Source organism: Hungatella sp. SL.1.14 (genome assembly GCF_024460495.1).
Taxonomy (GTDB): Bacteria; Bacillota; Clostridia; order Lachnospirales; family Lachnospiraceae; genus Hungatella; species Hungatella hathewayi.
The window spans coordinates 1-192,910 of record NZ_JANFYJ010000010.1 but is presented as its reverse complement, the minus strand read 5'-3'; the positions used below and the strand labels follow the sequence as shown (position 1 = coordinate 192,910).

General features: G+C 46.2%; 200 protein-coding genes, 1 tRNA gene and 1 pseudogene. 181 read left to right on the top strand and 21 right to left on the bottom strand.

Annotated elements, in window-relative coordinates:
• The first annotated feature begins 134 nt into the window (after positions 1–134).
• Positions 135–788: a hypothetical protein gene (locus NE473_RS13185; protein ID WP_055649028.1), complete on the top strand. Its 654-nt coding sequence runs from the start codon at positions 135–137 to the stop codon at positions 786–788.
• A 51-nt stretch (positions 789–839) separates the two neighbouring features.
• Here NE473_RS13185 and NE473_RS13180 read toward each other — a convergent pair whose 3' ends face one another.
• Positions 840–2,720, bottom strand: a complete 1,881-nt coding sequence (locus NE473_RS13180) for a bifunctional 3'-5' exonuclease/DNA polymerase (RefSeq protein ID WP_341465575.1) — start codon at positions 2,718–2,720, stop codon at positions 840–842.
• A gap of 336 nt (positions 2,721–3,056) precedes the next feature.
• Between NE473_RS13180 and NE473_RS13175 the strand changes: the two genes are divergently transcribed.
• The 21 genes from NE473_RS13175 to NE473_RS13075 all read left to right on the top strand — a co-directional run bounded on the left by NE473_RS13175 (position 3,057) and on the right by NE473_RS13075 (position 24,640).
• The gene (locus NE473_RS13175; RefSeq protein WP_006773269.1) at positions 3,057–3,350 is read left to right on the top strand and encodes an HPr family phosphocarrier protein; all 294 of its coding nucleotides are present in this window, start codon (positions 3,057–3,059) and stop codon (positions 3,348–3,350) included.
• 339 nt (positions 3,351–3,689) lie between these two features.
• Positions 3,690–4,955, top strand: coding sequence for an HlyC/CorC family transporter (locus NE473_RS13170; protein ID WP_055649219.1), 1,266 nt, complete (start codon positions 3,690–3,692; stop codon positions 4,953–4,955).
• 91 nt (positions 4,956–5,046) lie between these two features.
• Complete coding sequence (locus tag NE473_RS13165; protein ID WP_055649029.1) at positions 5,047–7,236, top strand: extracellular solute-binding protein; 2,190 nt, start codon at positions 5,047–5,049, stop codon at positions 7,234–7,236.
• A gap of 371 nt (positions 7,237–7,607) precedes the next feature.
• Positions 7,608–8,447, top strand: a complete 840-nt coding sequence (locus NE473_RS13160) for a glycerophosphodiester phosphodiesterase family protein (protein WP_055649030.1) — start codon at positions 7,608–7,610, stop codon at positions 8,445–8,447.
• A gap of 10 nt (positions 8,448–8,457) precedes the next feature.
• Complete coding sequence (locus NE473_RS13155) at positions 8,458–9,597, top strand: extracellular solute-binding protein (RefSeq protein ID WP_055649031.1); 1,140 nt, start codon at positions 8,458–8,460, stop codon at positions 9,595–9,597.
• A gap of 65 nt (positions 9,598–9,662) precedes the next feature.
• On the top strand, positions 9,663–10,667 hold the full coding sequence (locus tag NE473_RS13150; protein ID WP_022032228.1) for an ABC transporter ATP-binding protein: 1,005 nt from the start codon (positions 9,663–9,665) through the stop codon (positions 10,665–10,667).
• A gap of 15 nt (positions 10,668–10,682) precedes the next feature.
• Positions 10,683–12,431 (top strand): ABC transporter permease, encoded by a 1,749-nt coding sequence (locus NE473_RS13145; RefSeq protein ID WP_006773262.1) that lies wholly within the window; start codon positions 10,683–10,685, stop codon positions 12,429–12,431.
• 129 nt (positions 12,432–12,560) lie between these two features.
• Positions 12,561–13,238, top strand: coding sequence for an MgtC/SapB family protein (locus NE473_RS13140; protein WP_055649032.1), 678 nt, complete (start codon positions 12,561–12,563; stop codon positions 13,236–13,238).
• A 35-nt stretch (positions 13,239–13,273) separates the two neighbouring features.
• Positions 13,274–13,966: an MgtC/SapB family protein gene (locus tag NE473_RS13135; protein ID WP_022032231.1), complete on the top strand. Its 693-nt coding sequence runs from the start codon at positions 13,274–13,276 to the stop codon at positions 13,964–13,966.
• A gap of 237 nt (positions 13,967–14,203) precedes the next feature.
• Positions 14,204–14,992 carry a DeoR/GlpR family DNA-binding transcription regulator gene (locus NE473_RS13130; RefSeq protein WP_039891497.1) on the top strand — a complete coding sequence of 263 codons (789 nt, stop codon included), beginning with the start codon at positions 14,204–14,206 and terminating at the stop codon, positions 14,990–14,992.
• A gap of 28 nt (positions 14,993–15,020) precedes the next feature.
• A complete protein-coding gene (locus tag NE473_RS13125) occupies positions 15,021–15,827 on the top strand; it encodes a BtpA/SgcQ family protein (protein ID WP_278320633.1) in 807 nt (268 codons plus the stop codon).
• Positions 15,828–15,846: 19 nt separating this feature from the next.
• Positions 15,847–17,043 (top strand): ABC transporter substrate-binding protein, encoded by a 1,197-nt coding sequence (locus NE473_RS13120; protein WP_055649033.1) that lies wholly within the window; start codon positions 15,847–15,849, stop codon positions 17,041–17,043.
• Between the two features lie 12 nt (positions 17,044–17,055).
• Positions 17,056–17,832 carry an ABC transporter permease gene (locus tag NE473_RS13115; protein WP_006773256.1) on the top strand — a complete coding sequence of 259 codons (777 nt, stop codon included), beginning with the start codon at positions 17,056–17,058 and terminating at the stop codon, positions 17,830–17,832.
• Positions 17,832–18,632 (top strand): ABC transporter permease, encoded by an 801-nt coding sequence (locus NE473_RS13110; protein WP_006773255.1) that lies wholly within the window; start codon positions 17,832–17,834, stop codon positions 18,630–18,632. The genes NE473_RS13115 and NE473_RS13110 overlap by 1 nt, the downstream gene beginning before the upstream one ends.
• Positions 18,605–19,372, top strand: coding sequence for an ABC transporter ATP-binding protein (locus NE473_RS13105; RefSeq protein ID WP_055649034.1), 768 nt, complete (start codon positions 18,605–18,607; stop codon positions 19,370–19,372). Before NE473_RS13110 ends, NE473_RS13105 begins: the two co-directional genes overlap by 28 nt.
• Positions 19,373–19,387: 15 nt before the next feature.
• Positions 19,388–20,131 (top strand): ABC transporter ATP-binding protein, encoded by a 744-nt coding sequence (locus NE473_RS13100; RefSeq protein WP_006773253.1) that lies wholly within the window; start codon positions 19,388–19,390, stop codon positions 20,129–20,131.
• A gap of 31 nt (positions 20,132–20,162) precedes the next feature.
• Positions 20,163–20,795, top strand: a complete 633-nt coding sequence (locus NE473_RS13095; protein WP_006773252.1) for a ribulose-phosphate 3-epimerase — start codon at positions 20,163–20,165, stop codon at positions 20,793–20,795.
• A gap of 1 nt (position 20,796) precedes the next feature.
• A complete protein-coding gene (locus NE473_RS13090; protein WP_006773251.1) occupies positions 20,797–21,909 on the top strand; it encodes a M42 family metallopeptidase in 1,113 nt (370 codons plus the stop codon).
• Positions 21,910–21,942: 33 nt separating this feature from the next.
• Positions 21,943–22,848 carry a sugar phosphate isomerase/epimerase family protein gene (locus NE473_RS13085; protein WP_055649035.1) on the top strand — a complete coding sequence of 302 codons (906 nt, stop codon included), beginning with the start codon at positions 21,943–21,945 and terminating at the stop codon, positions 22,846–22,848.
• A complete protein-coding gene (locus tag NE473_RS13080) occupies positions 22,841–23,704 on the top strand; it encodes a transketolase (protein ID WP_081034792.1) in 864 nt (287 codons plus the stop codon). The genes NE473_RS13085 and NE473_RS13080 overlap by 8 nt, the downstream gene beginning before the upstream one ends.
• Before the next feature lie 12 nt (positions 23,705–23,716).
• Positions 23,717–24,640: a transketolase family protein gene (locus tag NE473_RS13075; protein WP_055649036.1), complete on the top strand. Its 924-nt coding sequence runs from the start codon at positions 23,717–23,719 to the stop codon at positions 24,638–24,640.
• Positions 24,641–25,316: 676 nt separating this feature from the next.
• On the opposite strand, the gene mgtA is transcribed toward NE473_RS13075, so the two are convergent.
• Positions 25,317–27,971 (bottom strand): magnesium-translocating P-type ATPase, encoded by a 2,655-nt coding sequence (mgtA, locus tag NE473_RS13070; protein ID WP_055649038.1) that lies wholly within the window; start codon positions 27,969–27,971, stop codon positions 25,317–25,319.
• 499 nt (positions 27,972–28,470) lie between these two features.
• Between mgtA and NE473_RS13065 the strand changes: the two genes are divergently transcribed.
• The 3 genes and pseudogenes from NE473_RS13065 to NE473_RS13055 all read left to right on the top strand — a co-directional run bounded on the left by NE473_RS13065 (position 28,471) and on the right by NE473_RS13055 (position 34,458).
• The gene (locus tag NE473_RS13065) at positions 28,471–31,251 is read left to right on the top strand and encodes a DEAD/DEAH box helicase (RefSeq protein ID WP_055649039.1); all 2,781 of its coding nucleotides are present in this window, start codon (positions 28,471–28,473) and stop codon (positions 31,249–31,251) included.
• Positions 31,252–33,051: pseudogene (locus tag NE473_RS13060) on the top strand (ATP-dependent helicase); the annotation flags it as partial.
• 462 nt (positions 33,052–33,513) lie between these two features.
• Positions 33,514–34,458, top strand: coding sequence for an N-acetylglucosamine kinase (locus NE473_RS13055; RefSeq protein WP_055649041.1), 945 nt, complete (start codon positions 33,514–33,516; stop codon positions 34,456–34,458).
• Positions 34,459–34,588: 130 nt separating this feature from the next.
• Here the strand turns inward: NE473_RS13055 and NE473_RS13050 are convergent, their stop codons facing one another.
• The 3 genes from NE473_RS13050 to NE473_RS13040 are packed head-to-tail and all read right to left on the bottom strand — an operon-like array spanning position 34,589 to position 37,668.
• On the bottom strand, positions 34,589–35,515 hold the full coding sequence (locus tag NE473_RS13050; protein WP_055649042.1) for a dihydrodipicolinate synthase family protein: 927 nt from the start codon (positions 35,513–35,515) through the stop codon (positions 34,589–34,591).
• Between the two features lie 25 nt (positions 35,516–35,540).
• Positions 35,541–36,455: a dihydrodipicolinate synthase family protein gene (locus NE473_RS13045; protein WP_055649043.1), complete on the bottom strand. Its 915-nt coding sequence runs from the start codon at positions 36,453–36,455 to the stop codon at positions 35,541–35,543.
• A gap of 43 nt (positions 36,456–36,498) precedes the next feature.
• On the bottom strand, positions 36,499–37,668 hold the full coding sequence (locus tag NE473_RS13040; RefSeq protein ID WP_055649044.1) for a MalY/PatB family protein: 1,170 nt from the start codon (positions 37,666–37,668) through the stop codon (positions 36,499–36,501).
• A 193-nt stretch (positions 37,669–37,861) separates the two neighbouring features.
• Between NE473_RS13040 and NE473_RS13035 the strand changes: the two genes are divergently transcribed.
• The 5 genes from NE473_RS13035 (at position 37,862) to NE473_RS13015 (ending at position 43,006) form a co-directional block, all read left to right on the top strand.
• Positions 37,862–38,749: a carbohydrate ABC transporter permease gene (locus tag NE473_RS13035; RefSeq protein WP_055649045.1), complete on the top strand. Its 888-nt coding sequence runs from the start codon at positions 37,862–37,864 to the stop codon at positions 38,747–38,749.
• A complete protein-coding gene (locus NE473_RS13030) occupies positions 38,746–39,582 on the top strand; it encodes a carbohydrate ABC transporter permease (protein WP_055649046.1) in 837 nt (278 codons plus the stop codon). The genes NE473_RS13035 and NE473_RS13030 overlap by 4 nt, the downstream gene beginning before the upstream one ends.
• A 64-nt stretch (positions 39,583–39,646) precedes the next feature.
• Positions 39,647–41,068, top strand: coding sequence for an ABC transporter substrate-binding protein (locus NE473_RS13025; RefSeq protein ID WP_055649047.1), 1,422 nt, complete (start codon positions 39,647–39,649; stop codon positions 41,066–41,068).
• 97 nt (positions 41,069–41,165) lie between these two features.
• Positions 41,166–42,041 (top strand): MurR/RpiR family transcriptional regulator, encoded by an 876-nt coding sequence (locus NE473_RS13020; RefSeq protein ID WP_055649048.1) that lies wholly within the window; start codon positions 41,166–41,168, stop codon positions 42,039–42,041.
• 110 nt (positions 42,042–42,151) lie between these two features.
• Positions 42,152–43,006, top strand: a complete 855-nt coding sequence (locus NE473_RS13015) for a MurR/RpiR family transcriptional regulator (protein WP_055649049.1) — start codon at positions 42,152–42,154, stop codon at positions 43,004–43,006.
• A gap of 218 nt (positions 43,007–43,224) precedes the next feature.
• Here the strand turns inward: NE473_RS13015 and NE473_RS13010 are convergent, their stop codons facing one another.
• Both NE473_RS13010 and NE473_RS13005 read right to left on the bottom strand, forming a co-directional pair.
• Positions 43,225–45,588, bottom strand: a complete 2,364-nt coding sequence (locus tag NE473_RS13010) for a glycoside hydrolase (protein WP_070102752.1) — start codon at positions 45,586–45,588, stop codon at positions 43,225–43,227.
• Between the two features lie 812 nt (positions 45,589–46,400).
• Positions 46,401–47,078 (bottom strand): aminoglycoside phosphotransferase family protein, encoded by a 678-nt coding sequence (locus NE473_RS13005; RefSeq protein WP_055649050.1) that lies wholly within the window; start codon positions 47,076–47,078, stop codon positions 46,401–46,403.
• A gap of 47 nt (positions 47,079–47,125) precedes the next feature.
• Here NE473_RS13005 and NE473_RS13000 point away from each other — a divergent pair, with 47 nt between their 5' ends.
• Both NE473_RS13000 and NE473_RS12995 read left to right on the top strand, forming a co-directional pair.
• Positions 47,126–47,434, top strand: coding sequence for a hypothetical protein (locus NE473_RS13000; protein WP_055649051.1), 309 nt, complete (start codon positions 47,126–47,128; stop codon positions 47,432–47,434).
• Between the two features lie 16 nt (positions 47,435–47,450).
• Positions 47,451–47,624, top strand: a complete 174-nt coding sequence (locus tag NE473_RS12995) for a phosphatase PAP2 family protein (RefSeq protein WP_341465576.1) — start codon at positions 47,451–47,453, stop codon at positions 47,622–47,624.
• A gap of 10 nt (positions 47,625–47,634) precedes the next feature.
• Here the strand turns inward: NE473_RS12995 and NE473_RS12990 are convergent, their stop codons facing one another.
• From NE473_RS12990 to NE473_RS12970, 5 genes are all read right to left on the bottom strand, one after another.
• Complete coding sequence (locus tag NE473_RS12990; RefSeq protein ID WP_055649052.1) at positions 47,635–49,023, bottom strand: HAMP domain-containing sensor histidine kinase; 1,389 nt, start codon at positions 49,021–49,023, stop codon at positions 47,635–47,637.
• Positions 49,016–49,666, bottom strand: coding sequence for a response regulator transcription factor (locus NE473_RS12985; protein WP_055649053.1), 651 nt, complete (start codon positions 49,664–49,666; stop codon positions 49,016–49,018). Before NE473_RS12985 ends, NE473_RS12990 begins: the two co-directional genes overlap by 8 nt.
• 39 nt (positions 49,667–49,705) lie before the next feature.
• A complete protein-coding gene (locus NE473_RS12980; protein WP_055649054.1) occupies positions 49,706–50,497 on the bottom strand; it encodes a class I SAM-dependent methyltransferase in 792 nt (263 codons plus the stop codon).
• Positions 50,494–51,093 carry a WHG domain-containing protein gene (locus NE473_RS12975; protein WP_055649055.1) on the bottom strand — a complete coding sequence of 200 codons (600 nt, stop codon included), beginning with the start codon at positions 51,091–51,093 and terminating at the stop codon, positions 50,494–50,496. The genes NE473_RS12980 and NE473_RS12975 overlap by 4 nt, the downstream gene beginning before the upstream one ends.
• Before the next feature lie 129 nt (positions 51,094–51,222).
• Positions 51,223–52,062 (bottom strand): AraC family transcriptional regulator, encoded by an 840-nt coding sequence (locus NE473_RS12970; RefSeq protein ID WP_022031529.1) that lies wholly within the window; start codon positions 52,060–52,062, stop codon positions 51,223–51,225.
• A gap of 218 nt (positions 52,063–52,280) precedes the next feature.
• On the opposite strand from NE473_RS12970, the gene NE473_RS12965 reads away from it, so the two are divergent.
• From NE473_RS12965 to hcp, 17 genes are all read left to right on the top strand, one after another.
• A complete protein-coding gene (locus NE473_RS12965) occupies positions 52,281–53,597 on the top strand; it encodes an ABC transporter substrate-binding protein (protein WP_055649056.1) in 1,317 nt (438 codons plus the stop codon).
• Positions 53,598–53,664: 67 nt separating this feature from the next.
• The gene (locus NE473_RS12960; protein ID WP_055649057.1) at positions 53,665–54,552 is read left to right on the top strand and encodes a carbohydrate ABC transporter permease; all 888 of its coding nucleotides are present in this window, start codon (positions 53,665–53,667) and stop codon (positions 54,550–54,552) included.
• 12 nt (positions 54,553–54,564) lie between these two features.
• On the top strand, positions 54,565–55,395 hold the full coding sequence (locus NE473_RS12955) for a carbohydrate ABC transporter permease (RefSeq protein WP_022031527.1): 831 nt from the start codon (positions 54,565–54,567) through the stop codon (positions 55,393–55,395).
• Between the two features lie 74 nt (positions 55,396–55,469).
• Positions 55,470–57,557: a glycoside hydrolase family 36 protein gene (locus NE473_RS12950; RefSeq protein WP_055649058.1), complete on the top strand. Its 2,088-nt coding sequence runs from the start codon at positions 55,470–55,472 to the stop codon at positions 57,555–57,557.
• Between the two features lie 37 nt (positions 57,558–57,594).
• Complete coding sequence (locus NE473_RS12945; protein ID WP_081034794.1) at positions 57,595–58,941, top strand: MFS transporter; 1,347 nt, start codon at positions 57,595–57,597, stop codon at positions 58,939–58,941.
• Between the two features lie 412 nt (positions 58,942–59,353).
• Positions 59,354–59,545, top strand: a complete 192-nt coding sequence (locus NE473_RS12940) for a hypothetical protein (protein ID WP_055649059.1) — start codon at positions 59,354–59,356, stop codon at positions 59,543–59,545.
• 265 nt (positions 59,546–59,810) lie between these two features.
• The gene (locus tag NE473_RS12935; RefSeq protein WP_242866053.1) at positions 59,811–60,509 is read left to right on the top strand and encodes a hypothetical protein; all 699 of its coding nucleotides are present in this window, start codon (positions 59,811–59,813) and stop codon (positions 60,507–60,509) included.
• A 524-nt stretch (positions 60,510–61,033) separates the two neighbouring features.
• On the top strand, positions 61,034–62,041 hold the full coding sequence (locus NE473_RS12930; protein ID WP_055649060.1) for a LacI family DNA-binding transcriptional regulator: 1,008 nt from the start codon (positions 61,034–61,036) through the stop codon (positions 62,039–62,041).
• 164 nt (positions 62,042–62,205) lie between these two features.
• Positions 62,206–63,375: an ABC transporter substrate-binding protein gene (locus NE473_RS12925; RefSeq protein WP_055649061.1), complete on the top strand. Its 1,170-nt coding sequence runs from the start codon at positions 62,206–62,208 to the stop codon at positions 63,373–63,375.
• Between the two features lie 239 nt (positions 63,376–63,614).
• Positions 63,615–64,403: an ABC transporter permease gene (locus NE473_RS12920; RefSeq protein ID WP_006774580.1), complete on the top strand. Its 789-nt coding sequence runs from the start codon at positions 63,615–63,617 to the stop codon at positions 64,401–64,403.
• Positions 64,400–65,185: an ABC transporter permease gene (locus NE473_RS12915; protein WP_006774579.1), complete on the top strand. Its 786-nt coding sequence runs from the start codon at positions 64,400–64,402 to the stop codon at positions 65,183–65,185. The genes NE473_RS12920 and NE473_RS12915 overlap by 4 nt, the downstream gene beginning before the upstream one ends.
• The gene (locus NE473_RS12910) at positions 65,164–65,940 is read left to right on the top strand and encodes an ABC transporter ATP-binding protein (protein WP_006774578.1); all 777 of its coding nucleotides are present in this window, start codon (positions 65,164–65,166) and stop codon (positions 65,938–65,940) included. Before NE473_RS12915 ends, NE473_RS12910 begins: the two co-directional genes overlap by 22 nt.
• Positions 65,941–65,957: 17 nt before the next feature.
• Positions 65,958–66,701, top strand: a complete 744-nt coding sequence (locus NE473_RS12905; protein ID WP_022032243.1) for an ABC transporter ATP-binding protein — start codon at positions 65,958–65,960, stop codon at positions 66,699–66,701.
• Between the two features lie 2 nt (positions 66,702–66,703).
• On the top strand, positions 66,704–68,185 hold the full coding sequence (locus NE473_RS12900) for a sulfatase family protein (RefSeq protein ID WP_055649062.1): 1,482 nt from the start codon (positions 66,704–66,706) through the stop codon (positions 68,183–68,185).
• A gap of 17 nt (positions 68,186–68,202) precedes the next feature.
• Positions 68,203–69,684, top strand: a complete 1,482-nt coding sequence (locus NE473_RS12895; protein ID WP_006774575.1) for a sulfatase family protein — start codon at positions 68,203–68,205, stop codon at positions 69,682–69,684.
• 28 nt (positions 69,685–69,712) lie between these two features.
• Positions 69,713–71,323 carry a mannitol dehydrogenase family protein gene (locus tag NE473_RS12890; protein WP_055649063.1) on the top strand — a complete coding sequence of 537 codons (1,611 nt, stop codon included), beginning with the start codon at positions 69,713–69,715 and terminating at the stop codon, positions 71,321–71,323.
• Positions 71,324–71,465: 142 nt separating this feature from the next.
• Positions 71,466–73,133 (top strand): hydroxylamine reductase, encoded by a 1,668-nt coding sequence (hcp, locus tag NE473_RS12885; RefSeq protein WP_055649064.1) that lies wholly within the window; start codon positions 71,466–71,468, stop codon positions 73,131–73,133.
• Between the two features lie 3 nt (positions 73,134–73,136).
• Here the strand turns inward: hcp and NE473_RS12880 are convergent, their stop codons facing one another.
• Positions 73,137–74,006 (bottom strand): AraC family transcriptional regulator, encoded by an 870-nt coding sequence (locus NE473_RS12880; protein ID WP_006774817.1) that lies wholly within the window; start codon positions 74,004–74,006, stop codon positions 73,137–73,139.
• A gap of 178 nt (positions 74,007–74,184) precedes the next feature.
• Between NE473_RS12880 and NE473_RS12875 the strand changes: the two genes are divergently transcribed.
• From NE473_RS12875 to NE473_RS12860, 4 genes are all read left to right on the top strand, one after another.
• Positions 74,185–76,767, top strand: coding sequence for a glycoside hydrolase family 3 protein (locus tag NE473_RS12875; protein WP_055649065.1), 2,583 nt, complete (start codon positions 74,185–74,187; stop codon positions 76,765–76,767).
• Positions 76,768–76,946: 179 nt separating this feature from the next.
• Positions 76,947–77,627 (top strand): response regulator transcription factor, encoded by a 681-nt coding sequence (locus tag NE473_RS12870; protein ID WP_055649066.1) that lies wholly within the window; start codon positions 76,947–76,949, stop codon positions 77,625–77,627.
• On the top strand, positions 77,624–79,594 hold the full coding sequence (locus NE473_RS12865; protein WP_256265273.1) for a sensor histidine kinase: 1,971 nt from the start codon (positions 77,624–77,626) through the stop codon (positions 79,592–79,594). Before NE473_RS12870 ends, NE473_RS12865 begins: the two co-directional genes overlap by 4 nt.
• 76 nt (positions 79,595–79,670) lie before the next feature.
• Positions 79,671–80,675 carry a GGDEF domain-containing protein gene (locus tag NE473_RS12860; protein WP_055649068.1) on the top strand — a complete coding sequence of 335 codons (1,005 nt, stop codon included), beginning with the start codon at positions 79,671–79,673 and terminating at the stop codon, positions 80,673–80,675.
• A gap of 38 nt (positions 80,676–80,713) precedes the next feature.
• Here NE473_RS12860 and NE473_RS12855 read toward each other — a convergent pair whose 3' ends face one another.
• The gene (locus NE473_RS12855) at positions 80,714–81,601 is read right to left on the bottom strand and encodes a LysR family transcriptional regulator (RefSeq protein ID WP_055649069.1); all 888 of its coding nucleotides are present in this window, start codon (positions 81,599–81,601) and stop codon (positions 80,714–80,716) included.
• A gap of 165 nt (positions 81,602–81,766) precedes the next feature.
• On the opposite strand from NE473_RS12855, the gene NE473_RS12850 reads away from it, so the two are divergent.
• The 7 genes from NE473_RS12850 (at position 81,767) to nhaC (ending at position 89,525) form a co-directional block, all read left to right on the top strand.
• Positions 81,767–82,270 (top strand): flavodoxin, encoded by a 504-nt coding sequence (locus tag NE473_RS12850; RefSeq protein WP_055649070.1) that lies wholly within the window; start codon positions 81,767–81,769, stop codon positions 82,268–82,270.
• A 13-nt stretch (positions 82,271–82,283) separates the two neighbouring features.
• Entirely contained in the window at positions 82,284–82,694 is a 411-nt protein-coding gene (locus NE473_RS12845; RefSeq protein WP_055649071.1) for a cupin domain-containing protein, read from the top strand.
• A gap of 91 nt (positions 82,695–82,785) precedes the next feature.
• Complete coding sequence (locus NE473_RS12840; RefSeq protein WP_055649224.1) at positions 82,786–83,103, top strand: carboxymuconolactone decarboxylase family protein; 318 nt, start codon at positions 82,786–82,788, stop codon at positions 83,101–83,103.
• Between the two features lie 34 nt (positions 83,104–83,137).
• A complete protein-coding gene (locus tag NE473_RS12835; protein ID WP_055649072.1) occupies positions 83,138–84,100 on the top strand; it encodes an aldo/keto reductase in 963 nt (320 codons plus the stop codon).
• A gap of 57 nt (positions 84,101–84,157) precedes the next feature.
• A complete protein-coding gene (locus tag NE473_RS12830) occupies positions 84,158–85,027 on the top strand; it encodes an aldo/keto reductase (protein ID WP_022032265.1) in 870 nt (289 codons plus the stop codon).
• A 445-nt stretch (positions 85,028–85,472) separates the two neighbouring features.
• Positions 85,473–87,932, top strand: a complete 2,460-nt coding sequence (gene recQ / locus NE473_RS12825; RefSeq protein ID WP_081034796.1) for a DNA helicase RecQ — start codon at positions 85,473–85,475, stop codon at positions 87,930–87,932.
• A gap of 177 nt (positions 87,933–88,109) precedes the next feature.
• Entirely contained in the window at positions 88,110–89,525 is a 1,416-nt protein-coding gene (gene nhaC, locus NE473_RS12820; RefSeq protein ID WP_039893085.1) for a Na+/H+ antiporter NhaC, read from the top strand.
• A 71-nt stretch (positions 89,526–89,596) separates the two neighbouring features.
• Here nhaC and NE473_RS12815 read toward each other — a convergent pair whose 3' ends face one another.
• Positions 89,597–90,262 carry a Crp/Fnr family transcriptional regulator gene (locus tag NE473_RS12815; protein WP_022032268.1) on the bottom strand — a complete coding sequence of 222 codons (666 nt, stop codon included), beginning with the start codon at positions 90,260–90,262 and terminating at the stop codon, positions 89,597–89,599.
• 184 nt (positions 90,263–90,446) lie between these two features.
• Here NE473_RS12815 and NE473_RS12810 point away from each other — a divergent pair, with 184 nt between their 5' ends.
• Complete coding sequence (locus NE473_RS12810; RefSeq protein ID WP_207747052.1) at positions 90,447–92,333, top strand: aryl-sulfate sulfotransferase; 1,887 nt, start codon at positions 90,447–90,449, stop codon at positions 92,331–92,333.
• Positions 92,334–92,418: 85 nt separating this feature from the next.
• Entirely contained in the window at positions 92,419–93,270 is an 852-nt protein-coding gene (locus NE473_RS12805) for a YitT family protein (RefSeq protein ID WP_055649074.1), read from the top strand.
• A 208-nt stretch (positions 93,271–93,478) separates the two neighbouring features.
• On the opposite strand, the gene NE473_RS12800 is transcribed toward NE473_RS12805, so the two are convergent.
• Positions 93,479–94,684 (bottom strand): ROK family transcriptional regulator, encoded by a 1,206-nt coding sequence (locus NE473_RS12800; protein ID WP_155560734.1) that lies wholly within the window; start codon positions 94,682–94,684, stop codon positions 93,479–93,481.
• A 68-nt stretch (positions 94,685–94,752) separates the two neighbouring features.
• Positions 94,753–96,669 (bottom strand): DUF4838 domain-containing protein, encoded by a 1,917-nt coding sequence (locus tag NE473_RS12795; protein WP_155560733.1) that lies wholly within the window; start codon positions 96,667–96,669, stop codon positions 94,753–94,755.
• Positions 96,670–96,916: 247 nt separating this feature from the next.
• Between NE473_RS12795 and NE473_RS12790 the strand changes: the two genes are divergently transcribed.
• From NE473_RS12790 to NE473_RS12735, 12 genes are all read left to right on the top strand, one after another.
• The gene (locus NE473_RS12790) at positions 96,917–97,864 is read left to right on the top strand and encodes a carbohydrate ABC transporter permease (protein WP_118077952.1); all 948 of its coding nucleotides are present in this window, start codon (positions 96,917–96,919) and stop codon (positions 97,862–97,864) included.
• 9 nt (positions 97,865–97,873) lie between these two features.
• Complete coding sequence (locus NE473_RS12785) at positions 97,874–98,716, top strand: carbohydrate ABC transporter permease (RefSeq protein ID WP_138314399.1); 843 nt, start codon at positions 97,874–97,876, stop codon at positions 98,714–98,716.
• 93 nt (positions 98,717–98,809) lie between these two features.
• Positions 98,810–100,324, top strand: a complete 1,515-nt coding sequence (locus NE473_RS12780) for an ABC transporter substrate-binding protein (protein ID WP_155560732.1) — start codon at positions 98,810–98,812, stop codon at positions 100,322–100,324.
• A gap of 98 nt (positions 100,325–100,422) precedes the next feature.
• On the top strand, positions 100,423–101,421 hold the full coding sequence (locus NE473_RS12775; RefSeq protein ID WP_118041057.1) for an SPL family radical SAM protein: 999 nt from the start codon (positions 100,423–100,425) through the stop codon (positions 101,419–101,421).
• Between the two features lie 185 nt (positions 101,422–101,606).
• Positions 101,607–102,719 carry a hypothetical protein gene (locus tag NE473_RS12770; RefSeq protein ID WP_155560731.1) on the top strand — a complete coding sequence of 371 codons (1,113 nt, stop codon included), beginning with the start codon at positions 101,607–101,609 and terminating at the stop codon, positions 102,717–102,719.
• Between the two features lie 49 nt (positions 102,720–102,768).
• The gene (gene rsmH, locus NE473_RS12765) at positions 102,769–103,818 is read left to right on the top strand and encodes a 16S rRNA (cytosine(1402)-N(4))-methyltransferase RsmH (protein ID WP_155560730.1); all 1,050 of its coding nucleotides are present in this window, start codon (positions 102,769–102,771) and stop codon (positions 103,816–103,818) included.
• Between the two features lie 95 nt (positions 103,819–103,913).
• Positions 103,914–104,498: a sce7726 family protein gene (locus NE473_RS12760; RefSeq protein WP_022030534.1), complete on the top strand. Its 585-nt coding sequence runs from the start codon at positions 103,914–103,916 to the stop codon at positions 104,496–104,498.
• Positions 104,499–104,529: 31 nt separating this feature from the next.
• Positions 104,530–104,793 (top strand): DUF3781 domain-containing protein, encoded by a 264-nt coding sequence (locus NE473_RS12755; RefSeq protein ID WP_155560729.1) that lies wholly within the window; start codon positions 104,530–104,532, stop codon positions 104,791–104,793.
• 273 nt (positions 104,794–105,066) lie between these two features.
• Complete coding sequence (locus NE473_RS12750; protein WP_055649075.1) at positions 105,067–105,873, top strand: MarR family winged helix-turn-helix transcriptional regulator; 807 nt, start codon at positions 105,067–105,069, stop codon at positions 105,871–105,873.
• Positions 105,874–106,010: 137 nt separating this feature from the next.
• On the top strand, positions 106,011–106,229 hold the full coding sequence (locus NE473_RS12745) for a hypothetical protein (RefSeq protein WP_039893637.1): 219 nt from the start codon (positions 106,011–106,013) through the stop codon (positions 106,227–106,229).
• A 97-nt stretch (positions 106,230–106,326) separates the two neighbouring features.
• On the top strand, positions 106,327–106,842 hold the full coding sequence (locus NE473_RS12740; RefSeq protein WP_055649076.1) for a CarD family transcriptional regulator: 516 nt from the start codon (positions 106,327–106,329) through the stop codon (positions 106,840–106,842).
• Entirely contained in the window at positions 106,839–107,042 is a 204-nt protein-coding gene (locus NE473_RS12735; RefSeq protein ID WP_006776452.1) for a hypothetical protein, read from the top strand. The genes NE473_RS12740 and NE473_RS12735 overlap by 4 nt, the downstream gene beginning before the upstream one ends.
• Before the next feature lie 117 nt (positions 107,043–107,159).
• Here NE473_RS12735 and NE473_RS12730 read toward each other — a convergent pair whose 3' ends face one another.
• Positions 107,160–107,780 (bottom strand): cytidylate kinase-like family protein, encoded by a 621-nt coding sequence (locus NE473_RS12730; protein WP_055649077.1) that lies wholly within the window; start codon positions 107,778–107,780, stop codon positions 107,160–107,162.
• Positions 107,773–109,161, bottom strand: a complete 1,389-nt coding sequence (locus tag NE473_RS12725) for an MATE family efflux transporter (RefSeq protein ID WP_055649078.1) — start codon at positions 109,159–109,161, stop codon at positions 107,773–107,775. The genes NE473_RS12730 and NE473_RS12725 overlap by 8 nt, the downstream gene beginning before the upstream one ends.
• Positions 109,162–109,528: 367 nt before the next feature.
• On the opposite strand from NE473_RS12725, the gene NE473_RS12720 reads away from it, so the two are divergent.
• The 4 genes from NE473_RS12720 (at position 109,529) to NE473_RS12705 (ending at position 113,580) form a co-directional block, all read left to right on the top strand.
• Positions 109,529–109,828: a hypothetical protein gene (locus NE473_RS12720; protein ID WP_022030527.1), complete on the top strand. Its 300-nt coding sequence runs from the start codon at positions 109,529–109,531 to the stop codon at positions 109,826–109,828.
• Positions 109,829–110,002: 174 nt separating this feature from the next.
• Entirely contained in the window at positions 110,003–111,067 is a 1,065-nt protein-coding gene (gene uxuA / locus NE473_RS12715) for a mannonate dehydratase (RefSeq protein ID WP_055649079.1), read from the top strand.
• On the top strand, positions 111,060–111,890 hold the full coding sequence (locus tag NE473_RS12710; RefSeq protein ID WP_155560728.1) for a GntR family transcriptional regulator: 831 nt from the start codon (positions 111,060–111,062) through the stop codon (positions 111,888–111,890). The genes uxuA and NE473_RS12710 overlap by 8 nt, the downstream gene beginning before the upstream one ends.
• Positions 111,891–111,969: 79 nt before the next feature.
• Positions 111,970–113,580, top strand: a complete 1,611-nt coding sequence (locus tag NE473_RS12705) for a mannitol dehydrogenase family protein (RefSeq protein ID WP_055649081.1) — start codon at positions 111,970–111,972, stop codon at positions 113,578–113,580.
• Positions 113,581–113,665: 85 nt separating this feature from the next.
• Here the strand turns inward: NE473_RS12705 and thyA are convergent, their stop codons facing one another.
• A complete protein-coding gene (gene thyA / locus NE473_RS12700; protein ID WP_055649082.1) occupies positions 113,666–114,496 on the bottom strand; it encodes a thymidylate synthase in 831 nt (276 codons plus the stop codon).
• Between the two features lie 135 nt (positions 114,497–114,631).
• On the opposite strand from thyA, the gene NE473_RS12695 reads away from it, so the two are divergent.
• The 14 genes from NE473_RS12695 to NE473_RS12630 all read left to right on the top strand — a co-directional run bounded on the left by NE473_RS12695 (position 114,632) and on the right by NE473_RS12630 (position 130,479).
• Complete coding sequence (locus NE473_RS12695; protein WP_055649083.1) at positions 114,632–115,120, top strand: dihydrofolate reductase; 489 nt, start codon at positions 114,632–114,634, stop codon at positions 115,118–115,120.
• Positions 115,121–115,150: 30 nt separating this feature from the next.
• Positions 115,151–115,639 (top strand): dihydrofolate reductase, encoded by a 489-nt coding sequence (locus NE473_RS12690; protein ID WP_055649084.1) that lies wholly within the window; start codon positions 115,151–115,153, stop codon positions 115,637–115,639.
• A gap of 151 nt (positions 115,640–115,790) precedes the next feature.
• Positions 115,791–116,681, top strand: coding sequence for a sulfide/dihydroorotate dehydrogenase-like FAD/NAD-binding protein (locus NE473_RS12685; RefSeq protein ID WP_055649085.1), 891 nt, complete (start codon positions 115,791–115,793; stop codon positions 116,679–116,681).
• Positions 116,681–118,078: an NADPH-dependent glutamate synthase gene (gltA, locus tag NE473_RS12680; RefSeq protein ID WP_006774570.1), complete on the top strand. Its 1,398-nt coding sequence runs from the start codon at positions 116,681–116,683 to the stop codon at positions 118,076–118,078. Before NE473_RS12685 ends, gltA begins: the two co-directional genes overlap by 1 nt.
• Positions 118,079–118,170: 92 nt before the next feature.
• Positions 118,171–119,535, top strand: a complete 1,365-nt coding sequence (locus tag NE473_RS12675; protein ID WP_055649086.1) for an MATE family efflux transporter — start codon at positions 118,171–118,173, stop codon at positions 119,533–119,535.
• Between the two features lie 22 nt (positions 119,536–119,557).
• Positions 119,558–120,952 (top strand): MATE family efflux transporter, encoded by a 1,395-nt coding sequence (locus NE473_RS12670; protein ID WP_055649087.1) that lies wholly within the window; start codon positions 119,558–119,560, stop codon positions 120,950–120,952.
• 105 nt (positions 120,953–121,057) lie between these two features.
• Entirely contained in the window at positions 121,058–122,308 is a 1,251-nt protein-coding gene (locus NE473_RS12665; protein WP_006774567.1) for a C40 family peptidase, read from the top strand.
• Between the two features lie 64 nt (positions 122,309–122,372).
• Positions 122,373–123,581, top strand: coding sequence for a helix-turn-helix transcriptional regulator (locus tag NE473_RS12660; RefSeq protein ID WP_055649088.1), 1,209 nt, complete (start codon positions 122,373–122,375; stop codon positions 123,579–123,581).
• Between the two features lie 115 nt (positions 123,582–123,696).
• Positions 123,697–125,628 (top strand): bile acid Fe-S flavoenzyme BaiCD, encoded by a 1,932-nt coding sequence (gene baiCD / locus NE473_RS12655; protein ID WP_055649089.1) that lies wholly within the window; start codon positions 123,697–123,699, stop codon positions 125,626–125,628.
• A 63-nt stretch (positions 125,629–125,691) separates the two neighbouring features.
• Positions 125,692–127,632, top strand: a complete 1,941-nt coding sequence (locus NE473_RS12650; protein ID WP_006774564.1) for an oxidoreductase — start codon at positions 125,692–125,694, stop codon at positions 127,630–127,632.
• A 69-nt stretch (positions 127,633–127,701) separates the two neighbouring features.
• Positions 127,702–127,938: a hypothetical protein gene (locus NE473_RS12645; RefSeq protein WP_006774563.1), complete on the top strand. Its 237-nt coding sequence runs from the start codon at positions 127,702–127,704 to the stop codon at positions 127,936–127,938.
• A 159-nt stretch (positions 127,939–128,097) separates the two neighbouring features.
• Positions 128,098–128,514, top strand: a complete 417-nt coding sequence (locus NE473_RS12640) for a DUF3592 domain-containing protein (protein ID WP_055649090.1) — start codon at positions 128,098–128,100, stop codon at positions 128,512–128,514.
• Positions 128,515–128,691: 177 nt separating this feature from the next.
• Positions 128,692–129,384, top strand: a complete 693-nt coding sequence (locus tag NE473_RS12635; protein WP_006774560.1) for an iron-sulfur cluster assembly scaffold protein — start codon at positions 128,692–128,694, stop codon at positions 129,382–129,384.
• An 84-nt stretch (positions 129,385–129,468) separates the two neighbouring features.
• The gene (locus tag NE473_RS12630; protein ID WP_006774559.1) at positions 129,469–130,479 is read left to right on the top strand and encodes a GGGtGRT protein; all 1,011 of its coding nucleotides are present in this window, start codon (positions 129,469–129,471) and stop codon (positions 130,477–130,479) included.
• Between the two features lie 122 nt (positions 130,480–130,601).
• On the opposite strand, the gene NE473_RS12625 is transcribed toward NE473_RS12630, so the two are convergent.
• Positions 130,602–131,852 (bottom strand): site-specific integrase, encoded by a 1,251-nt coding sequence (locus NE473_RS12625; RefSeq protein ID WP_006781060.1) that lies wholly within the window; start codon positions 131,850–131,852, stop codon positions 130,602–130,604.
• Positions 131,853–131,983: 131 nt separating this feature from the next.
• Between NE473_RS12625 and NE473_RS12620 the strand changes: the two genes are divergently transcribed.
• From NE473_RS12620 to NE473_RS12180, 89 genes are all read left to right on the top strand, one after another.
• Positions 131,984–132,301 carry a DUF6431 domain-containing protein gene (locus NE473_RS12620; protein ID WP_081034798.1) on the top strand — a complete coding sequence of 106 codons (318 nt, stop codon included), beginning with the start codon at positions 131,984–131,986 and terminating at the stop codon, positions 132,299–132,301.
• 588 nt (positions 132,302–132,889) lie between these two features.
• On the top strand, positions 132,890–133,141 hold the full coding sequence (locus NE473_RS12615) for a hypothetical protein (RefSeq protein WP_006781058.1): 252 nt from the start codon (positions 132,890–132,892) through the stop codon (positions 133,139–133,141).
• A 1-nt stretch (position 133,142) separates the two neighbouring features.
• Positions 133,143–133,562: a hypothetical protein gene (locus NE473_RS12610; RefSeq protein ID WP_007868904.1), complete on the top strand. Its 420-nt coding sequence runs from the start codon at positions 133,143–133,145 to the stop codon at positions 133,560–133,562.
• A gap of 1 nt (position 133,563) precedes the next feature.
• Positions 133,564–133,773, top strand: coding sequence for a hypothetical protein (locus NE473_RS12605; RefSeq protein WP_007868901.1), 210 nt, complete (start codon positions 133,564–133,566; stop codon positions 133,771–133,773).
• Between the two features lie 32 nt (positions 133,774–133,805).
• Positions 133,806–134,036 (top strand): hypothetical protein, encoded by a 231-nt coding sequence (locus NE473_RS12600; RefSeq protein ID WP_007868878.1) that lies wholly within the window; start codon positions 133,806–133,808, stop codon positions 134,034–134,036.
• A gap of 143 nt (positions 134,037–134,179) precedes the next feature.
• Entirely contained in the window at positions 134,180–134,404 is a 225-nt protein-coding gene (locus tag NE473_RS12595) for a hypothetical protein (RefSeq protein ID WP_007868875.1), read from the top strand.
• 48 nt (positions 134,405–134,452) lie between these two features.
• Entirely contained in the window at positions 134,453–134,920 is a 468-nt protein-coding gene (locus NE473_RS12590) for a hypothetical protein (RefSeq protein ID WP_007868874.1), read from the top strand.
• Between the two features lie 180 nt (positions 134,921–135,100).
• Positions 135,101–135,415 carry a hypothetical protein gene (locus NE473_RS12585; protein WP_007868872.1) on the top strand — a complete coding sequence of 105 codons (315 nt, stop codon included), beginning with the start codon at positions 135,101–135,103 and terminating at the stop codon, positions 135,413–135,415.
• Between the two features lie 58 nt (positions 135,416–135,473).
• Entirely contained in the window at positions 135,474–135,836 is a 363-nt protein-coding gene (locus tag NE473_RS12580) for a hypothetical protein (RefSeq protein WP_007868870.1), read from the top strand.
• Positions 135,837–135,880: 44 nt separating this feature from the next.
• Positions 135,881–136,015, top strand: a complete 135-nt coding sequence (locus NE473_RS12575; protein ID WP_007868868.1) for a hypothetical protein — start codon at positions 135,881–135,883, stop codon at positions 136,013–136,015.
• A gap of 78 nt (positions 136,016–136,093) precedes the next feature.
• Entirely contained in the window at positions 136,094–136,312 is a 219-nt protein-coding gene (locus tag NE473_RS12570) for a hypothetical protein (RefSeq protein WP_007868866.1), read from the top strand.
• Positions 136,313–136,375: 63 nt separating this feature from the next.
• A tRNA-OTHER gene (locus NE473_RS12565) sits at positions 136,376–136,446 on the top strand.
• 54 nt (positions 136,447–136,500) lie between these two features.
• Positions 136,501–136,818, top strand: coding sequence for a hypothetical protein (locus NE473_RS12560; protein ID WP_148508968.1), 318 nt, complete (start codon positions 136,501–136,503; stop codon positions 136,816–136,818).
• A 22-nt stretch (positions 136,819–136,840) separates the two neighbouring features.
• Positions 136,841–137,620 carry a DUF6353 family protein gene (locus NE473_RS12555; RefSeq protein ID WP_148508966.1) on the top strand — a complete coding sequence of 260 codons (780 nt, stop codon included), beginning with the start codon at positions 136,841–136,843 and terminating at the stop codon, positions 137,618–137,620.
• Positions 137,621–137,666: 46 nt separating this feature from the next.
• A complete protein-coding gene (locus NE473_RS12550) occupies positions 137,667–137,837 on the top strand; it encodes a hypothetical protein (protein ID WP_006781047.1) in 171 nt (56 codons plus the stop codon).
• 36 nt (positions 137,838–137,873) lie between these two features.
• Entirely contained in the window at positions 137,874–138,164 is a 291-nt protein-coding gene (locus tag NE473_RS12545) for a hypothetical protein (protein ID WP_007868850.1), read from the top strand.
• A 32-nt stretch (positions 138,165–138,196) separates the two neighbouring features.
• The gene (locus tag NE473_RS12540) at positions 138,197–139,075 is read left to right on the top strand and encodes a DUF6273 domain-containing protein (protein ID WP_256265272.1); all 879 of its coding nucleotides are present in this window, start codon (positions 138,197–138,199) and stop codon (positions 139,073–139,075) included.
• The gene (locus tag NE473_RS12535) at positions 139,075–139,848 is read left to right on the top strand and encodes a DUF6353 family protein (protein WP_054346224.1); all 774 of its coding nucleotides are present in this window, start codon (positions 139,075–139,077) and stop codon (positions 139,846–139,848) included. The genes NE473_RS12540 and NE473_RS12535 overlap by 1 nt, the downstream gene beginning before the upstream one ends.
• Positions 139,849–139,918: 70 nt before the next feature.
• A complete protein-coding gene (locus NE473_RS12530; protein ID WP_006781043.1) occupies positions 139,919–140,185 on the top strand; it encodes a hypothetical protein in 267 nt (88 codons plus the stop codon).
• Between the two features lie 288 nt (positions 140,186–140,473).
• Complete coding sequence (locus tag NE473_RS12525) at positions 140,474–141,076, top strand: hypothetical protein (protein ID WP_006781041.1); 603 nt, start codon at positions 140,474–140,476, stop codon at positions 141,074–141,076.
• 14 nt (positions 141,077–141,090) lie between these two features.
• The gene (locus NE473_RS12520) at positions 141,091–141,351 is read left to right on the top strand and encodes a DUF3310 domain-containing protein (protein WP_007868842.1); all 261 of its coding nucleotides are present in this window, start codon (positions 141,091–141,093) and stop codon (positions 141,349–141,351) included.
• A gap of 2 nt (positions 141,352–141,353) precedes the next feature.
• Positions 141,354–142,313 carry a DUF6353 family protein gene (locus tag NE473_RS12515; RefSeq protein WP_007868841.1) on the top strand — a complete coding sequence of 320 codons (960 nt, stop codon included), beginning with the start codon at positions 141,354–141,356 and terminating at the stop codon, positions 142,311–142,313.
• Between the two features lie 70 nt (positions 142,314–142,383).
• Positions 142,384–142,953 (top strand): cell wall hydrolase, encoded by a 570-nt coding sequence (locus tag NE473_RS12510; RefSeq protein ID WP_007868840.1) that lies wholly within the window; start codon positions 142,384–142,386, stop codon positions 142,951–142,953.
• 119 nt (positions 142,954–143,072) lie between these two features.
• Entirely contained in the window at positions 143,073–143,237 is a 165-nt protein-coding gene (locus NE473_RS12505; RefSeq protein WP_007868827.1) for a hypothetical protein, read from the top strand.
• Entirely contained in the window at positions 143,227–143,841 is a 615-nt protein-coding gene (locus tag NE473_RS12500) for a peptidase associated/transthyretin-like domain-containing protein (RefSeq protein ID WP_007868814.1), read from the top strand. The genes NE473_RS12505 and NE473_RS12500 overlap by 11 nt, the downstream gene beginning before the upstream one ends.
• Complete coding sequence (locus NE473_RS12495; RefSeq protein ID WP_007868810.1) at positions 143,841–144,389, top strand: hypothetical protein; 549 nt, start codon at positions 143,841–143,843, stop codon at positions 144,387–144,389. The genes NE473_RS12500 and NE473_RS12495 overlap by 1 nt, the downstream gene beginning before the upstream one ends.
• Positions 144,390–144,403: 14 nt before the next feature.
• Positions 144,404–144,616, top strand: a complete 213-nt coding sequence (locus tag NE473_RS12490) for a hypothetical protein (RefSeq protein ID WP_007868808.1) — start codon at positions 144,404–144,406, stop codon at positions 144,614–144,616.
• Between the two features lies 1 nt (position 144,617).
• Positions 144,618–144,851, top strand: coding sequence for a hypothetical protein (locus NE473_RS12485; RefSeq protein WP_007868805.1), 234 nt, complete (start codon positions 144,618–144,620; stop codon positions 144,849–144,851).
• An 8-nt stretch (positions 144,852–144,859) separates the two neighbouring features.
• On the top strand, positions 144,860–148,960 hold the full coding sequence (locus NE473_RS12480) for a DUF5906 domain-containing protein (RefSeq protein WP_119205463.1): 4,101 nt from the start codon (positions 144,860–144,862) through the stop codon (positions 148,958–148,960).
• Positions 148,961–148,979: 19 nt separating this feature from the next.
• The gene (locus NE473_RS12475; protein WP_007868801.1) at positions 148,980–149,465 is read left to right on the top strand and encodes a hypothetical protein; all 486 of its coding nucleotides are present in this window, start codon (positions 148,980–148,982) and stop codon (positions 149,463–149,465) included.
• Positions 149,466–149,557: 92 nt separating this feature from the next.
• Entirely contained in the window at positions 149,558–150,445 is an 888-nt protein-coding gene (locus NE473_RS12470) for an N-6 DNA methylase (protein ID WP_007868799.1), read from the top strand.
• A 22-nt stretch (positions 150,446–150,467) separates the two neighbouring features.
• On the top strand, positions 150,468–150,632 hold the full coding sequence (locus NE473_RS12465; protein WP_006781028.1) for a hypothetical protein: 165 nt from the start codon (positions 150,468–150,470) through the stop codon (positions 150,630–150,632).
• Positions 150,622–151,860, top strand: coding sequence for a DEAD/DEAH box helicase family protein (locus tag NE473_RS12460; RefSeq protein WP_007868797.1), 1,239 nt, complete (start codon positions 150,622–150,624; stop codon positions 151,858–151,860). The genes NE473_RS12465 and NE473_RS12460 overlap by 11 nt, the downstream gene beginning before the upstream one ends.
• 13 nt (positions 151,861–151,873) lie before the next feature.
• Positions 151,874–152,032, top strand: a complete 159-nt coding sequence (locus NE473_RS12455; protein WP_006781026.1) for a hypothetical protein — start codon at positions 151,874–151,876, stop codon at positions 152,030–152,032.
• Complete coding sequence (locus NE473_RS12450; RefSeq protein WP_007868794.1) at positions 152,029–152,556, top strand: DUF5662 family protein; 528 nt, start codon at positions 152,029–152,031, stop codon at positions 152,554–152,556. The genes NE473_RS12455 and NE473_RS12450 overlap by 4 nt, the downstream gene beginning before the upstream one ends.
• Positions 152,540–152,740 (top strand): hypothetical protein, encoded by a 201-nt coding sequence (locus tag NE473_RS12445; RefSeq protein ID WP_007868793.1) that lies wholly within the window; start codon positions 152,540–152,542, stop codon positions 152,738–152,740. The genes NE473_RS12450 and NE473_RS12445 overlap by 17 nt, the downstream gene beginning before the upstream one ends.
• Entirely contained in the window at positions 152,737–152,928 is a 192-nt protein-coding gene (locus tag NE473_RS12440) for a DUF6906 family protein (protein WP_007868788.1), read from the top strand. The genes NE473_RS12445 and NE473_RS12440 overlap by 4 nt, the downstream gene beginning before the upstream one ends.
• A complete protein-coding gene (locus NE473_RS12435) occupies positions 152,915–153,469 on the top strand; it encodes a LemA family protein (protein WP_007868786.1) in 555 nt (184 codons plus the stop codon). The genes NE473_RS12440 and NE473_RS12435 overlap by 14 nt, the downstream gene beginning before the upstream one ends.
• Positions 153,470–153,474: 5 nt before the next feature.
• Positions 153,475–154,239 (top strand): hypothetical protein, encoded by a 765-nt coding sequence (locus tag NE473_RS12430; protein ID WP_055649093.1) that lies wholly within the window; start codon positions 153,475–153,477, stop codon positions 154,237–154,239.
• Positions 154,240–154,342: 103 nt separating this feature from the next.
• Complete coding sequence (locus tag NE473_RS12425; protein ID WP_007868780.1) at positions 154,343–155,410, top strand: hypothetical protein; 1,068 nt, start codon at positions 154,343–154,345, stop codon at positions 155,408–155,410.
• Positions 155,411–155,519: 109 nt separating this feature from the next.
• Positions 155,520–155,717: a nucleoside triphosphate pyrophosphohydrolase family protein gene (locus NE473_RS12420; protein WP_242827942.1), complete on the top strand. Its 198-nt coding sequence runs from the start codon at positions 155,520–155,522 to the stop codon at positions 155,715–155,717.
• Positions 155,717–155,989 (top strand): hypothetical protein, encoded by a 273-nt coding sequence (locus NE473_RS12415; RefSeq protein ID WP_007868777.1) that lies wholly within the window; start codon positions 155,717–155,719, stop codon positions 155,987–155,989. The genes NE473_RS12420 and NE473_RS12415 overlap by 1 nt, the downstream gene beginning before the upstream one ends.
• A gap of 15 nt (positions 155,990–156,004) precedes the next feature.
• Positions 156,005–156,331 carry a hypothetical protein gene (locus tag NE473_RS12410; RefSeq protein ID WP_055649095.1) on the top strand — a complete coding sequence of 109 codons (327 nt, stop codon included), beginning with the start codon at positions 156,005–156,007 and terminating at the stop codon, positions 156,329–156,331.
• Positions 156,332–156,346: 15 nt separating this feature from the next.
• The gene (locus tag NE473_RS12405; protein WP_007868773.1) at positions 156,347–156,622 is read left to right on the top strand and encodes a hypothetical protein; all 276 of its coding nucleotides are present in this window, start codon (positions 156,347–156,349) and stop codon (positions 156,620–156,622) included.
• On the top strand, positions 156,615–157,301 hold the full coding sequence (locus NE473_RS12400; RefSeq protein ID WP_007868771.1) for a hypothetical protein: 687 nt from the start codon (positions 156,615–156,617) through the stop codon (positions 157,299–157,301). The genes NE473_RS12405 and NE473_RS12400 overlap by 8 nt, the downstream gene beginning before the upstream one ends.
• A 3-nt stretch (positions 157,302–157,304) precedes the next feature.
• The gene (locus NE473_RS12395; RefSeq protein ID WP_007868769.1) at positions 157,305–157,505 is read left to right on the top strand and encodes a hypothetical protein; all 201 of its coding nucleotides are present in this window, start codon (positions 157,305–157,307) and stop codon (positions 157,503–157,505) included.
• Between the two features lie 2 nt (positions 157,506–157,507).
• A complete protein-coding gene (locus NE473_RS12390; protein WP_007868766.1) occupies positions 157,508–157,726 on the top strand; it encodes a hypothetical protein in 219 nt (72 codons plus the stop codon).
• 158 nt (positions 157,727–157,884) lie between these two features.
• Positions 157,885–158,259 (top strand): hypothetical protein, encoded by a 375-nt coding sequence (locus NE473_RS12385; RefSeq protein WP_256265271.1) that lies wholly within the window; start codon positions 157,885–157,887, stop codon positions 158,257–158,259.
• Positions 158,256–158,393 (top strand): hypothetical protein, encoded by a 138-nt coding sequence (locus tag NE473_RS12380; RefSeq protein WP_006781014.1) that lies wholly within the window; start codon positions 158,256–158,258, stop codon positions 158,391–158,393. Before NE473_RS12385 ends, NE473_RS12380 begins: the two co-directional genes overlap by 4 nt.
• Positions 158,383–158,586: a hypothetical protein gene (locus NE473_RS12375; RefSeq protein ID WP_006781013.1), complete on the top strand. Its 204-nt coding sequence runs from the start codon at positions 158,383–158,385 to the stop codon at positions 158,584–158,586. The genes NE473_RS12380 and NE473_RS12375 overlap by 11 nt, the downstream gene beginning before the upstream one ends.
• 3 nt (positions 158,587–158,589) lie before the next feature.
• Positions 158,590–158,853: a hypothetical protein gene (locus NE473_RS12370; protein WP_006781012.1), complete on the top strand. Its 264-nt coding sequence runs from the start codon at positions 158,590–158,592 to the stop codon at positions 158,851–158,853.
• A 344-nt stretch (positions 158,854–159,197) separates the two neighbouring features.
• Positions 159,198–159,374, top strand: coding sequence for a hypothetical protein (locus NE473_RS12365; RefSeq protein ID WP_006781011.1), 177 nt, complete (start codon positions 159,198–159,200; stop codon positions 159,372–159,374).
• Between the two features lie 258 nt (positions 159,375–159,632).
• Positions 159,633–160,154: a hypothetical protein gene (locus tag NE473_RS12360; protein WP_007868760.1), complete on the top strand. Its 522-nt coding sequence runs from the start codon at positions 159,633–159,635 to the stop codon at positions 160,152–160,154.
• A 13-nt stretch (positions 160,155–160,167) separates the two neighbouring features.
• The gene (locus NE473_RS12355; protein ID WP_007868758.1) at positions 160,168–160,962 is read left to right on the top strand and encodes a DUF4839 domain-containing protein; all 795 of its coding nucleotides are present in this window, start codon (positions 160,168–160,170) and stop codon (positions 160,960–160,962) included.
• A gap of 162 nt (positions 160,963–161,124) precedes the next feature.
• Positions 161,125–161,415: a hypothetical protein gene (locus NE473_RS12350; protein WP_007868756.1), complete on the top strand. Its 291-nt coding sequence runs from the start codon at positions 161,125–161,127 to the stop codon at positions 161,413–161,415.
• Entirely contained in the window at positions 161,387–161,944 is a 558-nt protein-coding gene (locus NE473_RS12345) for a PD-(D/E)XK nuclease family protein (protein ID WP_007868754.1), read from the top strand. The genes NE473_RS12350 and NE473_RS12345 overlap by 29 nt, the downstream gene beginning before the upstream one ends.
• 3 nt (positions 161,945–161,947) lie before the next feature.
• The gene (locus NE473_RS12340; RefSeq protein WP_055649097.1) at positions 161,948–164,695 is read left to right on the top strand and encodes a helix-turn-helix transcriptional regulator; all 2,748 of its coding nucleotides are present in this window, start codon (positions 161,948–161,950) and stop codon (positions 164,693–164,695) included.
• A 9-nt stretch (positions 164,696–164,704) separates the two neighbouring features.
• Positions 164,705–164,956 (top strand): hypothetical protein, encoded by a 252-nt coding sequence (locus NE473_RS12335; protein ID WP_256265269.1) that lies wholly within the window; start codon positions 164,705–164,707, stop codon positions 164,954–164,956.
• A 277-nt stretch (positions 164,957–165,233) separates the two neighbouring features.
• The gene (locus NE473_RS12330) at positions 165,234–165,572 is read left to right on the top strand and encodes a hypothetical protein (RefSeq protein WP_006781004.1); all 339 of its coding nucleotides are present in this window, start codon (positions 165,234–165,236) and stop codon (positions 165,570–165,572) included.
• The gene (locus NE473_RS12325; RefSeq protein WP_330363694.1) at positions 165,562–165,978 is read left to right on the top strand and encodes a hypothetical protein; all 417 of its coding nucleotides are present in this window, start codon (positions 165,562–165,564) and stop codon (positions 165,976–165,978) included. Before NE473_RS12330 ends, NE473_RS12325 begins: the two co-directional genes overlap by 11 nt.
• Positions 165,979–166,000: 22 nt before the next feature.
• Complete coding sequence (locus NE473_RS12320; protein WP_007868742.1) at positions 166,001–166,540, top strand: phage head-tail connector protein; 540 nt, start codon at positions 166,001–166,003, stop codon at positions 166,538–166,540.
• Positions 166,537–166,869 carry a DUF7211 domain-containing protein gene (locus tag NE473_RS12315; protein WP_007868739.1) on the top strand — a complete coding sequence of 111 codons (333 nt, stop codon included), beginning with the start codon at positions 166,537–166,539 and terminating at the stop codon, positions 166,867–166,869. Before NE473_RS12320 ends, NE473_RS12315 begins: the two co-directional genes overlap by 4 nt.
• A gap of 11 nt (positions 166,870–166,880) precedes the next feature.
• Positions 166,881–168,626: a terminase TerL endonuclease subunit gene (locus tag NE473_RS12310; protein WP_007868738.1), complete on the top strand. Its 1,746-nt coding sequence runs from the start codon at positions 166,881–166,883 to the stop codon at positions 168,624–168,626.
• Between the two features lie 17 nt (positions 168,627–168,643).
• Positions 168,644–169,984: a phage portal protein gene (locus tag NE473_RS12305; RefSeq protein WP_007868735.1), complete on the top strand. Its 1,341-nt coding sequence runs from the start codon at positions 168,644–168,646 to the stop codon at positions 169,982–169,984.
• Positions 169,984–170,814, top strand: a complete 831-nt coding sequence (locus NE473_RS12300) for a hypothetical protein (protein ID WP_007868723.1) — start codon at positions 169,984–169,986, stop codon at positions 170,812–170,814. The genes NE473_RS12305 and NE473_RS12300 overlap by 1 nt, the downstream gene beginning before the upstream one ends.
• Positions 170,815–170,857: 43 nt before the next feature.
• Entirely contained in the window at positions 170,858–172,723 is a 1,866-nt protein-coding gene (locus NE473_RS12295; RefSeq protein ID WP_007868722.1) for an HK97 family phage prohead protease, read from the top strand.
• 176 nt (positions 172,724–172,899) lie between these two features.
• Complete coding sequence (locus NE473_RS12290; RefSeq protein ID WP_007868720.1) at positions 172,900–173,109, top strand: hypothetical protein; 210 nt, start codon at positions 172,900–172,902, stop codon at positions 173,107–173,109.
• Between the two features lie 15 nt (positions 173,110–173,124).
• Positions 173,125–173,439: a DUF7253 family protein gene (locus tag NE473_RS12285; protein WP_007868718.1), complete on the top strand. Its 315-nt coding sequence runs from the start codon at positions 173,125–173,127 to the stop codon at positions 173,437–173,439.
• Positions 173,432–173,758 carry a hypothetical protein gene (locus tag NE473_RS12280; RefSeq protein WP_006780994.1) on the top strand — a complete coding sequence of 109 codons (327 nt, stop codon included), beginning with the start codon at positions 173,432–173,434 and terminating at the stop codon, positions 173,756–173,758. The genes NE473_RS12285 and NE473_RS12280 overlap by 8 nt, the downstream gene beginning before the upstream one ends.
• 18 nt (positions 173,759–173,776) lie before the next feature.
• On the top strand, positions 173,777–174,484 hold the full coding sequence (locus NE473_RS12275; protein WP_007868716.1) for a hypothetical protein: 708 nt from the start codon (positions 173,777–173,779) through the stop codon (positions 174,482–174,484).
• Positions 174,484–174,624: a hypothetical protein gene (locus NE473_RS12270; RefSeq protein ID WP_007868714.1), complete on the top strand. Its 141-nt coding sequence runs from the start codon at positions 174,484–174,486 to the stop codon at positions 174,622–174,624. The genes NE473_RS12275 and NE473_RS12270 overlap by 1 nt, the downstream gene beginning before the upstream one ends.
• Before the next feature lie 61 nt (positions 174,625–174,685).
• Entirely contained in the window at positions 174,686–175,087 is a 402-nt protein-coding gene (locus NE473_RS12265) for a hypothetical protein (protein WP_007868712.1), read from the top strand.
• Between the two features lie 14 nt (positions 175,088–175,101).
• Entirely contained in the window at positions 175,102–175,644 is a 543-nt protein-coding gene (locus NE473_RS12260) for a hypothetical protein (protein ID WP_007868710.1), read from the top strand.
• Positions 175,645–175,649: 5 nt separating this feature from the next.
• Entirely contained in the window at positions 175,650–176,654 is a 1,005-nt protein-coding gene (locus NE473_RS12255) for an N-acetylmuramoyl-L-alanine amidase (RefSeq protein ID WP_256265268.1), read from the top strand.
• Positions 176,655–176,666: 12 nt separating this feature from the next.
• On the top strand, positions 176,667–177,044 hold the full coding sequence (locus NE473_RS12250; RefSeq protein ID WP_006780988.1) for an HK97 gp10 family phage protein: 378 nt from the start codon (positions 176,667–176,669) through the stop codon (positions 177,042–177,044).
• Positions 177,041–183,553: a tape measure protein gene (locus tag NE473_RS12245; protein ID WP_256265267.1), complete on the top strand. Its 6,513-nt coding sequence runs from the start codon at positions 177,041–177,043 to the stop codon at positions 183,551–183,553. Before NE473_RS12250 ends, NE473_RS12245 begins: the two co-directional genes overlap by 4 nt.
• Positions 183,550–184,464 carry a phage distal tail protein gene (locus NE473_RS12240; protein ID WP_007868698.1) on the top strand — a complete coding sequence of 305 codons (915 nt, stop codon included), beginning with the start codon at positions 183,550–183,552 and terminating at the stop codon, positions 184,462–184,464. The genes NE473_RS12245 and NE473_RS12240 overlap by 4 nt, the downstream gene beginning before the upstream one ends.
• Before the next feature lie 2 nt (positions 184,465–184,466).
• Positions 184,467–185,537 carry a siphovirus ReqiPepy6 Gp37-like family protein gene (locus tag NE473_RS12235; RefSeq protein WP_007868697.1) on the top strand — a complete coding sequence of 357 codons (1,071 nt, stop codon included), beginning with the start codon at positions 184,467–184,469 and terminating at the stop codon, positions 185,535–185,537.
• Positions 185,538–185,557: 20 nt separating this feature from the next.
• Entirely contained in the window at positions 185,558–186,688 is a 1,131-nt protein-coding gene (locus tag NE473_RS12230) for a hypothetical protein (RefSeq protein ID WP_055649099.1), read from the top strand.
• A 17-nt stretch (positions 186,689–186,705) separates the two neighbouring features.
• Positions 186,706–187,677 (top strand): hypothetical protein, encoded by a 972-nt coding sequence (locus tag NE473_RS12225; RefSeq protein ID WP_256265266.1) that lies wholly within the window; start codon positions 186,706–186,708, stop codon positions 187,675–187,677.
• A 100-nt stretch (positions 187,678–187,777) separates the two neighbouring features.
• Positions 187,778–188,086 (top strand): hypothetical protein, encoded by a 309-nt coding sequence (locus tag NE473_RS12220; RefSeq protein WP_007868694.1) that lies wholly within the window; start codon positions 187,778–187,780, stop codon positions 188,084–188,086.
• Between the two features lie 15 nt (positions 188,087–188,101).
• Positions 188,102–188,245 (top strand): XkdX family protein, encoded by a 144-nt coding sequence (locus tag NE473_RS12215; protein WP_007868693.1) that lies wholly within the window; start codon positions 188,102–188,104, stop codon positions 188,243–188,245.
• Between the two features lie 8 nt (positions 188,246–188,253).
• On the top strand, positions 188,254–188,727 hold the full coding sequence (locus NE473_RS12210; protein ID WP_242866055.1) for a hypothetical protein: 474 nt from the start codon (positions 188,254–188,256) through the stop codon (positions 188,725–188,727).
• A gap of 211 nt (positions 188,728–188,938) precedes the next feature.
• Entirely contained in the window at positions 188,939–190,135 is a 1,197-nt protein-coding gene (locus NE473_RS12205; protein WP_055649101.1) for a reverse transcriptase domain-containing protein, read from the top strand.
• Between the two features lie 17 nt (positions 190,136–190,152).
• A complete protein-coding gene (locus NE473_RS12200; protein ID WP_055649102.1) occupies positions 190,153–190,476 on the top strand; it encodes a hypothetical protein in 324 nt (107 codons plus the stop codon).
• An 11-nt stretch (positions 190,477–190,487) separates the two neighbouring features.
• Positions 190,488–190,784: a phage holin family protein gene (locus NE473_RS12195; protein WP_055649103.1), complete on the top strand. Its 297-nt coding sequence runs from the start codon at positions 190,488–190,490 to the stop codon at positions 190,782–190,784.
• Between the two features lie 60 nt (positions 190,785–190,844).
• On the top strand, positions 190,845–191,426 hold the full coding sequence (locus tag NE473_RS12190; RefSeq protein ID WP_055649104.1) for a hypothetical protein: 582 nt from the start codon (positions 190,845–190,847) through the stop codon (positions 191,424–191,426).
• A gap of 13 nt (positions 191,427–191,439) precedes the next feature.
• A complete protein-coding gene (locus NE473_RS12185) occupies positions 191,440–191,691 on the top strand; it encodes a hypothetical protein (protein WP_055649105.1) in 252 nt (83 codons plus the stop codon).
• A 311-nt stretch (positions 191,692–192,002) separates the two neighbouring features.
• Positions 192,003–192,509 carry a BglII/BstYI family type II restriction endonuclease gene (locus NE473_RS12180; protein WP_006774558.1) on the top strand — a complete coding sequence of 169 codons (507 nt, stop codon included), beginning with the start codon at positions 192,003–192,005 and terminating at the stop codon, positions 192,507–192,509.
• The last annotated feature ends 401 nt before the right edge of the window (positions 192,510–192,910 follow it).

The window sequence follows — 192,910 nt, the reverse complement described above, 5'->3', positions numbered from 1 at the left end:
ATGAACCAGCGCTCCTGGAGGAGACCCCTCCTGATATGACATCACAGAATATCCTTACATCTATACCACAAAAAGAATAAGTCTATAGCCTGTTTTGCTTGGCTATAAACTTATTATACGAGGAGGGACGGTTTATGGATTGGGAACAGCTTATGACGGAACTGAGAAAAAAAGAGGATCCGAAGGTGTATGCGGAACTGGGGTACAGAGATGCCTCTGTGATTCCGCTGTTTATCGAGGTGATGGAGAAGGAGAAAACGGCGGTTAAGTATCAGGCTGAGAAGGCGGTTCGGAAGATCAGTGAAGAGCGCCCCGCCATGCTTCTTCCATATGTGGATCGCCTGATCGGGCTTTTGGACAGCGATAATAATTTTATCAGGTGGGGGATGCTTCTTACGCTTCCGGGACTTTTAGAAGCAGGCGGGAAAGATATCTGGATGAAAATGAGAACCAGGTATCTTCTGTCGTTCCGATCCCGGCAGGTTGCGGAGTTTGGCAATGCGGTCTCAAGTACGGGGAAGATCCTGAGAGCCTGTCCGGAAGAGGAGGAGACGATCATCCCTTTACTCCTGAAGATAGACAGCCATACTTTTTTTCATCACGGAGTGCCTTCCCCGGAATGCTTAAATGTGGCGAAGGGGCATATACTGGAGTGCTTTCTGGAACAATTCCCGGATACCGCTTATCGAACAGAGATGGCCTCCTTTGCTAAACTGAACCTGGAAAACGACAGAAAACAGGTGTGTATCAGGGCACGGCGGCTTATGAAACTGGCAGGTGAAGTGTGATACGGTAACTGCTGACCGGTGAAACTGGGAAATGCCGGTCAGCAGTGCGGCCTATTTGCCTGCCCAGGAATCGGCTGCCTTTGCATCTGCTTCACAGGGGACATCGGGAAGAATCGCCTGTGCAGCTTCTTCCATCGCAGTCTTTAACAGAACGACCGTATCGTCTGCCTCTTCCACGGGGACTTCCATCAGGATCTCGTCGTGGACGATGGCGACGATTTTTTTGTCGCTCCCCCGGATTCTGGAGGCAAGGAGTCCAAGGGCGTGTTTCAGAATATCTGCGGCTGTACCCTGGACCGGGGTATTGGCTAAGTCAGCCAGCCCGGTGTTTGGGGGAAACAGAAATTTACGCCCGGTGAGCGTCCGGCCTTCCAGGGGATGGCTCTCCCTCAAGTCGTGGTGCCACCAGTTGATCCCGCGGTAACTCTGAAAGAAGGCGCTGCGAAACTGCTCCGCTTCCTCTAATGTCATCTCTACGCCGTACGACTGGCCTGCGTACTGCTTAAGACCCTCTGCCCCCATGCCGAATATCAAACCGAAATTCACGGCCTTGGCGGCCTGGCGCTGTGCTTTGGTCACCTGACTGACCGGTATGCTGGAAATCAGGGAGGCGGTGAGCGCATGGAGATCCTCCCCCTTCTGACAGGCACTCTTCATTCTGGAGTCGCCGGAGATCTGTGCCGCCACCCGCAGCTCGATCTGAGAGTAGTCAGCCAGAATCAGCTTTTTTCCGTCAGGGGCCGTAAAACAGCTGCGAAAATCAGCTTCCCGCGGAATCTGCTGGATATTGGGATTATAACAGCTCATTCTCCCGCTCCAGGCGCCGATCTGCATGTATTTTGGATGGAGCCGGTGAGTAACGGGATGAATCTGGGCCGGTATGGGGTGGAGGAAGGAGGAGAGGGATTTGGAATGTCTTCTGTATTCGGTAAGGGCCTGTACCAGAGGCTGGCTGTGGTAGGGGGTCAGGCTTCTCCGCGAGGTGGAGGTGACCGGAATTCCATACCGGTTCAGCAGTTTGAGCACATAGGGATTGCTCTCAAAGTTTACATCCAGGGCCTCTTCACCACCCCACAGGGTCAGCTGGCAGGAGGGGGTGCCGCTGTAGGTATAGAGAGTCTCCAGAGCGGCGTCGTACTGTTTCTCAGTCTTCCGGCGAAGCTCATCCCATTTTTCCAGATCGAGATTGATTCCATCGTATTCCGTACGGGCAATAGCGGAGACACAGGCAAATTCAATGGAAGCCGTCCGGCCGAGACCGTGACGGGCCAGAAGCGGATTCATTACATCATACAGCTTCAGAAGAATCCATGCATCCAGCGCGGCATAGGCCAGCTGCGATCCAGTCAGGGAGGCGCTGTCCCAGGAACCGGTCTGCTCTGTCTTATCCAGCTTAATGCCGAGATAGTGGTCTGCCACCACCGCCAGCCCGGCCTTTAAAGGGCCTCCGCACGGCCGGAGCAGCTGAGCGGCCAGCATCGTGTCGAAGACTGGAAAACAATCGATTCCAATCCCCATTAGAAACTGTAAGTCAAACCTGGCGTTGTGGAATATCTTTTCCGAGGGAGTGTTCAGAAGCTCTTTGAGGCAGGCAAATCCATCTGGAAGAAATGCAGCGCAGTCGATGACAAGCACCGGAATACCGGGAGCGCTGATCTGAATCAGACGGAGCCTGTCGCTGTGCGGGTCAAGCCCGGTGGTCTCCGTATCTATGGCAAGAAGCGGCGCTTCTTTTACTGTATGGAAGTAGGGGGTGAGATCGGAAGGCTGGGAAATAATCCGGAATTCAACGGATAAATCCGTAGAAAAAGATGTCTCCCTGCCGGATTCCAGGGGGAGGTCCGGCGTCCCGCTGTTGATTTCTGCCCCGAGAGAAGTCTGAAGATGTGGTGGTTCAATCCGGTCGTTTGACTGACTGATTACGTTTTCCAATGCGGCCTCCTTCCTGTCTGCACAAAACAGAACATACGTTCTTGATCTTTCCAGTATACTATATTGTGGGTAAAAAATCAATGAAAAATATAGAATTTCACGATCTTATGGCAGCGGTTCTGCTTTTGGAAAAAAATATAGATGGCAGAAAATCTGTATATAGGGTAAAATAGACAAAGTTTATAAAGGAAGATGGAATTTGCTTACAAAAATAAGTGTTTGAGAGTAAAATGGAAAAGGATAGACCGTATGAAACGATGCAGGTCTGGGGAAAATGATCTGACGTGAAAGCATATGAGAGAAAAGGGAATTTATCTATAGAAAGAGATCAGACAGATGGATGAGGAAGAAAGGACCGGGTACGGATATATGAAGAGCAGAGAGTACAATCTGGCGCCGGAAGAGGAAAAGGCCAGAAAACAGATGATGGAGCTGATTTTATTATCCAGCCGTTTTGCAAGCAGCATTACGGTGGAAAATGAAGAGAAGCATTTTAATGGAAAGAGTATTCTGAAGGCGGGAGAATTGAAAAAGGGAGAGCATTTTTATGTGGTGGCTGACGGCAGCGATGCTGAGGCGGCAATCGAGGCATTTGACCAGTTATTTCCGCAGGCAGCGGGAGGAATCTGACCGCAGGAAGCTGTGACCGGAGTACAATCGGTAAGAAAACGCGATAAGAAAGCGTTAAGAAATGCGGACGTTTCTTGACAATGAAGCGGGAGTTTTCTATAATTCACTCATAAATACCGCTTGATGCAGAAAGGAATTTACACATTTCATGGACGACGCCGACAGTGACGCGGAACCTGACACGCACAGGGCAAATTTTTATACGACGGTTACATACCGCTTAATAAAATCGAATAAGAGAATGAAATTATTGACATAGAAGCATAACCTGCGTTTCCTCCGGAAAGGCGGGCTATGCTTTTTGTGTGTGCAAAGAAAGAAGAGAGGAAAGAAAATTTTATGGAAGAACAGAGTATCTCACTGATGATTATTATTGGATGCATTATCATGTCCGCGTATTTCTCGGCGACGGAAACGGCGTTTTCCTCGCTGAACCGGATCCGGATTAAGAATATGGCGGAGAAGGGAAATAAGAGGGCGCAGCTGGTGTTAACGCTGTCTGAAAATTATGACGGGCTGCTGTCAACGATCCTGATCGGCAACAACATTGTCAACATTGCAAGCGCGTCGCTGGCGACGGTCATATTCGTAAAGCTGCTGGGCGATGAGGCGGGAGCGAGCATTTCAACCGTGGTGACGACAATCGTGGTTCTGATCTTCGGCGAGGTTTCTCCGAAGAGTATCGCCAAGGAGTCTCCGGAGCAGTTTGCCATGTTTTCTGCACCGTTTTTAAATGCGTTTATGGTGGTGCTGACGCCGGCCAACTACTTATTCAAGCAGTGGAAAAAGCTGCTGTCACTCCTGATCCGGACTTCGGGAGATCCCGGCATAACGGAGGAGGAACTGCTTGCCATCGTGGAGGAGGCAAAACAGGATGGCGGAATTGATGAACAGGAAGGACGCCTGATCAAAAGCGCCATCGAATTTACGGAGCTGGAAGCCATGGATATCGCAACCCCGCGCGTTGACGTGACGGGAATCTCCATTGATGCGGATAAGGAGGAAATTGCGGCGGTGTTTGATGAGACCGGGTACTCCCGTCTTCCTGTATATAAGGAAACGATCGACGATATTACCGGTATTATTTACCAGAAGGACTTTTATAACCGGATGTATCGCGGTACATGCGGTGTGGAAGCGATTGTACGGCCTGCGCTGTATGTGGCAAAAAGCAAGAAAATCAATGTCCTTTTGAAGGAACTTCAGAAGAATAAAATGCATATTGCGGTGGTGATCGATGAATTTGGAGGAACCATGGGAATTGTAACTCTGGAGGATATTCTGGAGGAACTGGTGGGAGAAATCTGGGATGAACACGATGTCGTGGTTCAGGAGATCGAGAAGATTTCTGATCAGGAATATCTTGTTTCAGGGAATGCCGGCGTGGAAAAGCTAATGGGTGAGCTGGGCTGTGAGGAAACGTTTGAATCGTTTACAGTCAGCGGCTGGGTGATGGAACTGGCGGAGCGGATACCGGAAGAAGGGGAGGTGTTCTATTATGATCACATGAGCATAACCGTCATAAAGATGAGAGACAGAAGGGTGGAGCAGGTAAGGCTCGTGCTGGAGGCAGAGCCCATGGAACCGTGTGCAGCTTCCTTCTAAAGTCACTGCAAAAAACAGATAGAAAACAGCCTGACCTCGTGCTATAATAAAAACAGTAGAATTTGAACGAACCAAAAGCGAGGTGCAGCCTATGCCAACAATCAAAGATATTGCCGCCAAAGCAGGGGTATCCCACGGTACGGTTTCCAATGTACTGAATAAAAGAGGGAACGTCAGCGCCGAAAAAATCCAGCTGGTGGAGCGAATTGCCAAAGAGATGGGATATAAAATGAATGTCCAGGCCCAGCAGTTGAGGGCCGGTACGGCGCGGAGAGTCTGTGTCATTGTGCCCAAGATCAGCTTAAAATGCTACAACGACTTATATACCGGGCTGGAACAGGTCCTGCGGGAGCACGATATCAGCATAGAGCTCATATCCACCAATAATCTGGAGCGTGATGAGGAAAAAGCGGTAAAGAAGGCGCTTTCCTTAAATCCCATGGCGGTGGTGGTGGTCAGTTCCCTTCTCAAGAACAGGGGGGTATTTACCCCGGATACCAGATTTTTCTTTGCTGAAAGAAAGGTGAAGGGGATGCCGGAGAACTCCGTCTATATATCCTTCGGGTTTGAACAGGCAGGACGGGATATCGCGCTAAAATGCATCGGGGACGGCCATCAGAATGTGGCTCTGCTCTGTGAGAACAGCATCTATTCCAACAACAAGAGCTTCATGAACGGTGTGGTGGATGTGCTGGAAGATGATAACTGCTCCTGCAAACTGTTTCCCGGTGATGACAGCATGTGGTTTAATAAGGCGTTCGATATTCTGGACTCCAAGGAGGAATTCGATGCAGTGATCGCCATGAGTCAGGAGGATGCCGACTATTTAAAGGCGGCCCACCAGTATAATCCGGATAAAAAGATGCCGGTAATCTATGCGCTGACCAGCAAGAGCATCGGCATCGATCCGGATGTGTGCAGATATGAGCTGAACTATAAGCTGATGGGCAGAAACATAGCGGGGCAGATTATTCATGCGGGCGGAGAAGATGCAGAGGCGGCCCCTGCTAAGAAGCAGCAGATCATCATGGAAAACGACGGATTTTATGAGAAATCACTTCCGTCTGCCGGTAAGAAAGAGAGCATCTGCTTTCTGACGATCCAGAATCTGACCAGCAAGGCGATTGGCATGCTTCTTCCTTCCTTCACCAGGGAGACCGGAATTGAAGTGAATATGATAGAGGTCTCCTACGATGAACACTATAAGATGGCTCAGACCTGCGTGCAGAACAGCCCCTATGACCTGGTCCGTATTGACATGGCGTGGATGACGGAGCTGGGCGATAAAATCTACAGACCCTTCGATGGCTCCAGCTCTTCGGTTCAATGGCTGCAGCAGCAGATTCTTCCCTCGCTCTCAGAAAATTACTCCATGGTTCATGGCATTCAGTATGCATTTCCGCTGGATGCCTGTGTGCAGATGCTGTTTTATCGGAAGGATTTGTTTGAGGATGAGCTGATCAAGAGGGAATTCTTCGAGAAATACAAACGGCGTCTGGAGATACCAAAGACGTTTGAAGAATACAATGAGGTGGCCAGATTTTTTACCAGAAAGGAAAACCCGGATTCCAGAACGAGATATGGAGCGGTTACTTCGTACGGAAGGACGTTTCTGGCGGCGTGCGATTTTCTGCCGCGGTTTCGGGAACTGAAGAAGGATATCTTCGATGCACGGGGAAATGTAAACATACTGATCCCCGAGATGAAACAGGCAGTCCGCAACTATCTGGACACGTGCCGGTACGCGGGCAGTGCTGTCTACCAGTGGTGGGGAGAGCCGACGCGCCAGTTTTCAGAAGGCAGTACGGCGATGCATATTGTGTTCTCCAACTATGCTTCTGAGATGATTCACAATCCGGAATCGAAGGTGGTGGGACGAATCGCCTACGACACGGTTCCCGGCGGACAGCCATTGTCAGGCGGGGGCTCTGTGGGAATCTCCAGATTCAGCAAAAAGTACGACGCGTGCATGAGCTTTTTGCAATGGCTGTACCGGAAAGATATAGCGGAAACCATTACCTATCTCGGGGGATACGTCTGCAACCGCCAGATCAGCAGAAATATGGATATCCTGGAGCGCTATCCGTGGCTGGAAAATATGGAAAAATCCTTTGAGCCCGGCTGGAGACTCTATAAGCATGACCGGAACCCGGATTTCAATGAATTCCTGTTTGAAGATATCCTGGGGAAGGCAATCCGGTCCATCGCCTCGGGAATTGAAGGGATGGATGATGCGCTGGAAAAGGCGCAGGCTGAATGTGAACAGGCATTTAACCGGTAACGGTTTGATAAAATAACGAATTTGACAAAATAAAAAAGATGCTGCGAAATAAATTTTAGACAGGTAGGCTGATATCTGAAATTTATTTCGCAGTCTTTTTTTGCCTTTTTAGATTTTTAGGAGTCTCTGTTTCAAAGGCAGTTTTGTATGGAATCTGGCGATAGAAGGAAAATAACGGAAAAATATTTGAACGTGCCAATGAATAAGAGCCTAAAAATATAGAAGTAAAGGAAATTAAATACTAAAATGCACAAAAAAATGTAAAATCAATGTGATATCTATGTAAAATCAACAAATAAATATGGAAAAACTATTGACACGTTCCAATAAATGGTGTATAAAATAGATATAGAGACAAGGAGGTACGGAACATGTACACAAAGAATCAGTCAATCAGAGAACTCATTGATAAGAACCGGATTTTGATTGCGGCTCATCGCGGTACCTGCGGTGGAAACGTGGTGCAGAATACCTGCCTGGCATATAAGAACGCACTGCTTCACGGAGCGGATATGATCGAGGTAGATGCGTCCATGACGACCGACGGAGTATTTTATGCATTCCATAATGGGGAAGAGCCTCTGGAACTGGGCATTGAGCGGGATATCAGAACGATGTCGTCGGAGGAAGTGGAGAAGCTTTTTACACTGAATTCCCTGCGCCAGGTATGCGGACAGAAGCTGGAGCGTTTGGAAGAGGTCCTGGAGAGCTTCCGCGGGAAGTGTCTGATTAACATCGACAGATCCTGGTTTTACTGGAAAGAGATCATTGCTCTTTTAGACCGCATGGACATGAAAGATCAGATTCTTTTGAAATCCGGTGTAGAAGAGGAGCTCTTAAAGGAACTGGAGGAGAGCGGTACCGGCATCATGTATATGCCGATCATGAAGAGCCCGGAAGAATGGGAGATTCTTGAGAAGTACGATATCAATGTGGCCGCGGCGGAACTCATTTTTACGGATACGGACAGTGAATTCTTAAGCCCGGAATTCATGGGGCGTTTGAAGCGTGCAGGCATCGCACCGTGGGTGAATGCGATTACTTTAAACGATGAGATCGTACTCTCAGGGCTGTTGGATGATAATAATGCCATTAAGATCGGTTTCGATGAGACATGGGGAAAATTGACAGACCTGGGATTCGAGATTATTCAGACTGATTGGCCGGCGTTGTTAAAGGGATACATAACAAACAAACCAAATAAAAAATAGGAGGAGCATTATGAAGAACTTAAAAAAATTTGCGGCACTGGGATTATCGGGAGTTATGGTACTGTCACTGGCGGCCTGCGGATCAGGGACAAAGAATACGACGACGGACACGACAGCCGCAGGGACGGAGGCAGCAGCGAAAACAGAAGCGGCAGGCGATACTGAGGCTGCGGCGGATACGGCAGCAGCTGGCGGAAACGTGGACAAGAGCCAGAAGCTGATCATTTACACCAACTCCGGTTCCAACGGCAGAGACGCATGGCTGAAGGAAAAGGCGGGAACAGAAGGATATAATGTCGAAGTAGTGCAGATTCAGGGCGGTGACCTGGCGAACAGAATTATTGCAGAGAAGAACAACCCGCAGGCAGACCTGGTGTTCGGACTGAATTCCATCGAATATGAGAAACTGAAAGCGGAGAATGTCCTGGATCAGTGGGAGCCTTCCTGGGCCGGAGATGTGGATATGACGCTGGGTGACAAGGACGGATACTATTATCCGATCGTGATTCAGCCGCTTGTCAATATGATGAATGCCGACCTCCAGAATCCTCCGAAGGACTATACCGATCTGGTAAATCCCGAGTGGAAGGACAAATATACCATCTTAAACTTCGGAGGCGGCACCGGTAAGACCATTCTTGCCAGCCTGCTTGTACGCTACAGAGATGACAGCGGAGAATATGGGATTTCCGATGAAGGATGGGATTTCGTAAAGAACTGGATTCAGAACGGCCACATGGAGGTACAGGGAGAGGACTACGTCGGAAATGCAATCTCCGGCACGGTTCCGATCACAGAGATGTGGGGAAGCGGCGTTCTTCAGAATCAGACAGAGAGAGATTATAAGTTCCAGATTATGGTTCCGGAGGTGGGCGTACCATACGTAACAGAGCAGGTAGCCATGATTACGGGGTCCAAGAAGCGCGATCTTGCAGTTGATTTCGCTAACTGGTTTGGTTCAGCGGAGGTTCAGGCTGAGTGGATGAATCAGTTCGGCACCATTCCGTGCCAGCCAAAGGCGGTAGAGGAAGCTCCAGCCGATATCAAGGAATTTATGGATCAGGTTCATCCGCAGGATATGGATTGGGGATTTGTTGCAGCAAATATTGATCAGTGGGTTGAAAAATGTGAGCTTGAGTTCTTACAGTAGATGACGGACGGCGGTATGGTTTATGAAGATAAATGATACCGCCTCTTTGTAAGGAGAGGAAAAGGATGATTGAGTTTAAACATATTGAGATTAAATACGGGGATTTTGTAGCCATCAGGGATTTGAATTTAACGATTGGCGACGGGGAGTTCTTTACTTTCCTGGGACCGTCAGGCTGCGGAAAGACAACGACGTTACGGGCTCTCGTTGGTTTTCTGGAGCCCAGCGCGGGACAGATCCTGATTGATGGAAAAGACGTTACCCACACTCCGGTAGAGAAAAGAAATATCGGTATGGTATTTCAGAGCTATGCCTTATTTCCGACCATGACCGTCTATGAGAACCTGGCGTTTGGCTTAAAGGTGAAAAAGCTTTCGGCGGCGGAGATTGATAAGAAGGTCAAGGATGTGGCAAAGGTGATTGAGATTAAGTCAGAGCAGCTGGTGAGAAACGTATCCGAATTATCCGGCGGCCAGCAGCAGCGTGTGGCATTAGCCAGAGCCATCGTTTTGGAACCGAAGATTCTGTGTCTCGATGAGCCGCTTTCCAATCTGGATGCCAAGCTGAGAGTGGGGCTTCGGGGAGAACTGAAAAAGCTGCAGAAGAATCTGGGAATCACGACCCTGTACGTTACCCACGATCAGGAGGAGGCCCTTACCTTATCCGACCGGATCGCTGTATTTAACAACGGATTCGTAGAGCAGGTGGATAAACCGTACAACATCTATAACCATTCCGGATCGGAGTTTGTCTGTGACTTTATCGGGGAGATCAACAGGCTGAATGCCTCTGTACTGAGTGAAATCACGACACAGACTGGCTACGCGCTGGATGGCAGCAAGGGCGGATATGTGCGTCTCGAACGAATCCGTTTAAATGAGATTCCGGGCTATGCGAAGCTGCACGGAGTGATCCGGGATTACGATTATAACGGAGTGATGACGAAGTATCGCGTGGAGGTCATGGGATGCGAGCTCCGTGTGATCCATGTGAACGATGGACAGCCATTTATGGAAATCGGCCAGGAACTGGACATCTATGTAAATCCCAGGGATATCATGCAATTTTAAAAGGAGGGAGTTTGTATGAAACAGAGAAGCAAAAGGAAGTCTTTCAGTATACAGACCCTGATTTTAAAAATTGTCATTGTATGGGCCATTGTCGCATTTGTCATCTATCCGAACTTAAACCTTCTGGTCAGCGTCTTCTATAAAAACGGCCAGTTTTCCACGGAAGTGTTCGGAAAGGTCTTCGGCTCAGCAAGGGCCATGAAGAGCCTGGTGAACAGCTTCATTCTGGCATTTACCCTGGTGGTTACGGTCAACATCGTGGGGACGTTAAGCGTTCTTCTGACGGAATACTGGGATATCAAAGGTGCAAAGATATTAAAACTTGCGTATATGAGTTCGCTGATCTACGGCGGTGTCGTTCTGGTATCCGGCTACAAATACGTCTACGGGGCCAACGGACTGCTGACAAAGCTTCTGGTATCCGTATTCCCGGGCATGAACCCCAACTGGTTTGTGGGATACGGCGCGGTCGTGTTTGTTATGACATTTTCCTGTACCCAGAATCATATGATGTTTCTAAAGAATGCGATTCATGGACTGGATTACCACACCATAGAGGCGGCGAAAAATATGGGGGCCTCCGGAAGCAGAATTTTCTTCCAGATCGTCATGCCGGTGTTAAAACCCACTTTTTTTGCCATCACCATCCTGACGTTCCTGACAGGCCTGGGCGCCATGTCGGCGCCGCTGATTGTCGGCGGGGAGAACTTCCAGACGATCAACCCCATGATCATTACATTTGCCAAATCCAGCTTCTCCAGAGAGGTTGCAGCATTTCTGGCGGTTCTTCTGGGCATTGCCACGATGATTCTGCTGGCGGTGTTCAGCAGGATTGAAAAGGGCGGAAACTACATATCTGTCTCAAAGACAAAGGCAAAGTTAAAGAAGCAGAAGATCACCAATCCGGTATTCAATGTGGCGGCCCATGTGGTTGCTTACGCCATGTTTGCCATCTATGTGATACCGATTATCCTGGTTATCGTTTACTCATTCTGTGATTCGCTGACCATAAAGACGGGTAATCTGACTTTGAATTCGTTTACTCTTGCGAATTACCAGAAACTGTTTACGAGCGCAGAAGCGATTAAGCCGTATCTTGTCAGCATTGTATACTCTCTGCTGGCGGCTGTTCTGGCTGTGCTGATGGCCGTGATCTGCGCCCGGTTTGTGCGCACGGCAAAACATAAATATGATGTATTTTTCGAGTGGGGCATGCTGATTCCGTGGCTGCTTCCGGCGACTCTGATTGCTCTCGGACTGACCACGACCTACGGGGAGCGCCAGCCGATTCTGTTTAACTATGTTATGGTGGGGACGCTGGTTCTGATGCTTGTGGGGTATACGGTCGTCAAGCTGCCGTTCTCGTACCGGATGGTGAAGGCGGCATTCTTCAGCATCGACAATGATCTGGAGGAAGCGGCAAAGTGTATGGGCGCAAGTACGCTCTATACGATGATAAAAGTAATTCTTCCGGTGATATTCCCTGCGATTATGTCCATCATTATCCTGAATTTCAACGGGATGCTGTCGGACTACGATTTATCAGTATTTCTGTATCATCCGCTGTTCCAGCCTCTCGGCATCGTCGTGAAGGCGGCTTCAGACGAGTCGGCCTCCATCGATGCCAGGGCCATGGGCTTTGTATATACGGTCGTACTGATGATTCTTTCTTCCATTGCACTGTATTTCGGACAGGGAGATGGGATGGAACGCATCAGAAGATGGAGACAGAGACGGTTTGAGAAAAAGGTGGCAAGGGGCTGAGAAGGAGATTGTAGAAGCAGGAAAGAAATTATAGGAGTAAGAAAGAGATTAAAAAGCAAAAGAAGATTATAACAGGGCGCCGCATGAAAGAAATCATGCGGTATTCCTGTTTTTCAGGAGGCAGAGCAGTTGAATGATTTTATGATGGAACAATGGATTTATGTAGCACGGCTTATCGGGGCGGCAGTATGCGGCGGGCTGATCGGTTACGAACGGCAGAGCAGGAAGAAGACGGCGGGAGTCAGGACACACGTCATCATCTCGGTGGCGGCTGCGACCATGATGATCATCTCCAAGTACGGCTTTAATGATGTTCTCGGCGAATACGTCCGCCTTGACCCGTCCCGGGTGGCGGCCGGCATCGTGACGGCGGTTGGATTTATCGGATCGGGAATCATCTTTTTCCGCAATAATAATGTGAGTGGAATCACCACCTCCGCAGGTATCTGGGCCACGGTGGGAGTGGGCATGGCCATGGGCTGCGGCATGTATGTGCTGGGCGTGGTATCTACAGTTATTGTAATGGTTTCTGAAGTGTTTCTGGGGCGGCGGGGGTATTTTTCCAGGAAGGCGGGAGAGGAGAGAGAACTGGAGATCGAGTACAAGGACAGCGACAAGGAAGATATCTTTTCCTATATCAATAAGACGATAGAGGATGCGGGCTGCAGGATGGAGAATATCAAGCTGACCGACGAGGATTCGCTGTGCGTACTGAACGCTGTTTTAAAAGCACCGGATGAGCTGGATGCGGCCCTGCTGGTGGGAGAACTCAAGAAGAAAAAATCAGTGAAACGGGTGTCTGTCTGAGCACGCTGTGACAGACAGGCATGAGAGGGGAATACATGGAGACAGTGACAACGGCATTGGAATATCTGGAAGGCATCAATCTGGCTTCCATCACCCTGCGGATTGTGATGTCCATGGTCTGCGGCGGTGTGATCGGGATAGAGCGGGGCAAAGCACATCAGCCGGCCGGAATGCGGACGTATATGCTGGTCTGCATGGGCGCGGCCATGGTCATGCTGACCGGACAGTATATGTACTACCATTTCCAGACCGGCGATCCGGCGAGACTGGGGGCGCAGGTGGTCAGCGGCATCGGTTTTCTGGGCGCAGGGAGCATCATTATCTCGGGCAAGACAAAGATAAAGGGGCTGACCACGGCAGCAGGACTGTGGACGGCTGCGTGTATCGGGCTGAGTATCGGGATTGGATTCTATGAGGCCGGGATCATTGCAACCCTGGCCGTGTCGCTTATCATGACGCATTTGAAGAAGCTGGAGTATCATCTGATTTTTGATGACGTCTGGCTCAGTGTCTATGTGGAACTGGACGACGCGGTCAAAATGACGGATCTGGTTCAGGAATTTTCCTCTGTGGGCCTGGTGATCGGCGAGGTCCGGATCGAGAAGAAGAGAAAAGGCTTTCAGAAGGCGGTGATCAGCCTGAAGAATACGGAGCACAAGAGCCGGGAGGCGGTGCTCCGGTTTCTGGAGAATGTGGAAGGGATTCAGTTTGTGAAGTATACGGCATAAAAGAATTGGCATGTAAATAGTAATGAGGTCTTGGGTGTAGACTATATTGTCTGTAACCAAGACCTTTTTTTGATAAAATTTGCAAACTAAAATGTTAAAATGTCAATTTTGTAAAAAATATTGACATTATTCGACACATATGTGATAATAAAAATGCGAAATATGTCAGAAAGTTACAAAATATTTCAAAAAAAATCAAAAATACAAAAGAGAAAAAGACCAGGAAAGGAAAGGAACATGGAACAAAAAACTTCTATTATTCCAGCCGGCCGGCTGCAAAAAATAATGGAATACATGAAGGAACATGGCAGCGTTCAAATTAAGGAACTGGCAGACTATCTCGACGTATCCGATGCGACGGTGCGCCGGGATCTGGATGACTTAGACACGCAGGGGCTTTTAGTCAGGACTCATGGGGGAGCAGTCAGAAAGAATGATAACACTTCTTCGTTTGAATGGCAGCATAATGAGAAGATGACGATTATGCTGCATGAAAAAAAGCAAATTGCTAAATTGGCGGCGTCCTTTGTGCACGAGGGCGATACAATTCTGTTGGATTCAGGAACGACAACCTATTACCTGGCAAGTGAATTATCCGATGTTCCCAATTTGACAGTCATTACTTATGACTTGTTTATTGGAGGAAATTTAACCCTCCATCCAACCTCAACTATGATTGTAACGGGAGGAATCCGTCGCCAGGGGTATAATAATGTGCTTTTGGGCAGCATGGTGGAAGATTACGTCCGTAATATTCGTGTAGACAAGGCTTTCCTGGGAGCAGATGCTATTGATGTAGATTTTGGGATTTCCAATACAAATGTGATGGAGGCCAGTATTAAGAGACTGCTGGTTCAGGCAGGAAAACAGGTGATATTGATTGGTGATCACAGTAAGATGGGAAGAGTGGCATTAATTAAAGTTTGTGATCTCACGGATCTTGATGGGGTGATTATTGATAAGGCTATCGATGAAAACAGCCTGCACAGAATGAAGGAAAAAGTAAAGAATGTATATTTGGCATAATGTGTATGCCTGAAAAAGAAAGGGGTTTATGATGAATTGGCTAAAAGAAGTATTCAAAACTGAAAAACCTATCATTGCAATGTGTCATCTTCAGGCGCTGCCGGGTGACAGTGGCTATGACCAGGAAAAGGGAATGGAGTGGGTGATAGAGAAGGCTCGTGAAGACCTTCATGCGCTTCAGGATGGAGGGGTGGATGCAGTCATGTTTTCTAACGAATTCAGCCTTCCTTACCTTACTGATGTAAAGAAAGAGACACTTGCTGCAATGGGACGCGTGATCGGGGAGATAAGATCAGAAATTACAGTTCCTTTTGGGGTAAATGTTTTATGGGATGCCAAGGCATCTCTGGATCTGGCAGTTGCTACCGGGGCTTGTTTTGTGAGAGAGATTTTTACAGGTGTCTATGCCAGTGATTTTGGATTATGGAATACGAACTGCGGTGAGACGGTGCGCCACCAGCATGCGGTTGGCGCACAGAATGTTAAATTACTGTTTAATATAGTTCCGGAAGCGGCTGTTTACGTAGAACAGCGCAATATCAGAGAGGTGGCAAAGACAACCGTATTTAACTGCAGACCGGATGCTTTATGTGTTTCCGGACTGACTGCAGGGGAAAGCACAGATACCCAGATTTTGAGTGAAGTGAAATCGGCTGTGCCGGATACTGTGGTGCTGGCCAATACGGGGTGCAGAATTGAGAATATTACAACTCAGTTATCTGTGGCAGATGGCGCCATTGTAGGAACAACATTTAAAAAAGAAGGAAAATTTGAAAATGGAGTTGATTATAACCGAGTGAAGGCATTTATGGATCTTGTGAAGGAATTTCGATAAGAAGGGAAAGGGGTATCTTATGAGGAGAAGGTTACAGAAATGGTTTTGTCTTTTATTAAGTCTGTTATTAGTGCTGGGAACTCTTGCTGCATGTAGTCAAAGTGCAGAAAAGACAGATAATAATGGTGTTGCGGGAAATAGCGGGAAAGAAGAAACGGGAAGAGAAGAGGCAGGAATTTATGATGGAATTGAGCCCTTAGAAACAGAGACTGAGCTGAATTTTGGATATTTGACTGGTTCCCATCATGGAATGATTATCTATTTGATTGATAAAATGGGCGGTTATGAAAAGACAGGAATAAAAGCCAATATAGAGACATTTGGAAATGGACCCGTCATGGTGGAGGCGATGGCTTCTGATTCCTGGGACTGCGGAACGATTGGGTTAGGAGGGGTTCTGACAGGCGTTATCAGCCAGGACATGGTTGTGATCGGAGCTGCGGCAAGAGATTACGATTCCCTGCGCATTTTTGCAAAAAATGATTCAGATGTTGTTTCAGCAGGTAATACATTAAAAGATTACCCGGCCATTTATGGTACGGCAGATACATGGAAAGGAAAAGAAATTTTGATTCCTACAGGGTCTACACTTCATTATGTTTTATCTACAGGTCTGAGTAAATTCGGCTTGTCTGATACTGACGTAGCAATGACTCATATGGATGTTCCTGGTATCAATACGGCGCTTCGGGCAAATAAGGGGGAGATTGGAGCGCTTTGGGGCAGTTTTACATATGCGGATGAAATGAAGAAAAACTACACTGTGGTTATGAGCGCAAATGATCTGGGAATTGAACTGCCTACGGTTATGTGTGCGAATCCCAGAAGTTATGAAGATCCGGCCAAATATAAAGCGATCAAAAAATGGATGGAACTTTATTTTGCCACTGTTAATTGGATTTACAGCAGTGAGGAACATTTTGACAAGGCGGTTGAAATGTTTACGGAAATTAATGAGGAAGCAGGAGCAACAGGTACATTGGAAGAGAACCGGACAGTTCTTGAAAACAATCGCCATTACAGCCTGTCAGATAACGTAAAACTTTTTAATGAAAAAACGGAAGATGGAGCGATGTTGTTAATAGAAGCGATGCATAACGACCCACTGTTATTCTATATCAGGAACGGAAGCTATCAGAAAGGTGATGATACCAAATTGTTGGGCGGCTATTTTAAAGCAGATATCATCAATGAAATTGCGGCAATGAAGGAGTAAAGGTGGCTGATTATGAAAAAAATCTTAGACCGGTATGCGGTAATTTCCGTACTCAGCGTTCTGACTTTTTTACTCATCTGGCAGGGCTGTGTTACTGCCGGGATACTATCAGATAAAATTTTGCCTGCGCCGACAAAGGTATTTGCGGCTTTGTTTGATAAGCTGAATAATAAAAGCCCGGATGGATCCCTGCTGCAGACGAATATACTGGTCAGCTTAAAGGTTGCATGCAGTGGTCTGCTTCTTGCAATTGTGATTGGGGTTCCCCTGGGCTGGCTTATGGGCTGGTATAAGACAGTCAGCCGTTTTGTTCGCCCTATATTTGAGATCATGCGCCCAATTCCTCCAATTGCGTGGATTCCCCTGACCATTCTGTGGGTTGGGATTGGCCTTGAGGCTAAAGCAATGATTATATTTTTTGCCTCCTTTGTCCCTTGTGTCATTAATGCCACAGCAGGAATCAAAAGTACGAATCAGACTTTGATTAATGTAGCGAAAACGTATGGGGCATCAGACTTTACGATATTTCTGAAAATAGGAATCCCCTCTTCTCTGCCCATGACTTTTGCAGGAATACGAATAGCACTTAACTCTGCATGGAGCACATTGGTAGCGGCAGAGCTGCTGGCTGCTAATGCCGGACTTGGTTATATGATTAATATGGGGCGGCAGTTTGGGCGAGTCGATATCATTGTATTAGGAATGGTTACAATTGGAATTCTGGGTTTTGCGTTCTCATGGATATTCACAAAGCTGGAGCATATTTTTGTGAAATGGAGGACTGTCTGATGAAAAAAGTTACAAACTGGAAAAAGGGGTTCGAACATATTTTATATACGATAGCGCCTGCATTGTCATTGGTATTGTTATTCCTCTTATGGGTTCAGATTTCCAGAGGTAATTCGGATCTTGTACCAGGGCCGGATCTGGTAATGAAACGATTTGTTAAAACGTTCGAAAAGCCAATTAATGGATATATGATCTTTGGGCATATTTTAGCGAGTTTAAAACGTATTTTTTTAGCATTATTATTTTCTCTGGGGATAGGGATTCCATTCGGTATATTAATCGGGTGGAATAAAACTTTTAACGCTATTTTCGGTACTCTGTTTGAATTTATTCGTCCTATTCCTCCGATCGCATGGCTTCCCCTGATTGTTATGTGGTTTGGTATTGGGGAGTTTCCCAAAGTTATCATTGTATTTATTGGGACCTTTACACCGGTGGTAGTCAATACCGCGACCGGGATTCGTTTAGTGGAGCCATTATACCTGGATGTAGGAAGAATGTTCCATGCCAATGATAGAAAACTGCTTACTGAAATTGCGTTGCCATCAGCTATGCAGTCGATATTTGCAGGCTTTAGAACTGCTACAAGTGGCGGACTAATGGTCGTTCTTGCGGCTGAGATGATAGGAGCTAAGGCAGGACTGGGATTTTTGATTACCAGAGGACAGGATGCCTTTGATGTTCCGCTTATTATGGTCGGCATGATTGTTATCGCCATTGTTGGAACTGTAATTTCTATTTTCACGGATCTTCTTGAAAGGCGGATATGTCCATGGAGCGAGAATATAAAATCAGATTAGATATACAGAATATAAGCAAATGTTTTTCCATGGAAAACGGAAAGAACCATGAGGTGGTGAGGGAACTGTCGCTTACGGTACAGGATAATGAGTTCCTGATCCTGCTGGGACCGGGCCACTGCGGGAAGACTGTCATTTTAAACATGATTGCCGGTCTGATGCAGCCCGATTACGGAAATATTTATTTAGACGGTAAGAAGGTGGTGGGACCAAATCCGGATATGGGAATGGTGTTTCAAAAGATTGGGACACTTCCGTGGAAAACCGTTATGGAAAATGTAGAACTGGGACCTAAAATGCGTGGAATACCGAAGCGTGAACGACGGGAAAAGGCTCAGCATTACATTGATCTGGTGGGCCTGCATGGCTTTGAAGAGCATCTGCCAAAGCAACTGTCCGGTGGTATGAAGCAGAGAGTCGGAATCGCGAGAGCTTATGCAAATGACCCGCAGATATTGCTTTTAGATGAACCATTTGGACAGTTGGATGCACAGACCCGATATAATATGGAAGAAGAAATTGCGCGAATCTGGGAGAAGGAGAAGAGAACTATTTTATTTGTCACAAATAATATTGAGGAGGCATTGATGCTGGGAGACCGTATTATCCTTCTTACGGAGTGTCCGGCAAGAGTGAAGCAGGTGTATCAAGTTGATTTGCCGCGCCCCAGAGACATGATGGACTGTAGGTTTTTGCAGATGCGCCGTGAGATTTCAGAAAACACGGATTTGTCGATATAGAAAAAGGTGCAGTATATGACGGAAAATTATAAAATTGAAGTGAAAGAGCTTACCAAAAACTTCGGAGATTTAAAGGTTTTGGATCATATTTCATTTAAAGTAAAGAAAGGAGAATTTATCTGCGTGGTTGGGCCTACAGGCTGCGGAAAGACAACATTTTTAAATTTACTTACGCAGCTTATCCAACCGACATCGGGAGAAATTTTAATTGACGGGAAAACGGCGGATCCAAAGATACATAATATTTCTTTTGCATTTCAGGAGCCTTCCGCCATTCCCTGGCTTACCGTGGAAGAGAACATCATGTTTGGAATGAAATTAAAAAAGCTCCCTAAAGAGGAAATCTATCGAAGAACAGAAGAAATTCTTTCATTGGTAGGGCTTACCAGGTTCCGGAAACAATATCCTCATCAATTATCTACCAGTAGTGAACAGCGAATCGTAATCGGGCGAAGTTTTGCCCTGTATCCGGATCTGCTCTTGATGGACGAGCCTTATGGACAGATGGATATTAAGATGCGCTATTACCTGGAAGATGAAGTGATAAGGCTGTGGAAAAAATTTGAAAGTACAGTTCTTTTTATCACTCATAATATTGAAGAAGCGGTCTATCTTGCAGACAGGATAATTATCCTGACCAATAAACCGGCTGCGATTAAAGAAGAACTGGTCGTTGACTTAGCGAGGCCGAGAGACTTTACTGATCCACAATTTGTTGAGTTAAGAAAATATGTGACTGAGCAGATCAGATGGTGGTAAGCGGGAAAGGCATATATGGGAGGATAAAGTAATGAAACTGATGCCATCGATTGCATCAGCCGATCCCTTGGCAGTGGGAGAGGTCTTAAAAAAACTGGAGGCATGGCCTTATCTGCATATAGATATCGAGGACGGAAACTTCGTTCCCAATATTACGTTTGGAATGAAGGCGGTCAGGGCGATATGTAAAAAAGCGGGGAAAAGGTATATTCAGGTACATTTAATGGTTACTCATCCAGAAACGTATTTAGACGGTCTCGCCGCCTGCGGAGTGGATTCTGTGATAGCCCATTTGGAAGCACTTGACTATCCACTTCATTTTCTCAATCACTGCCGGGCACTTGGATTGGAGCCGGGGCTGGCTGTCAATATAAAAACACCGGTAGAAGCAGTAAAGCCTTTTCTGGGTAATATGGATCAGCTGCTCCTCATGACATCGGAGCCTGATTATTTAGAAGAAAAAGTATATGGACCAGCAGTGGAACGCTTAATCCGCTTAGCAGGAAATATTCCGGCAGGAGTAGAATTGTATGCAGATGGAGGCGTGACCAGGGAAACGCTTCGGGAGCTTGAAGAAGCAGGGGTTCATGGAGCAGTCTTAGGCCGTCTGGTATTTCAGAGCCCTGATCCGTTAGAAATGTTAAAGGAACTGAAGGAGGAATAGAATGAATGCAGAAGAGGTATTAAAAGAACTTTGCCTGGCACCGGCTCCATCCGGTTACGAAAAACGAGCTGCAGAGGTATTTTCCAGTAAAATACGCCCGTTTGTTGACCGTATTATGTTAGACCGCATGGGCAATGTGATGGCAACGCTGGATGGAACAGATCCTGAATCACCTTCGGTGATGATGTACGCCCATTTAGATCAACTGGGATTTATTGTAAGAAGGATCGAACCGGATGGCTATATCCAGTTGGACAGATTAGGGGGGATACCGGAAAAGGTGCTGCCTGCACTGCGTTTATGGATACGCACGGTACGTGGTGATTTCATACCTGGTTTGATTGGAAACAAAGCACATCATGCGGCTTCGGCAGAAGAAAAATACAAGGTCGATATGGTGACGAATCTTTATGTAGATGTCGGAGCTGCAACAGAGCAGGAGGTAAGGGAGCTGGGCGTGGATGTTGGCTGTCCTGCTATTTATGAACCGTCTTTTCAACCTCTTGCAGGAGATAAAGTAAGTGGTACTGCTTTAGATGACCGGGGCGGGCTGACTGCATTGGTTCTTGCTGCCGAGAGGTTATGGGAAGACAGGCCAGCTTCAACTGTACATTTTGTTGGTACGGTTTGGGAGGAGTTTAATATTCGCGGCGCTGCATTTGCGGTCAGAAGGTTAAAACCGGATGTGGCATTGGGGCTGGATGTGGTACTTGCGGGAGATACTCCAGATTTGAAAACGAAATATCAGAATGCGCTTGACAAAGGGCCGACCATTAATTTTTATAATTTCCATGGGAGAGGGACTTTAAATGGGATGATCCCCCATGAAGGTCTGGCCAGACTTGCAGAGGAGTGCGCTTTGAGGGAAAAAATCCCTCATCAGCGGTTTGCATCTCTTGGAATTATAACGGAATCAGCCTACGTACAGATGGAAAATGAGGGAGTGGCGTGTCTGGATCTCGGTTATCCTGCCAGATATACTCACTCGCCTGTGGAGACGTGTTCCTTAAGCGATATTAAGAATCTTGGCTTGTTGGCAGCAGCCACCGCAAAGGCAATAACACCGGAGTTTTCAATAAATCGTTATTCTATTGATTGCTGCAGTGATTCGTGAGTAAGCGTATCAATGGCTGACAGGGAGGGGCATATGAAAAAAGGTATCCATTACTGGGGGCTCCCACATACGATGAATTTAAGGGAGAAGATGGAATTTGCTAAGAGATTGGGATTTGAGGGAATAGAACTTGTAATTGTTGAAAAAGGGGAACTGCAGCCGGACTGCAGGAAAGAAGAACTGATGACGATCCGGCGGACGGCGAAGGAGACCGGGATAGAAATTATTTCAGTAAGCAGCAGTTTAAACTGGAAATGTTCTTTTACCAGCAATGATGCTCAGATACGAAAAAAAGCCGGAGAGATGCTGCGAAAACAGCTTTATATAGCAGCTGAACTTCACTCGGAGGTGGCATTAGCTCTGCCGGGCTTCGTAACAGCAGACTTTATTTCTGACGAAATTCACCCCTCCTTCCGGATTCATGGAGAAGAGGACTATCATCCGGGACTGGAAATTATTGATTATAAAACAGCATATGAACGTTCACTTCAGGCATTTGAGGAGATTGCTCCCATCGCTGAAAGGGTGGGAGTGACGGTGGGAATTGAAAATATCTGGAACCATTTTTTAATGTCACCGTTAGAAATGCGGCAGTTTATTGATGAGATCGGTTCCAACTATGTACAGGCGTATTTTGATATTGGCAATGTACTGCCCTCCGGGTATCCGGAGCAATGGATCCGGATTCTGGGGTCCCGCATGAAACGGGTTCATGTAAAAGATTTTAGAAAAGGCTGTTCCTCGGTTCAGGGTTTTGTAAATTTGCTTAGTGGAGATATTGATTTTGTGAAAGTGATGCAGGCATTGCACGAGACTGGATATAATGGCTGGATTACCGCAGAGGTAAATGAAAAACGGGATTATCCGGAGTTTGCTGCAAAGGTAAGTGCACTGGCTTTAGAGCAATTGCTGATGGAAAGGAGTAACAGCGATGTATGATATGATGAAATTAAAAACAATTGCAAATCAGCTCAGAATAGAAACAATTGAATCCGTATACAGGGCGAAATCCGGTCATATTGGAGGCTGTCTGTCTGCTGCCGAAATAATAACAGTTCTCTATTTTTATAAAATGCGGTTAGATCCAGAACGGCCTGGGTGGGAGGATCGGGATCGTTTTGTACTGAGTAAGGGGCACTCGGCACCAATCTTGTACGCCGCATTGGCAAAAAGAGGATTTTTTCCCGTGGAAGATATGAGTCATCTGCGTCAGGCAGATAGCCATCTGCAGGGAGCACCCAATCCTAAGACGCCGGGAATTGATATGTCATCGGGGCCTTTGGGGCAGGGGCTGTCGGCTGCTGCAGGTATGGCTCTTGCAGCAAGGACGATGAAAAAGGATTTTTTTGTGTACTGTATGCTGGGAGATGGTGAAATTGAAGAAGGACAGATATGGGAAGCTGCTATGACTGCTTCCAAGTACCGATTAAATCGTTTGATTGCGATTCTGGACCATAATGAGGTGCAGATGAGCGGTACCAATGAAGAGATTATGCCCCTGGGGGATATAAAAGATAAGTTCGACTCGTTTGGATGGAAAACCTACAAGATAAACGGTCATTCGATTTCCGAAATTATTGAAATACTGGATCATGTTACACAAGAGAGCCATGAAGAGAAGAGCAAACAGGATAAACCAGTTATGATTATTGCCAATACGGTTAAGGGAAAAGGAGTTTCTTTTATGGAAGGAAAAGCGGAGTGGCACGGGGCTGTACCGACAGAAGAACAGTATGATGCTGCATTGACTGAACTGGGAAAGGGAGAAAGTAATTTCGATCACTTACGCACTTAAGGAGGTGAAGATATGATAGCTAACAGAGTTGCTTATGGGAATATGGTACACAAGCTGGCAATGGAGGATGAACGGATTACGGTTGTAGATTCTGACTGCATAAATGTACTAAATTATGGTGAGTTCATTAGGGATTTTCCGGATCGTTTTTTTGAATGTGGGATTGCAGAGCAAAATATGGTATCCATAGCTGCCGGATTAGCGAGCTGCGGTATGATTCCGTTTGTGGCTTCCTTTGCAGTATTTACAAGTATGAGGGCGCTTGATCAGGTGAGAAATATGATTTGTTATAATGGTTATAGCGTAAAAATAGTGGGAACTCATGCAGGGCTGGAAACTGGTTTTGACGGTGCGACACATCAGGCCATAGAAGATATGGCTATTATGCGCGCTATACCAGGGCTTAGAGTTCTGGCTCCGTCCACACCGAATATGACTGCAAAACTTACGCATTTGATGGCGGAGACAGACGGGCCATTTTATATGAGATTCGGACGGGAAGTCAATCAGGAATATTACCCGGAGGATATGGAATTTACACTGGGAGGAAGCAGAGTACTTCGGGATGGGGACCGTTTGACTGTTATGGCCTGTGGCCGCATGGTGGATTTTGCAGTTCGTGCAGCAGATCAGCTGATAAAAGAGGGGATCAGGGTAAGGGTTGTTGATATGTATTCCATCAAACCAATTGACGGGAAAGCGATAGAGGCTGCGGTGTCAGATACAGCATGCATTATTACTATAGAGGATCATAATACGATTGGCGGCCTTGGCGGAGCGGTCAGCGAATACGTCACAGAACACTGTCCATGTAAAGTTCTAAAGATGGGAATGAGAGACGAGTTTGGACGTTCAGGCTCCAGCGCTGATTTATTTGAGATGTATGGCTTGACAGCAGATCGTATTGCTGCCAGGATTCGTGAATTGCTGGAGTGAACAGAAGATTAATGGAATCTGAATGCAAATAGAGAAAAAGCTGTAATCCAGCCAAAATTCCTGGTTTAGGGAAATTGGCTGGATTACAGCTTTTTCATGATATCAGGATGATGCAGTATTGGTCTCTTTTTATAAATGAACGGTCTAAAATACGAATTCTTTATCAAATACCAGATTATCAATTCCTTCGCATTACCAATTTGTAATAGAGCCAAAACACTGTTCCGCATAGACCAAAGGCGCCTGTTTGTTAGGAGAGAGTTGATCAGGAAGTATTTCTCCTTAGTTTCTATCAGCAGTAAATACCCTGGCGCCAATTCTGCAAGATGGACTTTTACCGGATCGGGATATATGAACTCTTTTTAAAAAACGAATCCAGCCCCTGGCTCTTATCGAGGTTGGTATGGTCCAATATCTTATTTTTCCAGCTGAAGGTTGATTCATAATAGCCGCATTGGCGTGCAGCATACTCATGAAAAACCAAAACGGAAACAGCAAGGTGTCGGTATGATCCTCGATGGACAACCTCTTAAGAGCCATGGAATACCCATTTTGGAAGCTGTACAGGGAGGTAATGCAGTGATGCCTGATATACATTGCAGGCCTTATTTTGATTAGATCCAGAATTTCGTAAATTTGATTCATTTGGATATCCTTTCGTGGCGGGAGGGCCATCTCACAGCCATTCCCCAAACCTTCGAATATAAATCCCCTTAAAAAACTGCGTTGACAGGCAGTATCCCGCAAGAAGAAGTACCAGCCATGGCAGAAATCCAAGAGGCAGGGGAGCCATATCCAGGCCGGAGGCCATTGCGGAGAAACTCACCAGAATGGCTGACAGGGCAACGACCGCGGTTGATAAGAGCAGCGGCTTTGCGGCCAAGCTCTGTATAAATGGGATTTTCCCGCTGCGTATCATGTGAATGACCAGAACCTGGGATACGGTTCCGAATACGAACCAGCCGCATTGAAAAAGCGGAGCCAGTTCCGGCGTATTTGCCTTGATAATCCACCACATGACTGCAAAACAGAGGATGTCAAAGACGGAGCTCAGCGGCCCCATAAAGGCCATGAAGGATTTGATGGACCGGGTTTCCCACTTTCGCGGCTTTTGTAAGTATTCCGGATCTACATTGTCAAAGGGAATCCCCATCTGCGAAAAATCACAAAGCAGATTTTGGGTCAAAATCTGAACTGGCAGCATGGGAAGGAAGGGGAGGAATATGGAAGCGGCAATCACCGATATCATATTTCCAAAATTGCCGGAAGCCGCCATTTTAATATATTTGACGATATTCCCAAAGGTCCTGCGCCCGGCCACCACGCCTTTTTCCAATACCATCAGGTCTTTTTTCAACAAAATGATATCCGCGGTTTCCTTCGCTATATCTACAGCGGTGTCTACGGAAATGCCTACGTCCGCCTGGTGAAGCGGCGGCGCATCATTAATTCCGTCTCCCATATATCCAACTGTGTGCCCGTTGGCCTGAAGCGCTTTCACTACCCGCTCTTTTTGGGAAGGAGACAGCTTCGCAAAGATACTGCAGTGTTCCACAGATTCTGACAGTGCAGCGTCATCCATGGCCTCCACTTCTTTTCCCGTGAGATAGCGGGAAGTCTCCACACCCACCTTACTGCATACTTTGACAGCGACGCCTTCGCTGTCGCCTGTCAGAACAACCGTCCGTACGCCGTGGTTATCCAGGGCTGTGACTGCCGCCTTTGCACTTTCCTTGGGCGGGTCCAGAAACCCTACAAAACCGATCAGTACCAGGTCCCGCTCATCGTCTACGCTCAATTCCACACCGGCCACATCGTTTTTCTGTGCCACCGCAATCATCCGGAGACCGTCCCTGTTGTGCTGTTCGCAGACAGCCTGAACCTTCTGCAAAAGAGTTTCATCCAGCTCCAGGATCTGCCCGTTCCATTCGGTGTAGGAACAGATTGCCAGCATTTCCTCCACGGCTCCCTTGGTTACCAGCTGCTGTTTGCCGTTCTGGTCTTCCAGGAGCACACTCATTCTGCGGCGGGAGAAGTCAAAGGGGATCTCATCCAACCGGGTGTAGCTGTCCAGGACTGCCTCAATCCCGTTTTCATGAGCACGGTTTATGATGGCTAAGTCAAGCAGATTTTTAAGGCCCGTCTGGAAATAGCTGTTGAGAAATGCATGACGCAGTGTACGGTTATCGTCCTCACCTACTGCGTTCATATATTTTTCCAGAATAATTTTGTCTTCCGTTAAGGTGCCGGTTTTATCGGTGCAGAGTACATCCATCTCGCCAAAGGTCTGTATGGCTCCCAGGGTTTTGACGATAACCTGATGCTTTGACATGAGAACAGCCCCTTTCGCCAGTGTGGAAGTCATGATGACCGGCAGCATCTCCGGTGTCAGGCCCACGGCGATCGTGATGGAAAACAGAAGCGCATCGCCCCAATCCCCCTTTGTAAAGCCGTTAATCAGCAGTACGACGGGCACCATGACAAGCATGAGCCGGATCAAAAGGCTGCTGACGGAATCGACACCCCGTTCAAAACTGTTTTTTGCCCGGTCTCCGGAAAGGGACTTCGCCATGGAGCCAAAATACGTTTCATTGTTTGTGGCAAGGACGATGCCGACTGCACTGCCGCTTACCATGTTGGTGCCCATAAAGCCGATATTCTGAAGGTCGGTCAGCGCGTCTTCCCTGTCTGAGCGGATATCCGCATACTTTTCTACCGGATTCGATTCCCCGGTAAGGGAGCCCTGAGCGACAAAGGCGTCTTTCGTGAAAATAAAGCGGATATCGGCAGGAATCATATCGCCGGCGGAAAGCCGTACCATATCTCCGGGAACGACGTCCTCAATGGGAATTTCTGTCTGAACTCCATCGCGCAGAACGTCGGCCTTGTTGGAAATCATCTTCGAAAGCTTTTCTGCCGCCGAGTTGGAGCGTTCACCCTGGATAAATGCGACCAGGCTGGAGATGATTACCAAAAACAGGATGATGCACACGGTAACGTAATCCGGCTGCTGGGAATAAATGACATCTGTAAACAGCGTTATTACAGCGATGATAAGCAGCACAATATTGAAGGGATTGACAACCGCATTTACCAGACGGTGAAGTGTGGTATTACTCTGACCGGTCGTAATGATATTTTTTCCATATTCCTCCTGAAGCTGCTCCGCCTGCTTTGCGGTCAGCCCGGAGCCGGAGACGGAAAAATGGTCATATAAGTCATTTAAATCAAGAAATGCAAAGTTACGAAGAAGTTTTTCGCTTTCATTTTGTTTCTGCTGAATCTGAGAGTTTCTTTTTTGGATTCTGAAAATGTTCTGATTGAGTTTCATAGGGTATACTCCTTTCCATAATAGAGTTCCCATAAAACAACATAGAATCCGGCCGGATTTCCGCTCAGGAGCGCGGCAGCCAGAGCGGCCACATTTCCTTAACATGGAGTGCGTACCCTGCCTGGAAAGCTTTTTTATGAGCGGGAGCACCTTTCCTGTTACACAAAAAAACCACCCCGAAAGGCGGCACAAAAGAAACGACAGATCCATCCATTCTTATAAAAGCACAATAGACGGCCGGTCGCATCTCATGGTACCTGCGCGGTTTATGTTATAATATGAGATTTTGAAGACGTTTTTACGACTTCGAGGGTTGCCGTCCATTGTTTCACCTCCCTGTAACATAGACTGGACATATTGAAGTGGCTACGCCCATCATAGCATTCTGGGCGTGATGTGTCAACAGCGTGTTATAAAGAAGCATCCGATAAGAAAAAGGATGCCAAACATCCGTTCTTGCGTTATAATGGTTTCTAGGTAATGCAGGAGGAAGAGAATTATGGATATCAATGATCTGATTATTTACAGAAGAACCATGCCGGAGCGGAGTGCCCGTTATGCCGGCTTCCCGGCGGAGCTTCCGGAGGAACTGCGGGAATATCTGCAGAAAAACGGGGTGAGAGGGCTTTATATCCATCAGGCGGAGATGTTTTTAAGGTCGTTGAAAAGGGAGAACGTGGTGATTACCACATCTACGGCCAGCGGAAAGACGCTGGGCTTTCTGCTTCCTGTCATCGAGGAGATTTTAAGGAATCCGCTGGCGCGGGCGGTCTTCATCTATCCGACGAAGGCACTGGCAAGCGACCAGTACCGCGCGATCCTGCCATACATTGAATATTTCGGAAAAAACCGGATTTCTGCGGGAGTTTACGACGGCGATACGCCTGCGGGCGAGAGGAGCCGGATCCGGAAAGAAGCAAATATTATTCTGACCAACCCGGAGATGGTGAATGGGGCACTTTTGCCGAATCACAGTAAATTCGGATTCGATTTTATTTTTGCGAATCTGAAGTTTGTCGTCATCGATGAGCTTCACACCTATAGAGGCGTATTTGGATCCCATCTGGCCAATGTATTCCGCCGGCTTCACCGGGTGTGCCGCTATTACGGTTCATCACCGGTCTTTCTGTGCAGTTCGGCCACCATTGCCAATCCCGTCGAACTGGCGGAAGAGATCTGCGGAAAAAAATTCGTGCGGATCGAGCGGGATGGCTCTCCTGCGGCAGAGCGGACCTACCTTCTGATAAAGCCTCCGAAGATTCTGGGGCACGATAAAAAGTACTACGGACAGGTGCAGGCCACGGCGGTGGCGGCGGAGCTGATCCCGGAACTGGTGGAACAGAGAAAGAATTTTATTGCATTTGCCCGCTCCCGAAGAAATGTGGAGGTAATTCTAAAGGAGGCGAGGGACCGTCTCGAAGCGGAATGTCCGGCCAGTGCGTCCCAGGCAGATAAAATATCCGGTTACCGGGGCGGTTACACGCCTGCGGAGCGTAAGGAGATTGAGCACAAGATGGTGACGGGGGCGCTGTGCGGACTGGTGTCGACCAATGCGCTGGAGCTTGGAATCGATATCGGTAAGATTGATGCCACCGTGCTGGCCGGTTATCCGGGAACGAGGGCTTCCTTCTGGCAGCAGACAGGCCGGGCCGGAAGAAGCGGCCGGGCGTGCACCAATTATCTGATTCTTGACAGCCAGCCTTTCGATCAGTACATCGGAACGAACCCGGGATGGCTGTTCGAAAACAGCAGTGAGAGCGCCGTCGTAGACAAGAACAACCTTTTAATTGAACTTTCCCACATCAGGGCGGCTGCGGCAGAGATTCCCCTGACGCTTGATGACGCCTCTGTCTTTCCGGATCTGGGCGAGACGATTCCGGTCCTGATGCGGGCAAAGGAGCTGACCGGGCAGAACGGCAAATTCGTGTGGTCGGGCGGTTCCTTCCCGGCCGGAGATTACAGCCTGCGAGGTATTGACCCCAACCGGTACAAGCTGCTCTTAAAGGACAGCGGAAAAGAGATTACGGAGATGGACGAGATGCAGGCGTTCCGCGAGATTCATCCCGGAGCCGTCTATTTACACAGCGGCGTTCAGTACCAGGTGGTGACGCTGGATCTGGAGACAAGGACAGCCCGTGCCGTGCCGTTTAATGGAAATTACTATACGACGCCCATGGGGAATACGGATATCACGATCATTCACGGCAGGAAAGAGAAGCCGTGGAAACGAATAGATGCGGTGTTCGGTGATGTAAATGTCAACGCGCAGGTTTCCCTGTACCGCAAGCTGCAGTTTCATAATCATCAGAATCTGGGTTATGAACAGATTAACCCTTCGTTATCCAGAGAATTCGAAACGGAGAGCGTCTGGCTGAAACTCCCGGGTAATGTGGTAACAGCCTACCGCCGTCTGCTGCAGGAGAGCCCAAACGGGCAGATGATCCGAAACAATCATTTTGAGGGGCTGTGCTATGCCCTCCGAAGCGCGGCGCGCCTGGTAACGATGACGGAGCAGGAGGACATCGGTACGACTGTCAGCACTAACGCTGTGTATGCAGAAAAAAGCGTTGAGGAGTCCGTATTTCTCTTTCTCTATGATCAGTATACCGGCGGTCTTGGATATGCCGAGAAAGCGTACGAACTGATTCCGGAGATTATAGAAAATGGTATCGCCATGGTGCGCGGCTGTCCCTGCGAGGACGGCTGTGCCGCCTGTGTCGGTGACTACCATCTCGATAAAAGTATGGTTCTGTGGGGACTTAGGAATATGCTGGAGGAGTCTGAAGTGCCGAAACATGTGAAAATGGCGCCGTACGGCCCATCGACATTTATACAGAAGCCATTTCGGTTTGACGAACTGGAAGCGCAGTGGAAGGCATTTACCGCCATGCTGCTGAAAAACGGGGAACCGTTTGCGTCCTTCTTAAATACGGTGAATGCGGTCAGGACGGAGGGGAGGAGACTTGCACTGATTACGGATCAGCCATTTTACCGGGAGTGGATCATGGAGGAGACAAACCGAAAGGCCCTTAATAATCTGATTTCCTATTATACGGACGCACCGAAAGGATTTGAACTGGAGGTGGAGGTTCGGAAAAAAGAGGAAAACAGAAGGAACGGCTGTGATACGGGGGGTGGAACAGCCGGTAAAAAGGCCGGCAACAGCGGTGAGGGAAGCACTGGAATCGAAAGTGAAGGATTCGGCGACAGTGAAGATGACGGCGAGATGCAAAGAAAGCTCGAACAGAGACTTGATAAGCTTAAAAAGAAGGAGAATTAGGTGGACTGGGAAAGAGAATGGGAACGGCTGAACCCTTATCAGCGGGAAGCGGTCACCAATGAAAATACGGCCTGTCTTGTGAGTGCGAATGTGGGAAGCGGAAAAACGACGGTGCTGACCGCAAAAATTCTGTATTTCCATGAGGTGAAGCATGTGAGTTACCGGAATATAATGGTGCTTACATTTACAAACAGGGCGGCGGCTGAAATCCGGGAGCGGCTTGTGAGTGCGGACCCGGCAGTGACTCCGGAGGAGACGGAAAACTTCGGGACGTTTCACGGCGTGGCTCTGGGGCTTCTGAAAAAAAGGCTTCCAGTGGAGAACCTGGGATATACGAAGGACTTCATGGTGATGGAGCCGGATGAGGAACTGGAATTGGCCCATGCGCTGATTGCGGAGAAGAAACTGAAGATAAAGTACAAAAACCGGCTGAGAAAGAGGCTGTCGGAAGCGGAGCGTGTATCGGCGGCGGGAGCTGCCGGCGGCCAGGATGATCTGGAAATCCTGGCAGAACTTCTAACAGAGGAAAAAATCAGGCGAAATAAGATGACATTTTCGGATCTGATGAAAAATGCCTGCCTTTTGATGGCGGAAGTGAGGGGGGAGAATGGATTTAGCGAAGAGAATGAATGCAGCAGGAATATTCAATGGGTGATTGTTGATGAAGTGCAGGACTGTGATGGGAAACAGCTGGAGTTTATCGACTGTTTTATGACAGGGGGAGCGAAGTTGTTTGCGGTCGGGGATCCAAATCAGGTGATCTACAGCTGGCGAGGAAGCGCGTTTAATCTGTTTTATACGTTGAAGACGCGATATCAGGCGGCAGAACTTTCACTGCCGGTTAATTACCGGTCCAGCAATGAGATTTTGGAGGCGGCCCGGTGTTTTCAGCAGAACGGAGGGGCCCTGGAAGGTACGAGAGGCGGAGGAGAGAAGATTGTGGTGAAGAATCACTACAACTCCTTTCAGGAGGCGTGTTATCTGGCTGACCGGATCTGTGAACTGCAGAAACAGGGGATTCCTTTTGACGAAATTGCCATATTCTATCGCTTACAGAGTCAGTCTAAGGTGCTGGAGGACGTATTCTCAAAGAATGAAATTCCATATGAAGTGGCCGTTAAAACGGGGATCCATGAAATTCCTGTGCTGGAATGGCTCCTGCGGCTTCTGCGATTCCTGGCGGATCCGGCTGACCGTGCTGCTGCGGTTTTCGTTCTGAGCAGCCGGGAATACGGTGTGGGGATTTCTGCAAAGAAGGCGGAAAAACTGGTTGAGGAAAGTTGTGCATGGGTGTGTGGGCGGAAGGAAGCTCAAGAGAACGGATCAGAAAAAGCAGCGGCGCCCGGACTTTTCGAAAGAATGGTTTCGTTTGCCTGGAATGGCGCTGAGATAGAGGATACAAATGGGTTTTATGAATATTTTGACCTGGATTGTTCACTGAAACCCAATGCGTCGTCTTATGGAGAGGATAAGGCAAATGTCTGTCATTTCCTGGACCGTATGTTTACATTTATGAAGGTGAAAGGGTTCAGTCTTCCGGAAGGACTTCGGGAATTTTTAAATTCAGCGGCACTGTACGGGACCTCCCGGGAACTGCTTCCTGAGACAGACGGCGCCGGGGAGAACCGCGTGAAAATGATGACGCTCCATGCTTCAAAGGGGCTTGAGTTTTCCCATGTCTTTATCATTGGTGTGAATTATGGCCTGATTCCTTTGCGAACGAAAGGGCTGGACAGTGAGGACGAGGAAAGGAGGCTGTTTTTCGTCGGAATTACACGGGCAAGAAATTATCTGGAGCTTTCCTGGTATACCAATCCCGACATCTTCGGTGTGATGGCCGGGGAAAGCCGCTATATCCGGATGATCCCGTCAGAACTGATGAAGGGGCAGGAGTCGGAGATGAGGACGGGAACAGCCAATTTGCAGGAGCTGCGGAGACAGGTGCAGATGGCGAAGGAAAATGGCGAGAAGATGGCAGACAGGGAGGACGTGAAGAAAACAGATGAGATGGAGGAATGGGTGGAAGCAGGAGAATTGAAGGAAACGGAGGCGGAAACACCGTACATGAAATCTGTGTCTGTCTCTGAATCTGCTTCTACCTCTGCCGAAATACGGGTTCGCCATGAAACATACGGATACGGTAAAGTGGTTGAAGAAGATGACACAATGATTACCGTAGAATTTGATGGATACGGAAGAAAAGAATTTATCAAGGCATTCAGCTGTCTGGAAATGCTGAGTGAACAATAGGGAGGAATTTTGATGAACTATTACGCTGGAATGGACATAGGCGGGACAAACGGAAGATTAAAGCTGAAAGACGGGGGCGGAAATATTCTTGGGGAATTTACCGGGCCGGGCTGCAGCATGAATACGGATGGTTACGATAAGAGCCGGACCCGCTGCCGGGAACTGGTGCTTCCGGCACTGAAGGAGCTGGGACTGAATCCATCGGACTGTATGGGTATTTGCGTGGCGGCAAGCGGAATTGATTCACCGGGATATGAGAAGATGTGCCGGGATATTTTTGAAGAAATGGGATTTAAGTCCGACTGTATCCGGGCAGTCAATGACTGTGAGGTCTTCCTGTATCTGAAGGAGGGACCGTCGATGGTGGTGGTATCCGGTACCGGTTCTATCTGCTATGGAATCGATGCGAAGGGTATTATATCAAGAACTGGAGGCTGGAATCATATCTTAAGCGATGAGGGCAGCGCATTTTATCTGGGGCTGCAGACCATGAGACTTGCGGCAGAGGATCTGGATGAGAGGACGAAATGTCCGTATCTTACCCGGAGGTTTATGGAAACGAGCGGCCTGGATACGCTGGAAAAGATTGATTTGTTCGTGAATGAGCATTTGTTTGATAAGCCGGAAATCGCCCGATTTTCCATGATTGCCTATGAGGCCGCCAAACAGGGGGATTCACAGGCGGAAGGAATTCTTAAGGATTGTGCGGAGAAACTATGGAAACTGATTGAAGACACCGCCCGTAAGGCCGGCTGGACCAGGCAAAGCCAGGTGTCCACTGACAGTGGGAAGGAAACACGTCATCTGTGGCTGTGGGGCAGTGTTCTGGTTAAAAATGAGATAATCAGAGACGAAGTGGTAAAAAGGGTGAGACAGGCCATGCCGGATATCATTGTTGCTGTTCCAGAGACGAGTGCGTTAGATTTGGCTTTGATGCTTGCGGGAAAGGTTCTATAATAGCTCCATAGTGAGATACCAGGCAAGTAAATTGAAAAGAAAGAATAGAGGCAGAAGGACAACTTCGAGAGAAGTGGCCTTCTGCCTCTATATGTTGAAGTGTATATTAAAGAGGAAACAAGCGAGGTTTTCAAAGTGCTTGTTTAAACCATTGTGGTAGCCGAACCTTCATTTCATTCATATAATTTGTGACTTGCTCATCGGAAAATGTCTGGTACGGTGGATAGAGTCTCATTGGGAATTCTGGTATAAAGGATTTCACATAGAGTTTATCATAGGCAGCATTAATAACCGGGGTTCCACAAGTTTTAAATAGTATTTCCTGTGAGAGCGTTACTTCTTTTTCCAGTTCCGTGATTGTATTAATGTCTTTATTAATACCAGCCTCATACAGTTTCCAGGCGGTAGGAAGGTGGGTGGCAATGCTGGAAAAAAGCATGCTGCATTCTCCATAGAGGCACCCTAAACCGTATCCGTATTCACTTAATACAAACTGTATGGGAGTATCGGCGCGGACTACATTTATGATATCCTCCAGAGAATCATTCATAAATTTCACGGCTGCCAGATTCGGGATTTCATCAGCTAGTTTGATATAATCGTTTGCCTTAAGGAGTTTCTTGGAACGGCCTCCGTTATTGTAATGCATGAAGTGACAGTCAGGAAAACAGTCGCAGACATCGTGGAAGAAAACAAGCACTTCTTCGTCTGTCAGAGCACCCCATGAAGGAAACGAAATTTGAAAATCGCGGATGCCCAGTTCATAGGCAATATTTAAACGGTTGATCATTTCGGCCTGAGATAGACTGATCACACCGGTGATGGGCGTTACATCCGTGTTTTTTAATTCGTCTGCAAAAACAGTGGTGATTTCAGTAAACATTTCATCGTCAACACCATATCCTTCTCCTGCGGTACCAAATGTATATATGTATTTCAAACCGCCGTTAACGAGAGCTCTGACCCCTTTACGAAATAGTGGTTCGTCGAGCGTAAAATCTTCACGCCACGGAATGAGTGCGGCTCCTAATGCCATTCTGGGATAGCGCTTTTCCATGATTATAAACCTCCTTCAAATATAATTAACAGTATTTTGTGGTAGCGTCTTTAATTAAATGTTCGCATTCATCAACTTTGGGTATATCATCTGATGTGAGCGGCGTGAGCGGAAGGCGGACTGACCCTATATTTAGGCCATTTCGTTTCAAGATTTCTTTGATAACCGCATACATATTTCCTTTACATGCACACATGGTATAAATGATCTGATTAATATCATATTGAATCTCTCGTGCCATTACTAAATTGTTGTTTCTTAAATATTCGTCGGCCTTCAAAAAGAGCTGAGGCATGACTCCATATGTCCCGCCGATTGCGCCTTCTGCGCCTATAATGCGTCCACTGATGAACTGTTCATCAGGTCCATTAAAAACAATACAATTATTTCCACCTTCTGCCTTAAACATCTGAATATCCTGTACCGGCATAGAAGAATTTTTAACCCCTATGACGCGTGGATTTTTGCGCATCTCTCGGAATAAAGAAGGTGTAAGAGAAACCCCTGCAAGTTGGGGGATATTGTAAATAATAAAATCTGTGAGAGGAGCGGCACTTGAGATATCATTCCAGTATTGGGCAATTCCATATTCTGGAAGATGGAAATATATGGGTGGGATAGAGGCGATCGCATCGACCCCCAGACTTTCTGCATGTGCAGCAAGCTCCATACTATCAGCTGTATTGTTACAGGCGACATGCGCAATAATGGTCAAACGTCCGTTTGCTTCCGCTACAACATTTTCCAGCACTGTTTTTCGTTCTTCTTTGCTCTGATAAATGCATTCTCCAGATGAACCACATACGTAAGTACCTTTTACACCAGCATCGATGAGATAGCGGGTTAAAGCGCGAACTCGTTTTGGGCTTATATTCCCGTCATCATCATAGCAGGCATAAAAAGCAGGGATAACACCATGGTACTTTTCTAAATTATTCATTTTAAATCCTCCTATTTGTTTAAGCCTCTGATGAGGCGATTTTTCAGATAAATACTTTTTTCAGGCGATTAAGCGCTTCTATGAGCAGGCTTCGAGGGCATGCGTAATTTAAGCGGATGAAGGAGTCACCGCCATTGATAAAGTCGGTTCCTCTGGTTATGGCGACATGAGCTTCATACACACATTTTTCAATGATGGTGTCTGGTGACATCCCAGACATAGAAAAGTCAATCCATAAAAAGTATGTAGCCTCCGGAAGATATGCATGTGCCACAGGGATATGTTTATTAATGTAGGCGACCGCAAAACGTGCATTCTCCAGTAAATAGTTTTGCAGATTATTGACCCACAATTCACCATGTTCATAGGCACCGATCAGTGCCTCAATTCCCAGTGTGTTTTTTACTTTTAAACCGGAAGCCAGAATTGCCTGATTAAAACGATTGCGAAGAATATCGTTTTTGATGACAGCAAAAGCTGTGCATAAACCGGCAATATTAAAAGTTTTGGTGGGAGAATAAAGAGCAATTGCAATTTCTTTTGCGTAACTGTTGGCGGTAAAGATCGTAGTAAATGGGTTTGAAAGTGTCATATCAGCATGAATTTCATCTGAAATTAGAAAAACATGATGACGAAAACAGAGTTCAACTAGCCTGGAAAGCTCCCCGACTGTCCAGACGCGCCCGGTAGGATTATGAGGAGAGCAAAAAAGAATCATCTTTACTTGTTCAGCTAATATTTTTTCTTCAATAAGATCAAAATCCAATTCGTAATGATCTTCGGTCTTTTTCATAGGACAGATGATCAGTCTTCTTTCGTTAAAGGTTACTGCATTGTAAAAAGCATGATATCCAGGAGTAGGAACTAAGATGGAATCGCCCTTTTCCGTTAATCCCTGGACAGCCATTGCAACACCTCCAAGTACACTGGATACTGGAATTATCTCATTTTTCGAAATGTCTGCACCATACCGTTTTTTTTGCCAGTCGGTGATGCTGTTCCAATAAGCTTCTGGCAACTGCATATAACCAAATATGGGATGGTTTAACCGTTTTGTTAAGGCGTCTGTTACTGCCGGAGGGCAGGCGAAGTCCATGTCAGCTACCCACATTGGAATTACGTCATCCGTCTGTATATTGTAGGGGATGGCATCCCATTTACTGCAATCTGTACTGCGTCGGTTAATTACAACATCAAATGGAATATAGTTCATTTTATATCCTCCTTGTCTGATAGACCGTTTCCTGTTTTTAGAATAACATAAAAATAACAAATGTCAATAATTTTTTTTATTTTAAAATATAAATAAAATATTTTTTTATTTTGTTGACATATTGTTCTAAAAAGAATATAATACAATCAAAACAAATGTAAATAATACACAAAAAAGAGACGGAGGTTATTCAGTGAAAAAGAAAAAAACACATCTCAACAGTCCTTATACAGGATACCTTTTTATACTTCCACAATTTCTGTTTTTTGCAGTATTCACAATTTATCCGGTATTTGAAGGGGTACGGATCAGTCTTTATAAAACTACTGCAGTACAGAATACTTTTGTAGGGCTAAATAATTATATTACTTTATTTCAGGATTCGGTTTTTATAAGAAGTGTGTTTAATACGTTGTTTCTTGTTGTTGTTGTGACAGTGTGTATGCTGCTGTTTGGGATGCTGATATCTGTGGCTATTTTTGATAAAAATTCAAAATATATAGCTGTGGTCCGTAGTTGCTATTATCTACCTGTTATTGTTTCAACAGTTGTAATGAGTATGGTATGGAAATTTTTATTAAATCCAGCCAATGGCCTTATTAATTATCTGTTAAAAAAGGCGGGAGCTAATGTTACGAATCCACTCGGAAATCCTGGTACAGTACTGTGGGTGATTGCATTTGTGACGATTGTGGCCAGTGTCGGGCAGGCAATTATCATGTACGTGGCCAGTATGGGAGGTATCTCCGGTGATATTTTGGAGGCAGCAGAAGTGGATGGCGCAAGCAAGTTCCAGAGAACAATACATATAATACTTCCCCTTACAAAGCCAACGACGCTATATCTTTCTGTCACAAGTGTAATCTCCATGCTGAAACTGTTTGTTATTATTCAGTTGTTAACTGATGGTGGACCTAACAATTCATCTATGACAATGATGTATTATCTATACCGGAATGCTTTTTCTTATGATAAGAAGAATATTGCTGCGGCAGTCGGAGTATTGATGTTCATTCTTGCAGTTGTAATGGCAATTCCACAGTTTAGGTCTATGAGCGGAAACGGAGGAAAAAAGAGATGAACAAAAAAATAAAGCATATGGAGCCTTTTGATTTTGTATTAAATATTTTAGTTTGCTTTATGGGTATTTTAAATCTTTTTCCTTTTTATTGGCTGGTAACCAGTTCTTTTAAAACATCTGCCGGAATTTTTAAGATGCCGCCGGAATGGTTTCCTTCTACATTTCACTACAAAAATTATATTGATCTTTTTGTGGGGCAGCCAGCCTTTCGCTGGGCTTTTAATAGTATTTTGGTATCAGTGGTGACGACTGCTTTGGTAGTTGTCTGCTCCTCACTGGCGGCGTATGCTATATCAAAATTGGAATTTAGATGGAAGAATGTTATATTTGCCATATTCATTGGAGCGTTGATGATTCCCAAAGAAATTTTTATTGTTCCCCTTTTCCAGATCATCTTAAAGTTCCATTTGAGTGACAGCTATATGGGGATGATTCTTCCTAATGTTGCGACTACATTTGGAGTATTTTTATTAAAAGGCTTTTTTGATACAGTTCCGGATTCTATTCGGGAATCCGGGAGACTTGATGGGGCCAGAGAACTGACTATCTTTACCAGATTGGTTATACCGATTGTGAAGCCGGGAATAGGTGCTTTATTTATTTTGAATTTCGTAAATGTATGGAATGATTATCTTTGGCAGATGCTTATTGCACGTAGTAAGAATATGATGACCTTAATGGTTGGAACTGCGAGTATCATGCAGGAAATCAGTCCCAATTATGCGTATAAAATGGCGGGGGCCACTGTTGCAAGCCTGCCAATGCTGTTGATATTTATTTTTTTCCAGCGTTATTTTACGAAAGGAATTACCATGGGAGCTGTAAAGGAATGATTTACAAGTGATATTCAGGCCCAATTATGGGGCTGAGATATAAATAAAAGGAGGAAATATTTCTATGAAAAAGGCATTATCAATTATGATGGCATCATCAATGGTGTTGTCGCTGGCCGCATGCAGTGGATCAGCTACGTCCCCCACAACTGTGGCACCAGAGCCTTCAAAGTCAGCTGCAGAGGAATCTAAGGCGGAAGAAACGACTAAGGCTGCTGTTTCGGGGGAACGTATGGAACTTACAGTCTGGTTGACACCCAGCTGGAAAGGGGTTTTTAGTGGTGATGAACCGGGGGCAGACTATGACAGTTTCTTTGTGGAGGCTGGAAAGCGGTATACGGAAAACGTAAATCCTAATGTGACAGTTAAAGTGGAAGTGATTCCGGGAGACAGCCGTGATGAGAAGCTTAATGTTGCGGAGTCAACGAACACGCTTCCAGATATCGTATACGAAGGTGCATTTACCATGTCATCGTATTATCATAAAGGATCCATTGTTACGTTGGATGATATTGTTAATGAAGATGATAAAAAGGATATTGCAGAAGGAATTTGGGAGAACTGTATGGTAGAAGATAAAACGTTTATTTTCCCGTTTGCACATATGCCAGGCACTCTTGTGTATAATGCAGATATGTTTAGAGAGGCTGGATTAGAGGATAAAATTGCGGGAGAATATGAAATTGCCACATGGAGTCCGGATGAATTGAAAGAAATTCTGAAAAAGTTGAAAGAAGAAAAAAAGGATGTATATCCAATGTCCTTGTTTGCCATGAATAATCAAGGGGATACATGGAATCTCACATGGCTCCGAATGTTTGGAAATAAATTCTATGGTGATGATGGGCATCTTGTTGTTAATGAAGAATCGGGAGTGAGGGCTTTGCAATATCTTCTGGATCTTTACAATGAAGGACTGACTGTACCGGGAGCAGAGTCTCTTACGTCGAACGACTGTAATGCAATGTTTCAGAATAAGCAAATTGCTGTAAGCTTTACCAATAGTACATTATTTACGAATCTCCAGACTGATATGGCAAATGGCACAATAGAACCATTTGATGCACGGCTTGCAAACATACCTGGCGATCCAAATCCCAATTCCTTTACATATGTTTCTGGCTTTATGGCTATGAATACAGGAAATGAGAATAAGATAGCAGCAGCTAAGGATTTCATTAACTATGTCTGCCATGATCCGGAATTAGTACTGGCATCTAAAAATACACTTCCAGTACGTGAAACGGTAACGAAGCAGGTATCAGGAGAACTTCCATTTTTGCCTGCATATACAGAAAATGCAAAGTATATTTATAATTTTTCCAATAATATTCCTGGATATAATGAACTGCGTAATGTACTTTTCCCCGAACTTCAGGCTGCATTAACAGGTCAGAAGACGGCCCAGGAAGCTCTCAACAGCTATGTGGAAAAAGGAAATGTAATTATTGATGAGGGTCGTGCAAACTCGGTTATATACAATTAATAACTTTTGCCTGTTCTGCTTGCATGAACGACGGCCGCAGATTATACTAAATCTGTGGCCGTTTACAAAAATTTCCAAAAAGAAAGGAGATACCTTAATGAGTTATAATGAGGTTCCCAATCGCATAGCTGAAAAATACAGCAAAATGACAAAATCAGAAAAGAGGATCGCAGATTATTTTCTGGAACAAAAAAGGGATCTGCAGCTGACATCTATCACGGAACTGGCAGAGCAATGCAGTGTAGCTGACAGTACAATTTTTCGCTTTTGTAAAATGCTGGGATATAATGGCTATAATGATTTTAAGATTGCTATAGCTAAGGAGCAGGGACGGGTACAAGGAACAAGTGATGCGGAAGGTAAAGAATTTGATATATATAGTAGTATAACAACGGAGGATGATATACCGACGACCGGGCAGAAACTGGCTGCTATGTATTCTGCAGCACTTGAACAGACGCAGGAATTACTGAGGCCTACAAGTGTAGAAATGGCAGCCCATATTTTGCTGCAGTCGGAACGAGTGTATTGTTTTGGTCAGGGAGGAAGCTTAATTACGGCTATGGAAGCATGGGTACGTTTCAGTGCGGTAGCCAGACATTTTGAGACGATACAGGATACATATCTTCAGGTGATTTCAGCGACTTTATTGACTGAAAAAGATACTATATGGTTTTTTTCATACTCGGGATCAACTAAGGATATGGCTGATATACTTGGTCAGGCTCGTCAACGGGGGGCTAAGGTCATTGTGGTAACCCGATATGCAAAATCACCAGCAACAAAATATGCGGATGTGGTATTGATTTGCGGATCGAATGAAAGTCCTTTGCAGTCAGGATCAATTGTTGCGAAGGTTTCTCAATTATTTGTTATTGATATGGTGTATCAGGAATATATCAGAATGGCACCCGAAGAGTGTGAGAACAATCGAAATCTTACAAGTCAGGCGGTAGCAAATCGTCTATTATAGTCTAAGTTACATCTACATTACCAGAGACGATAAAGTTAATATTTAATAATAAATGTAAAAGTTTATTTGTAAAGTAGAGTCAGGCGTGTTATGCAGTAAGGAGGAGGAACGTGCAGGAAGATTTTTTGGCCATCATAAACGATAGATATGATCGATTGACAAAGACCGAAAAGAAAGTAGCTGATTTTGTTCTTAAATGTCCGCGAAAAGTTTTGTTTATGTCCATTATGGATTTGTCTGAATGTTGTGGTGTCAGTGATACAAGCGTATTCCGTTTCTGCCAAAAAATGAACCTGGAAGGGATTCGGGAGTTTAAAGTGAGACTATCGTTAAGCCTTCGGGATAAACAGTTGGAGAATGAAGCGTGGGAAAATAAGATTGATTTCAACGCTTCATTTATGTCATTGTCTCGTAATATTCTGAATATCAATTTAGGTATGCTGCGTCAAACTTCTGAACTGTTAAATAAAAGTTATATCAGCGCTGTCAGCCGAGCTTTCCATAAGGCAGGGAGAGTCTGTTTTTTTGGTGTAGGAGCTGATTTGATAACGGCCATAAGTGCCGCCGGTACCTTTCAAAGAATTGGTGTAAAAGCATACTATGTAGAGGCAACACATATGCAGATGATGGCAGCTTCTGCAATGAAAAAAGAGGAGGTGGCAGTGATATTTTCCAGTACAAGGGCGGAGCGGGATATTTTGCAAATTGCGGAACAGGCAAAGCTGAACGAAGCATTTTTGATTTGTATTACTTCATTTATAAAATCGTCACTGACCGCACTTGCAGATTTGGTACTGCCTGTTCATATGTATAAAGAGCAATTGTCCGATGGGGTCATATCTCCGGAAATCAATCAATATTTTTTGGTGAACCTAATTTACGCGGAGTATTATCGTACATACTTTGAGAGAGCCAGTAAGAAAGAGGATGAGATATGCGCCTCTGTATTGGAGAAAATATGCTGAATAGAGAAGTTTGAATCTATTCGGGAAAGATGTGGATCCCTGGTGTGGAAAATAAAAAATTGTATGTATGTTAAATGAAATTTTTTCTGCATAGAATGTAACTTATGAATTAAAAAATCTGTTCCCTGTAATATAGTGAGGAGAACAGATTTTTTTAATTCCGCCTAAAACCAGTGAAACTACGATTATACTCTAACGTTAAATTTCAGTATCTGTTCTTATAAATGATTCGGAGTAAGCAAAGGCGTATAGACCTCCCTGCTCCCATTCATCTCAATAAGCACAGAGTGTGCCGGGATTTCAATATTCTCATACTGATAAGAGGAATCACCGAAATTAGCAACCGCAACCGCGGCCGCATCCCCGCTGCCCCCGAACACAGTTTTCTGCACGCTGCCATCCTCGCTCTTATATTCGAAACCGGTCATTTCCTTGGTGACAGCCGTTTGGCTGAAGTCCGACCAGACGGTTTGATGGCGGAGAATGTCATCTTTATAATCTGACCATTCCACTGCATCCAGGTGATAAAGCGGTGGAACGTTGTACAGAATTTCCCGTATCATACGATCCGCGGTTGCTCCTTTAATTTTAAAGGTCGACCAGTCCCAGTGGTAGCTGGTGATGACAGAATCATTGTAGACGAGCTTGAAAAGGGGGGTGTCGTATTTCGGGTCCACAAAGATGGTATGGTACTGTTCTTTTACCGGAATCCGTTTGGAAAAATGCTCTGCGGCTCCGCCGTTCGGGTTGTAATACTTTCCAATATAATAGTCGCTGTCCCGATTCTTTTTCATGTCCTCATCCATCCAGGCAAATGTCTTTAATTCTATCCCATGGGCGTATGCGATATCAGAGGCCGCGAAATCATTGCCGCCCTCCGAGCCGATAACGAGATGGTACTGGTCTCTGATGTAAGACATACGTTCCAGCCTGGCAGCAAGATCTTCCTCCTGTGTGGTGATATGAGAAGGCGTGTAATCATCATAGATCTCTCCGGTTGCGTCACAGTCGATAAACCAGGAGTTAAACGGCAGTTGGTTGGACATAATGGTTTCCATACGATTTTTGACGGCAGGAAGCGACAGGGCGGGATTTAGTTTACGGCCGACGTTCTGAAATCCGCTTTCCGGTTTGCCGTTCTGATCCCTTATGACAGCGTTTTCATACAGGGATTGATCATCAAACTGAGCGGTAATCCACTGCTCCCTGCCCGGCTCGTGAATCGAATGGTAGGAGTCGTAGCTGGCGATGAGATAATCCTGGCTGACCGCAGTTTCGACCAGCTCCGGTTTCACATACGCCTGTTCCCAGCTGTTTAAGCCGATCCATGCGTGGTCGATGCCGCCTTCCTTCATTTCCTGAAGCAGAGTTACCGTCTGGGAATCCATCCACTGTCCGGCATCGGCAAATACTTCCGGTAAATTTGCCGCGACAGCATATTTGTGAACCTGAATCCGTTCCGTTTCACTTAAATTATCATATCCTTTTGCCAGGAGAACCTCTAACTCTGAAGAACTCTGAGTAAAGACAGAGGGCTCCCAGAAATCGTCCCGCTTCAAAAGCTGGCTGATGTAGCTGCAGATTACATTTTTCTGATATTCTGCCACGTAGTCCTGGCCCTGTATTTCCTTCAGGACAGCTGTAAATTCCTGACCATTTTCCAGGCGTCCGGCAAATGACAGAAAATATTCCATGGCCGGAGAGGAAAGGGACGTTCGCAATGCCTGCCAGTTGATATCATCCGCTGATATGGCGAAATCTCCCCAAAGATAGATGAAAGGAGCACCGTACAGCTTACGGATATTGGGATTTGTCTCCGCTTTCTGTTCCAGGGTGGTAAACTGTCCCTGCTCGATTACGTAATTGCGATACAGCTTGGCTGCGCTGACAGGATCCTTGTCCGTGATGTAAATTCGAAATCTGTTTGTCCGGTTATCATCGATCGCCGGATACTGATGGGAAACAGAGAACGCGATGGGGGAATCCGACGTAAAATTCATCTGTGTCCGGTAAGGATCTTCCATAATAAACAGGAGGTTGTAGCTTCCGGCGGATGAGATCCAGAACGGCATGGAAAGCTGCTCCATTACCTGAAATTCCCCGCCATTTAAATAATCGGACCAGGCCGGATCGTCCGCAGGTACCCGTTTGCCTTCGCCAAAGGGAAAATAGTAGGTATCTGCGGAGATAACGGGCCATGTAAAGGAATTGGCGTTCTCATTTTCCGAGGTAATCTCTACACTTAAATAGTCCTTTTCGGGAGTCAGGGAAACTGATATCTGCTCATCGGGATAGCGCCAGCTGACAGTATCTCCAACTTTTACATAGTCCAGTACGGTTCTTCGTTCCCCCTTAGCAGCTGCCGTTATAAGCGTCTGTTCCACCTCAAAGGACAGGGTAAATTCTTCCGGCTCTGCCTCAAAATCAAAGGGAAGTCCGGTATACTGGGATTCAAAGACCTCCGTTTCCACCGGGACGGCCGCAGATGACGGTTCCGGATTCTGGCTGTTGGACGCACAGCCGGTTAAAGCCAGGGTTAATGGCAGAAGCAGGCCCAGTTTTTTAGACAGTAAATATTTCATTTTATACTCCTTTTCTTGATTTTTCATTTTTGCGCGCAGGGAATCGGAAGGACAGGAATGCATATCCAGCCGATGACTGCCGTAAGAGTCCAATACTTGCTGCTGATGATTCAAATACCTTATGCCGGTTTGCTTCCTGCTGCTTACGCTATTCCTGACAGGATACCTGCCATGAACAGCTGTATATCGGGCATTTGATTCATACAGAGGGGATTATAAGGCTCGGTTGTTACATTCATGTGACAAAATAGACATGGATTGACAATTTACATGACTGGAATGATATGAAAAAAGGAATGCAGGATGGCCAGTTGCTTTTCTTCCAGAGTCCGCTTATAATAAATCAGCAGGCCGTAAAGGCAAATTCCAACAGATACAGAAAATCACCATACCAAATTACCGGATTAGGAGACTACAATGGAGTTTGACGAAAAGCTGCAGAAACACAGAAAAAAGAATAATCTCACCTAAGAACAGCTTGCAGAGTAGCTGTTTGTATCGAGGACAGCGGACAACCGTCAAGACTGAAATGAACGGATTTACACTCGCCTTTACAGCCGCTCGACGTCCCGCTGAATGGGTGGACGAGCGGCCAATCCCTCAAAGTGCTTGGCCACTCTCTTTCTGATTTTGAAGCGTTCCTTTTCTCAAAATTGAAATAGGCGGGAAGCCATTTTGGGGCTTTCTCGCCTTGATTACCCTTTAGCAAAGGCGGGTGGGACTGTCTACGATAACACATTTGTGCGCCACTCATCTTGACTGTGGGTTAGCTTTGTTATTTTCTCGATAAGTAGAATGCTGTTAGTCAAATCTTAACTTTCATATTGTCGATAAAATTCAATAATATTAAGATATTCTGCAATATCATTCTCTGATACGTCTATACATTTTAAATATTTATCAGCTAAAGAACCATCAAACTGCTTAATAAGAAAATAGGTTCTTGCTATATCATATACAGCAGGGCCACGGCATACATTCATAAAATCAATAATAACAGGAGTTCCATCTGACATTATTAATATATTATTTGGATGTAAATCTCCATGCAATAGACAATCATCATCAGGCAAAGAATTTATAGTATTGAAAATCACTTGATTATTTATTTTTTTATTCTTTAAAATAGCAATTAAGTATTCTTTATATGATAAAACATTTTTAGTATGATGTGCAAGAATGTCTAGTTGCAAGTTTACAAATATATTTAAATATTCATCTAAATTTGTTTCGTTTTCCATCATAATATTTAAAAATGTTTTTCCATCAATCCGTTCATAGATAATCCCTTTACGATTTTCTATCGTAATCATTTGGAAAGGTTTAGGAATTTTAATTCTATTTTTATACATTTCTTTGGAATTCCGAAATTCGAGTGCAACATACTCATCTGGATATCCTTCATAGAAAAGTTTACAAACTCTTTTGTTTCCGTAGTCAAAAACTTCTGCCGTATTTCCTTTACCTAATAACTTCATATTTTCAAGCATTTTATCCTCCCTATAAATTCGTATTTGAACTGTTCGGTGTGAACCCGATGTGGTATAACATAAGTGAATGGCTGGGTGCCGCCGCCATGGCGACTGCGTTCGGGTTTATCATGGCAGGGCTGTTCCAGCTTGTAACACGCAGAAGCATCTGGAAGGTCGATGTCCCGATTCTGGTGTTGGGTGCATTTTATGGTATCCTTGCGGCCTGTTATGCGTTCTTCGAGGTCATTGTCATCAATTACAGACTCGTTATCCTCACACAAGGGTTAGAGGCATTTTATCCGTCTTCCCATACGGTTGGCCTCCATCTGTATTATGGCTACGGCGATGATCGAATTTCACGTCTATCTGCGTAAGCAGAGAGGGTGGCTGTTGGCAGCAGATACAGCAGCCGTTCTAATCCTTGCATTAACAGTGGTCGGGAGAATGCTCTCTGGCGTACACTGGTTTACTGATATTGTGGCAGGCGTGATCCTTTCGGCGGCGCTGACCTCTCTGTTCTGTCTGGCGCTGCAGTATATAGGGGAACGATCCGCCAAAGCATAAACGGCAGATTCTAGAAAATGACCTCAAATGTAATTGTTTGGTCTTCCCGTATACAGCGGACCTGATATCCGAACTTATCAGCGATTTTTTTGACGATCGGCAGACCGAGTCCGGTACCGGACAGCGCCTTGTTGCGGGAGGGTTCTCCGACATAGAACGGTTCCCAGATCCGTTCCGTGTCCAGATCGTCATTTCCCAGATCGTTTGTGATCCGAAAACAGCACTGGCCTTCGTTTTTGACGAGTTCTGCATTTACGGTGCCGGAGGCGGCGTATTTTACTGCGTTGGAGAGCAGGTTGGAAAACAGTTCCGTGACCAGCTCTGCATTTCCCATGATTTCCAGATTCGGTGTGACGGCTGTGTTCAGGCTAAGCCCCCGCTTGGAAAGAAAGAGTTTCTGCTCTGCGATGCATTCGAAAAGCAGCAGATCCAGCCTGATAGTGGTCAGAGCATGTTCTTTCCTCTCAATTCCCGACAGGTTCAGAAGCCGTTCTGTCATCTGCGACATCCGGCTGTTCTGCTGAATGATGGTTTCTAAAAAGGTGCCGTCGTCCAGCCCATCCCTGATTCCGGAGGAATACATGCCGATCAGGGAGATAGGGGTCTTCAAATCGTGGGCCACGTCGCTTAAAAGCTGTTCCATCTGCTGATTTTTGGCCTGAAGCATACTCTGATACTGCTGTATGGAAATGCTCATCTGGTTCATGCTGTCCGCAACGTGCTCCAGCTCATCGCGGGTGTTGATAACCAGCGTGCCGTACTCCTGACGGGCGATCTCCTGCGAGAAACGCTCCATACGGCGCAGTGGATTGGTGATATGTTTTACCAGTAAATAGAGCAGTATTACGGTAATAATCAGGGAAATGGCATGAAGCAGGATGCTGAAACGGTTGATAATCCCGATGAAGTCCGCCGTATTAGGAACAATGGCGGCGACCGCATACAAATGGGGGCCCACCGGAATATATTCGACTAAAATACCATAGTTTAACTTGTCCTGCTGGTAAAGGCGAAACTGAAACCCCTTCTGGACGGCGGACAGATAATCCTGATCCCAGAGCCAGAATTTTTGGAAACCGAGACCCTTCTCACGGAATTTTTTCCGCAGACTGCTGCTTAACGCATCGTAGTCGGAAGTATTGGAGGCGTACGTGATCAGCACATTATCGGAAGCTTCCAGGCTGGCGACGGCTTCATCCGGTGACATTCCGGCGTCTAAATATTCCCTTATGCGGCTGCCGGCCTGGCTGACATACTCTGTCTGCTGGCGGAGGTAATACCGCGCCGCCACTTTCGAATTGACAAAAAGCGTGGCGGCCAGAACCAGTACCAGAATCGATGCCGTTCCACAGATAAATTTGGTGGAAAGCCGGTGGAATCGTCGGTTTTCTTTAGTCATGGCTGCCTCCCATCATGTACCCCATACCGATACGCGTCTGGATGAGATCTTCGCCGATCTTTTTACGAAGACGGCGGATATTCGTATCGACGGTGCGGGGGTCTCCCTCATAATCCATCCCCCACACGTGGTTCAAAAGCTGTTCCCGTGACAGTACGATGTTTTGATTGGAGAGAAAATACTTTAATAGTTCAAACTCTGTTTTGGTGAGGACCATCTTCTTGTGGTCTTTTGTCACCTCCATTGTGACCGGATTTAAGCGGATCTCATGGAACTGCAGGACATCAGCCGCGTTGCACAGCTTTTTTATGCGAAGCAAAAGAACCTGGATATCAAAGGGCTTTCGCAGGTAATCGTCGGCGCCGCAGGAAAGGCCGGTTACCTCACTTTCGTTTTCTCCCTTGGCCGTCAGCATGAGAACCTTAACAGGTATGTTGAGGAGACGGATTTCCTTTAAGGTTTGAATTCCATTCTGAACCGGCATCATCCAGTCTAAAAGTACCAGATCGACCGGGTGCTCTGTCAGAAAATCGACGGCGGCACGGCCGTCAGAAACCACGTTTACCAGGTAGCCTTCGTGCTGGAGATAGAGCTTTAAGATTTTCTGCATTTCAGGATCGTCTTCTGCAATCAATAGTTTCATGGTGGTCTCCTTTGCCGGGAATCATGCAGTACAAGTAATTTACTTTTGAAGTATGTCAAGGGCATGGCTTGTAATGCCCGCTAAGTCTTCTCGTTCACAGACTGCAAAATGGTATTTTAAATACAGTTCAAATGTGTCGCGATCCATGGCGTCTATGGCCTCGCGCATGAATAAGGCACAGCCATCCGCTGCGACGTAATGCAGCCGGGTAACAGGAAGGGCAGAGATCAAATCATCGATATCTTCTTTTCTGACAAGTTCAAATAAATCCTTTGGCTCCGACTTAGCGGCAAATGTACGGGAATCGAGCAGGCCCTTTTCCATATACTCTGCGACGTTTATGCTGCCGCGGTGGAAGCCCTCGTCAAGGAGGCAGCCGTCGGATATCACATATGCAGCAAAGATCACGCCGCCTGGTTTTGTCACGCGAATCGCCTCGCGCAGCGCCTGCTGTTTATCCTCGTTGGTGTAAAGGTGATACAGCGGTCCTAACAGCAGTGTGATATCGTACAGATTGTCCGGAAATGCGGACAGATCCATGGCATTGCCCTGGGTAATCGTTATATTCTCTCCTGCCTGGGTGTTTTTACGAAAAATATCTATGTTATGGCCGATCAGTTCCACCGCGTCCACGGCATAGCCCTGACGTGCCAGTGCGTGGGAATACCGTCCGGTCCCGGCTCCGATTTCAAGAATTCGGTCCCCAGGCTTCCTGTATTTTTCAATGTAGCGCATCGTAGTGAGAAATTCAACCGATCCATGTCTGCATGCCAGCCGGTTATCTTCATCGTATTGATTATAAAAATCGGTTAAGTACTGGTTTGCTGTCATATGAGTCTCCTTCTGCTGTTGGGGGCGTCTGAGGGTTCCTGATTGATGAATGCTGATAACAGATTCATCAGCATTTTTTCAGCATTGCCTCTGTCAAATGCAATCTTTCCGGCTGCCGTTAATACTGCGATACCATGGGTATAGAGAAACAGATCCAAAAAGATTACCTTTGCACGTTCTAACTCTACGCCAATGGTTTCGGAAAAGGCTGCCGCTCTTTTTTCGTTATCGGCTTCGTTATAAAAGTCCTTTGCCTCAGCCATATTTAAATCCATATCGTTCATAAATAACAGCTTAAATAAATGCGTTTCTTCCGCTGCAAATTCGATATACGAAAGAGGCAGTAATAAGGAGGGGATTATCTGCTCGGAACTGCTGAAACTGCTCACATACTGAAGATAGTATTCGTATGCAAAATCCAGAAAATCCTTTTTTAACTCCTCCATATTTTCGTAACAGGTAAAAATCGGCCGGGTAGAACACTGCAGTTTGCCTGCGATGCTCCTTGCGTTTACCGTTTCAAACCCTGTCTCTCTTGTGATGTCAAGAACCGTATGTAATATCATGTCTTTTGTGATTTTTGCTTTTGGTGGCATAAGCGGCTGCCTCTCTGTATGTAAATTGTCAGGTGTCAGGTGAAAATTAATAGATTACAGATGTTGTGTAACAATTGTTATATATTGAGAAGATAATGTCAAGAGAAAAAATTTCGTATTAAATCCCGACTATTTATATCTCTTCCGATACTCCGAAGGCGACATCCCATACTGCTTCTTAAACAACAGATAGAAGTTCTGCCTGGAGTTGATTCCCACAAGCTCATCAATATCGCTGATCGGAGTATCAGAATAAAGAAGAAAGTACACGGCCTTTTCCATGCGGTACTTAGTCAGATAATTCCAGATCGTAAGCCCCGTCTTTTCGCGGAAGATTTTTTGAAGATAGACCTTGTTAAGCGCCACATACGATGCGATCTCATCGATATTCTCAATGGAAAAAAAGTGATAGTTGATATAGTTTTTTGTCTGCTCCACATAAGTATCTGTGGGGCTTTTTTCAGCGGAAAGAAGGCGGACGACCTCGATCAAAGCCTTGTTGACCAGAATATTTAAGTAATAAGGGTCTTTTTTGTTATTGGTTTCATTGCAGATTTCCTCGAGCAGGTGAAAGATATTTCTCGCATTCTGAATTACCAGGCCGGTATTTAAGTTCTGAAAAAATGTGCCGAGGCAGGGATAGGCCTGGACGAGAGCAGACAGAGTGCCGATGGAAGGCGTAAGCTCAGACTGATAGTAATTAATGCTCATGTTGATGCAGGAGTCCGGGGAAATCAGCTTGTGGGGCGTGTTTCCGTTGACGATCATCAGGTTTCGTTTTTTCAGATTGTAAATCTCTCCGGCAATATCGTAATAGCAGGTTCCCTCTACAATGTAATTAAATTCAATGGACCCGGCCGGATGCTGATGGTAGTCCATATAATATTTCTGCCAGTTCATATAGCAGATTTCCTCTGGAAGAAGGACACAGTCCGGGTTGGTAATTTGATAAGCGTTTTCGTATGCCATGGCAGATTCTCCTTTTCCTCTCGATCGTCCGAATAACCGTCTCATCCTATCCTACCGCATAAATTCCCAACTGTCAAAAAAATGTAATAAATAATAGCTTCTTAATAGAAAAAGACCTTATTTTAAATGGTAGAATCATCCATGGATTCCGTGTATATTAATACGTGTAAAGCAGTAAATCAAAGTAATAAATAAAAACAATTTGGAGGGCGGTTACTATGAAGAAAAATTTGGCAGGACTTTTTGTGGCGGCGGCAGTGGCGGTATCCTTATGCGCGTGCGGTTCGGGCGGAAGCGGCAGTACAGCTGCAGAGAAGACCAGTGAGGCGGCTGCGGGGGCGGCGGCCGGAGGGGGAGATTCGGTTACACTGACCTATGTCACATGGAATGAGAATCAGCGGGGGCAGATTCAGGATACCATCGACGGATTTCAGAAGCTTTACCCGAATATCAAAGTAGATTTACAGATTACCCCATGGGGAGAATACTGGACGAAGCTGGAGGCCGCGGCAACCAGCGGGAATATGGCAGATATTGTGACCATGCATACCAACGTAGTTGCAAAGTACGTAAACGGCGGCAAGCTGGCGCAGCTCGATGATTTAACTCAGTACGATGATACCTTCAGCTACGATAATTATCCAGAGGGAGTCACGAAGCTGTATACATTCGGCGATGCCCATTACGGAGTGCCGAAGGACAAGGACTGTGTCGTGCTCGTATACAATAAAGAACTGTTCGACAAAGCGGGGGTAGAGTATCCAAACGCGGACTGGAACTGGAACGACGTGGAGGAAGCCGCGAAGAAGCTGACCGACAAGGAAAACGGCATCTACGGATTTGCCGCATACAACCATGACCAGGAAGGATGGGGAAACTTCCTGTATGAAAACGGCGGCAGTATTATCGATGAGACCACTCACCAGTCGGGACTGGACAAGCCGGAATCTATTGAGGCGATGGAGTGGTATATGAATATGAATGCCAACTATTCTCCTTCCAATGAAATGATGGCGGAAGTCAATTACATTGAGTTATTTGCAACGGGAACGGTTGCCATGCAGACCTTTGGCAACTGGGAACTGAGCTATTTCACCGAAAATGAGCTGGTAAAAGATAAGTTTGCCATTACACAACTTCCTGCAGGTCCTTCCGGCATCAGGGCAACACAGATGAACGGCCTCGCGCTGTCTGTTCCCAGTGACTGTAAAAATATGGAAGCGGCCAAGAAGTTTGTCGCTTACGCAGGTTCCAAACAGGGGATGTCAGATTCTGTTAACGGACCGGCCATTCCGGCATTTACGGGGGTAGATGCAGACTGGGCAAAGGCACATGAGGATTTATACGATACCGGCGCTATTTTAAAGAGCATGGATTACGGGGTACAGTTTGTAGGAACGGAGAGCAAGACAAGATGGTCCGAGGTCATGAATACTTATGTGGCGAAAATCTTCAACGGGGAAGCGAGCGTCCAGGAGGCGTTTACACAGGCTGCGAAAGAGATCAATGAAATTCTGGCAACGGAGAAGAAATAACAGAAATCCGTGAATCCGGGGCTGCTGTCAGCTTTTAGCAGCCCTTTCTTTCTCAGGGGGAGGCAACATGAATAAACGAAAATATAAAAACTATCTATGGGGCTACTTCTTTGTCGCGCCGACAATCATAGGATTATTGATTCTCAATATCTATCCGATCTTCAAAACACTTTTGCTGAGCTTTTCAACCAGCACAGGTTTTGAAGAGTATGTGTTCAGCGGTCTGAATAATTTCGCACGGGTCTTAAAGGACCGGGAGGTCTGGATCGGACTTAGAAACACGCTTATTTTCTCCGCTGTTTCCGTACCGGGCGGTATCTTTATCAGTCTGCTTCTGGCATGGCTCATGAGCAGGGAGATCAGGGGAAGAAGCGTTTACCGGGTTATTTATTTTACTCCCATGGTGGCTGCACCTGCGGCCGTCACCATGGTATGGGCCTGGCTTTACAACTCGGAATTCGGCTTTTTGAATTATGTGATCAAGAGTCTGGGCGGCGCGACACATTCCTGGCTGCACGATCCGAAATATGCGCTGATGTCGGTGATTATTATCGCCATATGGGGCGGTCTGGGGCAGCAGATTATCATTCTGATCGTGGCCATCACCAATGTGCCGAGAGTCTACTATGAGGCGGCGGAAATCGACGGGGCGGGTGGTTTTGTGAAGCTGTTTAAGATTACCGTTCCGCTCATTTCACCCAACGTTTTCTTCCTGACCATAACGGGCTTTATCGGCTCACTGACACAGTTTGACTTGATTTACATGCTCTATAATGCCAACACGTCAAAAGCCATGGACTCGGTCAGGACGATCATGTACCAGTACTACAGGCAGGCGTTTGTCGTACAGGATAAGCCGTATGCATCGGCAATTTCGATTGTTGCGCTGTGTCTGATTCTGATTTTTACCGGGCTTCAGTTTGTGGCGCAGAAGAAAATCGTACATTACGAATAGGGGGGGAGTAAAGTGGAAGCAAACAATAGTAAAAAACACGTGGTAACCCATCTTCTTCTGATTCTGGGCAGTATTGTGATGCTGTTTCCATTTATCTGGATGATTTTATCTTCCTTTAAAACGGTTGGAGAACAGATGTCCATTCCCATGAAGATTCTTCCCGGAAGCTTTGGATATCTGGAAAATTATAGGCAGGCACTGGAGGCGGTTCCGTTTCTGCGTCTGTATCTGAATACGATACTGATGATTTTGGGACGTGTGATCTGCGCGGTCATATTTTCCAGTATGGCAGGGTATGGATTTGCCAGGATGGAATTTCCGTTTAAAAGGCTGTTGTTTACATTGGTGCTGATGCAGATGATGGTTCCGGGACAGATCTTTATTGTACCTCAGTATATGATGCTCTCGAAGATCAGGCTGTTAAACACGGTGTTTGCACTGATATTCCCGGCCCTGGTCAGCGCGTTTGGCACGTTCCTTCTGCGCCAGCAGTATATGGCGCTGCCAAAAGAGCTGGAGGAGGCCGCCGTGATTGACGGGTGTAATCCATGGCAGGTGTTTACAAAGATCATGGTGCCGGTGACCCGGTCCAGTCTGGCATCGCTGGCGATTTTTACCGCTCTGTTTGCATGGAAGGACTTAATGTGGCCGCTTATCGCCAATAATGATTTAAACCGGATGCCTCTGGCGCCCGGACTGACTGTCCTGCAGGGAATCTGCAACAACAATAAGGGCGCATTGATGGCGGGCAGCGTGATCGCCACGGTTCCCATGCTGCTGTTATACATTGCGTGCCAGAAACAGTTTATTGAAGGGATTGCGCAAACCGGTATTAAAGGGTAAATGATTTGCTGGGAAAATGGCTTGCAGGGAAAATGATTTGCAGGAGAAAATGGGTTTGAAGGAGAAAATTAGACATGAATATTGCTGAAAATGGAATTTACTTAAATCTGGGGCTGAAAAAGGGAGAAGCGGCCAGGCTGCTGCATTTTTCTTCTCATCCCCAGGAGATGGAGATCGGAGATAATGACGCCTCTGTGTACACTCTGGCGGAACTTCAGGCCAGCGGTTTCAATCAGAATGACCATCATGGTCTGAAACACACAGGCAGCAGCCCGTCTCTGCTTATGACGTATGAGAGTCACCGGGATTACCGGAATGCTTACGGAAGAAAACTGGAAGTGATCCAGAAATACAATGGACTGGAGCTGATTACTCATATCCAGTTCTACGACGGAATTCAGACGGTTAAATTTGTCAATGAGGTCGTGAACCATTCTGGGGAGGAGTACGCTCTGGAGTATGTATCTTCCTTTGCATTGACCGGGATCACGGAGCAGACAAAGGGGCCGAGAGACAAAACAGGACTTCTCTATATCCCGCATAATACCTGGTTTGGAGAGGCGCAGTGGAAGAAATATACATTAAATGAGTTGGGATATGATGCGGTAAACTCTTTTTCCATGAAACGGATTGCGGTCACCAACACGGGAAGCTGGGCGTGTGTGGAGCATCTGCCCATGGGCTGCTATTACAATACGGAACTGGATCAGTCCCTGATGTGGCAGATTGAGACGAGCGGATCGTGGCATTGGGAGATCAGCGACATCCGGGGGACGCTTTATGTCCAGGCTGGGGGACCGACGTACCAGGAAAATGGATTTCTGAAAATCCTGAAACCGGATGAACACTTTCTCTCGGTACCGTGCGCGGTATCGGCGGCAAAAGGTGAATTTCAGGAGGCGGTCGCGGAGCTGACGAAGTACAGGCGCAGAATCCGCAGGAAAAATGAAGACAACGAGAAACTTCCGGTTATCTTTAACGACTATATGAACTGTCTGATGGGGGATCCGACGACAGAGGTCTTAAAGCCATTGATCGATGCGGCCGCGGAATCGGGATGCGAGTATTTCTGCGTTGACTGCGGCTGGTATTCCGACGGGCACTGGTGGGATGGAGTCGGAGAGTGGCTGCCCAGCGACAGACGTTTCCCGGGAGGAATCGGGGAAGTGATTCGATATATCCGGGATAAAGGTATGGTTCCGGGACTCTGGCTGGAACTGGAGGTGATGGGAATCAATTGTCCTATGGCTTCCCAGGTCAGTAAGGACTGGTTCTTTCAGAGAAACGGCCGCCCCATAATCGACCACTGCAGGTATCAGCTGGATTTCAGAAATAAAGAGGTGCGGGACTATGCCACAGGAGTTATAAAGCGGCTGGTGGAGGAATACGGCGTTGGCTATATCAAGATGGATTATAATATCGACACCGGCGTTGGAACCGATTACCATGCGGATTCCGCAGGTGAAGGACTGCTTTCCCATACCAGGGCGTATTTGAACTGGCTGGATGAGATTTTTGAGACGTATCCGGACCTGATTATTGAGAACTGCAGCAGCGGCGGCATGAGAATGGAATATTCCATGCTGGCACGCCAGAGCATCCAGTCTGTAACCGACCAGACGGATTACATCAAAATGGCGGCGATCGCGGCAAACTGTGCGACTGCATGCACGCCGGAGCAGGCGGCAATCTGGTCCTATCCGCTGGTGGAAGGAACCGGGGAGGAGACGATCTTCAACATGGTAAACGCCATGCTGTTCCGGATTCACCAGAGCGGTTATTTAGGACAGATTGGAGAGCAGCGAATGCAGTATGTGCGGGAGGGGATCGCCTGCTATAAGAAGATCCGGGAAGATATCCGGGAAGGGATACCCTGCTGGCCGACCGGCCTTGCCTCCATGTCCGACGAATACATAAGCTATGGCCTGGTAAACGGCGGAAAAATGTATCTGGCTGTCTGGAGAACCGGCGGCGAAGGGGAGAAATCATTTGAGATTCCCTTAAAAGGGAATTCCGGTGCGGCAGCCGAGGTTTCCTGCATCTATCCGGAAAAGAAGGAGACCGCATTTACTGTCAATGGAAACTGTTTAACGGTCAGTCTGGCTCCGAAGAGCGCGCGGCTGTTCTTGATAGTCACGGAAACTCGTGAACAGAGCGAGTGAGTGAACAATAACCGAAAGGTTAAGTGAGGTTGGAAATGTGACTGGAAATGTAGTTGAAAACGCATCTGGGGATACTTTTGAGGCTGAGCCCGGGGATCCGCGTGAAAATGTGACCGGGCGGCCGATGAGAAGTAAAAGCAGTATTAACTGGAAAATAAAGTGTATTCTCGGAGGAACAATGCTCAGCCGCAATTATTATCTGTTTTTGCTGGTGCATACACTTTTCCTGATCTTTACGAGGATTCCCGCTATTTTTATCAATACTCTTCTGATGAATCAGACCGGAGATGTAAACTCCACCCTGTTTTATAACGGAGCGATCTTCGCCGCGTGCGCGCTGACGATGTCCTTCTCAGCGCAGATCATGCACAAGACGGGCTGCCGTGTGACGGCCACGGTTGGAATCATCGGTTATAATATCCTTTATCTCTGCTATATCCTGTTTCAGCCCTATGTGGGGACTTACTACATGCTTTTTGGACTTTTTAATGGTATGGCAGACGGCTTTTACTATATCAGCTATGGTCAAATGATTCTGGATTATACAGATGTCACCAACCGCGACAGCGGGATGGGGATCATCAGCACGCTGAGCGCGGGAGTAAACTTAACCGTACCGTTTCTGGCCGGCAGTATATTGTCTGCAATCGGCGGTGTGAAAGGGTATGTGGCGATATTTATACTGGCTTTTGCCGTTGCATTTCTTGCTATGGCTGCTGTGTTTAAACTGCCCGGAGCGCCAGAGAAGGAGAAGAAAAACGTGCGGTATGGGGCATTTCTCCGGCTGATGGGTGAAAATCGCCAGATTTTCTATGGACTGCTGGGGGAGACTTTAAAGGGGATAAGGGAAGGAACCTTTATGTTCATTCTGAACATTATTCTGTATCAGCTCATTAAGAGCGAGTTCCTGATTGGCTGTAATTCTCTGCTGACAGGTCTTGTGTCGATCGTGTCCTTCTGGTTTATGAGCCATACCTTCCGGCCGGACAACCGGCGTAGATTCATGCTTCTGGCTGTTATCGGTCTGACTGGAATTACGATTGTCTGCTACTGGTTCCTGAATCCGGCCATGGTGATTCTGTTTGCGGTGGTGAATGCGTTCCTGGCCGGTATGGTTGAGATCTCCTGTTATACTACGTTTTTCGATGTTTCACAGAGCGTGAAGTCGATCGAAGATTTTTCGCCGGAGCTTCTGGCGTTTCACGAGATATTCGTGGTTGCCGGGCGGTGTATCGGCCTCGGAGCATTTGCGTTTATTAATACGGTATCTGGGGCCACGCTGAAGGCCCAGATATTTAGTCTGCTGCTGTTGACACTGGTGCAGTTTGGGACAGTATTTATGTGCAGGACAGCGGTAAGGGAAGCCGTGAGAACGGCGGGATGAAGAAAAAAATTCCTGGGTGATTCAAAATGAGAGTGAAAATGGATTGCTTTACAGGGAGAAAAAGGACTGACTGTCGTTTGGGTGAGAGACATTCAAATACGGTCGGTCTTTTTGTTGGCGTCGGACTGGCCATCAACGGTAACAGGGGAGTGAGCAGTAACACAGGGGACGTCAGGTAGGGGCATTCATACAGTTTTCGTATTGTTTTTTTGTAAATACCATGTTATATTCCAAGTACGCATTTTCTTATGCGTTACGAGTTCTTATGTCATATATATGGCATCACGGCATGTCTGCCAAAGCATTCACAAGTGTTTGGAAATAGGTAAGCGGAAGGAGTGGTCTGTCTATGAAATGATTGCAAAAATCTGTTGTAAAGTACTAACTGTTTGAGTATAATGGAGGTATAAACGTGGTAAAAGTTAATAAAAAGTATAAAGACAGATTATTTCGCATGGTATTTAACCGGAAAGAGGAGTTGCTATCTTTGTATAATGCTGTCAGCCATTCTGAGTATACGAATCCTGAAGATTTGGAGATTCATACGCTTGATGATGTCATTTATATGAAGATGAAGAATGACCTTGCATTTTTAACAAAATAAGCGAGGATTCCCCCACCTCTACAGGTGGAGGGCTGAATCGCCAAAAACAAACTTAACGGCAGTGGTGGGCATATATCCCCCACTGACATGAGGTCAAGACTATCCGACACCGGATAAAAGGCAGCAAAGCTGCCGTGTCATTTTGAATGATATATGGGTTCAAAATGTGGATTGAAATAATTGACGATGTTTTGAATTTGTGGGAACATCAGTCTACCTGGAATCCAGCTGGATAGTCCCCCTCACCTCCGTTCGGCGGAATAGTATGCCGGTTCGTGGAGCTTTCTATATCGTAGAGGAGTACAGAAAGTATATTGAACAGAAGGGGCTGAATCTGTATGGAAGCCGCCTGATTACCCTTCCTGTTCCTCAATTTTATGTATTCTATAATGGCTTGAAAGAAGAGCCGGACTATGTAGAGATGAAGTTGTCCAATGCATTTTCCTCGCTTCATCCGGAATTGGAACCGTGTATGGAATTTAAAGCTATTATGGTGAACATTAACTGGGGGCACAATAAAGGTCTGATGGAGCAGTGTTCTGCTTTGAAAGAATACGCGGAATTCGTGGCCCGAATCAGAGATAGGACGAAAGCAGGAGCAGATCTCCTGGAGGCAATTGGAGAAGTGATTGATTCCTGCATCCGGGATGGGATACTGGCGGAATTTTTGTCATCACACAGAGCGGAGGTGTTTGAGGTGCTGCTGACAGAATATGATGAGCAGAGACATATCGCGAGTGAGAAGGAAGCGAGCAGGGAAGAGGGAATGAAGGATGGATTAGAAATGGGATTGAAGGAAGGTCTTAAGGCTGGACTTCGTAAAGCTGCGATAAATCTATTTAAGCGAGGTATGAGTATAGAAGAAGCCGCAATTATTTGTGAGGAAGATGCCGGTCTTGTAAGAAAATGGTATGAGGAATGGAAATGTTCAATAAATATTAGCAAGGATTCTCCCATCCTCTAAGGTGGTGCGATGAATTGCCAAGACCAAACTTAACGGCAGTGATGGGCGGAGAGTAATCGGTATCCCCCACTGTCATGAGGTCAACAACACATCTATGTAGGATGCAGTCGAACTTCGATAATATACCGAGCGTGGATTGAAACAAGCAGTAGGGGAGAAACAGACAGTAGCAGCCATGCAGAAAATCACTTATTTCTGACTGAAATCCGGAAATAAGTGATTTTTTGCAGCTCTCAGCGTTCAGCCAGGTGGGCATTTTCCCTGAACGAAAAATTCTGCACGTTAAGAATTGCTAATGCCCTGCAAAGTCACAGGAAGCGGAGAGGGCGGCGGCAGAGACAGGCCAGCCTGCGGAGCCCCGGGTGGGGAGTGAACGGTAACGTGTTTATGGTACGCATGATTCATACGTATGCACTTAGGACTATGAAAAATAGTAAAACAGTGATATAATTCTAACAAAAGAACCAGACAGACCATATGTGTCAGTGATCAGCAGTATTTATTATCATTAGGAGGTCAATTACGTGACATCAAAAGAATTCGCTGAAATAATAGGGGTTTCACAATCCACCATATCGAGAGCGTTAAACAACAGCAGCCAGATATCCGCAGAACGGCGTGAGTTTATTCAGAAGAAAGCGGAAGAGTACGGTTTTGTACTGAACAGTCAGGCGAGAAGTTTAAAGACAAACCGCACCGGCACAGTGGGAATCCTGTTTCCAAAGCATTTTATCGGCATGAGCTCTAATCTTGGACTCGCTCATTTATATGACCTGGTACAGGCGGAACTGAGTAAATATGATTATGATGTGATGGTCGTCTACGACGGGGAAAAACAGAATGGTCTTTCCACCTTCGAAAGAATGATTAAGATCGGGAAAGTAGACGGGTTTATCATTTTTCGAATGGAATCCAGTAAAAAAGACTTAGAACTGATAAAAAAATATAAGGTCCCCTGTGTGTATCTGCTTCATGCGGAAAAAGCCGGTTCTTATGGCAGCTGCCTCTCGGACTGCGAATACAGTGGATATCTGATCGGAAAGCTGTTCGGAAAATATACGGAATATAAAAGCATTTACATCAATGTAAAAACCTCTGCAGAATCGAAAACCAGACTGGCAGGATTTAAACGGGGGCTGAAGGAACACGGCGTTGTCATGGATAAAAATGCTGTCTGGCAGAGTGAATTGTCAGTTAAGTCTGCATACGAATGCGTAATCAGCAATCAGGAGACGGTTAAATCGAGAAAATGCGCAATTCTGGCATTTAATGATACGGTTGCCCTCGGCGCCTTAAACGCATGCAGGGATTTGGGGGTAAAAGTGCCGGAAGACGTACAGATTTCGGGCGTTGGCGGTCTGCCCATCATCGCTGAAATTGCGCCGGATCTCACCACTGTGAATGTATTTCACGAGAGAATTGCCTCCATGGGCTGCGAGATGCTCCGTTCCGCGATTATTCATGGTGCCCAGGAGCCAATTCATACTGTGATCAGACCAGAACTTATATTGAGGGGAACGACTCTGCGATAATTCTTTGTGCTATTCGCATAAAAAATCCAGATGAAATGTATTAACTATGACAAAAATGAATAAATATATTGACAATGAGTTTACCGGGAGCTATAATTTAACCATGCAGCAAACGCATACGTATGCGTAAACACACACAAACCCAAAGGAGAGGGAGGATTACAATGGTTAGATTCGGAAGGAAAGTATTGGCGGCAACATTATCGGCTTCTATGGTTCTGGCGATGACAGCTTGCGGTTCCGGGAGTTTAAGTAAAACCACAGAAAAAGCGGCGGAGACAACAACCGCAGCGGAGACTGCGAAAGAAACCACGGCGGGGGATACAGAAGAGCCGGCGGAGGAGACTGCGGGGGCGGTCATGCCGAAAGCATCAGGTGAGAAGCTGGTGATCGGTACTTTGGCAAACTGGGTGGGACTTCCTGCATGGTATGCATATGCAGAAGGGTATTACGATGAAGTGGGACTTGATGTTGAAATCGTAAACTTTGGTTCCCAGGGAACTCTTGTCAACGAGGCGATGGCAGCCGATGAATGTGATATCGCTGTATCCGGTATGGCTTCTGTATATGCATTGTCTACCGGTATGTATAAGTATATTGGTGATGGATGCCTGACGATCAGCGGTGAGACGCTGTACGGCCGGCCGGATGATGCAATTTACAAGGCTGGTGCGGATGCCAATGGTGTCTATGGCAGCCCAGATGTATTAAAGGATGCGGTAATTCTTGGGCCGATGAATACGACAGCCCAGATGAATGCAATTGCATACATGCAGTATTTTGGCATTGATGCGAATTCTTTTACGTTTACAAACCTGGATTACTCCTCTGCACTGGCTGCATTTGAATCGGGTCAGGGCGATTTGATTGCGGTGAATCCTACGTATGCAGCGATTCTTGCAGGCGACGGTTATGTACAGGTTTCTGATTTTACACAGGTGTCACCCCAGGACATTATTGATGCGGTCTATTGCCAGAATGAAGTGGCTGAGGATCGGCCGCAGGATGTGGAGCTTTTCCTGTACTGCTACTATAAAGCATGCCAGGATATGTTAAACAATCAGGATAACAGAGTTGCAGTAGCGTATAAATGGTATGTAGATGAAGGCCTTGATTATAAGGAGCAGGATGTCATTGACGAGTGCAGCCTTAAGAGTTATTTTACACTGGATACAGTGGACAGCGGCGACTATCTGCTGGGAAGTTTTATGAATTATGCTGCAGAGTTCCTTCTGGCCAATGAAAAGGTGACGGAAGACGATGTAGCGAATGTGAAGGCAAGTATTGATAACAGTTTTGTTACTTCCATAAAAAGTTGGGCGGCAGCTGAGTAGTCAAATACTCCGCTGCAGCCGCAAAACGGACGATCCGTGTATCCGGCAGGTACGCTGTTCGTGGAAATAAATCCTTGAGAATCCCGGTCCTTTTAGTTTGAAATTTTTTGCGATCATTAAATTTTACATGAACAGGGCCGGGATTTCTTTGCAATACCGCCGTGGATGATGGCGTACTGACAGGATTAAACTGCAGAAACTTAAGGAGTAATACGCTTGATTTAAATGGAGAGAGTTTGATGAAAACGAATAAAAAATTGAACAAATATACAATTATTTCCTGCTGCACGGTTTTGATTGTGCTGGCAGCCTGGTATGTCTGCATTAATGTTCTGCATTTGAAACAGGAAACAGTCTTTCCCGGACCGATTACGGTTGCGAAAACATTTGTGCAGAAAATGACTTCGAAAGTACCGGATGGGGCGACGCTTCCGACTCACCTGATGGGAAGCTTAAAGGTTGCGTTGTTTGGTTACTCTTTGGGAGTACTGTTTGGGGTCCCGATGGGGATTTTGATGGCCTGGTTTAAGTGGGTAGACCGTTTTGTAAGACCGCTGTTTGATCTGATTCGGCCGGTTCCGGGGCTCGCCTGGATTCCAATGTTTATTCTTCTTTTCGGCATCGGAATTTTGCCAAAGGCCGCTGTTATTTTTCTCAGTACATCAGTTGCATGCATTGTAAACAGCTATACCGGAATCAAACAGACAAAACAGGAGCATCTCTGGGTTGGAGATGTGTTCGGATTTTCAAATTTGCAGAAGTTATATAAAATAGCGATTCCTACTGCGCTCCCGATGATATTTACCGGGCTTCGGGTGGCGATGGGAGCGGCATGGATGGCTCTCGTTGCAGCGGAGCTCCTGGCATCCTCCGTAGGCCTGGGATATATGATTCAGCAGGGCAGGTACGCTTCGAAACCGGCGCTTGTATTTGTCGGTATGATCATGATCGGAATTGTTGGATTACTATTCGATACGATTCTGCACTGGCTTGAAGTAAAAGTTGCGAAAGGAATGAATGCAGAATGAATGAAAATGCAAAAGAAAAGATATTATCAGTCATATGCGCGGTTATTTCGATCGGAGCATTTTTGCTTCTATGGTGGTTTGCCACGCATCACACAGCGTTATCACAGCTTTTGCCTGACCCCGTTGTAGTGCTGGAGGCAACCTTAGAATATTGTACCGGGGTGGTAGGCAAATACAGCCTTATCATTCATATGCTGAGCAGCTTAAGAAGAGTGCTCATCGGCTTCTGTCTGGGGTCCCTGGCAGGTGTCATACTTGGCCTGCTGATGGGAAGATATCTCCTTGCGAGAGCGATTTTCAATCCCATTTTCCGATTTATACGCCCGATTCCTCCGATTGCCTGGATTCCGATTTCTATTATATGGTTTGGCCTTGGCGAGGAGGCTAAAATATTCCTGATTTTCTTAGCTGCATTTGCCAATACCACACTAAATGCAATGACCGGGGCAATGAATGTCGATCCGGAAGTTGTTAATGCAGCCAGGATGCTTGGGGCAAAGGAACGGCAGATCTTTACAACTGTGATCATTCCTGCATCGGTTCCGGCTATTTTTGCAGGACTTCAGGTTGGAATATCGTCTGCGTGGGCAAGTGTGGTGGCTGCCGAGATGATCAAGGCAGAGAATGGCCTTGGCTGGATTATTCAGGCCGGTATGGATAACAACAATATGACTCAGATTCTGGCCGGAATCATAATGATTGGCGTTGTTGGATTTTTGCTGGCTTATATCATGCGTAAAGCTGAAGAGGTGATGTGTCGATGGAACAAGAGCGGAAGATAAATACGGTAATCGAGTGTAAAGGGGTCAGTAAAATATTTGATACGCCGGAGGGGAAACACGAAGTAGTACGCGGACTGAATTTTGCCGCCAGAGAAAATGAATTTCTGGTTCTTTTTGGACCAGGTCAGTGCGGAAAAACAACCATTATCAATATGATTGCCGGATTTGAACAGACCACCGGGGGAAACATAACCGCTTCCGGTAAAAAGGTGGACCGGCCGGACGTCTCCAGAGGAGTGGTATTTCAGTCCATTTCTCTCTTCCCCTGGATGACAGCCATGGGCAATGTCGAATATGGACCTAAAATAGCGGGGGTGAGTAAGGAAGAACGAAAAAAACGGGCGCAGAAGTATATTAATCTGGTTGGGCTTCAGGGATTTGAAAATTCCTATCCCGTTCAGCTTTCCGGGGGTATGAAGCAGCGTGTCGGAATTGCGAGGGCATACTGCAACGAACCTGAGTTATTGCTGATGGATGAACCTTTTGGTGCACTGGACGCGCAGACCAGATATTTGATGCAGGAGGAACTGCAGAGAATTTGGAGTGCGGAAAAACGTACGGTTATTTTCGTCACCAATAATATAGAAGAGGCACTGTACCTTGCAGATCGAATTATTGTTCTCACCAATTGTCCTGCCACAGTAAAGAAGGAATATGTCATCGATCTTCCCAGACCCAGAAATCTGGTTTCGGAAAAATTTCTGGCTCTTCGTAAGGAAATAACCGGCATCCTGGATAATTCACAGGGGAATTGAGGATAGGAGGATTAGAAATGAGTGATCAGATAAAGGTACAGGTCAGACACCTGACCAAGAAATTTGGGGATCTTCTGGTTCTCGATGATGTGTCTTTTGATGTTATGGATGGGGATTTGCTTTGCGTAGTAGGTCCCACGGGCTGTGGAAAAACGACCTTTCTGAACAGCCTGGTCAATATTTATGATATTACGTCAGGTGAAATCTTATTGGACGGACAGAAGGTAGATACGAAAAAGCAGAATATCGCATATATTTTTCAGGGGAATTCAACAATGCCATGGCTGACCGTAGAGGAAAATGTGGGCTTTGGTCTGCTGTATAAGCCGCTTTCCGATGCGGAAAAGAAAGAGCGGACGGAAAAGTATTTAGAAATCGTGGGATTAAGCCAATACAGGAAATACTATCCAAAACAGCTCTCTGCAAGCATGCTTCAGAGGGTGAGTATTGCCAGAGCATTTGCCACAGAGCCGGAGCTGCTGCTGATGGATGAGCCGTATGGGCAGCTGGATATTGAACTACGTTTCAGACTGGAAGATGAACTGGTGAAGCTCTGGCAGATGACGAAAACGACGGTATTATTTATCACACATAATATCGAGGAAGCGGTCTATCTGGGAAATAAAATTATGATTCTGACAAACAAGCCGACTACGGTTAAAACAACACTGATCAATGAACTTCCGCGTCCGCGTGATATTGCGGATCCGCAGTTTATTGAGCTGCGAAATAAAGTGACAGAACTTATTAAATGGTGGTAAATATGGAAAAGAAGAAAAAGAATATTGTCTGGTTCTGTACAGACCAGCAGAGGTGGGATACCATTCACAGCCTTGGCAATCCCTATATACATACGCCGAATATTGACCGGCTGGTGAAGGAAGGGGTTGCATTTACCCGGGCTTATACACAGGCGCCGATCTGTACGCCAAGCCGTGCCTGCTTTTTAACGGGGCGTTATCCCAGAACGACGAAAACGATTTTTAACGGAAATGAAAAGTTCTCAAAGGATGAAAAACTGGTGACAAAACTGTTGTCTGACGAAGGATATACGTGCGGCCTGGTGGGCAAGCTTCATCTGACGTCTGCGGAGGGAAGAGTGGAGAAGCGGTGCGATGACGGGTATTCCTATTTCCAGTACAGTCATCATCCGCACAATGACTGGAAGGATGGGGGAAATGATTATCAGAACTGGCTGAACGAAAAAGGCGTTCACTGGGAAGAAATCTACGGCGGTAAGTTTATGACAATGGCTACGTGGCCGCCTCAGGCCAATCCCTCGTTTTCCGGGAAGCAGGTGGGCGTTTCCGCACAGTATCATCAGACGACATGGTGTGTGGAGAAGACGATCGATTTTATTGAGACCAGGAGAAATTCCGGGGAACCGTGGCTGATCAGTGTGAATCCTTTCGATCCCCATCCTCCGTTAGATCCGCCGCAGGAATATAAAGACCGGCTGAACGTTGAAGAGATGCCGCTGCCTCTCTGGGAAGACGGAGAGATGGAGGGCAAGCCGCCCCATCAGCAGAAGGACGTGATCCAGGGGGGGCAGGATGGACAGGCGGAGCCCATAGGATCGCTTACGGAGGAGGAAAAACGGGAGCGTTTCAGAGATTACTACGCGGAAATTGAACTGATTGATGATCAGTTTGGAAGACTGCTTTCGTATCTCGATCAAACCGGCCTGCGTGAAGACACGATCATTATTTTCATGAGTGATCACGGGGAAATGAGCGGAGATCACGGCTTGTACTGGAAAGGTGCCTATTTCTATGAAGGTCTTGTCCATGTGCCCCTGATTATTTCCTGTCCGTCCATCTTTAAACAGGGATTCCTGTGTGATGCTCTGGTAGAACTGGTAGATATTGCGCCGACTCTTATGGAAGCGGCCGGACTGGAAGTCCCTTATTTTATGCAGGGCAGGAGTTTTTATGATATACTGACAGGTGAAGCGGATCCCCATCATTTCAAAGACGCAGTTTACAGTGAATTTTATCACTGTCTCAGAGGAACTCATGAAGACATTGATGCGACAATGTATTATAATGGGAGATATAAGCTGATTGTATACCATGGAAAAGAATTCGGAGAATTGTATGACCATGAGACAGATCCGAATGAATTCCATAATTTGTGGGATAAACCGGAATATGAGGCACTGAAAACAGAACTGATAAGAAAGAGTTTTGATCATACCGTCCTTTGCAATATGGACAATTCCATGCATCGGGTCTATGGTTTCTGAGTGAAGGAGATGAAGAAATGAGTCAGAAACCGGTAAATATTGTTTGGTTCTGTACGGATCAGCAGCGCTATGATACGATTCATGCACTGGGAAATCCGTATATCCATACACCGAATATCGATAAATTAGCGGAAGAAGGGGTTGCCTTTACCAGGGCCTATACGCAGGCGCCGATTTGCACCCCCAGCCGTTCCTGTTTTCTAACCGGAAGATATCCCCGAACAACAAAAGCCTTTTATAACGGCAATGACAATTATTCCAAAGATGAAAAGCTGGTGACAAAGCTGCTGGCCGACTCCGGATATGTCTGTGGTCTGTCAGGCAAGCTCCATCTGACCTCTGCACAGGGGCGGATGGAGAAACGCACGGACGATGGCTACAGTTACATACAATGGAGCGAGCATCCCAACGACGACTGGCCGGGCGGTGAAAATGATTATCAAAACTGGCTGAAAGAAAAAGGACTTCGCTGGGAAGAGATCTATGGGGGAAAATATACCAGTATGGCAACCTGGCCGCCGAAACCGAATCCTAATTTTACAGGCAAAACCGTTGGCGTGCCGGCCGAGTACCATCAGACGACCTGGTGTGTTGAAAAGGCGATCGAGTTTATCGAACAGAACCGTGGCAGCGGGAAACCGTGGCTGATCAGCCTGAATCCATATGATCCTCATCCGCCGCTGGACCCGCCGCAGGAGTACAAAGACAGGCTTAAAATAGAAGAGATGCCGCTGCCTCTGTGGAAGGAAGGGGAACTGGACACCAAACCACCCCACCAGCAGAACGATTACTTCCAGGGCGGGCAGGATGGCCAGGCAGAGCCGTATCCGACGCTGACGGATGAAGACAGAAGGGAGCGTTTTCGAGACTATTATGCGGAGATTGAACTGATTGATGACCAGTTCGGGCGACTGATGGAGTACCTCGAAGAGACGGGGCAAAGAGAAGACACGCTCGTGATTTTCATGAGTGATCACGGTGAGATGAACGGAGATCACGGCCTTTACTGGAAGGGAGCTTATTTCTATGAAGCCTTAGTCCATATTCCTCTCATCCTGTCCTGCCCTTCTCTGTTCAGAAGAGGCTTAAAGAGTGATGCGCTGGTTGAACTTGTGGATCTGGCTCCAACGCTGATGGAGCTTACCGGTCAGGAAGTACCGTACTATATGCAGGGGAAAAGTCTCCTTCCCATTCTGACCGGGCAGGCGGATCCCCATCATCATAAGGATTCGGTTTATTCAGAATTCTATCACTGCCTCCTTGGATCGCATGATAATATTTATGCAACCATGTATTACGATGGGAGATACAAAATTGTCAATTACCACGGAATGGAATATGGGGAACTGTATGACCATGAGACGGATCCGGACGAGTTTTGCAATTTGTGGGACAAGCCGGAGTATGCCATGAAAAAAGCTGAGTTGATCAAAAAGAATTTTGACAGTGCTGTTATGAAAAATATGGATCGGTCTATGCATATGATCAACGAATACTGATTAAATATGCAGACCAAAGGAGATGCTGATGAAACTTACCTTAGAAGGAATCAAAGACAAGCAGGTATGGAACCGGGCGGGAATCGGACTGCCATCTTATGATTTGGAAACACTGGCACAGCGGACAACGGAAGCACCGGTATGGGTTCATTTTGGTATCGGGAATATATTCAGGATTTTTATAGGCAGTATTGCGGACCGCCTGATCACAGACGGACTGATGGACCGTGGAATCGTCTGTGTGGAGACATTTGACTATGAGACGATCGACCGCATCTATAAGCCATACGATAATCTTTGTCTGTCCGTGATCTTACATAACGACGGTTCGACGGAAAAAAGAGTATTCGGCTGTTTTACTGAAGCGCTGAAAGGGCTGCCGGATGAGACGAATGACAGAAGGCGATTAAAAGAGATCTTTGCAAATCCCAGCCTTCAGATGGTCTCCTTTACAATCACGGAAAAGGGCTATGCGCTGCGCGGTGCGGATGGGCAGTATTACAGCTTCATTCAGGCCGATATCGATCATGGTCCGGAACGGGCCGTGGGGGCTATAGCGGTGATAGCTGCCATGCTTCTGGAGCGGTATCAGGCGGGGGCAAAGCCGCTGGCTCTTGTATCTATGGATAACTGTTCTCAGAACGGGGCCAAGCTTCGCAGCGCAGTGCTGGAAATAGGGCAGGAATGGAGAGACAGGGGATTTGTGGAAGAGGAATTTGTAAACTACATCAGCGATGAAGAGAAGATCGCATTTCCCTGGACCATGATTGATAAAATCACGCCGAGGCCGGGAGAGACCGTGAAGACGATGCTTCAGGAGGCCGGTGTAGAGGATATGGATATTGTTGTTACTCAAAAGCAGACCTATATTGCACCCTTTGTAAATGCGGAAGAACCGCAGTATCTGGTGGTGGAAGACCATTTTCCCGGCGGCAGGCCGCCTCTGGAAAAGGCAGGCGTCTACATGACCAGCCGTGAAACGGTAAATAAGGCGGAACGGATGAAGGTTACCGTCTGTTTAAATCCGATCCATACCGCTCTGGCTCCATACGGCTGTGTGCTGGGATTTACACTTTTTTCCGATCAGATGCGTGATCCGGAGATGGTTAAGCTTGCTGAAATGGTAGGGCTCCGGGAGGGCATGGAATTTGTGGAGGACCCCGGTATCATTTCACCGAAAGCGTTTATTGACGAGTGCATCAACGTGCGTTTTTCCAATCCATATCTGGGGGACACGCCGCAGCGTATCGCAGTGGATACGTCGCAGATGGTCGGAATCCGGTTTGGGGAAAACATCAAAGCATGCGTACGAAAATACGGCAGTGCTAAAAAACTGACAGGGATTCCGCTGGCGATTGCCGGATGGCTTCGTTATCTGCTTGCTGTGGATGACGAGGGGAAACCGTTTGAACTCTCCCCGGATCCGATGATTCCCGAACTGCAGGCACAGATGGCAGGAATTGTGTTTGGAGATCCGGACAGCTTACAGGATCAGCTGCGGCCGATTCTCAGTAATCGCAATATTTTTGGTATCGATCTGTATGAAGCAGGGATCGGTGAAACGATTACGGAGATGCTGCGGGAAGAAATTGCAGGTAAGGGAGCGGTCAGAGCTGCGTTGAAAAAATATCTCGCGTAAGAGCGCTGCCAAAGAAGAAAATGTAATACAGAAAAGAACATGGAACCATAGAAAAATGGCCGCAGTTCGTTGCAAATGCAACATACTGCGGCCGCTTTTTGTGATAAGCTGAATACGAATTTAAGAATGGAGGAACTACGATATGGAGAACAGAATGTTTTGCTATCAGTGCCAGGAAACCGCCGGTTGTTCCGGATGTACAAAATCGGGTGTCTGTGGAAAGGGACCCCGTACGGCCGCTTTACAGGATATGCTGGTCTGGGTGACAAAAGGTATTTCGGAAGCAGCGGTACGTTTGCGGGAGGAAAACCGGAATGTCCCGGATGAAGTAAACAGCCGGGTAATGGAAAATCTTTTCATTACCATCACCAATGGTAATTTCGATGATGAGGCAATCATCCGCAGGATCCGCCGGACTCTGGCGATGAAAAGGGATCTCATAGACTGTCTGTCCGGAACAGAAGGTCTGTCTGAGGCTGCTCTCTGGGATGACGCAGAGGCCATGGAGGAGAAAGCAAAGGGCATCGGCGTGTTATCGACAGAGGATGAGGACATCCGCAGTCTCCGGGAACTGATTACGTATGGACTGAAAGGGATGGCAGCATATTTAAAACACGCAGCGGCCCTGGAGAGGAAATTGGAAAACGGCGCCGTTTACCATGCAGACGGGATGAGAGATGCGGAGGAATTTTTAGAGAAGGCGCTGGCTGCTACTCTGGACCAGAATATGACCGTTCCGGAGCTGACAGCGCTTGCCCTTGAAACGGGAGAGTATGGCGTGAAGGCCATGGCGATTCTCGATGAGGCAAATACGTCTGCCTTTGGCCATCCGGAGATAACAAAAGTCAGCATCGGCGTCAGAAAGAATCCGGGAATACTCGTTTCCGGCCATGACTTATGCGATCTGGAGCAGCTCCTGGAGCAGACGGAGGGAACCGGCATTGACGTCTATACCCACTCGGAAATGCTTCCGGCCCACTATTATCCGGCGTTTAAGAAATACGCTCATTTTGCAGGAAACTATGGGAACGCATGGTGGAAGCAGAAGGAGGAATTTGAGGCATTTGGAGGTCCGGTCCTGCTGACCACGAACTGCCTCGTTCCGCCGAAAGACAGCTATAAGGGGCGGCTTTATACAACCGGAGCAGTTGGATATCCAGGCTGTAAGCACATAGAAGCGGGCGCAGACGGAACGAAAGATTTTACGGAAATGATCAATCAGGCCAAACAGTGTCCGGCGCCGGTTGAGCTGGAGACCGGCAGTATTGTGGGCGGATTTGCACATAATCAGGTTCTGGCACTGGCAGATCCGATTGTTGAAGCCGTAAAAAGCGGAGCCATCAAAAAATTCGTTGTGATGGCAGGCTGCGACGGCCGCGCACCATCGAGAAATTATTATACGGATTTCGCCAGGGCGCTTCCAAAGGATACGGTCATTTTAACAGCCGGCTGTGCGAAATATAAATATAACAAGCTGAACCTCGGTGAGATCGGCGGCATTCCCCGCGTGCTGGATGCCGGGCAGTGCAACGACAGCTATTCCCTGGCGGTGATTGCCCTGAAGCTGAAGGAAGTATTCGGGCTTGACGATATCAATGATCTGCCGATTATCTATAACATCGCATGGTATGAGCAGAAGGCGGTCATTGTTCTGCTGGCTCTGCTTTCCCTTGGCGTGAAGAATATTCATCTGGGACCGACGCTGCCGGCCTTTTTGTCACCCAATGTGGCCAATGTACTGGTGGAACAGTTCGGGATCGCAGGGATCAGAACGGCAGAAGAGGATATGAAAATATTTTTTGAAATATAGCATTCAGGGCGGAGGAAGGCAAAATCCTGAATCAGCCTGATGGATAGAGGATTTTCGTATCTTCTGCGGGGTGGTTCCATACATTTCTTTAAAGATCCGCATAAAGACCTTGTAATTGGTAAGACCATTCTGCACCATCAGCTGCGTGATGCTTTCATCAGATTTCAGAAGATCCTCGTAAAAATTCATGGTTCGTACAGAATTTACGTATGCAAGAAATGTCTGGCCGGTATACTTCTTAAACAGGCGGCAGAAATACTCACGGCTCAAGCCCTGGGAAGCTGCCGCATCATCGAGCGTCAGCGGTTTGCGAAAATTCCGGCGGACATAATCCATAATTCCGGCAATCCGTCTCATATCCCGGCTGGAACCGCCGGCGGCGCCGTCTTCGTTCCAGTGGGAGCAGCAGCGGTAAAGATAATAGAGGAACTCATATAAGTGGGCGGTTACCAGAAGCTGGTAGCCGTCCGCCTGTTTTTCGTACTCGCTTACCATGGTTTCTAAGTGGAAGAACATTTCCTTTTGATCCGGACTCCGGTTTTCCTTTGAGATCAGTGTCTGAAAATGGAGCGCTTCAAAATTCGGGAAAAAACGCCTTAACTGTTCAGCTGAAATCTGAAGAAGTACATAGGTGGTAAGGCCTGCCGTCTGTGTCATATGAAGCTCATTGGAATTGATGACCAGCAGGCTTCCGGGCTCAGGCTGATACGATTCCGCCTGGATGACTGCCGTCAGTCTGCCGTCGATTAAGCACAGGATCTCTAAATATTCGTGCCAGTGGGCCGGTATGGTCATGGGCATGCAGTGGACCAGCTCCAGCTTTGCCGGCAGATTGACATTCTCGGAAACCTCTTCGTGTATGATATGTGCCATCCTGAAACCTCCCCTCTCTGCAGTATATCAATAGTGACAGGAATATCTGCTGTTATTCTACTAAAAGTTTATAAATATATCAATATCAACCTACAAAAGGTTAAAAAAACATCTAGCGGGTGAGAGGGGAATCGTGCATAATAGAGAAAAACAGACAGATACCATTTGGAGGTCAGATATGAAATTGAAAAACAGAACATTTACCGGTTCGACATCAGATGCAGTGACGAAAAGAGAGCAGGAAAACAGGGAGATCGCCCGCAGAGCGGCCTCCGAGGGATTTGTACTTTTGAAAAATGACGGCCATCTGCTGCCGCTTGCCGCAAAAGGAAAAATCGGGCTTTACGGAGCCGGGGCGGTAAAGACCATAAAAGGCGGCACAGGTTCAGGCGATGTCAATGAGAGGGACTGTGTTTCCATCTGCCAGGGGTTAAAGGCCGCAGGCTATGAAGTGACCAGCGACGCATGGCTTTCCTCTTATGAGACTATTTACGCAGATGCAAGACAGGCATGGAAGGAGGAGGTCTTAAGGAAGCTGAAACAGTATGACGGCAACTTTTTCCAGGCGTATTCCACGACTCCGTTTGTCGTTCCATGCGGCGATTCTATCGATGAGGAGGCTGCAAAGGCGGATGGAGCCGATGTGGCGGTATTTGTACTCAGCCGTATTGCAGGTGAAAATGCGGACCGTCACGATACGGAAGGTGATTACTTCATCACAAAAGAAGAAAAATCGCTTCTGGCACAGATTTCAGCCTCTTACGACAGTGTGGTTCTCGTCATCAATACCGGAGGCCTGATTGATCTGGCATTTACAGAGGAATTTACGAATATCAAATCGATTGTGCAGTTTATGCAGGCAGGCCAGGAAGGCGGTTCGGCATTTGCCGATATCATGTCCGGCGCTGTAAATCCAAGCGGAAAAATGACGGATTCCTGGGCATATACCTACCTGGATTATCCCAACGCCCGGACCTTCAGCCATAAAAACGGCAACACGGATACAGAAAAGTACGAAGAGGGAATTTTCGTAGGATACCGTTATTTTGATACCTTTGATGTACCGGTTCGCTACGGTTTCGGCTTTGGATTGTCCTATACGGAATTTTCCGTGGTGGGAACCGGAGTCAGTGCTTCCGGCCTGGGCACAGACCAGCCGAAAATCTCGGTTACGGCTTCCGTGAAGAATACCGGGAATACCTATGCCGGGAAGGAAGTCGCTGAAGTCTACGTTTCCTGTCCGCAGAACGGCATGCCAAAAGAGTACCGCCGTCTGGCCGGCTTCGCAAAGACCAGGCTTTTGTCTCCGGGAGAAAATCAGGATTTGACGATTACGTTCCCGTTATACCAGCTGGCTTCCTATCATGAAGATCGGTCGGCATGGATTCTGGAAGCTGGTACATATGGCATCTGGGTAGGAAATTCTCTGGAATCCGCCAGCTTATCTGCTACGATCAGCCTCGATGCAGATGTCGTGATGGTGCAGTGTGAATCCATCTGTGAGAGAAAAGAAGATTTGAAGGAACTGATTCCGGACGCCGGTAAAATGAAGGAAAAAGAGGCCGCATGGAAGAGTCTGGCGGAATCGTTAAAGCTTCCTGATCTGTCGGTTTGTGCAGATCAGATTGTGACAGAAACGGTTGCCTATCCGGAACACTTAGGCGTGACGGAAGGAAAAGCAGGGGAGATCGTCAGCACCTTATCGGAGGAACAGCTGATTGCGCTTGCTACAGGAGATCCCGGAAAAGGACAGGAGAATGCCCTTGGTTCCGCAGGGCTGACTGTGCCGGGTGCTGCGGCAGAGACCTCATCCGCTGCGATTGAGTCCCCATGGAACGTAGCCAGCATGGTACTGGCAGACGGACCTGCCGGTTTAAGGCTTCATAAGACGTACCAGGTTGTAGATGGAAAGATCAATAAGGGCAGCTTCCTTCAGGCGTTTGAAGGCGGATTTTTCGCTGATCCGGAAGAGCCGGAAGGCACCACTTACTATCAGTACTGTACGGCACTTCCGGTCGGCACGCTTCTTGCCCAGACATGGGATGTCAATCTCCTGAAGGAAGCAGGGGAGATGATCGGCCGTGAGATGGAACTGTTTAATGTGACTCTGTGGCTGGCGCCTGGTATGAATATTCACCGGAACCCGCTTTGCGGCCGGAACTTCGAATACTATTCCGAGGATCCGCTGCTGTCCGGTATGATGGCGTCTGCGATCACTCTCGGTGTTCAGAAAGTTCCGGGATGCGGAACTACCATCAAGCATTTTGCCTGCAACAATCAGGAAGACAACCGTATGGGGTCAGATTCCGTCCTTTCCGAGAGAGCACTGCGCGAAATCTATTTAAAGGGATTTGAAATAGCTGTGAAAAATTCACAGCCCATGTCGATCATGACGTCCTACAACCAGATCAACGGCGTACATGCGGCCAATTCCTATGATATCTGCACAAAGGCTGCCAGAGACGAGTGGGGATTTGCGGGCGCGATCATGACAGACTGGACCACCACCACGGCTTCCACCGCAGGCGTATGTACCGCCGCAGGCTGTATGCGCGCGGGCAACGACATGGTTATGCCGGGAGTGAAAGAAGATCACGACAATATCCGCAGAGAGCTTAAAGAGGGAACCCTGGAAATCAGTGCGCTGCAGAGATGTATCTGCAATACCGTCAATCTGGTGCTGCAGTCCAACCAGTATGAGGATGCAGTCAGCTACAGCAGCAGGTTTGAGAAGCTGGATACGTATATGACGGCAGAATAAAAAAACAGGTTGCAAACGGTAACAAAAACAGTCCTTTGGAACTCAAATATACGTTGACAAGCGGGTTCTCAGTAAATATAATAAAAGCAGTAACAAAGTGCGAATGGCTCCTGCCATTCGCATTTGTCGTATTAAGGAACATGAACAGATTTGTTCATCTTGAGGATCGGAGGGGCTATATGGATTACACTTACCGGCTGCTGGCGGTGGATGATGAGACGGATATATTGCGCACAAACCGTAAGTATCTGGAAGCCAGGGGCTATCAGGTTGATTCGGCGGTCTGCGCGTCTGAGGCGCTGGAATTACTGAGAAGACAGAAGTACGACTGCATTCTGCTGGATGTGCTGCTTCCGGATATGAATGGATTTGAACTCTGTGAGGCAGTGCGTGCCATCACTTCTGCCCCTATTCTCTTTCTCAGCTGTATGGATGACGAGGAAGATAAGATCAGGGGGCTGATGGCGGGGGGAGAGGATTATATTACAAAGCCTTACAGCTTAAAGGAACTGGCCGCCCGCGTGTATGCGCAGGTGAGGCGCAGTACCATAAAGAGAGTCGCCGTTGATCGCGAGAACCAGCTTCTGCGGATTGACGACCGGATAATTCCCCTGGCACAGAAGGAGTTTGAACTGTTTCTGTTTCTGCTGGGCAATCCTGGGCGGATCCTGTCGGCATCGGAGCTTTATCAGGAGGTATGGCGCACAGGGAAGCCGGACAATGCCAATACGGTGGCGGTACATATGACACGGCTGCGGCACAAGCTGGAGGAGGCAGAGCCGGTCATTGGCCGGATTGAGACAGTCCGCGGAGAAGGGTACCGGTTCCTGCCGAAGGTGGAAGCGGGGACAATCTTATGAAACGGTTTTTGGCGATTTTTCTATTGATTTTCAGCTTGTGCCTGGCTCTGTTTTTTGCTTCCTCCAGACCGTTTGTTTCGGAGGGGCCGAAGGCGGGAGAGGGAATACTGGACTTTCGGGAGGCGGATTTTACTTCTTCCGTGTATGAACTGTCGGGGCAGTGGGAGTTTTATCACAGTCAGCTGTATACCCCGGAGGATTTTCGGACGGGAAGTCCGGCAGGGATGGAATATATTGACCTGCCCGGTCCGTGGACCAGGATGGGGTATCCGGGGCTCGGTTATGCAACGTACCGGCTGAGGATCCTGACGGAACCGGGGCAGATCTATCTTCTGTATATTCCGGAGATCATGTCCTCCTCTGCGGTCTGGCTTAATGGAAAAGAATTTTACCATGCCGGTAAGGTGGGCACGTCGGACCTGGATACCGTTACCGGGGTACGCAATGAACTGCTGGCGGCGGCAGCGCCGGACGGTGTTCTGGAGCTGGTGATCCAGGCGGCCAATTACCGTATGAACGGAAGCGGGATCTTTTATCCGATTCTGATCGGACGGGATACGGTACTGACCCACTGCATGTTCTGGCAGCGGACCGTGGCGGCGGCAGCTTTGGGAGGCATTCTTCTGATCGGTGTTTACCATCTGTTCCTCTATTTCTTCCGCCGGCGGGAGCGGCTGTATCTGACCTTCAGCCTCACCTGTCTGGCAGCCGTGCTGCGGCTGGGGATGGAGAGCAATGCGCTGGTCCAGTATTTTCTGCCTGGCGGAATCGGATTTCTTTTAAGCAGGGTTTTTCTTTTGCTGTTTACGATACACAGTCTCTGCATCTGCCTTTTCATGGTGCAGGCATTTTCCATCCGGCTGGGGCGCTGCCTTCGTATTTTTTACATACTCTGTTTCGGACTGCCCATGGCGGGGATCTGCGTCCTGCCCTATGCACAGGCGGTGACAGGCATGTTCCTGGTCATGATTCCCTATGGCATCTCAATCTTTCTGGCGTTCCGGTCAGGGAACATCGGCAGGGACCCGTACCGGCTGCTTTATCTGTTCAGCATGGTGACTTTCGTGATCTACGGCCCTCTGACCAAAACCCTGTTTGAAGGAGACATGTTTCTGCCCGGCATCGTGCCGAACATGTTCTTAATTCTTAGCCAGTGCGTTATGCTGTCGCGCAGCTATGCGCAGGCTCACGAGGAAGTGGAACGGGTCAATGCGAACCTGGAAGATCTGGTTAAGCAGCGCACGGCCCAGTTAAACAGTGCCAATGAACAGCTGGCAGCCTCCCAGTCGGCCCTGCGGGAAATGATCAGCAACATTTCCCATGATTTAAAGACTCCTCTGACGGTACTCAACAATTATCTGGAGCTGCTGGGGGATGAGAATGTCGCCTCCAGTGAGCAGGAGCGGACGGAATATCTGGGAATTGCCTATCATAAGAACCTGGATCTCCAGCGGCTCATCCATAATCTGTTTGAAGTTACCAGGATGGAAGGCGGTACGGTCAGCTACCGTCTGGAATGGGTTATGGCCCTTCCGCTTATGGAGGAGGCGGAAAGAAAGTACGGGGACCTGGCCGGCGGCATGGGGCTCTTCTTTACGGCAGAGGCGGATGATGCGCTGAAACTGAAGATAGATAGAAATAAAATCTGGAGCGTGCTGGATAATCTGGTCTATAATGCACTGCGCCATACGCCGGAGGGCGGCAGTATCGCCCTTGGTATTAAGCGGAGAGGAGACCGGGCAGTGCTTACGGTGGCGGATACCGGGGAGGGGATAGATGCCGGGCATCTCCCTCATATCTTTGAACGGTTCTATAAAGTGTCGCCGGAGCGCGGAGAAAAGGATGGTTCCAGCGGTCTGGGACTTTATATTGTGAAGACCACCGCGGAGGCCATGGGCGGAACTGTGGAGGTGGAGAGCGTGCCGGGGAAGGGAACCGTATTCACCTTGACGTTTCCGGCAAACTGATGTTTTTCGGATGATGGAATCATGTCGTTAACAGAGACATATTTGATACAGAATGGAAGAACTGGGAGGGACAGGGATGAAAAATGTACTGGCATTACTGAAAAATGAGAACCGAAGGTTAAGCCAGCAGGCGGAAACGGACTGGCTGACAGGGCTGTATAACCGGATGGCGGTTGAAGAAAAGGTTGGCAGGCGATTAAAGAAGTATGAGACCGGCGTGCTGTTTGTCATTGATATTGATAATTTTAAGAGTATCAACGACAGGTACGGCCACCTTGCAGGCGACCAGGTTTTGCGCGGAGTCGCCCGGATTTTGCAGGAACGGGTTTTTCACAGTGATATTCTGGGGCGGATTGGCGGGGATGAGTTTGTCATCTTTATGAGCGTAAAGCAGGATCAGAACTTTATTGAGGAGCGGTGCCGCCAGATAAGGCAGCAGTTCCTAAATCTTCCGCCGGACCAGTTTATGGTTACCAGGCTGTCTGTTACAGTCTGCGGAAGCATTTATCAAAAAGGGGATGATTATCAGCGTCTGTTTGACCGTGCAGACCAGCGCCTGATCACAGAAAAAAGTCTGCGGAAAAAAAGACCGGCCGATGCGGATAACCGGCCGGAGAACACATCGAACATGAAAAGCCTGAAGACCGATATGGAGCAGGTGAGTCTGGAGCTGTCTGAACCCAATCCGTATGCAGGGGCGTTCTGTCAGGATTATGACAGCTTTGTGGGCATATACCGCTTTGTGGAACGAAGACTTCAGCGGGTACAGTCCAGTGTGTACAGTCTCCTTTTTACGCTGGCGGACGAACACGGAGATTTTCCCGATCTTCCTGAACGGATTCTGCTGATGGAAGAACTGCATACAATCATACAGATGTCCCTGCGGGCGGGGGACGTATTTACGAGATACAGTAGCTGCCAGTATCTCGTCATGGTATCAGATGCGACGGATCTGCAGACAGATGGCATCGCAGAACGGATCCGTGAAAAATTTATAAACAGTTCCTCCTTTTCCGATAAATATATACTGATCTATAAACGGTATCCGCTGAAGCCGTCGGAGGCGCGCGGCAGGAAATGAAAGGATCTGTGCTGCGCGAGGCAGCAGGACGGCATTTTCTATAAAATTTCCTTTACCACTTCAGCGAATCTCTCCACATCCTCCGGGGCATCGAGGCTGTACAGCAGACCGTAGGGGATGCTGTAATCCCAGTTTACAGGAATCGTCACAAGCCCCGGATGGACCTCCTGCCAGCATTCGATCGTAAGCAGGACATTTCCGGTTTCCGCGCAGCGGTTGAATACGGACAAATCATAAAATCGGGGGGTATCCTCAATCGTGATCTGGGGATGATGCTTTTCCAAATCGTTGCGGAGAAAATCATTGACTCCGGAATCCCCCCGCTCTACCATCATCATCGTTTCCCCGTATAAATCTTCAATCTCCAGGCTTTTTCTGTCTGCCAGGCGGTGCTCTCTGGACACGGCAATCATTTTTTTATACCGTCCCAGAGGGAGGAATCTGCACCGGGAAAGCCATGCCTTCGAATCACATACACCAATCAGAAAATCAAATTTTCCCCCCAATTGTTCAATCTCAGAGAGGATTCCCTCGTGATTATCCTGAAATGTCACAAGATGCAGCTTATAATCTGGAAAATCATGATTCACACGGTACCACAAATCCATAAATGGCTTTGCGGGATTTAAAAGTGACGTGCCGATGCAGAAGACTGTGTCTCTGGCGTGGCTGGCGGCTTTCGCACCTGCAATGGATTTCTTCGAATAATCGATCATAAATTTCGCGTCCTGATAAATGACGGCGCCTGCAGCTGTCAGACTCACTCCGGACGGGGTGCGCTCCAATAATTTCATGCCAAGATGGTCTTCTAAGGCATTGATCTGCTTCATGACCGCGGTTGGGGAAATATAGAGGCGTTCGGCGGCCCTGGTGAAGCTGCCGCAGTCGGCGGCCGCTATGAGAGTATCCAGCATATGGTTGTACATGAGAATTCCTCCTGTTTCTGTCAGGCAGCCCGTGCGGCGATTCTTCGAAACGGGCATAATGTATGAACAATAAGTTGATACAATAATAACATACAGGAGATTCAAAATCAAGAATATGGGAGGTACAATACAGGAAACGGTAACAATAAAAAGGAGGAAAACGAGATGGCGGAACTGATTGCATTCTTCTCAAGAGGAGAGGAAAACTATGTGAACGGGGAGATAAGGACTCTTGAAAAAGGGAATACGGAAGCGGCGGCAGGTATGATTCAAAAGTTTACGGGGGCGGATCTGTTTAAAATAGAGCCGCAGCAGGCCTATTCTGCAGATTACAATGAGTGCACTGCGCAGGCGCAGGCAGATCAGAGGCGGAATGCCCGGCCGGAGCTGGCTGCGTATCCGGAGAGCCTGGAACCGTATGATGTCATTTATCTTGGTTATCCCAATTACTGGGGGACGATGCCGATGGCAGTATTTACGTTTCTGGAACATTTTGATTTTACAGGTAAGACGATCAGACCATTCTGTACTCATGAGGGAAGCGGGATGGGAAGCAGCGCTGCGGATATAAAGAAGCTGTGCCCCGGAGCTATTATAGGGAAGGCGCTGGCGATTCGCGGCGGAAGAGTAAACCGGTCAGAAAAAGAGATTAAGAGCTGGCTGAAATAAAGGAGGAAATCACATGAATGCAGAGAACTTGAGTGTATTTCCGGCGGGAAAACCAAACGACGCCTATGCAGAGTATTTTACAGGTCAGAGTTACCTGGCGATGCTTTCCACAGAACAGGTTGTTATCGGAAATGTTACATTTGAGCCGGGGTGCCGCAATCACTGGCATATTCATCATGCGGACAAAGGCGGCGGGCAGATTCTTTTGGTGACAGCGGGAAGAGGATATTATCAGGAATGGGGGAAGGAGGCCAGAGAATTAAAGCCTGGTGATGCTGTTGCCATCCCCGCCGGAGTGAAACACTGGCACGGCGCCGCACCTGATTCCTGGTTCCAGCATCTGGCTGTTGAGGTGCCGGGAGAACACTGCAGAAATGAATGGTGCGAGCCGGTTACCGGGGAAGATTACAGCAAACTGGGATGACAGAAAACTGAGATAACAGAAAACAAAAGCAGACAATATCTGATATTGTGTACTTAATACCTGATCAATGGAGAAAGAGAGGAACAGACATATGGAAAAAGTGACGGCTGGAAAAGAACAACTGGGAGATTTTGCTCCGAAGTTTGCAGAATTAAATGATGATGTGCTGTTTGGAGAGGTGTGGGCGAGAGAGGGGCAGCTGTCGGCGAGGGACCGCTGTATCGTCACGGTGACTGCGCTGATGGCGAGCGGGATTCTGGACAGTTCCCTGAAATTCCACCTTTTCAATGCGAAAAAATACGGTGTTACAAAGGAAGAGATCGCCGAGATCCTCACGCATGCTGCTTTTTACGCAGGCTGGCCGAAGGCATGGGCCGCGTTCCATATGGCGAAAGAGGTATGGCAGTAATTTGTGTTTCTGTACAGAAAGGAAAGCTAAAAAAATGGAATATACAACGTTAGGAAATTCTGGCATTGAGGTCTCCCGCCTGTGCGCGGGCTGTATGAGTTTTGGAGACCCTGCCAGCAAGATGCATGCCTGGACGCTGAATCCGGCGGAGAGTGAATCGATTATCAGACATGCGCTGGACTTGGGGATTAATTTTTTTGACACAGCAAACTGCTATTCTGCGGGGACAAGTGAAGAATATCTCGGAAGAGCGATCAGAAACAACACGGCGAGGGACCGGGTGGTTCTCGCTACGAAGGTCTATTTTAATGAAGGCAGACTGTCAAAGGACGCAATTTTGAGAGAGGTGGAAGGTTCGCTGAGGCGTCTGGGCACAGACTATATCGACCTCCTGATTATCCACCGGTTCGACTATGATACGCCTGTCGGGGAGACGATGGAAGCCCTGCATAAGGTAGTTCAGTCCGGTAAGGTACGGGCCATCGGCGCATCTGCCATGTATGGATATCAGTTTATGGAAATGCAGTACACCGCAGAAAAGAATGGCTGGACAAAATTTGTTTCCATGCAGAACCACTATAATCTGCTTTATCGGGAAGATGAGCGGGAACTGATTCCGATCTGTGACGCGCAGAATGTGGCGAGAACCCCATACAGCCCGCTGGCGGCCGGAAGACTGTCGCGTCCAACCTGGTCTGCGGATACACTGAGGAGCAGAACCGATGTGACGGCACAGGGAAAATACGACAAAACACGAGAAAGCGATATGGTCATCGTAAAACGGGTATCTGAGCTTGCAGAGAAGAAGGATACGACGATGACGCAGATTGCCCTGGCCTGGCAGTTTGCAAAGGGTGCGGCATCGCCGGTGATCGGTGCAACGAAGGCAAAGTATCTTGACGACGCGGCCGGCAGTTTTTCCGTAAAGCTGTCAAAAGAGGAGATTGATTATCTTGAGGAGGCCTATGTGCCGCATCACGTAGTGGGTGCGCTGTAGAGACAGGAAAGGCAGAAACCTGCGGGCCGCGCAGTTTATTGAACAGAGGAGATTAAAATGGAATACGTAAAATTAAGCAATGGCATGGAAATGCCGATTTTGGGTTATGGCGTCTATCAGGTGTCAAAGGAAGAATGCGAGAGATGCGTGCTTGACGCATTGAGGGCGGGTTACCGTTCAATCGATACGGCACAGGCATATTTTAATGAAGAGGAGGTTGGAACGGCGCTTATAAAGTCCGGTATCCCGAGAAAGGATATTTTCCTGACCTCGAAGGTGTGGGTGGAGCATTACGGCTATGAGGAGTGCAGAAAATCAGTAGAAGCATCACTGAGGAAGCTGCAGACTGATTACCTTGATCTGATGCTGCTGCATCAGCCGTTTGCCGATTATTACGGGGCATGGAGGGCTTTGGAGGAACTGTATGAGGAGGGAAAGCTGCGTGCGGTCGGGATTTCCAATTTCTATCCTGACCGGATGGTGGATCTGGCCTCCTTTGCCCGCATCCGCCCGATGGTCAATCAGGTGGAAACACATCCGTATAACCAGCAGATTCTCGCCAAAGAGTATATGGATCAATACGGCGTACAGATAGAGGCATGGGCGCCTTTCGGCGAAGGAAGAGGCGGCCTGTTTGAGGACCCTGTGCTGATGGAGACGGGAGCAAAGTACGGGAAGACAACCGCGCAGATTATGCTTAGATGGAATATCCAGCGAGGCGTGGTGGTAATTCCGAAATCCGTTCATTATGAGCGCATGGTGGAAAATTTCGATGTATTCGATTTTTCACTGAGCGATGGGGATATGGAGAAAATAGCTTCCCTTGATAAAAAAGCGAGTTCATTTTTCTCCCATCAGGATCCGGCCACGGTGGAGTGGTTTGTTCAGATGGTGGAAGAACGGAAAAAGAATCAGGGGAACGTGTGACATACAAGTTTGACAAACAGACGATTCTGCCCGGATACCGTCTGCCGGAAGATGGAATCGTGCCGTTCCTTTTGATAATTGTAAAAAATAAAATAATTAGTAGTAAACCAGTTGAATTCCAGACAAAATGTTGTTATAATAAAAGTAAATATTCCGTTATTTCTCAATGAAACCGAGTATCGGCATTAAGAGCGGCCTCTGTCTGATCTTGACAAAAATCTTTGCATTTCCCCTCGTTTGAATATAAGTGAATCATTTATTTGCCAGTACTGCGCCGCAGTACTTAATCGCTGTGAGATAAAATGAAAATTTTATTCGATAAAACTGCAGCTGACGGATGATGACAGAATTGGCTGCCGCGTGATACAATGGAAGCTGTTGATCGTTCTGCGCGATTCTAATGGACGAGTGAAGATAAAAGACAAGGAGTACGAAAAGAGGATATATGGATAAACATCAGGTGTTAAAACAATATTTTGGTTATGATGAGTTTCGTGACGGTCAGGAGGTTCTGATTGACAGTATTTTAAACGGCCGTGATACGCTGGGAATCATGCCGACCGGCGCCGGAAAGTCACTGTGCTTTCAGATCCCGGCGCTGATGATGGACGGGATTACCCTGGTGATTTCTCCGTTAATCTCACTGATGAAGGACCAGGTGGAGGCGCTAAACCAGGCCGGGATCCATGCTGCCTATTTAAACAGTTCCCTGACGGCTTCCCAGTATTACCGCGCACTGGCCTATGCAAGGGAAGGGCGTTACCCTATTATCTATGTTGCGCCGGAGCGCCTGGTGACGGAAGAATTTCTGGATTTTGCATTGAATACGAAGATTTCCATGGTAGCGGTGGATGAGGCCCACTGTGTGTCCCAGTGGGGGCAGGATTTCAGACCCAGCTATTTGAAGATTGTGGAGTTCATCGACCGGCTGAACGTTCGTCCCGTCGTCAGCGCGTTTACGGCGACGGCGACGAAAGAGGTAAGGGACGATATCAGCGACATCCTGATGCTGCGGGAGCCGACGGTACTCACGACGGGCTTCGACCGTCCGAATCTCTATTTTGGAGTCCAGGCACCGAAGGACAAGTATGCAACCATGAAGAATTTCCTGGAACTGCATCCGGGACAGAGTGGCGTGATCTACTGTCTGACCAGAAAAAATGTGGAGGAGGTCAGCGATAAGCTGCGGGCGGACGGATTCTCTGTTACAAGGTACCATGCCGGATTAAGCGATGCGGAGCGTAAGAAGAATCAGGAGGATTTTATCTACGACAGGGCGGCGATCGTTGTGGCGACCAATGCTTTTGGCATGGGAATTGATAAATCCAATGTCCGCTTTGTAATCCATTATAATATGCCGAAGAATATGGAGAGCTATTATCAGGAGGCAGGCAGAGCCGGGCGAGACGGAGAACCGGCAGAATGTATCCTGCTTTACGGCGGCCAGGATGTGATCACAAACCAGCTGTTTATCGATAACAACCGGGATAATCAGGAACTGGACGCGGTTACCCGCGCTATCGTCCAGGAGAGAGACCGGGAACGGCTTCGCAGGATGACGTTTTACTGCTTTACGAATGAGTGCCTGCGGGATTACATATTGAGGTATTTTGGCGAGTATGGTGAAAACTACTGCGGAAACTGTTCCAACTGTTTAAGCCAGTTTGAAACGGTGGATGTGACGGATATCGCAAAAGGGATCATCGGATGCGTGGAGAGCAGCAGACAGAGATACGGCACGAACGTGATTATTGATACGGTGCACGGAGCCAATACGGCAAAGATCAGACAGTATCATATGGATGAAAATCCCCACTACTCGGAACTTGCCAAAGTGCCGTCCTACAAGCTGAGACAGGTGATAAACTACCTTCAGCTCAACGAATATCTTGCGGTGACCAATGACGAATACGCGGTCGTTAAGCTGACGGAGAAATCCAGGGCTGTGCTGGAAGAGGGCGACCCCGTTGTCATGAAGATGGCAAAGGAACAGGAGCATCCTGCGAAGGTGAAAGCAGAAAAAGGAAAGAAGAGCCGGAAAGGGCTGGCGGCCGGTCTTTCGGAAGCCGGTTTTTCAGAAAGCGACGAAGCGCTGTTCGATCAGCTCCGCGCGCTGCGTTCCGAAATCGCGAAAGAGGAGAAAGTTCCGCCGTATATTGTATTCTCTGATAAGACGCTGACTCACATGTGTGTGATAAAACCCAAAACCAGGGCAGAGATGCTGACGGTAACCGGGGTTGGGGAATTTAAGTTTGAAAAGTATGGGGAAAGGTTTTTGGAGTGTATCAGGGCGGAGACTGGAGCAGCTCACGCGGAAACAGCAGAGAATCTTTCAGAAAGGGCTGCTGATCGCGCGTTCGGAGACTCTGCGGCATCTCCAGCAGCGGATTATGACGCAGGCTTCGCCGGCGATGATCTGTATTTCAGCAGTGACAGCGGAGAGTTTGATGACTGGTCTCTGGACGATGTTATGGCGGCATGGGAGAGCGGAAGTCAGGAGCCGCTGAAGCAGGAGGAACCACCGGTTGAGGCCGCTGCTGTAAAAAAGAAGAAGGGGAAATCAGCCAAAACGGAATTTGTCATGACCCGGGAGCTTGCAGATGAACTTCACTATTCGGAACGGGTCTCTTTAAGCGATTTTATAGGACAGATCAATGATCTTCGGGATGAAGACACCATGAAACGGCTGACGATCAAATCGGTAGAGCAAAAGCTGATCGAGGACGGATATTATGAAGAACAGTTTTTTAATGGGATGAAGCGGAAGCGTTTGACGGAAGCCGGAGAAGCGTTCGGTATTGAAGCGGAGAAGCGTCTGAGTGAAAAGGGAAACGAATACGATGTGTTCTTCTATACGGAGAAAGCGCAGCGGGCCATTACGGCATGGCTGCTGGAATCTGTATGAAATGAGGGCGGAGAAAAACAAAAAACTTGCCGAGTTAAAGCGTCAAATGGCTAAAATCAGTAAAAATTTATCTTTTTCATGAAAATACTAGCATGAGTTATTTTTTTGACCCGGCGTATGGGATATGATAGAAAAATAAAATGTGTTAAAAAAATAACTATTGGAGGGCAACACGGTATGGAAACGAAAGAGAAGGTGCAAAAGACGCTGAACGGGATTCAGTCTGCGGTACTTTTGCTGCTAATTGTGGCTGCGGTTGCGGTCTGTATCCGCTTTAAAGTTGGCGGACCGATGATAGGGCTGTTTTTCAGCTGGCTCATCATCTATCTGTTCTGTATTGGACTAAAGATTGACTATGAACATGTGAAAGCAGGCGCATTTGACGCGTTGAAGGTAGTTCTGCCTACCATGACGATTTTAATGGCGATTGGTGTTTTGATCGGAACATGGATGGCTTCCGGAACGATTCCCACGATTATTGTGTATGGATTGAAATCGATTAATCCGGCATTTTTACTGACCTTTACTCTGATTTTTACGGCGGTGCTCAGCCTGGTGACGGGAACCTCATACGGTTCCGCGGGCAGTGCCGGTGTGGCGATGATGGCAATCGGCAATGCCATGGGGATCAATCCGGGAATGGTGGCCGGTGCGGTAATCTGCGGAGCCATGTTTGGAGACAAGCTGAGCCCGTTTTCCGATACGACCAACCTGGCTCCGGCCGTGGCGGGAGCGAAGCTGGGAGATCATATTAAGAGCATGCTCTGGACGACGCTTCCTCCGATGCTGATCAGTATCGTTGTCTTTACGGTTCTGGGAATCAGCCAGACGAACGGCGGATATGATCCGGGAGATTTGAATGTTTATATCGATTATCTGCAGGGAGCGTTCCACATTGGCTGGACGACCCTGATCCCGGCAGTCTTGATTATCGTTCTGTTAATGTTCCGGGTAGGTGCGTTTGAAGCGTTGGGAATCGGCGCTGTCGCAGGCGCGCTGGTGGCAGTCTTTGTCCAGGGGGTGGATCTGCGTTCCATTCTGAAGATCTGTTACGATGGATTTACCAGTGATACAGAGATTGGAGTGTTAAAATCTATCCTGAACAGAGGCGGTATGGCCAGTATGCTTCAGTATGTGGCTATCATCACCTTTGCAGTGGGCATGGGCGGCATGCTTGACCGGCTGGGGGTACTGAATAATATTCTTTCCGTCTTCGTAAAACGGATCAACAGTGACGGTTCCCTGGTTCTGGCCACACTTCTGACCGGTTATGTTACCAGCATTGTCAGCTGTTCCAGCCCGATGTCTCACGTACTGACAGGGCGTCTGATGCAGCCTCTCTTTAAAGAACGGGGGATCGAACCGAGAATTCTTTCCCGATGTTTGGAGGACAGCGGAACGCTGGCAGGCCCCATGATTCCGTGGCACGGATACGGAATTTACATGGCGGGGACCCTGGGAGTCACGTGGGCGCAGTATATCGGGTTTGTTCCCCTTCTGTGGCTGACGCCGCTGTTTTCCATACTGTATGGATTTACGGGAATTTCCATAAAACGTGTGGCGGATCAGAAGAAAAACAGCGATGGGAAATAACAGATAACGGCTGATATTATAAATAACAGGTGCGTTTTTAACTGCGCACCTGCTGTTTTTAATCTTAGCCGTTATTTTTTTGATATTGTCCGCTGCTGTGCCAGTGCCGTCAGCCGTGCCATGTCGTGAATCACAGTCTGGTGGCCGCGTTTGCTCACAACGCCCATATCCTTTAATTTTCCCATGATCCGTGTTACGGTGATGGTATGAATGCCCAGATAGTTTGCCAGCTCGCTGTAGGAGAAATCCTTGTGAATGACGTAATGGGGGCCTTCGCAGACAGCCAGTTCAGTCAGGGCGTAGCAGAGGCTTACAAAGTTGTCGCCATCCTGAAGGGCATAACAGTGCTTTAATGCATTGTCGTAATGCGCGATGGCAGTCTCAAAGAGCCACCGGTAAAAGTCGGGATGAGACTCCACGTATTCACGGAATGTGTTATATGGTATCTGATACAGCAGGCACGCGGATTTTGCCGTGATTGAAAATGCATAAAAGGTGTCGTCGGGGTAAGATCTGGCGTAGGCCGGTATAAAACCGACGAAGTCACCGGGGAGAAAATACTGATAGATCCGTTCCCTGCCGCCGGGAGAAACGCTGTGGAGTGCACAAAGCCCCTCTTCGAGGCAGTATACGTATTTGTCCAAATGGGCACGATTGTAGAGACAGTCATTTTTCTTTTTACGGGTCAGTGTGCCGAGATCCCGGAGTTCGTTTAAACAGGCGGCGCTTGATTCCATCTTCCATTTCCCCCTCTTATGTATGGCGTTATTCTGATCGTCTCCCCCTCTGATACTGTGAGATACCAGGTTCATAGTATACCATATTCATCTGGAAATAAAAAGAAAAATCATAGCAACTGATATTTTTTGCAGGAAAAAACAATGTTATAATTTTAACAAAATTGACAGGAGGGGCAGTACATTGGAACGAAAAGCAATCGGTTATCATCGGATCAGCCATTTGGTGGAGCGTCAGTATCAGAACGAAGAGGCTATGAGAAAGGAGCTTGAACGCGGGAACTATACCGCAGAGCATCCTTATATCGTGGTAAATCCTTATCTCGTAAATCCGCTGACGGCAATGATTTTATTTAAAACAGAAAAAGAAGAGGCAGTGACTCTGACTGTAAAGGGGAAAGAAGCTGCCGGTGATATTACCCATACATTTCCGAAGGCGAAGGAGCAGATCCTTCCGGTGCTTGGGCTCTATCCGGAGTATGATAATACGGTTGTGATTGCGCTGGAGGACGGAACGGCTTACGAAGTAACTGTGACCACGGAACAGATTGAAAATATGCCGTACCAGGCGGATTATATCAACACAACAAGTGATTATATGAATGGGCAGCTGATGTTCGTGACACCTGCCGGGGATTCACTGGCCGGAGGCTATGACTATCGGGGAGACTGCCGCTGGCATCTGGTGGAGCCGTTTATATTTGACATGAAGCCTGCCGCAAACGGCCGCATTCTCATTGGCTCCAACCGGCTTTTAAACATGCCTTACTACACGGCGGGTGTTTGTGAAATGGACCTGGTGGGAAAAATATATACGGAGTACTGCATTCCAGGCGGCTACCATCACGACCAGTTCGAGATGGAGGACGGAAATCTGCTGATCCTGACTCAGGAGAAAAATGCAGCCACAGCAGAGGACATGTGCGTGCTGGTGGACCGGGAAAGCGGAAAAATCATCAAATCATGGGATTACAAAAAGGTTCTTCCCCAACAGGCGGCGAAGTCCGGGAGCTGGTCGGAACACGACTGGTTCCACAACAACGCGGTGTGGTATGACAGGAGGACGAATTCCCTGACGCTCTCAGGCAGACATCAGGATGCGGTCATCAATATCGATTTTGAGACGGGAGAACTCAACTGGATCATCGGAGACCCGGAGGGGTGGCCGGAAGATCTGGTAAGCCGTTATTTCTTTACCCCGGCAGGCAGCGGTGACTTTGACTGGCAGTATGAACAGCACGCATGCATGATGCTTCCGGATGGCGATATTATGCTGTTTGACAATGGCCACTGGAGGGCAAAGAATAAGGAGCAGTACAGGCTCAACCGGGATAATTTCTCCAGAGGAGTCCGCTACCACATTGATACGGAGAGGATGACGATTGAGCAGGTATGGCAGTTTGGAAAAGAGCGGAAGAATGACTTCTTCTCATCCTATATTTCCAATGTGGAATATTATCGTGACGGCTACTATCTGGTACATTCCGGAGGAATGGGGTATAATCATGGTGTTACCTGTGAGGAACTTCCGGTCTATATGAATCTGGAGGATCCGGAGTGCGTATTAAAGAGCATTACCGTAGAAATCATGGACGGAGAACTGGTGTATGAGATGCATCTGCCATCCAATTATTACCGTGCCGAGAAGATGAGCCTGTACCGGGAAGGAGCCAATTTAGACCTGGGAAAGGGCAGAGTCGTAGGAAATCTGGGAGTGACAGGCGAGTTTGATACGGAGGTTCCGGCAGAGAACACAGGGGAACTGCTTCCGGAAGCCTGTGAGGCGGTGCTTACGGAAGAGGACGACCGCATCATTTTTAAGGCGAAGTTTAAGAAGGGACAGCTGGTAATGTTCCAGCTGGAAAAGGAAGATGATCCGGAGGAGATCCACCGGTATTTCATCTCCACCAGTGCACAGAAGTTTCTGGCGATGTGTTCCGGCACCTTCCTGCCCAAGGATGACAGGGAAGTGACGTTAAACGTCGACAAAGAGGGCCTGAACGGCACCTTTGATGTGCGTGTCATCATTGACGACAGCAAGTATGAGACCGGGCTGAAGCTGAAGTTCTAAATGATCTGGACAAGTCGAAGAGGTCGGCGGTAAGATTCTGAATATTAGAAAAGTACTATCAATACAAAGGGGAAGTGAGCGGACAATGAGTAAGAAAATAGGAAAGATACTCGGAATTGTGCTGGGAAATGGGATCTTTGCGCTGGGGCTTTCGGCGTTTTCCATCCCGAACCATTTCCTGGTGGGAGGCGCAACGGGAATTGCCAGAAGTGTACAGCATTTTGCGCATCTGGATGTGTCGGTGACGGTGGCAGCCCTCAATGTGGTTATGTTTTTACTGGGATTTTATATTCTGGGAAAGCGGTTTGCGCTGACCACCATTGTCAGCACCCTTGTATTTCCCGCGTTTCTTAACCAGTTTCTGAAGATTGAGGCGTTCAGCCACTTAACGGGGGACCGGCTCCTGGCGGCGCTGTTTGGCGGTATGCTGACGGGGCTGGGACTGGGAATCGTTATGCGGCTGGGCGGTTCTACCGGCGGTATGGATATTCCGCCGCTGATTCTCAATAAGAAATTCCGGATTCCGGTGGCGTTGTCCATGTACTTCTTTGACATTTTCATCCTGCTGTCTCAGATGATATTTTCCAATACGGAAGAGATTCTCTATGGAATCATGTCCGTACTGCTGACTTCCATCGTCTTAAACCAGGTGCTGGTGTTTGGTGCCGGTGATGTGCAGGTGCTGATTATCAGCCGGGAGTATGAGCGGATCAATGAGATTATCCAGACGGATTTGGACCGCGGCTCCACCTTCCTGCCCATCCAGACCGGATTTGAAAAGCTGGATCAGAAGGCAGTTCTGTGCGTGCTTCCGAACCGGGAAATGAGCCACTTAAATCACTGCGTGCAGGAGATTGATCCGAAGGCGTTTATTATCATCAATGGTGTGCGCGAGGTAAGGGGACGGGGATTTACGCTGGATAAGCATCTGGTGTGATGAGGCAGATTCGACGGATTATGGTGTGCCGAAGGACGGTGCATGGGAGAGCTTACTGTACCCGGATGCAGGGGGCAGGCCGATTCTTAAACGGAACCGGCCTGCCCCATTCTGCTGTCTGCACATGCTGCCGGCCGTGCAGGAGCAAATTCGCAATTGCACTGGAGACATGCGCTTCTGAAATAAAAGGACTTCAGCGACTCTGCATCTATTCTCCTATAACCGGCCTGATAAAGAAGCGCAGAATTGCTAGCGCGCTGGCGCCCACGGCTCCGTCTGCGGCCCCATACGGCAGGATTTCCACGTTGCCTGCATAGGTGCGGTCCACGAATATCAGCTGCCGCTCGATGTAATCCATCAGTTCGTTCTGAATGTCCTGGTTGTCAAAGAGCTGGCCATGCAGAAAGATCTTGCCCGGATTGGTGATGATGGCGATATTGGAAATGGTGATGCCCAGGTATTTCAGCGCCTCCGCGATATACATTCCGATGACGGGATCGCCCATGGAATAGGCGGTGGTGATCGTCCCGATGGTAATCTGGGAATCGTCGGACACGAGACTTCTCAATATGGTATTCGGCGTGTTCCGGTACAGCAGCCTTGCGTTCCGGATTAAGTGGTTCTCGCTGGCGTACGTCTGGAGACAGCCGTATTTGCCGCACTCACAGCGGCGCCCGCCCTCGCTTACTATGGTGTGGCCGATCTCTCCTGCCACATAATTTTCGCCCAGGAACATCTCGCCGTCTACGACACTGGCGCAGAACATTCCCATGCCTACGTGGAAAAATGCGAAGCTGTCGGGGCTTTCCTGCGGGGAAAAGAGATATTCGCCAAGGGCCATGCACCGGGCGTTATTCTCGCAGACGATGGGGAGCGGAAGCTCCTGTTCAATCCGCTTCGGGTCGAAATTCTGCCAGGTCTTCCGGTTGGTAATCAGGCTGGAAGCGCTCCCGTTCATGTGGCCTGGAACCGCTGCTCCGATACCGACGATCTCGTCCCATGAAATTCCGGACTCCGCGACCAGATCCTTTACACCGCCGATAATGGCGTCGGTAATTCTGCCGGCCAGTTCCTCGTTAAATGGTTCTGTACGCTGGAAACGGATTCGTCCCTTTAAGTCCGTGATACAGATGACGAGAGCCTTCTGGGTAAACTCCAAACCGATGCTGTAAGCCCTGTCAGGTATGATGTCGATCAGGACACGCTTGCGTCCCGAGGAGGCCTCATCGGTCGAGACCTCTCCCAGTTCCCTCACAAATCCCTCTGAAATCAGCGTGGTAACGTTCATGGTTACTGTTGCAGGCGTGATCTCAGTCTCTTCGGCAATATCCGTTCGGGCAATGGGCGCGTTCCGGTAAATACACTCCAAAATCCGGCTCCGGTTGGATGCTTTCTTCTTTTTCCCCTTGTACATGGCTGCAGCGACCTCATTCTTCCATAATTTTCAAACACGCTCTGGGGCATGTCGTGGTTCTTCCCACTCTAAAGTGTGCTGATGAGCGGTTCTTCCAACAGAAAGCCGGTGTATTTGGTGGATACTTCGGTGACGCGGTACACATCGAGACACTCCTGGAATTCCGTTTCCCGTTCGCAGATCATATGCTGGAACTGCCGCCAGCATTCCTGCGCTTCCAATTCCTCTCCCCCGGCCAGCTTCATCAGCGCTTTCCCTAATCGTAAACTATATTCTCGGTGGTAGTCAAGATATTTCCAAAATAAATTTTGTGCGTCGGTGAGACTGTCCGTGCCTTCCTGCCCGGGGAGGGGGGCGTGCTCTGCGAGGCGGATCAATTCTTTCATGGCGGCTGCCTCTCTTGGGTCCTTCCGATCCTCTTTTCCGTTAAAATAGTCGCAGCTGCACAGGGAGGACAGCTTTGTCAAATAAGAAAGAACCTGTTCCCAGCCAGGCCCGTAGGCGGCACGGAAGTACTCTTCCTTCAGCTCCCCGAATGTTACGTCGGCGTCAAAGAGCATGCGGCCCATGACGTAAGCCGGAAATGCGTTGGGGAGGCAGACCCGGAGCTCCTGGCAGCTGATATAGCCGTCCAGTCCCATCTGTTTCAGCTTCCGGATGTCCTGGCCGATGATTTCGGCTATATGGATGTAGCCGAAATCACCGTAATGCGCCCGGCCCAGCGGATAGTCGTATACAAAGCCTTCGCCGTGGAAACAGTTCTGCCATGATTTTAAGAATACCATGTTCTCATCAAGCCCCACAGGAAGTGTGATCCGGTTTCTTTCGTAGGCCGGAGCGGGCCCGTAGGTATCCTTAAGCTGGTAGGAATGCTCGAACGTACGGCTGATGGGGGCGAACATCAGGAGAAAACGGTCTGGATTGCGGAAGGCTTCCTTTACAGGCGGCCATAAGAGCTCCTGATAGAGCAGAAAGACGATTTTTGTGTCAAGGTGCAGTCCGGTCAGCTTCTCGTCGATCCGGTTTAAAATCCGTATGTACTGGTCTGTGGGCAGTTGGGTCCGGCAGGCCTCGCACTCGCAGATATTGTTAAATTCATCCGCCAGCCATACGTGGACGCAGGAGATAGCCGGATGTTGTATACAGTATTCCACAACCCGGTCGGAAAATTTTTCGATCACGGTCTCGTTGGAATAGCAGAGATTGGTGTTCATGGGAACTCCGTGAAATAATTCGCGTTTTCCATTTATGCAGGCGGCGAGCGGAGCGGTCTCCGGCGGAAGCGGTTCGGAAGCCGCTTTCCAGTCGGCGCAGGGGAAGCCAAGCACGTCTCCGGTCCAGCCGTGGCCTGCCTGATGGAGAAGGAGGCCGCGCTCCTGAAGCGCTTCTTCGATTCGGGCGGTAAAGGCGGCGGCGGTCTCCCTTGTAAATTCCTCCGGCTTCAGAAGGGGATTCATCTCGTGGTGATACCAGCGGGCCATAAAGGTATAGGGCAGCTGGAACTGCAGAAAGAAGCTGTTGCAGCCCAGTTTCGGCAGCCAGTCGATGTAATCCAGAATATTTTCCAGAGAATTGGCTCCCTCGATGCAGACGCCCCGGTGATGCAGCGCCGCCTGTTTCTGACAGCTGGCGGAGAGCTGTTCTTTCTTATATAAAGAAGGAAAGGATTCGTGCTTCCTGCCGGGAGCGGGGAAACGGCAGCCGAGAAGCCATAAGTACTGGTAAACGCCGAGAAGAACACTGCGGTCATTGCTTCCCGAGATGGTGCCACCCGCCGGGGTGACGTCGATGGAGTATGCATCCTCACTGTCCTTCGGGTTATTCAACGATTCAAGCCGAAGCGGGACTTCGTCTGACCGGCAATTCTGGTTATTTGTTATAATTATTGAATCCGCAACTATTTTCGCCAGGCACCGGGCCAGCTCCTGCGCCGCAAAAACGACAGGTGAACCGGAATGCGAGGAATATAAAATGTTGATCGTCATAAAAATCCTCCTGAAATGCAACTGATAATTAATTATATTTTATAAGTATTATAACAAAAAACAAGAATAAAAATATATGTATAAAATGCACAATAAAATATTGAAAAAGGTGATATTATAAACAAAAACACATTATTTATCGATTAAGTATTGCATGAAATATAGAAAAGTGTTATATTGTAACCAGCAAAAGCAATGCCTTATTGATTATAAAAAATAATTAAAAGGAAGAAAGAGAGGGCTTTCCATGAAAGGACAGTTTTCAGGTGCTTCGAAGGTCAGGTTAACGGACCGCAGAAAGAAGCAGAGAAGGCGCATAAACATGTGGTGCTGGATCTTTATGATTCCCACTATGATACTCTACATACTGTTTCAGGGGTATCCGATACTTTCCAGTATTTTCTATTCCACCCTGGACTGGTCGGGGATGACATCAAACGCCCTGTTCATCGGACTGGACAACTTTAAAGAACTGTTACAGGACAAATACTTCTTTAACGCGGTGGCAAACAGCTTTAAGTATATGATCATGGCCGTTCCGCTGCAGCTGGTGATTTCACTGGCGCTGGCCTACATCTTTAACAGCATCTTAAAGAAGGGCGCCACATTTTTCAGAACCGTGTTTTTCCTGCCTGTTATTACGACGGCTTCCATCGTGGGAATTATCATGATGTTTATCTTCGGCGGCACGGGTTCCATCAATCAGTTTCTGTCTCTCTTCGGAGTGAGGGGATTGAACTGGCTGGGCAATGCCAACACGGCGCTGATCGTGGTGGTGCTCATCGGTGTCTGGAAGGACTCAGGTACCTTTATGATCTACTGGCTGGCGGCGCTGCAGAGCGTATCCCAGGATGTCTATGAGGCGGCGACCATCGACGGTGCCAACAAATGGCAGACCTTTCTCCATGTGGTCTTCCCTCTGATTATTCCCATCGGCGGCGTGATTACCGTGCTCTGTATCATCAGCTCCTTAAAGGTGTTCGACTTAATTCAGACCATGACCAATGGCGGACCGTTTTATTCCACGGACGTGGCGGCTACCTTCGTATACCGGACGGCTTACGCAAGCAGCAGCGGAATGCCCAGACTGGGTTACGCCAGTGCCGCGGCCATGACATTTGGAATCATCGTCGTGGTAATCGGAACTGTGGGCAATGTGGTAAAGACAGCGTTCCAGAAGAAGAACGCGATATAGGAGGAACATATGGAAAGAACATCGATTTTAAGTAAGGTGGGGAAGACCGTCCTTTACGCGGTCCTGGCTGTGGCTTCCTTTCTGTGGATTTACCCGTTTCTCTGGATGATTTCGGCCTCCTTCAAGACGCAGAATGAATTTTTTGCAAGCGGACTGAACCTGATTCCCCAGTCCTTAAACCTGGATAATTTTATCCGTGCATGGAACAATGCGAATTTCGGTATTTACTTTAAAAATTCCATCATCGTGACGGTATCGGTTGTGGTGATTGTGCTCTTGAGCACCTCCCTGGCCGGATACGTCATGGGCCGCTATTCCTTTGTGGGGAAAGGCCTGATTATGAAAATATTTATGGCCAGCATCACGATTCCTCTGGTGTTTACCGTGATCCCGATCTACGAGCTGTTAAAAAATATGGGCCTGTCCCAGAGCCTGGTGGGTCTGATCCTGGCGGAGTCGGGCGGCGGCCATGTGATCTTCCTGATGCTGTTTTCCAGCTTCTACGCCTCGATTCCCAATGAGATGGAAGAGGCGGCCACCATTGACGGTGCAAATTTCGTCCAGACCTATGGAAGCGTCATGTTTCCGCTGGCCAAACCCATCATGGTAACCGTGGTGATCATGCAGTTTATCTGGACGTGGAATTCCTTTTTACTGCCTCTTATCATTACGCTTAACAACCCGTCCCTGCGGACGCTGGCGGTGGGGCTTTATGCCTTACGGGGTGAAAATGTGGTTGACTGGACCGGAATAGCCGCCGGAGCCAGTATTGCAATCGTGCCGGTGATCTGTGTGTTCATTGCACTGCAGAGGTATTTTGTAGACGGAATTGCCGGAGCGGTAAAGAGCTGAGTCTCAAAACAGAGTTCAGAAAATGGAAGCAAAGTAATTCAAATAAAGAAACACAAATTATTAAAGAAACTCAAATAAAGGAGGATATATTTTATGAGAAAAGTAAAGAGAGCCCTTGCGGCAGCGCTGGCCGTGCTTATGGCCGGTTCCTTAAGCGCCTGCGGAGTCAATGTGCAGACGAAGGAGGAGGCGAATACGACGGCAGCCGTGACAGAGGCAAAGGAAGAGACCAGCGCGGTGGATACGCCGGCCGATGAGAAGGTGACGCTTAAGATCATTGACTGGAGCGACAGCACAAAGGAGCGCAGGGAAGCATTCCACAAGAAATTTATGGAGGAGAATCCCAATGTCACGATTGAATATACGGTTCTGACTGCGGATCAATTTAAGGAAACGGTTATTTCCGCCATCAAGGCGGGGAATGCACCGGATTTATTCCCGCTTCCTTCCGGCATGAAGCTGAGTGCGGCGCTGAAGGAAAACTGGTTTATGCCGATGAACGATTACGTATCCGATGATTTCCTGAATTCTTTTGCGGATGGCGCGCTGAATGAAGGAATTACGACGATTGACGGAAAGACGTATGTACTTCCGGAATCGGCCAATATCATCAATACCCTTGTATTTTACAATAAGAATGTGCTGAAGGAGGCGGGAATCGATGAGAACCAGCTTCCGAAGACACGCAGCGAGTTCCTGGATGTCTGCAAGAAGGTGAGCGATGCCGGAAACGGCAGGTTCTTTGGAATCATCGACAGCGGTGCGCAGGCCAACCGTCTGGAACTGGCTCTCCGTTCTCTGGCCAGCTTAGATGGCGGCAAGTGCAGCGATATCTCCCAGATGATTCTGGTGGATGGGCAGAATACGCTGAATTCCGAAGCGATGCAGAGCGCCTATGAATTCTATGATACGCTGGTAAAAGAAGGCTGCTTCCATCCGGACACTGTTTCCATCAAGGCTCCGGAAGCACGTGCGCTGTTTGCACAGAATCAGGCGGCATTTATCATTCAGGGTGCATGGTGTATCTCTACATGGCGCAAGGATAACCCGGATCTGGATTTCGGCGTGATGGCGCTTCCGGCACCGGATGATGGAATGAAGGGAAAGCTTCCTTATATCGGAGCGCAGCCGTGGATGGGAATTTCCGCCAACTGCAAGCATCCGGATGTGGCGGCCAGGTATTTAACCGAACTCTATTCTGAGGATTATCAGGCGGGTCTCGTGGAAGACGGCGGATTCGTATCGGTTATCGATGCGGCCAACAAGGCTCATATGACGGATGACGTCATGCTTCAGTATTACAATCTGAACAATGAGGTAGCGGCGCTGGCGCCAGATCCCATCGTGGGAAATCCGGCTGCAGCCGATGTTTACGCAGAGGTATCCGCAATCACTCCGGGACTTGGGGAAATCGCACAGGGTATTCTGGCACAGAACATCGATTATAAGACAGAGTTAAAGACACTCTCCGACAAGACTCAGGAGGAGTGGATGAGAGCCATCGATGCCGCAAAGGCGAAGGGCGCCGATGTGTCTGCCGACGATTTTGAATTTAAGAACTGGAATCCGATGGAGAATTATACGGCGGATCTCTATGAGAGCAGATAGAAGACTGCCTGTTATGAAACAAGAATAATTTTTTTGCATTGCTGCATACTGTTAAAAAACGTTCCGGTTGGATATGAGCCGGAGGAAACGGAGACGGTATGCAGCATTTTTATGAAGTCTATTATGAGCCGGATATAGTAAATTACCAGTTGGGGAGGGAGTTGAGGGAGCGGTTTAAAGATCTGCCCTGGATTCCCATAGAAAGTCATAACCGGATTCCCGAGATGCAGGAGAAACCGAATAAGGAATTCGGCCGGATGAAACGGAACCTGATTATTGGGACCAGAAAGACCCATAAGTATGTGGAAAATCACAAGGTGTCCGATTATCTGGTTCCCTACACTTCCTCCGGCTGCAGCGCCATGTGTCTGTACTGCTATCTGGTCTGCAATTACAATAAGTGCTCGTATCTGCGGCTTTTTGTAAACAGGGAGCAGATGATGGACCGGCTGATAAAAGTGTCAATGAACGGTGAGACCGGGAAGACCTTTGAGATCGGCAGCAACAGCGACCTGGTTCTGGAAAATACCATTACAGGCAATCTGGAGTGGACGATCACCCAGTTTGCCCAACGGGGGCGGGGCCATATTACATTTCCAACGAAGTTTCATATGGTGGAGCCGTTGCTTGACTTAGATCACCGGGGAAAGGCGATTTTCCGCATGAGTGTGAATCCCCAGTCGATAATCAGCAGAATCGAGCTGGGAACCTCGTCCCTGATGAAGCGGATCGATGCGGTCAACCGGATGTGTGACGCCGGATATCCCTGCGGCCTGCTGATTGCCCCGGTTATCATCATGGAAGGCTGGAAAGAGGAGTACCGGACGCTGCTTCAGACGCTGAGAGACCATCTTTCGCCGAAGATGAAGCGGGAGATGTTTCTGGAAGTAATCCTGATGACATACAGCTTTGTGCACCGGGCCATCAATGGAGAGGCATTTCCGGCGGCGCCGGAGCTCTACGATAAGGAACTTATGACGGGCCGCGGCCGGGGAAAGTACTGTTACCGTCCGGAAGTGAGGGCAGATGCGGAGCAATATCTGCGGGAGGAGATAAAAAAGGCGCTGGGGGATGTGGAGATTTTATATATTGCGTAGCGGTGGGGTGTGAAATATAAAATGGCGGAGGCACGTTTGCTTCCGTTTTTTTTCCGCCTTCTGTAAATTGCATAACGGGATTGATGACATGGTTTGGCTGTGTTATACTACATGGGATAAAAGAAAGAACGTTCCGGCCGGTATATCGGAAGACAGAAGGAAGTCCTGGAAGGAAGTGTGGATCAATGATGAAGCGAAAGAATCCAATGAAATACGTGGTTTTGATAGGGGCAGTGTCCGCGGGACTGCTGTCCGCCTGCTCGCACGGCCAGACTGCAGAGGCCGCGAAAACGGACCGGTCTTCCGCAGAGGTGCCGCAGACTGCGGAATCCTTTACGGTATCTGCGTCTAAGAATCCTGTTTCCGCCGGAGAGACGGAAATCGCCGAAATGGAGAGCACTGAAATGGAGAGTGCTGAAACGGAAAACACGCTGGATGATAGCCGTATCATTGCCGGACAGAGCTTCGACGTTACATGGAAAAACTGGGGAGAGGTCCGTTTTATCTCCTATGCGCCGCCAGCGGATCATGTTCATGATGATGTGATATTCTATTTGAGTAAAAATAATGAAATAGTATATGAATTTCCGAAGGCGTGGCCTGAAGGCTCCTCACCTTGGACCTTTGAATCGGTGGATATGGTATCATTTCGGGATATTGACGGTGACGGATATGAGGATGTGATCACTATCATTTCCTATATAACAGGGACAGGACTTGAGGCAGTGGTTCCATTTCCGACTACACGGATTTTCCTGGGGGATGGAACGAAATTTGTGCTCGACGCAGAACTGTCGGAAGCGGTTGATAAGGCTCAGGCCAATGAAAGCATCAGCACCATCATGGAATTTATAAATAACAGGACCTCCCCTGACGCCGGTTATTCAGAGAGCGCAGGCGGTGAGGACCAGATGTATGAAATAACCGGAATCAGAGAAGAGGAAGCGAAGGCTTTCCTGAAGAAATTCGCGGCTCACGTAAAGGCAGGGGAGAAGGAGGAGGCCTCCCGGATGATCGCATTTCCGAAGAAGGTGGTTCTGCCGGATAAGCAGGTGACTGTCCAGAGCCCGGAAGAGTTTTTGGCGTATTACGATGAGATCTTCACAGAGGTTTATAAGGAACGCATCGGTCAACTCATGGCGGAAGACGACGTCTGGTGGAGCTATCGGGGCGTGGCCGTGGGGAATGGCGAAGTGTGGCTGAACGAAAGAGATGGCACTCTGTGGATTGAAGCCCTGAACAATGGGGAAGACCGTGCCGTCCAATATCCGGAGAATACGGGGATTCAGGCAGAATAAGGATGCCGGCGCGGCCGGTTCTAAAACAGAAGGAGAGAGGCAGGAGTAAATGGAAAATCAGGAACAGACACATAAGCGCAGGGTGCGGTATAAAGGGACCCACCCGAGAAACTATAAGGAAAAATATAAGGAACTGCAGCCGGAGAAGTACGCGGATACTGTGGCGAAGGTGGTGAGCAAAGGCAGTACGCCGGCGGGGATGCATCTCTCGATCTGTGTACGGGAAATCCTCGATTTCCTCCAGATTAAGCCGGGGCAGAAAGGGCTTGACGCCACGCTCGGCTATGGCGGCCATACCCGGGAAATGCTAAAATGCCTGCAGTCCCAGGGGCATCTCTATGCCCTTGATGTCGATCCCATTGAGCTGGCAAAAACGCGGGAACGGCTGCAGAGCCAGGGATTCGGCCCGGAAATCCTGACGATTATTCAGGAGAACTTTGCAAATATTGACCGTGTGGCGGCTGAGGTGGGACCTTTCGATTTCGTGCTGGCGGATCTCGGTGTATCCTCCATGCAGATCGACAATCCGGACCGCGGTTTTTCCTATAAAACGGAGGGGCCGCTGGACTTACGGCTGAATCCGGAGAAGGGAATCACGGCTGCGGAGCGGCTGCAGACGATAGAGGAGGAAGAACTGCGGGGGATGCTTCTGGAAAATGCGGACGAACCATATGCAGAAGAGATCGCCAGAGCTGTGGTCCAGGAAATCAGAAGGGGCAATCCCATTGATACCACGACGCGCCTTCGCCAGGTGATTGAGAAGGCACTCTCCAGGGTTCCGGCAGCAGACCGGAAGGAGGCGGTGAAAAAATCGTGCCAGAGAACGTTTCAGGCGCTGAGGATCGATGTAAACAGTGAATTCGAAGTGCTGTATTCATTTTTGGAGAAGCTTCCGGCTGTGCTGGCACCGGGCGGCCGTGTAGCGGTTCTGACCTTCCATTCCGGGGAGGACAGACTGGTGAAGAAGTCTTTTAAACGCCTGAAGAAGGAAGGTGTTTACAGCGAGATTGCGGACGAGGTCATACGGCCGTCGGCGGAAGAGTGTTTAAGGAACGGGCGGGCCAGGTCGACGAAGATGAGATGGGCTGTGAAGGCGTGATCGTGCAGAAGGCTTTTCAATCAGCAGCGCAGGCGTGTCCGGATACGAGTCAGTGCCTGTCATTTTTTGCAGGATAAAACAGCGAGGTTATGGGAATGGAGAGAATGGACGCACTGCTGTATGACTGTGATATCAGGGAGCCGTTGTTTGACTACCTGGAAGAGCGGTTTGGGAAAGCGAGGATGTTCGAGGAGAAAATCATTGGAAAATCGAGAGCGGATGTGCTGATGGTGACGGAGCGCAGAATCACGGGGCTGGAGATCAAGAGTGATGCCGACACCTACGAGCGCCTGAGGAGGCAGATCCGTGATTACGATAAATACTGTGACGAGAACTACGTTGTAATCGGCAGATCCCATGCGAAGCATGTGGAAGAACATATACCGGCCTACTGGGGAGTGCTGGTTGTTTCCGTAAACGGCAGGGATATCGTGATTGAGGAGATGCGGCCCCCACAGCAGAACCCCAAAATGAAGCGGGAACTGCAGCTCGCCATTCTATGGCGGGCGGAGCTCCAGAATATTATCGAACAGAACCACCTTCCCCATTACAGGCAGAAAAGTAAACGGTTTGTGAGAGAAAAGCTGCTGGAAAAACTGGAGTGGGATCAGTTGAAGCTGGAGGTCTGCGAGGAATTGTTTCAGCGGGATTACACGCTTCTGGAGGAAGAAGAGGAGTAAACGGAGGCGAAAAGCCGGGGAGAATCATCAGATGGACTGCAAGGATAAAAAGAAACTGCTTTTAAATTTGGACAAACTTCATACCACGGATCTGGGGGTGATGCGGATCCGGAGAAATCTGTCACTGGATGCGGAGGATGCCGTGGTATGGTGCCGTGAAATGATCGGGAATCCCAATACATGTATTACCAGAAACGGAAAAAACTGGTATGCCGAAAATGAATTCTGCATCATAACCGTGAATGCGTTCAGCTACACGATTATTACGGCTCATAAGCGCAAGAAACCATCGTAAGGCTGCTGCCGCAGCTGACTGCAATCGGATTCCTGAGTTATTTCATTCTGCCGCGTTTCTGCGGGCTTTTCCACATATTCAAAAGGCGTTTATGGAAACAATGGACAGAGCGTTTATATATACTTTTGATTACATAAGGCATTTTTCATCCGTATAATCTGCAAAAAAAATATTACAAGGTACCTTGACAAATGTTGAAATAAGATGTAATATCAATATTGCAAGGTACCTAACTAATTGAGTTGCAATGATACAGAACAGGAGGATTTATAGATGGATGAAAATAGAATGAACTGTCCGTGCTGCCCGAACCACTGCGAAGCCGGAGCGCTACAGTGTGGAAAAGGGCGTGCATACTTTAGTCAGGAAGAAAATAACAGAAGCGGGCGAACGGAAGAGTGTGGAAGAAACGACAGAAGCAGACATAACGGCAGACACCATGAATCGGTGAGTCATGCAGAAGCAGATAGCAGAACCGATCTGCCGCGCAGTCACACTCAGGGAGAAGGACGTCAAAGTCATGGCGGAAGAGAACTGGGAGAGCTGCGAAGATGCAGAGGAATGGAAGCGCATGGAAGAAATGGGGAAATGAGAGAACACCGCTGCCGCAGCTTTGGAATGGAAGAAAAGCTGCAGGGCCAGCTTCGCGCCTGCGGCCATTTTCTGCATTATAATATGGGAGAGAAGGCAGGGCAGGCAAGAATTCTGTCTGCACTGTTGGAGAGCGGAACCATTACCCAGCGGGAGCTTCAGGATATTCTGGAGGTGCGTTCCGGATCCCTGAGTGAGATTTTAAATAAGGTGGAAGCCAATGGATTTATTGAGCGGAGCCAGAGCGAGAATGACCGGCGTCAGATGGAAGTAAGGCTGACGGAAAGCGGAATGGAAAGAGCCTCCAGACTGGAAGGCGAGCGTGAAGATGCGGCCTCCGGCCTGTTTGCCTGTCTGAACTACGAGGAGAAGAAAACACTGTCGGAGCTTCTGGATAAGCTGTTAGACGGATGGGAAGGTCAGGAGCGCGGACGAGGCCGGGGACGCGGCAGGCACATGCATGGCCGGAGCGGTGACGAGACGCAGTAGCCTATGGTAAATCTGCACAATACACAGACGATTACTCATCGATAGTTTTTAACAAACTTTTTCCCAACATCAAAAAAACGCTGACATTTTACATTTCAAAATGCTAAAATAAACCTATAGAAAAGGGAGGTTTTAGCATGAGACGAATTATAAGCGCATGTTTGCTGCAGACAATGAGATTTGATACGACGAAGGAGGCGGATCCGGAACAGGATTTTGCCATCTTCTGTAAAAAGCTCGATAAGAGCAGTGTGAACTACGTCATTGAAGAGAAGACGAAGGAGGCGGACGGCTCCCTGGTGGTAAAGATCAGGAAACAGTACAATTCCTACAGTACGGATGGATACCTGCAGTAACGAAATGGTGATGCTTTGGAATCATTGAAGTTCCAAAGCATCTGTTTTCATTTCTGCAGGCAGCGTTTTTTTTGTTTTGACTTCAGGAGGGAAATGGATGTTTTCGGTAAATGATCACGTTGTATTTGGAAATCATGGAATCTGTGTGATAAAAGCGATCGGTCCTCTGGATTTAGGCATTGCGGAGCGGGGGCGGCTTTATTATACGCTGGAACCGCTATATACACAGAAAAATACCATTTACACGCCGGTGGACAGCGAAAAAAACTCCTTACGCCGGGCAATTACAAGGGAAGAAGCGCTGGAACTGATTGACAGGATCCCGCAGGTGGAAACAGTCTGGGTTCCGGATGAAAAAAGGCGTGAGGAAAGGTACAGGGAAATCATGAGGCAGAATGACTGTATGGGCTGGATGCAGATTATCAAGACCCTGTATCTGAAGAAGCAGAAACGTCTGGCGGAGGGCCGGAAGAACACGGCGCGCGACGAACTGTATCTCAAGCTGGCAGAGGACTTTTTATACGGAGAATTTGCAGCTGCACTGGATGTGGAAAAGGATGAGGTGGAAGACCTGATCGGCCGGAGAGTGAGGGAAATGGAGATGTGTCTGTGAAAATTATAAATAAGAAGGTAGAGCATAAAAACTATGGAGCGGGAACGATCTGTGCCATGAACGGCGGCAGTGTCTGCGTCGAGTTTGGAAAGCTGTTCGGTATGAAGCGTTTCCCGTATCCGCAGGTGTTTTCTGAAGGAACCATGAAGCTGATGGACGAGGCGCTGCAGGAGGAATTAATGGAAGACCTGTTGACTTAACGCCTGTCCGGCAGGAAGAATCTGGAGAACCGAAGGAAGCGGCTGGATCGGCCGCTGTGCCAGCAGAGATGCTACTGGCGCAGCGGCCTTTTTATTGTGCAGGAAAGTCCGCGTCCTCTAACTGGTAAGGGCCTTTTGGATATCCGTGAGCTCTGCAATAAGCTCTACACACCGCTCCAGGCCCAGCTTTCCGCTGTTCAGGGCGATATCGTAATTGGCTGCCATGCCCCACTCCCGGCCGGTATAATACCTGTAATAGACAGACCGCTTCTTGTCCTTCTCTTCCAGACGTTTCAACGGACTTTTTTCCGATTCCCCGTAAAGACGGACGATACGTTCAGCCCGGATGTCCTCGTCAGCATGGACGAAGACATTGAGGCAGTCCGCCCGTTCCTTTAAAATATAGTCCGCACATCTTCCTACGATGACGCAGGGGCCTTTTTCCGCCAGGTCCAGGATGACATTTCTCTGGATTACCCACAGAAAATCGTCGGCTGACATTCCGTTCATGGCGCCGTTCATTCCTCTGGCGGCGAAGGCATACCCGAAGATGCTTTTCGAGGGGGCATCCTCGCCCTGCTTCTCGATATAGGATTCGTCAAATCCAGTCTCTACAGCTACCTTTTTGACCAGCTCCTTGTCATAATAGGGAATTCCCAGCTTTTCGGCTGTCATTTTCCCTATGGTGCGCCCTCCGCTGCCGAATTCCCGGCTGATGGTAATGATTCGATTATCCATGTGTTTTGACCTCCATTCGCTTTAAACATTTATATTCATGTGAGACTAGAATAATTGTAAGAATCAGAGAGAGTACATCGGCGATGGGGGCTGCCCACAGCATTCCCGTGACGCCGAAGGCCATCGACAGCAGGATGACGCCCGGCACCAGGAAAATGACGTCTCTGGAGAGGGAAAGGATTGTCGCCTTCACCGGTTTTCCAATCGACTGAAGGAAAATACTGCTTGCCTTCTGAACACAGCAGAGCAGAATGCCGCCCAGAAAGATGCGGAAGCACATGTCTGCGTATTCATTATACAGACTGCTTTCACTGCCGAAGAGGCTGACGATGGCCTGAGGGCAGAATTCAAAGAGCAGTGTGGCAATGATGCCCACCACTGCATTGGCCGCGATAATATGGCGGTACGTATCGAAGACACGCTTAAAATTACCGGCTCCGTAATTATATCCTGCGACAGGCTGGCCGCCGACTGCAATACCGACTGAAAATGCAATGACGATGCCAAATACCTTCATAACGATTCCAACCACCGAAAGCGGGATATCAGCTCCGTAAATGGATTTAGGTCCAGCGAGCCCGATCATGTTATTGGAGACACTCATAACGATGACAATAGCGATCTGTGTGATAAAGCTGGAGATTCCCAGCTGGCCGATCTGCCCCAGCAGCCGCCAATCCGGAAGGAAACTGGTTTTTGAGAAGCGAAAGGATTTCGGTTTCCGGAAATACAGGATGGTGACGAAGCAGGAAGCTGCCTGGCCGATGACTGTGGCGATGGCCGCGCCCCGTACCCCCATGTGGAATACGAAGATGGCGACCGGATCCAGAATCAGGTTCAGCACGGCTCCGATGACCGTGGAGAACATGGAATAGGCGGGGGAGCCGTCGGCCCGGATGGCTGCGTTCATGCCGGAGGCGAAAATATAGAACGGGATTCCGATCAGAATGACCTCCATATATTCCCTGGCATAGGGATAGCTGGCCTCCGTTACGCCAAACAGGCGGAGAATCTGGTCTGAAAACAGAAAGCCAGCTGCGGTCATCACGATACCAATGAATACGGTGGCCAGGATTCCATTGCCGATGCATTTGTGGCTGGTTTCCTGATCGCCGCTGCCCAGGGAGAGGCTTAATTTGGCCGCGCTCCCATCTCCGGCTAAAAGAGCCAGGGCCAGGGAGGCCACGGTGAAGGGATAGACAACATTTGTCGCCGCGTTTCCAAGGTAACCGACGCTCTGCCCGATAAAGATCTGGTCCACGATGTTATAGAGGGCGCTGACCAGCATGGATAGTACACAGGGTACTGAAAATTTCAGCAGAAGTCTGCCGATTGGTTCTGATGCAAGACTGGCGTTTGCATCTCGTTTTGTCTCTGTCATAGATAATCACTCCTTATAAATAAAAACTGCGCGTAATCAAAACGGAAGAATTCCGCTTATAGACTACACGCAGATATTGCTGGATTTACATCTATTCAGATTATACGCACATGGCTGAAACGGAAAGGGTGCATTTGTTTCCGTCTGCGGACCATTATAACCGATCGACCCGTACGGATGTAAGAAAAAAATTAAATTTTTTTAATTTTTGTGAAAAATGCGCATAATAAGAATATAATATCGCTGCAGAAACCGGCAGGAGCAGAGAGCAGAACACAGTTTTATAATCTATTTTTCACAAAACAGTCACAGTCCGGCATTATAATGCGGTTTAGTAAAAGAAAAGACTGCGACAGGAGGAAAAAATATGAGCACAGAGATTATAAAACAGGAAGAAACAAATGGGGAAAAGGCAGCGGTTCTCTCTTTTCTCCTGATATCAGCCGCGTTTCTGATGGCGGAGATCGGGCTGATGGATATCTCGTTATTAAAAGCCCCGGAGCTGATCCAGTGGATTTATGATAAGGTGACGCTTCCGGAGAGTCTTCTGTTTATTACCCATTTAAAAGGGCTGTTCGGATTTGCCGTGATGGTGATCAGCTGTCTGCCGGCGCTGGTCCTGATGGGAATCACGGGAGTTGTGATGTCGAAGGCAGCGGAGAAGTAGCAGGAAAGCTATTTAGACATATTTCATAAAAAAACAGGCGGAATTCCGTTAAAAATCCCCTGTGCAAACTAATATATTAGTGCTAATATATTAGTATACGGCAGATGGTGGTCAACTCAGAAACAGGCAGGAAAGCTGTAAACCAATTTTATTTATCATCAGGAGGGAATTCATATGAATATGTCACTTCGCTGGTATGGACCAGGCTATGACACCGTAACACTGGAACAGATCCGTCAGATTCCGGGCGTGAAAGGCGTTATCACAACACTCTACGGGACCCGGCCGGGAGAGGTTTGGGAGAGAGAAGAGATCAGAAGCTTAAAGAAGACCGTGGAGGAAGCAGGACTCTCCATTCTCGGAATTGAATCGGTCAATGTCCATGACGATATCAAGACTGGTGCGGGAGACAGAGACCGCTATATTGAAAATTACATCAAAACTCTGGAACGTCTGGGCGAGGAAGACATCCACATGGTATGCTATAACTTTATGCCTGTGTTTGACTGGACCCGTTCCGAGCTGGCCAGAAAGAGAGCGGATGGCTCCACCGTTCTCGCCTATAATCAGGATATCATCGATCAGATCGATCCGGAGCATATGAGAGAATCCATCGAAGCCATGTCCGCCGGCTATGTAATGCCGGGCTGGGAACCGGAGCGCATGGGCAGGCTGGCCGAGCTGTTTGCGATGTACCGTGAGGTCGACGAGGAGAAGCTGTTCTCCAATCTCGTATATTTTCTGGAAGCCATCGGGCCGGTCTGTGAAAAATATGATATCCGCATGGGAATTCATCCGGATGATCCGGCGTGGCCGATATTCGGGCTTCCCAGAATCATTACGGATAAGGCTCACATTGAAAAGCTCTTAAGGGCGGTTGACAGGCCGTATAACGGGCTGACTCTCTGCACCGGTTCTCTGGGATCCAATCAGAAGAACGATATTCCGGGCATCATCGAGGCCGCGAAGGGCAGAATTGCATTTGCTCATGTCAGGAACTTAAAATATAATTCCGAACGGGATTTTGAGGAAGCGGCTCACTTATCTTCCGACGGCTCCATGGATATGTACAGAATTATGAAGACGCTTTACGATACCGGATTTGACGGGGTGATCCGTCCGGATCACGGCCGGGCAATCTGGGGGGAAGAAGCAATGCCAGGCTACGGTCTGTATGACCGGGCGCTGGGGGTCATGTATTTACAGGGCTTATGGGAAGCGATCAGAAAAAATGGCTGAGAAGGATACGAAAAAAGCTGGTGCAGAAATCCCTGCCGTAAAGAAAAATACCATGAAGACAGCAGAGACAGCAAAGACAGCAGAAAAGGAAAACAGCGGCAGTCGGGAAGACCGGATGTACGACGTACTGCGGGCGGATATCCTTGATTTAAAACTGAGACCCGGTCTGGTCTTCAGTATAAAGGATGTCTGCGACGCATATGAGGTGGGGAGAACGCCGGTCAGGGAAGCGCTGATCCGGCTGTCCAAGGAAGGCCTCATCACTTTTTTGCCGCAGAGAGGTACGATGGTATCCAGAATTGATTTCCAGAGAGCTGACAATGAGCGGTTTCTAAGGAGCTGTGTGGAAGAACAGGTCATGCTGGAATTCATGGCGTTAAGCGGACCGGACTCAGCGGCTGCCGCGGCTCTTAAAGAATCCTTAGACCGGCAGGAAAAAATTGTGAAAGACAGGGACTGCCGGGCGTTTCTGGAAGAAGATATGGTGTTCCACTCTGTGTTTTACCAGGGTGCCGACCGGGAAACCTGCGCCCGGATTATTCACGCCAATTCAGGAGATTACCGGCGGATCCGTCTGCTGTCCTTAACGGAGACCGGGATCAGCGACGGAGTCGTGCGGCAGCACAGGGAGCTTATGGAGGCCGTTCTGATGCGGGACAGGGAGCGGGTACACCGGCTGCTGGCTCTTCATTTAAATAAGATGGTGAAGGAAGAACGGTTCCTGATGGAGAAATATGCGGAAAGCTTTACAGGCGGCGAAGCAGTGGAAAAACGGAGAAACGACGGTTTTGCCACGGATTTTCTGGCTGGCTGCCTTCACTAGTACTGCATAGCGTGTGCCGGAAATTTGCTTTCTTAAATTGCCATGATACGGCGCTAAAATAAACGAGAGAGGTGTAAACATGAATTTAACAGATACAGGATTACAGGACAGGCAGGCATGGGAGAAAACGGGGATTGCCGTTCCAACCTATGACAGGGCGGCAATGGTGAAGAGGACAAAGGAGAATCCTGAATGGGTTCATTTCGGCGCAGGTAATATCTTCCGCGGCTTTATTGCCAATCTTCAGGACGCGCTTCTGGAGGCTGGCCTGGCCCAAACCGGGATTATTGCGGCTGAGACCTTTGATTTTGACATTATGGATAAAATCTATAAACCATTTGACGATCTGGCCCTGTTAATTACCTTAAAGGCGGATGGGAGCACGGAGAAGAAGGTGATTGCATCCATTGCAGAGGGCGTGAAGGCGGATTCCGGTGATCCAAAAGAGTGGCAGCGTCTGCGCACCATATTTACAAGCTCCTCCCTTCAGATGGTATCCTTTACGATCACGGAAAAAGGCTATGCACTGAAAGGGGCGGATGGAACGTATTTTCCATTCGTTCAGAACGATATTGACAATGGGCCGAAGGAGCCATCCTGCGCCATGGCAGTGGTCTGCGCCCTTCTGCTGGAACGGTACCGGCATGGCGCCGCGCCGCTGGCTGTCGTCAGCATGGACAACTGCTCCCATAACGGAGAGAAGCTGCAGAATTCCATTCTCACCATGGCGGAGGAATGGAAGAAAAAGGGATTTGTGGATGACGGCTTCCTTGCATATTTAAAGAATGAAGAAAAGATTGCATTCCCCTGGTCCATGATCGATAAGATTACCCCCAGGCCCAGTGCCGAACTGGCCGGGCAGCTGGAAGCTGACGGAGTCTCCTCCATGCAGCCGGTTATCACCTCTAAGAGGACGTATATTGCGCCCTTTGTCAACGCGGAGGGGCCGCAGTACCTGGTGATTGAGGATAAATTTCCGGCGGGAAGGCCTGCACTGGAAAAAGCAGGTGTCTATATGACGGACAGGGATACGGTAAACCGGGTGGAGCGCATGAAGGTAACAACCTGTTTAAATCCGCTGCACACGGCGCTGGCCGTATATGGCTGTATTCTGGGATACACTTCGATTGCGGAGGAGATGAAGGATACTGAACTGAAGGCCCTGGTAGAAAAAATCGGGCTGACAGAGGGAATGCCGGTGGTGACGGATCCGAAGATTCTTTCACCGGAAGCGTTTGTCAATGAGGTCATCTGCGACAGGCTTCCGAATCCGTTTATACCGGATGCACCCCAGAGAATCGCAAGCGATACGTCCCAGAAGGTGGGAATCCGGTACGGGGAGACGATCAAATCCTATGTGGAACGGTATGGGGATGCGAAGAAGCTGACCTTTATCCCCCTGGCCATTGCGGGCTGGTGCCGTTATCTGCTGGCGGTGGATGATGAGTTAAAACCGTTTGAGCTTTCCGCCGATCCGATGATTCCGGAGCTTATGGAATGCTTAAAGGGCGTCGAGGCAGGGAAGCCTGAGACGTATGCAGGACAGTTAAAACCGATTCTGTCCAATGAGAATATTTTTGGCGTTAACTTATACGACGCCGGAATCGGCAGCCTGACGGAAGCCATGTTCCTGGAGGAGATTGCCGGGGCGGGTGCAGTCAGGGAGGCGCTTAAGAAGTATCTGGCATAAAAAAGAGAGGAATAAGCGGCTGGTGTCCAGCCTGCTTATTCCTTTTTTCACGATTAAGTATACCTGCGGACCCGCCGGCCTTCTCCTAGATTGCAACCGGAATCTTATCCGTAAACGCATGGTACTGATAATCCTCCAGCCGGAAGCTGTCCTTTGTGAAGCTGTAAAAATCATGAATTTCCGGATCCATGATAAACTTCGGCGCGTCATAGGGCGTTTTTTCTATCATTTCCTTCACGATCGGTACGTGTCTGTCATAAATGTGGGCATCCGCAATGACATGAACCAGTTCCCCGGCCTGTAAGCCGCTTACTGATGCAAACATATGCAGCAAAACGGCGTACTGCGTCACGTTCCAGTTATTGGCGGTCAGCATATCCTGAGACCTCTGGTTTAAAATTCCGTTCAATACATTGCCGGAAACGTTAAAGGTCATGCTGTAGGCGCAGGGGTAAAGGTTCATCTCATGCAGATCCTGGTGGTTGTACAGGTTCGTCATAATGCGCCTGCTTAAGGGATTGTGCTTCAGATCGAAGAGAACCCGGTCCACCTGATCGAATTCGCCTTCTTTATACTGATGCCGGATTCCCAGCTGGTACCCGTATGCTTTACCGATACTTCCGGTTTCATCAGCCCAGGAATCCCAGATATGGCTGTTTAAATCATGGATGTTATTTGATTTTTTCTGCCATATCCAGAGTAATTCATCAATCGCAGATTTAAAAGCGGTTCTGCGGAGTGTTAAAATCGGGAACTCCTTTGATAAATCATAGCGGTTTATAATTCCAAATTTTTTAATGGTATGGGCGGGGGTGCCATCCTCCCAGACCGGGCGCACGTCATGGTCCGTATCCCAAACACCATTTGACAGTATTTCTTTACAATTCTGAATAAATATCTGATCTGCACAGCTCATAGAAAATGTCCTCCGATTACTTATAAATTGATTATTTAAATACTAATTGACAAGTATCTATATCATAACAGATAATAGAAAAAGTGAAAAGAAATATTTATTTGAAAAGGGAACAGTAATGACAGGAGGAAAAAAATGAAGACCATAGTAGCAGTTGACAGAAACTGGGGAATAGGAAGAGACGGCGGTTTACTTACCCATCTTCCGGAGGATATGAAATTTTTTAGAACTACCACTAAGAATAAAATAGTAATTATGGGCAGAAAGACTCTGGAAAGCTTTCCAGAAGGGAAACCATTAAAGAACAGAATCAATATCCTTCTTACTGGTAATTATGATTATTGTCCGGAAGGAACCGTGATATGTCATAGTGTGGAAGAGGTTTTAGAGGCAGTTCGAGGATATGATTCAGAAGATGTCTATATAATTGGAGGGCAGAGTGTATATGAACAGTTTTTACCTTACTGTGATACTGCATATGTCACTTATATGAAAGCCGAATTAAGCCCGGATACTTATTTTATTAATTTGGATGAAAGGGAAGACTGGGAAATGGTTCAGGTCGGAGAAGATAAGGTATACGAATCACTTCATTTTGAATTTCGGACATACAAAAAGAAATAAAGAATACAGCAGACGAGAAGGAAGATAAATATGAACATATTAGTAACCGCTGACAAAAACTGGGCCATCGGAAATCAGGGGCAGCTCCTGGTCTCCATCCCGGAGGACCAGCGCCTTTTGCGGGAGGAGACTTTAGGGGGAATCGTCGTGATGGGACGGAAAACCTTCGAGACGCTTCCGGGAAAGCAGCCGCTGTATAACCGGATCAACGTAATCCTGTCGAAAGACCGGAATTACAGGGTAAAGGGCGCAGTCGTCTGCCATTCCGCGGACGAGACGTTTGAATTTCTGAAACAATATCCCCAGGCCTCCGTATTCATCATTGGCGGCAGCAGTATCTATGATCAGTTCCTGCCTTACTGTGATACGGTCCATGTAACCTTCATCGATTATGAATACAGCGCAGACACCCATTTTCCCGACTTAGACAAATCCGAAGACTGGAGCCTGGCGGCGGAAAGCGACGAGCACACCTATTTTAATCTGTGCTACAGTTTCCGGATGTATCGGAAGAAATAAGGGATCATTATCCTTTATTTTTGAGAATTCATATTGTCAGGTTGGAATTTGGATGGTAAGATGATATGAGTACCATTTCTCCTGATTGTTGGGGAAGGCTATCAGGAAAGGCGTACAGGTATAATTCACCAAAAGAATTAGGAGGATGAAGATGTATAGGATTTTAAAAGCAGAGAAATTAGCTGACAAGATCTATCTGATGGACGTAGAAGCGCCAAGGATTGCTAAAGCCTGCCAGCCGGGAGAATTTGTAATTGTCAGGATGGATGAGAGGGGAGAGCGTATTCCTCTTACGATCTGTGACTATGATAGAGAAAAGGGAACCATCACCATCGTGTTCCAGATCGTCGGAGCCAGCACAGAGAGAATGGCCGGTTTGAAGACGGGAGATTCCTTCATCGATTTCGTAGGACCTCTGGGTAATCCGTCCGAGTTTGTTCATGACGATTTTGAAGAAGTAAAAAACAGAAAGTATTTATTCGTAGCCGGCGGCGTGGGTACAGCTCCGGTATATCCTCAGGTTAAATGGTTAAAGGAACACGGCGTTTCCGTCGATGTCATTATGGGATCCAAGACAAAGGATTTACTGATTCTGGAAGACGAGATGCGTGCCGTGGCCGGTAATTTATACGTCACCACTGACGACGGTTCCTATGAGAGAAAAGGCATGGTTACCGAAGTGATTAAGGACCTGGTGGTAAACCAGGGAAAGAAGTACGATGTCTGCGTAGCCATCGGACCGATGATCATGATGAAGTTCACCTGCCTGATGACAAAGGAACTGGGAATTCCGACTATCGTAAGCTTAAATCCGATCATGGTGGATGGAACAGGCATGTGCGGTGCCTGCCGTGTATCCGTGGGCGGAGAAGTGAAGTTTGCCTGTGTGGATGGACCGGAATTTGACGGCCATCTGGTGAATTTTGACGAGGCGATGAAGAGACAGCAGATGTATAAGACGGAAGAAGGCCGTGCGCTGTTAAGACTTCATGAGGGTGCGACCCATCATGGCGGATGCGGCCATTGTGGAGGTGACGAGTAATGGATATGATGAAGAAAGTGCCTGTCAGAGAGCAGGACCCGAAGGTCAGAGCGACAAATTTCGAAGAGGTTTGTCTTGGATATAATGAAGAAGAAGCGAGGGCGGAAGCCAGCCGCTGTTTGAAGTGCAAGAATCCGAAGTGTGTGGGCGGCTGTCCCGTATCCATCGATATTCCCGGATTTATCAAGGAAGTTCAGGAAGGCAATTATGAGGAAGCCGCGAAGGTAATCGCGAAGTCTTCCGCGCTTCCGGCTGTCTGCGGCCGTGTATGCCCGCAGGAGAGCCAGTGTGAAGGCCAGTGCATCCGCGGAATTAAGGGTGAGCCAATCTCCATCGGTAAGCTGGAGCGCTTCGTGGCAGACTGGTCAAGAGAGAACGGCTTCGTTCCGGCGGCTCCGGAGAAGACTAACGGCAAGAAGGTCGCTGTCATCGGTTCCGGCCCTTCCGGTGTGACATGTGCCGGCGATTTGGCGAAGATGGGATATGAGGTGACGATTTTTGAAGCCCTCCATGAGCCGGGCGGCGTACTGACATACGGGATTCCGGAATTCCGTCTCCCGAAGGAAGGCGTAGTTCAGCCTGAGATTGACAACGTGAGAAAGTTAGGCGTTAAGATCGAGACAGACGTCATCATCGGCAAGTCGGTGACCATCGACGAACTGCTGGATGAAGAAGGCTTCCAGGCCGTATTTATCGGTTCCGGAGCGGGTCTTCCGATGTTCATGGGAATCCCGGGAGAGAACGCCAACGGCGTATTCTCTGCCAATGAGTATTTGACGAGAAGCAATTTAATGAAAGCGTTCCGTGATGATTACGATACGCCGATCGTGGCCGGAAAGAAAGTCGCGGTAGTCGGCGGCGGAAACGTGGCGATGGATGCCGCGAGAACGGCTCTTCGTCTCGGCGCAGACGTACATATTGTATACAGAAGAAGTGAGGCAGAGCTTCCGGCCAGAGCAGAGGAGGTTCACCACGCAAAGGAAGAGGGAATTATCTTCAATCTTCTGACGAATCCGGTTGAGATTCTTACGGATGACAATGGCTGGGTGAAAGGCATGAAGTGTATCAGGATGGAACTGGGTGAGCCGGACGCTTCCGGCAGAAGAAGGCCGGTTGCCATTGAAGGTTCTGAGTTTGTCATTGAGGTGGATACGGTTATCATGTCTCTCGGAACTTCACCGAATCCGCTCATCTCTGCTACCACAAAGGGGCTTGAGACAAACCGCAGAAAATGTATTGTTGCGGAGGAATCGAACGGCAGGACCACCAAGGAAGGCGTATACGCTGGCGGAGATGCCGTTACGGGCGCTGCCACCGTTATTCTTGCCATGGAGGCGGGACGTGCCGGAGCGAGAGGAATTCATGAGTATTTGTCCGGACAGGAAGCTGCGGAATAAGAAGCAGCGATCAGATAGTATGATAACAGGATGCAGAGGGCTGCCGGCATGGCAGCCCTTCCTGCTGATATCCTGTGTTGTTTGAGGTGTGTATGAGTAAGAAAATTGATTTGCTGCACGGTCATATCTTTACGTCTCTGACGGGACTGGCCCTGCCGATTATGGCCACAGCGCTGGTCCAGACGGCATACAGCCTGACGGATATGGCGTGGATTGGCCTGGTGGGGTCTCCCGCCGTGGCTGCAGTAGGAGCAGCCAGCATGTATACGTGGCTTTCCCAGGGCGTCGTGGCTCTGGCCAAGATGGGAGGCCAGGTAAAGGTTGCCCATTCTCTTGGAAGCGGGAAACCGGAGGAGGCTGCTAAATTCGCGGCGGGTGCGATTCAGATGGGCGTTCTGTTTGCGCTGATGTTTGCCGCTGTTACAGTCTTTGGAGCCCGTCCGCTCATTGGATTTTTCGGATTGAGTGACGGAGCCATTATTCACAATGCACAGGTGTATTTAAAGATCACCTGTGGCCTGATTCTGTTTTCTTTTTTAAATGCGATCATTACCGGAATTCTGACAGCGATGGGTGACAGCAAAACCCCGTTTATCGCCAATGTCATCGGGCTCGTCATGAATATGATCCTCGATCCGGTTTTAATATTCGGCATCGGACCGTTTCCGGCACTTGGCGTTACCGGAGCGGCCGTGGCCACGGTTACGGCTCAGATGATTGTAACAATTGTATTTCTCGTGGTTGTGAAAAAGGACAGGCTGGTGTTCGATAAGGTCCGGTTCCTGGAACGGATTCCGCGGGATTATTTTAAGGTGATGGTGCGGATCGGTCTTCCGGCCGCAGTCCAGAATCTGATCTATACCAGTATTTCCATGGTGCTGACCAGGTTTGTGGCAGGCTTTGGAGATGCGGCCGTGGCGGTTCAGAGAGTAGGAAGCCAGATCGAATCCATTTCCTGGATGACGGCGGATGGATTCGCGGCGGCCATTAATTCCTTTATCGGCCAGAACTACGGCGGGCGCCAGTACCGCCGGGTGAAGAAAGGTTATATGACGGCTGTCGGCGTCATGTTTGTATGGGGACTTTTCTGCTCGGGGGTGCTGATCGGATTTCCCAAACAGATATTCGGGCTGTTTATCCATGAGGCGGATATTATTCCCATGGGGATCAGCTATCTCGTTATTTTAGGGTTCTCGCAGATGTTTATGTGCGTCGAGCTGACGACGGTCGGAGCTCTGTCCGGTCTCGGCAAAACGCTGCTCTGTTCTGTGATCAGCGTTGTATTCACCTCGGCGAGAATACCGCTGGCCATGATTTTGAGCAGTTCGCCGCTGGCTTTAGACGGGATCTGGTGGGCATTTACGATTTCCAGTGTGATGAAAGGGATTCTGTTTTTTATCTGTTTTCTGTATGTATCCGGAAAGCTTCCGGAGGATGGCGCACAGGCGTCATGGTGAGTTTAGAAGGGGGAGTTTATAAATGAAGAAACCGATGACACAGGAGGAACGGTTTGTACAGATGATTGAAACGCCGGTTTCCACGCTGATCCCGCGGCTGGCGGTTCCAACCATCATCAGTATGCTGGTGACCTCAATCTATAATATGGCGGACACCTTTTTTGTCAGTCAGATCGGAACCAGCGCGTCCGGGGCGGTGGGCGTCATGTTCTCCGCCATGGCCATGATACAGGCCATCGGATTCACTCTGGGGATGGGGAGCGGGAACTACATCTCGCGTTCCCTGGGAGACCGAAACGGAGGGGAAGCGGATAAATCAGCGGCTACCGCATTTTTTACGGCACTGATAATCGGAATACTCATTACGGTCTTCGGACTGACCTTCCTGCGGCCGCTGGTATTCCTTCTGGGAGCGACGGAAACCATCGCTCCCTATGCGATGGACTATGGAATCTATATTCTGATTGCCGCTCCGTTTATGATGTCTTCCTTTGTCATGAACAACATTCTCCGTGCTCAGGGAAATGCCATGTATTCCATGATTGGAATCACTGCGGGCGGTATTTTGAACATGATTCTCGATCCTGTTTTAATCTTTGGATTTCACATGGGAATTGCCGGAGCGGCCGTTGCGACGATGGTGAGTCAGATGATCAGCTTTGGAATCCTGTTCTATCAGTGTAATTTCAGGGAAGGAAGCATCCGGCTGAGGCTTGCCAATTTTACACCCACCTGGAAGATGTATGGAGAGATTCTGCACGCCGGACTTCCCTCCTTCTGCCGCCAGGGTCTTGCCAGTGTGGCGACGGTGATCTTAAATTTTGCGGCCGGACCGTTTGGCGATTCAGCGATTGCAGCCATGTCGATTGTCTCCAGATTTATGATGTTCATTAACTCAGCTCTCATCGGTTTCGGCCAGGGCTTTCAGCCGGTATGCGGCTTTAATTTCGGTGCGAAGCGGTATGACCGTGTGCTGGAGGCGTTCTGGTTCTGCGTGAAGGTGGCAATTACGATGCTGACCTGTTTCGGAATCATTGCGTTTGCAGTCAGCCGTCCGATTATTACCGCATTCCGCCGGGAAGATATGGAGGTAATCCGGATCGGTACGCTGGCGCTGCGGCTCCAGATCTTAACGCTTCCGCTTCAGGCGTGGGTAATTATGGTCAATATGCTGACCCAGTCCATCGGATACGGGTTCCGCGCTTCGCTGGTAGCCATGGGACGCCAGGGACTGTTTTTAATCCCTTCCCTGCTTATTCTCCCGAGAATCTGCGGAATTATGGGGGTTCAGCTGGCTCAGCCGGTTGCGGATGTCTTTACCTTTGTACTGGCGACCTTCATTGTGCTGAGAGTACTGGAGGAATTGAAAGCCATGCGGGAGAAAGAGAACAGTAACAGAAAAATAAAAAAAATATAAAATATATAAAATAAGGGTTGAATTTTACCCATGGTTTCGGTTAACATAAGAGTTAGAGTAATTCTACATAAAAATTCCAAATGAAAACAGAGCGAAGGACCAGCGATGAATATAAAAATACAGTTTAGAAGCAATCATTTTCGGAAGTGGCTGAGAAGAATCGGCTGCAGTCTGTTAATCGGAAGTATGGTATGTACACAGACCGTTCCCGCCTGGGCGACATCCAAGGCGGAAAAAGAGAAAAAAGAGGCACAGCAGAAGCTGGACGAGGCCAAGAAAAAAGCGGAGGCAGCAGAGGCTAACAAGAACGCCGTCAGCGCACAGGTATCGAAGCTGACCTCAGATTTAACGGCTCTGCTCACCGATATCCAGTTCCTGGAGACGGATATCGCTGACAAGGAAGCGGATATCAAGCAGGCGGAGATCGATTATGATGCCGCCAAAAAAGAAGAAGAAAAGCAGTATGCCGCCATGAAAAAGCGGATTCAGTATATGTATGAGAAGGGCGATACGGAGTATCTCGATATCTTTTTGCAGGTAAAGAGCATGTCGGACCTTTTAAACAAAGCGGAGTATGTGGAAAGCATTTATTCCTATGACAGGAAGATGCTGGATACGTATCAGGAGACGAAGCAGCAGGTGGCCGACTATAAGGCGCAGCTGGAGAATGACAAGGCTGAGATGGAGGTTATGGAGCTGGAGCTTCAGGGGCAGAGATCCCAGCTGGAGACCACCATCGCCAATAAGAAGAAGGAAGTCAGCAATTTTGACGCCCAGTTAGCCCAGGCGAAGAAGGATGCGGCGGATTATGCCAAGACGGTAGAGAAGAAAAACCAGGAGATCCAGAAGGCGAAGGAGGAAGAGGCCAGAAAGCAGAAGGCGGCCGAGGAAGCCAGAAAGAAGGCAGAAGCGGAAGCGGCAAAGAAAAAAGCGGCGGCCACGTCTACTTCTAAGAAGACATCGGCCAACGATAAGTATACCGGTCCTGCCGCGGTAAAGAGCAGCGGCGGTTCGGCAGAAGGACGCGCGGTTGCGGATTACGGTTTGCAGTTTGTTGGAAATCCCTACGTATACGGCGGGACGAGCTTAACCAACGGAGCTGACTGTTCCGGATTTGTGCAGCAGGTATACAAGCACTTTGGCTACTCACTGCCGAGAAGCTCTTCGGAGCAGCGTTCTGCGGGACGCGAGGTGTCTTACTCGGAGGCGCAGCCGGGAGATTTGATCTGCTACGCCGGCCACGTTGCGATCTATATCGGAAACGGGCAGATTGTTCACGCCAGCACGCCGTCGACAGGAATTAAAGTCGGTACGGCTACATACAGGACGATTTTATCAGTCAGAAGAATTGTATAGGCTGAGGATGCACTGCGAGGGCCATCCGGTGCGGGATAAAATCGTATAAAGTGAGATTAATCATATGAAACAGCAGAATGACTGGTATACGGGCATCAACCATTATGACAATTATGTGGAGAAGGAGATCGGGATCGAACGCCGAAGCATCGACGGGCCTACCGAACCGTATCTCCATGAGCGGGTGGAGCTCTTCTATGTGTTGTCCGGAAAGGGCACCATATCGGTAAACGGGTATGCCTACGACGCGGTGCCGGGCAGTCTGTTCTGCTTGTATTCCCATCACTTCCACCATGTGGAGGCGGTGGAGGAGAAGCTCGATGTGGCGGTGATCCGGTTCCACATCGGGCTTTTTATGTATATGAGCTGGGAACGGCATCCGAAGCATGCCAACGCCCGGCTGGTGTATGATACGAGGCCTGTGGTACAGCTCTCCGGGGAAGAGAGGGAAGAGGTGGAGGCGCTGGTGAAAAGCCTTCTTCGTGAGGAGAAGGAGGCCCGGTTTGAGCGGCTGAATATGATTGAGTACAAGACACTGGAGCTGCACGCTTATTACTGCCGGTACGCCTATGAGGAAATCGGGAAAAGGCCGCGAAAGGAGCGGACCGTGTGGAGTATGATTGAGAAAGTGATACTCGCCACGGGAGAGGATATTACGCTGGAGGATATGACGGAGGAGGAAGGGATCAGTCCAGAAACGCTGAACCGGAGAATGAAGGAGGCATGTGGATTTACCTTTTTTCAGCTCAAACAGTTCGGTAAGGTGATCAATGCCTGCGCACTGCTGCATTTCCCGGAATTGTCCATGGAATATATCAGTGACCAGCTGAATTTTTCTTCTGCCGCCGCATTTTACAAGGTATTTAAGCAGTACTGCGGGATGACTCCTCGGGAGTATCAGGCGAAAAGCATCGGGATTATGCCGCCGGGGAGCGGGGCCGGTCCGGCGATGCAGTTCCTGCAGTATATTCATATTCATTTTTCCGAGGATATCACCCTCCGGGATTTGTGTGAGAAGTTCTGTATGAAGCCATATACGGTGAAACAGATTTTTAAACAGGTGTTTGGGAATCCGTTCGAAGAGCTCCTGGCTCAGGTTCGTGTCTCTTACGCCTGCTCCTTTTTGCGGACGGGGGACAGGACGGTTCTGGAAATAGCATCTCTCTGCGGATTTAATTCCCATTCCACATTTCTGCGGCATTTTAAGCGCTGGATGAACCAGACGCCGGAGGAATACCGGGAAATAATGAGGGAGAGAGGCGCCGGAACATGAGGCCGGCGCGGCCTGACAAAAAATGATAATAAAACTTCATAATGTGAATATATAGGGAAGCCCTTCTTTGCTATAATGGATGTATCACGTTCAATATGCGAAGGAGGTTTTTTCTATGTATGACAGATTATTTTCTCCGGTTACGATCAGAGGCCTGGAACTGAAAAACAGGGTGGTTCTGCCAGCCATGGGTACCCGTATGGCAGGGGAAAAGGGAGAAATTACACCGAGACTCGTTGCTTACCATGCAGCCAGGGCGGCCGGAGGCTGCGGCTTAAACATTGTGGAGGTAGCCGCGGTACATACGCCCAGTGCACCGGCACACTTTGTGTCCATCAGTGATGACAGCCTGATTGAGGGGCATAAGAAGCTGACGGATGCCATCCACCAAAACGGCGGAAAAGCAGCGATCCAGTTATGGCAGGGATCCATTGCCACCACATTTGACCCCAGAGCAGAGATGCTGGTGGTCAACGATATGGAATTTGCCGGAAAGAAGCTGACGGCTATAACACCGGAAGGAATCCGGGAGATCGTGGAGTGCTATAAACATGCGGCGGCGCGTTGTGTGGAGGCGGGATACGACTGCATTGAATTCCACTGCGCTCATAACTATCTGCCTCATTCCTTTTTAAGCGGAGGCCTTAATCACAGGACGGACGAGTATGGAGGAAGCTTTGAGAAACGGTCGAGATTTCCGCTGGAGTGCATCAGGGCGATCCGCAGCGCCATTCCCGGGGATATGCCGCTGTTCATGCGCATCGACGCTCACGATGATTATCTTCCCGGCGGCCTGACCATCGAGGAAGTTATCGAATTCTGCTGTATTGCAGGAGAAAATGGAGTGGACGTTCTGGACGTGTCCAGGGGAAATATCATCACAGCCGGTTCGGTATATGAGGTTCCGCCCATTGATATTCCGAGGGGTTTCAATGTGGAGAATGCCGCGAGAATCAGAAGAGAAACGAAGATGGTGACCATTGCCGTAGGCCGGATCAATACGGCGGAGCAGGCCGAAGAAATTCTGGAGGCGGATAAGGCCGATCTGATTGTCATGGGAAGAGCCCAGCTGGCCGATCCGGAGTTTTGCAACAAGGCGAAGGAGGGCAGAACAGAGGATATCATCCACTGCGTCGGCTGTAATCAGGGCTGCTATGATGGATTCTGTGATTTAAGGAACAGGCCGTTTATCACATGTCTGAGAAATCCGTGCCTGGGGCATGAGGAGGAGTGGAAGCTTACGAAGGCGGAGACATCGAAACGGGTTTATATCGCAGGCGGAGGAATGGCCGGACTGGAGGCGGCCCGGGTGCTTCATGAGCGAGGGCACCAGCCGGTTATCTTTGAGGCGGGCGACCGTCTGGGAGGTCAGTTTATCACGGCGGGCCAGGCTCCGGGAAAAGCGGAGATGAAGCAGGCAGCCGTCTCCTTTGGGCGGCTGGTGGAACGGTCCGGTGTGGAGGTTCGCTGCCATACGCCGCTCACCGCAGAGCTTATTCAGGAAGAAAAACCGGATGCCGTGATTGCGGCCATCGGATCGGCTCCTGTTGCGCTTAAGCTTCCGGGGAGTGAAAAGAAAATGGTCTGTCAGGCCAACGCAGTTCTGGAGCATGAAATAGAGCCGGAAGGAGACGTATGCGTGATCGGAGGCGGTTTGGTGGGGCTTGAGACCGCAGATGCGCTGGCGGCAGCCGGACACGCTGTGAAGGTGCTGGAAATGAAGGAGAAAGCGGGGGAAGATTTAGGCATGCTCCGGAAGCTTGCCGTGATGCAGAAGCTTGGCGGTGAAGGCGTGGAGATAATCACAAGCGCCTTATGTCTCGAAATTGATGAGACCGGAGTCGTAGTCGATACACCGGAGGGAAAACGGACTGTGGCCTGTGACAGTGTAGTTCTGGCTGTGGGATCCGTCTCCAGGGACAGCAGTGCATTGAGAGAAGCCTGTGAGAGCGCCGGAATTGAGTTTACTGTCATTGGCGATGCGAAACAGGCAAGGCGGGCGATCGATGCGGTGGCGGAAGGTTTTGAGGCTGCGAGAAGCCTGTAGGCAGAGAATGCGGAGCTTGTTTTGCCGCAAATAGAGCGTTCAACAGAAGAGGAGGAATGATCCATGAAATCCAGATTACTGGAAGAACTGAAGATAGGGTCCATGACTGTTAAAAATGCCGTTTTTATGGCGCCCATGTCTCTCGGATACGAGAGTCCGGACGGGACGGTCAATGAGACGATGCAGGAATACTGGCTGGCAAGAGCCAGAGGCGGCGTTGGCTGTATCATTACCGACGCGCTTTCTGTCGACCCGGATGTGCCGTATCTGGGAAATACTCTGTGCTTTAGAAATGAAGAGAGCATTGCATCCTACCGCCGTTTTACAGACAGAATCCATGAGTACGGGACAAAAATAATTCCGCAGATCACCCATCCGGGGCCGGAGAGCGTCAGTGCATTCCGGGGGATACCTCCTGTGGCCAGCAGTGTTTACTTAAATTCCATGGCTCAGAGGACAAGGGCTGTAACGCTGGAGGAAATACCCGGAATCATACAGAAATACGCAAAAGGCGCATACGATGCCAGGCGTGCCGGTTTTGACGGGATTGAACTGCACTGTGCGCACGCCTATATGCTGTTGGGATCATTTTTATCGCCCATGAGAAACAAACGGACGGACCGTTACGGCGGAAGCCTGGATAACCGGGCCCGCCTGCTGTGCGAGGTTCTCGATGCGATCCGGGAGGCCTGCGGCCCTGATTTTCCTGTTATTCTGCGAATGTCGGGAAGCGAGCGGGATGAACAGGGCAATACACTGGAAGACATGAAGTATCTCGTCCCTGTTTTGGAACGGCACGGAGTGGCTGCGTTTGAAATCAGCGGGGGAACCCAGTATGAGCGGTGCAATAAGATTATTCCGTGTCACGGAGAGGTGCAGGGCGTCAATGTTCCGGAGGCAGAAGCGCTTCATGAGGCTGCGTCAGTCCCGGTTATTGTGGTGGGTAAAATTAATGAACCGCGCTTTGCCGGGTATCTCGTTGATTCGGGGAAGGTGGACGGTGTAGTGCTGGGGCGTGCCCTGATTGCGGATCCCGACTTTGTAAATAAGATGGAAGCCGGAGATTACGAAGGAATTGCACCGTGTGCGGCCTGTGCTATCGGCTGTGTAGGGGAACAGACAAAACGTCACCCGGCCTCCTGTGTGATCAATCCGGCGGCAGGAAGAGAAAAAGAACTGGAGCTTACAGCGGCGGAGCAGCCGAAACGAGTGGTGATCGTGGGCGGCGGAATCGGCGGAATGGCCTGCGCCAGGGCATTTGCGGTACGCGGCCATGAGGTGGTACTTCTGGAGCGGGAAATGGAGCTGGGAGGCCAGATGCGGCTTGCCTGCATTCCACCCCATAAGCAGGAACTGAGCAAGTGGATCGTCTATCTGGAGCATGAACTGGAACGGCTGTCCGTAGACGTCCGGCTGAATACGGCAGCCGACAGGGCTGTCATAGACGGCCTTGCTCCCGAGGTGCTGATTCTGGCCACCGGCGCCAAAGAGATGCTCCCGCCGGTGCCGGGAATCGATCCGGAACAGGCCGTGACGGCCTGGCAGGTGCTGAGTGGGGAGACGGTAATCCCCGGAGGAAATGTTCTGGTGGTCGGAGGCGGTATGGTAGGGTGTGAGATCTGTGAATATCTGATGCATCAGAAACGTGGAAGCCTTCATATTACCATGATTGAGATGGCGGATGAAATCGGAGCGGGCATGGTGGTGAATAATCGGGTGCCGACTATGATACGGCTGAACCGGCCGGAGATTACCATGATGACCGGAACGAAGCTGATGTCCGTAAACGGCAGTGATGTGACCGTGGAAAGGCATGGCGTGCAGGAGACGTTTGGCGGATTTACCCATGTGATCTATGCATGCGGTGCACGTCCGGCCAGAGCGCTTTTTGATGAACTGAAAGAGGCTTATCCGGAGGCTGTTTTAATCGGTGACGCCTCACAGCCCGCTCAGGCACTGGAGGCGGTGAGGCAGGCTGTGGAGACTGCGGTCCGGCTCGGATAATCGGTGAAAAACCATTGAATCACAGGTGCTTCTGATGGTATAATGGAAGCATAAAAGGAGGACGTGCCTATGAAACGATGGTTGGATACTGCAGACGAATATATAACGACCTGGAAGATCCGTGATGTGGCACTGCTGAAGCTTTGTGTCTGTGCGGCCGGCTTTCTGTTGGGAATGGAAATTCCCCGGCGGCACCGGAATAAGGCGGCAATAGCAGCCAGTGTAGTTTTTTCGGTAACGTACGTGATGATTATGCTCCCATTTTTAAAGCGGCTGGAAAGAAACGGGAAGGCGGAAGAGGTTTAAAAAGGGGTGGTCAGAAAGGGACGGTCGGAAAGGAATTGGAAACAGGGGGTTTGTGCTGCCCGGCGATGCCGGGCAGCATTTCATATCATGGAAACGTGTCTCTGTGATATACTTTTTAACTGTTTTACGTATTAAATTATGAAACCGGGAGGATTAACCATGAAGTGGCTGGGAACAATCTCGCTTCTCTTTTTTGCCGTGATAGCGATCAGTATTGGATATATGAATTACAGTCGGATGTCGGAAAAGTGGCAGAACTGTACAGCAGATACGGAGGGAATTATAGTGGATTTTGATTCGGAAATATCTATGTCCAGCAGCGATAAAATTCTATATCCGGTTGTCAGGTATTTTGTAAACGGGAAGGGATATCAGATTACCTCCGGCAGCGGGACCAACAGACAGAAGCTGAAGGTGGGAGATACTGTCGCGGTCCGCTATAATCCGGATAAACCAAAACAGATGCTGATCGTTGGATATAATACGAAATCAACAATCTATCTGTGCATGGCAGTGATGGCTATGGGCGTGGTTGTCCCTTTTTTCTCAATGATATTGATCTGGAAAAAACAGTGATTTTTTGATATGGGAAGGAAACGTATGAAACTGTATCGCAGCCCCCTTAATATTACAGGGAAATCCAAAAAATACTTGCGGAATTCGACATTCTGTGAGAGAATATAGCTAAGTATGATGTGATATATTTAACAAAGTACTTTTCACAATTATTACTTATTCGAAAGGAGTTTTAACATGATTTATTCACAGGAAGTAGAAGAGATGTGCACAGTGGCACAGGGCGTTCATCACGGCGCTGCTCCAATCCCAGAAGAAGCAAAATGGGTAAAATCTAAAGAAGTTAAAGATATCTCCGGTTTAACACATGGCGTTGGCTGGTGTGCTCCTCAGCAGGGCGCATGTAAGCTGACTTTAAATGTTAAAGAAGGCATCATTCAGGAAGCACTGGTAGAGACCATCGGATGTTCCGGTATGACTCACTCCGCTGCTATGGCTGCTGAGATTCTGCCAGGTTTAACCGTTTTAGAAGCGTTAAATACAGACCTTGTCTGTGACGCAATCAATACAGCAATGAGAGAATTATTCTTACAGATCGCATACGGCAGAACCCAGAGTGCATTCTCAGAAGAGGGACTTCCTGTCGGTGCCGGACTGGAAGACTTAGGAAAGGGACTTCGCTCTCAGGTTGGTACCATGTACGGAACCTTAAAGAAAGGTCCTCGTTACCTTGAAATGGCTGAAGGTTATGTAACCGGTATTGCACTGGATGCGGACGATCAGATCATCGGCTATCAGTTTGTAAGCCTTGGAAAGATGACAGATTTCATCAAGAAGGGCGACGATCCGAATACTGCATGGGAGAAAGCAAAGGGACAGTACGGCCGTGTTGCTGATGCTGTTAAGATTATCGACCCAAGACATGAATAATGGGACAGGCCGGAGTCATACATATTCGTTCCGGTTTTCCATCTGCAGAATTTGACATAGCCAAATAACAAGGAGGACAAGATAATGGCTTTATTTGAATCATATGAGAGACGTATCAAACAGATCAATGAAGTATTAAACAGCTACGGAATTGCTTCTATTGAAGAAGCTGAGAAGATCACAAAAGATGCTGGTTTAGATGTATATAAGCAGGTAGAATCCATCCAGCCAATCTGCTTCGAGAATGCGAAGTGGGCCTATACTGTTGGCGCAGCCATCGCAATCAAGAAGGGATGCCGTAAGGCAGCAGATGCAGCAGCAGCAATCGGTGAAGGACTTCAGTCCTTCTGTATCCCGGGTTCCGTTGCTGATCAGCGTAAGGTTGGTTTAGGCCATGGAAACTTAGGCAAGATGTTACTGGAAGAAGCGACCGACTGCTTCTGCTTCTTAGCAGGGCACGAGTCCTTCGCAGCAGCAGAGGGCGCGATCGGTATCGCAGAGAAGGCCAACAAGGTTCGTCAGAAACCATTAAGAGTTATCTTAAACGGTTTGGGAAAAGATGCCGCTCAGGTTATCTCCAGAATCAACGGCTTTACTTATGTAGAGACTGAAATGGATTACTACACAGGCGAAGTAAAAGAACTGTGGAGAAAGTCCTACTCTGAAGGCTTAAGAGCAAAAGTTAACTGTTACGGTTCCAATGACGTAACAGAAGGCGTTGCAATCATGTGGAAGGAAGGCGTTGACGTTTCCATTACCGGTAACTCCACCAACCCGACCAGATTCCAGCATCCGGTTGCAGGTACCTATAAGAAGGAATGTAATGAGAAGGGCAAGAAGTACTTCTCCGTAGCTTCCGGCGGCGGTACAGGACGTACACTTCACCCGGACAACATGGCAGCAGGTCCTGCTTCCTACGGTATGACAGATACTATGGGACGTATGCACTCTGATGCACAGTTCGCAGGTTCTTCCTCCGTTCCGGCTCACGTAGAGATGATGGGTCTGATCGGTGCAGGCAATAACCCGATGGTTGGTATGACGGTTGCGGTTGCGGTTAGCATTGAGGAAGCGGCAAAGGCTGGGAAATTCTAAGAAATCCAGTAAAATTAAGGATTTAAGATGTTGTTAAAAGTAGAAAAAAGTAGGGAAATGTATGTAACTCATACATTATCCCTACACTACTTCTACACCCATATTCCTACACTAAAAACAAGCTATTTTATTTTTTCTATATCTTCTCTCAGCCATTCCAAATCGCGGACAGTATAAGTAGATTCTGTTATGTCTTGTATGGTATGTCCAACCATTTCTTTAAGTGCATACTCATCCATACCGGATTTTTTCCCCATCGTAACAAAGGTTGTTCGTGGATCATGAGGTCTATGATTCGGGTTTAGATTCAATTGACTAATCACTTTTTCAAAACGATTAGCGTATTTGTCGTACGTTACAGACCAGGAACCGGAATGTGTCTGTCCTTTATCATTAAAAAGATATTCACTATTGATAGAAATTGCAAATTTATAATTACGTTCAACGAATTTTAGGATTCTTGGATGAATAGGAACTATCCGTTGCTTCCCTGCTTCTGTCTTCATTCCAGCTTGCATATACCTTTTTTCTAAATTGACCTCGTCCAACCGTAAGGTAGCGAGTTCTTGCGGGCGCCAACCCATATAACATTGAATGAGAATCCAATCAGCAAATTTTACATTATCAACATTTTGCCACAAAACTTTCATTTCATCATCGGTAAATGGAAAGTGTTTTTTCTTGTTTTTCTCTATTTCAACAATAATGTCTCCAGAAATTTCAAATGTTCTTGCATAATTCATAGGAACGATTTCATACTCAAGAGCGTAGTCAAACATAGTATTAAATAAAGATTTTATTCTGGATTTTGTACTTGGTGATGGATGGATTTTTTCTCCTTTCTTTTTTCCTCTCGTTTCGATTCGAAATCCCTCTTCCATACATCCTTTAATGTGTCGAGCCCTAACATCTTTTGCGCGCATATCGTATATGGAAGAACAATATGTCCATGCGGAATTTACAGAACGTATATAAGTATCAGATGCATCTTTTAAGTATTCACTGAGCCATTTTTCATACAGTTCCTTTATCGTAATATCTGGTTCCAGATCATACGGGTTTTTATTGTATTCCACCAGGGCCGTATATGCATCATTGTACGTTGGAAAATATGACTCCGGTTTTAATGGTTTACATATTGGACGTCCGGTGGATGTCTTTCCAACTGTGACCATAGCTCGAAAGGGGTTCCTGAGATTACGATTTTTGATTTCGCTTATCTGTCCGAAACCGTTAGGAAGTCGCCTTCGCTTGTTATTTTTGCTTCGAGGCTTTCGTTGTTTGATATCGGGTTGTAGCGGATAGCCACAATGCGGGCAGAAAGTAGCTTTATCGCTAACCTGTAGATCACACTCGGGGCATTTTATCAACATTCTCAATACCTCCTTAAATATTTTATAAATCGAGATTTTTGTGCGGCAAGGTTGATTTATCATTAGTAATCATATATGATAGTGTAGGAATTGTCAACTCCTACACTTAAACTTTTTAAAGGGATGGGTATATGGTTAGCAATGAGGAATTAACCTGCCGGAATTGCGGAGTAAGGTTAAAGAGGTACGATAATGTATTGAGAATTGTTCGGACTAAAGGAAGAAAAACTTCATGGGTAAAAGTAAATCGGTTTCGTTGTCCTTCCTGCGGACAGATACGCAGAGAATTGCCGGATTATATTTCCCCTTATAAGCAGTACGAAGCCGAAGTGATTCGTGGCGTACTAGAGGGATTCATTACCTGCGAGACATATGGATATGAAGATTATCCATGCGAGATGACGATGGCTCGATGGAAGAATTCGCAAGAATTACAACTCCTTTTGTGAAAGACAAAATCGAAAGGAGATTCAGGATGTCAAAAGAGGAAAAGCACTTACAAACTAAGATTCGTATATTCGAGGATATGCTTTTACGATGTAAGAATTTTGGTCAGGCAGAAGCGATTCAAATTGAATTGACAAGAATGAGAGCAAAACTACAAAAATTGTATTTCAAGAGAATGGAGTCCTAACAAGGGCTCTTTCTTTTTTATCGTTTGGAGAACTATTTTTAAAGGGATGGGGAGAATGGTTAAAAATCAAAAGAAGCCGTTGGTGGCGGCTTCTCGTGATGAATTACTTTGTGTAGCATTGCCTGCAATTCATAGGCTTTTTGGTGTCTTTATTCTTCAGAAGGAAAACCAGGTACTCGGGTAAAAGTTTGGATTCCTCTTTCGGCTTAAAGCACTTAGAATAAGAGACGTACTGCTTTTTGACCAATGACCATCACCTCCATCCCTTTAAAAATAGTTCTCCTTTCGATACTTTACATTCTAACTGTGGTTTTTCATTCAGTCAATGTAAATAGCCACCGAGGTTGTTTTAACAAATTGCGGTTCTTATCCTAGAATAGCCGTTGAAAGGAGGTAACAGCCAATGGAAGAAATTATATTTGCGCCGGGGTCTGTTCCGGTAGCGGTCGTTGCCAGGGTGTATGGGAAAGATGCTTCCTGGGTTCGAGCCGGTATCATATCCGGATGGCTTCCTATTGGAAAGGCTACTAGAAACGGAAAGTTGATTACCAACATTGAAGAGATGAATTCGAAGTATGGACGCATTAACTTTTATATTTCTCCGAAGCGGCTCTGGGAAGAAACCGGATATTTATGGAAAGGAGAGAAGCGTTAATATGGGAACAACGATTCGCCCGGAATTATCTGAGAAAAATCCATATTGGATTGAACGTCATCGCTACTATGAACTGAAGCATTTCTGTTTACAGTATCCGATATGGAAGAAAGCATACGCCGCCCTGGATGGGCTTAGCCGGCGGCCTTCTGATATGGAAGTATTTTCAAAGAACGGGGTGGTTGGCGATCCGACTGCTCGATGTGCAGAAGCTCGATCTCACTATTTAGAGCGTATGAAGACGGTCGAGCAAGCGGCGATTGCGACAGATGCAGAGTTATCCACTTACATTTTAAAAGGAGTAACCGAGGGATGGTCCTACGATATATTGAAAGCTAGGTTAAATATTCCATGCTGCAAGGATGTTTATTACAACTTGTACAGACGATTCTTCTGGTTACTGAATAAAGTGAGGGATTGAAATGAAGATTGTAGACATAGCAGTCAAAAAAGTCTATCGCTTCAACTGTCCGAATTGTCAAAGTCGATTGGAGGCGGACAGCAAAGAGGTGGTGGATATCGGAGGAAAGGTGTGTAAATTCCATTGCCCCGTGTGTCGGAAAGAGCGATATATTGCCTGGTCCGACATGAGAAAGAAGATCGTGTATGAGGGCGAAGGAACGCAGAAATAACATCTCCTATTGTGAAAGGAGAGTGACACATAATGGAAGAACTTATGAAAATCAACGCGAAAATTAGAAAACAACAAATTGGTAGACTGTTTGCGGCTGGGGTATGTGCGTGTTGCGGTATTGGATTGTTAGCGAGTTATAGCTACCAAAAAGGTATCACGGCGTGCCAAAAATCAATAGCAAAGTTTTACCCAGATGAGTATGAATCTTTAACAGCGAAGGTTTTAGAAACATTTGAACGGGAAGGGGTTACTAAATTTTAAGAGATTGAGCCAGCAATGGCTCTTTCTTTTTTATCCTAGGTTAAAACACAGTACCAAGGTATCCGAAAGACATGCTATGTTGATATTTGAAAAAATCCCGGGTGGGAAATCTGGAAAAAGGTTTTTGAAAGGAAGAACAAAATATGGAGCTGGTTATTTGCATTATCGTTGGTATTGTTATCGGAATTGTCTTCGGACGACAGGTATTCCGAAGGGATGTCGTTGGTTCGCTGCGGGTTGATCAATCCGATCCGGACAGCGGACCTTATTTGTTTTTGGAGCTGTCCCATAAGGGAGCGGATGCGATATATAAGAAAAGATATGTAGTCTTGAAAGTCAACATCAAAAATTATATTTCGCACGAATAACAAGTCCTTTTATGGAGCAGTTAATGAATTCACGAAAGGAGAACTAAAATGAGTGAAAACATCAAAGAATTGTTGAATGAGGAGATAGCAGCGGAAATTCAAGCAATATCTTCTCTGGATTCGGGTAGCGAAGAGAAATCAAAGGCTATAGAGGATCTGGCAAAACTCTACCGTTTGAGAATCGAGGAAACCAAAAGTGAGCTGGACGCAGAGGATAAGCGAAGCCGGCGTACGTTGGAAAGTGAAGCAAATGTCCGGGAGAATGAGATTAAGAAATCTCAGTTGGACGAACAGATCAAAGCCGACGTACAGGATGAGCAGTATAAGCGTTCTCAGCTTGACGAGCAAGTGAAGGATCGATATTTCAAACTGGGGATTGCAGCGGCAGAACTTCTCATACCGATAATGTTCTATGGTATCTGGATGCGGAAAGGATTCAAGTTTGAAGAAACGGGAACCTATACCTCAACAACATTCAGAGGATTATTCAATCGTTTTAGACCGACAAAGAAATAATTAACCGGTCAGAAATGAGGAGGGCGTGATTTACACATGTCCTCTTCGTTTTTGCGTGATTTTTACAGACGCTATTATGGAAAGGAGATGCTACAAAGAGCTCTTTGTCTCTTGACCGTACACCGGAAGAAACCGTACAATAATAGCGGTTCTTTCGAAAAACGAAAGGAGATAATATTTATGAGCTACAAAATTATCAAACCCGAAGGTATTGAATTGATTGAGTACCTGAATAACGGATATGCGATTTGCAATCGGTGTGGAGCCGTCATGAGGCAAACAGAAGATCCGAAGACTGGATGCGGAATTTATATCTGTCCATCGTGTGGATTAAAGGTGGACGAAGAGGATTACGAGTATGAGTCCGATGAAGAAGTAGAATGGACGGAAGAAATGCTCGATATGGAACAAGGAGATATTCCGCCAGCCGGATGCAGAGCCTGCGGAGGACCATATCCGTATTGCAAAACGTCATGTAAGCTATTTGATGACTAAAAATATTATTAAGAGAAGGTCTATGCTTCGGCATAGGCTTTTTCTTTTTGGAGAATAAATGATGCGATACCATTATGAAAAACCGAACATCTATTTGTCGATGTACGGAAAAGTATATTTTTGTGACCATCCAGTCTATCATTGCTGCACGCTGTTCCAAATCGGAGAAAAGGGACTGGCAGTTATTCAGCAGAGATTTGACGAGAAAACAAAGAGTACCTGGTGGGGAGACGTGGATCCATGGATTACGGATGATTTATATTTGCATCCTCGTTTTAAAGAATACTTTGATACACATTCCGGAATGGCTACGGACGGGCTTTATCCCACTGTGACACTTCGTCAGATTATGTGGGCTTTAAAAATGAAGCCGATTAAAAGGGAACGATGGGAGACTGTTTTTGACAGGAGAAATATTTAGTCCGCTAAAATTACATCTCCTATTGTGAAAGGAGAGTGACTTTTATGATTAAAATAACGTATAAGCGATCAGGAGTCGAGGATTATCGAGAGTTTAGAAACAAAGAAGAATTCGAAGATTGGCTTGATCGCCAGAAGAAAATTGAAGAGATCACCATTATCAATAAGAGCGAGTCCTAACAAGGACTCTTTCTTTTTGCGTGATTTTTACAGCTTCTCTTATGGAAAACGATAGATCTTGAGAGGAGGAAGAGGAGTATGGACGAAATGAAAATCAACTCAAAATTTACACGGATGTTGCTTTCGAAATTAGCAAAAGGGGTATTACATAAAAAGCTTGGATATAACGTAGATATCCAGTTAAACGAGTTGAATGCTTCGATTTCAGATGAAAAAGCGCACGTACATGTGAGTATTGATGCAGATATGAGTAAAGAAGAACTCATGAAAATTCTGAAGAAAATCGGTTTAAATTAAGAGGATTGAGCCAGCAATGGCTCTTTCTTTTTACTTCGCAAAATTTACAATTCCTATTATGGAGAAACAGTTAGCTCATTGGCAGAGCGCCACACTTCCGTGGAGGTAATCGGTTCGAGTCCGATACTGGTTCTCTTTTATTTTCTTATCAATCAAGAAAGGGGGATTTTAAGAAGGTGGTCAGAAATTTGAGTTTGGACGAATTGGCGTTGATTCTATGTGATATGTACGAAATGGACGAATGGTTGCCAAATCCGGTATTCGACAAGAAAGAGTTCACTAGGGTGAGCAATACATTGTGGGCGATTGGAGAATTTCGAAATTATGTAGCCGATCATATTTTTCCCCAGACCAAAATGTCCATAAAAAATTTAGAAGCGATGGCTCGATCATTTATAGAAAAAATGGATGACTTTGCTTCTATGAATCAACAGAACAGTTCTATATTTACCACCGCTAAGATGGTTGGAGAAAATATTCAAGATCTGTTATATGCCATGGAATAGGATAAAACGAAAGGAGAATATTATGCAAAAAGTTAAAACCTTGAAAAGAGTCGGGCGTCAATTATATCGCTCATCTCCGACAATTTTAACGGTAGTAGCTTCTATTGGAGTCATTGCAACAACCATTACGGCTGTTCAGGCAACCCCTAAAGCAATAAAATTGTTGAAAGAGGCAGAGCTGGAGAAGGGCGAAAATCTAACTAAATTAGAAATCGTCCGAGTAGCGGGGCCGACTTATATTCCTTCTGTACTGCTGGGAGTTTCAACTATTGCTTGTATCTTTGGAGCGAATGCATTAAATCAAAAGAAACAGGCTTCTTTGATGAGTGCATACGTTATGCTCAATGAATCCTATAAGCAATATCGGAAGTCAGCCAAGACAGTTTACGGAGAGGATGCGGATGATAAAATCCATGCGGAAATGGCGAAAGATGCCATGGTGTCTTCCTACGACTGGGGTTATCAGGTTTACAACATGGACATGGATTCTGAAAGTGAACGGTTGCTTTTCTATGATCTTGCCTCAAAGAAGTATTTTAGAACCACAATGGCAGCGGTGTTAAACGCCCAATATCATGTAAATCGGAATCTTTCCATTAAAGGCGATTGTTCATTAAATGAATACTTGTCATTTTTAGGTGTCGAAGGCATAGACGGAGGCGATGAACTCGGATGGGATATCAGCTATATGGTAGAAGAAATGGATTGCTATTGGTTGGATTTTGATAATTACAAATCAACGTTGGAAGATAGCTTGGAGTGCATCATTATAGACACGATGGCGGTCAACAAATTTGAATGATTCGCAAAAATTACAGACCGTATTATGAAAAGGAGGCTAATGCTTTATGAAAAACAAAAATTTTATCAAAGCCATTGGGATTGCAGTTACGGTGATCGGATTTGGAGTAAGTATTCTTACCGATTGGGTAAACGAAAAGAAAATGGATGAGAAAATTGAAGAAAAGGTAAACGAGGCACTTGCCAAAAAAGATGATGAAAACGAAGAGGAGTCCTAACAAGGGCTCTTTCTTTTTAGTTTGGAGCAAGTGCTGATGAATGATGAGGCTATTCAAAAAATCATGAATTATACGAATATGCATCTGTTTGAACCGGGAGAAAATTGGCCTAAATCAGCCATTATGGAACGTTCGTATGAACGGTGGGCGGTTGACGAGATTCTACTGGCCATTATGGATCATCCGATGACAGAAGCCGATTTAGTGATAGAAGGGTTTATATTGAAAATGGAGCTTTTTCTTTATCTGTCGGAAAATCCAGCAAATAACCACATATTTCAAGTTGCAGAAAATACGGCCGAGACACTTCTCGGTCTTATTTTATAACCACAAATTTTATTTTCGAAAGGAGAAACATTATGAAGGCATTAAGAAAGCAGAAAATCGAAACAGCAAACATTCAGGTAGGAGATCAGATGGTCATTCCGCTGGCAGAGCTTGGAGAGTTTACCGCGACCGCTCACAAGGTTACGGACGAGGGCGTCATGTTTATATTTGACGAATATGTTACCTGCCGGCCGATGAATAACTGCTCTACAAAAAAAAGCGGGTTTGAAAAGTCCGATCTGAAGAAGTGGATGGATACAGTTCTGTTTATGGCGTTTCCAGAAGAGTTGCGTGATAAGATTTACGGACTTACTATTCCAACTGTTGGACAGATTGTTGGTCACGAAGACGAATGGGATAACAAGAATCTGGAACCAGATAGCGATGAACAGCTGCCTTTGATGAAAGAGTGCAAGAATCGAATTGCTTGTTTTGAAGATCAGCTTACGTGGGGATGGCTGAGAAATGCTACAAAAGAGGAGTTTTCTTCGGCTTATTTCGCTTATGTGGCCTACGGTGGCGCTGCGCACTACGGCTTCGCTTCGGGCTCTGGTGGAGTTCGTCCGGAATTCTGGTTGGTTAAGCAGGAATCCAGGGGCCCTGTGCCCCGTAGATCTGGCCGTTATCCTTGGGGCTTTGATGCTGGTTCAGAAGACATTCTGCATTATTGTCAGAATGATGTAATGGTTACAAAAGAAGCAGCGTTAAAGATGGAAATTTGGAATAAAGAAAATGAGATTGATACTCTGAAAAAGGAAATTGAGAAGTTAGAAAAATATAAGCAGTACGATAAAGCAACAGCGGAAACCAAAGTAATTATGGACAGCTTTGTTCGTGCCGGCTTTACTGAGAATCAGGCTCTTGACATGGTTAAAACGATATTCAGTGTGATATTTGGAGGAATGAGATAATGAATAAATCGAACATATCAAAAGTTTTGTCGTCAGTTCGAACATCCATGGCAAAGCACAGCCCTGAAATTCTTACAGGAATTGGTATTGCCGGTATGATCACAACGACTGTCATGGCGGTCCGGGCAACGCCGAAAGCACTGATTCTCATTGAGGAAAGAAAAGAGGAAATTGGAGCCGAGGAGCTTGAAGTCGCGGATGTGGTAAAAACAACTTGGTTATGTTATATTCCGGCAGCGATTACGGGAACCCTCTCCATTGCATGTTTAATTGGAGCCAGCTCAGTAAACGCTAAACGGAATGCAGCACTTGCAACGGCATATACCTTATCGGAATCCGCTCTCAAGGATTATCAGGGAAAAGTCGTTGAGATGTTCGGAGAGAAGAAGCACGAAACTGTGAAAGATGCCGTTGCAAAGGATAAAATCGAGAAAAATCCAGTGGTAACAAGAGAGGTAATCATTACAGAAAAGGGAAATACGCTCTGCTATGACGCGATTTCTGGCAGATATTTTAAAGGCGATATCGACAAAATTAAGAAAGCGGAATGTGAATTAAATCGTCAGATGCGCGATGAGATGTATGTATCCTTAAATGATTTCTACTACGAAGTCGGTCTGGATAATATCAAAATCGGCGATGAGTTGGGATGGAATATTGATAATGGGTATATTAATCTATCATTTAGTTCTCAATTGGCCGGCGATGGAACTCCCTGCCTGGTGATTGATTACAGTATTGCTCCGAGATACGATTTCAGTGAGCTGATGTGACGCGCGAAAAAAACAGTGGCTTTAATGGAAGAAGAACCACACATTTTCAAAAATTGAAAGGAGAATAAACATGGAAACCAATGAAATCATGAACAACGAAGAGGTTATGGAAACAGCCACAGAGGAAATCGTTAAAGCGAGTTCTGGTAAGGGGTTTAAGGTTGCGGCCGGTATCGGTTTAGCCGTACTTGCAGGTGTTGTAATCTACAGGTATGTGGGTAAGCCGATGATTGCCAAAATCAAAGCTCAGAAGGAGCAGCAGATTATCGATGCTGAGTGGGATGAACCCGAAGAACCAATCATTGAGAATGAAAAAGAGGATTCCGAAGAAGCCTAAACGAAAAAATGTGTTTCAACACGAGGGAGAGTACCTGTAACAAGGTGCTTTCCCTTTCTTCTTTTATCCGGAGGTGAAATTTATGAACATGTATTCGTATGATGGCCCAGTTATGGAATTTGACAACTGTGTTGCAAATCGCTGGATTGCTTCCACACGGGCAGTTTCAGAAAAGAAAGCAAGGTCAAACCTTACTTATCAGTTTAAAAAGAAAAACAACCGACTTCCGGGTACAAAGATTATATTGCCTGGAAAGATCAGTTTGGTGAGCGGAAAGGAGACAACTTAATGGAGGAATATAAGCCGAATTCCCACAAATCAAAGGAGGAGCAGAAAAATCTTGTTCCCGAAAAACGTGTAGAGAAAGTGATTTCTGGGACGGTAAAATCAAAGAAAAAATCAGAAATGCAGAAGTTTGCAGACGTATTCATTTCTGAAGATGTCAATAACGTAAAATCTTATATTGTGATGGATGTTCTGGTGCCGGCAATAAAAAAGGCAATTTCCGATATAGTTACCAATGGTATTGATATGATCCTCTATGGAGAAACTGGGAAGTCAAAAAAGAACTCTACAGCGTCCAAGGTATCCTATCAGAAGTATTACGACAGCGGAAAGAAAGATTATACAGCACCGAAGAGCCGGACGAGCTACGAATATGATGAGCTTTTATTCGAAACTCGTGGAGATGCGGAATCGGTATTAGACGCCATGAACGAAATTATTGCACAGTATGAGGTAGTTAGTGTTGCAGATCTTTATGATTTGGCAAACGTGTCCAATGACAATTATGCTGCCAATAAATACGGATGGACTGATATTGCTGGATGCAGGGCGGTTCGAGTAAGGGATGGTTATATTTTAAAATTGCCTAAACCAATGCCGTTGTAAAGGAGGGATTCAAGATGTATGAGTCAGAAGACAGGATGGTATCTCATCCGGATCATTATATTTCCGAAACGGGTATGGAAGTTATTGATGTAATCGAAGCCTTTACTTCTGATTTAAAAGGAATTGAGGCTGCCGATACCGCAAACATCATCAAATATGCCTGCCGTTGGAAGAAGAAAAACGGAATCCAGGATTTGGAAAAAATCCTTTGGTACGCCCAGCATTTGATCGACCATTTAAAGAAAACAGAAAAAGTAGAAGAGGAGAATAAATAATCATGAAAAAAGCAGAGATTGTAAAGAGCATGAATGGTTTTCTTAGTAAAACCAGTTTCCAGTTAAAGAAGCATAGTCCGGAGATTCTCGTTGTGGCTGGAGTTATCGGTGTGGTTACAAGCGCGGTAATGGCTTGTAAAGCAACGACAAAAGTGGGTGAAATTCTGGACAAGACAAAAGAAGATGTCGAAACAATTCATAAATGTGAAGCAGACGAATCCGTGAAGGAGCGGTATTCCAGCGAGGATGCCCAAAAAGATTTGGCGATTGTTTATGTTCAGACCGGTATGAAATTTGCCAAACTGTATGGGCCTTCCGTCATACTCGGTGCATTGTCAATCACCAGTATTTTGGCATCTAATAACATTCTTCGTAAGAGAAATGTAGCTCTAAGTGCGGCTTATGCAGCTATTGATAAAGGATTTAAAGAGTATCGCAGCCGTGTGATCGAACGATTTGGCGAAGAGGTTGACCGTGAACTGAAATATAATCTCAAAGCCAAAAAGTTTGATGAAACGGTTATTGATGAAGAGACTGGAAAAGAGAAGAAAGTTAAGAAGAATGGTTTTGTGGTAAGTCCGGGGGATATCAGCGGTTATGCCAGATTCTTTGAAAAGTACACGCAGGATGAGGATGGAAATTCCATTCTTAATCCTCATTGGGAAAGCAACAATGAATATAATCTGATGTTCATCAAAGCCCAAGAGCGTTATGCAAACGACTTGTTGAAAGCAAAGAAGCGCGTATTTCTGAATGAAGTCTATGAGATGCTTGGACTTCCGAGAACAAAAGCCGGCCAGATTGTTGGTTGGGTTTATAATCCGGAAAATTCTAAAGGAGATAATTACATTGATTTCGGTCTGTATTCTGATAATCTGAGTTATTCGGATTATGTCAATGGATTCGACCAGGCAATCCTTTTGGATTTTAATGTGGATGGGAACATCTGGGATTTGATGTGAGAGATAAATTTATAACTATCCCTAGGAGTTATTACGATTCTTGGGGATAGTTTTTATTTGGGAGGAATTTATGCGCAAGTTAATCAAAGTAATAGCGGTTCCGATCTTGTGTGGTATCGTGATAGCATCTTCGTTCTTTGTATCTGAATTTCACTCAGAAGGGGAAGACGTTGTAGCAATACCTAGGGCCAGCGTTGTCGAAAAGACAGAACCGGTTATTACAGTTTTGCAAGAGGAATCCATTCCAATTGCCACTGAGGAAATGGAGGGATTAGAAGAAGTTATACCGAAAATGTCGAGAGAAGATGTAGAGTTAATCGCCCTAGTTACTATGGCAGAAGCCGAAGGTGAATGTGAAGAAGGAAAACGCCTTGTTATCGATACTATATTGAATCGGGTAGATTCCGAACATTTTCCCGATACGGTATATGAAGTGGTTTATCAACCGAATCAATTTTCATCTATGTGGAATGGTCGAGTGGACAGGTGCGAAGTCCGAGCGGATATTTGTGACCTTGTCTATGAGGAACTGGAGTCAAGGAGCAATTACGACGTTGTGTTCTTTACGGCAGGAGAATACAGTGCGTATGGCGTTCCGATGTTCCAAGTTGAAAATCATTATTTTTCAAGGTATGAGTGAAGAAAGGAGAATCATCATGCGTAATCTTTTAGCATTTGTGTCTTATACACTGGCGGCAATGTCCGGTATCTGCTTTGTTGGTGGAATCGCAATTCTATCAACGGGAAGGGAGCATTGATATGGACGGTCTGGAGAATGTGATATCGGTACTGGACTATGTTCTGGATACTAAGAGAAAAAGACATATTATGGGAGGCATTCTGTTGAGTGTCTCCTTTCTTTTTGGCGGTTTGGCAATAACCGTAATGACAATTAAAAACGAGGAGGAAGAGGATGAGCAGTAAAGGATTGACTTTCCTTGCTTTTATTGCTGGAGCGGGGATTGGTTCTGTATGTACATGGCAACTGCTGAAACGGAAATATGAGCTGATCGCTCAGGAAGAAATCGACTCCGTAAAAGCAGCTTATGCCGAAAGAGAAAGCGTAGAGAAAGCGGGAAAGAGTTTTGTGAAGGGTTTTCGTGATGGCCTTAAAGTAGCGGAAGATAGAACTCCGAAGGATGTAGACGACATGGATTTCAAAAAGTACGCGTCTATCATTCAGAAAGAGGGCTATACGGATTATTCCAAAACGGTTGAGGAAAAGAAAGGAGAGGCGTTTGTGGAAAAACCTTATGTCATCTCGCCAGAGGAATTTGGCGAATTTGAAGAGTATGAAAAAATCAGCCTCACTTACTATGCAGACGAAGTTCTGGCTGACGAGAATGATGAAGAGGTAGACGATGTGGAGGAAATTGTCGGTAAGGGCTCTCTGAATCATTTCGGGGAATATGAAGACGACTCTGTGTTTGTCCGAAATGACCGGTTAAAGTGCGATTATGAAATCCTGCTTGACCAGAGAAACTATTCCGATGTTGTAAAAACGATGCCACATCGAATGGAGGAGTAATGACAAAGAACGAGCTTAATGATGCATATTTTAACTGGATGTATCAGCTTGTATTTGATGGGAGATATTCAAAGAGATTATCGTATCAAAAGCTTTTAAGAGAGCTGCATCGAATCGAATTTACTTACAGTATTCCGATGGATGGAAATCGGGCGGAAGATGGAGTGGATTTAAGGTATCGGTTTGGTTATGAAAACGGATACAGCAGCTCTATGGTTTCCACCTATTTGGATAATCGGACTTGCAGTGTGCTGGAAATGATGATCGCGCTTGCGATTCGGTGTGAAGAACATATTATGGATGATCCAGACATTGGAAACCGAACTGGACAGTGGTTTTGGAATATGATTGTCAATCTTGGGCTGGGTTCTATGAATGATTCCAAGTTTGACAGAGATTATGTCGAGGACATTGTCCAGAAGTTTCTGGATCGGAAATATAGCCGTAATGGTGACGGAGGACTGTTTACCGTAAATCGCAGCCGATACGATTTGAGATCTGTTGAAATCTGGTATCAGATGTGCTGGTACTTGGACGAAAATACTTAGAAGGAGAGATTGCCATGGGTCACAGTGAAGTAATGAAGTGGTTTGAGAGTTATTTTCCCGATTTTTCAGGAGAGCGGATTGATATGTGGTTTCCAAATGGAAGGAACAGTATCCGTATCCGCCAGAAAAATGGCCAAGAATTTATATTCACTTATCACGGTCAGAAAGATTGGAAATTTGAAACGATTACTAGCTTTCTGAATGGAATGAAGGGAGAAAAAAAGTAAAATGTGCGAGGTTATGAATTATATTTTTGGAAGTCTTAGCAGCTCGGAAACAGCGATCCGGTCTATCCGGAAATCCATGAATAAACAGGCACGTTATAATCGGAAATTAAGTACGCTTGTTCTTATCGTAACGGTTAATCTGGTTCTCCTGGAACTGGATCGAGTAGAGCAGAAAAAGAGAATCGAGAAATTGGAATCAACAATAGAGGAAATGAAGTGCGATAAAGGAGAGTAAAAAATGAGATGATCGACTTTTTGATGATTTCTACACGTAGTACAAAGCGTGGTGTAATTGAAATCTATCCGAAGTTCATTATTAAGAAAAGCTCCGATCTGATGATTCGAGGTGGTGACTTCTACGCTATCTGGATTGAGGAACGAGGTTTATGGTCTACAGATGAACAGGACGCTTTACAACTTATCGACCGTGAACTGGATAGGTACGCAGAAGAAAGCCGCCAGCGCTTTGACTCTGAAATAAAAGTTCTTCACATGTGGGATGCAGAGTCTGGAATGATTGATTCCTGGCACAAATATTGTCAGAAACAAATGCGGGATTCTTTCCACATGCTGGATGACAAATTGATATTCTCCAACACAAAAACCGATAAAAAAGATTACGCCAGTAAAAAGCTGAAATATCCGCTTGAAGCTGGCGATTTGTCTGCTTATGACCAATTGATGTCTACTCTGTACTCTGAGGCTGAGCGACAGAAAATTGAATGGGCTATCGGTTCTGTGGTATGTGGAGAATCGAAAAAACTGCAAAAATTTATGGTTCTGTATGGAGCTGCCGGAACAGGTAAATCCACAGTTCTCAATATTATTCAGCAGCTCTTTGAAGGGTATTATTCGGTCTTTGACGCAAAAGCTCTGGGGGCGTCCAGTAATTCTTTTGCATTGGAGGCATTCAAGAGTAATCCGCTTGTTGCGATCCAGCATGATGGCGATTTGTCAAGAATTGAGGATAATACCAGGTTAAACAGCTTGGTGTCCCATGAGCTGATGACCGTAAATGAGAAGTTCAAATCGACTTACTCCAACCGATTCAAATGTTTTTTGTTCATGGGTACCAACAAGCCGGTAAAGATTACAGATGCAAAATCTGGTTTGATTCGACGACTGATTGACGTATCTCCTTCAGGAAATAAGCTGAGCCCGAAGGAATACAAAGCAATTATGAAACAGATTGAATTCGAACTGGGAGCGATTGCATATCACTGCCGGGAAATCTATCTAAACAATCCCGGTCTGTATGATGACTATATTCCCATTGCAATGCTGGGCGCATCCAATGATTTCTATAACTTCATCATTGATTCCTACCATGTATTCAAACGGGAAAACGGCACGACTTTGAAAGCTGCCTGGGAGATGTATAAGACCTATTGTGATGAAGCCAAAGTAGGCTATCCATTTTCTCAGAGAATTTTTAAGGAAGAACTGAAGAACTATTTCCATGACTACAAAGAGCGATTCAACATGGAGGACGGTTCGAGAGTACGAAGTTATTATATCGGATTCCGGACTGAAAAATTTGAAGAGGAAATGGTTGCTGAAAAGCCGGAAGAGAAGCCTTCATTATTGCAGTTTAATACTGCCAAATCCATTTTCGATCAGGTATGTTCCGATTGTCCATCGCAGTATGCAACAGACAAAGAAACACCTTCCATGAAATGGAACAAGGTAAAAACGAAGCTATCGGATTTGGATACTTCTAAAATCCACTATGTTAAAGTCCCGGAAAACCACATCGTAATTGATTTCGATATTCCAAATAAGGAAGGGAACAAATCCTTCGAACGGAATGTAGAAGAAGCAAGCAAGTGGCCGGCGACTTATGCAGAGCTAAGCAAAAGCGGAAAGGGGGTTCATCTTCATTATATTTATACGGGAGATGTGAAAAAACTGAGTCGTATTTATGACGACCACATCGAAGTGAAAGTGTTCACGGGTAAAAGCTCATTACGAAGAAAACTTACAAAGTGTAATGATTTGCCCATCGCAACGATTAGCTCTGGTTTACCGACGAAAGGAGAAGATAAAATGGTAAATTTTGAAGCGATTAAAAGCGAGAAAGGGCTTAGAACACTAATCAAGAGAAATCTGAATAAAGAAATCCATCCGGGTACTAAGCCCAGTATCGACTTTATCTACAAAATACTGGAGGACGCATATTCCAGCGATTTGAGTTATGACGTGACGGACATGCGGAATGCGGTTTTAGCATTTGCTGCGAATAGTACGCATCAGGCCGAATACTGTATCAAGCTGGTTAATAAGATGCAGTTTAAATCAGCAGACCCTTCCACAGCGGGGAGAAACGAAGAAGCAAAGTTGGTATTTTACGATATTGAGGTATTTCCAAATCTGTTCCTTGTAAACTGGAAAATCGAGGGCGAAGGAAAGCCTGTGGTGCGTATGATTAACCCGACTCCAACGGAGATTGAGGAATTGATGCGATTCCGGTTGGTCGGGTTTAACTGTCGGCGATATGATAATCATATTCTGTATGCAAGACTCATGGGTTATACAAACGAGCAGCTTTATAACCTCTCACAAAAAATTATCAGTGGAAGTCCGAATTGTTTCTTTGGAGAAGCCTACAATGTTTCCTATACGGATGTGTATGACTTTGCATCTGCCGGAAATAAAAAGAGCTTGAAGAAGCTGGAAATTGAGATGGGAATCCATCATCAGGAGCTTGGGCTTCCTTGGGATCAACCGGTTCCAGAAGAAATGTGGACGAAAGTTGCCGAGTATTGTGATAACGATGTAATTGCAACCGAAGCGGCATTCCATTATCTGAAAGCTGATTGGACAGCTCGACAGATTCTGGCGGATTTGGCTGGAATGACAGTGAATGATACGACCAATACGCTTACCCAGAAGATTATATTTGGAAACGAGCGGAAACCACAGGATCAGTTCAATTACCGAAATCTGGCAGAGCCAGTGCATCACCTTGATGAAGAAACCTATTCCTTCTTGGCCGAAGCGTGTCCCGAAATGATGGCGCAAACGCATGGCGATGAAGGAAGTCTCTTACCATATTTTCCTGGATACAAGTATGAGAATGGAAAATCGACATATCGAGGAGAAGAAGTTGGAGAAGGCGGTTATGTCTATGCAGAACCTGGTATGTACGGAAATGTGGCATTGCTGGATATTTCCTCTATGCATCCTCATAGTGCAATTGCAGAAGTTCTGTTCGGTGTGAAATTTACGAGAGCCTTCCGTGACATTGTGGAAGGACGAGTCAGCATCAAACACGAAGCTTGGGACGAAGTCAATCATATGCTGGATGGGAAGTTGACACCATATATCCAGAAGGTCATTGACGGAGAGATGACAGCGAAGGATTTGGCAAATGCTTTGAAGACGGCAATCAACTCGGTATATGGTCTGACTTCTGCTAACTTCGAGAATCCGTTCCGTGATCCGAGAAACAAAGATAATATTGTAGCCAAACGAGGAGCTCTGTTCATGATTAACCTTAAACACGAGGTACAGGAACGGGGCTTTACTGTTGCTCACATTAAGACGGACTCTATCAAGATTCCTGATGCGACACCGGAGATTATCCAGTTTGTTATGGATTACGGAAAGCGATATGGTTACACCTTTGAGCATGAGGCTACATACGACCGGATGTGCCTTGTAAATGACGCCGTCTATATCGCCAAGTATAAAGACGGAAAATGGACAGCCACAGGAACTCAGTTCCAGATTCCGTATGTCTTCAAGAAACTTTTCAGCGGCGAAGAAATTGCCTTTGAAGATGTGTGTGAAACCAAGTCGGTAAGCAGCGCTTTATATTTGGATATGAATGAGAAACTTCCGCGGCTTACAACCGAGGAAGAAAGGGAATTAAATGCCATCGACAAGGCTTGGAATAGTCAGGCTGGAGGGAAATCTCTTGAAGATGTTGCATCTAAATACGGATATACATACGAAGAAATAGGAGCAAGATACAGCGAGCTTTGTAAAAAAGACGAGGCGACTCACAATTATATTTTCATTGGACGAGTTGGTCAGTTCTGTCCGATTAAATCGGGGGCTGGTGGCGGATTGCTCATGAGAGAAAAGGACGGACGATATTATGCTGCCACTGGGTCAAAGGGCTATCGGTGGTTAGAGTCTGAGATGGTAAAGGAACTCTCTAAAGAGGATTCCGTTGATCGTTCTTATTATGACAAGCTTGTAGACGATGCAGTGGAAACCATATCCAAATATGGTGACTTTGAATGGTTCATATCCGATGATCCTTATATTCCCAAACCTAAGCTTGAGGATTTTATGAACATTCCAGAAGACGCTGATGAGGAAATACCATTTAATTAAAGAAAAGGAGAAGTATATCATGGCTTACAAAAATGTACCCAATATCATTATTGAAAACGCAAGAATTATTTTTCGAAACTTCCGAGGCGAAGAGTCTAAATACAATCGGGCTGGAAATCGGAATTTCTGTGTCATCATCGAAGATCCGGAGCAGGCGGAGAAACTCTCCAATGATGGATGGAATGTAAGAGCGCTGGCTCCGAGAGACGAGGACGAAGAGCCGAAACATTATATCCAGGTGGCAGTCAGCTTTGAGAATATCCCGCCTAAGGTGTATATGATTACCAGAAAGACAAAAACACCGTTGGATGATGAATCCATTTCCACTTTGGACTATGCGGAGATTCGGAAGGTTGATTTGACGATTCGGCCGTATTCTTGGGACGTGAACGGTAAGAGCGGTATTAAGGCTTATCTGAAAACGATGTATGTCACCATCGAAGAGGATGAGTTTGCTGAGAAGTATGCGGAGGAAGAAGGGCCGGAAGAGGTCCCATTCCACTGATGAGCGACAAATAGGGTGCCTGATATTGCCAGCAAGGTAAATGTCCTAAGGCTAGAGGAAACAGCCCTATATTTCTGCGAAAGGAGAAAGTTATGGCATTTTGGAATCGGAAAAAGAAGCGAACCACAGCGAAACCGAAGATCAATGCTTCTATTTCCAAGGTCGAAAAACCAAAGAAAATATCAGAGAAGCACGACTTTGTAGTTCATAAAGAGGAACATCAAGTAAGCTTATCACCGAAGCCGAAAATGAAAAATCTTCCCACTTTCAAACCCGACAGATATGAGAAAGAATTTATGAACATTTTTCGTCAACTTGTTTCAGAAAAAAACAGACCGTGGGATATTTGGAAAGACTTTATTGTTATGTCGGCTTGTTCTATATCAAATTCTGTGGACAAATCTCAATATGATAAGCGAGAGAAACGATACTTGGATATCATTCGCCATTACAGTAAGTCAAAACAGGAACTTTTTCCACAGTTGTTTGCAAATCTGGTCATGTCTTTAGAAATGAATCCGGAGCAGGATTTTTTAGGAAAGATGTACATGAGCTTAAATCTTGGCTACGATGAGTTGAAACAAATATTTACTCCTTATGACATGTGTCGGCTTATGGCAAAAATCACCATTACGGATGTAACTGAGAAAGTAAGGAAAGATGGCTATATTACCATCAACGATCCATGTTGCGGAGCGGGAGCCAACTTGATTGCTGCTATTCACGAAGCACGAAAGCAATTAGAAAAAGAAAATTATAATTATCAAAACCATTTATTAGTTTCCGGACAAGACATTGAAGAAGTTCCAGCTTTGATGTGCTATATTCAACTTTCTCTTCTAGGAATTGCTGGATATTTTAAAGTTGGAAATTCTTTGACCAAACCAATGACTATGGCTGATGATTTGAAGAATTACTGGTTTACACCTATATATTTTTCAGATGTGTGGACTATGAGAAGATTATTTCACAGTATATGAAAGTTTATGAGGAGGGATAAGCGTGAATGAACGATTGAAAGCATTAGAAAAAGAGCTGGATAGTCTGTTAAATATGGCCCCCATAGAAGATGACTGCACGAAGAATGAAAACGAGATGTATTCGGATATGGCGAACCTGAAAAACAGCATAACAGCGGTTCTTGAGGAGCAACGGAATGGCCGTTGAATTGTATGACTATCAAATAGTAGCAGTAAAAAAAATGAGAAATGGTTGTATTCTGTGTGGCGGCGTTGGAAGCGGAAAATCAAGAACAGCATTAGCTTATTACTATCTCCAGAATGGCGGAAATCCGGATTGCTTGATGGGGGTTGAGGATTATGTTGCGATGGACGATCCCCCAAAGGACTTATACATCATCACAACAGCCAGAAAGCGGGACACGATGGAATGGGAGGGTGATCTTTCGCCTTTCCTTCTTTCGGTTCACGAGGATGTCAATCTATATTCAAATCAGATTGTCGTGGATTCCTGGAATAATATCAAGAAGTACGAGGATGTAAAGGATGCTTTCTTTATATTTGACGAGCAGAGAGTGATAGGCTCCGGAGCATGGGTGAAGGCGTTTTTGAAAATCACCAAATCAAATCAGTGGATTCTATTGTCTGCAACTCCGGGAGATACCTGGCAGGATTATATTCCGGCATTCATCGCAAATGGGTTTTACAAAAACCGGACAGAATTCATCCGAGAACATGTGGTTTATAGTCGATTCAGTAAATACCCAAAGATTGACCGATATTTGAATACTGGGAGATTGATTCGACTCAGAAATCGTATTTTGGTGAATATGGATTTCAAGCGTCAGACGGTTTCTCATCACGAAGATATATTTGTTCGATACAGCATAGAGCGATACAAAGATGTTGGACGAACACGATGGGACCCGTATAAGAATGAGCCGATTGCGAATGCCGCCGGTCTTTGCTATGTATGGCGGAAAATTGTGAATACGGACGAGTCACGACAGATCGCCTTGATGGAAATTGTAGAGAAGCATCCCAGAGCCATTATATTTTACAACTTTGATTATGAGCTGGAGCTTTTGAACGGGTTGTTTCGAATTTATGAAGACGATGGAGTCTTTGAAATTGCAGAGTGGAATGGTCACAAACACCAGCCAATCCCAGAGTCGAAAAACTGGGTGTATCTTGTTCAGTACAATGCTGGAGCGGAAGGATGGAACTGCATCAAGACAGATACCATTATATTCTACTCACAGAACTATTCTTACAAAATCATGCAGCAATCTGCGGGGCGAATAGACAGGTTGAATACGCCATTCAAAGATTTGTATTACTATCACTTGAAATCTCGTAGTGGGATTGATTTGGCAATTAGTAAGGCACTGAAAGATAAGAGAGATTTTAATGAATCGAGGTTTGTGAAGTGGTGAAAGGAGATCAACCATGAACGAAGAGTATTTGGAAGTGGATTTTAAAAAGTATTGTAAAACCTGTAAACACAAGGAATTGGGAGAAAAATTCGACCCATGTAATGAATGCTTGGATTATGGATACAATCTCAATTCCCAGAAACCTATGAAGTGGGAGGAAAAGAAAAAATGAGCTATCAATATGACCGATATTTGGCGCAACATAAATCCAACGTTGAAGCCGGATTTCGTTGGTTGCAGAAAAATCTTCCTGAAATTACAGAGGGCAGTGGTGCGGAACACAATATCGTATTTGCACATGACCAATCCAAAACGGAGCCCGATGAGTATGGCCCCTATGATATTTATTTTTATGGAGGCAATCGCTCTTATGGAGTAGTTGAGGATTTCAGAAAAGCTTGGCTGTTACATATTCATCGAAACCCTCATCATTGGCAGTATTGGGTGCTTATCAATGACGATCCCGAAGAAGGAGAAATCATTTTGGAAATGCCTTACTGTTATATTCTGGAGATGATTTGTGATTGGTGGTCCTTTAGCTGGTTTAAAGGGAACCTGCTGGAGATCTTCTCTTGGTATGAGGAGCGGAAAAGCTATATAAAACTGCATCCGAATACGAGAAGATTGGTGGAGGATATCTTAGGACGTATCAAAAATAAGCTTGGGGAGGTGATAGTGAATGAAATCAACAGATAGTGTTATTGTGAGTTGGGATTTTTCTCATGGGAAAGACGCTGGCGTTCTGATTGTTGGAAGGCAGCAAAAAGGAAGGGTAGAAATTATCAATGCCTATCAAGGGGAAGAAGCCAAAGAAATTTATCAAAAGCTGGTATTCCCCAAATCTAAGAAAATCAATTACAGCGAGGAGAAAACCACATGAAGCAACCGAAAAAATTGACCAGAGAGCAAAAAGAATGCTTATCTGCTCATTATTTAAACTGTAAAGATTGGATGTTGGTTGAGGAGACAGAGTTCTATTATCGCATTATCAATAAGAATACGGGTGTGATAAAGAGTGTAGATAAATTCAGAAGAGTAAGAAGGAGAAAAAATCATGAGAACAATTAAAAACAACTGGAAAGTAGCTTTAATTGTAGCAGTCGGTATTATTGCTATTATTTTGTTAGGTGTGTTTTGTATACAGAGTTCCCAGAACAGAGCATTTACCTTGGAAGAGCAAGTTAATACTGCTGATTCTGACATCAAAGTTCAGGAAAAACGACGTGTAGATTTGGTTTACAACCTTGCTAATTGTGTTAAGCAGTACGATAAGCATGAAGCGGAAACATTGACGGCGATTGTTGAAAATAGAGGCTCTACCGGTGATATCGAAAACGTTACTACAGCTATCACGGCGGTGTCAGAAGCGTATCCAGAATTAAAATCTAATGAAAATTATAAAGAGTTAATGAATGAACTTTCAATTACAGAAAATTTAATTGCAGAATATCGGAGTAACTACAATAAGCAGGTAAAAGAATACAACCGATATATACGCAAATTCCCGACAAGATTTTTTCTCAATATTCTCGGATATGAGGTTCGGGGATATACCTATCTTGACTATAGTGCTCCTGCCGATGCTCCGCAGAATCTGTTTGGAGAGTAAAAGCTATGAGAGGACGCAAGCGTAGAAGTTTTGATTTCGGGAATTTCGAGATTACGAAACGGGAAATACTGGTAAGTGTATCGATTGTCGCTATTATGCTTCTGATTGGAGTCCTTATTGCTGGAAAAATTTCGGATTATCAATTGGATAAAAATGAAAAATACAACAAGGCGATAAAAATAGAATCGCAGGAACTGTTTGAGTACGGAATGAGGACTAATGCCGGGAACGCTTTTGTATATGGCGATTTGAAAGCGGTCGATACAGTTACATATCCTGAAATTGGTGGAGAATACATTTATATTGAAAAAGTGAAAGAACGATATACAATGCATACTCGCCAGGTTGCACATACAACAACTACGAATGGAAAAACCCATACTTACTATACAACGGAAACCTATTGGACATGGGATTATGCTGGTAGTGAGGAACGGATATGTGATGAAATATCATTTTTAAATCACGTTTTTTCAGTTAGTAAAATCGACCTGCCGGGAAAGGAGTATATAGACACTGTTAAAGAATCCAGCCACATTCGTTATAAGTATTATGGAGTTGGTTTAAACTTTACCGGAACCATATTTACAGAACTGGCTGATAAAACAATAGCCGATAACTCACCATTTTATGAAAATATGAAGATTGATGAAACCGTAGAATACTTAGAAACCGATTTTGCAATGTGGATATTCTGGATTATTTGGATGGTCTTAATTGGAGTCTGTGTCTACAGTTTCTATTATATCGACAACAAATGGCTTGAGTAATTGGAGAATTTGGGAGAGGGTCGAGCAATAATGAGGGCGACCACAAGGCGGATATAGTAGTTGCATAAGGGATGAGTCCGCTATAAGAAAGGAGAAAAAACGTATGAATCTTAAATCAGTGAAAATTATTGCAGTAGATTTCGATGGAACTTTATGTGAGAACAACTGGCCAGGGATCGGAGCGCCGAACGAAGAACTGATAGAGTATCTTCGTAATCGGAAAAAGGATGGAGATAAGTTGATTCTGTGGACCTGCCGCGTGGAAGACATGCTTCAAAAAGCTGTTGAGTGGTGTAAGGAGAGAAATCTGGTGTTTGATGCGGTCAATGAGAATCTTCCGGAAATCATCGAGAACTTTGGTTCTGATACCAGAAAGATTTTTGCAAATGAGTATATAGATGACCGGAATATTCCTTTGTCATCCTGCCGGGAAAAATCCAATACGCAGACATGGGCTGAAAAAGAGGTAGAGATTGCTTGTGAGAACGAAAGAAAAGCCTCCGGAACAAAAGAAAGGGAGTGGGATTATGGTTGCGTCTGCTACGAAAGTGCTCTGAAAGCCTATCACAGTCTGTCCGAGGACGGCCATAGCGGTTTCAGTATCGGTATGACTAAATATATTCTGAATCGCCTAATTGACGGAAAGCCACTTACATCGATCGAGGATACAGAGGATGTTTGGAGTGATATTACGGACCTTTCGGGATATCGCGGTGAAATTGTAAACTATCAGTGTAAGCGAATGAGTTCTCTTTTCAAATATGTATATTCTGATGGAACCGTAAAGTATCACGATGTAGATAGATACTGTGGAATCAATATGAACAATCCACATGATTCCTATCATAGTAGCTTGATCAATCGGGTAATGGAAGAGAAGTTCCCTATTACCATGCCATATTTTCCGGCAAGTAAACCATTTAAGGTCTATTGCGAAGATTTTTTAGTTGATCCGGAAAATGGAGATTACGACACAGTTGGAATTTTCTATACAATTACACCAGAAGACTGTACAGTGGAGCTTAATCGCTTCTTTAAAGAAGAAAATGACGAATTTGTTGAAATAACCAAGGCTGAGTATGATATGAGGAAGCATTGCCATGGCTGTTTCGGAGCCGCTAATAATGATTGTCTGCGTTGCGAGGAGGAGCTTCAGTATGAATCGGAATAGGTTTATCCAGGGATAAAAAGGTGACATTCAATTTTCTGAAAAAGAAAGACGGCGTATTATTCACAGAAGCCTTCAAAAACATTCCTGGAAAACAAAATGTACGGTGGCAATGGAGGAATTTGCAGAGCTTCAGCAGCAGATCAGCAAACAGGTTCGAGGTTATGGCGATAGAATTGGACTCTTGGAAGAGATGGCAGATGCTTATATTTGTCCGAACTTCCTGGAGTCCATTTTTGATATTAAGCCAGAGGATTTACAGAAAGCCATTGATGTGAAGCTGGAACGGGAAAGGAGAAATTGTCAGTAATGGGATTATCAAAACTTTCAGAAGAATGCAAGAATTGCCCGTTTGTCAGTCGGTGTAAAAATAAGCGAATGGAAGCACTGGCGTATATGACTGAAACACAAGTTTTAGCAAACGCGGCAGGTCCAAGTTTCGAAAACTTAGCAGCGCCTTTATTACGAGAAACTATGACAATTATGGTAAACGGTACGCCAACCAAGGTTTATAAAGACGAAATAGAAAAACAGATTTATTCCCAGTTATATTCAGGGTTAGGCTTGAAATTAGGAAGTTAAAAAAGGAGAAAGTTTATGAATGAAAAACATTTGAGTCCTCTACCACAGTATCATATCGACAGAGATAAACTGTGTGAGATTGTAAAAGAAACCGTTGGCTACGATAGACTTATGGACGCATTCTGTCATGGAACTGTCGTTTGTGATGAATTTGCTTGGTTTTCTAACTCCGACGAGTATTACATCATCCATTTGGAAAGTGGCATGATGGTAAATTGGTATAAACATCTCGGAAGGACAAACACTTGCTCACAGAAAGACAGAACTATTGATGATTATTACGAGTTCTTCAGATTATTTAAAGAAGAATTGGACTATTTTGAGAGGAAAAATTGCGAATGAAGAGAGGAGAAAGCGATGATTGAAAGTTTGTTAAAAGAACTGGGAGAACGCCATTTTGAAATTCTTTGGAGATATGAGAGCGCAACGAATTCTATCGTTATTCAGATGGATAAAAGAGACTGTCATCAACGGCATAGGTTGGTTCGTAAAGTTATGTTCGATGACTTTCGTCGTATTAGAAGCAATCAGTTTGAATTTGTTATAGTTCAATTTTTAAAAGACATGGCTCAGGAATTGGAGTATCAAATTAAAGTTGCAGCGGAACCCATGAAAGGAGAAGACAATGATTAAAATTGAAAATGTTGAAGTTATGGGATGGGAACACGCTATCCGCGGAATGCGGAATCCGATGAACAGTTGGGAGAAATCGGATAGTGGAATCTGCAAAGGTGGGGATGATGGTATCGGATGTGAGAACTGTGCCAATTATGATTCCTGCGAGCATACATATGATCATTCCTGGCAGCTCGGTAAAGCAGACCACGATTTGATGATGCGGCTTGCGGATGCGAGGTATCGGCGAATGATTACGGTGAATCTGGACATCACGGCTCCGTTGTATTGGTGGAAAGATTTTTATACCTACGAGGTTGGTATAGCTGTTGATACTCGCTCTGCGATGTCTGAACTGGCTGCGAAGGCGTTTACATTGGACGATTTCTCATGTGAGCATCTGGTCGACGAAGGTGACAACTGCTGGTTTTGTAATTTGGACGTCATCATCGATTCATTAAATTCGGCACGAGAGATGTTTTTAATAACCAAAGACAAGAAATATTGGTGGCAGATGATTCAGCTTCTTCCCGCGTCCTATCATAATCAGAAACGTACTGTGATGACGAATTATGAAACACTAACCAGTGTTTATCCCATGCTAAGAAATCATGAGCTGGATGAGTGGGTAAAATTCTGCAAGTGGATTGAGGCGCTTCCATATTCAGACATTATCATTGGTAGAATGTGGAGATAAAACATGATTCAATACTATGAGTCTATATTTTACAACACCTTGGAAGAACTATTAGCAACTTGGAAACCCAACCATCCGGATGTTTTGCGGTTGAAAGCAAAATATGGAGAAGGTATTCAATTTAGTACCATCGCACATCGAAGTGGTGTGAAGCCTCAATTTGAACTGAGTTGCTACAAACTAAAAAAATTAAAAGGAGCGTAATAATGACATCTATTCAATATGTGATTTTATTTAGCCTTGTATATCTTTATGTATATGCTCTGATTTGTAGAATCTGTAAATGCATTGAACATTGTGCTACCGCCAGAGCTTATTCTAAATTAAGAGAAAACGGAGTTATGACTAAAATGAGCGATGTTGAGGCGGGCATTATTAAAATCGGAAAAGAGAAGGAGGATGCAAGAAAAAATGTGGAGTCATAAGTTAGTAAAAAATAAAATCCATGCCGTTCTGTTTATTCTTCTAGGAGCGTTGTCAGTCCCGATTGAATGGGATGCAACGTTCTTTTTATTTACCCTGATTATAGGTGGATATCTGTTCTTTTCGAAAGAGAATTGGATTTATGAAGGAGAGGAAGACGATGGGACGAGCCGAGAGAAGACGTGCTCAAAAGTTAAAGCAAAAAGAGAAAACCACTACATACAATCTCACAAAGGCACAACTCGATGTCATGGTTCGGGAAAAAATCGGAGACGAACTTATCAGAGTAAAGCAGGAGGCTACCGATGATGCGGTAAATACTGCGATGGTTCTGCTTCTGACTTTGCCATTGAAAGTGTTGATGGACCATTATTGGACAAAATCCTATGCGAAGAGAATTCCGAAGTTCACCGAACGAGTTCTGGAATACTACGAACGCTGGCAAAATGGTGAGTTGGATATGGAAAAACTGAAAGAGGATTTGTGGGAATATGGTGGTGTGAAATTAGTTGAAAGTGAGGGTGAAGCAACATGAAATGTGTAATGGGAGTTATTGCGTGTATTGTTGGGCTCGTGGGTCTGATCGGACTGATTGTGTTAAAGGCGACCAGCTCTTCTGCAACTTATATGGACGATTCATTCCGGTGGGGAGGACGAGATGGGCGTTAAAAATGATTATCGTAAAAATGCAGAAGGGTATTCCGATCCGACTGCCTGTGAAGCACTGAGAAACATTGAGCGGGAAGAAGAACGGTTCCATAAGCTGCTGGATACGATTTTTACTCTTTGTGAACTGTCCGACTTCCACGTTGAAGAGCGGATCGTCATCAAGGACAAACGAACCGGGCGAATTTGGAGGTAGCTTATGGATATGACTGATTTACAGCGAGCGATTGATACACTTGTAGAAGTTTGGGAAAAGTTTACAGCATCTATAAAAGAGATGGCGGATGCTCTGAACAAGGCGTTTGGAGTTTCGACACCTGAGAAAGAGAAGAAAAAGAGTCTAGGTTCTCCGGCTCGATATGGGATGTCTTTGCGGAAATCTCGAAGAGAATCCTTCGTTAAGCAGTATTCGTATCGGCCAATTGTTCAGAAACACTTACCTTATCAGAGAAGGAACTATTGAAAATCGTCCGTACAAAGCTTGAAAGTGGGTGAAAATCACGCCCACTTTTGGGTTTTGAAAAATGGGCTTTGACCACTTTTATGTGGGCTTTTTGAGAAACGCAGGGAATTTTGGGGAAGGATTCGGACGATTTTGGTCAAATTTGCGGCCATTTGCCCACTTTCTGCCCACTTTTAAAACCCCAATTTGGTCAGTAAAAACCCAGTATTTATGCGGGTTTGCGGGCTCAAAGCCCACTTTCCCACTTTTTTTCTTAAACTATTATGATAGAAAGTTTAAAAGTATATAGTAATAGCACAAAAAAAGTGGGTTTTTGGCCACGAGCAAAAAAAATGGAGGAAATCATGAGCAAGATTAGTTGGGAGAGCTTGTATGAAAATTTTAAGTCAATCTATCCAAGGTTGTCGCGGTCATCCGTATATTTTCGTCCGTTCGGTTATATGAGTATAGTAGTGTATTTTGAGAATGGAATGAAGATGGTCTATGATGATCTCAGAAAACAGGCATATATCACAGCTTAAAGAAAATGTCAAGAGATAATGAAAAATTTCTTTTCTTCTGGAAAAATTTGTGATATACTGTAAGAGCCACACAATCTAATATAGAATCCGTTTAAGGGAATTCACTTTGGTAAAAGGTGTATTCTCTCTTTACTCATACCTTAAACGGAACGAGATTGTGTGGCAACAATGGGAGAACACTTTTTTAGGTGCGTCTCTTGTTGGGGCCGCACCTTTTTTATTGCGCCAAAATCTATCTGACTAGAGGACGGTGACATTGTGGATAGACCATATACAGAAATACAAGTTCTAAAAAAATTAGATATTCCTGACTTTCGTCATCTGACAAAGGATAAAGTCATAGCATTTGCTACAATGATTCCGGGAATGGAACCTGAAGTGGCAAAGAAGGCTTTAGAGCAGTTTCCTAACTTCGTATCGATATCTCTTGAAATTATGAAAGAGTATCGGGGTATTCTACAACAGTTGATGAATGATGACAGGGATGGTGCGGAAATATGTTACGATATGTATAATCGTGTGATGAATTCTCTTGAGTGTATTCTTGAAAATGACAATTTGACCTTTAAAGAAAAGACTTACATACTCGAACAAATGAGAGAGGTTGCCGATGAAATATCGAAAAAGGATTCCGAAAAGTCGGCTAACCGCATAAAGTTAATAGGGATTGTGAGTGGAGTGGTGGCGGGTGTTATTACAGTTTTAGGTACTGCCATTGGGGTCAATTTAACTTCTAAGCAAAACAATATTCCCGGCGATGACGAAGAAGAAAACCATTAAAAGGAGATTGAAAATGAAAAAGATTGTTATGTTTATGATCGCAGCAATTATGACGTTTTTGCTTATTGCTTGCTCTGATTCTCAGACACATGATGGCGAAGCAAAGACACCTTCTGCATCGGGAGCTCAAAAAGGAAGGGATTATCAGTCAGTTGTTGAAGATTTTGAAGAACGTGGATTTACAAACATATCGTTAGTTGCTCTTGATGATTTAATAACAGGTTGGCTGACGAAAGATGGAGAAGTTGAAAATGTTTCTGTAGATGGTGATGAAAATTATTCCGCTGATAAATGGTATTCAAATGATGTAGAGGTTATTATTACTTACCATACATTTTCGGAAGAGAGTGATTTGGAAGAAGATGAGGAGTCGAAGGAGTCAATAAGCGAAAAAGCCGAAGACAAAGCAGTAGAATCGATACTCACAATTGAAACTTGTGCTGATCTCGAAAAACTTTTATCGACTGAAGGAGAAATAAACGATTTTTATTCCACTTTTGCAGAACAATATAAAGGCTCAACGATAGTATTCGATGGTTGTATTACCTACATTACAAACCATGGCGATTACGATACTCGATATGATATTTTGATGAGCGGCGGTAATTATGTAGATGATGAAATGGTCAATCCTGGACCAATCTTTAAGTTTGAAGATGTGAATACTTATGGAATGGGAATCGAGGATTTATATCTTCCTGATTATATAAGTGTCGGATCAAATGTACATGTGACCGCTGAAGTTGAGTATTTTAGTGAGAATGAAGGTGTTTTTTATCTAAATCCTGTGAAAGTTGAGTCCCGATAAAATAAAGAAATTATTTAGCCTGTACCTATTGGAATTGGGGTACGGGCTATTTTTATGTTTTCATTTGTTTCTTTTTGCGCGCGAAAAATACATCGACTGTTATGAAGAGAGAGGGTTAAAATGGCCATTCTCTCTTTTATTTTGGAGAAAGGAGGCTTACTTATGCTGGAAAGCGAATTTCAGAATAAACTGATCCAAGAACTGAAAAAAATGTTCAAAGGCTGCATTGTAACAAAACTGGATTCCAGCCACATTCAGGGAATTCCTGATTTGCTGATCCTTTATAACAATAAGTGGGCCACTTTAGAATGTAAGAAAAGTGTTCGCGCCAAGAAACAACCAAATCAAGAATATTATGTTGGACGAATGAACGAGATGTCGTTCTCAAGATTTATTTGTCCTGAAAATAAGGAGGAAGTGTTACATGATCTTCAACAAGCATTCTGCTCTTGAAGGGCAACACGCCTTTCTTGGCGCAAGTAAATATCACTGGATCAACTATGACGAATCCAAAGTTGCAGAATCGTATTCAAAATTCCTTGCAACTCAAAAAGGAACAGAGCTTCACGATTTTGCGGCAAAATGTATCACACTTGGACAGAAACTTCCGAAGTCCCAGAAAACATTGAATATGTATGTGAATGATGCCATAGGATTCAAGATGGTTCCTGAGCAGCCTCTTTTCTATTCGGAGAATTGCTTTGGAACAACAGATGCGATTGCATTTCGAAATCGTATGCTTCGCATTCATGATTTAAAAACCGGCGTCATTCCTGCGCACATGGAGCAGCTTGAAATATATGCTGCTCTTTTTTGTTTGGAATACAAAATCAAGCCAGCCGACATTGAAATGGAACTTCGGATTTATCAGAACAACCAGATTCTTTATGAGAATCCAACGGCTGAAACCATTGTTCCCATCATGGACAAGATCATCACATTCGACAAAGTAATCAACAAAATCAAAGAACAGGAGGGCTAACTTATGAATCCGATTGCAGAAGAAATTTTGATGCATTATGGAATGCCCCGCCGTTCCGGTCGTTATCCGTGGGGATCTGGTGATAATCCGTATCAGCATAGTGGAGATTTTCTGAGTCGAGTGGATGAACTGAAAAGTCTGGGTATGAGTGATACCGAAATTGCAAAAGCCATGGGTTTAACCACCACTCAATACCGTACGCAGAAATCGTTAGCAAAAGATGAACGTCGTGCGCTGGATGTGGCGAGAGCAAAATCTCTTCGAGAAGATGGTTTGAGCTTAAATGAAATTGCGAAAGAAATGGGCTTCGCAAACGACTCTTCTGTTCGTTCGCTTTTGAATGAAAATTCTGAGGTTCGTATGAACCAAGCTAAGACAACTGCTGAAATTATCAAAAAGCAAATTGACGAAAAAGGCATGATTGATGTTGGTGCCGGTGTGGAACGTGAACTTGGAATTTCCAAGGAGAAACTGAATGAAGCACTCTATATGCTGGAGATGGAGGGTTATCCTGTTTACGGCGGACGAGTGGATCAGGTAACAAATCCTGGGAAGAAAACAACGCTTCGTGTGATTTGTCCTCCTGGAACAGAGCATAAAGAGATTTACGATTTTGAGAATATCAATTCTCTGAAAGATTATGTCTCTCATGATGATGGGGAATCTTTTGATCCCAAATTTGTTTATCCCAAAAGCATGGATTCAAAGCGGTTGCAGATTCGGTATTCGGAAGATGGCGGCGAATTGAAGGATGGTGTTGTGGAAATTCGAAGAGGTGTTGACGACCTGTCTCTTGGAGAATCCCATTATGCTCAGGTTCGCATCTTAGTTGACAAGACACACTACATCAAAGGGATGGCGGTTTATTCAGATGACCTTCCTGATGGTGTGGATGTTATGTTCAACACCAATAAGAAAAAAGGGACACCTAAAATGGATGTTCTGAAACCAATCAAAGATGACCCGGATAACCCGTTCGGTTCTTTAATTAAAGAGGGAGTTAATGACCCGGATAACCCCACTACTGAAAGAGGAGGTCAGAGTTACTACTATGATAAAAATGGGAAGAAACAGCTTTCCCTTATCAACAAGCGAGCAGAAGAAGGGGATTGGGGCGAATGGGCAGACAAGCTTCCATCTCAGTTTCTGTCGAAACAGAGTAGAACTTTGATAAAGAAGCAGTTGAATTTAGCGGCCGCAGACAAGCAGTCTGAATTTGATGAGATTTGTTCTCTTACGAATCCAACAGTGAAAAAGGTTCTTTTGAAATCTTTTGCTGATGACTGCGATGCAGCCGCTGTTCATTTACAGGCAGCCGCTCTTCCCAGACAGAAGTATCAAGTTATTCTTCCATTGACATCTATCAAAGACAATGAGGTCTATGCTCCGAACTACAAGAATGGAGAAACAGTAGCTCTTGTGCGGTATCCGCATGGTGGAACTTTTGAGATTCCAATCTTAACTGTTAATAATAAGCAGCCAGAAGGAAGAAGAGTTCTTGGGAATACACCGACAGACGCTATTGGCATTAACAAAAAGGTTGCTGACCGTCTTTCCGGAGCTGACTTCGATGGCGATACTGTCATGGTGATTCCTTGTAATTCTTCTAATAGTAGGGTGAAGATTACTTCTACTCCACAATTAAAGGGGTTGGAAGGATTCGATCCTAAGATGTCTTATGGGACCGTTAAGAAAGGTGACGATTATTGTAACAGCAGCGGTCAGAAGATTAAGATTATGAAAAATACCCAGACAGAAATGGGTAAGATTTCAAACTTGATTACTGATATGACTTTGAAAGGTGCTACTCAAGATGAGCTTGCAAGAGCTGTACGTCACAGTATGGTCGTCATCGATGCAGAGAAGCATAAGCTAGACTACAAGAAGAGTGAGCAGGACAATGGTATTACGGCTTTGAAGAAGAAGTACCAGGCTCACGATGACGATGATGGTTATGGCGGAGCTTCTACGCTGATTTCTCGTGCCAAGTCTGAGACTTCTGTGTTGAAAAGAAAAGGAAGCCCGATCATTGACAAGGAAACCGGAGAGCAAAGCTGGAAGAGCGTCAGGGAGGAGTACATAGATAAGAACGGAAAGACCCAGGTGCGGACTCAAAAGAGTGCCAAGATGGCAGAAACCAGAGACGCTCGCACTCTCTCATCTGGGACACCACAGGAAGAGGCGTATGCAGACTATGCAAATACCATGAAGTCTCTGGCTAATCAGGCCCGCAGGGAGATGGTTAATACTGGAAAGATAGCCTACTCTGCTTCAGCAAAACAGACCTACCAGACAGAGGTTGATTCTCTTATGGCTAAGCTTAATGTAGCTTTAAAGAACGCCCCCCGCGAGCGTCAGGCACAGACCATGGCGAATTCTATTGTGGCCGCTAAGAAGATAGACAACCCTGATATGACAAAGGCTGAAATCAAGAAGGCTAATCAACAGGCCCTTACTGCGGCCCGTACTGCTGTTGGTGCCAAGAGAACCCCTGTCGAGATTACAGATCGTGAATGGGAAGCGATTCAAGCCGGCGCTATCAGCGAGAACAAGCTTACCCAGATTCTCAACAGTACAAACATAGATACAGTCAGACAGAGAGCTACCCCTCGTGCAACAACAACCCTTAGTTCTGCCAAAGTAAATCGTATTGCGGCGCTGAACGCTTCTGGCTATAGCACTGCTGAGATAGCAGCGGCTTTGGGTGTTTCCAGTTCTACTGTGTCGAAGTATCTGAATGGAAAGGAGTGAACAAAGTAAATGGCGAAGAAGTGTATGCTTACAACCATTGACAATCCTTTCGATCCATTTGAACAGTTCACTTCATGGTTACTGTTTGATGAGGAAAAAGGTTATCATTCATGTTCGTATCTTGGTAGAATTGCCAGAACCTCGGACCAACTCTCCGATGAAGAGAATGACTTGGAAGTTGAACGAGCAATTAATGAGATCGTAAAATACGATTTCCGAAACATTTACAAAAAAGTTACGCGAGACGCGGGGGCTGTCTAGGTATCAGATGGTATAGGGGGGGGGTAGCAAAAATCGCACCCCCTCCGTCATCGCGGCGGTCTTTAAAAATTCCCCGGGGGTATTTTTCGGAGAATGTTTTTACCTTCCGGCAGTATTTAACAGAGCTCATAAGGTTGGCTAAGTAATAAGCTGTGGTTCTTTTTACTCTTTTTTCTCCTTTCGGTAAAAAAGTTACAGTCAGCCTTGTGGGTTCTTTTAAATACTGCCGGAAAACTTTTATGAAACTATTGAAGAACAGACGGGAAGGAGGCAGTAAATGGCTAGAAAAGTAAAGAGTTCTGAATCGACAGGTTCTTCCAAAAAGATTCGTCCTGCTTTGACTCCGGAAGCAAGGGAACTTCAGATGATTTCTTTGGCTGTTGACCTGGCTGAAAGACAATTGCTGGAAGGGACTGCTTCTTCTCAGGTCATTACTCACTATTTGAAACTGGGCTCTTCCAGAGAGAAGCTTGAGAGGGAGAGACTGGAGGAAGAGAACAATCTGTTGCGGGCAAAAGTAAGAGCTATTGACTCCACAGATGAGATTAAAGATCTCTATAAGGACGCCATCAATGCGTTTCGTATATACAGTGGACAGGGTAACGATGATGATTAGGACATATTCGGAATTATCAAAATTGAAGACTTTTAAAGAACGATACGAGTATCTTCGTTTGGGCGGAGTCATCGGGGCAGACACGTTTGGGTTTGACCGATATCTGAATCAGATTTTCTATCGGTCTATGGAGTGGAAGTCAGTTCGTGATTTTGTGATTGTGAGAGATAACGGATGTGACCTCGGAATAGAAGGTCATGAGATATATGGGAAGATATTGATTCACCATATGAATCCGATTTCCGTGGAGGATATTTTAAAGAGAAGTGATTTTCTTTTAAATCCAGAATTTCTCATCTCAACAATTCTTACAACACATAATGCCATTCACTATGGAGATGAAAGTCTTCTTGTCGCAGAACCTATTGTTCGAAGCAGAAACGATACATGTCCCTGGAAACTTTGATGGAGAGGAGATCATAGAGATTATGGAAATTATAGAGAGTATATTGACTTCAATCAAAAAGATGCTTGGTATTACGGAAGAATATGAACATTTCGATTCAGATCTTATCATGCATATCAATTCAGTGTTTATGATTTTGACACAACTTGGGGTTGGTCCGCCATCGGGATTTTCCATTCGGGATAAAACTTCTATATGGAAAGAATTCGTCTCCGATGAGACAAAATTTCAGTTAGTAAAATCATATATGCATTTGAAGGTAAAGCTGCTGTTTGATCCTCCTTTGAGTTCCGCTGTAATGGCGTCTATGGAAAAGATGATTGCTGAGGCGGAGTGGAGACTGAATGTTGCAGCGGAAACTGACGAAGAAAAGTCCGAAGAACACGAGTCCTACGATGGCGAGTATAGGGTAACGCCGAAAGCGTTCCAATCTCAAATGCTGGATACTGAGAATAAAGTTCTGGATCGAAATATTGTGGTAACAGAAGTTCCGTATTACGAGACTGGGAACGCAGCAAACGGAGTGACATCATATATCGCAAAGGAGGGAGATTCAAAATGAGTAATGAAGCATTACTACAGCATCACGGGATTCTTGGAATGAAATGGGGCGTCCGAAGAACTCCCGAACAGCTTGCAAGAGCAAGCGGAAAGAAGACGAGTTCCGATGATGAGGTGAAGAAGATGTCTGATTCGGAACTCCGCTCAAAGATCAACCGTCTTCAAATGGAAAAGCAGTATAAACAGCTTACCAGTTCAGAAATTTCTGTCGGTAGAAAGTTTGTACAGGATGTGCTGACCAATGCCGCAAAGCAGACCGCCACCAATTATGTATCGAAGTACATGACGAAGGGAATTGACGCGGTCATCAAGAAAGCAACAAGCAAGTAGGTGATTCAATTATGGCATTATCAAACACTGCCGTTCCCAAATACTACGGCATGTTTCGGGATGCCGTAATCAGGGGAGAGATACCGGTTTGTAAAGAAATCTCTATGGAGATGAACAGAATTGACGACCTAATAGCCAATCCTGGTATTTACTATGATGACCAGGCCGTCGAAGGATGGATTGCCTATTGCGAATCAGAACTAACATTGACGGACGGTTCTGATTTGAATTTGCTGGACTCGTTTAAATTGTGGGGTGAGCAGCTTTATGGATGGTACTACTTCGTCGAACGAAGTGTGTGGGAGCCAAGTTCTGACGGACATGGCGGCCGATATGTGAATAAAAGAATCAAGCAGCGTCTGACGAAGAAACAATATCTTATCATTGGGCGAGGAGCTGCTAAATCTTTGTATGACACCTGTGTTCATTCCTATGGGCTGAATATCGACACATCCACGACTCATCAAGTCACGACAGCTCCTACCATGAAACAGGCGGATGAAGTAATGTCACCTTTTCGCACTGCGATTACAAGGTCGAGAGGTCCATTGTTCCGGTTTCTGACAGAGGGCTCTTTGCAGAATACGACTGGTTCTAAAGCAAAGAGAATGAAATTGGCCTCCACCAAAAAGGGTATTGAGAATTTTCTCACAGGTTCGCTTTTGGAAGTGCGGCCAATGTCCATCGCAAAGCTTCAGGGATTACGACCTAAGATTTCTACAGTGGATGAGTGGCTGTCCGGTGATACCAGGGAAGATGTGGTGGGCGCTTTAGAGCAAGGAGCATCGAAATTGGATGACTATATCATTGTTGCCACGAGTTCAGAGGGAACAGTGAGAAATGGAGCAGGCGATACAATCAAAATGGAGTTGATGGACATTCTTAAAGGAGAATATGTCAATCCACATGTTTCCATTTGGTGGTATAAGCTTGATTCCATTGATGAAGTTGGAAATCCAGACATGTGGTTGAAGGCGAATCCCAATATCGGTAAAACGGTAAGCTATGAGACCTATCAGCTCGATGTGGAAAGAGCAGAGAAGTCTCCGGCGGCCAGAAACGATATCTTGGCTAAGAGATTTGGATTGCCGATGGAGGGCTACACCTATTACTTCACATATGAAGAAACTCTTCCTCATAAGAAGAGAAGCTATTGGCAGATGCCCTGCTCTTTGGGAATTGATTTGTCGCAGGGGGATGACTTCTGTGCTTTTACGTTCCTTTTCCCGTTATCGAATGGTTCCTTTGGAGTTAAAACCAGGAACTACATTTCTTCATCGACTCTGATGAAACTTCCGGCAGCAATGAGAATTAAATACGACCAATTCATGGATGAAGGAAGCCTGATTGTCCTAGAGGGAACCGTTTTGGATATGATGGAAGTCTATGAAGATTTGGATAACCATATCACAGAATTTGGCTATGACGTTCGTTGCTTGGGGTATGACCCGTACAACGCAAAGGAGTTCATTGAGCGATGGTCTTCTGAAAATGGTCCGTTTGGAATCGAAAAGGTAATACAGGGTGCTAAGACAGAATCCGTTCCTTTGGGAGAGTTAAAGAAACTTTCTGAGGAGCGGATGCTTTTGTTTGATGAAGAACTTATGACCTTTGCAATGGGGAACTGTATCGTTATGGAAGATACGAATGGAAATCGTAAATTGCTGAAAAAGCGATATGACGCAAAGATTGATGCTGTGGCAGCTATGATGGATGCGTTTGTTGCTTTCAAGCTGAACAGAGATGCTTTTGAATAGGAGGTGACGATTTCAAAATGGAAGTTTCAATCGGTTCCAGGATTAAACATGCCTGGAATGCTTTTTTAAATAGAGACCCAACAGGTTTCTATCGGGACATAGGGGTTGGATATTCGTACAGGCCCGACCGTCCAAGACTCACAAGAGGAAATGAAAGATCTATCGTTACCTCTGTATATAATCGAATCGCATTGGATTGCGCTTCAATTAACATTCAACATGTCCGTCTGGACGACTCCGAAAGATTTCTTGAAAAAATTTCTTCGGGGCTAAATGATTGTCTGAATTTATCAGCCAACATTGACCAGACTGGGCGGGCTTTCCTTCAGGATGTGGTTTTGTCAATGCTCGATGAGGGATGTGTGGCGATTATCCCGGTGGATACGGATGATGACCCTGACACTACAGGCTCCTATAAAATCGAGTCAATGCGAACCGGGAAGATTCTGGAATGGTTTCCGAATCATATCAAAGCAAGAGTTTATAATGAGCGGACTGGATTAAAGGAAGACATTGTAGTTCCAAAAGATACGGTCGCCATTATTGAAAATCCGCTTTATGCGGTGATGAATGAGCCAAACTCAACGATGCAGCGTTTGATAAGAAAACTGAATTTATTGGACGTTGTTGATGAGCAGAGCAGTTCAGGAAAACTCGATTTAATTATCCAGCTTCCCTATGTGATAAAAACAGAAGCAAGGCGTCAACAGGCTGAGAAGAGGCGTGTCGAGATTGAGCGTCAGTTGGCCGGTTCTAAATATGGTATTGCGTATACCGATGGTACGGAGCGAATCACACAGTTGAATCGTTCTGTGGAAAATAATCTGATGAAGCAGATTGAATATCTAACGAGTATGCTATACAGCCAGTTAGGTATCACTCAGAGTATATTGGATGGTTCCGCAGACGAGAAGACCATGCTGAATTACTACAACCGTACTATTGAGCCGATCATTTCAGCAATCGTTGACGAAATGAAACGTAAGTTCCTTACTAAAACAGCCAGGTCTCAAAAGCAATCGATTCTGTTCTTCCGTGACCCCTTCAAACTTGTACCAGTAGCTGATCTGTCAGAAATTGCTGACAAATTCACAAGAAATGAGATTATGACATCAAACGAAATTCGCCAGATTATTGGTATGAAACCGTCTGATGATCCAAAAGCTGATGCGCTGAAGAACAGCAATATCAGTGAGGCCAAATCTGATCCTTCAAACGGTAGTTCTGATGTCGAATCCAATGAAAGTGATGCCGGAGCCGATTATGACAGTATCATAAACGAGCTGCTTGACGGTCTTGAAAAGGAGATTGATGAAATTATAGGAAGCTATCTTTCGGATGATGAGGAGGAGACCTAATGGATATTAACGAGCCTCTTCAACACTATGCATCTCCTTATTACGACCCGGTGAAAGCTCATGAATATTATATGAGAACCAGAGAACTCAAAGGGCGTCGTTCCACAACGAAGCTTAACGATGAGGGAAAGAAAGTCTGGGCTTATACAAAAAATGAGATTTCTGGTGAGAAGAAGGAAAAGGTAAAAGAAGAACAGGAAAAACGGAAACAAAAAATTGCTGAGCTGAGAGCAAAGGCCAAGGCGACCCGAGAGCAGATCTCGGCTAAATTAAAGGAACTGAATACTCAGCTTACCGAGGAATCTTCGTCGAGAAGGAGTAGGGTTGACTCCCGTAAAAAATCTGATTTGGAGGATATTGGAGAAGAAGCAGAAGACCAGAAAGAGCGTATCGATGAAAAGAAGAATACTGAGATCGAACGCTTAATGGCGATAGAAATTCCATCCGGGTTATCCAAAGAGGAAAGGGTAAAGCGAGTAGCGGAGCGAAATGAGAAAATTGCAAAGCTTCGTGATGATGCCAGCGAGGATAAATCTAAGGTGAGTGAGCAGGCGAAAGCTGAAAAGGAAGAGGTGAGAACTTCCGCAAGTCTTAAGAAGAAGCGAATTACCGAGGACACCAAAGAAGAAAGGGCTGATAATTCTGCGAATGCTAAATCGGAAAGAGAAAAAGTTAGTACAGAGTTAAAGGCTGCCGTTACCGCCGCAAGGGAAGCTTATAAAGCGGCAAAAGAAAATCTTGATGCCACTTATGAAGATCTTTATCAGCAAGAGTTTGACAAGATAGCTTCCGAATATAAAGCGGTAAAGAAGAGGAAACGGAGGAAGTAGCAATGGCTTTCGCACAATACTGATAGAAGGAGTGATTTTCAAAATGGAGAAATACGATTTTAGTGGTTGGGCCACTAGAAACGATCTTCTTTGCACCGATGGCCGTACCATCAAAAGGGATGCGTTTAAGAACCAGAATGGACAAACTGTTCCACTAATTTGGGGACATAATCATTCCGATCCCAATCGTGTACTCGGTCATGGGGTACTGGAAAATCGTGATGAGGGCGTTTATGCCTACTGTAGTTTCAATGACAGTGAATCCGGACAGGCAGCGAAGAAGCTAGTTAAGCACGGAGATGTTCGTTCACTTTCTATTTGTGCCGGTCAGCTTAAACAGGCCGGAGCGAATGTGATGCATGGCGTTATCTACGAACTGAGCCTTGTTCTGGCTGGAGCTAATCCGGGAGCTTTCATTGATTCTGTTATGGCTCACGGTGAGACTTCAGAAGACCGTACCATTATTGGATATGACGAGAACATTATGATTTATCATTCCGCCGAGGAGGATGACAAATCCGAGGAAAAGAAGACGGAGGAGAAATCCAAATCTAAGGAAGATAAGACTTCTGAAGAAAAACCTGAGGAAGTTGACGAGACAATTGAGCAGGTATTTAATACCCTCAATGAAAAGCAGAAAAATGTGGTTTATGCAATGATCGGACAGGCTATTGGGGAAACCGATAAGCCTGAAGATAAAAATGATGACGATTCTAAAGGAGGAAATACCGAGATGAAGCATAATGTGTTTGACAACGATAAGAAAAACGAAACCGGTGGCTTTCTGACGCATTCCGCACAGGAAGACATCATCAAGGCGGCGAAGACCAGCCAGGTTGGTACTTTCCAGACAGCGCTTCAGCTTTATGCGGAGCAGAACGGTCTTCAGCATGATGCTGTCAGCGGCGGATTTGTTCAGACCGGCGACGGAAATGTGACGAGTCTGTTCCCGGAATATCAGGAAGTGCGTCCGGGGGCTCCCGAACTCATTACCAATGACCAGGGCTGGATTACTAATGTGATGAAGAAAGTACATAAGAGCCCGATTTCCAGAATCAGAACCAGCCAGACCGATATTCGCGGTATTGATACACTTCGCGCCAGGGGCTACAAGAAAGGAAAAGAGAAGAAGCAGGCCGGAAATTTCAAGTTGGTACGCAGAACCACCGATCCGCAGACCGTTTATGTGAAGAATGCTCTGCATCGCGACGACATTGTCGATATCACGGATTTCGATTATGTAAAGTATCTGTATGACATCGACCGCCTGATGCTCAATGAAGAGCTGGCTATTGCGATGATGCTGGGGGACGGTCGTGATGATGGTGATGAGGGTAAGATCGATCCGGATAAGATCAGACCTATCTGGACCGATGATGACCTGTATACCATTCATGCAGATTTGGATGTTGCCGCCGCAAAAAAGGAACTTCAGGGTACTAATACCGGCGTGAACTTTGGCGAGAACTATATTTACGCTGAAGCAATGATCAATGCGGTTTTGTATGCAAGAGAGGATTATAAGGGTACTGGCACTCCCGATATGTACATCACTCCTCACATGCTCAATGTAATGCTCCTGGCTCGTGATATGAACGGCCGCCGCATTTATAGCTCTAAATCAGAGCTGGCTTCTGCTCTGAATGTTGGGGAAATCCATACGGCCGAGCAGTTCGAAGGCAAGACTCGTAAGACGGACGACAGCAAGACCAAGAAGCTGCTTGCCATCATCACGAACCTGAATGACTACTCTCTGGGTGCTACGAAAGGCGGCGAAGTTACTCACTTCACGCAGTTTGATATCGACTTTAACCAGGAGAAGTCCCTTCTGGAAACCAGATGCTCCGGCGCTCTGACCAGAGTGTACTCCGCCATTGCGATTGAAGAGGACGTAACGGTAAACCCTTAATCAGCTTCTCCGTTAGTCCCGAAGATGGAGAAGCCAATCTGTTCGGGAAAACGGTAAATTCGTTACAGGAGAATATTGCTATCAGAGAGTCTGAGATTACCGGTACATTGAAGCATGTTACTGGATACACGGGATTTAGCAGTAATACTTCTGAGCAGGAAGGAAACTATCTTGCTTTGAAAGTTGATGCTGATTCCAAAGATGCAGTTGCGACCGTTGAACTCGTAGGTGGTACCAAAGGACCGGTTACGCTTGATGACGACATGAACATTGTACTCCTTATTAAGAATAAGGATACTCAGAGCATTAAGGTGACGGTAGACAATGGAGAAAATTCCACTACGAAGACTTATGGGCTTATTGGATTGACTTTGGAGACAGAGTAAAGGAGAGAATTCAAAATGGCAAAGTTTTTTGGGAAAATCGGCTATGCAATATCAAAGGACGTTCGTCCGGGTGTTTGGGACGGGGAAATTACTGAGCGAGAGTATTTCGGCGATTTGATTCGGAATACCAGTCGGTATCAGACTTCCAATAAACTCAATGACGATATCAACATTTCCAATGAGATCAGCATCGTGGCCGATCCTTTTGCTTATCAGAATTTTCACGCAATGCGGTATGTCGAGTTCATGGGAGCGAAGTGGAAGATTTCCAGTGTTGAAGTACAGTATCCGCGTCTGATTCTGACGGTAGGAGGTGTGTATAATGACTGATCGACGAATCCTGTTTCATAAACTGTTGTGCGAGATTTTATCTTGCCCGATAGAAGGTGAACAGTGCCGATGTTATTTTCAGCCTCCGGAATCTATTAAGATGAATTACCCCGCTATTGTATATAGCCTTGATGATGTAGACAAGACATATGCAAACGACGGGGTATATTTATCTAATCGAAGATATGCCGTTACCGTTATTGATAAAGATCCGGATACATCCTTGGTGCAGAAAGTAACGAATTTACCGATGAGCCGGTTTGACCGGCATTTCAAAAAAGATAACCTGAATCACTACATTTTTAATGTGTATTTCTAAGATTGGAGGAATAATTCAATGAGTAAGCTTATTTGGGATAAAGTTGGGGAACGCCTCTACGAAACTGGTGTTGATCATGGTGTTCTCTACCCGATTCAGACTGGTGGACAGTATAACAAAGGTGTTGCTTGGAACGGTCTGAGCGCGGTGACAGAGAGCCCTTCCGGGGCGGAGCCCTCCCCGATCTATGCGGATAACATCAAGTATCTGAACCTGATGTCCGCAGAGGATTTCGGCGGAACGATTGAGGCTTATACTTCTCCGGATGAATTTGCGGAGTGTGACGGTTCCGTTGAAGTCGCTCCTGGTGTCTTTGCAGGCCAGCAGAGCAGGAAGCAGTTTGGACTTTCTTATCGCACTATTCTTGGCAATGATGTAGATTCCAATGACTATGGTTATAAGCTGCATCTTGTTTATAATTGCCTTGCCTCTGTTTCTGAGAAAGGCTATACCACTGTGAATGACAGCCCGGAGGCAATCGCTCTGTCCTGGGAATTCAGCACGACTCCGGCGGAGATTGCGAAGATAATCGATGGTAAGAAGCTGAAACCTACCGCAATCCTTACACTGGATTCTACTAAGATTGATGCGAAGAAGCTGGCAGCTCTGGAAGAAATCCTGTATGGTAAAGACCCGACTACTCCAGAGGGTAACGATGGCGTTGATCCCAGACTGCCGTTTCCTGATGAAGTGATTGAGCTTCTGGCTGCTGAAGACCTCCCTTAATGAGCCTTTCTGTTAAGCCTGAAGACGGAGAGGCTGTTTTATTTGGAAAAGCAGTGAATGAATTGCAGAGTGAGGTGGTTGTTGCTGATGATGAAGTGACAGGCACTCTGAAGTATGTCAATGGTTATGTTGAAGAATAACGTATAGGAAGCCTCGTATTCAATGTGCGGGGCTTCTTTTTATTTGAAAGGAGAAAAAATTATGCTGAAGAAAACCATTCCCTATATCGATCTGAATGGTGTCGAAAGAAAAGAGGATTTCTATTTCCACCTGTCAAAGCCGGAAATTGTCAAGATGCAGACAAGCGTGAAGGGTGGCTATGATGTACAGCTCAAGAGTATTGGCGCCGGTGCTGATGGCGGCCAGATTATGGAATTCTTTGAAGATCTCATTACGAAAGCTTACGGTGTCAAGAGTGAAGATGGCCGTCGCTTTATGAAGTCTGAGGAGATTTCCAGATCCTTTATGGAATCTCCTGCTTATGAGGTTCTCTTTGAGGAACTGGTTACGAATGACAAGGCAGCAGCAGACTTTGTGAATGCGGTGATGAACATCGGCAATTCTGCCACAGTTCCTGCAATCGCAGCAAACACTCAGAATTAAAGGAGAGGTGAGAGATGCTCCGAATCACAATACCATCCACGGAATTCTGGGAGGAGGTGAAGCAAGAGTTTGTTTACACAAAGGCTCAGACCTTGCAATTGGAGCATTCTCTTGTTTCTCTTTCAAAATGGGAATCGAGATGGAATAAGCCGTTTCTGACGAAGCAGGAAAAAACTTTGGAAGAAACCATCGATTATGTAAAATGTATGACTCTTACACAGAACGTGAACCCGGAAGTTTATAACTATCTGACGAACAGCAATATCAATGAGGTCAATCGGTATATTGCTCTTCCTATGACCGCCACCCGGTTTTTCGAGGAGAAAAAAACGCAGGGGAGCAGAGAGCAGATTACGGCAGAACTCGTTTATTACTGGATGATAGCTTTAAACATTCCATTTGAATGTCAGAAATGGCATCTCAATAAACTGTTCACTTTGATAAGAGTATGCGATGTGAAGAGCAGGCCGCCGAAGAAACATAGCCGCAGAGAAATTATGAAACGGAATGCGGCATTAAATGCGGCCCGCAAAAAGAAGTGGAATACGAAAGGGTGATTACTATGAGTAATAGCAGCTTGGTGAATTGTACAGTAAAAAGTCCAAACCATAGCGGAGCTAGGACGCATTCAATTGACCGGATCACTCCGCATTGTGTAGTCGGTCAGCTTTCAGCAGAATCTATTGGGGGCTGTTTTGACAGTAGTAACGTACAGGCTTCTTGCAACTATGGAATTGGTAGTGACGGACGTGTGGTTCTTTGCGTGGATGAGGCAAACAGAAGCTGGTGCTCTTCCAGTAACGCGAATGACCAGCGGGCTGTGACGATTGAGTGTGCCAGTGATATGACCGATCCGTATGCCATGACAAATGCGGTATATGAAAAGTTGGTTGCTCTGTGCGTTGATATCTGCCGGAGAAATGGTAAGACAAAACTCCTTTGGTTTGGCGACAAGGACAAATCTCTGAACTACAGTCCCAAATCAAACGAGATGATCCTTACGGTTCATCGGTGGTTTACCAACAAATCTTGTCCTGGGGATTGGCTGTATTCCAGGCTGGGGAATCTTGCAAATCGGGTAACTGCTCAGCTTGGCGGAAGTACGACTGACAGCGTCCAGAAAACCTACAAAACTGGACTTTACAAAGTCAACATCGGTGATTTGAATATTCGCAAAGGCCCTGGGACGAATTACGGAACCAATGGGATGATTACTGACCGAGGTACTTACACGATTACCGAAATTCAGAACGGTTACTGGGGTAGGTTGAAATCCGGAGCAGGATGGATCAGCGTTCATGAAGCTTACTGTACCTATAAAGGCGCAGCTTCTTCTGATTCTGGTGGATCAGTAGAGAAGCCTTCTGGAAATTTTCTGGTTCAGGTGGACATTTCCGATCTGTATATCCGTAAAGGTCCTGGAACGAATTACGGAACCAATGGTTTCTGTCCGAAAGGAGTCTACACCATCGTCGAGGTTAAAACCGGTGCTGGTTCTGATGCTGGATGGGGTAAGTTGAAATCCGGAGCAGGATGGATCTCACTGGATTACGCAACTCGAATTTAAAGAGGACGCACGATGATAAGTTTCAGACAAAAGGGTGACTTCTCCAAGTTGACACGCTTTCTGGAGAGAGCAAAAGAAGCGGTTCACATCGGAGACCTGGACAAGTTTGGTAAAGAGGGAGTAGCCGCCCTTGCGTCTGCAACACCAGTGGATTCTGGGGAGACGGCGAATTCCTGGTATTACGAAATTGAGAATCGAAAAGGTTCGGTTACAATTTCATTTCATAATTCGAATGTTCAAAATGGAGTTCCAATCGCTGTTATTTTGCAGTATGGACACGGAACTCGAAACGGCGGCTGGGTACAGGGGCGAGATTACATCAATCCTGCTATCCAGCCTATTTTTGACGAAATTGCAAATAACGCATGGAAGGAGGTTACTAAGCTATGAGTAAGACGATTGATGAAAGAGTCGTTGAAATGCGATTCGATAACAAACAGTTTGAGCAGAATGTTCAGACCAGTATATCTTCAATTGAAAAGCTCGAAAAAAGCTTAAACTTAAAAGGTGCCTCCAAAGGATTGGATGACGTTAATGCCGCAGCAAAAAATTGCAATATGACTCCGCTTTCCAATGCGGTCGAAACCGTAAAGATGCGGTTTTCGGCGTTGGAAGTCATGGCAGTTACGGCTCTGGCGAACATCACAAATTCAGCGTTAAATGCTGGTAAAAATATTGTTTCTGCACTGACAATCGATCCAATTAAGACTGGATTTCAGGAGTATGAAACACAGATCAATGCAGTTCAGACCATTCTTGCTAATACACAGAGCAAGGGGACAACCATTGACCAGGTAAATGCTGCTCTTGATGAGTTGAACAAATACGCTGATCAGACGATTTACAATTTTACGGAAATGACCCGTAACATTGGCACTTTCACAGCTGCCGGTGTTGACTTGGATAAATCAGTAACATCAATCAAAGGTATTGCCAACTTAGCAGCAGCTTCGGGTTCTAATGCTTATCAGGCCAGTACCGCTATGTATCAGCTTTCGCAGGCGATTGCAGCGGGCAAGGTTAGTTTGCAAGACTGGAATTCCGTTGTAAATGCGGGAATGGGCGGTCAGCTATTTCAAGACGCCTTAACTCGAACCGCAGAACATTTCGGAACCAACATGGATGCGATGATTGAACAGTATGGTTCATTCAGAGCTTCTCTGACCGAAGGTGGATGGCTGACAACAGAGGTGTTGACCGAAACTCTGACACAGTTGTCTGGAGCTTACTCAGAAGCAGATCTTATCGCTCAGGGATATACCGAAGAACAAGCTAAAGAGATTACAAAACTGGCTCAGACAGCATTGGATGCAGCTACCAAGGTAAAGACATTCACGCAGTTATGGGACACCCTGAAAGAATCGGTTCAGTCTGGTTGGACTCAGAGTTGGGAAATCATCATTGGTGATTTCGAAGAGGCAAAAGAACTTTTAACTGAGGTTAGCAACGCCCTTGGCAACATGGTAAATGCTTCTGCCGAAGCGAGAAATAAGATGTTGCAGGATTGGAAAGATCTTGGCGGACGAACTGCGTTGATTGAAGCGGTAAGGAATGCTTTCGAGGGTGTTTTAAGCATTATAAAGCCAGTTAAAGAAGCGTTTAGAGAAGTCTTTCCGCCGATGACCGGAGAACAGCTTTACAATCTCACTGTAGGATTACAGGAACTTACCGAAAAATTCAAAATGGGCGAAGAAACAGCGAATAACCTGAAGAGAACATTCAAAGGGGTATTCGCTTTATTTGATATTGGACTTCAAGGTGTCAAAGCGCTTGTTGGTGGATTTGCAGATCTGATTGGTTATGTGGCTCCGGCCGGAGATGGAATTCTCGGGTTTACGGCCAGCATTGGAGATTTCATTGTTAGTATCGATGAAGCTATTAAATCGTCCGATGCCTTTAACAAAGCTATCGAAGGAATCGGGAATTTCCTGAAACCAATTGCGGATGGAATAAAGACTTTTGTAAAAACAGTTGCCGATGCGTTCAGCGAGTTTGCGAATGTTGATACCAGTGGTCTCGATAATTTTGCGGATAAGGTACAGACTCGGTTTGAACCGTTTGTAAAATTAGGCGAACTGGTAAAGAAGGCATTTGAAGGAATTATTGGGATTGTCGAGAAGGCAGCGCCTGTTTTATTGAAGCTGGGTTCCATTGTCGCAAATGCGTTTGGAAACCTTGGGGAAGCAATTCTCACAGCATTTGATACCGCAAGTTTTGACCCAATTTTGGATTTAATCAATACCGGATTGTTTTCTGCAATTCTAATCGGGGTGAAAAAGTTTATTGACTCTCTATCGGAAATCACCGAAAACGGCGGCGGAATTCTTGGTTCATTCAAAGATATTTTGGATGGAGTTAAGGGGAGTCTTGAAGCATGGCAGTCAAGTCTGAAAGCTGGCACTCTTCTGAAGATTGCCGGAGCTATGGCAATCCTGACCGCAGCGATTGTGGCGTTATCCCTGGTTGATTCCGAAAAGCTGAATGCGTCCTTGGGAGCTTTGAGTGTTCTGTTCGTCGAACTGCTTGGTTCAATGGCCATCTTTGAAAAGATAATGAACGGAGCGGCAATCAAAGGAATGGGACAGTTGACCATTGCGATGATTGGGATGTCTACCGCTGTTCTTATTCTTGCAGGCGCAGTTCAGAAATTATCCGGTTTGGATTGGGATGAGCTTCTGAAAGGATTGGTTGGCGTTGCCGGGTTATCCGCTATTCTGGTAGCATCTGCGACAGCTCTTTCCAAAACATCGAAGGGGTTGATAAAAGGTTCTGCTGGTTTAGTAGTATTTGCAGCAGCGATTCGAGTGCTTGTAGGAGCAGTTGAAGATTTGGGAGCGTTGGATGTAGGCTCTTTGGCGAAAGGTCTGATTGGAGTCGGCGTTCTTTGCACCGAACTGGCGTTGTTCCTGAAAGCTACGGATTTGGATGGGATGGGTGTTCTGAAAGGAACTGGTTTGGTTCTTCTTGCGGCGTCCATCAATATTCTGGCGAATGCGGTTGGAGCATTTGGTGCTTTGGATATTTCCACTCTTTTGAAGGGATTATCTGCGGTTGCGGTGGTTCTTACCGAACTGGCGGTATTCACCAAAGTGACAGCCAATGCGAAGCATGTGATTTCTACCGCTACAGCAATGACAATTCTTGGGGCGGCTATGCTCGTGTTTGGGGAAGCAGTGGAAAAGATGGGGAACTTGACATGGGGGGAGATTGGACGAGGTCTTACCACAATGGCTGGTTCTATGGCTGCTGTAACGGTTGCGATGAATCTACTTCCAAAAGGAATGATGTCGAAAGCGACTGGAATGGTGGAGGTCGGTGCAGCATTACTCATTATTGGCGAAGCAGTTCGAAATATGGGCGGAATGTCTTGGGATGAAATTGCCAGAGGACTGGTAACCCTTGCAGGTTCCATGACCATTCTTGTTGTGGCACTCAACGCAATGAAAACTGCACTTCCGGGTGCGGCAGCGGTTCTTACCGTGTCCTCTGCATTGGCGATATTTACCCCGGTTCTCAAGTCATTGGGGAATATGTCTTGGGAGAGCATCGCCAAAGGGTTGGTGGCACTGGCCGGCTCTTTCACCGTTCTCGGTGTTGCAGGAGTGGCATTAGGACCATTGACTCCGGCTATTTTAGGACTTTCAGCCGCTATTGCCGTATTGGGAGTAGGATGTCTGGCCGCAGGTGCTGGTATTCTCGCATTTTCCACTGGACTTTCTGCTCTGGCAGTATCCGGAGCAGCGGGAGCGGCATCCCTTGTAGTGGCGGTATCCAGTATTCTCAGTCTGATTCCATTGCTGTTTGAAGCGATAGGCGAAGGAATCCTTTCTCTCGCAGGAGTAATTGCAAATGGGGGACCGGCTATTGCCGAGGCATTTACAGTATTGGTACTTGCAGCAGTTGAGGCTTTGGTTACGGCTGTTCCAGCAGTCGTGGACGGACTATTTGTCTTGGTTGACAGTGTGCTTTCGGCTCTGGTTGAGCATACGCCGATCATCGTAGAGCAGTTATTCGATATTCTGATCGGAATTATCCAGGCTATCACGACAAAATTGCCAGAACTGATTGTAGCCGGTGTGGAGCTGCTGATGGCTTTCTTTGATGGCGTAATCGATGCTTTGAGTGGTATTGACGTAAATGTACTCATCAAAGGAATCGCTGGAATTGGTTTGCTTTCAGCAATCATGCTTGCTCTTAGTGCAGTGGCATCGTTGGTACCAGGAGCCATGCTTGGCGTTCTCGGGATGGGAGCAGTCATTGCAGAGTTGGCATTGGTTCTGGCGGCTGTCGGTGCCTTGGCTCAGATTCCGGGATTGGAATGGCTTATCGGTGAGGGCGGAAATCTATTGCAGGGAATTGGTACGGCTATCGGTCAATTTGTTGGCGGAATTGTCGGCGGTTTCATGTCTGGAGTTTCAAGTCAATTCCCTCAAATTGGTTCAGATCTTTCTGCGTTTATGACGAATGTGCAGCCATTTATCGAAGGTGCTACACAGCTTAATCCTTCTATGCTGGATGGCGTAAAAGCATTGGCAGAAACAATTCTTATTCTGACCGCTGCCGATATTTTGAACGGATTGACTTCCTGGATTACAGGAGGATCTTCTCTGAGCGACTTTGCTACTCAACTCGTTCCATTTGGTGAAGCGATGCGAGATTTCTCTATTGCCATTGCTGGTATGGACGGGGAATTGGTGGCAAATGCGGCTACGGCGGGAAGGACACTTGCGGAGATGGTGGCAACCCTTCCGAATTCCGGAGGAGTCATCGGCTTCTTTACGGGTGAGAACGATATGAGTGCTTTCGGCGCCCAGCTTATTCCATTTGGCGAAGCAATGATGGGGTTTGCAAATGCCGTAAGAGGACTAGATGCAGATACCGTAACGAATGCTGCTACCGCAGGAAAGGCTATGGCTGAAATGGCAACCACAATTCCGAATTCTGGAGGCGTGGTAGGTTTCTTTGCTGGCGAAAATGATATGGATGCGTTTGGCGAGCAGCTTGTACCGTTCGGCGAGGCGATGATGCTGTTCTCTCAGGCGGTAAGAGGTTTGGATGCGAATGTAATCGTGGAATCTGCTACTGCGGGAAAGGCTTTAATCGAATTGGCAAATACTGTTCCCAACAGTGGCGGTGTCGTGGGCTTCTTTACCGGAGAGAACGACATGGACACGTTCGGGGAGAAGTTGGTGCCATTTGGCAGAGCGATGAAATCCTACTCTGATGCGATTGCGGGCATTGATGTGGAGGCCGTTACGAACTCCGCAACGGCTGGCAAAGCAGTGGTTGAGTTGGCGAATACGTTACCGAATACAGGTGGATTGGTGAGTTGGTTTACCGGAGACAATGATATTGCTGCTTTTGGCACAAGTTTGGTCTCCTTTGGTAAGAGCTTCGCACAATATTCCGACTATATGAAAGATGTGGATGCGAACATCGTTACCACTACAACTAATGCTGCTACATCCATTGTTGAGCTTCAGAAAAGTCTTCCAAAAGAAGGCGGATGGTTCTCCGATGATATGACACTTTCCAGCTTCGGTAGCGATATGGCTTCGTTCGGTTCTCATTTCAGTAATTATTACAACAGCATCAGTGGTATTGATACGACGTTGTTGTCCGGAGTGATTACCCAGACAAACCGGCTTGTCAGTATGGCAAATGGGATGGTTGGTCTGGATACAAGCGGTATGACTTCCTTCAGCTCTGCGTTGACAACGCTTGGCGAAACCGGTGTAACCGGATTTATCAATGCATTCAATAATGCAGAATCGAAAGTAACAGCCGCAGCTTCAAGTATGTTGTCATCCTTCATCAATGGCGCAAATGCGAAGAAATCCGAACTGACAACGACATTCACTACGCTGGTTCAGGCTGTGCTGACGGCAATCAATGGGAAACAGGGAGAGTTCCAAACCAGTGGCTCTACACTTATGGTTAAGTTTATCGCCGGTGTACGGTCTCAGGATAGTTCTTCCAGAACAACCTTTACCAATATCGTTAGCGGTTGTTTGACTGCAATACGAAATAAGTACGGGGAATTTACGTCAACTGGAACCCAGACGATGGTGAAGCTTATTGCCGGCGTCAGATCGCAGGACAGTAGTGCGAGGCTGGCGTTTACAAACATTATCAGCGCTTGTCTTACGGTGATTAAAAATAAATATGCGGAGTTTACCTCGACTGGTAGAGAGTGCATGGTTAAGTTTATCGCCGGTGTGAGAAGCAAAGATAGTGAACTCCGAACAGCTTTTACAACTACGCTGAGTGGCTCTGTAACTGCCATCAAAGACTATTATAGTCAGTTCAAATCTGCCGGTTCATACTTGGTCGATGGTTTCTGTGATGGTATCAGCGAAAATACCTGGAAAGCAGAAGCAAAAGCAAGAGCTATGGCAGCCGCAGCCGCTGAAGCAGCGGAAGACGAATTGGACGAGCATTCTCCTTCTAAACGCTTTTATGGAATCGGTAACTTTGCAGGAGTCGGCTTCATAAATGCGTTGATTGACAATGTTTCCAAGGCTGGAAAGGCTGGACGGGAAATTGCCAGATCTTCTATCGATGGACTGAATGACATCATTTCCAAGATTGCAGACTATGTAGATGCAGACATGGATGTTCAGCCCACCATTCGACCGGTTCTTGACCTATCCGCTGTAGAAGCAGGGACCGGAAGGCTGAATACTTTGTTTAGCAGAAATCAGGCATTATCTGTCAGCACTGGGATGAATGATCGTGTTTCTGAAATGGAAGTTCAAAATGGAGAAAGTTCTCCTACGGGAAATACCTATCAATTCACGCAAAATAATTATTCGCCTAAAGCTCTGTCGAGAATTGATATTTATCGGCAGACAAAGAATCAATTTTCGGCGATGAAAGGGCTGGTGGGTAACACATGATTAGAGCAGTAACTGTAACTAATTACTTGGGCGAATCAAAAAGATTTGAATTAGCGTTCCCGGAGGAATCCGGGTTCGCTGTTCAATCTATCAGCGGATTGGGACCGAGCAAGGCAGATATTAACACGACCGAAATCTCTACGAATGACGGATCGCTGTATAACTCGGCAAGAGTAAATTCCAGAAATATCGTTATGTCTCTGAAACTGATGTTTAATCCTCAGATTGAAGACACAAGACATGACTCCTACAAATACTTTCCGATAAAGAAGAAAGTAACACTTCTCATAGAGACTGATAATCGTATTTGTGAGACTTATGGTTATGTGGAATCAAATGAACCAGATATTTTCAGCAGCGATGAGACGACGCAGATTTCAATCGTGTGTCCTGATCCTTATTTTTATTCTGCTGGTCCGGATGGAACTAATACCACTATCTTCTATGGAGTGGAACCTCTGTTTGAGTTCGCTTTTTCGAATGAATCTTTAACCGAGTCCTTGATTGAATTTGGCGAGATTAAGAATGAAACCGAGCAGACGGTATATTACTCCGGTGATGCCGAGATCGGGGTTGTGATTACCATCCATGCCATTGGAAATGTGAGAAACATCACGATTTACAATACCGGGACGAGAGAGGTAATGCGTATTGATACTGATAAATTAAAGCAGCTAACTGGTTCTGGAATGGTTGCTGGCGATGAAATCATTATCTCAACAATCAAAGGGGATAAATCAATCACGCTTCTTCGAAACGGTATCTACACTAATATTTTAAACTGCCTTGACAAAGATTCCGATTGGTTTCAGCTATCAAAAGGCGATAATATTTTCGCTTATGTGGTTGAAGAAGGAACAACCAACGTGCAGTTTAAGATTGAAAACAGAACGGCGTTTGAGGGGGCATAGTTATGGAATTGATTGTTCTGGATACTTCTCTGAAAATGCTTTCTGTGCTTGATACCTTTGAGTCATTGATATGGACGGAGCGGTTTTCCGCCTATGGAGATTTTGAGGTATATACAAGCATCAACGATTCTGTTCTTGAAATCCTGAAAGATGACTACTATCTCTGGCTGAAAGAATCTGACCAGACTATGATTGTCGAGGATAGAAAGATCGAGTCTGATGCTGAAAACGGAAACCACTTCACGGTCACTGGAAGGTCATTGGAATCCATTCTGGAACGCCGCATCATTTGGAAGCAAACGATTCTGAGCGGAAACTTTCAAAATGGAATCAAAAAGCTGCTGGATGAGAACATCATCAATCCTTCTGATGCTTCCCGAAAGGTGGAAGGACTGATATTCGAGGCTTCTACAGACCCAGCGATTACTGGACTGACGGTAGACGCGCAGTTTACCGGAGACAATCTGTATGATGCTATAAAAAAGCTATGCGATTCTAAGAATATTGGTTTCCGAATCAAACTATCTGATGATAACAAATTCGTCTTTAAACTCTACGCCGGCACAGACCGTTCCTACGATCAGTTTACTAATCCCTATGTCATTTTCTCTCCTAAATTTGAGAATGTGATCAATACCAATTATCTGGAATCAAAGAAAACTTTGAAAACAGTCACTTTGGTTGCCGGAGAGGGAGAGGGGGCTGATCGGAGAACTACGACCGTGGCTTGCTCGTCCGGAGCTGGAACAGGTTTGAAGCGACGGGAACTTTACACAGATGCCAGAGATGTTTCTTCGACCGTAGATAACGAAACTCTGACAGATGCTGAGTATAAAGCGCAGCTTTCCCAAAGAGGTTTGGAGAACTTGGCAGAGAATGTTTTAACTAAATCTTTCGAAGGAAAGGTTGAAACAACGAGGATGTACCGATATGGAGAGGATTTCTTCTTAGGAGATATGGTACAGATTGTGAATGAATACGGAATTGAGGGGAAAGCTCGGGTAACGGAATTCATTCGCTCTCAAAGCAAAGAAGGACTCGACTCGTATCCGACATTCGTTACCGTAGAATAGCAGGAAAGGGGTGAAGAAAAATGAGTGTCACTTATGGGTTCTATAACTCAAAGAATAAAGATCGGAGATACGATGCCATTCAAATGTCAAGCATTTTTGACGGGATCATACGTGACGGCATTTTGCAGCATGTTGGGACTGCTATGATGGTGAAAGAGTCTACTGGCATGATGGTGAATGTCGGAATTGGTCGAGCTTGGTTTAATCATACATGGACGTTGAATGACGCCTTGCTTCCTTTGACTGTACCACAATCGGAAGTTATTCTAAATCGGATTGATGTGGTTGTTTTGGAAGTAGATGCTCGTGAATCTGTTCGTGCAAATGCGATTAAAATCATCAAAGGTACGCCAGCTACTAATCCAGCGAAACCAACAATGATTAGCACGACCGACCGTTGGCAGTATCCATTGGCCTATATTCGGGTAAATTCTGGCGTTACATCCATCCGTCAGGCGAATATCACCAATGCTGTTGGTACATCGGAGTGTCCGTTCGTAACAGCTCCACTGGAGAAAATGTCCATTGACGCCTTGGTTGCTCAGTGGAAAGACCAGTGGGATGCATTTTATGAAAAAGAGACATCTGATATGGAAGCGACAAATGCTTTCTGGAAAGACCAGTGGTCAAAATGGTTCAGCACCCAGACGGAAGAAATCCAGAAATCTTATCTGGCATGGGAAAAACAATGGAACGACTGGTATGCTGCTCAAACGGCAGATATGCAGGAAACAAGTGCTTACTGGAAACAGTTATGGGCGACCTGGTTTAACGAGTACACAAACAATAATACATCTGAAATGGCTGCATGGAGAGAAAATGCTCAGGCATTGTTTGATGAGTGGTTCCAGCAGTTGAAGGATACTCTTTCGAAGGATGTAGAAGCAAATCTGGCAAACCAGATATTAGAGTTACAAAAAAGGACATCGATTCTTGAAGAAATTGTAGAGGGGATTCGGACGGAATTCACCGTATACAACAATCTTTATGACAATGGATACGAGAATTACGATAATCTTCTCGATTCATCAGAAGGAACTATCATTGATAGTAACGTGGACCCGATTGTGGCGCGTGCATATTCCAGCTCCTTAATTCTGGATAGCAACGGACAGCCAATTGATGGCCGCGTTATTTTTTGTATTAGGTAAAAGGAGGACATATCGAGATGAAAATTACGGATTATCAGAAGGTCCAGACACTAGATGAAAGCAACATCGTCTTGATTGATGGTAACAATGGAACCAAAACAATTATGGTGACTGATTTTATTAAATCCTTGATTGGGCTTACCAGTTCTCAGGATTTCATTTCCGGCGTCAATCTGTCGGAACTTACGCAAATCAATACGTTGTCTGCGGATGATAAGTTATTGATTGGCACCGCAGCAGGGAACAAAGCGATTGGTGCGGACGATGCACTCTTTGCAATTCTGGACGCTTTTGTTCCGAAGGAGCAGCGCCGCATGATTTACAGAGGAAAAAATCTGGGGAGCGTTATTACAGACGACCAGAAGGCAAATATCAAGAACGGAACCTTCAAAGGATTTTTCCTTGGAGATTACTGGTCTATCGGCAGCTATACATGGAGAATCGTAGATTTTGATTACTGGTATAATTGCGGCGATACGGCTTTCACCACGCCCCATCTGGTTATCATGCCGGATAAACCTCTTTACAACGCACAGATGAATGAGACGAACATCACAACCGGCGGCTATGTTGGTTCTAAAATGTACACCAAGAATCTGGCGCAGGCGAAAACGTTGGCGGCGAGTGCCTTTGGTGACTTGATTCTCACCCACCGTGAATATCTGACAAACGCCGTTTCGAATGGATATCCTTCGGCTGGTGCTTGGTTTGATTCTACGCTGGAACTTCCGAATGAAATTATGATGTACGGAAGCCTTGTCTTTACTCCGGCAGGAGATGGTACGGTCGTTGTGAACCGTTATACGATCGGAAAGACGCAGCTTGCTTTGTTTACGGTGGTTCCGAAGATGATCTCAAATCGTGCAACGTTCTGGCTCAGAGATATCGTTTCTTCGGCTGATTTCGCTGATGTGGACGCCGGTGGCCTTGCGGGCTGCACCGGCGCTTCGTACTCTCTTGGGGTTCGTCCGGTCTTCGCTATTGGTTAGTCTGAATCCAGGGGCCCTGTGCCCCCACGAAAACCGTACACAGGTGACAACAATCTGTGCTATAAAAAAAGAAAAATCTAAATGAAAGGTGTGAATCAAAATGGAGGATAAGATTTATAAGATTACTCTGTCCGATGAAACTGTTCTTGATAATTTGAGGTTGAACGGTAATAACTTTATATCTTCATCGGAAATCAATGAGTCCGTTTTTGACGGAAATTGTTCGATCGTAACAATCAACGATGGAGAAAAGGATGAAGTTCACATGAACATGGAACTTGTCCAGATTACCAAGGTCAATGACAAGTATTGGTTTGTCTTGCGGGAGGTTCCAGAAACAGAGCTGGCCTTTGTTAAAATGCAGTCAGATATCGAATATGTTGCCATGATGTCTGAAATCGAACTATAAAAGGAGGAAACAGTTATGGAACATAGCAAGAATTACGACAAGGTAAAACGCTACTACAATTTGGGTATGTGGAATGAAGTACGGGTTCGGAATGCAGTGAAAAAGAACTGGATTACGGAAGAAGAATTCAAAGAGATCACAGACAAGGATTATGCATGAGTGTTCTTGTGAGTGATCGGACTGAATCTAAATTCGAAGCAATTACATATTCCATCGAATTACATGATATGTTGATTGATTTCATGCAGCGTAGTTTCGGAGTGAAAGACTTGGATCAGCTTGTCCGAGTAAGATATGCTCACGGAAAGGATGCGACAGAAGATTTTTCAAGGTATAGATATTTGATGCTGAACTACAAAAATCGTATTGATCAGTTGGCTTCTATGCTGACCAGTAATGTTCGAGCAGCAAACTCTATCTATCCAACTACGCTACACGAGTATGAACAAAGAAGAGATTATCAGAATACAGCCATAGTAAACTGCGAGCAGCTTTTAAAAGAGCTGCAACGAATCGTTGAGATATTCGAAGTGGACGTTAATCTCTACAGTCGTTATGTTAAAGCTATCGACCGAGAAATCGGATTGATAAAGAAGTGGCGTCAACGAGATAACCGAATCAAGTCACAGTTAAGAGGGTAATGTCTAATTTATGCGTCGTTTCTTCGGCTAATTTCGCTAATGTGAACAACAATGGCAATACGAACTACAACAACGCTTCGAACTCTAATGGAGTTCGTCCGGATTCTCTGCCTAACCAACAGAGAAGGAGACATTGTCCTTTCCGAACGGATAAATAGCAAAGCCGGACGCAATTTACTACGGTAAGTATTGCTATCACGGTGAATGATTTATGAACTATGAGGAGATTATCTGTGACGCCAACAACTTGTATAGGGCTTACAAGGTTTCTGTCAAAACCAGCAAATGGAAGGAGACTACCCAGAAATTCATGCTGAATTTTCTTCGGTATATCTTTTCCATTCAAGATGATCTGATGAATCGGACCCTTCAAAATGGACCGACACAGGAATTCACGTTGTTTGAGAGAGGCCGAGTAAGACCTATTACAAGTATTCAAATTCGGGATCGCATTATTAGGCACGTCTTATGCGATGAAGTCTTGCTTCCGGAAGTGAAGAAGCATATTATCTACGATAATTGCGCCTCGATTAAAGGAAGAGGTATCTCCCACCAGCGGGACAGGTTCGAAGTTCATCTTCGTAAATACTATCGGTTGTATGGAAATGAAGGATGGATATTGTTCGGAGATTTTTCCAAATTTTATGACAATATCATTCACGAGATTGCCAAACGGGAACTCTTAAAGCTGTTTGATGACGATGAATTTATTGACTGGCTGCTGACACAGATTTTCGATGGATTCAAAATTGATGTTTCTTATATGACGGATGAGGAATACGCCAACTGTATATCCGATACCTTCAATAAGCTGGAGTATAGGAATATTCCAGAATCCAAGCTGACGGGCGAAAAATGGATGGAGAAATCGGTAAATATCGGCGACCAGCTATCACAAGTCATTGGGATTTATTATCCGTATCGGATTGATAATTACGTCAAGTATGTAAGAAGCCAGAAGTTCTACGGAAGATACATGGACGACTGGTACATCATGAATCCGAGCAAAGAAGAACTGATTGATTTGCTTGATAATATTCATCGGATTGCAGAAGAGTACGGAATTCATATCAATAAGAAGAAAACTCGAATTGTGAAGATTTCCAGCACTTATAAATTTCTGCAAATAAAATATAGACTAACAGATTCCGGAAGGGTAATCAAACGAATCAACCCAAAGCGGGTTACTACGATGCGAAGAAAGCTCAAGAAACTCGCTGGCAAAGTGAAGAATGGGGAGATTTCGTATGAAAACGTAGAGAATATGTTTCGAGGCTGGATGGGAGGCTTCTATAAGCTTTTGTCTAAAGAACAACGGAAAAATTTAATAGGTCTCTTTGAGAATTTATTTGAAAAGTCGATTAAGATTGTCGATAAGCGAATGATTATAACCGATAAAATCGAATAGACATGGAGGATGCTGGAATGGAACCATGGTTTCAAATGGCGGCGACGATTGTATGTGCAGTCGTCGCTTCTTCTGGTTTTTGGGCATATATCCAGAAGAAAAGTGAGAAAAAAGATGTGAGGACGCAGATGTTGATCGGTCTTGCCCACGATAGAATTATCTATCTGGGAATGTCCTACATCGAACGGGGATGGATCACGCAGGATGAATATGAAAATTTGCATGATTATCTCTATAAACCTTATGAAGAGATGGGTGGAAATGGCTCAGCTAAGAAAGTCATGCAGGAGATCAATAAATTGCCCATTCACAAATCAACCTATATTCAAGAAAATCAGTAGGAGGAATTAAAATGATGGAACAGATTATGAACTATGTGCAGCCTGAGTTAATCGTTGTAGCGATTGTTCTGTATTTCTGCGGCATGGGCCTGAAGCAGACACAGGCAATCAAGGACAAGTATATTCCATTGATTCTCGGTGCCGGCGGCATCGTTCTTTGCGGGATTTGGGTTATGGCTACTTGTCCCTTAGGGAGCGGTCAGGAGATTGCATTGGCTATATTTACCGCAATTGTTCAGGGAATTTTAATGGCTGGCCTCAGTACCTATGTAAATCAGATTATTAAACAGGCAAATAAAAATGAGTAACAACGAGGAGTTGCGGTAAACTGCTCTCTTTTTTTATTTTCAAAGAAAGGATGGAGAATATTGACTATCAATAAAGTAATCTACGGTGGACGGACGTTGATCGACCTGACTGGAGATACCGTAACCGCTGATAAGATTCTTTCCGGTTTTACCGCCCATGACAAAGGGGGTGAGTCGATTACAGGTACTTGTGAGTTTGATGTAGACTCATCCGATGCAACGGCTGCTGTTGCTGAAATCCTTCAGGGGAAGACGGCGTATGTACGAGGTCAGAAACTGACGGGAACCATGAAGAATAACGGAGCTGTGACAGGTACAATTTCTTCAAAGGATGAAGAGTACACCATTCCGCAGGGACATCACGATGGTTCTGGTAAAGTTGGGATTTCGGCAGCAGAAAAAGAGAAAATCATTCCGGATAATATTCGAGAGGGTATTACTCTGCTTGGTGTAGAAGGTTCTATGTCAGGTACGGAAGATGCCAAACCACAGGCAAAGACAGTTACACCTTCTACAAAGGAGCAGACAGTGCTTCCGGATTCTGAGGAAGGATATAACTACTTATCGCAGGTTACAGTCAAAGCAATCCCATATAACGAAAGCGAGAATCCCGCTGGAGGTACTACGGTAACTATCGGCTAGGAGGGAGGCTTAAATGGCTACAAATAAAGTTGTTTACAGCGGTAGGACCCTCATAGACCTGACCGATGATACTATAACAGAGGAAGCTTTGCTAAGAGGTTATACGGCTCATAAAGCGGACGGGACGCAGATTGTGGGAACAGCATTTGCCGATTATCCGGAGCGATATTCGTTTCTTGACCCTCTTCAGGATTCAAATGGAGAAAAGATCCTTGATAATTCGAATAATGTACTACAGGGTGAAACGGTGTATAAAAAGGTGTAGAAATGTCGTTTACTTCTTGAATATTCCTATACTTTTGATAAAAGAATGGCTAAAAATCAAGGTTTCCTGTTTCTATTGAGGAAGCGGCGAAGGCTGGAAAGTTCTAAATAATTGCATATATAGTATTTTAATACCGCACTAGCCATTTATGGTTAGTGCGGTGTTTGATACAGGGGATTTCTTTAATTTTCACAGTTGGTGAAACTTTTTAAATTCTGTGCTATACTATTACAAAGAAGACAACTGAATAATTTTATATAGCGGAAATTACAATAAGTGTTGGTATATATTATTTAATTAGGGGGGAAAAGATGAGTGTTAGATTAGTTAAATATTCTTATAGATTCGCAGAACAAGTATTCAATGGTAGACTGAATTTAAAAACTGAAATGGAAGAAGTTATTTTAGAAGCCTGTAAAGATCTAACAATATTGAGCAGACCTAATTTAAATAAAATACTTGATGAATTATTTGTTGCTAAAGGCTGGCAACGTCAGGCTCCTGTATTTTCAAGTGAAGAAGCTGCGTATGCAAAAATGGATTTTTTAAAGGATAGAATTGGTGTTGAAGTACAATTTGGGCATGCCTCATTTATTGGAATTGATTTATTGAAAATGCAGATTGCTTCATATTCAAATTTAGACAATATAGATTTTGGTGTATATATAGTTACAACTAATAAAATGCAAAAATACTTAAAAAGTAATTATAGGTTAAAGTGGGACGGAAGTTTATCTTATGAAAAAGTAATTAAGTATTTACCACATATAAAAAGTGCAATTCAAGTACCTATTTACGTTATTGGAATTGATATCTAAAATGAATTCTATATAGCTGTGAACTTCTATCAGTAATGCACAATTGCACACTCATAGTGCACAAACACCCCACCCCTGGTAAACCAGCCTTTCATCGTTTCAATTGAGGAAGCGGCGAAGACTGGGAAGTTCTAAGTAAAGTCAGATAAAGCAGATAACAAACTATTGATATTTTTACTTTTGGCATAGGATAGTGTTAACAGAGAAATGAAACTATGTGTATTGCGGCAAAAAGAGTTCCCCCAGAAAGCGGTATTTTTCTGAGGGATTTTTTACTTTCTAGGAAACTTCGCAAATCGGCCAAGATAGTGTATAATGGACTTGAAATAAAAAATCACATAACAAAAGAGCGAATGTAGTGATTCGCCACGACGTTGATTATGTAGTTTTTTGTTTTTGGT

Excerpts from the sequence above, each read along its gene's own strand:
- NE473_RS13185 (WP_055649028.1), top strand. The coding sequence starts at position 135 with ATGGATTGGGAACAGCTTATGACGGAACTGAGAAAAAAAGAGGATCCG.
- NE473_RS13175 (WP_006773269.1), top strand. The coding sequence starts at position 3,057 with ATGGATGAGGAAGAAAGGACCGGGTACGGATATATGAAGAGCAGAGAG.
- NE473_RS13170 (WP_055649219.1), top strand. The coding sequence starts at position 3,690 with ATGGAAGAACAGAGTATCTCACTGATGATTATTATTGGATGCATTATC.
- NE473_RS13165 (WP_055649029.1), top strand. The coding sequence starts at position 5,047 with ATGCCAACAATCAAAGATATTGCCGCCAAAGCAGGGGTATCCCACGGT.
- NE473_RS13160 (WP_055649030.1), top strand. The coding sequence starts at position 7,608 with ATGTACACAAAGAATCAGTCAATCAGAGAACTCATTGATAAGAACCGG.
- NE473_RS13155 (WP_055649031.1), top strand. The coding sequence starts at position 8,458 with ATGAAGAACTTAAAAAAATTTGCGGCACTGGGATTATCGGGAGTTATG.
- NE473_RS13150 (WP_022032228.1), top strand. The coding sequence starts at position 9,663 with ATGATTGAGTTTAAACATATTGAGATTAAATACGGGGATTTTGTAGCC.
- NE473_RS13145 (WP_006773262.1), top strand. The coding sequence starts at position 10,683 with ATGAAACAGAGAAGCAAAAGGAAGTCTTTCAGTATACAGACCCTGATT.
- NE473_RS13135 (WP_022032231.1), top strand. The coding sequence starts at position 13,274 with ATGGAGACAGTGACAACGGCATTGGAATATCTGGAAGGCATCAATCTG.
- NE473_RS13130 (WP_039891497.1), top strand. The coding sequence starts at position 14,204 with ATGGAACAAAAAACTTCTATTATTCCAGCCGGCCGGCTGCAAAAAATA.
- NE473_RS13125 (WP_278320633.1), top strand. The coding sequence starts at position 15,021 with ATGATGAATTGGCTAAAAGAAGTATTCAAAACTGAAAAACCTATCATT.
- NE473_RS13120 (WP_055649033.1), top strand. The coding sequence starts at position 15,847 with ATGAGGAGAAGGTTACAGAAATGGTTTTGTCTTTTATTAAGTCTGTTA.
- NE473_RS13115 (WP_006773256.1), top strand. The coding sequence starts at position 17,056 with ATGAAAAAAATCTTAGACCGGTATGCGGTAATTTCCGTACTCAGCGTT.
- NE473_RS13110 (WP_006773255.1), top strand. The coding sequence starts at position 17,832 with ATGAAAAAAGTTACAAACTGGAAAAAGGGGTTCGAACATATTTTATAT.
- NE473_RS13105 (WP_055649034.1), top strand. The coding sequence starts at position 18,605 with ATGGAGCGAGAATATAAAATCAGATTAGATATACAGAATATAAGCAAA.
- NE473_RS13100 (WP_006773253.1), top strand. The coding sequence starts at position 19,388 with ATGACGGAAAATTATAAAATTGAAGTGAAAGAGCTTACCAAAAACTTC.
- NE473_RS13095 (WP_006773252.1), top strand. The coding sequence starts at position 20,163 with ATGAAACTGATGCCATCGATTGCATCAGCCGATCCCTTGGCAGTGGGA.
- NE473_RS13090 (WP_006773251.1), top strand. The coding sequence starts at position 20,797 with ATGAATGCAGAAGAGGTATTAAAAGAACTTTGCCTGGCACCGGCTCCA.
- NE473_RS13085 (WP_055649035.1), top strand. The coding sequence starts at position 21,943 with ATGAAAAAAGGTATCCATTACTGGGGGCTCCCACATACGATGAATTTA.
- NE473_RS13080 (WP_081034792.1), top strand. The coding sequence starts at position 22,841 with ATGTATGATATGATGAAATTAAAAACAATTGCAAATCAGCTCAGAATA.
- NE473_RS13075 (WP_055649036.1), top strand. The coding sequence starts at position 23,717 with ATGATAGCTAACAGAGTTGCTTATGGGAATATGGTACACAAGCTGGCA.
- mgtA (WP_055649038.1), bottom strand. The coding sequence starts at position 27,971 with ATGAAACTCAATCAGAACATTTTCAGAATCCAAAAAAGAAACTCTCAG.
- NE473_RS13065 (WP_055649039.1), top strand. The coding sequence starts at position 28,471 with ATGGATATCAATGATCTGATTATTTACAGAAGAACCATGCCGGAGCGG.
- NE473_RS13055 (WP_055649041.1), top strand. The coding sequence starts at position 33,514 with ATGAACTATTACGCTGGAATGGACATAGGCGGGACAAACGGAAGATTA.
- NE473_RS13050 (WP_055649042.1), bottom strand. The coding sequence starts at position 35,515 with ATGGAAAAGCGCTATCCCAGAATGGCATTAGGAGCCGCACTCATTCCG.
- NE473_RS13045 (WP_055649043.1), bottom strand. The coding sequence starts at position 36,455 with ATGAATAATTTAGAAAAGTACCATGGTGTTATCCCTGCTTTTTATGCC.
- NE473_RS13040 (WP_055649044.1), bottom strand. The coding sequence starts at position 37,668 with ATGAACTATATTCCATTTGATGTTGTAATTAACCGACGCAGTACAGAT.
- NE473_RS13030 (WP_055649046.1), top strand. The coding sequence starts at position 38,746 with ATGAACAAAAAAATAAAGCATATGGAGCCTTTTGATTTTGTATTAAAT.
- NE473_RS13025 (WP_055649047.1), top strand. The coding sequence starts at position 39,647 with ATGAAAAAGGCATTATCAATTATGATGGCATCATCAATGGTGTTGTCG.
- NE473_RS13020 (WP_055649048.1), top strand. The coding sequence starts at position 41,166 with ATGAGTTATAATGAGGTTCCCAATCGCATAGCTGAAAAATACAGCAAA.
- NE473_RS13010 (WP_070102752.1), bottom strand. The coding sequence starts at position 45,588 with ATGAAATATTTACTGTCTAAAAAACTGGGCCTGCTTCTGCCATTAACC.
- NE473_RS13005 (WP_055649050.1), bottom strand. The coding sequence starts at position 47,078 with ATGCTTGAAAATATGAAGTTATTAGGTAAAGGAAATACGGCAGAAGTT.
- NE473_RS13000 (WP_055649051.1), top strand. The coding sequence starts at position 47,126 with ATGTGGTATAACATAAGTGAATGGCTGGGTGCCGCCGCCATGGCGACT.
- NE473_RS12990 (WP_055649052.1), bottom strand. The coding sequence starts at position 49,023 with ATGACTAAAGAAAACCGACGATTCCACCGGCTTTCCACCAAATTTATC.
- NE473_RS12985 (WP_055649053.1), bottom strand. The coding sequence starts at position 49,666 with ATGAAACTATTGATTGCAGAAGACGATCCTGAAATGCAGAAAATCTTA.
- NE473_RS12980 (WP_055649054.1), bottom strand. The coding sequence starts at position 50,497 with ATGACAGCAAACCAGTACTTAACCGATTTTTATAATCAATACGATGAA.
- NE473_RS12975 (WP_055649055.1), bottom strand. The coding sequence starts at position 51,093 with ATGCCACCAAAAGCAAAAATCACAAAAGACATGATATTACATACGGTT.
- NE473_RS12970 (WP_022031529.1), bottom strand. The coding sequence starts at position 52,062 with ATGGCATACGAAAACGCTTATCAAATTACCAACCCGGACTGTGTCCTT.
- NE473_RS12965 (WP_055649056.1), top strand. The coding sequence starts at position 52,281 with ATGAAGAAAAATTTGGCAGGACTTTTTGTGGCGGCGGCAGTGGCGGTA.
- NE473_RS12960 (WP_055649057.1), top strand. The coding sequence starts at position 53,665 with ATGAATAAACGAAAATATAAAAACTATCTATGGGGCTACTTCTTTGTC.
- NE473_RS12950 (WP_055649058.1), top strand. The coding sequence starts at position 55,470 with ATGAATATTGCTGAAAATGGAATTTACTTAAATCTGGGGCTGAAAAAG.
- NE473_RS12935 (WP_242866053.1), top strand. The coding sequence starts at position 59,811 with ATGCCGGTTCGTGGAGCTTTCTATATCGTAGAGGAGTACAGAAAGTAT.
- NE473_RS12925 (WP_055649061.1), top strand. The coding sequence starts at position 62,206 with ATGGTTAGATTCGGAAGGAAAGTATTGGCGGCAACATTATCGGCTTCT.
- NE473_RS12920 (WP_006774580.1), top strand. The coding sequence starts at position 63,615 with ATGAAAACGAATAAAAAATTGAACAAATATACAATTATTTCCTGCTGC.
- NE473_RS12915 (WP_006774579.1), top strand. The coding sequence starts at position 64,400 with ATGAATGAAAATGCAAAAGAAAAGATATTATCAGTCATATGCGCGGTT.
- NE473_RS12910 (WP_006774578.1), top strand. The coding sequence starts at position 65,164 with ATGGAACAAGAGCGGAAGATAAATACGGTAATCGAGTGTAAAGGGGTC.
- NE473_RS12905 (WP_022032243.1), top strand. The coding sequence starts at position 65,958 with ATGAGTGATCAGATAAAGGTACAGGTCAGACACCTGACCAAGAAATTT.
- NE473_RS12900 (WP_055649062.1), top strand. The coding sequence starts at position 66,704 with ATGGAAAAGAAGAAAAAGAATATTGTCTGGTTCTGTACAGACCAGCAG.
- NE473_RS12895 (WP_006774575.1), top strand. The coding sequence starts at position 68,203 with ATGAGTCAGAAACCGGTAAATATTGTTTGGTTCTGTACGGATCAGCAG.
- NE473_RS12890 (WP_055649063.1), top strand. The coding sequence starts at position 69,713 with ATGAAACTTACCTTAGAAGGAATCAAAGACAAGCAGGTATGGAACCGG.
- hcp (WP_055649064.1), top strand. The coding sequence starts at position 71,466 with ATGGAGAACAGAATGTTTTGCTATCAGTGCCAGGAAACCGCCGGTTGT.
- NE473_RS12880 (WP_006774817.1), bottom strand. The coding sequence starts at position 74,006 with ATGGCACATATCATACACGAAGAGGTTTCCGAGAATGTCAATCTGCCG.
- NE473_RS12875 (WP_055649065.1), top strand. The coding sequence starts at position 74,185 with ATGAAATTGAAAAACAGAACATTTACCGGTTCGACATCAGATGCAGTG.
- NE473_RS12870 (WP_055649066.1), top strand. The coding sequence starts at position 76,947 with ATGGATTACACTTACCGGCTGCTGGCGGTGGATGATGAGACGGATATA.
- NE473_RS12865 (WP_256265273.1), top strand. The coding sequence starts at position 77,624 with ATGAAACGGTTTTTGGCGATTTTTCTATTGATTTTCAGCTTGTGCCTG.
- NE473_RS12860 (WP_055649068.1), top strand. The coding sequence starts at position 79,671 with ATGAAAAATGTACTGGCATTACTGAAAAATGAGAACCGAAGGTTAAGC.
- NE473_RS12855 (WP_055649069.1), bottom strand. The coding sequence starts at position 81,601 with ATGTACAACCATATGCTGGATACTCTCATAGCGGCCGCCGACTGCGGC.
- NE473_RS12850 (WP_055649070.1), top strand. The coding sequence starts at position 81,767 with ATGGCGGAACTGATTGCATTCTTCTCAAGAGGAGAGGAAAACTATGTG.
- NE473_RS12845 (WP_055649071.1), top strand. The coding sequence starts at position 82,284 with ATGAATGCAGAGAACTTGAGTGTATTTCCGGCGGGAAAACCAAACGAC.
- NE473_RS12840 (WP_055649224.1), top strand. The coding sequence starts at position 82,786 with ATGGAAAAAGTGACGGCTGGAAAAGAACAACTGGGAGATTTTGCTCCG.
- NE473_RS12835 (WP_055649072.1), top strand. The coding sequence starts at position 83,138 with ATGGAATATACAACGTTAGGAAATTCTGGCATTGAGGTCTCCCGCCTG.
- NE473_RS12830 (WP_022032265.1), top strand. The coding sequence starts at position 84,158 with ATGGAATACGTAAAATTAAGCAATGGCATGGAAATGCCGATTTTGGGT.
- recQ (WP_081034796.1), top strand. The coding sequence starts at position 85,473 with ATGGATAAACATCAGGTGTTAAAACAATATTTTGGTTATGATGAGTTT.
- nhaC (WP_039893085.1), top strand. The coding sequence starts at position 88,110 with ATGGAAACGAAAGAGAAGGTGCAAAAGACGCTGAACGGGATTCAGTCT.
- NE473_RS12815 (WP_022032268.1), bottom strand. The coding sequence starts at position 90,262 with ATGGAATCAAGCGCCGCCTGTTTAAACGAACTCCGGGATCTCGGCACA.
- NE473_RS12805 (WP_055649074.1), top strand. The coding sequence starts at position 92,419 with ATGAGTAAGAAAATAGGAAAGATACTCGGAATTGTGCTGGGAAATGGG.
- NE473_RS12800 (WP_155560734.1), bottom strand. The coding sequence starts at position 94,684 with ATGTACAAGGGGAAAAAGAAGAAAGCATCCAACCGGAGCCGGATTTTG.
- NE473_RS12795 (WP_155560733.1), bottom strand. The coding sequence starts at position 96,669 with ATGACGATCAACATTTTATATTCCTCGCATTCCGGTTCACCTGTCGTT.
- NE473_RS12790 (WP_118077952.1), top strand. The coding sequence starts at position 96,917 with ATGAAAGGACAGTTTTCAGGTGCTTCGAAGGTCAGGTTAACGGACCGC.
- NE473_RS12785 (WP_138314399.1), top strand. The coding sequence starts at position 97,874 with ATGGAAAGAACATCGATTTTAAGTAAGGTGGGGAAGACCGTCCTTTAC.
- NE473_RS12780 (WP_155560732.1), top strand. The coding sequence starts at position 98,810 with ATGAGAAAAGTAAAGAGAGCCCTTGCGGCAGCGCTGGCCGTGCTTATG.
- NE473_RS12775 (WP_118041057.1), top strand. The coding sequence starts at position 100,423 with ATGCAGCATTTTTATGAAGTCTATTATGAGCCGGATATAGTAAATTAC.
- NE473_RS12770 (WP_155560731.1), top strand. The coding sequence starts at position 101,607 with ATGATGAAGCGAAAGAATCCAATGAAATACGTGGTTTTGATAGGGGCA.
- rsmH (WP_155560730.1), top strand. The coding sequence starts at position 102,769 with ATGGAAAATCAGGAACAGACACATAAGCGCAGGGTGCGGTATAAAGGG.
- NE473_RS12760 (WP_022030534.1), top strand. The coding sequence starts at position 103,914 with ATGGAGAGAATGGACGCACTGCTGTATGACTGTGATATCAGGGAGCCG.
- NE473_RS12755 (WP_155560729.1), top strand. The coding sequence starts at position 104,530 with ATGGACTGCAAGGATAAAAAGAAACTGCTTTTAAATTTGGACAAACTT.
- NE473_RS12750 (WP_055649075.1), top strand. The coding sequence starts at position 105,067 with ATGGATGAAAATAGAATGAACTGTCCGTGCTGCCCGAACCACTGCGAA.
- NE473_RS12745 (WP_039893637.1), top strand. The coding sequence starts at position 106,011 with ATGAGACGAATTATAAGCGCATGTTTGCTGCAGACAATGAGATTTGAT.
- NE473_RS12740 (WP_055649076.1), top strand. The coding sequence starts at position 106,327 with ATGTTTTCGGTAAATGATCACGTTGTATTTGGAAATCATGGAATCTGT.
- NE473_RS12730 (WP_055649077.1), bottom strand. The coding sequence starts at position 107,780 with ATGGATAATCGAATCATTACCATCAGCCGGGAATTCGGCAGCGGAGGG.
- NE473_RS12725 (WP_055649078.1), bottom strand. The coding sequence starts at position 109,161 with ATGACAGAGACAAAACGAGATGCAAACGCCAGTCTTGCATCAGAACCA.
- NE473_RS12720 (WP_022030527.1), top strand. The coding sequence starts at position 109,529 with ATGAGCACAGAGATTATAAAACAGGAAGAAACAAATGGGGAAAAGGCA.
- uxuA (WP_055649079.1), top strand. The coding sequence starts at position 110,003 with ATGAATATGTCACTTCGCTGGTATGGACCAGGCTATGACACCGTAACA.
- NE473_RS12710 (WP_155560728.1), top strand. The coding sequence starts at position 111,060 with ATGGCTGAGAAGGATACGAAAAAAGCTGGTGCAGAAATCCCTGCCGTA.
- NE473_RS12705 (WP_055649081.1), top strand. The coding sequence starts at position 111,970 with ATGAATTTAACAGATACAGGATTACAGGACAGGCAGGCATGGGAGAAA.
- thyA (WP_055649082.1), bottom strand. The coding sequence starts at position 114,496 with ATGAGCTGTGCAGATCAGATATTTATTCAGAATTGTAAAGAAATACTG.
- NE473_RS12695 (WP_055649083.1), top strand. The coding sequence starts at position 114,632 with ATGAAGACCATAGTAGCAGTTGACAGAAACTGGGGAATAGGAAGAGAC.
- NE473_RS12690 (WP_055649084.1), top strand. The coding sequence starts at position 115,151 with ATGAACATATTAGTAACCGCTGACAAAAACTGGGCCATCGGAAATCAG.
- NE473_RS12685 (WP_055649085.1), top strand. The coding sequence starts at position 115,791 with ATGTATAGGATTTTAAAAGCAGAGAAATTAGCTGACAAGATCTATCTG.
- gltA (WP_006774570.1), top strand. The coding sequence starts at position 116,681 with ATGGATATGATGAAGAAAGTGCCTGTCAGAGAGCAGGACCCGAAGGTC.
- NE473_RS12675 (WP_055649086.1), top strand. The coding sequence starts at position 118,171 with ATGAGTAAGAAAATTGATTTGCTGCACGGTCATATCTTTACGTCTCTG.
- NE473_RS12670 (WP_055649087.1), top strand. The coding sequence starts at position 119,558 with ATGAAGAAACCGATGACACAGGAGGAACGGTTTGTACAGATGATTGAA.
- NE473_RS12665 (WP_006774567.1), top strand. The coding sequence starts at position 121,058 with ATGAATATAAAAATACAGTTTAGAAGCAATCATTTTCGGAAGTGGCTG.
- NE473_RS12660 (WP_055649088.1), top strand. The coding sequence starts at position 122,373 with ATGAAACAGCAGAATGACTGGTATACGGGCATCAACCATTATGACAAT.
- baiCD (WP_055649089.1), top strand. The coding sequence starts at position 123,697 with ATGTATGACAGATTATTTTCTCCGGTTACGATCAGAGGCCTGGAACTG.
- NE473_RS12650 (WP_006774564.1), top strand. The coding sequence starts at position 125,692 with ATGAAATCCAGATTACTGGAAGAACTGAAGATAGGGTCCATGACTGTT.
- NE473_RS12645 (WP_006774563.1), top strand. The coding sequence starts at position 127,702 with ATGAAACGATGGTTGGATACTGCAGACGAATATATAACGACCTGGAAG.
- NE473_RS12640 (WP_055649090.1), top strand. The coding sequence starts at position 128,098 with ATGAAGTGGCTGGGAACAATCTCGCTTCTCTTTTTTGCCGTGATAGCG.
- NE473_RS12635 (WP_006774560.1), top strand. The coding sequence starts at position 128,692 with ATGATTTATTCACAGGAAGTAGAAGAGATGTGCACAGTGGCACAGGGC.
- NE473_RS12630 (WP_006774559.1), top strand. The coding sequence starts at position 129,469 with ATGGCTTTATTTGAATCATATGAGAGACGTATCAAACAGATCAATGAA.
- NE473_RS12625 (WP_006781060.1), bottom strand. The coding sequence starts at position 131,852 with ATGTTGATAAAATGCCCCGAGTGTGATCTACAGGTTAGCGATAAAGCT.
- NE473_RS12620 (WP_081034798.1), top strand. The coding sequence starts at position 131,984 with ATGGTTAGCAATGAGGAATTAACCTGCCGGAATTGCGGAGTAAGGTTA.
- NE473_RS12615 (WP_006781058.1), top strand. The coding sequence starts at position 132,890 with ATGGAAGAAATTATATTTGCGCCGGGGTCTGTTCCGGTAGCGGTCGTT.
- NE473_RS12610 (WP_007868904.1), top strand. The coding sequence starts at position 133,143 with ATGGGAACAACGATTCGCCCGGAATTATCTGAGAAAAATCCATATTGG.
- NE473_RS12605 (WP_007868901.1), top strand. The coding sequence starts at position 133,564 with ATGAAGATTGTAGACATAGCAGTCAAAAAAGTCTATCGCTTCAACTGT.
- NE473_RS12600 (WP_007868878.1), top strand. The coding sequence starts at position 133,806 with ATGGAAGAACTTATGAAAATCAACGCGAAAATTAGAAAACAACAAATT.
- NE473_RS12595 (WP_007868875.1), top strand. The coding sequence starts at position 134,180 with ATGGAGCTGGTTATTTGCATTATCGTTGGTATTGTTATCGGAATTGTC.
- NE473_RS12590 (WP_007868874.1), top strand. The coding sequence starts at position 134,453 with ATGAGTGAAAACATCAAAGAATTGTTGAATGAGGAGATAGCAGCGGAA.
- NE473_RS12585 (WP_007868872.1), top strand. The coding sequence starts at position 135,101 with ATGAGCTACAAAATTATCAAACCCGAAGGTATTGAATTGATTGAGTAC.
- NE473_RS12580 (WP_007868870.1), top strand. The coding sequence starts at position 135,474 with ATGATGCGATACCATTATGAAAAACCGAACATCTATTTGTCGATGTAC.
- NE473_RS12575 (WP_007868868.1), top strand. The coding sequence starts at position 135,881 with ATGATTAAAATAACGTATAAGCGATCAGGAGTCGAGGATTATCGAGAG.
- NE473_RS12570 (WP_007868866.1), top strand. The coding sequence starts at position 136,094 with ATGGACGAAATGAAAATCAACTCAAAATTTACACGGATGTTGCTTTCG.
- NE473_RS12555 (WP_148508966.1), top strand. The coding sequence starts at position 136,841 with ATGCAAAAAGTTAAAACCTTGAAAAGAGTCGGGCGTCAATTATATCGC.
- NE473_RS12550 (WP_006781047.1), top strand. The coding sequence starts at position 137,667 with ATGAAAAACAAAAATTTTATCAAAGCCATTGGGATTGCAGTTACGGTG.
- NE473_RS12545 (WP_007868850.1), top strand. The coding sequence starts at position 137,874 with ATGAATGATGAGGCTATTCAAAAAATCATGAATTATACGAATATGCAT.
- NE473_RS12540 (WP_256265272.1), top strand. The coding sequence starts at position 138,197 with ATGAAGGCATTAAGAAAGCAGAAAATCGAAACAGCAAACATTCAGGTA.
- NE473_RS12535 (WP_054346224.1), top strand. The coding sequence starts at position 139,075 with ATGAATAAATCGAACATATCAAAAGTTTTGTCGTCAGTTCGAACATCC.
- NE473_RS12530 (WP_006781043.1), top strand. The coding sequence starts at position 139,919 with ATGGAAACCAATGAAATCATGAACAACGAAGAGGTTATGGAAACAGCC.
- NE473_RS12525 (WP_006781041.1), top strand. The coding sequence starts at position 140,474 with ATGGAGGAATATAAGCCGAATTCCCACAAATCAAAGGAGGAGCAGAAA.
- NE473_RS12520 (WP_007868842.1), top strand. The coding sequence starts at position 141,091 with ATGTATGAGTCAGAAGACAGGATGGTATCTCATCCGGATCATTATATT.
- NE473_RS12515 (WP_007868841.1), top strand. The coding sequence starts at position 141,354 with ATGAAAAAAGCAGAGATTGTAAAGAGCATGAATGGTTTTCTTAGTAAA.
- NE473_RS12510 (WP_007868840.1), top strand. The coding sequence starts at position 142,384 with ATGCGCAAGTTAATCAAAGTAATAGCGGTTCCGATCTTGTGTGGTATC.
- NE473_RS12505 (WP_007868827.1), top strand. The coding sequence starts at position 143,073 with ATGGACGGTCTGGAGAATGTGATATCGGTACTGGACTATGTTCTGGAT.
- NE473_RS12500 (WP_007868814.1), top strand. The coding sequence starts at position 143,227 with ATGAGCAGTAAAGGATTGACTTTCCTTGCTTTTATTGCTGGAGCGGGG.
- NE473_RS12495 (WP_007868810.1), top strand. The coding sequence starts at position 143,841 with ATGACAAAGAACGAGCTTAATGATGCATATTTTAACTGGATGTATCAG.
- NE473_RS12490 (WP_007868808.1), top strand. The coding sequence starts at position 144,404 with ATGGGTCACAGTGAAGTAATGAAGTGGTTTGAGAGTTATTTTCCCGAT.
- NE473_RS12485 (WP_007868805.1), top strand. The coding sequence starts at position 144,618 with ATGTGCGAGGTTATGAATTATATTTTTGGAAGTCTTAGCAGCTCGGAA.
- NE473_RS12480 (WP_119205463.1), top strand. The coding sequence starts at position 144,860 with ATGATCGACTTTTTGATGATTTCTACACGTAGTACAAAGCGTGGTGTA.
- NE473_RS12475 (WP_007868801.1), top strand. The coding sequence starts at position 148,980 with ATGGCTTACAAAAATGTACCCAATATCATTATTGAAAACGCAAGAATT.
- NE473_RS12470 (WP_007868799.1), top strand. The coding sequence starts at position 149,558 with ATGGCATTTTGGAATCGGAAAAAGAAGCGAACCACAGCGAAACCGAAG.
- NE473_RS12460 (WP_007868797.1), top strand. The coding sequence starts at position 150,622 with ATGGCCGTTGAATTGTATGACTATCAAATAGTAGCAGTAAAAAAAATG.
- NE473_RS12455 (WP_006781026.1), top strand. The coding sequence starts at position 151,874 with ATGAACGAAGAGTATTTGGAAGTGGATTTTAAAAAGTATTGTAAAACC.
- NE473_RS12450 (WP_007868794.1), top strand. The coding sequence starts at position 152,029 with ATGAGCTATCAATATGACCGATATTTGGCGCAACATAAATCCAACGTT.
- NE473_RS12445 (WP_007868793.1), top strand. The coding sequence starts at position 152,540 with ATGAAATCAACAGATAGTGTTATTGTGAGTTGGGATTTTTCTCATGGG.
- NE473_RS12440 (WP_007868788.1), top strand. The coding sequence starts at position 152,737 with ATGAAGCAACCGAAAAAATTGACCAGAGAGCAAAAAGAATGCTTATCT.
- NE473_RS12435 (WP_007868786.1), top strand. The coding sequence starts at position 152,915 with ATGAGAACAATTAAAAACAACTGGAAAGTAGCTTTAATTGTAGCAGTC.
- NE473_RS12430 (WP_055649093.1), top strand. The coding sequence starts at position 153,475 with ATGAGAGGACGCAAGCGTAGAAGTTTTGATTTCGGGAATTTCGAGATT.
- NE473_RS12425 (WP_007868780.1), top strand. The coding sequence starts at position 154,343 with ATGAATCTTAAATCAGTGAAAATTATTGCAGTAGATTTCGATGGAACT.
- NE473_RS12420 (WP_242827942.1), top strand. The coding sequence starts at position 155,520 with ATGGAGGAATTTGCAGAGCTTCAGCAGCAGATCAGCAAACAGGTTCGA.
- NE473_RS12415 (WP_007868777.1), top strand. The coding sequence starts at position 155,717 with ATGGGATTATCAAAACTTTCAGAAGAATGCAAGAATTGCCCGTTTGTC.
- NE473_RS12410 (WP_055649095.1), top strand. The coding sequence starts at position 156,005 with ATGAATGAAAAACATTTGAGTCCTCTACCACAGTATCATATCGACAGA.
- NE473_RS12405 (WP_007868773.1), top strand. The coding sequence starts at position 156,347 with ATGATTGAAAGTTTGTTAAAAGAACTGGGAGAACGCCATTTTGAAATT.
- NE473_RS12400 (WP_007868771.1), top strand. The coding sequence starts at position 156,615 with ATGATTAAAATTGAAAATGTTGAAGTTATGGGATGGGAACACGCTATC.
- NE473_RS12395 (WP_007868769.1), top strand. The coding sequence starts at position 157,305 with ATGATTCAATACTATGAGTCTATATTTTACAACACCTTGGAAGAACTA.
- NE473_RS12390 (WP_007868766.1), top strand. The coding sequence starts at position 157,508 with ATGACATCTATTCAATATGTGATTTTATTTAGCCTTGTATATCTTTAT.
- NE473_RS12385 (WP_256265271.1), top strand. The coding sequence starts at position 157,885 with ATGGGACGAGCCGAGAGAAGACGTGCTCAAAAGTTAAAGCAAAAAGAG.
- NE473_RS12380 (WP_006781014.1), top strand. The coding sequence starts at position 158,256 with ATGAAATGTGTAATGGGAGTTATTGCGTGTATTGTTGGGCTCGTGGGT.
- NE473_RS12375 (WP_006781013.1), top strand. The coding sequence starts at position 158,383 with ATGGGCGTTAAAAATGATTATCGTAAAAATGCAGAAGGGTATTCCGAT.
- NE473_RS12370 (WP_006781012.1), top strand. The coding sequence starts at position 158,590 with ATGGATATGACTGATTTACAGCGAGCGATTGATACACTTGTAGAAGTT.
- NE473_RS12365 (WP_006781011.1), top strand. The coding sequence starts at position 159,198 with ATGAGCAAGATTAGTTGGGAGAGCTTGTATGAAAATTTTAAGTCAATC.
- NE473_RS12355 (WP_007868758.1), top strand. The coding sequence starts at position 160,168 with ATGAAAAAGATTGTTATGTTTATGATCGCAGCAATTATGACGTTTTTG.
- NE473_RS12350 (WP_007868756.1), top strand. The coding sequence starts at position 161,125 with ATGCTGGAAAGCGAATTTCAGAATAAACTGATCCAAGAACTGAAAAAA.
- NE473_RS12345 (WP_007868754.1), top strand. The coding sequence starts at position 161,387 with ATGATCTTCAACAAGCATTCTGCTCTTGAAGGGCAACACGCCTTTCTT.
- NE473_RS12340 (WP_055649097.1), top strand. The coding sequence starts at position 161,948 with ATGAATCCGATTGCAGAAGAAATTTTGATGCATTATGGAATGCCCCGC.
- NE473_RS12335 (WP_256265269.1), top strand. The coding sequence starts at position 164,705 with ATGGCGAAGAAGTGTATGCTTACAACCATTGACAATCCTTTCGATCCA.
- NE473_RS12330 (WP_006781004.1), top strand. The coding sequence starts at position 165,234 with ATGGCTAGAAAAGTAAAGAGTTCTGAATCGACAGGTTCTTCCAAAAAG.
- NE473_RS12325 (WP_330363694.1), top strand. The coding sequence starts at position 165,562 with ATGATGATTAGGACATATTCGGAATTATCAAAATTGAAGACTTTTAAA.
- NE473_RS12320 (WP_007868742.1), top strand. The coding sequence starts at position 166,001 with ATGGAAATTATAGAGAGTATATTGACTTCAATCAAAAAGATGCTTGGT.
- NE473_RS12315 (WP_007868739.1), top strand. The coding sequence starts at position 166,537 with ATGAGTAATGAAGCATTACTACAGCATCACGGGATTCTTGGAATGAAA.
- NE473_RS12310 (WP_007868738.1), top strand. The coding sequence starts at position 166,881 with ATGGCATTATCAAACACTGCCGTTCCCAAATACTACGGCATGTTTCGG.
- NE473_RS12305 (WP_007868735.1), top strand. The coding sequence starts at position 168,644 with ATGGAAGTTTCAATCGGTTCCAGGATTAAACATGCCTGGAATGCTTTT.
- NE473_RS12300 (WP_007868723.1), top strand. The coding sequence starts at position 169,984 with ATGGATATTAACGAGCCTCTTCAACACTATGCATCTCCTTATTACGAC.
- NE473_RS12295 (WP_007868722.1), top strand. The coding sequence starts at position 170,858 with ATGGAGAAATACGATTTTAGTGGTTGGGCCACTAGAAACGATCTTCTT.
- NE473_RS12285 (WP_007868718.1), top strand. The coding sequence starts at position 173,125 with ATGGCAAAGTTTTTTGGGAAAATCGGCTATGCAATATCAAAGGACGTT.
- NE473_RS12280 (WP_006780994.1), top strand. The coding sequence starts at position 173,432 with ATGACTGATCGACGAATCCTGTTTCATAAACTGTTGTGCGAGATTTTA.
- NE473_RS12275 (WP_007868716.1), top strand. The coding sequence starts at position 173,777 with ATGAGTAAGCTTATTTGGGATAAAGTTGGGGAACGCCTCTACGAAACT.
- NE473_RS12270 (WP_007868714.1), top strand. The coding sequence starts at position 174,484 with ATGAGCCTTTCTGTTAAGCCTGAAGACGGAGAGGCTGTTTTATTTGGA.
- NE473_RS12265 (WP_007868712.1), top strand. The coding sequence starts at position 174,686 with ATGCTGAAGAAAACCATTCCCTATATCGATCTGAATGGTGTCGAAAGA.
- NE473_RS12260 (WP_007868710.1), top strand. The coding sequence starts at position 175,102 with ATGCTCCGAATCACAATACCATCCACGGAATTCTGGGAGGAGGTGAAG.
- NE473_RS12255 (WP_256265268.1), top strand. The coding sequence starts at position 175,650 with ATGAGTAATAGCAGCTTGGTGAATTGTACAGTAAAAAGTCCAAACCAT.
- NE473_RS12250 (WP_006780988.1), top strand. The coding sequence starts at position 176,667 with ATGATAAGTTTCAGACAAAAGGGTGACTTCTCCAAGTTGACACGCTTT.
- NE473_RS12245 (WP_256265267.1), top strand. The coding sequence starts at position 177,041 with ATGAGTAAGACGATTGATGAAAGAGTCGTTGAAATGCGATTCGATAAC.
- NE473_RS12240 (WP_007868698.1), top strand. The coding sequence starts at position 183,550 with ATGATTAGAGCAGTAACTGTAACTAATTACTTGGGCGAATCAAAAAGA.
- NE473_RS12235 (WP_007868697.1), top strand. The coding sequence starts at position 184,467 with ATGGAATTGATTGTTCTGGATACTTCTCTGAAAATGCTTTCTGTGCTT.
- NE473_RS12230 (WP_055649099.1), top strand. The coding sequence starts at position 185,558 with ATGAGTGTCACTTATGGGTTCTATAACTCAAAGAATAAAGATCGGAGA.
- NE473_RS12225 (WP_256265266.1), top strand. The coding sequence starts at position 186,706 with ATGAAAATTACGGATTATCAGAAGGTCCAGACACTAGATGAAAGCAAC.
- NE473_RS12220 (WP_007868694.1), top strand. The coding sequence starts at position 187,778 with ATGGAGGATAAGATTTATAAGATTACTCTGTCCGATGAAACTGTTCTT.
- NE473_RS12215 (WP_007868693.1), top strand. The coding sequence starts at position 188,102 with ATGGAACATAGCAAGAATTACGACAAGGTAAAACGCTACTACAATTTG.
- NE473_RS12205 (WP_055649101.1), top strand. The coding sequence starts at position 188,939 with ATGAACTATGAGGAGATTATCTGTGACGCCAACAACTTGTATAGGGCT.
- NE473_RS12200 (WP_055649102.1), top strand. The coding sequence starts at position 190,153 with ATGGAACCATGGTTTCAAATGGCGGCGACGATTGTATGTGCAGTCGTC.
- NE473_RS12195 (WP_055649103.1), top strand. The coding sequence starts at position 190,488 with ATGATGGAACAGATTATGAACTATGTGCAGCCTGAGTTAATCGTTGTA.
- NE473_RS12185 (WP_055649105.1), top strand. The coding sequence starts at position 191,440 with ATGGCTACAAATAAAGTTGTTTACAGCGGTAGGACCCTCATAGACCTG.
- NE473_RS12180 (WP_006774558.1), top strand. The coding sequence starts at position 192,003 with ATGAGTGTTAGATTAGTTAAATATTCTTATAGATTCGCAGAACAAGTA.